Annotated in this window: 211 protein-coding genes, 1 tRNA gene, 1 other RNA gene, 3 pseudogenes and 1 riboswitch (1 of these 217 cut by a window edge); of the genes and pseudogenes, 121 read left to right on the top strand and 95 right to left on the bottom strand. The window is 65.9% G+C overall.

Annotated elements, in window-relative coordinates; genetic code table 11:
- The 9 genes from murC to recN all read left to right on the top strand — a co-directional run.
- A protein-coding gene (gene murC, locus ACQR03_RS18865; RefSeq protein ID WP_434841423.1) for a UDP-N-acetylmuramate--L-alanine ligase crosses the window boundary here: on the top strand, positions 1-372 show its 3' portion. It extends 1,032 nt beyond the left edge of the window; only the last 372 of its 1,404 coding nucleotides appear in the window; its start codon lies off the left edge, out of view; its stop codon occupies positions 370-372.
- A 202-nt stretch (positions 373-574) separates the two neighbouring features.
- Positions 575-1,498 carry a UDP-N-acetylmuramate dehydrogenase gene (gene murB, locus ACQR03_RS18860; RefSeq protein WP_315752433.1) on the top strand — a complete coding sequence of 308 codons (924 nt, stop codon included), beginning with the start codon at positions 575-577 and terminating at the stop codon, positions 1,496-1,498.
- Positions 1,499-1,568: 70 nt separating this feature from the next.
- Positions 1,569-2,570: a D-alanine--D-alanine ligase family protein gene (locus ACQR03_RS18855; RefSeq protein ID WP_315752434.1), complete on the top strand. Its 1,002-nt coding sequence runs from the start codon at positions 1,569-1,571 to the stop codon at positions 2,568-2,570.
- Between the two features lie 288 nt (positions 2,571-2,858).
- Positions 2,859-3,908: a cell division protein FtsQ/DivIB gene (locus ACQR03_RS18850; protein ID WP_315713430.1), complete on the top strand. Its 1,050-nt coding sequence runs from the start codon at positions 2,859-2,861 to the stop codon at positions 3,906-3,908.
- On the top strand, positions 3,905-5,224 hold the full coding sequence (ftsA, locus tag ACQR03_RS18845) for a cell division protein FtsA (protein ID WP_434841422.1): 1,320 nt from the start codon (positions 3,905-3,907) through the stop codon (positions 5,222-5,224). Before ACQR03_RS18850 ends, ftsA begins: the two co-directional genes overlap by 4 nt.
- A gap of 90 nt (positions 5,225-5,314) precedes the next feature.
- A complete protein-coding gene (gene ftsZ, locus ACQR03_RS18840; protein ID WP_316226152.1) occupies positions 5,315-7,153 on the top strand; it encodes a cell division protein FtsZ in 1,839 nt (612 codons plus the stop codon).
- Positions 7,154-7,500: 347 nt separating this feature from the next.
- Positions 7,501-8,460, top strand: a complete 960-nt coding sequence (gene lpxC / locus ACQR03_RS18835; protein WP_315713427.1) for a UDP-3-O-acyl-N-acetylglucosamine deacetylase — start codon at positions 7,501-7,503, stop codon at positions 8,458-8,460.
- 391 nt (positions 8,461-8,851) lie between these two features.
- Entirely contained in the window at positions 8,852-9,742 is an 891-nt protein-coding gene (locus ACQR03_RS18830; protein WP_315713426.1) for an outer membrane protein assembly factor BamD, read from the top strand.
- 125 nt (positions 9,743-9,867) lie between these two features.
- The gene (recN, locus tag ACQR03_RS18825) at positions 9,868-11,541 is read left to right on the top strand and encodes a DNA repair protein RecN (protein ID WP_434841421.1); all 1,674 of its coding nucleotides are present in this window, start codon (positions 9,868-9,870) and stop codon (positions 11,539-11,541) included.
- 205 nt (positions 11,542-11,746) lie between these two features.
- On the opposite strand, the gene ACQR03_RS18820 is transcribed toward recN, so the two are convergent.
- Positions 11,747-12,034, bottom strand: a complete 288-nt coding sequence (locus tag ACQR03_RS18820) for a GIY-YIG nuclease family protein (protein WP_316201741.1) — start codon at positions 12,032-12,034, stop codon at positions 11,747-11,749.
- Positions 12,035-12,179: 145 nt separating this feature from the next.
- On the opposite strand from ACQR03_RS18820, the gene ligA reads away from it, so the two are divergent.
- Positions 12,180-14,327 (top strand): NAD-dependent DNA ligase LigA, encoded by a 2,148-nt coding sequence (gene ligA, locus ACQR03_RS18815; RefSeq protein WP_316184005.1) that lies wholly within the window; start codon positions 12,180-12,182, stop codon positions 14,325-14,327.
- Positions 14,328-14,519: 192 nt separating this feature from the next.
- Here the strand turns inward: ligA and ACQR03_RS18810 are convergent, their stop codons facing one another.
- Together ACQR03_RS18810 and ACQR03_RS18805 are read right to left on the bottom strand one after the other, a co-directional pair.
- The gene (locus tag ACQR03_RS18810; protein WP_315713423.1) at positions 14,520-15,797 is read right to left on the bottom strand and encodes a multidrug effflux MFS transporter; all 1,278 of its coding nucleotides are present in this window, start codon (positions 15,795-15,797) and stop codon (positions 14,520-14,522) included.
- A gap of 120 nt (positions 15,798-15,917) precedes the next feature.
- Entirely contained in the window at positions 15,918-17,741 is a 1,824-nt protein-coding gene (locus ACQR03_RS18805; RefSeq protein WP_316184003.1) for an aminopeptidase P family protein, read from the bottom strand.
- 261 nt (positions 17,742-18,002) lie between these two features.
- On the opposite strand from ACQR03_RS18805, the gene ACQR03_RS18800 reads away from it, so the two are divergent.
- Positions 18,003-18,185: a hypothetical protein gene (locus tag ACQR03_RS18800; RefSeq protein WP_315713421.1), complete on the top strand. Its 183-nt coding sequence runs from the start codon at positions 18,003-18,005 to the stop codon at positions 18,183-18,185.
- A 68-nt stretch (positions 18,186-18,253) separates the two neighbouring features.
- Here ACQR03_RS18800 and ACQR03_RS18795 read toward each other — a convergent pair whose 3' ends face one another.
- Positions 18,254-19,150, bottom strand: a complete 897-nt coding sequence (locus tag ACQR03_RS18795) for a 50S ribosomal protein L11 methyltransferase (RefSeq protein WP_434841420.1) — start codon at positions 19,148-19,150, stop codon at positions 18,254-18,256.
- A gap of 267 nt (positions 19,151-19,417) precedes the next feature.
- On the opposite strand from ACQR03_RS18795, the gene ACQR03_RS18790 reads away from it, so the two are divergent.
- Positions 19,418-19,582, top strand: coding sequence for a Flp family type IVb pilin (locus tag ACQR03_RS18790; RefSeq protein ID WP_315713419.1), 165 nt, complete (start codon positions 19,418-19,420; stop codon positions 19,580-19,582).
- A gap of 175 nt (positions 19,583-19,757) precedes the next feature.
- On the opposite strand, the gene ACQR03_RS18785 is transcribed toward ACQR03_RS18790, so the two are convergent.
- A complete protein-coding gene (locus tag ACQR03_RS18785) occupies positions 19,758-21,359 on the bottom strand; it encodes a phytoene desaturase family protein (RefSeq protein ID WP_434841419.1) in 1,602 nt (533 codons plus the stop codon).
- A gap of 200 nt (positions 21,360-21,559) precedes the next feature.
- Between ACQR03_RS18785 and ACQR03_RS18780 the strand changes: the two genes are divergently transcribed.
- The 4 genes from ACQR03_RS18780 to ACQR03_RS18765 all read left to right on the top strand — a co-directional run bounded on the left by ACQR03_RS18780 (position 21,560) and on the right by ACQR03_RS18765 (position 27,853).
- Positions 21,560-23,839 (top strand): fused MFS/spermidine synthase, encoded by a 2,280-nt coding sequence (locus ACQR03_RS18780; RefSeq protein ID WP_434841418.1) that lies wholly within the window; start codon positions 21,560-21,562, stop codon positions 23,837-23,839.
- 506 nt (positions 23,840-24,345) lie between these two features.
- Positions 24,346-25,299: a sugar-binding protein gene (locus tag ACQR03_RS18775; protein ID WP_315713416.1), complete on the top strand. Its 954-nt coding sequence runs from the start codon at positions 24,346-24,348 to the stop codon at positions 25,297-25,299.
- Positions 25,300-25,312: 13 nt separating this feature from the next.
- A complete protein-coding gene (locus ACQR03_RS18770; protein ID WP_434841417.1) occupies positions 25,313-26,815 on the top strand; it encodes a sugar ABC transporter ATP-binding protein in 1,503 nt (500 codons plus the stop codon).
- 12 nt (positions 26,816-26,827) lie between these two features.
- On the top strand, positions 26,828-27,853 hold the full coding sequence (locus ACQR03_RS18765) for an ABC transporter permease (RefSeq protein ID WP_315752444.1): 1,026 nt from the start codon (positions 26,828-26,830) through the stop codon (positions 27,851-27,853).
- 53 nt (positions 27,854-27,906) lie between these two features.
- Here the strand turns inward: ACQR03_RS18765 and ACQR03_RS18760 are convergent, their stop codons facing one another.
- Positions 27,907-28,695, bottom strand: coding sequence for a L,D-transpeptidase (locus ACQR03_RS18760; protein ID WP_315713413.1), 789 nt, complete (start codon positions 28,693-28,695; stop codon positions 27,907-27,909).
- Between the two features lie 317 nt (positions 28,696-29,012).
- Here ACQR03_RS18760 and ACQR03_RS18755 point away from each other — a divergent pair, with 317 nt between their 5' ends.
- Positions 29,013-29,363 (top strand): hypothetical protein, encoded by a 351-nt coding sequence (locus ACQR03_RS18755; RefSeq protein WP_316169804.1) that lies wholly within the window; start codon positions 29,013-29,015, stop codon positions 29,361-29,363.
- A 14-nt stretch (positions 29,364-29,377) separates the two neighbouring features.
- On the opposite strand, the gene ACQR03_RS18750 is transcribed toward ACQR03_RS18755, so the two are convergent.
- Together ACQR03_RS18750 and ACQR03_RS18745 are read right to left on the bottom strand one after the other, a co-directional pair.
- Positions 29,378-30,139, bottom strand: coding sequence for an ABC transporter permease (locus tag ACQR03_RS18750; RefSeq protein ID WP_315713411.1), 762 nt, complete (start codon positions 30,137-30,139; stop codon positions 29,378-29,380).
- Entirely contained in the window at positions 30,136-31,056 is a 921-nt protein-coding gene (locus tag ACQR03_RS18745) for an ABC transporter ATP-binding protein (RefSeq protein ID WP_315752447.1), read from the bottom strand. Before ACQR03_RS18745 ends, ACQR03_RS18750 begins: the two co-directional genes overlap by 4 nt.
- Positions 31,057-31,346: 290 nt before the next feature.
- On the opposite strand from ACQR03_RS18745, the gene ACQR03_RS18740 reads away from it, so the two are divergent.
- Together ACQR03_RS18740 and ACQR03_RS18735 are read left to right on the top strand one after the other, a co-directional pair.
- Positions 31,347-32,081 (top strand): hypothetical protein, encoded by a 735-nt coding sequence (locus ACQR03_RS18740; protein WP_409998012.1) that lies wholly within the window; start codon positions 31,347-31,349, stop codon positions 32,079-32,081.
- Positions 32,082-32,200: 119 nt separating this feature from the next.
- Positions 32,201-33,247, top strand: a complete 1,047-nt coding sequence (locus ACQR03_RS18735; RefSeq protein ID WP_315752448.1) for an alpha/beta fold hydrolase — start codon at positions 32,201-32,203, stop codon at positions 33,245-33,247.
- Between the two features lie 5 nt (positions 33,248-33,252).
- Here ACQR03_RS18735 and ACQR03_RS18730 read toward each other — a convergent pair whose 3' ends face one another.
- The 6 genes from ACQR03_RS18730 to ACQR03_RS18705 form a co-directional block, all read right to left on the bottom strand.
- Positions 33,253-33,876: a methyltransferase family protein gene (locus tag ACQR03_RS18730; protein WP_315752449.1), complete on the bottom strand. Its 624-nt coding sequence runs from the start codon at positions 33,874-33,876 to the stop codon at positions 33,253-33,255.
- 41 nt (positions 33,877-33,917) lie between these two features.
- Complete coding sequence (locus ACQR03_RS18725) at positions 33,918-34,943, bottom strand: NAD-dependent epimerase/dehydratase family protein (protein ID WP_315713407.1); 1,026 nt, start codon at positions 34,941-34,943, stop codon at positions 33,918-33,920.
- Positions 34,943-35,494, bottom strand: coding sequence for an Mpo1-like protein (locus ACQR03_RS18720; protein ID WP_315713406.1), 552 nt, complete (start codon positions 35,492-35,494; stop codon positions 34,943-34,945). Before ACQR03_RS18720 ends, ACQR03_RS18725 begins: the two co-directional genes overlap by 1 nt.
- Before the next feature lie 243 nt (positions 35,495-35,737).
- Positions 35,738-36,409 (bottom strand): OmpA family protein, encoded by a 672-nt coding sequence (locus ACQR03_RS18715; protein ID WP_315713405.1) that lies wholly within the window; start codon positions 36,407-36,409, stop codon positions 35,738-35,740.
- A complete protein-coding gene (locus ACQR03_RS18710) occupies positions 36,409-36,825 on the bottom strand; it encodes a hypothetical protein (RefSeq protein WP_315713404.1) in 417 nt (138 codons plus the stop codon). Before ACQR03_RS18710 ends, ACQR03_RS18715 begins: the two co-directional genes overlap by 1 nt.
- 110 nt (positions 36,826-36,935) lie before the next feature.
- Entirely contained in the window at positions 36,936-39,536 is a 2,601-nt protein-coding gene (locus ACQR03_RS18705) for an ATP-dependent helicase (protein WP_315752452.1), read from the bottom strand.
- Between the two features lie 291 nt (positions 39,537-39,827).
- On the opposite strand from ACQR03_RS18705, the gene ACQR03_RS18700 reads away from it, so the two are divergent.
- Entirely contained in the window at positions 39,828-40,001 is a 174-nt protein-coding gene (locus ACQR03_RS18700; protein ID WP_006614063.1) for a DUF1328 domain-containing protein, read from the top strand.
- Positions 40,002-40,084: 83 nt separating this feature from the next.
- Here ACQR03_RS18700 and ACQR03_RS18695 read toward each other — a convergent pair whose 3' ends face one another.
- The 4 genes from ACQR03_RS18695 to ACQR03_RS18680 are packed head-to-tail and all read right to left on the bottom strand — an operon-like array spanning position 40,085 to position 43,153.
- The gene (locus ACQR03_RS18695) at positions 40,085-40,729 is read right to left on the bottom strand and encodes a hypothetical protein (protein ID WP_315713402.1); all 645 of its coding nucleotides are present in this window, start codon (positions 40,727-40,729) and stop codon (positions 40,085-40,087) included.
- The gene (locus ACQR03_RS18690; RefSeq protein ID WP_315799366.1) at positions 40,726-41,490 is read right to left on the bottom strand and encodes an OmpA family protein; all 765 of its coding nucleotides are present in this window, start codon (positions 41,488-41,490) and stop codon (positions 40,726-40,728) included. The genes ACQR03_RS18695 and ACQR03_RS18690 overlap by 4 nt, the downstream gene beginning before the upstream one ends.
- A gap of 1 nt (position 41,491) precedes the next feature.
- Positions 41,492-42,253, bottom strand: a complete 762-nt coding sequence (locus ACQR03_RS18685) for an MBL fold metallo-hydrolase (protein WP_315713400.1) — start codon at positions 42,251-42,253, stop codon at positions 41,492-41,494.
- Positions 42,254-42,313: 60 nt separating this feature from the next.
- Entirely contained in the window at positions 42,314-43,153 is an 840-nt protein-coding gene (locus ACQR03_RS18680; protein ID WP_315825259.1) for a roadblock/LC7 domain-containing protein, read from the bottom strand.
- Between the two features lie 260 nt (positions 43,154-43,413).
- Between ACQR03_RS18680 and ACQR03_RS18675 the strand changes: the two genes are divergently transcribed.
- Together ACQR03_RS18675 and ACQR03_RS18670 are read left to right on the top strand one after the other, a co-directional pair.
- Positions 43,414-44,913 carry an amidase gene (locus ACQR03_RS18675; RefSeq protein ID WP_316192945.1) on the top strand — a complete coding sequence of 500 codons (1,500 nt, stop codon included), beginning with the start codon at positions 43,414-43,416 and terminating at the stop codon, positions 44,911-44,913.
- 282 nt (positions 44,914-45,195) lie between these two features.
- Positions 45,196-46,413: an alpha/beta hydrolase gene (locus tag ACQR03_RS18670; protein WP_316165973.1), complete on the top strand. Its 1,218-nt coding sequence runs from the start codon at positions 45,196-45,198 to the stop codon at positions 46,411-46,413.
- 133 nt (positions 46,414-46,546) lie between these two features.
- On the opposite strand, the gene ACQR03_RS18665 is transcribed toward ACQR03_RS18670, so the two are convergent.
- Positions 46,547-47,386: a class I SAM-dependent methyltransferase gene (locus ACQR03_RS18665; protein WP_316169800.1), complete on the bottom strand. Its 840-nt coding sequence runs from the start codon at positions 47,384-47,386 to the stop codon at positions 46,547-46,549.
- A gap of 159 nt (positions 47,387-47,545) precedes the next feature.
- On the opposite strand from ACQR03_RS18665, the gene ACQR03_RS18660 reads away from it, so the two are divergent.
- Positions 47,546-49,084 (top strand): helix-turn-helix domain-containing protein, encoded by a 1,539-nt coding sequence (locus ACQR03_RS18660; RefSeq protein WP_316165976.1) that lies wholly within the window; start codon positions 47,546-47,548, stop codon positions 49,082-49,084.
- Between the two features lie 16 nt (positions 49,085-49,100).
- Here the strand turns inward: ACQR03_RS18660 and ACQR03_RS18655 are convergent, their stop codons facing one another.
- Positions 49,101-49,607 carry a thioesterase family protein gene (locus tag ACQR03_RS18655; RefSeq protein WP_315713394.1) on the bottom strand — a complete coding sequence of 169 codons (507 nt, stop codon included), beginning with the start codon at positions 49,605-49,607 and terminating at the stop codon, positions 49,101-49,103.
- 72 nt (positions 49,608-49,679) lie between these two features.
- Between ACQR03_RS18655 and ACQR03_RS18650 the strand changes: the two genes are divergently transcribed.
- Positions 49,680-51,101, top strand: a complete 1,422-nt coding sequence (locus ACQR03_RS18650; RefSeq protein WP_316226144.1) for an FAD-binding oxidoreductase — start codon at positions 49,680-49,682, stop codon at positions 51,099-51,101.
- A 176-nt stretch (positions 51,102-51,277) separates the two neighbouring features.
- On the opposite strand, the gene ACQR03_RS18645 is transcribed toward ACQR03_RS18650, so the two are convergent.
- From ACQR03_RS18645 to ACQR03_RS18630, 4 genes are all read right to left on the bottom strand, one after another.
- Complete coding sequence (locus ACQR03_RS18645) at positions 51,278-51,550, bottom strand: GCG_CRPN prefix-to-repeats domain-containing protein (RefSeq protein ID WP_315713392.1); 273 nt, start codon at positions 51,548-51,550, stop codon at positions 51,278-51,280.
- Between the two features lie 267 nt (positions 51,551-51,817).
- Complete coding sequence (locus ACQR03_RS18640) at positions 51,818-52,048, bottom strand: hypothetical protein (protein ID WP_315769129.1); 231 nt, start codon at positions 52,046-52,048, stop codon at positions 51,818-51,820.
- A gap of 199 nt (positions 52,049-52,247) precedes the next feature.
- Entirely contained in the window at positions 52,248-53,951 is a 1,704-nt protein-coding gene (locus ACQR03_RS18635) for a SulP family inorganic anion transporter (RefSeq protein WP_316226143.1), read from the bottom strand.
- A 42-nt stretch (positions 53,952-53,993) separates the two neighbouring features.
- On the bottom strand, positions 53,994-54,911 hold the full coding sequence (locus tag ACQR03_RS18630; protein ID WP_315713389.1) for a LysR family transcriptional regulator: 918 nt from the start codon (positions 54,909-54,911) through the stop codon (positions 53,994-53,996).
- 102 nt (positions 54,912-55,013) lie between these two features.
- On the opposite strand from ACQR03_RS18630, the gene ACQR03_RS18625 reads away from it, so the two are divergent.
- From ACQR03_RS18625 to ACQR03_RS18565, 13 genes are all read left to right on the top strand, one after another.
- Positions 55,014-55,448, top strand: coding sequence for a DoxX family protein (locus ACQR03_RS18625; protein WP_315713388.1), 435 nt, complete (start codon positions 55,014-55,016; stop codon positions 55,446-55,448).
- 214 nt (positions 55,449-55,662) lie between these two features.
- The gene (locus ACQR03_RS18620; protein ID WP_315713387.1) at positions 55,663-56,475 is read left to right on the top strand and encodes a DODA-type extradiol aromatic ring-opening family dioxygenase; all 813 of its coding nucleotides are present in this window, start codon (positions 55,663-55,665) and stop codon (positions 56,473-56,475) included.
- Between the two features lie 798 nt (positions 56,476-57,273).
- Complete coding sequence (locus tag ACQR03_RS18615) at positions 57,274-58,575, top strand: MFS transporter (RefSeq protein WP_316174240.1); 1,302 nt, start codon at positions 57,274-57,276, stop codon at positions 58,573-58,575.
- A 72-nt stretch (positions 58,576-58,647) separates the two neighbouring features.
- Positions 58,648-59,880 carry a cytochrome P450 gene (locus tag ACQR03_RS18610; protein ID WP_316183986.1) on the top strand — a complete coding sequence of 411 codons (1,233 nt, stop codon included), beginning with the start codon at positions 58,648-58,650 and terminating at the stop codon, positions 59,878-59,880.
- Between the two features lie 168 nt (positions 59,881-60,048).
- Entirely contained in the window at positions 60,049-63,822 is a 3,774-nt protein-coding gene (locus tag ACQR03_RS18605) for an AsmA family protein (protein WP_434841416.1), read from the top strand.
- A gap of 31 nt (positions 63,823-63,853) precedes the next feature.
- Positions 63,854-64,795 carry a LysR family transcriptional regulator gene (locus ACQR03_RS18600; protein WP_315713383.1) on the top strand — a complete coding sequence of 314 codons (942 nt, stop codon included), beginning with the start codon at positions 63,854-63,856 and terminating at the stop codon, positions 64,793-64,795.
- A 121-nt stretch (positions 64,796-64,916) separates the two neighbouring features.
- Positions 64,917-65,798 (top strand): shikimate dehydrogenase, encoded by an 882-nt coding sequence (locus tag ACQR03_RS18595; protein ID WP_316169795.1) that lies wholly within the window; start codon positions 64,917-64,919, stop codon positions 65,796-65,798.
- Positions 65,799-65,877: 79 nt separating this feature from the next.
- Positions 65,878-67,017 carry an ABC transporter substrate-binding protein gene (locus ACQR03_RS18590; protein WP_434841415.1) on the top strand — a complete coding sequence of 380 codons (1,140 nt, stop codon included), beginning with the start codon at positions 65,878-65,880 and terminating at the stop codon, positions 67,015-67,017.
- Positions 67,018-67,088: 71 nt separating this feature from the next.
- Complete coding sequence (locus tag ACQR03_RS18585; protein WP_315755128.1) at positions 67,089-67,964, top strand: branched-chain amino acid ABC transporter permease; 876 nt, start codon at positions 67,089-67,091, stop codon at positions 67,962-67,964.
- Positions 67,961-68,959: a branched-chain amino acid ABC transporter permease gene (locus ACQR03_RS18580; protein ID WP_316201751.1), complete on the top strand. Its 999-nt coding sequence runs from the start codon at positions 67,961-67,963 to the stop codon at positions 68,957-68,959. Before ACQR03_RS18585 ends, ACQR03_RS18580 begins: the two co-directional genes overlap by 4 nt.
- Positions 68,956-69,699, top strand: coding sequence for an ABC transporter ATP-binding protein (locus ACQR03_RS18575; RefSeq protein ID WP_316192843.1), 744 nt, complete (start codon positions 68,956-68,958; stop codon positions 69,697-69,699). The genes ACQR03_RS18580 and ACQR03_RS18575 overlap by 4 nt, the downstream gene beginning before the upstream one ends.
- 10 nt (positions 69,700-69,709) lie before the next feature.
- Positions 69,710-70,447: an ABC transporter ATP-binding protein gene (locus ACQR03_RS18570; RefSeq protein WP_316201752.1), complete on the top strand. Its 738-nt coding sequence runs from the start codon at positions 69,710-69,712 to the stop codon at positions 70,445-70,447.
- The gene (locus ACQR03_RS18565) at positions 70,444-72,315 is read left to right on the top strand and encodes a bifunctional sugar phosphate isomerase/epimerase/4-hydroxyphenylpyruvate dioxygenase family protein (protein ID WP_316201753.1); all 1,872 of its coding nucleotides are present in this window, start codon (positions 70,444-70,446) and stop codon (positions 72,313-72,315) included. The genes ACQR03_RS18570 and ACQR03_RS18565 overlap by 4 nt, the downstream gene beginning before the upstream one ends.
- A 1-nt stretch (position 72,316) precedes the next feature.
- Here ACQR03_RS18565 and ACQR03_RS18560 read toward each other — a convergent pair whose 3' ends face one another.
- The gene (locus tag ACQR03_RS18560; protein WP_316201754.1) at positions 72,317-73,240 is read right to left on the bottom strand and encodes a LysR family transcriptional regulator; all 924 of its coding nucleotides are present in this window, start codon (positions 73,238-73,240) and stop codon (positions 72,317-72,319) included.
- Between the two features lie 90 nt (positions 73,241-73,330).
- Between ACQR03_RS18560 and ACQR03_RS18555 the strand changes: the two genes are divergently transcribed.
- Positions 73,331-74,119, top strand: coding sequence for an NAD(P)H-dependent oxidoreductase (locus ACQR03_RS18555; protein WP_316201755.1), 789 nt, complete (start codon positions 73,331-73,333; stop codon positions 74,117-74,119).
- A 16-nt stretch (positions 74,120-74,135) separates the two neighbouring features.
- Here ACQR03_RS18555 and feoB read toward each other — a convergent pair whose 3' ends face one another.
- The 7 genes from feoB to ssrA form a co-directional block, all read right to left on the bottom strand.
- Positions 74,136-76,013, bottom strand: a complete 1,878-nt coding sequence (gene feoB, locus ACQR03_RS18550) for a ferrous iron transporter B (RefSeq protein ID WP_315713373.1) — start codon at positions 76,011-76,013, stop codon at positions 74,136-74,138.
- A gap of 20 nt (positions 76,014-76,033) precedes the next feature.
- Entirely contained in the window at positions 76,034-76,309 is a 276-nt protein-coding gene (locus ACQR03_RS18545) for a FeoA family protein (protein ID WP_315713372.1), read from the bottom strand.
- Between the two features lie 107 nt (positions 76,310-76,416).
- Positions 76,417-76,704, bottom strand: coding sequence for a ribbon-helix-helix domain-containing protein (locus tag ACQR03_RS18540; protein ID WP_315713371.1), 288 nt, complete (start codon positions 76,702-76,704; stop codon positions 76,417-76,419).
- Entirely contained in the window at positions 76,704-76,889 is a 186-nt protein-coding gene (locus ACQR03_RS18535) for a DUF4169 family protein (RefSeq protein WP_315713370.1), read from the bottom strand. The genes ACQR03_RS18540 and ACQR03_RS18535 overlap by 1 nt, the downstream gene beginning before the upstream one ends.
- Before the next feature lie 238 nt (positions 76,890-77,127).
- Entirely contained in the window at positions 77,128-78,552 is a 1,425-nt protein-coding gene (gene fumC / locus ACQR03_RS18530) for a class II fumarate hydratase (RefSeq protein WP_315713369.1), read from the bottom strand.
- Positions 78,553-78,648: 96 nt separating this feature from the next.
- Positions 78,649-79,179 (bottom strand): SspB family protein, encoded by a 531-nt coding sequence (locus tag ACQR03_RS18525; RefSeq protein WP_315752475.1) that lies wholly within the window; start codon positions 79,177-79,179, stop codon positions 78,649-78,651.
- A gap of 261 nt (positions 79,180-79,440) precedes the next feature.
- Positions 79,441-79,795, bottom strand: a transfer-messenger RNA (tmRNA) gene (gene ssrA, locus ACQR03_RS18520).
- Positions 79,796-79,889: 94 nt separating this feature from the next.
- Between ssrA and ACQR03_RS18515 the strand changes: the two genes are divergently transcribed.
- The 11 genes from ACQR03_RS18515 to ACQR03_RS18465 all read left to right on the top strand — a co-directional run bounded on the left by ACQR03_RS18515 (position 79,890) and on the right by ACQR03_RS18465 (position 89,855).
- Positions 79,890-80,486 (top strand): chromate transporter, encoded by a 597-nt coding sequence (locus tag ACQR03_RS18515; RefSeq protein ID WP_315713652.1) that lies wholly within the window; start codon positions 79,890-79,892, stop codon positions 80,484-80,486.
- The gene (locus tag ACQR03_RS18510) at positions 80,483-81,016 is read left to right on the top strand and encodes a chromate transporter (protein ID WP_315713367.1); all 534 of its coding nucleotides are present in this window, start codon (positions 80,483-80,485) and stop codon (positions 81,014-81,016) included. The genes ACQR03_RS18515 and ACQR03_RS18510 overlap by 4 nt, the downstream gene beginning before the upstream one ends.
- A gap of 99 nt (positions 81,017-81,115) precedes the next feature.
- Positions 81,116-81,895, top strand: coding sequence for a tripartite tricarboxylate transporter TctB family protein (locus ACQR03_RS18505; RefSeq protein WP_315713366.1), 780 nt, complete (start codon positions 81,116-81,118; stop codon positions 81,893-81,895).
- A gap of 7 nt (positions 81,896-81,902) precedes the next feature.
- Positions 81,903-83,417, top strand: a complete 1,515-nt coding sequence (locus tag ACQR03_RS18500; RefSeq protein ID WP_315752476.1) for a tripartite tricarboxylate transporter permease — start codon at positions 81,903-81,905, stop codon at positions 83,415-83,417.
- 270 nt (positions 83,418-83,687) lie between these two features.
- Complete coding sequence (locus tag ACQR03_RS18495) at positions 83,688-84,482, top strand: thymidylate synthase (RefSeq protein ID WP_315713364.1); 795 nt, start codon at positions 83,688-83,690, stop codon at positions 84,480-84,482.
- Positions 84,483-84,485: 3 nt separating this feature from the next.
- Positions 84,486-84,971, top strand: coding sequence for a GNAT family N-acetyltransferase (locus ACQR03_RS18490; RefSeq protein WP_315752477.1), 486 nt, complete (start codon positions 84,486-84,488; stop codon positions 84,969-84,971).
- Positions 84,968-85,480, top strand: a complete 513-nt coding sequence (locus ACQR03_RS18485) for a dihydrofolate reductase (RefSeq protein WP_315752478.1) — start codon at positions 84,968-84,970, stop codon at positions 85,478-85,480. Before ACQR03_RS18490 ends, ACQR03_RS18485 begins: the two co-directional genes overlap by 4 nt.
- Positions 85,481-85,730: 250 nt before the next feature.
- On the top strand, positions 85,731-86,858 hold the full coding sequence (gene hflK, locus ACQR03_RS18480) for an FtsH protease activity modulator HflK (protein WP_315713361.1): 1,128 nt from the start codon (positions 85,731-85,733) through the stop codon (positions 86,856-86,858).
- On the top strand, positions 86,855-87,793 hold the full coding sequence (gene hflC / locus ACQR03_RS18475) for a protease modulator HflC (RefSeq protein WP_315713360.1): 939 nt from the start codon (positions 86,855-86,857) through the stop codon (positions 87,791-87,793). The genes hflK and hflC overlap by 4 nt, the downstream gene beginning before the upstream one ends.
- Positions 87,794-87,913: 120 nt before the next feature.
- Positions 87,914-88,120 carry a DUF2065 domain-containing protein gene (locus ACQR03_RS18470; protein ID WP_315713359.1) on the top strand — a complete coding sequence of 69 codons (207 nt, stop codon included), beginning with the start codon at positions 87,914-87,916 and terminating at the stop codon, positions 88,118-88,120.
- Between the two features lie 232 nt (positions 88,121-88,352).
- Positions 88,353-89,855 (top strand): Do family serine endopeptidase, encoded by a 1,503-nt coding sequence (locus ACQR03_RS18465; RefSeq protein WP_315752480.1) that lies wholly within the window; start codon positions 88,353-88,355, stop codon positions 89,853-89,855.
- 882 nt (positions 89,856-90,737) lie between these two features.
- On the opposite strand, the gene arsH is transcribed toward ACQR03_RS18465, so the two are convergent.
- The 7 genes from arsH to serB all read right to left on the bottom strand — a co-directional run bounded on the left by arsH (position 90,738) and on the right by serB (position 95,711).
- Entirely contained in the window at positions 90,738-91,439 is a 702-nt protein-coding gene (gene arsH / locus ACQR03_RS18460) for an arsenical resistance protein ArsH (RefSeq protein WP_315752894.1), read from the bottom strand.
- A gap of 78 nt (positions 91,440-91,517) precedes the next feature.
- Positions 91,518-92,033: a GlcG/HbpS family heme-binding protein gene (locus ACQR03_RS18455; RefSeq protein WP_315752734.1), complete on the bottom strand. Its 516-nt coding sequence runs from the start codon at positions 92,031-92,033 to the stop codon at positions 91,518-91,520.
- On the bottom strand, positions 92,018-92,254 hold the full coding sequence (locus ACQR03_RS18450; RefSeq protein WP_315752735.1) for a thioredoxin family protein: 237 nt from the start codon (positions 92,252-92,254) through the stop codon (positions 92,018-92,020). The genes ACQR03_RS18455 and ACQR03_RS18450 overlap by 16 nt, the downstream gene beginning before the upstream one ends.
- 16 nt (positions 92,255-92,270) lie before the next feature.
- Entirely contained in the window at positions 92,271-93,323 is a 1,053-nt protein-coding gene (locus ACQR03_RS18445; protein WP_315752736.1) for a permease, read from the bottom strand.
- Positions 93,320-93,616 carry an ArsR/SmtB family transcription factor gene (locus tag ACQR03_RS18440; protein WP_315752737.1) on the bottom strand — a complete coding sequence of 99 codons (297 nt, stop codon included), beginning with the start codon at positions 93,614-93,616 and terminating at the stop codon, positions 93,320-93,322. The genes ACQR03_RS18445 and ACQR03_RS18440 overlap by 4 nt, the downstream gene beginning before the upstream one ends.
- Before the next feature lie 453 nt (positions 93,617-94,069).
- A complete protein-coding gene (locus ACQR03_RS18435) occupies positions 94,070-94,339 on the bottom strand; it encodes a hypothetical protein (RefSeq protein WP_315752738.1) in 270 nt (89 codons plus the stop codon).
- A gap of 481 nt (positions 94,340-94,820) precedes the next feature.
- Positions 94,821-95,711 (bottom strand): phosphoserine phosphatase SerB, encoded by an 891-nt coding sequence (gene serB / locus ACQR03_RS18430; RefSeq protein ID WP_434925366.1) that lies wholly within the window; start codon positions 95,709-95,711, stop codon positions 94,821-94,823.
- Between the two features lie 3 nt (positions 95,712-95,714).
- Between serB and miaA the strand changes: the two genes are divergently transcribed.
- The 7 genes from miaA to ilvC all read left to right on the top strand — a co-directional run bounded on the left by miaA (position 95,715) and on the right by ilvC (position 103,601).
- The gene (gene miaA / locus ACQR03_RS18425) at positions 95,715-96,632 is read left to right on the top strand and encodes a tRNA (adenosine(37)-N6)-dimethylallyltransferase MiaA (RefSeq protein WP_315752740.1); all 918 of its coding nucleotides are present in this window, start codon (positions 95,715-95,717) and stop codon (positions 96,630-96,632) included.
- Between the two features lie 549 nt (positions 96,633-97,181).
- A complete protein-coding gene (locus ACQR03_RS18420) occupies positions 97,182-98,951 on the top strand; it encodes an acetolactate synthase 3 large subunit (RefSeq protein ID WP_316201756.1) in 1,770 nt (589 codons plus the stop codon).
- Positions 98,952-99,166: 215 nt separating this feature from the next.
- Positions 99,167-100,150 (top strand): threonine dehydratase, encoded by a 984-nt coding sequence (locus tag ACQR03_RS18415; RefSeq protein ID WP_316201757.1) that lies wholly within the window; start codon positions 99,167-99,169, stop codon positions 100,148-100,150.
- 214 nt (positions 100,151-100,364) lie between these two features.
- Positions 100,365-100,907, top strand: coding sequence for an acetolactate synthase small subunit (gene ilvN, locus ACQR03_RS18410; RefSeq protein WP_315713345.1), 543 nt, complete (start codon positions 100,365-100,367; stop codon positions 100,905-100,907).
- A 3-nt stretch (positions 100,908-100,910) separates the two neighbouring features.
- Positions 100,911-101,600 (top strand): class I SAM-dependent methyltransferase, encoded by a 690-nt coding sequence (locus tag ACQR03_RS18405; protein ID WP_316192847.1) that lies wholly within the window; start codon positions 100,911-100,913, stop codon positions 101,598-101,600.
- A gap of 228 nt (positions 101,601-101,828) precedes the next feature.
- Positions 101,829-102,431 carry a LysE family translocator gene (locus tag ACQR03_RS18400; protein ID WP_315713343.1) on the top strand — a complete coding sequence of 201 codons (603 nt, stop codon included), beginning with the start codon at positions 101,829-101,831 and terminating at the stop codon, positions 102,429-102,431.
- Between the two features lie 150 nt (positions 102,432-102,581).
- Positions 102,582-103,601, top strand: a complete 1,020-nt coding sequence (ilvC, locus tag ACQR03_RS18395; RefSeq protein ID WP_315713342.1) for a ketol-acid reductoisomerase — start codon at positions 102,582-102,584, stop codon at positions 103,599-103,601.
- A gap of 85 nt (positions 103,602-103,686) precedes the next feature.
- On the opposite strand, the gene ACQR03_RS18390 is transcribed toward ilvC, so the two are convergent.
- The 3 genes from ACQR03_RS18390 to ACQR03_RS18380 all read right to left on the bottom strand — a co-directional run bounded on the left by ACQR03_RS18390 (position 103,687) and on the right by ACQR03_RS18380 (position 108,113).
- The gene (locus tag ACQR03_RS18390; protein ID WP_434841414.1) at positions 103,687-104,265 is read right to left on the bottom strand and encodes a hypothetical protein; all 579 of its coding nucleotides are present in this window, start codon (positions 104,263-104,265) and stop codon (positions 103,687-103,689) included.
- A gap of 75 nt (positions 104,266-104,340) precedes the next feature.
- Positions 104,341-106,416, bottom strand: a complete 2,076-nt coding sequence (locus ACQR03_RS18385; RefSeq protein ID WP_434841413.1) for a TonB-dependent receptor plug domain-containing protein — start codon at positions 106,414-106,416, stop codon at positions 104,341-104,343.
- 96 nt (positions 106,417-106,512) lie between these two features.
- Positions 106,513-106,730, bottom strand: a riboswitch (cobalamin riboswitch).
- Between the two features lie 270 nt (positions 106,731-107,000).
- Positions 107,001-108,113 carry a DUF2336 domain-containing protein gene (locus ACQR03_RS18380; RefSeq protein ID WP_315752746.1) on the bottom strand — a complete coding sequence of 371 codons (1,113 nt, stop codon included), beginning with the start codon at positions 108,111-108,113 and terminating at the stop codon, positions 107,001-107,003.
- Between the two features lie 543 nt (positions 108,114-108,656).
- Between ACQR03_RS18380 and ACQR03_RS18375 the strand changes: the two genes are divergently transcribed.
- Together ACQR03_RS18375 and ACQR03_RS18370 are read left to right on the top strand one after the other, a co-directional pair.
- Positions 108,657-109,514, top strand: coding sequence for an SDR family oxidoreductase (locus ACQR03_RS18375; protein ID WP_316192850.1), 858 nt, complete (start codon positions 108,657-108,659; stop codon positions 109,512-109,514).
- A complete protein-coding gene (locus ACQR03_RS18370; RefSeq protein WP_315825236.1) occupies positions 109,514-109,816 on the top strand; it encodes a hypothetical protein in 303 nt (100 codons plus the stop codon). Before ACQR03_RS18375 ends, ACQR03_RS18370 begins: the two co-directional genes overlap by 1 nt.
- 31 nt (positions 109,817-109,847) lie before the next feature.
- On the opposite strand, the gene ACQR03_RS18365 is transcribed toward ACQR03_RS18370, so the two are convergent.
- Together ACQR03_RS18365 and ACQR03_RS18360 are read right to left on the bottom strand one after the other, a co-directional pair.
- Positions 109,848-110,489 carry a response regulator transcription factor gene (locus tag ACQR03_RS18365; protein ID WP_315713335.1) on the bottom strand — a complete coding sequence of 214 codons (642 nt, stop codon included), beginning with the start codon at positions 110,487-110,489 and terminating at the stop codon, positions 109,848-109,850.
- On the bottom strand, positions 110,486-111,883 hold the full coding sequence (locus ACQR03_RS18360) for a histidine kinase (RefSeq protein ID WP_316192946.1): 1,398 nt from the start codon (positions 111,881-111,883) through the stop codon (positions 110,486-110,488). The genes ACQR03_RS18365 and ACQR03_RS18360 overlap by 4 nt, the downstream gene beginning before the upstream one ends.
- Positions 111,884-112,072: 189 nt before the next feature.
- Here ACQR03_RS18360 and ACQR03_RS18355 point away from each other — a divergent pair, with 189 nt between their 5' ends.
- From ACQR03_RS18355 to ACQR03_RS18345, 3 genes are all read left to right on the top strand, one after another.
- Positions 112,073-113,005 carry a DUF2380 domain-containing protein gene (locus ACQR03_RS18355; protein WP_315752750.1) on the top strand — a complete coding sequence of 311 codons (933 nt, stop codon included), beginning with the start codon at positions 112,073-112,075 and terminating at the stop codon, positions 113,003-113,005.
- A gap of 191 nt (positions 113,006-113,196) precedes the next feature.
- Positions 113,197-114,906: a sulfatase-like hydrolase/transferase gene (locus tag ACQR03_RS18350; protein ID WP_315713333.1), complete on the top strand. Its 1,710-nt coding sequence runs from the start codon at positions 113,197-113,199 to the stop codon at positions 114,904-114,906.
- A gap of 126 nt (positions 114,907-115,032) precedes the next feature.
- A complete protein-coding gene (locus ACQR03_RS18345; protein WP_315752751.1) occupies positions 115,033-115,428 on the top strand; it encodes a rhodanese-like domain-containing protein in 396 nt (131 codons plus the stop codon).
- Positions 115,429-115,514: 86 nt separating this feature from the next.
- On the opposite strand, the gene ACQR03_RS18340 is transcribed toward ACQR03_RS18345, so the two are convergent.
- Positions 115,515-116,393, bottom strand: coding sequence for a LysR family transcriptional regulator (locus ACQR03_RS18340; protein WP_315752752.1), 879 nt, complete (start codon positions 116,391-116,393; stop codon positions 115,515-115,517).
- 80 nt (positions 116,394-116,473) lie between these two features.
- Between ACQR03_RS18340 and ACQR03_RS18335 the strand changes: the two genes are divergently transcribed.
- Together ACQR03_RS18335 and ACQR03_RS18330 are read left to right on the top strand one after the other, a co-directional pair.
- Positions 116,474-117,184: a CTP synthase C-terminal region-related (seleno)protein gene (locus tag ACQR03_RS18335; RefSeq protein ID WP_315752753.1), complete on the top strand. Its 711-nt coding sequence runs from the start codon at positions 116,474-116,476 to the stop codon at positions 117,182-117,184.
- Positions 117,185-117,298: 114 nt separating this feature from the next.
- A pseudogene (locus tag ACQR03_RS18330) lies at positions 117,299-117,541 on the top strand (transposase); the annotation flags it as partial.
- 133 nt (positions 117,542-117,674) lie between these two features.
- Here ACQR03_RS18330 and ACQR03_RS18325 read toward each other — a convergent pair.
- Positions 117,675-119,231: a glycine betaine ABC transporter substrate-binding protein gene (locus tag ACQR03_RS18325; RefSeq protein WP_315769080.1), complete on the bottom strand. Its 1,557-nt coding sequence runs from the start codon at positions 119,229-119,231 to the stop codon at positions 117,675-117,677.
- Positions 119,228-120,022 carry an ATP-binding cassette domain-containing protein gene (locus ACQR03_RS18320; RefSeq protein WP_434841451.1) on the bottom strand — a complete coding sequence of 265 codons (795 nt, stop codon included), beginning with the start codon at positions 120,020-120,022 and terminating at the stop codon, positions 119,228-119,230. The genes ACQR03_RS18325 and ACQR03_RS18320 overlap by 4 nt, the downstream gene beginning before the upstream one ends.
- Before the next feature lie 153 nt (positions 120,023-120,175).
- On the opposite strand from ACQR03_RS18320, the gene ACQR03_RS18315 reads away from it, so the two are divergent.
- From ACQR03_RS18315 to ACQR03_RS18295, 5 genes are all read left to right on the top strand, one after another.
- Entirely contained in the window at positions 120,176-120,982 is an 807-nt protein-coding gene (locus ACQR03_RS18315; RefSeq protein WP_409997663.1) for an ABC transporter ATP-binding protein, read from the top strand.
- Positions 120,983-121,124: 142 nt separating this feature from the next.
- Complete coding sequence (locus ACQR03_RS18310; RefSeq protein WP_315769078.1) at positions 121,125-121,910, top strand: ABC transporter permease; 786 nt, start codon at positions 121,125-121,127, stop codon at positions 121,908-121,910.
- A 222-nt stretch (positions 121,911-122,132) separates the two neighbouring features.
- The gene (locus ACQR03_RS18305) at positions 122,133-123,146 is read left to right on the top strand and encodes an ABC transporter substrate-binding protein (RefSeq protein ID WP_315713327.1); all 1,014 of its coding nucleotides are present in this window, start codon (positions 122,133-122,135) and stop codon (positions 123,144-123,146) included.
- A 3-nt stretch (positions 123,147-123,149) separates the two neighbouring features.
- Complete coding sequence (locus ACQR03_RS18300) at positions 123,150-123,866, top strand: NUDIX hydrolase (protein ID WP_315713325.1); 717 nt, start codon at positions 123,150-123,152, stop codon at positions 123,864-123,866.
- Entirely contained in the window at positions 123,863-124,783 is a 921-nt protein-coding gene (locus ACQR03_RS18295) for a polyphosphate kinase 2 family protein (RefSeq protein WP_316201761.1), read from the top strand. The genes ACQR03_RS18300 and ACQR03_RS18295 overlap by 4 nt, the downstream gene beginning before the upstream one ends.
- 252 nt (positions 124,784-125,035) lie before the next feature.
- On the opposite strand, the gene ACQR03_RS18290 is transcribed toward ACQR03_RS18295, so the two are convergent.
- The gene (locus ACQR03_RS18290; protein WP_434841412.1) at positions 125,036-127,801 is read right to left on the bottom strand and encodes an EAL domain-containing protein; all 2,766 of its coding nucleotides are present in this window, start codon (positions 127,799-127,801) and stop codon (positions 125,036-125,038) included.
- Between the two features lie 149 nt (positions 127,802-127,950).
- On the bottom strand, positions 127,951-129,213 hold the full coding sequence (locus tag ACQR03_RS18285) for a FecR family protein (RefSeq protein ID WP_434841411.1): 1,263 nt from the start codon (positions 129,211-129,213) through the stop codon (positions 127,951-127,953).
- 127 nt (positions 129,214-129,340) lie between these two features.
- On the opposite strand from ACQR03_RS18285, the gene ACQR03_RS18280 reads away from it, so the two are divergent.
- Positions 129,341-131,137, top strand: a complete 1,797-nt coding sequence (locus ACQR03_RS18280; protein ID WP_434841410.1) for a ShlB/FhaC/HecB family hemolysin secretion/activation protein — start codon at positions 129,341-129,343, stop codon at positions 131,135-131,137.
- A gap of 15 nt (positions 131,138-131,152) precedes the next feature.
- Here the strand turns inward: ACQR03_RS18280 and ACQR03_RS18275 are convergent, their stop codons facing one another.
- A complete protein-coding gene (locus ACQR03_RS18275; protein WP_316174216.1) occupies positions 131,153-132,400 on the bottom strand; it encodes a multidrug effflux MFS transporter in 1,248 nt (415 codons plus the stop codon).
- 205 nt (positions 132,401-132,605) lie between these two features.
- On the opposite strand from ACQR03_RS18275, the gene ACQR03_RS18270 reads away from it, so the two are divergent.
- On the top strand, positions 132,606-132,947 hold the full coding sequence (locus ACQR03_RS18270) for a hypothetical protein (RefSeq protein WP_316191426.1): 342 nt from the start codon (positions 132,606-132,608) through the stop codon (positions 132,945-132,947).
- A 120-nt stretch (positions 132,948-133,067) separates the two neighbouring features.
- Here the strand turns inward: ACQR03_RS18270 and ACQR03_RS18265 are convergent, their stop codons facing one another.
- A complete protein-coding gene (locus ACQR03_RS18265; RefSeq protein ID WP_434841409.1) occupies positions 133,068-135,362 on the bottom strand; it encodes a tetratricopeptide repeat protein in 2,295 nt (764 codons plus the stop codon).
- Between the two features lie 329 nt (positions 135,363-135,691).
- On the opposite strand from ACQR03_RS18265, the gene ACQR03_RS18260 reads away from it, so the two are divergent.
- Positions 135,692-135,934: a hypothetical protein gene (locus ACQR03_RS18260; RefSeq protein WP_315713314.1), complete on the top strand. Its 243-nt coding sequence runs from the start codon at positions 135,692-135,694 to the stop codon at positions 135,932-135,934.
- A 134-nt stretch (positions 135,935-136,068) separates the two neighbouring features.
- On the opposite strand, the gene ACQR03_RS18255 is transcribed toward ACQR03_RS18260, so the two are convergent.
- Complete coding sequence (locus ACQR03_RS18255; protein ID WP_315752759.1) at positions 136,069-136,326, bottom strand: hypothetical protein; 258 nt, start codon at positions 136,324-136,326, stop codon at positions 136,069-136,071.
- Between ACQR03_RS18255 and ACQR03_RS18250 the strand changes: the two genes are divergently transcribed.
- From ACQR03_RS18250 to ACQR03_RS18235, 4 genes are all read left to right on the top strand, one after another.
- Positions 136,319-138,526 (top strand): arylsulfatase, encoded by a 2,208-nt coding sequence (locus ACQR03_RS18250; RefSeq protein WP_316166002.1) that lies wholly within the window; start codon positions 136,319-136,321, stop codon positions 138,524-138,526. The two genes, ACQR03_RS18255 and ACQR03_RS18250, sit on opposite strands and share 8 nt — an antisense overlap.
- 413 nt (positions 138,527-138,939) lie before the next feature.
- Positions 138,940-139,941 carry a SphA family protein gene (locus ACQR03_RS18245; protein ID WP_434841408.1) on the top strand — a complete coding sequence of 334 codons (1,002 nt, stop codon included), beginning with the start codon at positions 138,940-138,942 and terminating at the stop codon, positions 139,939-139,941.
- 150 nt (positions 139,942-140,091) lie between these two features.
- Positions 140,092-140,724 (top strand): CAP domain-containing protein, encoded by a 633-nt coding sequence (locus ACQR03_RS18240; protein WP_315825222.1) that lies wholly within the window; start codon positions 140,092-140,094, stop codon positions 140,722-140,724.
- A 171-nt stretch (positions 140,725-140,895) separates the two neighbouring features.
- Positions 140,896-141,249 (top strand): hypothetical protein, encoded by a 354-nt coding sequence (locus ACQR03_RS18235; RefSeq protein WP_316192854.1) that lies wholly within the window; start codon positions 140,896-140,898, stop codon positions 141,247-141,249.
- 69 nt (positions 141,250-141,318) lie between these two features.
- Here the strand turns inward: ACQR03_RS18235 and ACQR03_RS18230 are convergent, their stop codons facing one another.
- Positions 141,319-142,044, bottom strand: a complete 726-nt coding sequence (locus tag ACQR03_RS18230; protein ID WP_316201765.1) for a Crp/Fnr family transcriptional regulator — start codon at positions 142,042-142,044, stop codon at positions 141,319-141,321.
- 123 nt (positions 142,045-142,167) lie between these two features.
- On the opposite strand from ACQR03_RS18230, the gene ACQR03_RS18225 reads away from it, so the two are divergent.
- Complete coding sequence (locus ACQR03_RS18225) at positions 142,168-142,404, top strand: hypothetical protein (protein ID WP_316174215.1); 237 nt, start codon at positions 142,168-142,170, stop codon at positions 142,402-142,404.
- 6 nt (positions 142,405-142,410) lie between these two features.
- On the opposite strand, the gene ACQR03_RS18220 is transcribed toward ACQR03_RS18225, so the two are convergent.
- Positions 142,411-143,016, bottom strand: a complete 606-nt coding sequence (locus tag ACQR03_RS18220) for a TetR/AcrR family transcriptional regulator (protein ID WP_316187031.1) — start codon at positions 143,014-143,016, stop codon at positions 142,411-142,413.
- 181 nt (positions 143,017-143,197) lie between these two features.
- On the opposite strand from ACQR03_RS18220, the gene ACQR03_RS18215 reads away from it, so the two are divergent.
- Complete coding sequence (locus ACQR03_RS18215; RefSeq protein ID WP_315713297.1) at positions 143,198-143,488, top strand: hypothetical protein; 291 nt, start codon at positions 143,198-143,200, stop codon at positions 143,486-143,488.
- A gap of 121 nt (positions 143,489-143,609) precedes the next feature.
- Positions 143,610-144,173, top strand: coding sequence for an HXXEE domain-containing protein (locus ACQR03_RS18210; RefSeq protein ID WP_316174213.1), 564 nt, complete (start codon positions 143,610-143,612; stop codon positions 144,171-144,173).
- A gap of 10 nt (positions 144,174-144,183) precedes the next feature.
- Here ACQR03_RS18210 and ACQR03_RS18205 read toward each other — a convergent pair whose 3' ends face one another.
- The 4 genes and pseudogenes from ACQR03_RS18205 to ACQR03_RS18190 all read right to left on the bottom strand — a co-directional run bounded on the left by ACQR03_RS18205 (position 144,184) and on the right by ACQR03_RS18190 (position 151,286).
- A complete protein-coding gene (locus ACQR03_RS18205) occupies positions 144,184-145,359 on the bottom strand; it encodes a PepSY-associated TM helix domain-containing protein (protein WP_434841407.1) in 1,176 nt (391 codons plus the stop codon).
- A gap of 17 nt (positions 145,360-145,376) precedes the next feature.
- On the bottom strand, positions 145,377-147,677 hold the full coding sequence (locus ACQR03_RS18200; RefSeq protein ID WP_434841406.1) for a TonB-dependent siderophore receptor: 2,301 nt from the start codon (positions 147,675-147,677) through the stop codon (positions 145,377-145,379).
- A gap of 350 nt (positions 147,678-148,027) precedes the next feature.
- Positions 148,028-149,477 (bottom strand): annotated as a pseudogene (locus tag ACQR03_RS18195) (sensor histidine kinase).
- A gap of 249 nt (positions 149,478-149,726) precedes the next feature.
- The gene (locus ACQR03_RS18190) at positions 149,727-151,286 is read right to left on the bottom strand and encodes a serine hydrolase domain-containing protein (protein ID WP_316226121.1); all 1,560 of its coding nucleotides are present in this window, start codon (positions 151,284-151,286) and stop codon (positions 149,727-149,729) included.
- A 134-nt stretch (positions 151,287-151,420) separates the two neighbouring features.
- Between ACQR03_RS18190 and ACQR03_RS18185 the strand changes: the two genes are divergently transcribed.
- A complete protein-coding gene (locus ACQR03_RS18185; RefSeq protein ID WP_409998671.1) occupies positions 151,421-151,921 on the top strand; it encodes a hypothetical protein in 501 nt (166 codons plus the stop codon).
- A gap of 9 nt (positions 151,922-151,930) precedes the next feature.
- Here the strand turns inward: ACQR03_RS18185 and ACQR03_RS18180 are convergent, their stop codons facing one another.
- Positions 151,931-152,665 carry an alpha/beta fold hydrolase gene (locus ACQR03_RS18180; RefSeq protein WP_315752769.1) on the bottom strand — a complete coding sequence of 245 codons (735 nt, stop codon included), beginning with the start codon at positions 152,663-152,665 and terminating at the stop codon, positions 151,931-151,933.
- Between the two features lie 332 nt (positions 152,666-152,997).
- On the opposite strand from ACQR03_RS18180, the gene ACQR03_RS18175 reads away from it, so the two are divergent.
- The 8 genes from ACQR03_RS18175 to ACQR03_RS18140 all read left to right on the top strand — a co-directional run bounded on the left by ACQR03_RS18175 (position 152,998) and on the right by ACQR03_RS18140 (position 159,692).
- Positions 152,998-153,243 (top strand): hypothetical protein, encoded by a 246-nt coding sequence (locus ACQR03_RS18175; RefSeq protein WP_315752770.1) that lies wholly within the window; start codon positions 152,998-153,000, stop codon positions 153,241-153,243.
- A gap of 310 nt (positions 153,244-153,553) precedes the next feature.
- On the top strand, positions 153,554-153,679 hold the full coding sequence (locus ACQR03_RS18170; RefSeq protein ID WP_284423887.1) for a hypothetical protein: 126 nt from the start codon (positions 153,554-153,556) through the stop codon (positions 153,677-153,679).
- 112 nt (positions 153,680-153,791) lie between these two features.
- Positions 153,792-155,369 (top strand): 2-isopropylmalate synthase, encoded by a 1,578-nt coding sequence (locus ACQR03_RS18165; protein ID WP_315752771.1) that lies wholly within the window; start codon positions 153,792-153,794, stop codon positions 155,367-155,369.
- A 299-nt stretch (positions 155,370-155,668) separates the two neighbouring features.
- The gene (locus ACQR03_RS18160; protein WP_315713282.1) at positions 155,669-156,685 is read left to right on the top strand and encodes a TRAP transporter substrate-binding protein; all 1,017 of its coding nucleotides are present in this window, start codon (positions 155,669-155,671) and stop codon (positions 156,683-156,685) included.
- A 122-nt stretch (positions 156,686-156,807) separates the two neighbouring features.
- Entirely contained in the window at positions 156,808-157,374 is a 567-nt protein-coding gene (locus ACQR03_RS18155) for a TRAP transporter small permease (RefSeq protein ID WP_315752772.1), read from the top strand.
- Positions 157,371-158,696: a TRAP transporter large permease gene (locus ACQR03_RS18150; protein WP_315769041.1), complete on the top strand. Its 1,326-nt coding sequence runs from the start codon at positions 157,371-157,373 to the stop codon at positions 158,694-158,696. The genes ACQR03_RS18155 and ACQR03_RS18150 overlap by 4 nt, the downstream gene beginning before the upstream one ends.
- 149 nt (positions 158,697-158,845) lie before the next feature.
- Positions 158,846-159,451, top strand: coding sequence for a Spy/CpxP family protein refolding chaperone (locus ACQR03_RS18145; protein ID WP_316169774.1), 606 nt, complete (start codon positions 158,846-158,848; stop codon positions 159,449-159,451).
- A gap of 165 nt (positions 159,452-159,616) precedes the next feature.
- A tRNA-Lys gene (locus ACQR03_RS18140) sits at positions 159,617-159,692 on the top strand.
- A 566-nt stretch (positions 159,693-160,258) separates the two neighbouring features.
- Here the strand turns inward: ACQR03_RS18140 and ACQR03_RS18135 are convergent.
- The gene (locus ACQR03_RS18135) at positions 160,259-161,584 is read right to left on the bottom strand and encodes an ATP-binding protein (RefSeq protein ID WP_315752775.1); all 1,326 of its coding nucleotides are present in this window, start codon (positions 161,582-161,584) and stop codon (positions 160,259-160,261) included.
- Positions 161,581-162,243 carry a response regulator transcription factor gene (locus tag ACQR03_RS18130; protein ID WP_315713274.1) on the bottom strand — a complete coding sequence of 221 codons (663 nt, stop codon included), beginning with the start codon at positions 162,241-162,243 and terminating at the stop codon, positions 161,581-161,583. The genes ACQR03_RS18135 and ACQR03_RS18130 overlap by 4 nt, the downstream gene beginning before the upstream one ends.
- Before the next feature lie 140 nt (positions 162,244-162,383).
- Between ACQR03_RS18130 and ACQR03_RS18125 the strand changes: the two genes are divergently transcribed.
- The 4 genes from ACQR03_RS18125 (at position 162,384) to ACQR03_RS18110 (ending at position 166,718) form a co-directional block, all read left to right on the top strand.
- Entirely contained in the window at positions 162,384-162,821 is a 438-nt protein-coding gene (locus ACQR03_RS18125; RefSeq protein ID WP_316174202.1) for a PepSY domain-containing protein, read from the top strand.
- Between the two features lie 238 nt (positions 162,822-163,059).
- Entirely contained in the window at positions 163,060-163,530 is a 471-nt protein-coding gene (locus ACQR03_RS18120; RefSeq protein WP_315752777.1) for a DUF2271 domain-containing protein, read from the top strand.
- Positions 163,531-163,546: 16 nt separating this feature from the next.
- The gene (locus ACQR03_RS18115) at positions 163,547-165,751 is read left to right on the top strand and encodes a PepSY domain-containing protein (protein WP_316174201.1); all 2,205 of its coding nucleotides are present in this window, start codon (positions 163,547-163,549) and stop codon (positions 165,749-165,751) included.
- Positions 165,732-166,718 carry an FAD:protein FMN transferase gene (locus ACQR03_RS18110; protein ID WP_316174199.1) on the top strand — a complete coding sequence of 329 codons (987 nt, stop codon included), beginning with the start codon at positions 165,732-165,734 and terminating at the stop codon, positions 166,716-166,718. The genes ACQR03_RS18115 and ACQR03_RS18110 overlap by 20 nt, the downstream gene beginning before the upstream one ends.
- A 99-nt stretch (positions 166,719-166,817) precedes the next feature.
- Here the strand turns inward: ACQR03_RS18110 and ACQR03_RS18105 are convergent, their stop codons facing one another.
- A complete protein-coding gene (locus ACQR03_RS18105; RefSeq protein ID WP_316174198.1) occupies positions 166,818-167,771 on the bottom strand; it encodes a LysR substrate-binding domain-containing protein in 954 nt (317 codons plus the stop codon).
- Between the two features lie 219 nt (positions 167,772-167,990).
- Between ACQR03_RS18105 and ACQR03_RS18100 the strand changes: the two genes are divergently transcribed.
- The 11 genes from ACQR03_RS18100 (at position 167,991) to ACQR03_RS18050 (ending at position 178,322) form a co-directional block, all read left to right on the top strand.
- A complete protein-coding gene (locus ACQR03_RS18100) occupies positions 167,991-169,022 on the top strand; it encodes an ABC transporter substrate-binding protein (RefSeq protein WP_316174197.1) in 1,032 nt (343 codons plus the stop codon).
- Positions 169,023-169,138: 116 nt separating this feature from the next.
- On the top strand, positions 169,139-170,182 hold the full coding sequence (locus tag ACQR03_RS18095) for an ABC transporter ATP-binding protein (RefSeq protein ID WP_316166023.1): 1,044 nt from the start codon (positions 169,139-169,141) through the stop codon (positions 170,180-170,182).
- A complete protein-coding gene (locus ACQR03_RS18090) occupies positions 170,179-171,060 on the top strand; it encodes an ABC transporter permease (RefSeq protein ID WP_315713263.1) in 882 nt (293 codons plus the stop codon). The genes ACQR03_RS18095 and ACQR03_RS18090 overlap by 4 nt, the downstream gene beginning before the upstream one ends.
- Entirely contained in the window at positions 171,057-171,866 is an 810-nt protein-coding gene (locus tag ACQR03_RS18085) for an ABC transporter permease (RefSeq protein ID WP_316166024.1), read from the top strand. The genes ACQR03_RS18090 and ACQR03_RS18085 overlap by 4 nt, the downstream gene beginning before the upstream one ends.
- An 11-nt stretch (positions 171,867-171,877) precedes the next feature.
- Positions 171,878-173,014, top strand: coding sequence for an NAD(P)/FAD-dependent oxidoreductase (locus ACQR03_RS18080; protein ID WP_316174196.1), 1,137 nt, complete (start codon positions 171,878-171,880; stop codon positions 173,012-173,014).
- A 33-nt stretch (positions 173,015-173,047) separates the two neighbouring features.
- Positions 173,048-173,344 carry a (2Fe-2S)-binding protein gene (locus ACQR03_RS18075; RefSeq protein ID WP_316174195.1) on the top strand — a complete coding sequence of 99 codons (297 nt, stop codon included), beginning with the start codon at positions 173,048-173,050 and terminating at the stop codon, positions 173,342-173,344.
- Positions 173,341-174,747: an NAD(P)/FAD-dependent oxidoreductase gene (locus ACQR03_RS18070; protein WP_316174193.1), complete on the top strand. Its 1,407-nt coding sequence runs from the start codon at positions 173,341-173,343 to the stop codon at positions 174,745-174,747. The genes ACQR03_RS18075 and ACQR03_RS18070 overlap by 4 nt, the downstream gene beginning before the upstream one ends.
- Positions 174,744-175,877, top strand: a complete 1,134-nt coding sequence (locus tag ACQR03_RS18065; protein WP_434841405.1) for an NAD(P)/FAD-dependent oxidoreductase — start codon at positions 174,744-174,746, stop codon at positions 175,875-175,877. The genes ACQR03_RS18070 and ACQR03_RS18065 overlap by 4 nt, the downstream gene beginning before the upstream one ends.
- Before the next feature lie 7 nt (positions 175,878-175,884).
- Positions 175,885-176,232, top strand: coding sequence for a RidA family protein (locus tag ACQR03_RS18060; protein ID WP_315752792.1), 348 nt, complete (start codon positions 175,885-175,887; stop codon positions 176,230-176,232).
- A gap of 126 nt (positions 176,233-176,358) precedes the next feature.
- Positions 176,359-177,750, top strand: a complete 1,392-nt coding sequence (locus tag ACQR03_RS18055) for a M20/M25/M40 family metallo-hydrolase (protein WP_434841404.1) — start codon at positions 176,359-176,361, stop codon at positions 177,748-177,750.
- A 398-nt stretch (positions 177,751-178,148) separates the two neighbouring features.
- On the top strand, positions 178,149-178,322 hold the full coding sequence (locus ACQR03_RS18050) for a hypothetical protein (RefSeq protein WP_434841403.1): 174 nt from the start codon (positions 178,149-178,151) through the stop codon (positions 178,320-178,322).
- Between the two features lie 456 nt (positions 178,323-178,778).
- Here ACQR03_RS18050 and ACQR03_RS18045 read toward each other — a convergent pair whose 3' ends face one another.
- From ACQR03_RS18045 to ACQR03_RS18025, 5 genes are read right to left on the bottom strand one after another with little or no spacing between them, the layout of a single operon-like run.
- On the bottom strand, positions 178,779-179,546 hold the full coding sequence (locus ACQR03_RS18045; RefSeq protein ID WP_315752795.1) for an ABC transporter permease: 768 nt from the start codon (positions 179,544-179,546) through the stop codon (positions 178,779-178,781).
- Positions 179,543-180,310: an ABC transporter permease gene (locus ACQR03_RS18040; protein ID WP_316187019.1), complete on the bottom strand. Its 768-nt coding sequence runs from the start codon at positions 180,308-180,310 to the stop codon at positions 179,543-179,545. The genes ACQR03_RS18045 and ACQR03_RS18040 overlap by 4 nt, the downstream gene beginning before the upstream one ends.
- A complete protein-coding gene (locus ACQR03_RS18035; RefSeq protein WP_315825203.1) occupies positions 180,307-181,110 on the bottom strand; it encodes an ABC transporter ATP-binding protein in 804 nt (267 codons plus the stop codon). The genes ACQR03_RS18040 and ACQR03_RS18035 overlap by 4 nt, the downstream gene beginning before the upstream one ends.
- Position 181,111: 1 nt before the next feature.
- The gene (locus ACQR03_RS18030; protein ID WP_316187018.1) at positions 181,112-181,810 is read right to left on the bottom strand and encodes a GntR family transcriptional regulator; all 699 of its coding nucleotides are present in this window, start codon (positions 181,808-181,810) and stop codon (positions 181,112-181,114) included.
- Positions 181,810-182,745: an ABC transporter substrate-binding protein gene (locus ACQR03_RS18025; RefSeq protein WP_315825201.1), complete on the bottom strand. Its 936-nt coding sequence runs from the start codon at positions 182,743-182,745 to the stop codon at positions 181,810-181,812. Before ACQR03_RS18025 ends, ACQR03_RS18030 begins: the two co-directional genes overlap by 1 nt.
- A gap of 100 nt (positions 182,746-182,845) precedes the next feature.
- Here ACQR03_RS18025 and ACQR03_RS18020 point away from each other — a divergent pair, with 100 nt between their 5' ends.
- Both ACQR03_RS18020 and ACQR03_RS18015 read left to right on the top strand, forming a co-directional pair.
- The gene (locus ACQR03_RS18020) at positions 182,846-183,835 is read left to right on the top strand and encodes a fumarylacetoacetate hydrolase family protein (protein WP_434841402.1); all 990 of its coding nucleotides are present in this window, start codon (positions 182,846-182,848) and stop codon (positions 183,833-183,835) included.
- A 50-nt stretch (positions 183,836-183,885) separates the two neighbouring features.
- Positions 183,886-184,662, top strand: a complete 777-nt coding sequence (locus ACQR03_RS18015; RefSeq protein WP_315756273.1) for a cyclase family protein — start codon at positions 183,886-183,888, stop codon at positions 184,660-184,662.
- Positions 184,663-184,932: 270 nt separating this feature from the next.
- On the opposite strand, the gene ACQR03_RS18010 is transcribed toward ACQR03_RS18015, so the two are convergent.
- A complete protein-coding gene (locus tag ACQR03_RS18010) occupies positions 184,933-185,547 on the bottom strand; it encodes an SOUL family heme-binding protein (RefSeq protein WP_434841401.1) in 615 nt (204 codons plus the stop codon).
- Positions 185,548-186,508: 961 nt separating this feature from the next.
- Between ACQR03_RS18010 and ACQR03_RS18005 the strand changes: the two genes are divergently transcribed.
- Positions 186,509-187,303: a fumarylacetoacetate hydrolase family protein gene (locus tag ACQR03_RS18005; protein WP_315752802.1), complete on the top strand. Its 795-nt coding sequence runs from the start codon at positions 186,509-186,511 to the stop codon at positions 187,301-187,303.
- Positions 187,304-187,658: 355 nt separating this feature from the next.
- Entirely contained in the window at positions 187,659-189,140 is a 1,482-nt protein-coding gene (ccoG, locus tag ACQR03_RS18000; RefSeq protein WP_434841400.1) for a cytochrome c oxidase accessory protein CcoG, read from the top strand.
- An 8-nt stretch (positions 189,141-189,148) separates the two neighbouring features.
- Here the strand turns inward: ccoG and ACQR03_RS17995 are convergent.
- The 7 genes and pseudogenes from ACQR03_RS17995 to xoxF5 all read right to left on the bottom strand — a co-directional run.
- Positions 189,149-189,472 (bottom strand): annotated as a pseudogene (locus ACQR03_RS17995) (acetamidase/formamidase family protein); the annotation flags it as partial.
- Positions 189,473-189,577: 105 nt separating this feature from the next.
- Positions 189,578-191,911 (bottom strand): molybdopterin cofactor-binding domain-containing protein, encoded by a 2,334-nt coding sequence (locus ACQR03_RS17990; RefSeq protein ID WP_434841399.1) that lies wholly within the window; start codon positions 191,909-191,911, stop codon positions 189,578-189,580.
- Between the two features lie 2 nt (positions 191,912-191,913).
- Positions 191,914-192,366 carry a (2Fe-2S)-binding protein gene (locus ACQR03_RS17985; protein ID WP_315741262.1) on the bottom strand — a complete coding sequence of 151 codons (453 nt, stop codon included), beginning with the start codon at positions 192,364-192,366 and terminating at the stop codon, positions 191,914-191,916.
- Between the two features lie 360 nt (positions 192,367-192,726).
- The gene (gene gfa, locus ACQR03_RS17980; RefSeq protein ID WP_315713222.1) at positions 192,727-193,290 is read right to left on the bottom strand and encodes an S-(hydroxymethyl)glutathione synthase; all 564 of its coding nucleotides are present in this window, start codon (positions 193,288-193,290) and stop codon (positions 192,727-192,729) included.
- Between the two features lie 33 nt (positions 193,291-193,323).
- Positions 193,324-194,433, bottom strand: coding sequence for an S-(hydroxymethyl)glutathione dehydrogenase/class III alcohol dehydrogenase (locus tag ACQR03_RS17975; protein ID WP_315752806.1), 1,110 nt, complete (start codon positions 194,431-194,433; stop codon positions 193,324-193,326).
- A gap of 78 nt (positions 194,434-194,511) precedes the next feature.
- Positions 194,512-194,991, bottom strand: coding sequence for a c-type cytochrome, methanol metabolism-related (locus ACQR03_RS17970; RefSeq protein ID WP_315713645.1), 480 nt, complete (start codon positions 194,989-194,991; stop codon positions 194,512-194,514).
- 132 nt (positions 194,992-195,123) lie between these two features.
- A complete protein-coding gene (gene xoxF5, locus ACQR03_RS17965; protein WP_315713218.1) occupies positions 195,124-196,929 on the bottom strand; it encodes a lanthanide-dependent methanol dehydrogenase XoxF5 in 1,806 nt (601 codons plus the stop codon).
- A gap of 406 nt (positions 196,930-197,335) precedes the next feature.
- Here xoxF5 and ACQR03_RS17960 point away from each other — a divergent pair, with 406 nt between their 5' ends.
- Entirely contained in the window at positions 197,336-198,283 is a 948-nt protein-coding gene (locus tag ACQR03_RS17960) for a helix-turn-helix domain-containing protein (RefSeq protein WP_434841398.1), read from the top strand.
- 20 nt (positions 198,284-198,303) lie between these two features.
- Here ACQR03_RS17960 and ACQR03_RS17955 read toward each other — a convergent pair whose 3' ends face one another.
- Genes ACQR03_RS17955 through ACQR03_RS17945 form a run of 3 tightly spaced genes read right to left on the bottom strand, consistent with a single transcriptional unit; the run spans position 198,304 to position 201,270 of the window.
- Positions 198,304-199,239 (bottom strand): substrate-binding periplasmic protein, encoded by a 936-nt coding sequence (locus ACQR03_RS17955; RefSeq protein ID WP_315752899.1) that lies wholly within the window; start codon positions 199,237-199,239, stop codon positions 198,304-198,306.
- On the bottom strand, positions 199,239-199,580 hold the full coding sequence (locus ACQR03_RS17950) for a c-type cytochrome (protein ID WP_315713215.1): 342 nt from the start codon (positions 199,578-199,580) through the stop codon (positions 199,239-199,241). The genes ACQR03_RS17955 and ACQR03_RS17950 overlap by 1 nt, the downstream gene beginning before the upstream one ends.
- Positions 199,581-199,605: 25 nt before the next feature.
- The gene (locus ACQR03_RS17945; RefSeq protein ID WP_315752807.1) at positions 199,606-201,270 is read right to left on the bottom strand and encodes a methanol/ethanol family PQQ-dependent dehydrogenase; all 1,665 of its coding nucleotides are present in this window, start codon (positions 201,268-201,270) and stop codon (positions 199,606-199,608) included.
- A gap of 264 nt (positions 201,271-201,534) precedes the next feature.
- On the opposite strand from ACQR03_RS17945, the gene ACQR03_RS17940 reads away from it, so the two are divergent.
- A complete protein-coding gene (locus ACQR03_RS17940; RefSeq protein WP_315713211.1) occupies positions 201,535-201,927 on the top strand; it encodes a hypothetical protein in 393 nt (130 codons plus the stop codon).
- 217 nt (positions 201,928-202,144) lie between these two features.
- Entirely contained in the window at positions 202,145-202,225 is an 81-nt protein-coding gene (pqqA, locus tag ACQR03_RS17935; RefSeq protein WP_009031067.1) for a pyrroloquinoline quinone precursor peptide PqqA, read from the top strand.
- Positions 202,226-202,374: 149 nt separating this feature from the next.
- Here pqqA and ACQR03_RS17930 read toward each other — a convergent pair whose 3' ends face one another.
- On the bottom strand, positions 202,375-202,683 hold the full coding sequence (locus tag ACQR03_RS17930) for an EthD family reductase (RefSeq protein ID WP_315713209.1): 309 nt from the start codon (positions 202,681-202,683) through the stop codon (positions 202,375-202,377).
- 214 nt (positions 202,684-202,897) lie between these two features.
- On the opposite strand from ACQR03_RS17930, the gene ACQR03_RS17925 reads away from it, so the two are divergent.
- Positions 202,898-203,110 (top strand): hypothetical protein, encoded by a 213-nt coding sequence (locus ACQR03_RS17925; protein ID WP_315713207.1) that lies wholly within the window; start codon positions 202,898-202,900, stop codon positions 203,108-203,110.
- A gap of 30 nt (positions 203,111-203,140) precedes the next feature.
- On the opposite strand, the gene ACQR03_RS17920 is transcribed toward ACQR03_RS17925, so the two are convergent.
- Genes ACQR03_RS17920 through ACQR03_RS17905 form a run of 4 tightly spaced genes read right to left on the bottom strand, consistent with a single transcriptional unit; the run spans position 203,141 to position 205,945 of the window.
- Positions 203,141-203,488, bottom strand: a complete 348-nt coding sequence (locus ACQR03_RS17920) for a hypothetical protein (protein WP_315752809.1) — start codon at positions 203,486-203,488, stop codon at positions 203,141-203,143.
- A 36-nt stretch (positions 203,489-203,524) separates the two neighbouring features.
- The gene (locus ACQR03_RS17915) at positions 203,525-204,238 is read right to left on the bottom strand and encodes an ABC transporter ATP-binding protein (RefSeq protein WP_315713203.1); all 714 of its coding nucleotides are present in this window, start codon (positions 204,236-204,238) and stop codon (positions 203,525-203,527) included.
- Positions 204,228-204,965 carry an ABC transporter permease gene (locus ACQR03_RS17910; protein WP_315741273.1) on the bottom strand — a complete coding sequence of 246 codons (738 nt, stop codon included), beginning with the start codon at positions 204,963-204,965 and terminating at the stop codon, positions 204,228-204,230. Before ACQR03_RS17910 ends, ACQR03_RS17915 begins: the two co-directional genes overlap by 11 nt.
- A complete protein-coding gene (locus ACQR03_RS17905; protein ID WP_315752810.1) occupies positions 204,965-205,945 on the bottom strand; it encodes an ABC transporter substrate-binding protein in 981 nt (326 codons plus the stop codon). The genes ACQR03_RS17910 and ACQR03_RS17905 overlap by 1 nt, the downstream gene beginning before the upstream one ends.
- An 86-nt stretch (positions 205,946-206,031) precedes the next feature.
- Between ACQR03_RS17905 and ACQR03_RS17900 the strand changes: the two genes are divergently transcribed.
- Positions 206,032-206,391, top strand: coding sequence for a hypothetical protein (locus tag ACQR03_RS17900; RefSeq protein ID WP_315713197.1), 360 nt, complete (start codon positions 206,032-206,034; stop codon positions 206,389-206,391).
- Between the two features lie 20 nt (positions 206,392-206,411).
- Here ACQR03_RS17900 and ACQR03_RS17895 read toward each other — a convergent pair whose 3' ends face one another.
- Both ACQR03_RS17895 and ACQR03_RS17890 read right to left on the bottom strand, forming a co-directional pair.
- Positions 206,412-207,233, bottom strand: a complete 822-nt coding sequence (locus tag ACQR03_RS17895) for a quinoprotein dehydrogenase-associated SoxYZ-like carrier (protein ID WP_315752811.1) — start codon at positions 207,231-207,233, stop codon at positions 206,412-206,414.
- A 56-nt stretch (positions 207,234-207,289) separates the two neighbouring features.
- On the bottom strand, positions 207,290-208,216 hold the full coding sequence (locus ACQR03_RS17890; RefSeq protein ID WP_315752812.1) for a quinoprotein relay system zinc metallohydrolase 2: 927 nt from the start codon (positions 208,214-208,216) through the stop codon (positions 207,290-207,292).
- Between the two features lie 161 nt (positions 208,217-208,377).
- On the opposite strand from ACQR03_RS17890, the gene ACQR03_RS17885 reads away from it, so the two are divergent.
- Positions 208,378-209,253: a substrate-binding domain-containing protein gene (locus tag ACQR03_RS17885; protein ID WP_315752813.1), complete on the top strand. Its 876-nt coding sequence runs from the start codon at positions 208,378-208,380 to the stop codon at positions 209,251-209,253.
- Entirely contained in the window at positions 209,250-209,810 is a 561-nt protein-coding gene (locus tag ACQR03_RS17880) for a PQQ-dependent catabolism-associated CXXCW motif protein (RefSeq protein ID WP_315752814.1), read from the top strand. The genes ACQR03_RS17885 and ACQR03_RS17880 overlap by 4 nt, the downstream gene beginning before the upstream one ends.
- Positions 209,811-209,842: 32 nt before the next feature.
- Here ACQR03_RS17880 and ACQR03_RS17875 read toward each other — a convergent pair whose 3' ends face one another.
- From ACQR03_RS17875 to ACQR03_RS17855, 5 genes are all read right to left on the bottom strand, one after another.
- Positions 209,843-210,454, bottom strand: coding sequence for a hypothetical protein (locus tag ACQR03_RS17875; RefSeq protein ID WP_315752815.1), 612 nt, complete (start codon positions 210,452-210,454; stop codon positions 209,843-209,845).
- A complete protein-coding gene (locus tag ACQR03_RS17870; protein ID WP_315825186.1) occupies positions 210,451-211,305 on the bottom strand; it encodes an ABC transporter permease in 855 nt (284 codons plus the stop codon). Before ACQR03_RS17870 ends, ACQR03_RS17875 begins: the two co-directional genes overlap by 4 nt.
- The gene (locus ACQR03_RS17865; RefSeq protein WP_315752817.1) at positions 211,302-212,117 is read right to left on the bottom strand and encodes an ABC transporter ATP-binding protein; all 816 of its coding nucleotides are present in this window, start codon (positions 212,115-212,117) and stop codon (positions 211,302-211,304) included. The genes ACQR03_RS17870 and ACQR03_RS17865 overlap by 4 nt, the downstream gene beginning before the upstream one ends.
- Complete coding sequence (locus ACQR03_RS17860) at positions 212,114-213,046, bottom strand: YVTN family beta-propeller repeat protein (RefSeq protein WP_315752818.1); 933 nt, start codon at positions 213,044-213,046, stop codon at positions 212,114-212,116. The genes ACQR03_RS17865 and ACQR03_RS17860 overlap by 4 nt, the downstream gene beginning before the upstream one ends.
- 158 nt (positions 213,047-213,204) lie before the next feature.
- The gene (locus ACQR03_RS17855; RefSeq protein WP_315752819.1) at positions 213,205-214,413 is read right to left on the bottom strand and encodes an ABC transporter substrate-binding protein; all 1,209 of its coding nucleotides are present in this window, start codon (positions 214,411-214,413) and stop codon (positions 213,205-213,207) included.
- A gap of 142 nt (positions 214,414-214,555) precedes the next feature.
- Here ACQR03_RS17855 and ACQR03_RS17850 point away from each other — a divergent pair, with 142 nt between their 5' ends.
- On the top strand, positions 214,556-215,035 hold the full coding sequence (locus ACQR03_RS17850; protein ID WP_315752900.1) for a DUF3280 domain-containing protein: 480 nt from the start codon (positions 214,556-214,558) through the stop codon (positions 215,033-215,035).
- Between the two features lie 649 nt (positions 215,036-215,684).
- Here the strand turns inward: ACQR03_RS17850 and fghA are convergent.
- Positions 215,685-216,530 (bottom strand): S-formylglutathione hydrolase, encoded by an 846-nt coding sequence (gene fghA, locus ACQR03_RS17845; protein ID WP_315752820.1) that lies wholly within the window; start codon positions 216,528-216,530, stop codon positions 215,685-215,687.
- A gap of 85 nt (positions 216,531-216,615) precedes the next feature.
- Positions 216,616-217,236, bottom strand: coding sequence for a response regulator transcription factor (locus ACQR03_RS17840; RefSeq protein ID WP_315713180.1), 621 nt, complete (start codon positions 217,234-217,236; stop codon positions 216,616-216,618).
- A gap of 154 nt (positions 217,237-217,390) precedes the next feature.
- Between ACQR03_RS17840 and ACQR03_RS17835 the strand changes: the two genes are divergently transcribed.
- The 4 genes from ACQR03_RS17835 (at position 217,391) to ACQR03_RS17820 (ending at position 219,704) form a co-directional block, all read left to right on the top strand.
- A complete protein-coding gene (locus ACQR03_RS17835; RefSeq protein ID WP_315752821.1) occupies positions 217,391-218,737 on the top strand; it encodes an ATP-binding protein in 1,347 nt (448 codons plus the stop codon).
- 103 nt (positions 218,738-218,840) lie between these two features.
- Positions 218,841-219,197 carry a hypothetical protein gene (locus tag ACQR03_RS17830; RefSeq protein WP_315752822.1) on the top strand — a complete coding sequence of 119 codons (357 nt, stop codon included), beginning with the start codon at positions 218,841-218,843 and terminating at the stop codon, positions 219,195-219,197.
- 137 nt (positions 219,198-219,334) lie between these two features.
- Positions 219,335-219,523 (top strand): DUF2934 domain-containing protein, encoded by a 189-nt coding sequence (locus tag ACQR03_RS17825; protein ID WP_315713177.1) that lies wholly within the window; start codon positions 219,335-219,337, stop codon positions 219,521-219,523.
- A gap of 25 nt (positions 219,524-219,548) precedes the next feature.
- Positions 219,549-219,704, top strand: a complete 156-nt coding sequence (locus ACQR03_RS17820; RefSeq protein WP_315752823.1) for a hypothetical protein — start codon at positions 219,549-219,551, stop codon at positions 219,702-219,704.
- A gap of 230 nt (positions 219,705-219,934) precedes the next feature.
- Here ACQR03_RS17820 and ACQR03_RS17815 read toward each other — a convergent pair whose 3' ends face one another.
- The gene (locus tag ACQR03_RS17815) at positions 219,935-220,105 is read right to left on the bottom strand and encodes a hypothetical protein (protein ID WP_315713176.1); all 171 of its coding nucleotides are present in this window, start codon (positions 220,103-220,105) and stop codon (positions 219,935-219,937) included.
- Positions 220,106-220,240: 135 nt separating this feature from the next.
- Here ACQR03_RS17815 and ACQR03_RS17810 point away from each other — a divergent pair, with 135 nt between their 5' ends.
- A complete protein-coding gene (locus tag ACQR03_RS17810; RefSeq protein WP_315752824.1) occupies positions 220,241-221,101 on the top strand; it encodes an SDR family oxidoreductase in 861 nt (286 codons plus the stop codon).
- 81 nt (positions 221,102-221,182) lie between these two features.
- Here the strand turns inward: ACQR03_RS17810 and ACQR03_RS17805 are convergent, their stop codons facing one another.
- On the bottom strand, positions 221,183-221,425 hold the full coding sequence (locus ACQR03_RS17805) for a (2Fe-2S)-binding protein (protein WP_315752825.1): 243 nt from the start codon (positions 221,423-221,425) through the stop codon (positions 221,183-221,185).
- Positions 221,426-221,490: 65 nt separating this feature from the next.
- The gene (locus tag ACQR03_RS17800; protein WP_315752826.1) at positions 221,491-222,345 is read right to left on the bottom strand and encodes a xanthine dehydrogenase; all 855 of its coding nucleotides are present in this window, start codon (positions 222,343-222,345) and stop codon (positions 221,491-221,493) included.
- Positions 222,346-222,742: 397 nt separating this feature from the next.
- On the opposite strand from ACQR03_RS17800, the gene ACQR03_RS17795 reads away from it, so the two are divergent.
- Complete coding sequence (locus ACQR03_RS17795; protein ID WP_315752827.1) at positions 222,743-223,591, top strand: SDR family NAD(P)-dependent oxidoreductase; 849 nt, start codon at positions 222,743-222,745, stop codon at positions 223,589-223,591.
- A gap of 422 nt (positions 223,592-224,013) precedes the next feature.
- The gene (nifA, locus tag ACQR03_RS17790) at positions 224,014-225,753 is read left to right on the top strand and encodes a nif-specific transcriptional activator NifA (RefSeq protein WP_315752828.1); all 1,740 of its coding nucleotides are present in this window, start codon (positions 224,014-224,016) and stop codon (positions 225,751-225,753) included.
- Positions 225,754-225,895 lie beyond the last annotated feature (142 nt).

Here is a 225,895-nt window from a genome sequence, read left to right as displayed (position 1 = left end):
GCGGCGGTACTGAAGGCGGCGCGCGAATCCACCAATGGCAAGGTCTTCGCCGTGGTGCAGCCGCATCGCTACACCCGGCTGCAATCGCTGTTCGAGGAGTTCTGCACCTGCTTCAACGACGCCGATGCGGTCGTCGTTGCCGACGTCTATCCGGCCGGCGAGGCGCCGATCGAGGGCATCGATCGCGATCACTTCGTTCTGGGCCTGCGCGCCCACGGCCATCGCGACGTGGTGCCGCTGCCGAAGGCCGCCGATCTCGCCGGCATCGTCAAGGGTCTCGCCAAGCCCGGTGACCTGGTCGTGTGCCTCGGTGCCGGCAACATCACGCAATGGGCCTACGCGCTGCCCGGTGAGTTGAAGGCGCTGGGATGAGGGCTGTGTCGTTGGGCGAGCTGGCAGCTACGCGGCATACTCTGCTCTCTCCCCCCTTGTGGGGGAGAGGTGGAGAGGGGGGGACCACGAGCGCCGGCGCCTGGGGCTCACCCCCCTCCCTGACCCTCCCCCACAAGGGGGGAGGGAACGGAGAGTGCGTGCCGACCCTGACGATGTCGGCGCACGATGTGAGAGCAGCCGCGTGAGTTTCCCCGACATTACGCCCGAGCTCAAAGCCGCAATGCCGGAGCTGCGCGGGCGGCTCCTCGCCAACGAGAGTCTCGCGCCTCTCACCTGGTTTCGCGTCGGCGGACCGGCGCAGGTGCTGTTCACGCCGGCGGATGCTGACGACCTCGCCTACTTCCTCAAGAACCTGTCCAGTGATCTGCCGCTCTACGTCATCGGCGTCGGCTCCAACCTGATCGTGCGCGACGGCGGCGTGCCGGGCGTCGTGATCCGGCTGGCGCCGCGCGCGTTCGGCGAGGTCAAGGCGGAGGGCGACATCGTGACCGCCGGCACCGCCGCGCTCGACAAGCGCGTCGCCGAGATCGCGGCGTCGGCCAATCTCGCGGGCCTGGAATTCCTGTTCGGTATTCCCGGCACGATCGGCGGCGCGCTGCGGATGAATGCCGGCGCCAATGGCGGCGAGACAAAGGACATCCTGGTCGAGGCGATCGCGATTGACCGCCATGGCAAGACGCACCGCTTCGACAATGCCGAGATGAAGTTCACCTATCGCGCGAGCGGCGTCGATCCGTCGCTGATCTTCACGGTAGCGCGCTTCCGCGGCACGCCGTCGGCGCCGGAGGCGATCCGGGCGCGCATGGCCGAGGTGCAGGCGCATCGTGAGACGGCGCAGCCGATCCGCGAGAAGACCGGCGGCTCGACCTTCAAGAATCCGCCGGGACATTCCGCCTGGAAGCTGGTCGATGCCGCAGGCTGCCGCGGTCTCAAGGTCGGCGGCGCCCAGGTTTCAGAAATGCACTGCAACTTCCTGATCAACACCGGCAACGCCACCGCTGACGACATCGAGACTCTCGGCGAGACCGTGCGCGAGCGGGTCAAGGCGAAATCGGGCATCGAGTTGCAGTGGGAGATCAAGCGGATCGGAGTCAAGGCGAGCTGATCGCCCCGCCTGCTCAAGTGACGTCAGCGCAATCGCGACTGCGGTTGTGAGATCAACCGAGAAGACATTGATGCGCACCACGATTTTGTTCGGCGGCTCCAACAAGGAGCGCCTCGTCTCGGTCGCCAGCGCCAAAGCGCTGCATGCCGCGCTGCCCGAGGCTGACCTCTGGTTCTGGGAGGCCGACGACACGGTGCATCAGGCGAGCGGCCCGGCGCTCACGGCTCATGCCAAGCCGTTCGAGGAGCCGTTCACCGCCGATGGTGAGAGTATCGGGACGCTCGCCGAGGCGCTCGATCGCGCCAGGGCCGAGGATCGGGTTCTGGTGCTCGGTCTCCACGGCGGCCGGGCGGAGAATGGCGAGCTTCAACTGATGTGCGAGCTTCGCGGCGTGCCGTTCACCGGCTCGAGCTCGGCCGCCTCGCACCTCGCCTTCGACAAGGTTGCCGCCAAGCGCTTCGCCGTGCTCGGCGGGGTCACAGCGGCCGAGGGCGTCGCGTTCGATGACGCCGAAGCGGCGCTGGCGCGCTACGGCCGGCTGATCGCCAAGCCGGTGAAGGACGGATCGAGTTTTGGGCTGATCTTCGTCAACGCCAGCCAGGACCTCGTTGCCGTCAAAGCGGCGGCCGCGACCGAGGAGTATCTGATCGAGCCGTTCGTCACCGGAACGGAAGCCACCTGCGGCGTGCTCGAACAGGTAGACGGCTCGCTGATCGCGCTGCCGCCGATCGAGATCCTCCCCGCCGACGGCGCCTTCAACTATTTCGCGAAGTACCTCGCCGCGGCGACGAAGGAGATCTGTCCCGGCCGCTTCAGTCCGGAGGTGACGGCCGCGCTGCAGACGGAGGCGATCAAGGCGCATCGCGCGCTGTCCTGCGGCGGCTATTCGCGGACCGACTTCATCGTCTCGGCCAATGGTCCCGTTTATCTCGAGACCAATACGCTGCCCGGGCTGACCGCGGCCTCGCTGTATCCCAAGGCGCTCGCGGCGCAGGGGATCGCTTTTGTCGATTTCCTCAATCAGCAGATCGCCTTGGCGGAGGGGCGCAGCCGTCGATCCGGCGTTCGGTAGACGCCCCGCAGGAACCCGGCCCGGCGTCTCCCGGTGGTTCCTGTAACCCGTAAAATGCTTAAGAATTCCGGGCAAGGTCCTCATAAATCGGAGAAAAAATTCGTCTCTCCGGACCGATTTTACTTTTTGTTTACCAGGACGTCCGAAGGTTAACGCTGGCGCCTCAGTGGTGCTCGGCTGCCGGGTCGTGACGTCACGCATCGCGACGTCACCAGCGTCCGGCCGGCCGGGAGCGCAGGCGTGGGTCCGCGAGTATCTGCGGGCGCAACAGTTTGATGAGCTCGTGCAATGGATGGTGCAGGACGCCTCGCTCGATCGCAGAGGCCTCAAGCGAACCTGAAAGCCGCTGCCCTTGGCGCGGCAATCCTGCTGCGCGAGTATGTCTCGGCCCGCCTTCCGCGTATCCGCTTCGCGCACGGCGGCACGAAGCAAGGCAGGCGGTCGAGCCGAAGAGATCTGGCGTCGATGCAGGCCGCGCGCGCGCCGATGGTCGAGCGCGAGGCGCCGCCGCGCGTGGTCGAGCTCGTCGAGCGCTATCTGCCGCGCCGGCTCGGCACCGTGGCGACCGTGGTGCTCTTGTTCGGCAGCGTCTGGCTCGGCATCGTCAAGGGCGGCCACGCCCAGGACGTCAGCGCGGCCCTGTCCGACACCCGCAATGCCCTGGCCAATGCGGCCGGCTTCCGCATCACGGCCGTGGCGATCAATGGCCGCAAGCAGCTCACCCAGGACGAGATCCTCGCCGTCGGCGGCGTCACCGGCCGCTCCTCGTTGCTGTTCCTCGATGCCGCCGCCGTGCGCGACAGGCTCAAGGCCAACCCCTGGATCGCCGACGCCACGGTGCAGAAGTTCTTTCCGAACCAGCTCCAGATCGACGTCGTCGAGCGAAAGGCGTTCGCGCTCTGGCAGCAGGAGGGCCGCCTCTCGGTCATCGCCGATGACGGCGCCGTGCTCGAGCAATATGTCTCGCGCCGTTTCCTGACCCTGCCGCTCGTGGTCGGCAAGGGAGCCGAAAGCCGGGCGCGTGATTTCCTGGCGCTGCTCGCCCGCTACCCGCAGGTGCGCGCGGTTACCAAGGCCGCCGTGTTCGTCGGCGAGCGTCGCTGGAACCTGCGGACCAAGGACGGCCTCGATATTCGCCTGCCCGAGCACGATGTCGGTAATGCGCTCGCGACCCTGACCCAGCTCGACCAGGACGACAAGCTGTTCTCGCGCGACATCGTCGCCATCGACTTGCGGCTGTCGGACCGGCTGACGGTGCAACTGTCCGAGGACGCAGCGAAGGCGCACGACGAGCTGTTCAAGGACAAGAAGTCCAAGAAGAAGGCCGGTGACGCATGACCGGCTTCGATCGCCAGACTCCGAAGACGCGCCCGATGGGCCAGAAGCGCACCGCGCTTGTGGCCTCTCTCGATGTCGGCACCAGCAAGATCGCCTGCATGATCGCGCGGCTGAAGCCGGCGCCGCCCAGCGACGCGCTGCGCGGCCGCACCCACACGGTCGAGCTGATCGGCTACAGCCAGATCCAGTCGCGCGGCGTCAAGGCCGGCGCCGTCGTCGATCCCGTCGAATGCGAGCAGGCCGTGCGGCAGGCGGTCGCGCTTGCCGAGCGCATGGCCAAGGTGCGGGTCGAGTCCGTGCTGCTGCCGGTCGCCGGCGGCCGCGTCATGGGCCATCTGATCGAGGCCACTTCGGACATTCGCGGCGGCGCCGTGACCCAGGCCGATGTCAGCCGCGTGACCTCAACCGGCATGCACCACGCCACCGGCGACGGGCGCGCGGTGCTGCATGCCTTGCCCGTCGGCTACACGCTCGATGGCGTGAAGGGCATCCGCGACCCCCGCGGCATGCTGGCGCGGCAGTTCGGCGTCGACATGAACGTGGTCACGACCGACGCCACCGTGGCCAAGAACCTGATGCTCGTGGTGGAGCGTTGCCATCTCAACGTCGAGGCCATGGCGGCAAGCCCGTATGTTGCCGGGTTGTCGGTGCTGACCGACGACGAGGCCGATCTCGGCGCGGCGGTGGTCGAAATGGGGGCCGGCACCACGACGATCGCGATCTATTCCGGCGGCCGCTTCGTCCATGCCTCCGGTTTTGCGCTCGGCGGGCATCACGTGACCATGGATCTTGCGCGCGGACTATCAGCGTGCATTGCAGATGCCGAGCGAATCAAGACGTTATATGGCACGGTGCTGACTGGCGGGTCCGACGCGCGTGAGTTGATGTCTGTTCCGACGGCCGGTGACAACGAGCGGGATGTTCCGCAGATCGTGTCCCGCGCCACCATCGCGAACATCGTCAGGCACCGCGCAGAGGAGATTTTTGAAATGGTCCGCGACCGGCTGGAGGATTCGCCCTTTGCGGCAGAACCCAAGGCGCGCGTCGTCCTTAGCGGAGGCGCCTCCCAGCTGACGGGGCTGGTCGAGCTTGCGACCCGGATCCTCGACCGCCCGGTGCGCGTCGGCCGTCCGCTCGGTTTCGGCCGTCTCCCCAACGAGGCCAAGAACGCCGCCTTCGCGGTGCCCACCGGGCTTCTGGTCTATCCGCAATACGCGCACCTGGAACACGTCGAACCGCGGCATACGCGGCAGGTCGGGACAGGAACCGACGGCTACTTCGGAAAGGTCGGACGATGGCTACGCGAGGGCTTCTGATGACCGGTTTCCACCCCATGCGATTTTCAACAACACCAACCGCGGCCGGCGGCCGGGGCGAACCCACCCGCGCGTGATCGAGAGGCAATCATGGCACTCACTATTACCCCTCCTGATATCCACGAGCTGAAGCCCCGGATCACCGTGTTCGGTGTCGGTGGCGCGGGCGGCAACGCCGTCAACAACATGATCACGGCCGGCCTGCAGGGGGTGGACTTCGTGGTCGCCAATACCGACGCGCAGGCGCTGACCATGTCCAAGGCTCAGCGCATCATCCAGATGGGCACGCAGGTGACCCAAGGCCTCGGCGCCGGCTCGCAGCCGGACGTCGGCGCCGCCGCCGCGCAGGAGGTGATCGACGAGATCCGCGATCATCTCTCGGGCGCCAACATGGTGTTCGTGACCGCCGGCATGGGTGGCGGAACGGGCACCGGTGCAGCTCCGGTCATTGCCAAGACCGCGCGCGAGATGAACATTCTCACCGTGGGCGTCGTCACCAAGCCGTTCCACTTCGAGGGCGCGCGCCGCATGCGCACCGCGGAGTCGGGCATCTCCGAGCTGCACAAGGTCGTCGACACGCTGCTGATCATCCCGAACCAGAACCTGTTCCGGGTCGCCAACGAGAAGACCACCTTCGCCGACGCCTTCGCGATGGCCGACCAGGTGCTCTATTCCGGCGTCGCCTGCATCACCGACCTGATGGTCAAGGAAGGCCTGATCAACCTCGACTTCGCCGACGTCCGCGCTGTCATGCGTGAGATGGGCAAGGCGATGATGGGCACCGGCGAAGCCTCCGGCGACAAGCGCGCGCTCACTGCCGCCGAAGCCGCCATCGCCAACCCGCTGATCGACGATTCGTCGATGAAGGGCGCGCGCGGCCTCCTGATCTCGATCACCGGCGGCAAGGATCTCACGCTGTTCGAGGTCGACGAAGCTGCGACCCGTATCCGCGAGGAGGTCGACCAGGACGCCAACATCATCGTCGGCGCCACCTTCGACGAATCGCTCGACGGGCTGATTCGGGTCTCGGTGGTCGCGACCGGCATCGAGCAGGCGCAGTTCAACCGGAACGTCACGACCTCACAGCCGGCGGCGGCTGTCGCTCCGATTGCCGCCGCCCCGACCGCTGCCGCGGGTCTCCCTGAAAGCCGCCTCGCCGATCTGACTGCGCGCCTGCGCGCCGACAATCAGCGCCTGGCTGAACGCGCCGCCAAGCTCGAGCAGCAGGCGTCGCAGGCTCCGGCCGTCGCCGCCGCGGCGCCCGCGCCGATGGCGCCTGCGCCGCGTCCGGCGCCGAATCTCGAGCGCGACACGCTGGCCGCCGTTGCCGCCGCAATGGCAAGCGAGCCCGCGCCCTCGGCTGCCCCGGCGCCCGCAGCCTCTTATGGCGACGTGACGGTCCGCCCGATTGCGCAGAAGCCGTCCCTGTTCCCGGAGCCCGAGGCGCAGCGCGCGGCTCCGATCGAGCCGGCGGCCCCGCCCGAGACCTTCATTCCCCAGGCCGCTGAGCGGGTTCCGGTCCGCGCGCCGCGCATGCCCAAGTTCGAGGACCTGCCGATGCCGGCCCAGGCCGAGATCCGTCAGGCGAGGGGCGACGAGGGCGACGAGCATCCGCAGAAGACCCGAATGTCGCTGCTGCAGCGTCTCGCCAATGTCGGTCTCGGCCGCCGGGACGAGGACGCCGAGCCGCCGCTGCCGGTGCGGACCGCGGGTCCTGCCATGCCGCAGATGCCGCCCCTGCCGGAACGTAAGTCGCAGCGGAACGTTGCTCAGCAGGTTGCGAGCCACGAATCGCCTGTCTCGGAATATGCCCGCCGTCCCGCGCCGCAGGGTCTGGACGTCCATGGCCGTCCTGCGCCTGTGTCCCCGGCGCCACAGGGAGACGACCATTTGGATATCCCGGCCTTCCTCCGCCGGCAGGCAACCTGAGAATTGTTACAGCCCTGATGGTGCTGAACAGGCCCGGCTCGCGAGAGCCGGGCCTTTTCCATGGGCCGCCGGGGCTCCGTGATTGCCGTTCAACTAACTGATTTTAAATGATTAATTATTCTTTCGGTGTTTAGATCGGGAACCGGGAGGGTTAAGGCCTCGTTCCAGTTTGGTTAAGGGTTGGCGCGAATACGGCAGAGATGGGGTAACAATCCGTAAAGAAGCGTGAGTTGGCGCTCTTTGGGGCTCTCGTTAAGTTCTGCCGTGACTTGGGGATGCCTGAAAGTGAGTCGGTTCGCGAGGGGCGGGCTGACGAGGGGATCAGGCGGGGTCTTGGGCGATCGTCGATGAAATTCAGCCGGCAAACAACGCTTCGTTCGCAAGCCACCGTCACCGGTGTAGGCGTCCACTCTGGCGCGCCTGTCAGCCTGACGATCGGGCCTGCGCCGATCGATGCGGGGATCGTGTTCCTCCGCACCGGCCTCGATGGCGCCGACCGCGAGGTCCAGGCGTCCTTCGGCTCGGTGATCGCCACCGAGTTGGCGACGGTGCTCGGTGACCGCAACGGTCCGCTGGTGTCCACCGCCGAGCATGTTCTCGCCGCGCTGCGCGGCATGGGTGTCGACAATGCGCTGATCGAGGTCGATGGTCCCGAGGTTCCGATCATGGATGGCAGTGCGGCACCGTTCGTCGCTGCCATCGACCAAGCCGGGATCGTCAATCAGTCGGCTCCGCGGCGCTACATTCAGGTGCTCAAGCCGGTCCAGGTGACCATCGGCGCCTCCACGGGCGAGCTGCGTCCAAACAGCTCCGGCTTCTGGGTCGAAGCCGAAATCGATTTCACCAACCCCGTGATCGGCCGCCAAGCCTATCATTTCGAGCTCAGCCCCGAGCGCTTCCGCCGCGAGATCGCCCGCGCCCGCACCTTCGGCTGCATGAGCGACGTGTCGCGACTGTGGAGCGCCGGCTTCGCGCTCGGTTCGTCCTTCGACAACACGCTTGTGTTCGACGAGGACCGCCTGCTCAATCCCGAAGGTCTGCGCTACGCCGACGAATGCGCCCGCCACAAGGTGCTGGATGCGATCGGCGATCTGGCGCTGGCCGGCTTGCCGATGCTCGGAACCTATCGTTCGGTCCGTGGTGGTCACAAGCTCAACCATGCGGTGCTGACTGCTCTGATGGCGGATCGCACGGCTTGGCGGATCGTCGAAGGCGAGACCGTGCGGCGTCCCCGCGTGGCCGCGGAGGTCGTTGGCGGCATGGTCGGTGGCATGGTTGCGCCGGCCTACGGCCCGGACGTGTCCTGAGCGTCGTCCTGCCGCTCGGCTGATCCGTCGACGGGGTTGCGCGACGCGCGACATTGCCGGGAGCTTTGCTTTCGACTTCGTTCGGTTTTTTCCGGCTGCTTTTTTGTCAATGTTTGTTACTGGCCACGTCTTCTCCGTGGCTGGATCATCGGCATTTCGATGTTTTCCAACGGCTTCTTCAGCGGTAACCATGATGCGTGGCGGCAGCCTCGGTGTTGCCTTAATCCGGGCGGATTGGCTTCCTATGCGGTTGGTTGATGAAGTGTTTTCGGCTAGAGAGGCCGGGGCCGCGTGATGCGTGCCACTGGCGGGGCTCTTCCTTCGCGGTCATGAAGCGACCTTCATGGTGCACGGCGTAGATCAGATCACAGGCATCGGGTTCCAAAGAAGCATGTCGATACAGCGTCTCACGCGCGACCTCCGTCATCCCGCAGCAAGCATCGGCCGGCTCCGGCTCGCCGCGTCGCTGATCCTGCTGGCGCTGCCGTTGAGCGGCTGCGGCACCGGCGGACTCTGGGACAAGTTCCTCGCCAAGGACGACACCTTCGTCGATGAGCCCGCGGACAAGCTCTACAATGAGGGCTTGTACCTGATGAACGAGAAGAAGGACGTCAAAGGCGCGACCAAGAAGTTCGAGGAGGTCGACCGCCAGCATCCTTATTCCGACTGGGCCCGCAAATCGCTGCTGATGTCGGCCTACGCCTCCTATCAGGCCGGCGACTACGATGGCTGCATCGGCGCCGCCACCCGCTACGTGACCCTGCACCCGGGCAGCCCGGACGCGGCCTATGCGCAATACCTGATTGCTGCCTCGCATTACGACCAGATCCCGGACATCAGCCGCGACCAGGGCCGGACCGAGAAGGCCATCGCCTCCCTCGAAGAGGTGGTGCGTAAATATCCGACCTCCGAATACGCCACCAATGCCAAGGCCAAGATGGAGGGCGCCCGCGACCAGCTCGCCGGCAAGGAAATGGATGTCGGCCGCTATTACATGCAGAAGCGCGACTACACGGCCGCCATCAACCGCTTCAAGGCGGTGGTGACGCAGTATCAGACCACGCGGCACGTCGAGGAAGCGCTGTATCGCCTGACCGAGGCCTACATGACGATCGGCATCGTCGGCGAGGCCCAGACCGCGGCGGCCGTGCTCGGGCACAATTTCCCCGACAGCAAGTGGTACAAGGACGCCTACAATCTCGTGAAGTCGGGCGGCGTCGAGCCCGAGGAGAACAAGGGCTCCTACATCTCGCGCGCCTTCAAGAAGCTCGGCCTGGGCTGAGCAATCGGCCGGATCGCTCGTTTGATCTGGCTTTGTTCTATATTCTTGTTTTGTTCTCTATTTGCTGCTAGCATCGAGTCGTTCGCTCAGGGGCGTTCCGCCCCGTTACGAAGGACTTCGGTTCCATGCTGGCGCGACTGTCGATCCGTGACATCGTCCTGATCGAACGACTCGATCTCGAATTCTCCCATGGACTTGCGGTGCTGACCGGCGAGACCGGTGCCGGCAAGTCGATCCTGCTGGACGCCTTCGCTCTCGCGCTCGGCGGTCGCGGCGACGCCAGCCTGGTGCGCCACGGGGCCGACCAGGGGCAGGTCACGGCCGTGTTCGAGATCGGCAAGGATCATCCCGCGGCCAGGATCCTCGCCGCCAACGGCCTGGATGCCAATGGCGAGATGATCCTGCGCCGCGTCCAGTTCGGCGACGGCCGCACCCGCGCCTTCATCAACGACCAGTCGGTCAGCGTGCAGACGCTGAAAGCGATCGGCGCCACCCTGGTCGAGATCCATGGCCAGCATGATGAACGTGCGCTGGTCGATGCCGCCACCCACCGCCGGCTGCTGGATGCCTTTGCGGGCCTGGAGAAGGACGTCGCCGCGGTCGAGGCCCTCTGGGCGGCCCGCCGGACCGCGGTCACGGCGCTCGACGAGCACCGGGCGGGCATGGAGCGCGCGGCCCGCGAGGCCGACTATCTGCGGCATGCCTCGGACGAGCTGAAGAAGCTGGCGCCGAAGGAGGGCGAGGAGACGCAGCTCGCCGCCCGCCGCACGGCCATGATGCAGGGCGAGAAGATCGCAGGCGATCTGCGCGACGCGCAGGATGCGGTCAGCGGCAACCAGTCGCCGATCGCCGCGCTGGCCGCGGCCGTTCGCCGGCTGGAGCGACGCGCGGTCAGCTCGCCCGCGCTGGTCGATCCGGCGGTGAAGGCGATCGATTCGGCGATCAACGCCCTGGAGGAGGCCGATCAGCATCTGACGGTGGCGCTCGCGGCCACCGATTTCGATCCGCTGGAGCTGGAGCGCATCGAGGAGCGGCTGTTCGCGCTGCGCGCGGCTGCGCGCAAATATTCGACGCCGGTGGATGGGCTGGCGGCCTTGGCTGCCAAATATGCCGCGGATGTCGTCCTGATCGATGCCGGCGCCGAGCAGTTGAAGAAGCTGGAGGCGGCGGCGGCAACAGCCGATGCGCGCTATGCCGCGGCGGCGGCCAAGCTGTCGGCAGCGCGGACCAAGTCGGCGGAGAAGCTGAACCGGGCCGTCCATGCCGAGCTCGCCCCGCTCAAGCTGGAGCGCGCCAAGTTCATGACCCAGGTCGACAGCGACGCCGAGACGCCGGGGCCGGAGGGCATCGACCGTGTCGAGTTCTGGGTCCAGACCAATCCGGGCACGCGGCCGGGCCCGATGATGAAGGTCGCCTCGGGCGGCGAGCTGTCGCGGTTCCTGCTGGCGCTCAAGGTCGTGCTGTCCGACCGCGGCTCGGCGCCGACCTTGGTGTTCGACGAGATCGACACGGGCGTTGGCGGCGCGGTCGCGGATGCCATCGGCGCCCGGCTGGCGCGGCTCGCGCACGGGGTTCAGGTGATGGCCGTGACCCATGCGCCGCAGGTCGCGGCCAGGGCGGACCAGCATCTCCTGATTTCCAAGGATGCGCTGGATCGCGGCAAGCGTGTCGTCACCCGGGTCAACACGCTCGCCACCCTGCACCGCCGCGAGGAGATCGCCCGCATGCTGGCCGGCGCCGAGGTCACCGCCGAAGCCCGCGCCGCCGCCGACCGGCTGCTGGAGGCTGCGGCGGCGTAGCTGGAAACGGAGCGGGCCGAACGGTTTTGGCGGCGAACCCGTTGGAAAATTTGTCTTGCCGTCATTCCGGGGCGATGCTTCGTGCAAAATGGCAAAGCCATTTTGTGCGAAGCACCGAACCCGGAATCTCGAGATTCCGGGAGAGGTCCACCCAACAGAAATGGCGTCGCCGTTTGCGGCGAGGATTGCCCCGGGAATGACGGAGTCAGCCACAGATCGCCTCGTACAGATCCTTCCACTCCGGGTTATCTGCCTCGATCAGCGTCACTTTCCAAGCCCGCTTCCACTTCTTCAGCTCCTTCTCGCGCGTGATCGCGGAAGCCGGATCATCGTATGCCTCGAACCAGACAAGCCGTGTGATATTGTACTTGGAGGTAAATCCAGGTACCGCCTTCTGACGATGTTCAAAGACCCGTCGCACGAGATTGTTAGTCACGCCAACGTAGATCGCACCATCCTTCCGGCTCGCAAGGATGTAGACATAGTAGCTCATTATTCGCCCGCGTCAGTGCCGACCACGATGTCATTCCAGGGCGCATGCGAAGCATCGGGCCCCGAATCTCGAGATTCCGGGTTCGGTTCTCCGTGGCAATTGCCACGGAGAACCGCCCCGGAATGACCAGTAAATAACACGCAGCATGCCCAAGACAGCAAAACCGAAGCAGCCCGTCGACGTTGCCGATCTCACCAAGGCCCAGGCCAAGGTGGAATGGAAACGGCTGGCGCTGGAGCTCGAGACCCACGACAGGCTCTATTATCAGGATGACGCGCCGAAGATCTCGGACGCCGCCTATGACGAGCTGCGTCGCCGCTTCAATGCGATCGAGAAGCGTTTCCCCGAGCTCGTCAGCAGCGAGTCTCCGTCGCAGAAGGTCGGTGCCGCGCCCTCCGGCCGGTTCAAGAAAGTGCGGCACGCGGTGCCGATGCTGTCGCTCGACAACGCCTTCGCCGAGGAGGACGTGCGCGACTTCGTCGGCCGCATTGCGCGCTTCCTCAAGCTTGCCGACGATCGCATCGATTTTTCGGCCGAGCCGAAGATCGACGGGCTGTCGATGTCGCTGCGCTACGAGGGCGGCGAGCTGGTCACCGCCGCGACGCGTGGCGACGGTGCCGAGGGGGAGGACGTCACCGCCAACATCCGCACCCTGAAGGACGTGCCGCACAAGCTGCACGGCCGCAACCTGCCCGACATCTGCGAAGTGCGCGGCGAGGTCTACATGACCAAGCAGGCCTTCCTCGCGCTCAACGAGCGCCAGAAGGAAGCGGGCGACACCATCTTCGCCAACCCGCGCAACTCCGCCGCAGGCTCGCTGCGGCAGAAGGATCCGGCCATCACCGCCTCGCGTCCCCTCGGCTTCTTCGCCTATGCCTGGGGCGAAATGAGCGCGATGCCGGCGGAGACGCAGAGCGGCATGATCAAATGGTTCGAACGCTGCGGCTTCACGACCAATCCGCTGACCAGGCTCTGCCACTCGGTGGAGGAACTGATCGCGTTCCATCGCCACATCGAGGAACAGCGTGCCGAGCTCGACTACGACATCGACGGCGTCGTCTACAAGGTCGACCGCATCGACTGGCAGGAGCGGCTCGGCTTCGTGTCACGCACGCCGCGTTGGGGCATCGCGCACAAGTTTCCGGCCGAGCGCGCCATGACCGTGCTCAAGGACATCGAGATCCAGGTCGGCCGCACCGGCTCGTTCACGCCGGTCGGCAAGCTTGAGCCGGTCGGAGTCGGCGGCGTCATCGTGCAGAACGTGACGCTGCACAATGAGGACTACATCAAGGGGATCGGCAACAAGGGCGAGGTTCTGCGCGAGGGCCGCGACATCCGGATCGGCGACACCGTCGTGATCCAGCGCGCTGGCGACGTCATCCCACAGGTGGTCGACGTCCTCATCGACAAGCGGCCGAAGAACGCCAAGGAATTCCATTTCCCCAAGACGTGCCCGTGCCCGCTGCATACCGACGTCGTGCGGGAGGAGATTGCGACCGGCGAGGAGGGCTCGCGCGCCCGCTGCACCGGCGAGTTCGCCTGTCCGTTCCAGAAGATCGAGCACCTCAAGCTGTTCGCCTCGCGCCGCGCTTTCGACATCGACGGCCTGGGCGAGAAGCAGATCGAATTCTTCTTCGACCAGGGCTGGGTCAAGGAGCCCGCCGACATCTTCACGCTGGCCGCACGCAACAGCAAGCTGAAGCTCGAGCAGATCGAGGGCTATGGCGAGACCTCGGTGCGCAATCTCTTCAATGCCATCGACGCCCGGCGCGAGATCGCGCTGGAGCGCTTCATCTTTGCGCTCGGCATGCGCCATGTCGGCGAGACCACGGCGCTGGCGTTGGCGCGCGGCTACGGCTCCTGGGATGCGTTCCACGAAGCCTGTCTCAAGGTCGCCAACGGCGACGAGGAGGCGATCGCGGAGATGGATGCGCTCGACCAGATCGGCGACACCGTGATCAAGAGCGTCGCCGCCTATTTCGGCGAGGACCATAATCGCGGCATCGTCGAGCGGCTGACGAAAGAGGTGAAGATCCTCGACGCGGAGAAGCCGAAGCGCAATTCGCCGATCGCGACCAAGACCGTGGTATTCACCGGCACGCTGGAAAAGATGACGCGCGATGAGGCCAAGGCGACCGCCGAGCGGCTCGGCGCGAAAGTCTCGGGCTCGGTGTCGAAGAAGACGGACTACGTCGTCGCCGGTCCCGGCGCGGGATCAAAGCTGAAGGACGCGCAGAAGCACGGCGTGCAGGTGCTCACCGAGGACGAGTGGCTGCAGCTGATCGGGGAGTAGCAGCTCCGCAGTGTCGGTTGCGACAGACGCTGGATGAGACCCCAACAATTGTCATCATCCGCGAAAGCGGATGATCCAGTATTCCAGAGGCATTTGTCATAGAGCCGAGACGCTTCGGCCTGCTGGATACCCGCCTGCGCGGGTATGACGCCGAGAATGACGCGCGGTCGTGCAGTCGCTCACGCACCTCCTTCACATTACCCCGGCTTCGTCCTCTTCCGCCGTCTCGATCAGCTCCTTCGTCACCTTCATCTGCGTGCGCGGAACCAGGAAGATCATGCTGCAGGCGCAGGCGAGGGACAGGGTGAGCATCGCTGACGTCAGCGGCAGCGTGCTGCCGAAATGGCCGCCGAGCCAGGCGCCGAGCTGCGACGTCAGCGCGCCCACGCCCATCTGCAGGAAGCCCATCGCGCCGGAGGCGGTGCCGGCCGCGCCCGGCCGGACGCTGATGGCGCCGGCGGCGGAGTTCGCCATCACGGCGGCATTGGCGAACATCAGCAGCATCTGCGTGCCGAACAGCACCGAAGGCACCTGGTTGAAGCCGAACAGGCTCCACGTGAAGTTCAGCGCGGCGCTGGTGAGCTGCAGCCCCAGTCCGAACCAGATCAGCCGATCGAGCGAATGGCGCGGCGCGTAGCGCACGCAGAACAGGTTGCCGACGAAATAGGCGAAGCCGGTGGTCGCAAACCACGCGCCATACTCCGCCGAGGAGCGGCCCATCTGCACCTCGACGATATACGGCCCGCCGCCGGCGAAGGCGAAGATGATCTGCGAGGCCAGCACCTGGCACAGCATGTAGCCGAGGAAGGCGCGGCTCTTCACCAGCATGGCGACGTCGCGGCGGAAGCTCGCGTCTTCGACGCGGGCAGGGCGGGTCTCCGGCAGCGCCATGGTCACGGCGATCGCGATCACGATCGACAGCGCGGCGACGACGTAGAAGATGGCGTGCCAGCCGAACGCGATCTCGATCAGGCCACCGGTCAGCGGCGACAGCATCTGCGCGATCATCATGACCGCGACGACGAGGCTGATCATCGCGCCGATGCGCTCGCGCGGATAGAGATCGCGGATGATGGCGCGGCTGATCACCATGCCGCTGGCGCCGCCGAGCGCCTGGAAGAAGCGCGCCGCGATCAGCTGGGGCAGGGTGTCGGCGAAGATGCAGCTGACGCTCGCGACGATCGACAGCGCGAGCCCTGCGAGCATCACGGGGCGGCGGCCGAAGCGGTCCGACAGCGGCCCGAGCAGCAGCTGCGAGATCGCGATGCCGGCCATGTAGAACGACACCGTCATCTGCACCACGGAGGCGTCGCGCCCGAACGTGGTCGCGAGCATCGGCAGGGCCGGCACCAGCAGGTATAGCGAGATCGGCGCCAGCCCGGTCATCACGACCAGCAGGACCAGCAGCGTGCGCGAGGGAGCGGCGCGCGGTGGCGCCGCCCCAGGCGGTCTGCTGATCATTCCATGCATGCTGCCGCTCAAATCGGGTGAACGCCCTGACTGTAGCGGCCTTCCGCTTCGCGGAAATGCCTGTTTCGGCATGCGCCCATGCGGGCAGCGGGACAGTTCGTAGCTGGACAGTCCGGATGACTACAGTGGCGCAGTCGCCTGATCGAGCCAGCGCTGGTCGCTGTCGTCGAGCGCTGCACGGACGGTTTCCCTGACCCGGGCATGATAGGCGTCGAGCCATGCCCGTTCCTCGGCGGTCAGCATGACGACATCGATCAGGCGGCGGTCGATCGGCGCCAGGGTCAGCGCCTCGAAGCCGTTCATCGGCTTCTCCGCGCCCGCGACGTCCTTCGCCACAACGAGCTCAAGGTTCTCGATGCGGATGCCGAAGGCGTCGGTCTTGTAGTAGCCGGGCTCGTTGGACAGGATCATGCCGCGCTTCAGCGGTGTCGTGCCGAGCTTCGAGATGCGCGCGGGTCCCTCGTGCACGGACAGATAGCTGCCGACGCCGTGGCCGGTCCCGTGCTCGAAATCGATGCCCGCCTGCCACAGGAACTGCCGCGCCAAGGTGTCGAGCTGCGCACCGGTGGTGCCGTCGGGGAAGATCGCGCGTGCGATCGCGAGGTGGCCGCGCAGCACGCGGGTGAAGCGGTCGCGCATCTCCGCGGTCGGCGCGCCCACGGCGATCGTGCGGGTGACGTCAGTGGTGCCGTCCTGATATTGCGCGCCGGAATCGATCAGCAGCAGATCGCCCGGCATGATGCGGCGGTTGCTCTTGCGGGTGACGCGATAATGCACGATCGCGCCGTTCGGGCCGGTGCCCGAGATGGTCGGGAACGACACGTCCTTGAGCGCGCCGGTGTCGCGGCGAAAGCTCTCCAGCGCCTCGACCGCATCGATCTCGGTCAACGTGCCCTTCGGCGCCTCGCGATCGATGAAGGCGAGAAAGCGCGCCAGCGCCACCGCATCGCGCTGATGGGCGCGCCGCGTGCCGTCGATCTCCACCGCGTTCTTGGCGGCCTTGAGCAGGCTGACCGGATCGGCGCCGCGCACCGCCTTGCCGCCGGCGCCCTGGATCAGCCGCGTCAGGGCATCGGCGGCCGTGGCGCTGTCGAGCGCGACGGCAGCGCCGGATTGTGCGAGCTCGCTCAGGCGCAGTGTCAGCGTGTCCGGCTCCGCCACATCAGCGCTCTGCTCGAGATGATCGCGCGTCAGGTTCGAGAGCTTGCGGGAATCGATGAAGATCGTCGGACGTCCGGCCTTGGGCACCAGCGCATAGGACAGCGGCAGCGGCGTGTGCGAGACGTCGGCGCCGCGGATGTTGAAGGTCCAGGCGACGTTGTGGGAATCGGACAGCACCAGCGCCTCGACCCCGAGGCGCTCGATCTCCTGGCGGATCCGGCCGAGCTTGTCCGCCTCGCTCTCGCCGGACAATTCCGCGCCGTGGATGGAGACGGCGCCGAGCGGCGGCAGCGGCCGTTCGGTCCAGATGCTGTCGACCGGGTTGCGCTCGACCGGCACCAGCTCCGCGCCCGCCTTGGCGCAAGCGGCGGCCAGACGTTCGGCCGCGGCCGTCGTATGCAGCCACGGATCGAAGCCGACGCGGTCACCGCTCTGCAGGTGTCGCGTCAGCCAACTCTCGGGCGGCGGCTCGATCAGCGATTCCACCATCCAGGCCTTGCCGTCGACCTGCTTGCCGGCCTGCAGCGTATAGCGGCCGTCGACGAATATCGCGGCTGCCTGCGGCAGCACGATCGCGAGGCCGGCCGAGCCGGTGAAGCCGGTCAGCCATGCCAGCCTTTCCTCCGATGGCGGCACATATTCGTTCTGCTGCTGGTCGGCGCGAGGCACGATGAATCCGGTGAGCTTGCGGCTGGCCAGCTCTTCGCGGAGCGCGGCCAGCCGCGCGGTCAGCGCCACGCCGGTTTCGGGTTCTTCGAACGTCTGGAACAGAGCTTCGAACATCGGTCTCATACTTTAGAAGTGGATCCTGCCGCAGAAGTGGATCTTGCCGCGTCGGCGACGAATACTCCTTCAGCCGACAGTGCAGTGCACGAAGAATCTCCTTGCATTCGCCTGTGCAAAAAGATTTGCTGTCGCATGCCAGTCATCCGAAAGAGGTGCGGCGAGGAAACGTATGGACGTGACGACCGCGATCGTAAAGATCATCCGCGGTCGGTCGCATGATCCGGGGAGTGCCTCAACTCAACGGCGAGGGGATGCACGATGCCTGCTTTTACCTTCGAAAAACTATCGGCGCCCGCGCCAAGCGGACCGGCGTCCGCACCGGCCGAGAAGCCGCGCAGCGCGCTGGCCGATCTCGTCAATCGTCTCGTTGCGCCGCGCGGTCGACGTGCCTCGCGTAATCAGTCCGACTCCACCTCCCAGCAGAGCCAGCCGAAGACGTAGTCGCGAGCTTGCCGCACCAGCGTGATGGTTAGCGTGCAGGTTCGATCCACGCCGCGAGCTGATCCGCCTTACTGCTGCTTCTGCAGCAAGAGGCTGCTCCACCCCTCGATTCTCAAATGCCGGATCGGAACCAGGCCGCGAGCACGATAGGCGGCGCGGACGGCGCGTGCCTGCGGGGTCAACAGGCCCGACAGGATCACGAAGGCTCCAGGCGCGAGGTGGCGCAGCATCGGCGCGGCCAGCTGGCGCAGCGGGTTGGCCAGGATATTCGCCAGCACCAGGTCGAACGGGCCGCACTGGGCAAAGTCCGGGGCGGCGAAGCCGGTGGCGCGGATGACCCGGACCAGGGGGCCTGCGCCGTTGAGCTGGGCGTTCTCCCGCGCCACCATGACCGAGGGCGCATCGATGTCGCTCGCCAGCACGGACCGGTGCGTCGCCTTGGCGGCGGCGATGGCGAGCACGCCGGTTCCGGTGCCGAGGTCGAGCACCCGTCGCGGCGCGCGCGTCTTGAGCACGTGATCAAGCAGCAGCAGGCAGCCGCGGGTGGTGCCGTGGTGGCCGGTGCCGAAGGCGAGCGCCGCCTCGATCTCGATCCCGAGCTTGTTGCCGGGCACCCGCTGCCGGTCATGGCTGCCATGGACCATGAAGCGGCCGGCCGGCACCGGAACGAGGTCGTCCAGGCTGGCCTTGACCCAGTCCTTGGCCTCGACGACCTCGAACGCCAGGGTCTGGGCCACGTCGGAGCCTGCCGCCCCGCCGACCAACTCGCGCACCAGCGCCTGGTCGGGCGGGTCGGCAAAATGAACCGTGACGTCCCAGCGCCCGTCCGGACGCTCGAACGCCGCCACCGCCGCGTCGCCCTCGAAGAACACCTCGGTCAGGACGTCGACCGCCGGGCGGGCGGTCGCTTCATCGGCAACCGTGAAGCTGGCCTTGTGGGTGGCGGGCGTGGTCGTTGAGGTCATCAAGGTGGATCCTGGCGAGATTTGACGGCGTGGTTAAGGGAATTGCCTGCCAACGCAAGCGATAGGACCGCAATCTGGCCGGATCTGCGCATCCGGCGGTTGTATAATGCCTTTCCTGATCCGAATAAAAGTTGAGGTTCAATTGCAGCGAAGAATCTCTGCAACTTGAACTGGGAGCATTATCCCGACTTTAGGGTCCTGGCCCCTAATTTTCCCGTCATGGGAACCGGATGATCCTCGGTTCCTGGGTTGGGAAACGAGGTTCAGATGAAGTCCATTCTGTCGAAGTTCTTGCGTGATGAATCCGGCGCCACAGCCATCGAATACGGCCTGATTGCAGCGGGCATCTCGCTGGCGATCATTGCCGCCGTCAACGGCCTGGGCAGCTCGCTCAGCAGCAAGTTCGAATCGATCAACACGTCGCTGAAGTAATCCGCCCGCCGCGGCGTCCTCGAAGAACCGGGTCTCAGCGCCCGGTTTTTCTGCTCTTGAGAGGGCGTATCGAACGCCGGGTCCACAGCATATCCACAGGGCCGTGCACTGCTTCTTTGGCGGTTGATCCACCGCTTGTCCACACGGGTGTGCCGCGCCTTTCCACCCCTTATCCTCAGCCGAACAAAGCGCGATGGTCCGCCAGGATCGCCTGGGCCGCATTGTGGCCGGGGGCGCCGGTGACGCCGCCACCGGGGTGGCTGCCCGAGCCGCAATGGTAGAGCCCCTTCAGCGGCGAGCGATAGTCGGCGTGACCGAGCATGGGGCGGGCCGAGAACAACTGGTTCAAGGTCAGCGCACCGTGGAAGATGTCGCCACCGATCAGCCCGAACTGGCGTTCGAGGTCGAGCGGTGACAGCACCTGCCGGCCGAGCACGCTGGCCGCAAAGCCCGGCGCATAGCGGTCGACGGTCGCGATCATGAGGTCGGCGACCTCGTCGCGATGATTGTCCCAGGAGCGGCCGTCCGGCAGCTCGGGCGCGACATGCTGGCAGAACAGGCTGGCGACGTGCCGGCCCGCGGGCGCCAGCGTCGGGTCGAGCGTGGAGGGGATCAGCAGTTCGACCACGGGATCGCGGCTCCAGCCATGCGCCCGCGCGTCGAGATAGGCCTGGTCCATGTAGCCGAGGCTCGGGCCAAGGATGATTCCCGCGGACAGATGGTCGCCTTCGCCCGGCAGCGCGCTGAACGAGGGCAGCCGGTCGAGCGCCACGTTCATGCGGAACGTGCCCGAACCGCAGCGCCAGTTTCGGATGCGGCTCAGGAACGGCTCGGGCACGGCACCGGCCGGCACCAGGCGCGTATACAGCAGCTTCGGGTTCACGTTGGCGACGACATGGCGGGCGCGGATGGTGCGGCCATCCTCGAGCACGATGCCGACCGCGCGGTCGCGCTCGACGATCACCTCGCGCACGCCGGCCTCGACCTCGACCAGCGTTCCCAGCTCTTTCAGGCACCCGGCCATCGCCTGCGTGATCGCGCCCATCCCGCCGATCGCATGGCCCCAGACGCCCTTCTTGCCGTTCACCTCGCCGAAGGCGTGATGCAGCATCACATAGGCCGAGCCGGCAGCGTAGGGGCTGGCATAGTTGCCGACGATGGCATCGAAGCCGAACAGCGCCTTCACCAGGTCGGTCTCGAAGATCTCGTCGAGCATCTCGCCGGCCGAGCGCGTGAAAAGGTCGAGCAGGTCGCGCTGCTGCTCCAGCGACAGTGCGCGCAGGGTGTTGGCGGTGCCGAGCGCGTTGAACGCCTCGCGGATCGCCGACAGCCCGAACTGGGCGACCAGATTCGGTGGCGCCCGCAGCACGAGGCTGCGCAGCACATCCGCGATCGCCTCGAGCCGGGCCGAGAACGGGCCGATCGCGTCGGCGTCGCGCTGGCTCAGCCGCGCAACCGAAGCCAGCGTGCGGCCCTCGCCCGTCAGCAGATAGCGACCGTCCGGCGAGGGCAGGAAGTTCTGCGCCCGGCGCTCGACGATCTCGAGCCCGTGCTCGTGCAGCTTCAGGTCGGAGATGACGCGCGGATTGAGCAGGCTCACCGTGTAGGACGCGACGGAGTTGCGGAAGCCCGGATGAAACTCCTCGGTCACCGCAGCGCCGCCGACCACCTTGCGACGCTCGACCACATGCACGCGCAGGCCCGCCATGGCGAGATAGGCCGCACAGGTCAGGCCGTTGTGGCCCGCGCCGATGATGATGACGTCGGTTTCATTCATGTCCGCTTCAAGAAGCCCTGTTTAATGGCCCGCACCGGGAACCTCGGCTGGTGCTGTCGCGCCGGAAGGCTGCGACGTCAAGGAAAACTCCATTTTGCCTCAGCTGCTCGCCATACCGCCCTGCGATCCGCTATGTCTCGTCTGCTCATCGCGGTCCGGCCTCGGCATCTGATGCCGGCCGCGCTGCTGCCGGAGTTGTCATGACCTCAATCGCCTCGCCCGCCGCCGTCGCTCAGCCCACCGCCGCACGCAACCGGCTGGTGCTCGTCGTCTATACCGCCGCCATTTTCGTCAGCGCGCTGCTGTTGTTCTCGGTGCAGCCGCTGTTCACCAAGATGGTGCTGCCGCGACTCGGCGGCTCGCCGGCGGTGTGGTCGGTGGCGATGGTGTTCTTCCAGACCCTGCTGCTGGCGGGCTACGCCTATGCGCATTTTCTCACCCAGCTCCGCAGCCGGGTGCTGCCGATCGCGATTCATCTGCTGCTGCTCGGTTTTGCCATCCTGGGCTTGCCGCTGTCGATCGCGAGTAGCTGGGGCGATCCGCCGACCTCTGGCTACGGGCTGTGGCTGCTCGGCCTGTTCACCGTGTCGATCGGCCTGCCGTTCTTCGCGCTCGCCGCCAACAATCCGCTGCTGCAGGCGTGGTTCGTGCGCACGGGTCATCCGGCCGCGCCCGACCCGTATTTCCTCTATGCGTCGTCGAACATCGGCAGCTTTCTGGCGCTGCTGTCCTATCCTCTGCTGATCGAGCCGATCTTCAGCCTGCGCATGCAGAACCTGATCTGGACCGGTGGCTATGGCCTCCTGATCGCGCTGATCGCCGGCTGCGGCGTCCTGCTGTTGCGGTCGCCCGTGATCGTGACGAGCCTGCTGCACACCGGCGACAGCCATGCGCCGGCGCCACGCTGGCCGCTGCGCCTGCGCTGGATTTTCCTGGCCGCGGTGCCCTCCGGCCTGCTGATCGCGGTGACCGCGCACATCTCCACCGACGTCGCGGCCGCCCCCTTGCTGTGGGTGCTGCCGCTGTCGCTCTATCTGCTGACTTGGGTGCTGGTGTTCCAGTCGCGGCCGCTGCTGCCGCACAAATGGATGCTGGCGCTGCAGCCGCTGGCGATCGCCGGCGTCGTCGTGCTGCTCGCCTTCGGCGGCGAGCAGAATCTCGCGCTCACGCTCGGCGGTCACCAGCTCTGCTTCTTCATCATCGCCATGGCCTGCCATGGCGAGCTCGCGCGCACGCGCCCGCCGGCCAAATATCTCACCGGCTTCTATGTCGCGCTGTCGTTCGGTGGCATGGTCGGCGGCCTGTTCGCCGGCTTGATCGCCCCCTTCACCTTCTCATGGGTTGCCGAATATCCGATCCTGCTGGCGCTGGCGGCGCTGTGCCGGCCCGCGGCCAACGAGCGCTTGCCCGGGATCACGCGCTGGTACTGGCTCCCGCTCGCGGTCATCGCCGTCGCGCTGCTGGTGCCCGCCGGCATGACCGGTAAGGTCACGACCTATCTCGAGGACCACCGCGTCTATGTCGCGGGCGCCGTGGGTGTGCTCGCAGCGCTGCTCGCTCTGCTGCTGAACGGTGGCCGCTGGAAGGTGTTCGCGACGGCCGCGCTCGCGCTCGTCCTGATCCGCGCCTATCCGGCCGATGACGGCCGCGTCGAGACGGTGCGCAGCTTCTTCGGCGTGCACAAGATCGTGGTGACATCGGACGGGCACTACCACGTGCTGATGCACGGCACGACCATTCACGGCGCGCAGAAATATCTCAACGCCGATGGCTCCAAGGTGACGGGGCGGCCCGAGCCGATCACCTACTATCACAAGGACGGCGGCATCGGCCGCGCCATCACCGCGATCCGGGAGCGCAAGGGCGCGCCACTCAAGGTCGCCGTCATCGGCGTCGGCGCCGGCACGCTCACATGCGCAGCCGAGCCTGGCGAGAGCTGGAAATTCTTCGAGATCGATCAGACCATGGTCGACACCGCCAGCGACACGAAATATTTCAGCTACATCAGGAACTGCGCGCCGGACATCAAGCCCGTCATCGGCGATGCCCGGCTGACCTTTGCCAAGGAGCCGGACGGCGCCTACGATCTGATCATCGTCGACGCCTATTCCTCGGATGCGATTCCGATCCATCTGGCGACGGAGGAGGCGATGGCGATCTACAAGGCGAAGCTGGCGCCGCAGGGCGCCGTCGTGATGCACGTCTCCAATCGCCATCTGGAGCTGGAGAGCGTCGTCGTCGGCATCGCCGACGCCAACGACCTGAAGAGCTGGGTCTACAACGAGGACTCCGGTCGCGACGACGAGTACATCTTCTCTACCGACGTCGTCATCAGCGCGCGCGAGGACGCCGACGTCGGCAAGCTGGCCTCCTCGGACAAGTGGACCGAAACCGAGCCGACCGACGGCGAACGGGTCTGGACCGACGATTATTCGAACATTCTCGGCGCGGTGTATCGGCGGCTGCGCGACGGCGAGTAACAGGGCACTGCCGCCGTTCGACGTCGCCGGGCCTGGATCGCCGTGATGATGGTTTCTGCGCCCAAAGAGGTGCGCGCCTCGTCAGCGGCGGGCCTCGGTTGCATTGCCGCATCGATTTCTCGAGCGTCTGATCGCCGACTTTGCTGTACCGCATCGCAAAACGCAGTGGTTTCGCGCTTTCTGCGCGGGCCTCTGTTGCGTGCCCGTCATGACCATGCTACCTTGAGGTGCGCCCCTCATTTGAAGTCGGTACTTTGCGCGTCTTCGAATGGGTGGGTTGGGGCACGCACGCGCAGTCGAGCTGGATCGCAAACTGAGCGGTGAGGGACCGGTCTGGTCGTCTTGCCCTGAGCGAACGATCGCGCGGACGCTGTCCAGATCGAGGTGCTGTTCGTCCGGGCGGAGCCAGCGGTTCGGACGAGAGACGACTGTTCGCGACTAGATATCGTTCGACTACAAAATGCCGGCCGCATCAAAGCAGGCCGGCTTCACATGGGAGGGGTTCAATGAAGCGTCTTTGGATTGCCGGTGCGTCTGCCTTGTTGTCGATGGCGCTCGGTCTCGGCTCCGCGGGAGCCGCGGACAAGAAGGTCCTCGCCTTCGTCGTCAATGGTGCCTCCGACTTCTGGAAGATCGCCGAGGCCGGCGTGAAGAAGGCGCAGGGCGAGCTGCCCAATTACAACTTGCAGCTCAAATATCCCGAGCAGGCGGCAGCCGCCGTGCAGCAGCGGATGCTGGATGACCTCGTCGCGGCCGGCGCCGCCGGAATCATGGTGAGTGCCGTCGATCCGAAGAACCAGACTGAGCACCTCAACAAGATTGCCGCACAGACGGTGCTCTTCACCACCGACAGCGACGCCCCGCAATCCAAACGCATCGCCTATATCGGCTCCTCCAATACCGAGCTCGGCAAGGATGCCGGCAAGCTGATGCTGAAGGCGCTCCCGAACGGCGGCAAATGTGTCGGCTTCGTCGGCCTGCTCGGGGCTGACAACGCTCGCGAGCGCATCGAAGGCGTGAAGGAGACCATCAAGGGATCGAAGGTCGAACTGGTCGACGTGCGCGGCGACGAGATCGACCAGACCCGGGCCAAGCGCAATGTCGAGGACATCCTGGCAGCGATGCCGGACGTGAGCTGCCTGGTCGGTTTCTATTCCTACAACACCCCGCGCATCTATGAGGTGCTGAAGGAGGCCGGCAAGCTCGGCAAGATCAAGATCATCGGCTTCGACGAGGATCCGATCACGCTCGGCGGTGTCAAGGACGGCGCGATCGAGGGCACCGTCGTGCAGCAGCCGTTCGAGTGGGGCTATCAGGGCATGAAGCTGATGGCGAAGGTTGTTGAGGGCGACAAGTCGGGCGTGCCGGCGAACGGCATCATCATCGTGCCCGGCAAGGTGATCGAGAAGTCGAACGTCGACGACTTCATGGCGCAGATGAAGCAGATGCTGAAGAAGTAGCGCGACGGCCGGCGTGCGCGAGCCCTTCCTCGAGCTGATCGACATCGGCAAGACCTATCCTGGCGTGGTCGCGCTCGACCACGCCAGCCTGTCGGTCGCGCCCGGCGAGGTGGTCGCCCTGGTCGGCGAGAACGGCGCCGGCAAGTCGACCTTGATGCGCGTGCTCGGCGGCGTCGTCGAGCCGAGCAGCGGCACGATCCGGATCGATGGCACGGCGCGGACCAGCTACACGGTGGCGGACGCGATCGCGTCCGGCATCGCCTTCGTCCACCAGGAGCTGAACCTGTTCGACAATCTCGATGTCGCAGGCAACGTCTTCATCGGCCGCGAGCCGGTCTATGGCGGTCCGCTGCGGCTGATCGACCGGGCGACGCTGCGGGCCAGGGTGCGCCCGCTGATCGCGCGCCTCGGGGCCGATTTCGAGCCGGAGACGCCGCTTGCCGAGCTGTCTTTGGCGCAGCGCCAGCTGGTCGAGATCATGAAGGCTTTGTCGCTCGATGCGCGCTGCGTGATCATGGACGAGCCGACCTCCAGCCTGACGCTGTCGGAAACCGAGCGGCTGATGCAGGTCATCGCCGGCCTGAAGGCGGGCGGGGTCAGCGTCATCTTCATCACGCATCGTTTGAACGAAGTCATGCAATGCGCCGATCGCGCGATCGTGCTGCGCGACGGCCGCATGGTTGGCGCGCTCACGCGGGACGAGCTCAGTCCTGCCGCGATGATCCGGCTGATGATCGGCCGGGACCTGCGGTCACTCTACGTGCCGCCGGCCGCGCCGCCCGGCGAGGCCGTGCTCGACGTGGTGGAGGCCGTGACCGCGACCTATCCCAACCAGGCCGTCAGCCTGCAGCTCCGGCGCGGCGAGATCCTCGGGCTTGCAGGTCTCGTCGGCTCCGGCCGCACCGAGCTCGCGCGCGGCATCTTCGGCGTCGAGCCGCTGCTGGCCGGGGGCATCAGCCTGGAGGGCGAGCCGATCCGCATCTCGACGCCGCGCGCGGCGATCGATCGCGGCATCTATCTCATCCCGGAAGACCGCAAGGCCTGCGGCCTGCTGCTCGACCTGTCGATCGCCGAGAACATCTCGCTGCCGGATCTCGCCTCCTATCTCAGCTTTGGACTTGTCGACATCAGGCGTGAGACCGAGAATGCCGACCGGCAGCGCGAACGGCTCAATATCCGGGCGTCCGACGTCAAGGTCTCGGTCGGCACCTTGTCCGGCGGCAACCAGCAGAAGGTCGTGCTCGCCAAATGGCTGTCGATGCGGCCAAAGGTCTTGATCTTCGACGAGCCGACCCGGGGCATCGATGTCGGCGCCAAGCAGGAGATCTACGACATGCTGCGGCGGCTGGCGGATTCCGGAGTCGCGATCCTGATGATCTCGAGCGACATGGAGGAGGTGATCGGGGTGAGCGACCGGATCGCCGTGATGCATGAAGGCATGATTTCGGGCTTCCTGGCCCGCAACGAGTTCAGCGAGCACAACGTGCTTCAGCTCGCCGTCGGCCATACCGTCTGAGCGAGGGCGCCCGTGCAGAAAAAAGATCTCAGCCTGCTGATCCTGATCCTGGTGGTCGGCGCCGTCGTCGCCTTCATCAACCCGCGCTTCCTGCTGGTCGGCAACCTCTCCAATACCGCCAACCAGGTCGGCATGTTCGGAATCTTCTCGATCGCCGAGGCCTTCGTCATCATCGTTGGCGGCATCGAGCTCGCCGTGGGCTCGGTGATCGCGTTGCTCGGCGTGCTGTTCATCGACCTCATCGTCAACCGGGACGTCGACTGGGTCGCCGCCTTGTTCCTCATCCTCGCCGGCGGCGTCGCCATCGGCATGGTCCACGGCACGCTGGTGACCAAGATGCGCATCCAGCCCTTCGTGGTGACCCTGTGCGGACTTTTGATCTATCGCGGTGCGGCCCGTTATTACACCGAGGATGCCACGGCCGGCTTCGGCTACGGCGCGAGCTTCCCGGCGCTGGAATGGTTGGCCGCCGGCCGCACCGATGTCCTCGGCTTTCCACTGCCGCATAGCGTCGTGGCGCTCGCCATCGTGGCCGGCATCGCCTGGCTGGTGCTGCACCGCTCGGTGTACGGCCGCTATTTCTACGCGGTCGGCAAGAACGAGGAGGCGGCGCGCTACTCCGGCATCCGGTCCGATCGGGTGACGATCGCGGCCTATGTGATCTGCGGCGCCCTGACGGCGCTCGCCGCGGTCCTGCTGGCGATGTACACCCGCTCGATCTCGCCGGCGGTACACGGCTCGTTCTACGAGCTCTATGCGATCGCCGCAGCGGTGCTCGGGGGCTGTTCGCTGCGCGGCGGCGAGGGCTCGGTCATCGGCGTCGTGCTCGGCACAATCCTGCTGCAGATGCTGCAGAACCTGGTCAATCTGCTGGGCATCCCGAGCTCGCTCAATTTCGCCGTGATGGGCACGGTGATCCTGATCGGCGTGCTGGCCGATCAGTATTTCGTGCAGCGGCGCGCGCGCATGCCGACGGCTCGCGGGCAGGCCAGCGCCGATCGCGCGTCCGCCTCGCTCGAGCGGGTCAACGCCGAGTGAGGAGGCGCCGATGCGCTGCGTAACAGCGCCCGGCCGCGAGGATCAATGCGCGATCAGTCCTGATAGGTGTAGTAGCCGCGCGGCTGATAATAAGAGCGCGGCTGGTAATAGCGCGGCTGCGCGTAGCTCGGATTGCCGTTTTGGTAATCGTACTGCTGCTGCTGCGGATAGGCCTGCGCGTCGTAGACGCGCCGGGCCGTGCCGCGCGGCGCCGGATAGCGCACGCCGTTGTCGCTGCCGTCGGCGGGATAGATGTAGCCGTCATCGGGCCGCTGCTGCGGAACGACCTGGCGTCCCGGCAGCATCTGTGGCTGCGGAGTCAGCACGACCGGCTCGCCACTGTCGTCATACTGCTGCGGCACGTCGCGGCGGGCAACAGCGGTGCCGCGGCGTGGATTGCGCGCCAGCGCCACCTCGGCCGAGCCGGTCAGGGTCACCGTGGTGTTGAGCACGCCGTCCTTTTGCACCAGGTCGTAGAGCGTCGTGGCATTCGCCTTCGACAGCCGGACGCAGCCGTGGGACGCCGGGGTCCCGAGCCGGCCCTCCGAATCGGTGCCGTGAATCGCGTGACCGACCTTCGTGAAGAAGATCGAATGCGGCATCGGTGCGTCGTCGAATTCCTTGGAAAAATGATCGGCCTCCATGCGGAAGGCGCGGAACGAGCCATTCGGCGTTTCCCGTGAGGGAATGCCGGTCGAGACTGGCCATCGATAACGCTCGACGCCATCGACGGCGACCGTCATGATCTGGCTGTTCTTGTCGACCGTGATGTCGATCTTGGCCAGAGCCGGCGTGGCCGACAGAAAGGCGAAGCCGGCAACTGCAAAAAGGATGGTACGCATCTAACCTCTGGCCTCCAGGGCCCTCGACTGTGGAGAGACCTCAAAACGGGACTTTAACGCCCAGGTCATCGCCTCGGCCTGCACTATGTCGGAATTGCCGGCTTTGTTCCAGCCGAGGGCAGCCTCAACCTTAATGTCGGGCAGGACCAGGACAAAGGCTCCCCGCGTTCATCGACGCTGACATTTTCGCGACCGCGGATGGTCTTTCATTCCGGCGTTTTGGGACCTCTCTAATCGGTGCAATTCGTCACGACCGCGCAACTTTTTGGCCGCATCCGCGTTTCAAGGATTCCCCCATGCGGTTCCCAGGACTCAAAATGTTGACGATGAAGGCCAAGACGGCGGTGCTCGATGATCGCGCGCCGCAGAAGCTGACCTACCTGCTGGCTGCGCTCGCGCTGGTCGTCCTGGCGCTGGCCTGGCTGGCGCTGCCGCAATTCGCCCATGCCCAGGGCATCATCCGTGGCGCCCATGAAGGGGCCCACGAAGGCAACCGCATCGGCGGTCCGGTGGGCGGCGTCGTCGGCGGCGCGGTCGGTGCCGGCGTCGGCGGAGCCGTGGGCGCCGTCGAAGGCGTGCTCGGCATTCCGCACCGCTCCTATTACCACCGGCACTATCACTGCCGGGGATACCGCGACAGCTACGGCCGCTTCCACTGCTACCGCTGAGTTGAGGCGCCGGCTCAATGCTTGAGCCGGTAGCCCGTCTTGAAGATCCACCAGATGATCGTCATGCAGATCGCCAGGAACAGCAGCGTCACGCCGACGCTGATTTCCACCCTGACGTCGGCGATCTCGTAGAAGCTCCAGCGAAAGCCCGAGATCAGGTAGACCACCGGGTTGAGCAGCGCGATCGAATGCCAGGTCGGCGGCAGCATGTTGACCGAGTAGAAGCTGCCGCCGAGGAACGTGAGCGGCGTCACCACCAGCATCGGGACCATCTGCAGCTTCTCGAAGCCGTCGGCCCAGATGCCGATGATGAAGCCGAACAGGCTGAAGGTCACGGCCGTCAGCACCAGGAACGACAGCATCCACACCGGGTGCTGGATGTGCAGCGGCACGAACAGCCCGGCGGTCGCGAGGATGATCAGCCCGAGAATGATGGATTTCGTCGCGGCCGCGCCGACATAGCCGAGCACGATCTCGAAATGCGAGATCGGCGCCGAGAGGATCTCGTAGATCGTGCCGATGAATTTCGGGAAGTAGATCCCGAACGAGGCGTTGGAGATGCTCTGGGTCAACACCGACAGCATCACGAGGCCGGGCACGATGAAGGTGCCGTAGCTGACGCCCTCGACGTGGCTGATGCGCGAGCCGATCGCGGCGCCGAACACGACGAAGTAGAGCGACGTCGACACGACGGGCGACACGATGCTCTGCAGCAGCGTGCGCCAGGTGCGCGCCATTTCGAACTTGTAGATTGCGGCGACCGCGCGAAAATTCATTGCCGCACCAGGCTCACGAAGATGTCTTCAAGGGATGATTGCTTGGTCTCGAGATCGACGAAGCGGATGCCCGCGGTCCTGAGATCGCCGAGCAGGCTGGTGATGCCGGTGCGCTCGCCCTTGGTATCGTAGTCATAGGCGAGCCGCCAGCCGTCGTCCGACAGCGCCAGATGATAGGGCGCGAGCGTCTCGGGGATGGTCTCGATCCGGTGCTGCAGATGCAGGCTCAGCCGCTTCCGGCCGAGCTTCGCCATCAGCTTGGCCTTGTCCTCGACCAGCACGATCTCGCCCTTGTTGATGACGCCGACGCGATCGGCCATCTCCTCGGCTTCCTCGATGTAGTGCGTGGTGAGAATGATGGTGACGCCGGCGGCCTTCAGCTCGCGCACGACGTCCCACATGCCCTTGCGCAGCTCGACGTCGACGCCCGCGGTCGGCTCGTCCAGGAACAGCACCTGCGGCTCGTGCGACAGCGCCTTCGCGATCATCACGCGGCGCTTCATGCCGCCGGAGAGCGTGATGATCTTGGCGTCCTTTTTGTCCCAGAGCGACAGGTCCTTGAGGATCTTCTCGATCAGGGCGGGGTTCTTGGGCTTGCCGAACAGCCCCCGGCTGAAGCTGACCGTGGCCCATACGGTCTCGAACGAATCGGTGTGCAGCTCCTGCGGCACCAGCCCGATCAGCGCCCGTGCGGCACGGTAGTCGCGGTTGATGTCGTGGCCGCCGACCGCGACCTTGCCCGCGGACGCATTGACGATGCCGCAGATGATGCTGATCAGAGTCGTCTTGCCCGCGCCGTTGGGCCCGAGCAGCGCGAAGATCTCGCCCCGCTCGATCGCGAGATCGACATTGTTGAGCGAGGTGAAGCCCGAGGAATAGGTCTTCGACAGGCCGGTAACGGAAATGACGGGAGCCATCACGGGGATTCGATGCGAGGGATTCGAAAAGAGCGGGGGGAGCTGCGCGGAGGAGGGGGCGCAGGCGCGGGCGAAGCGCTCAGATAGGGACGGCGGTGCGTTCGCGCAATCGTGCGCGCCGCCCTCGATCATGTCGCTTGTTGGGCTTTTCCGTGGCCGACATGGCTGAGTGTTGCCGCTCAGCCACGTCTGAGGAGGAACGCCGCCTTGCGATGTCCGACGATGTTGCGTCCGCGAGCATCTTGGGTACGGTCGCGCCGTCTCGACATTTCCGCCGCGGAGAAGGACCGATGACGGCACGCGCCAGCACCGTTCGACCCACCTTCAAGCGCAGCCTCTCGGCGCGCTGCTTTGGCATGGTGGCGCTGGCCGTTGCGCTGGCTCTGCCGCTCGGCACCGGATCGGTCCGGGCGGCACCGAGCCCGGCGGCCGCAACCGCCGCCAGCACCACGCATGTCTATCTGCTGCGCGGCGTGCTCAACATCTTCTCGCTCGGGCTCGACGACATCGCCGCCAAGCTGGATTCGCAGGGCATTCCGAACACGGTCGCCAATTTCGTGTCGTGGTCGTCGCTCGCCGACGAAGCGGCGGCCGCCTATCGCGCCGGCCGGATCAAGACCATCATCCTGGTGGGCCATTCCTCGGGCGCGACCGCGCTGCCGGACATGATCAACAAGCTCGGCCAGCTCGGGGTGCCGGTGAAGCTCGCGATCGGGCTCGATTCGGTGTTCAAGACCAAGCTCGTCGGCGGCAACGCCGAGCGCTACATCAATTTCTACATCGCCAGCGGTGCCGGCGAGCCGGTCCGCCGCGACGACGGCTTCCGCGGCAAGCTTGAGAATGTCGACGTCCAGTCGGTTCCCGGTGTCGGCCACGTCACGATCGAGAAGAACCAGATCATGCAGCAGAAGGTGATCGGTGCCATCGATGGCGTGGTGTTCGGCGGCCGCGGCCGCCCGGCGGCGGCGCCGCCGACGCGCATGGCCGCGCCGCAGCGCGCGGCCAACGTGACCGGCTACCGGTAGTCCGCGGCCGCGCCACGGGGCGCGCGCCCCAAAATGCTCCCATTCGGCGGCGACAAACGGTATGGCAGGGGGGATATGACCCTGCTTGATCTCAGCCGAGAGCTTTCCCGGGAGCGCGAATGACCAGCGTGGCGCGAATCGCGAAGCGGTGGCTCGGTCCAGCCAAGGTGGCTGCCGGCAGGAGACTGCTCGCGATCCTCGTCACCGCACCTTTGCTCGCGGGACTTGCCGCCCCAAGCATCTCGCGGGCCGCCCAGCCCGGCGCTGCGTCCGCCCCCGCGCCGACCAGATCCGCCAAGGCATCCCCGGCAGCAACCCCCGCGGCGATCCGCGCCGTACCGACTGCGCCGCCCGAGATCAGCCAGCCGCTGCCGCCGCCGCGGGTGTACCTGTTCCGCGGCGCGCTCGGGCCGCTGTTCTCGACCGGGATGGATCGTCTGGCCGAAAAGATCGAGCAGGCCGGCTACCGGGCCAGTGTCTATGAATTCACGCTGTGCGACCTGATCGCGCTCCAGGTGGCCAAGAACTACCGCCAGGAGCCGGGCCCGATCGTGCTGATCGGCCATTCGATGGGCGGGCTGTGCAGCGTCCGCATCGCGATCACGCTGCAGGAGCAGAACATCCCGGTTGCCCTCGTCGTCACCGTCGATCCGGCGCATGCGACCAAGAGCGTGCCGCCCAACGTGCAGCGCTTCATCAACCTGTTCCTGTCCGACAACATTCTCGGCGGCGGCGACGTCAAGCCGGAGCCCGGCTTTCGCGGTCACTACGCCAGTTTCGACATGAAGGATCATGATGAGGTCACGCACATCAACATCGACAAGATGGAGGACGTGCACGCCCAATTGGTCACCATGATCAGCCAATTGTCGCAGACCTCGGCGACCGCCGACGCGGACCCGGTGCCGCTGCGCTACTTGGTGCCGCCGAAAGCCTCCGTGGAGCTGTGGGACAGCGGCACTGCTCTGGCGGTACGGCCGGGCGAGACCCTGGACCAGATCGCCACCAATTATCACGTTCCGCTCTGGGCGCTCCAGCAATCCAACCGCGGCCTCGCCACCCAGCCGTTGGTCCCCGGCCAGCGCATCATCCTGCCGCGCCACCTGCTGCCGCAGGCGGCAAACCAGTCGCCGCAGCCGCCTTCGGAAGCCCAGGCCAGACGCTGAGCGCTCTAGCCCGGCGGCAGGAACGGAATGATCATCGGCACGCGCTGCCGGTAGGTGACGTAATCCGGCCCGAGCTCCTGCGCGAGGAAGACCTCTTCCATCTTTGCCTTCCAGGCCATCCCGAGCGAGATCAGGACGGCGCCCAGCACGGCGGTCACCGTGCCCACCGCGATGCCGGTGGCGATCATGCCGAGGATCAGCCCGGTATAGATGGGGTGACGGACCATGCCGTAGGGGCCGGTGTCGATGACCTTGTGGCCTTCCTTGTGGGTGATCGCGTTGGACCAGAAGCGACCGAGATGGATGCGCGCCCACCAGGTGAAGGCGATGCCGGCCAGGGTGACGACGGTCAGCAGGTAGACGCCGGTCTCACCGGGAGTCCAGAACGGCTTCTCGCCGAGCAGGCGCGAGGTCCACGGCGTGAACAGGATGCCGCCGAGCACGATCAGCGCGTGATAGCGGCTGGTCTTGATCACCGTCACATGCTTGCGGGTCTGCCCCGACCAGAACGAGGCGCCGACCCAGCTTGCGAGCCAGATCAGCCAGATGATGGCCAGCAGCGAGGTGGGCCAGGTGGTGGTCCATCCGCTGAACGCAAACGACGAGATGGGGCTGGCATCGCCGGACATGTGTTGGAACCGTTATGAGACCTGGGACCGGCTGCTCTTAGCTATTCGGCCGCGGTGCGAAAAGGGTGTTGTTTACCGTCGAGCCGCTTTCCCGGCTCGGAACCGAGCAGAAAGCCGATCGTCTCGCGCAAGGTCGGCTCGATCGGGCGCGGGACGTAGCCGAGCTCGCGTTTGGCCCTGTCGATCGACAGATCCGAGGCCGCGCGGGCGATCCGCACCCCCTCGGCGGTGCCGGACGGGCAGCGCTTGGTGAGGTGATCGGAGACGAGCTCGAGCATGCCCGCCGACAGCTCGGCCAGCCGGCCGGGCACGGCGACCGCGACATGCTTGCGGCCGCTGATCGCCGCCATGAGATCGAGGATGCGGCTGAGGCGCAGGCTCTCGCCGCCGAACACGTAGCGGCCGCCGACCTTGCCGCGCTCCATCGCCAGGATCAGGCCGTCCGCGACGTCGCGGACGTCGACCAGGTTGACGACGAAGTCGAGATAGAGCTGGAGCCGGCTGTCCAGGAAGTGCCGCAGCATCTGCGAGGGCGGTGTCAGGTTGCTGTCGTGCGGCCCGATCGGCATTGTCGGCGTGCCCACCACGACGGGGAAGCCGTCCGCCGCGGCGGCCATGGCGCGGGCCTCCGCCAGCGCCTTGGAGCGCGTATAGGCGCCGGGCATCGCCTCGGCCGGCGGTGCGGTCGGTGCCGATGCGGCGCCGGTCGAGCCGGGATAGTCGAACAGGATGGATTCGGTCGAGCAGTGCAGGAACCGGCGCACCCGGCCGGCGCGCGCCGCCGCCAGCACCGTCTCCGTGCCCACGCAATTGACGCGGTAGAAGTCCTCGCGGTCCGGCATCCACATGCCGGGCAGTCCAGCCAGATGATAGACCTGATCGACGCCGGCGACCGCCTGCTTCACCAGGCCCGCATCGAGCACCGAGCCTTCGATGTACTCGACGTCAGCGATCATGTGGCTGGGGCAGCGAATATCGAGCACACGCACCTCCGCGCCCCGCGTCGCGAGCGCAGAGACGAGGTGATGGCCGATGAAACCGCTGCCGCCGGTGACGAGGACTTTCATTAGGGGCGCGAGTGCTGATCGCCTTGAAGCCGGTCCGATGCGAGCCGATCCGGCGACCAGTCCGGCGCGATGAGGTCGGCCACCGAAGGCCGCAGACCCAACGCCATGTACAATTTCGCCATCACGAACATCGGACCGAGAAAGAGATGCGCCGGATGATCCAGCAGAGATGGATTGTTGCGCTCGAACACCTTGTGGCCCACGGCCTGCGAGACAAAGCCGAAGATGATGAGCGCGGCAAACAGCGCCCAGAAGGCGACGCCATGGACGTGATCGGCGATCATCATGGCCGCAGCAAGGAACAGCACGGCGAAGGCCAGGATGCCGGCCCCGAGTGCGGCATCGAGCAGCAGCCAGTAGAGCAGGACGGGCAGCGCCAGCACGGCGCCGAGGCCGATCCGGATGCCGAACGCGTCGAAATGCCACAAGCTCAGGGGCAGCACGGCGCCCAGGAACAACAGGATGATCCCGAACACATGCATCAGGCCGTTGCGCGGATCGCGATGGTATTCGACGTAGTCGACCATCTGGCGTCGGAACATGGCGTTCATGGCTGGCTCGCTCGTCAATGAGATCGACCGTCGCTCAATCGACGGCCGCAAAGAGGGGGCTATACCATCAAGCGGCTGCATCGACAAACCCGGCAATCACGGCCCAGCAGCATTGCCGCGCGACCCGACTTGAAAACAGGTTCCATTGGCGCCTGTCGGGAATAGCGTATCGGCAACCTGCTGAGACAACAGTCGCACCTGCAGCGCGCTGGGTTCATGGCCTCAGCGCAGGTCTCAATTGCATCAACTGCGATGCTTGCGCGGGGCCTGCTTGTGGGGCGCTGCCGGGGCAGGGGCCGAAGGCGGCGGCGCGGCCTCTTCTACGGTCTTTGCGATCGGGATGATCTGGATCTGCTGATTGACGGCGGCGGTCGGCTTGGACGGGTCGAGCAACTGCTCCTCGCCAAGTCCGATCGATTGCAGCCGCTTGACCGAGATCTTGAAGGTGTTCGCCAGGATGTCGCGGATCGCGTCGGCGCGGCGCTGGCTCAGGATGACGTTGGCCTCGCGCTTGCCGTTGGCCTCGACATGGCCGACGATCAGGAAGGTGTAGGGCAGCAGATCGGAATACACCATCGCATCGGCGATCCGCCCGACGGTCTGGTACGATTCCGGGCGCACGATCGGCGTGTCCACGTCGAACTGGATGTCGACGTTGAAGGCCGGCAGATTCATCAGCTCCGGCGCGATCGGCGGACGCTTCTGGGGCGGCGGCTCGTTGCGCCCGCGCGACCTGGAACGCTCCTGCGTCTGCTGCTTCAGCGCCGGCAGATCCAGCGTGGGTGCGGTTTCGAAGCGGCCGAGCTGGCGCACGATGTCCTCGCGACCCGGCTCCTGCGACCAGGCGGGCGCGCTCGCGGCCATCAGCGAAGCCACGATCGGCCCTGACAGCAATGATCTCGCGGTCCGCCGCATCAGCGATACCCCGCTTCACCCATCGCCTGCTGACACCGCGCGCTCACGCCGTTGGCCGTCATCAGGCACGGGATCGATTTGCTCGTCTCCTTCGTGGAGCCGCCACACAGCTTGACGATCTCGCGCTGGCAGGCGTTGGCGACCGTGACCCGTGCCGCGATGCGCTTCTGGATCGCCTCGAACGCCTTGAAATAGGTCGCCTTGCACTGCGCGGAGACCACGTCCTGGTTGCGCGAGAGGCATTCCTTGAGGCGGTTGGAGTCGAGATTGACGCCGCGGCAATTGGCGGTGATGTCGGCGCCGCAGCTCGACGCGATCAGCCCCGCGGAATCGCCAAAGCTCATCGTCTGCGCCGCCGCCAGCGAGGGCACACACAGCGCGACCGCAACACTCAACAGAATGTATCCCCGGACCATGATTGCATCTCATACGATGCATGCTGCCACGGTCAAGGCCTAACCAAGGCGAAGTGTGAAGTTCGATCGCGGCGAGCGGCTACGCGGCAAGCGCAGGCGTGGCGGTCAGGTCACGCCCGCTGCACGAAGCTGTCGACGACGTGCTTCTCGCCGGCCTTGTCGAAGGCGATGGTCAGCTTGTTGCCGTCGATCTTGACGACGCGGCCATAGCCGAACTTCTGATGGAAGACGCGGTCGTCGAGGGCGAATTCGGATGTCGTGCCGGTGGATTTCGCCACCAGCTCGCCCTCGATGGTCATCGGTCCGCGCTTGCCACGGCCGAAATGACCGCCGAAGCCGCTGCCGAACGGATCACGGCCCGAGAACGGCGACGGCTCTTCCTTGAAGCCGCCCTCCGACGAACCGCGCGCTGCGCCCGGCCGACGTGCCTGCGCGCGCTGCCAGCCCGGCGTGGAATAGCTCGATCCGAACGACTCGACATTGTCGAAGCGCGACGGGCCGTAGCCCCCGGCGCCGCCCCAGCCCGAGCCGCCCTTCGACTCGGTGATCTCGACGCTCGCCGCGGGCAGCTCGTCGAGAAAGCGCGACGGGATCGTGGTGGTCCAGGTGCCGTGGATGCGGCGGTTGGTGGCGAAATAGATTTTTGCCCGACGCCGCGCGCGGGTCAGGCCGACATGGGCGAGGCGGCGCTCCTCTTCCAGCCCGGCGCGGCCCTGCTCGTCGAGCGTGCGCTGGCTCGGGAATAGCCCTTCCTCCCAGCCCGGCAGGAACACGTTGTCGAACTCCAGCCCCTTGGCCGAATGCAAGGTCATCAGCGACACCGCTTCCTCGTCGGCCGCGCCCTCGCGGTCCATCACCAGCGAGATGTGCTCGAGGAAGCCGTGCAGGTTCTCGAACTCCTCCATCGAGCGGACGAGCTCCTTGAGGTTGTCCAGTCGCCCGGCCGCATCGGCCGAGCGGTCCTTCTGCCACATCTCGGTGTAGCCGCTCTCGTCGAGCACGATCTCGGCGAGCTCGGTATGCGGCGTCACCTCGCGCTGGGCGCGCCAGCGCTCGAACTGCAGGATCAGCCCGCGCAGCGAGCCGCGCGCCTTCGGCTTCAGCTCGTCGGTCTCGACCACCGCGCGCGCCGCCTCGAACAGCGGGATGCGGCGCTTGCGGGCATGGTCGTGCAGCATCTGCACCGTGGCATCGCCGAGCCCGCGCTTGGGCACGTTGACGATGCGCTCGAAGGCGAGATCGTCGGCCGGCGAGTTGATGACGCGCAAGTAAGCCAGCGCGTCGCGGATCTCGGCGCGCTCGTAGAAGCGCGGGCCGCCGATCACGCGATAGGGCAGGCCGAGCGTGACGAAGCGGTCTTCGAACTCGCGCATCTGGTAGGACGCGCGCACCAGGATCGCGATGTCGTTGAGATGCTCGCCCTTGCGCTGCAGCTCCTCGATCTCCTCGCCGATGCCGCGCGCTTCCTCTTCGGAATCCCAGGCGCCGGTGACGGTGACCTTCTCGCCCTCGACGTCCTCAGTATGCAAGGTCTTGCCGAGCCGGCCTTCATTGTGGGTGATGAGGTGCGAGGCGGCGGCGAGGATGTGCCCGGTGGAGCGGTAGTTGCGCTCGAGGCGAATGACCTTGGCGCCGGGGAAGTCGTGCTCGAAGCGCAGGATGTTGTCGACCTCGGCGCCGCGCCAGCCATAGATCGACTGATCGTCGTCGCCGACGCAGCAGATGTTCTTGAGCGGCGGCGTGGCGCCCTGCGCGGCGTCGTCATTCCGGGGCGCACCGCCAGGTGCGAACCCGGAATCTCGCAGTTGGTTATCCTCAGCGCGGGATTCCGGGTTCGGCTCTTCGAGCCGCCCCGGAATGACGGAGGATGGGGCGACGGCACGCGACGAACTCGGCGCCTGCGACAGCAGCCGCAGCCACAGATATTGCGCGACGTTGGTGTCCTGATACTCGTCGACCAGGATGAACTTGAAGCGGCTCTGATATTGCCGCAGCACGTCAGGGTTCTCGCGGAACAGCCGGATGCTCTCCAGCAGCAGGTCGCCGAAATCGGCGGCGTTGAGGATCTTCAGCCGTTCCTGGTAGCTCGCATAGAGCTTGCCGCCCTTGCCGTTGGCGAACACGGCGGCCTCGCCCGAAGGCACCTGGGACGGCGCCAGGCCGCGGTTCTTCCAGCCGTCGATCAGGCCGGCCAGCATGCGCGCCGGCCAGCGCTTGTCGTCGATGTTCTCGGCTTGCAGCAACTGCTTGAGCAGGCGGATCTGGTCATCGACGTCGAGCACGGTGAAATTGGACTTGAGCTGCACCAGCTCGGCATGGCTGCGCAGGATGCGGCCGGAGATCGAGTGGAAGGTGCCGAGCCAGGGCATGCCCTCGACCGCCTGTCCGAGCATCTCGGCAAGCCGCGTCTTCATCTCGCGTGCGGCCTTGTTGGTGAAGGTCACCGACAGGATCTCGCTCGGCCGGGCGCGGCCTTGGCTCAGGATATGCGCGATGCGCGTGGTCAGCACACGGGTCTTGCCGGTGCCTGCGCCGGCGAGCACGAGCACCGGGCCATCGAGCGTTTCGACCGCCTCGCGCTGCTCCGGATTGAGGCCGGCCAGATAGCGCGCGCCACCGGTCGCGGCGGCGCGGGCGCGCGCGGCGATGCCGCCGGCAACGGGCTGGTGGTCAGGCGCAGGAAAGGGGCTCACGCGGTTGGGCTCGGTCATCAGCGAATCAGTCTCGTCCCTCGGATGGCATCATATGACGGCATCACGAGGTCTGCAGGAAGGAGCCCTCATAGCAGGGATTGACGGCTATATGGGGCCGGCGGGGGCATTTTACAGCCCTAATTCGGGGCAGACGGACGCCGCTCCAGCTTCGATGGGCGTTTGTTCCGGCAAATCGCGAATTTTTAGCGGCCCGCGCGCCCGGAACCTTTGTTCCGAGCCACGATTGTCCTGGCAACGGCGCAAGCTCCGCGTCGCTTTGAACCGCAATCGAGAGACAGAGGTCGTGTCATGTTAGGCTGGGTTGTCACCTTCCTGGTTATCGCATTGATCGCCGGCATCCTCGGCTTCGGCGGCATCGCCGGTGCGTCGATCGAGATCGCCAAGATCATCTTCTTCATCGCCATCGTGCTGTTTCTGGTTTCGGCCGTCGTGGGCCTCGCCCGCGGCCGCAGCCGCGTGTAGTCGGCCTCATCCCTGACAATGAGGTCGGCGAAGGGCGCAGTGCCTCGCAAGAGGTGCGGCGCCCTTTGCGTTTTGAGGAGGTGTCAGGCCGGGGCCGTCAGCGCGACCTGCACCTTGGCGAGGGCGGGATCGAGCGCCACGGAGGCGAGGCGCGTATCGTTGGAGAGCGCGGTCAGAGTGAGCGTCTGGTCCTGCACGCGGAAGATCCGGCACAGCGTCGTCGCCTCCGAGGCGTCGCGCAGCATCACCGACAACGGCGCGATGTGGGTCTCGTCGGCGATCTTCTCCGCCACGAGCGCAAGCCGCGTCGCCGCCGCCGCAAGCTGCTCGGTGCGGTGTGCGGTCGTATTGGCCGCGAGCGGCAAGCCTTCCTCGTTGGTGAGCAGCACGGTCTGGAAGCGGCCGACTTCGGCGATGCGGTCGAGCAGCGGCACCAGCTCGCGGCGCCGGCCCGGCCGGCTCGCGAGCTGCGCCAGATCCAGCGAGATGCGCTCACGCTCGACCAGCGGCGCCAGCACATCTTCGATCGCGCTGCGCAGGCTGGTCTCCCGCTCGATGGCGTCGTGGCTGCTCTGCTCCTGCAACTGGTCGAGGCTGGCCGCCTGCATCTGCACCTGCCGGCGCAACAGCTCGCGGGACAGCGCGCCCTGGCGGGCGCCGAACAGATAGCCCGAGGTCAAGAGCAGAATGGCGGCGCCGAGGCCGCTCACGATGGCATAGATCGTCATGGTCGCTTCGTCGCTGTGAGTTGACTGCAATCATCGACGCCCGCAATGCGCAGCACGGCCTTGCGGTCGCCCGCGACCGCCTGGGCATCGCCGCGCGCCTCGCCGGCGCCGGCCGCGCGCACCGACATCCGCTGCGCGGGGAGGCCCTCGCGCTTCAACTGGGCCGCGATCTCCTTGGCGCGCGAATAGCTGAGCAGCACGTTCAGATCCTCGGTGCCGCTGGCATCGGTATGCCCCTCGATGATGATGGTCGCCTCACCGTGGCGCGCGAGCGCGCGTTGCAGGATCGCCAGCGACCGCTTCATGTCGGCAGGGTTCGGTCGTGCGCTGCCGCGCTCGAAGCCGACCGCCAGCGGCGCGAAGCACTCGGCGGAGGGCTTCGCGGGTGTCTGGGGCTCCGGGGGCGCTGCCGGGGCGACCGGCGGTGTCGGTGGAGCGATCACGGCGGGAGCGATCGCGGGCGGCATCGGCGGCGTCGCGACCGGTGCCGGGTCGACGATCCGCGCCTCCCGTCGCTTGGGTGCCGCGTCGGCAACGGGGGCGTCGCGCTGCGGCACGGCCGTCACCGGCATTGCGGCCGTCGCGACCGGCGGCGTGGCGGTGCCTTGCTGCCAGAGCGCTGCCGACATGACGGCGATCAGCGTGCCGGCGACGGCGAAGGCCGCGGCGAGCCAGACCGGCGCCTCCTCGCCGGCCACGGTGCACGCATCGATGCGCATGGCGGTCGAAGGCAGAGCGGAGTTCGGGGAGGGCGCCAGCATGTCAGCCCACGGGCACCTTGAATTTCGGCGTGATCAGGTCGATGCCGCATTCGAGCCCCGCGCACCACGCGATGAACTGGCGCGACATCGTAGCATCCGGAAACAGCGCGCCGTGCTGCGGGGCGATGATCTCGATGTCGAGCGTGCTGACCATCTGCGCCCACGCCTTCATGACGCGGTTGGAGACCATGTAGCGCCGGTGAAAGCCCTCCATGAAGCGCGTATGCGCCTTGAAGTCGCGCACGACGGTGTAGTCGACGCCGATCGAGGCGCCGAGGTCGCCGCTATAGAGGATCTTCGAGATCGGATCGTAGAGCTGGAAATTGCCCTCACTGTGCAGGAAGTGCGCCGGCAGCGCGTACAGCCTGCTGCCCGCGAGATCGAACACCATGCCCTCGTCGGGGATCGGCTTCAGCCGGTGGGCAACGATGTGGTCGAAGCCGAAATGCGGCACGAAGCGGGTCCACAGCTCGGAGATGTAGGCGTCGGCGTCGGTCGTCATCAGCCAGCCGTTGATCGCCGCGACGATGTCGGGATCCTGGTGCGACAGGAACAGATATTTCAGCCGCCCGCCCGAGAGCTCGCTGAAGGTCTCGCTGAGCACCCTGGAATAGACCTTGTGGCCGCCCGGATCGAGCAGCATGCCGACGCGGTCGTGGATGATCAGATGCTGGTTCGCCTGCACCGCGTGGTCGCCGGCGCCGAAATCCTCCAGCAGAATGTTCTTGTGAACGCCGTCGTCGTAGAGGACGGTATTGGCCATGAAACTACTCCCGCCGGCGCCGCGCCATCGCAGCGCGCCGGCTCATTGGACGACGGTGCGCTACAGTACCTTCTGCAGCGATCTGACGGCTTCGCGCATGTCGAAGAAGGTCAGCCCGAGCTTGCTGTTCTCGTTGGTGAGCGCGAGCAGCAGCGCGCCGCGGCCGGCGCTGACCAGCACGGCATAGCCGGACTCGCCGCGGATGATGACCTCCTGCAGATGGCTGCGGCCGAGCTCCATGGCGGCGCGGCCGCCGAGCGACAGCAAGGTCGCGGTCATGCCGGCAACCCGCGTCTCCTCCATGTCGGCCGCGAGCACGCTCGCGATCATCAGCCCGTCCTCCGAGATCAGCGCGCAGGCCTCGACCCCGAACGAGTCGCTCTGCAGCTTGCGCAGAACCCGGTTGATTTCATCGAGTCGTGACATCGGCTTCTCCTCGACGGCGCGCGGGGCAAACTTGGAATGAAACTGGGTTTGAGCCATGGCGGGGTCCTGGTCATCATCTTGAGCTGTTGAAACGGAAGCGGTCGGAATGTCGATTTGTGCAGTAACGAAGGAGGGATACAGCGGGTCATCCGGGACCAGCGTCGTCGTCTGTTCCGGACTGCCGTCCGGCGCCGTCAGCGCGCGTGTCTCGATCGTATCAACCGCATCGTCGAGCGCGCGCTGCTCGGCCTTGATGCGTGATCGCGAGACCGGCGGATCCATCGCCTGCAACTGGGTCACCAGCGCCTGGCGGGCCGACTGGTAGACTTCGGCGCGGCGTTCGGGGGTGGAATCCGGCAGGCTCTCCATCGCGCGCGACAGCAGGATGAAGTAGTCGGCGGTGGTCACGGGCAGGGCTGCCGCATCCTCATGCGGACCGTGCGCTCGGCTCAGCAGGCTTGCGAGGCGTCCCATCGCTCTCTCGTCACTCTACGCAACTAACGATGCATAAGGTTAGGTCGGTGCAAGGGACAGGACGAATGATCTGAATCAAATTAACTAAAATCAGGACCAGACTGCGTAATCCCGCCCTCAAGTCGACCGCAGCAGATCATCGTGTGGCCACGATTGCCGCCAATGCGCCGTATTGCCGCCGCGTTCGGCGCAACTGCGCCTCGGTCGCAGCCAGAATCAGCTACGATCACGGCGACGAATGGCGGCGCGGGGAGGGCAATGTGAACGTCCGGGACTATGTGCAGCGCGATGCGACGGCGCTTGCCGCCGCGGTGAAGGGCGGCGAGACCCATGCGGCGGAGCTGCTGCAGCTCGCGCTGGCGCAGAACGAGCGGGCCCAGCCGAGGACCAACGCCGTCTGCAGGCTGATGGAGCGCGAGGCCCGCGCGCAGCTCGCCAAGCCCGCCAACGGCCCGCTCACCGGCGTACCGTTCCTGATCAAGGACTGCGCCCAGGACTATGCGGGCCTGCCGACGGCCTATGGCAGCAAGGCGCTATCCGGATTCGTCGCCGGCGAGCATGCCTCGGTCGTGAGGCGGTATCTCGAGGCCGGCCTCGTAATCTTCGGCAAGACCAACCTGCCGGAGCTCGCGCTGAAGGGCGTCAGCGACTCCCGCGCCTTCGGCCGCGTCAGCAACCCCTGGAATCCCGCACATACGCCCGGCGGCTCCAGCGGCGGCGCTGCGGCGGCGGTCGCTTCGGGCGTCGTGCCGATGGCCGCCGGCAATGACGGCGGCGGCTCGATCCGCATTCCCGCCGCCTGCTGCGGCCTGTTCGGCCTGAAGCCATCGCGCGGGCTGATCTCGTCAGGGCCCGGCTTCGGCGAGTACTGGTTCGGCGCATCCAGCGAGGGCGTGTTGTCGCGCAGCGTCCGCGACACCGCGCTCGCGCTCGACGTCATCGCGGGCGGCGAGCCCGGTGATCCCTTTCTCACCGCCGAGCCCGGCGTGGTCTACGCCAACGCGGTAGCCCGCGATCCCGGCCGCCTGCGCATCGGCTACACGGTGGCGTCGCCGATCGGGACCGAGGTGCATGCCGAGGCGAAGCTTGCGGTCGACAACGCCGTGAAGCTGCTGCAGGGCCTTGGTCACGAGGTCGAGGAGGCCTCGCCCGACATCGATGGCCCCGCGCTCGCGACAGCGTTCCTGCACATCTATTTCGGCCAGGTCGCGGCGCTGGTCGCCGACGCGCGCGGCAAGGGCGCCAGGCGCGAGGAGTTCGAGCTGCTGACGCGGGTGCTGTCGACGCTCGGCGGCGCGATCTCGGCCGGCGCGCTGACGACGCAGCTGCTGAAATGGAACGAGTTCGCGCGGGCGCTCGCGCGCTTCCATGCCCGCTACGACCTGCTGCTGACGCCGACGCTCGCGCATCCGCCAATCCGGCACGGCGAGGGCGATCCGAGCACCGCCGAGCAGACCCTGCTCGACATGCTCGACCGCATCGGCCTGCTCGGGCTGATGACGCGCTGGGGCCTGCTCGACGGCATGATCGACAAGATCGCCCGCGACAGCCTGCAATATGTCCCGTTCACGCAGCTCGCCAATCTCACGGGCACGCCGGCGATGAGCGTGCCGCTGCACTGGACCGCCGACGGCCTGCCGCTCGGCGTGCAGTTCGTGGGCCGGCTCGGCGACGAGACGAGGCTGCTGCAGCTCGCCCGCCAGCTCGAGCAGGCGCAGCCCTGGTTCGCGCGCCTGCCGGACTGGGTGATGCAGAGCTGACCACACCCGGCGGGCCGGTTCGAGCAGCGCGGTCGTGCGTCGCACGACGCCGTGCACGTCCATCGCGATTGCGTGCGCGCTGTTTGTGGTGTTCTATCTTAGGTGGAGCGCGGTCGCCTAAGCCGCGCCGGCTCGGCGACGTTCTTCGGACGGCCACGTTCTTCGGACCCGGCACATCGCACGTCGCTGCCGTCGTGCGGAAACTACTCCGCGTCGCTTCCGACGGTCCGCTGGTCCGGTGCCGTGCCATGCACGTTGGCGATACTTTCAGAGGGCGGGATCATGAACGTCACAGTCTATTTCGCGACCAACAGGCAACCGATCACGGCTGAAGGCACGAATCAGATTACCGGGTTCAGCTCCGAGCTCGGTCCCGTCAACGGCTTGAACATCAGGTATGGCCGGGCCGAGATCGCGGTCGATCTGCAGGCATCGAGCTATGCCCTGGTGCCTGGATCGCTTCATGTCGAGGACGAGCAACTGATCTTTCCGCAAGGCTCCCGTGCGGTCCTCGGCAGCAATACGATCTTCGGCGCCCTGCGTGCCGACATGCTGGCGAAGGCGCGGCCGACGCTGGCGTTCATTCACGGCTTCAGCAACAGCTTCGTCGACTCGATCGAACGCGCCGGGTGGATCTCGGCGTTCTACGGGATCGACGCCAACATGTTCGTGTTCAGTTGGCCGTCGGTCGCCTCGCTGGTCGGCGTGCCGCTGCCCTTTGTGGACTACCAGCACGATCGCAAGACGGCGGCGGCATCCGGCCCGGCCGTGGCACGCACGCTGCGGCGGCTCTATGATTTCGTCGACGGTCTGCCCGAGAGCGAACGCTGCAACCAGAGCATTCATCTCATCTGTCACAGCATGGGCGTCTATGTCCTGCGCAACGCGTTGCAGGCCTTGATGCAGATGCCCGACCCGGTCGCCGGCGCGGCCATGGCCGGCGGCGTTCCGGCGATGGTGCGGATGGGCGGGACGCAGCCGTCCCTGACCGGATTGCGCAGGACCTTCGACAAGGTCGTGCTCGCGGCGGCCGACGAGGACGCGGACGCGTTCGACGACCCGGCGAAGCTGAAATATCTGCCGCGCACCGCGAGCAGCGTCACGGTCTATCACTCGACCAAGGATTGGGTGCTCAATACGCTGAGCGCGGGCACGAAATTCAACGGTCCGCGGCTCGGCAGCGACGGTCCCGACAACATGGGCAGCATCAGCGACAAGGTCACCGCGATCGATTGTTCGGATGTGACGACGTTCGAGCAGGACCCGCAGCAGCACCAGTATTACCGGATCTTCCCGGTGGTCCGCGACGACATCGTCCAGGTGCTGCAGGGCGTGCCGCAGAACCAGGTCAGCAACCGCGATCCGGTGGGGTCGGGACGCTACCGCATTCGGCCGCAGGCCCGCTTGGCGGTCAGGGCCACCAGTCCCAAGCCGCGCGCCGCGAAGGCGCGCGTCGCCAAGTCCGGTGCTGCGAAGAAGAGGGCGGCCGGCGGGAGCTGAGCGCGGGACGCAGGCGCGCCCGCATGGGCCGGCTCGGCGACGAGACGAGGCTGCTGCGGCTCGCCCGCCAGCTCGAGCAGGCGCAGCCCTGGTTCGCGCGCCTGCCGGACTGGGTGATGCAGAGCTGACGATCTCAGCGTTTGATGATGACCACTTCGAGATACTCCGACGGCACCACCATCGTGCCGTCCTCGGCGCGATTGAGCGTCCCGATCAGGGCCAGCATGTCGCGCTTGAGATCGGCCTGGCGGTCGCCATCAAGCGCAGCGAAGGCCTTGAGCACCGGGCCATAGTAGGTCTTGAACACGTCGACGAAATGCTCAGGCGAGCGGTAGCGCATCGCGAAATGACGCCGATGGCAGCGAATGTCGGTGGCATCGGCGAACATCTCTCGGATGCGTGCCTCGGTGCCCCACAGCGCCGGCGATCTGGCGCCGGCGGGCGGTGGCAGATATTTGCCGAGCGTCTTGAACAACTGGCCGATGAAGCCGTCGGGGGTCCAATTGGCCAGGCCGATCTTGCCGCCGCTGCGGCACACCCGGGTGAGCTCGGCGGCGGCGCGCTCCTGCCGGGGCGTGAACATCACGCCGAATGTCGAGACCACCACGTCGAATGTGCCATCGCCGAACGGAAGCGCCTCGGCATCGGCCTCCTGGAACTGCACGGACAGGCCGTCGGCGGCGGCACGCTGGCGCCCGCGGTCGAGCAGGGCAGGCACGTAGTCGGTCGAGACGACGTTGCACCAGCGCCGCGCCGCAGCCAATGTGACGTTGCCGTTGCCGGCGGCCACGTCGAGCACCTTCTGGCCGGCGCGGATGTCAAGCGCCTCGCAGAGTTCCTCGCCGACGATCTGCAGCGTGTTGCCGACGATGGCGTAGTCGCCGGACGACCACGCGCTGTGCTGGCGTGCCTTGAGCGCGGTGAAATCCGGCTCTGCGGTCGCGCCGGCCTGAATTGCAGCTGATGCGGTCATGATGGTCTCCTCCGGAGAATGCAGCGCTGTTGCGCGCGCTGGTGTGTGGAGACGTACGCGGCAGGCTTCGGGCGGCGCTATCCAGATCGCGACACGGCCATCCGGATCGTGAACTTTTCGAGCGCCGCCGATGACCCATAGGCAATTGGACGTCGTCGCATGATGGACGGAGATCAGGTTCCCCTGGCGGCGCGGCAGCCTTTGCCACGCAGCGTACGCCGCGCGCTCGAAGCGATGCATGACGACCTCGGGCGGCGCTGGACGCTGGCCGATCTGGCGAAGATTGCCGGCGTTTCCGGACGGACCTTGCAGCGCCAGTTCGTCAGGTCGATCGGCCGGTCGCCGCAAATGGTCCGGCAGGAGATCGGCTACGCGCGCGCCCGTGTCGAGTTTCTGCAGGGGCGCGCCGGCGGGAAGGTGATGGACGTCGCGCTGCGCTGCGGCTTCCCGCATTACGGCCGCTTCGCCGCCGGCTATCGTCGCTGCCACGGCGAGACGCCGTCGGAAACCCTGAAGCGGCAGGCGGTCTTGATGGCGCAGCTCGCCGCGTCGCGCACCACCATTGCGCCGGTGCGCGATCGGCCGACCATTGCCTTCGCCATGATCGCCACCGATCCGAGCGTGCGCGAGCTGGCGGACGACCTCGCGGCCGAGCTCACGCTGGCGCTGACCCGCGCGGGATTTGCCGTGACGACCCAGCCGCGCGCGGCGCGCTACCGCATGAACGCGTCGCTCCAGGGTCGGGATGGCGCGTCACGGCTGCTGCTGCAGCTGATCGACCAGGACAGCGGCGGGCTGATATGGGCGCATCGCGGCGAGGTCATGCTGCGGTGGGAGGCCGACAGTCACGAACGGTTGGCCGCCCGCGTGGCGGCATCGCTGCTGCAAAGCCTGCGCCGCGCCGAGATCGATCGGGCGCTGCGCAAACCGGATGAGGATCTGACCGCGCAGGATCTCGCGCTGCGCGCCATGCCCGGCGTGCTGTCGCTCGACGCCGACGGCAACCGCAGTGCGCTCGAGCTGCTGCATCAGGCCATCGCCCGCGATCCCCGTCATGCCCTGGCCACGGCGCTCGCGGCCTGGGCCTACGGCCAGCGCGCGGTCTATCATTTCGGCACCGCGCCCGGGCAGGACCGGCAGCTTGGTCGCGCCCTGGCGCAGCGCGTGCCGACCGAGCTTGCGGATGCGACCGTGCTGTGCGTGCTCGGCAACGCGCTCACCTTGCTGGATGAGCTCGCCGAGGCCGAGCAGGTGGTGGGCCGGGCGCTCGCGCTGGATGGCGGTGCCGCCTGGGCCTGGAGCCGCAGCGGCTGGCTCGATGTCTATCGCGGCGATGCCGCGTCGGCGATCGAGCGCTTTCGGATTGCGCTGGATCTCGCGCCGCAGGACCCGCTCGCCTTCAACGCCATCATTGGAATCGGCTGCGCGCATTTCGCCGCCGGGACCTACGCGGAGGCGGCGCGCTGGCAGCAGCGCGGCCTGCGCGAGCACCCGTCGTCGCTCTGGGTGCACCGGACCATGTGCCCGTCCCACGTGCTGGCGGGCGAGCGATCCGCGGCCCTGCGCAGTCTGCAGGCGCTGCGTGCCGGCTATCCGGACCTGACCCTGGCCGAGGTCCAGCGCGGCATGCCGCCGCTACCGGACGCCTATTCGGCCCGGGTATTCGAGGGATTGTCCGACGCCGGCCTGCCGGCGTAGCGGCGGCCGGTCACCGTCACCTCTTCGGCATGCCGATGGCGCGGCCGAGCCCGTCGGGCTGCGGCAGCGCGGCATGCGCCTGCAGCACGCGGGCGATGTTGGCCTGGATGTCCGGCGGAAACGGCGCGACCTTGCGCTTGGTCATGTCGATATGCACCGACATGCCCTCCGAACTCGCCGAGATCCAGCCTTCGTCGGCGTGGCGGAGCTCCTCGAACGTGTGCAGCCGCTTCTCGTCGGCACCGATCAGCCAGACTGCGACCTGCACCGGATCACCCAGATGGATCTCGCGCAAATAGCGCACGTGGCACTCCGTGATGAAGGTCGAGCCCTGCCGTTCCTTCATGTAGGCCGGTCCGATGCCGAGCTCGGCCCATAGCTGGTCGATCGCGCGGTCGAACATCACGTTGTAATAGGCCATGTTGAGATGGCCGTTGTAGTCGATCCATTGCGGCTCGATCTGCATGATGGACGACAGGAACGGCCCCGCGCCGGCTTGTGTGGGCACTGCATTATCGCTCATCGGCTCTTCCGTTTGCTCCCTTGACCCCTGTTGCGTCCTTTGCCACGGTCCGCCCAACTTTCGGAGGAAGCAGTGGCGACGACGATCCCCCATCACGATTTGAAGCGGCCCGCGCCGGAGGCGCTCAAGAGCGCGCTCGACGCGCTGGCGGCCCGCTTCGGCAACCGGCTCATCACCTCGCAGGCCGTGCGCGAGCAACATGGCCATACCACGACCTGGCTGCCGACGCAGCCGCCGGATGGCGTGGTGCTGGCGCAGGAGACCGCCGACATCCAGGACGTCGTCCGCATCTGTGCGCCAAAGGGCGTGCCGATCATTCCGTTCGGCACCGGCACCTCGTTGGAGGGCCAGGTCAATGCGCCGGCCGGCGGCATCTGCATCGACATGCGCGACATGAACAAGGTGCTGGAGGTGCATGCCGAGGACCTCGACTGCGTGATCCAGCCCGGCATCACCCGCAAGACCTTGAACGAATATCTGCGCGACCAGGGCCTGTTCTTTCCGATCGATCCCGGCGCCGACGCGTCCCTCGGCGGCATGGCGTCGACGCGGGCCTCCGGCACCAATGCGGTGCGCTACGGCACCATCCGCGAGAACGTGCTGGCGCTGAAGGTCGTGCGCGGCGACGGCGAGATCATCAAGACCGGCACCCGCGCCAAGAAGTCCGCGGCCGGCTACGATTTGACGCACCTGTTCATCGGCGCCGAGGGCACGCTCGGCATCATCTGCGAGATGACGATCCGGCTGCGCGGCATTCCCGAGACCATCGCCGCGGCGTCGTGCTCGTTCGAGACCGTGCGCGGCGCCTGCCAGGCGACGATCCTTGCGATCCAGACCGGCATTCCGGTGGCGCGCATCGAGCTGCTCAATGCGGCGCAGGTCAGGGCCTGCAACGCCTATTCCAAGCTGACGCTGCCGGAGACGCCGCTGCTGCTCTTGGAGTTTCACGGCAGCGAGGCCGAGGTCGCCGAGCAGTCGAAGAACTTTTCCGAGATCGCCAGGGAGTGCGGCGGCGGCGACTTCGCCTGGACCACCAAGCCGGAGGACCGCACCAAGCTGTGGCAGGCGCGTCACGATGCCTATTGGTCCGTGAAGGCGATCCGGCCCGGTGTTGGCGTGGTCGCGACCGATGTCTGCGTGCCGATCTCCAGGCTCGCGGACTGCGTCACCGAGACCGAGGAGGACCTCGCGCGTCTCAGGCTGACCTCGCCGATCGTCGGCCATGTCGGCGACGGCAATTTCCACTGCTCCTTGATGTGCGACGTCGACGACGCCGACGAGATGGCGCGCGGCGACGAGTTCATGCATCGCCTCGTCGAGCGCGCGCAGGCCATGGGCGGCACCTGCACCGGCGAGCACGGCATCGGCCAGGGCAAGCAGAAATATCTCGAGTCCGAGCTCGGCCCGGAAGCGCTCGATGCGATGCGCGCGGTGAAGCAGGCGCTCGATCCGCAGAACATCTTCAATCCCGGCAAGATCATCCCGGCGCGCTGATCGGCAATCCAAGCCGAGCTGGGTTTCGGATTTGGGTTCGGCGTGCAGGCCCGCTGCTCACATAGGGCCGCTACTCACATCTCCCAGCTCGCGGGAGATGTCGGAATGCATCACGATTCACCAAATAGAAAACGCCGCCGCGTTCGACACGCGGCGGCGCTTTGTTTCCGTGCAGATCAACGGCAGACGCGGCGCGGTCCCCACGGCGTCGGCCGCACCCAGCAGGTGCGCGGGCCGTAGACGCCGTAGCCGTAGGGGCGATAGACGCGCGGGGCGGGCCGGCAGCGGCCCCAGCGGTCGGGGAACCAACCGGGACCACAGCCGCCGGCGACGCGCTCGACATTGCTGTCCGGAGCAGCCGGCTGGGCTGGCAGCGTGAAGGCCTGCGCGGCCGACGCGCCCAACATGACGGTCGCGGCGAGCAGGGCGGAGGTGAACAGATTGCGCATTGCAGTGCGGTCCTCTCGTTGGTTTCGAAGCAGTGCAGTCCTTAGACGTCGTCGGGCAAATTTTGGTTTCGCAATATTTTCGAGGTCTCGAAACCTCTTCCCAGTACCATAGAGCTCTCGACGACGCCGGTCGCCCGATGCAGCTCTGCCGATCATGTGGCGCATCGCTGCAGTGTCGACGCCATCGTGCGGTCTTCTAGCAGACATTCGCTGCAAGGAACATGAACGATCAGCGACGCGTTCCGCTGGCTTTCGTCGCAGGCGGCATCATTTTCCGCCTTGCTGCGCCTTTGCGTCCTTCAACGCCGTCCTGCAGCCGTCGGAGAGCTTGTCGAACTTCTCGATCATGCATTGCTTGATGCGGCCGCCGCCCGGGATGATTCCAGTACAGAGCGTACGCACATCGTCGCCGCAGGCCTGGCGCATGGCGCTCCTGTCCTGAGCCTGGGCGGCGGTGCTGGAGATGACTATCAACAGCAGCGGAAGCAGCTTGTGCATGATCGATGATTCCTCTCTCGCCGCGGCCGACGCGCCGGGCCTCGTGAGGCGGTTGTCTCGCCGATGAATTTAGCGGGCATATGTCGACCGTCGCCGCAACGTGTAACGGTTCGTATCACGAGGTCACTGCGCAGAGCGCAAGCGTCCGCCTGCCGCCGGGGTCGTCGTCGACCACGGCGGCGCTCGTGCCGCCATTCCCTCAAGCGTGCACATCCGAGGCACTGCTGCGCAGCTTCTGCAGCGCGTGATCGACGCTGTGGAACACGCGCTCCCGGGGCAGCACATCGTACAGGCCGAACCGTTCGAAGGCCGCCTGGGCCCGCAGCGACTCCAGCCGCGCCACCGCGAACACGATACCGGCCTCGTTGCAGATATGGATCACGTCGCGCAGGGTCTGCGCGGCGGTGAAATCGATCTCGACGATGGCGCTGGCCTCGAACACCACCAGCCGCGGCTTGCGGCTGCGCAGCAGGCGCTGCATGTCGGCGCGGAACGTCGCCGCATTGAGGAAGCTGAGCGGGGCCTGGAAGCCGACCACGGCGATGTCGGACAGTTCCTCGCCCTTGATCTGCGGATGCGCCGGCCACCAGATCGTCGTGTCCGGCACGCGCTGGAAGGCGATGAGGTGGGCGCGCGTCGTGCTCCAGATGCCGTGCAGCAGCGACAGCGCGATGCCGAGCGCGACGCCCTGCTCGATCGGCAGTGCGACGATGGCCACCGCGGTGGCCAGGATGAGCAGGAACTCGCCCTTCGACGCACGATAGACGCTCGTGATCTGCGCGACGCGGATGATGCGCAGCGCGACGAACAGCAGCACGCCGCCGAGCCCCGCCTCCGGGACGTTTGCAAGCAGCCGGGCTCCGAACAGCACGAGCAGCAGCACGATCCCAGCGGCGAGCAGGCCCGCGACCTGCGACCGGCCGCCGGTCTCGACCACGATGCCGGTGCGCGGTGGACTCGCATTGACCGGAAACGCGCCGAACAATCCGGCCAGCAGGCTGCCGGCACCGGCGCCGAGGAAGTCGCGGTCGACGTCGGCCGCGCGGTCGGGATCGGAAGGGAACGAGCGCGTCGTCGCCGACGTCTGCACCATCACCACGACCGCGATCAGGAAGGCGAGCGGAACCAGCTTCGCCCATTGTTCCGGCCCGATCAGCGGCACGGACGGCATCGGCACCGTGCCGGCGATCTCGCCGATGACGGGCACGCCGCGTCCCCGCAGCCCGGCCGAGAGCACGAACAAGGTCGAGGCCGTAAGCGCGATCAGCGCGCCGGGAATGCGGGCGCTGATCCGCTCGCAGACCGTGATGGTCGCGAGCACGCCGAAGCCGATGAGCATCGTGTACCCGTTGGCCTTGCCGAGTTCGCCAGCGAGGGTGGCGATCCGCGCCAGCGTTGGCCCGCTCGGTGACGGCAGGCCGAGCACGCCCGGCAATTGCGAGACGATGATGTGAACGGCGATGCCGGCCAGGAAGCCCACGGTGACCGGCACCGACAGCAGGTTGGCGATGCCGCCGAGCCTGAAGCCGCCGGCCAGCACCAGCATGACTCCGACCAGCAGCGCCAGCGCCGCAGCGAGGCTGCCGTATTCAAGCGTGCCGCTGGCCGCGAGCAGCGCCAGGCCGCCGGCGAAGATCGGCGTGATCGTGGAATCGGCGCCGCAGGACAGGAAGCGGTTGGCGCCGAACAGCGCGAACCCCAGCGATCCCGCCATGAAGGCGAAGAAGCCGGTCTCGGGCGTGAAGCCGCCGAGCTTGGCGGTCGCCATCTGCTCGGGGATCGCGATCGCCGCCAGCGTCAATCCGGCGGCGAGATCGGCGGGCAGGGCGCTGATCCGCCAGCCTCGCAGCGAGCGGAGCATCGGCCAATGATGGTTGCCGTCGTGGCGTGGTTGCTCGATCATGTCGATGTCTCCAAGCGCATCACGGTCGATGTGTTCGTCCGCTCACGCAAGATCGCGATCCCAGGGCGGCTCCGGCGCGAACGCCGCGGCGAGGTGGTCTATGAAGGCGCGCACCTTGGCCGATGGCGTGCGGTCCGGCAGATAGACGGCGTGCACCGCCAGCAGGTCCGACGGCGGCGCGTCGAGCGTCAGCGGCACCAGCCGGCCCGCGCGGATGTCGTCGCCGACGATGAAGGTCGGCTGGTAGATCACGCCCTGTCCGGCCAACGCCGCCGCGAGCAGCGCATCGCCATTGTTGGCGCGCAGATTGCCGCTCACGGTGACATCGACCGCGGCTTTGCCGCCCATGCGCCAGCGCGACGGGCCGGCCGCCGCCAGCGTATAGCCGAGGCAGTTGTGACCGGCGAGATCGGCCGTGGTGCGCGGTGTCCCATGCACGGCGAGATAGGACGGCGCGGCGCACACCATCATCCGGCACGGCGCCAGCCGCCGCGCCACCAGGCTGGAGTCCTTGAGCGTGCCGATGCGGATCGCGAGATCCCAGCCTTCCTCGATCAGGTCGACCAGCCGGTCGTTGAGGCCGAGCTCGACGCTGACGCCGGGATAGAGCGCGGCGAAGCCGGCGAGCAGCGGCGCGATCTGGCGCGTGCCGAAGGCGAGCGGGACATTGAGGCGCAACAGCCCGCGCGGCTCGACGCGGTCGGCCGCGATCGCGCTCTCGGCCGCCTCGAAGTCGCCGAGCACGCGCTCGGCAAGGTCGAGATAGCGGCGTCCGGCCTCGGTGATGGTCAGCCGGCGCGTGGTGCGGTGAAACAGCTTGGTGCCGAGTCGCGTCTCCAGCGCCGCGAGGTGTTTTGTCACCATGGTCGGCGACATGCCGAGCAGGCGGGCCGCGCCCGACAGGCTTCCGCAGCCGGCCACCTTCGAGAGCACCTCCAGTCCGGTCAGCCGGTCCAACACTGGATCATCTCACTCTTGGAGTGTGAACTGATTTTCCATTGTAGCGGATTATCGTCTGAGGGGAAATGATCCATATGGCGGGAAGTCCCCACGGAGGTCCCGATGATCGATTCCCGTACTGCGCCTTATGCCGCGCTCCTGCTCCGCCTCACTCTTGGCGGGCTGTTCCTGGCCCATGCCAGCCTCAAGCTATTCGTCTTCAGCCCGGCCGGCACCGCAAAGTTCTTCGGCAGCATCGGCCTGCCGCCCGAGCTGGCCTATCTCGTGATCGCCGCCGAGATCCTGGCCGGCATTGCCCTGATCCTCGGCATCGCCACCCGCTGGGTCGCGCTCGCCGCCGTGCCGATCCTGCTCGGCGCCATCTTCACCGTGCATGGCTCTGCCGGGTTCTTCTTCAACAATCCGAAGGGCGGCTGGGAGTATCCGGCGTTCTGGGCCGTCACCCTGGTGATCCAGGCCCTGCTCGGCGACGGCGCCTATGCGCTGGGCAGCCTTCGCAGCGGCCTTGCCGGCGGGCAGTTGCGCAGCGCGCATTGATCGTCATGGTTGGTTGACTGCCGCGACAATCTCAGTGTCGTCCCCGCGAACGCGGGGACCCATAACCACAAGCGGACTTGGGTCGAGCACGCTGGTCGACGCGCAGCCTGCCTCAAACGTCGATCCCGCGGTATGGGTCCCTGCTTTCGCAGGGACGACGGCTGTGGGTTGGGTTGACAGGTGGACATCCCTATATCGCCCGAGGAGAGATGACATGACCCTGCCCAGCATCTTCCTGTCGCACGGCTCGCCGATGCTGCCGCTCACGGATTCGGCCGCCCGTGACTTCCTCGTCGGCCTCGGCGGCAGCCTGCCGCGGCCGAAGGCGATCCTGGTGATCTCGGCGCATTGGGAGACCGACATCCCCGCCGTCAATGCGGTGGCCACCAACGAGACCATCTACGACTTCTACGGCTTTCCCCGCGAGCTCTATCAGTTGCGCTATCCCGCGCCGGGGGCGCCCGATCTCGCGCAGGCCGTCGCGGCGCGGTTGCAGGCGGCCGGCCTGCCGGTCGGCATCGACCGCGAGCGCGGCCTCGATCACGGCGCCTGGGTGCCGCTGCTCCTGATGTACCCGCAGGCCGACATTCCGGTGCTGCAGCTCTCGGTCCAGACCGAGCAGGGCCCTGCGCATCATCTCGCGCTCGGCCGTGCGCTGGCGCCGCTGCGCGAGGAGGGCGTGCTGATCATCGGCAGCGGCAGCTTCACCCACAATCTCGGCGAGTTCCGCAAGCGCCGGCTCGACATCGACGATCCCGCGCCCTCCTGGGTGGTCGACTTCGCCGACTGGGTGCACCAGGCCGCGATCGAGGGCCGCGTCGACGATCTCGTCGACTACCGCCGTCTCGCCCCGCATGCGCGCGACAACCATCCGACCGACGAGCACTTCCTGCCGCTGTTCGCCGCGCTCGGCGCCGCCGGCGAGGGCGCCCGCGTGGAGCGCCTGCACAACAGCGCCAATTACGGCGTGCTGCGCATGGACGTGTATGCGTTCCACGGCGCAGACGAGGCGAAGGCTGCGGCGTGAGCCGTTGACTTGTTAGTTCGATCTGCATCTGCCCGTCGGGCCCATTTTGCCCGACGGGTTACTTTGTCGCAGACGATTTCGCTTGCGTCGTCGGGCAAATCACCGCGATCCTTCCGCGCATCCCGCCTCACTTGCGGAGGGGCGTTGCGCGCGATCGTCACGACACGCGAGGCGGGGAGCGGTGGCCGCGAGAACTCGCAGCATGTCCTTTCGATGTGCGGACGAACGAAGCTCTTGCGGACGTGAAGTTGCAGGGTTCTGATACCTCGACGCTGGTATCACCGCGCAACGCGTGAAACGCGTTGTCGCGCATGGCGGCCAACAAGCCGAGCGCCAGGAAGCCTGCATATAAGCGTGAAGACCATCGCGCAGGGAGGGCCGGGCGATCTCGGCTGAACCTGTGGTACCTGCCGCCTGCATTTTTTTGAGCAGGCGGGCCACGGGCGCGGCCAGCGCCCGGCCTTCCCTGCGCCCTCCTGATTGATGAGGGTGAACGGACGTTGCACAGCCCGGGCATGTCATGCCGCGGAATTGCAGACGCGCGTCTGTTCGATCGATGGATTCAAGCTGTCGCCACAATCGTCATTGCGAGCGCAGCGAAGCAATCCAGAATCTCTCCGCGGCACGAGTCTGGATTGCTTCGCTGCGCTCGCAATGACGAAGGAGAGGAGCTGCCTCCAATCTGTGCGCCGCACACATGACCTCGGAGGTAACTGACACGGGATGGCGCGGCGTAGAAAATCCTTGACCCCTCCGCATGCAGATGATGCGAAGGATGCACCAGGGAGTGAAACAACCATGCGCCTGCCGTTCTATTATGGCTGGGTCATCGTCGCCGTGACCTTCGTGACGATGGCGATCGGGGTCAATGCGCGCACCGCGTTCTCGCTGTTCTATCCGCCTGTTCTCGCCGAATTCGGCTGGGACCGCGGCGTCACCGCCGGCGCGTTCTCGTTCGGCTTCGTTGCCTCCGGAATCGTCAGTCCGCTGATCGGACGGCTGATGGATCGCACCGGCCCGCGGGCCGTAATGGAGCTCGGCGTCGCGCTGATGGCTTGCGGACTGTTGCTGGCGCCGCTGACCTCGCAGCCCTGGCATCTCTACCTCACCATTGGCGTGATGGTCGGCGCCGGCAGCGTCTGTCTTGGCTATTCCGGCCAGTCCCTGTTCCTGCCGAACTGGTTCATTCGCCGCCGCGGGCTGGCGATCGGCATCGCCTTCGCCGGCGTCGGCGTCGGCTCGATGACGCTGTTGCCGTGGGTGCAGCACATGATCGCGCAGACCAACTGGCGCACGGCCTGCACCGCGATGGGCATCGTCGTGCTGGTCGTGCTGGCGCCGATCAATCTCTTGCTGCGCAAGAAGCCGGAGGAGATCGGCCTGCGCCCCGACGGCGACGCCGCGCCGCTCGCCCACGCGGCCAAGCCGGTGTCCAACGTCGTCGACGCCGCCTGGGCCGGCACCGACTGGACGTTGTCGCGCGCGCTGCGCACGGGCCGGTTCTGGTGGCTCGCGCTGGGCTATTTCTTCGGGCTCTATGTCTGGTACGCGGTGCAGGTGCACCAGACGAAATACCTGCTCGAGATCGGCTTCAGCTCGAGCGTCGCGGTGTGGGCGCTCGGGGCCGTCAGCCTGCTCGGGATTCCCGGCCAGATCGCGCTCGGCCATCTGTCGGACCGCCTGGGGCGCGAGGCGGTGTGGGGATTGGGCTGTCTCGGCTTCGCGATCTGCTTCGCCGCGCTGATCGCGCTCAAGGCCGCGCCGTCGCTGGTGCTGATCTACGTCATGGTGGCGACGCAGGGCGCGCTGGGCTACGGCCTGACCTCGGTGATGGGCGCGGTCGCGCTGGAAATATTCCAGGGGGCGCATTTCGGCAGCATCTTCGGAACGCTGATGTTGATCGGGCTGTGCGGCGGCGCAGCGGGGCCGTGGGTGACCGGCGTGCTGTATGACTACACCCTGAGCTACACGCCGGGCTTCGTGATCGCCTTCCTCGGCGCCTTCGTCTCGGCGGCGGCGATCTGGATCGCGGCCCCCCGCCGGGTCCGCCTCGTCGCCGGCCAGTTGCACAGGTTAAAGACGGCGGGGGCGGCGGCATGATGTGTGATCGGGGCCGACTTGCCATCGCGCCGCGGCCGTGAGCTAATCGGCCAATCCAGGGAGAGGAACCCCATGAACGAGCATGTCCAGGCCGCCAAGGCCGCGCCGCTGTTCAATCCGCTGTCGCCGGAGTTCATCCGCGACCCCTATCCCTTCTATGCGCAACTGCGCGACAACGATCCGATGCATGTGACGCCGTTCGGCGCGTTCCTCGCCAGCCGGCACGCGGAATCGAGCCTGGTGCTGCGCGACAAGCGCTTCGGCAAGGACTTCGTCGCGCGTTCGATCCGGCGCTACGGCCCCGACATCATGAAGGAGCCGGTGTTCCAGAGCATGCGGCATTGGATGCTGCAGCAGGACCCGCCGGACCACACCCGGCTGCGCGGCCTCGTCGTGAAGGCGTTCACGGCGCGGCGGGTCGAGGACATGCGGCCGCGCATCCAGGAGATCGTCGACCGCACGCTCGATCAGGTGATCCCGCAGGGCCGGATGGATCTGATCGAGGATTTCGCCTTCAAGCTGCCCGTCACCGTGATCTGCGACATGCTTGGGATTCCCGAGGAGCATCGCGAGGCGTTCTACAAGAGCTCGCGCGAGGGCGGCCGCCTGCTCGAGCCGGTGCCGCTGTCCAAGGCCGAGATCGCCGAGGGCAATGCCGGCAATGCCGTGTCCAAGGCGTATTTCCAGCACCTGTTCGAGCTGCGCCGGAAACATCCGGGCGACGACCTGACGACGCAGCTGCTGCAGGCCGAGGAGGATGGTGCCAAGCTCAGCCATGAGGAACTCACCGCCAACATCATCCTGCTGTTCGGCGCGGGACACGAGACCACGGTCAACCTGATCGGCAACGGCCTGCTGGCGCTGCACCGCAACCCGGAGCAGCTGGCGCTCTTGAAGGCGCGGCCGGAGCTGATCACGAACGCGATCGAGGAATTCCTGCGCTACGATTCCTCGGTGCAGCTCACCGGGCGGGTCGCGCTCGAGGATATCGAGGATCTCGGCGGCCGGCGGATTCCTGCGGGCGAGAGCGTGCTGTGTCTGCTCGGCTCGGCCAACCGCGATCCCGCGGTGTATCCGGACAATCCGGAGCAGCTCGATATCACCAGGCCAAACGTGAAGCCGCTGTCGTTCGGCGGCGGCATCCATCATTGCCTGGGCGCGCAGCTTGCCCGGATCGAGGCCGAGATCGCCATCGGAACCCTGCTGCGGCGGCTGCCGGAGCTGAAGCTAGACGATCCGGACAACCCGGACTGGCGGCCGACCTTCGTGCTGCGCGGCCTCAAACGGCTGCCGGCCCACTGGTAACCATCTTCGTCAACGGAGTTGTCCAACGCCCCGGAAAGACCGACAGCGCTGTGACTTCGCCATACTTAATCCTATATGATGCAGCGCTCCGGTATCGATGCCAGTGGGCCGCGGCCGCATTGGTTTTAAGGTTGGGACGCCGGAGCGTTGTCCTTTGAGGGAGACCCCGTGCAGACGACCCTGCTCGGCTTGGCGATTGCCTTCATCCTTGCGCTCCTTGCTGCGCTGATCGGCCCGTACTTCGTCGACTGGAACCAGTTCCGGCCGCAGTTCGAGGCCGAGGCGGGCAAGATCATTGGCGTGCCCGTGCGGGTCGCCGGTGCGCTGGACGCACGGCTGTTGCCGACGCCGACGCTGCGGCTGCGCCAGGTCACCTTCGGCGGCGCCAACCACCTCGGCAAGCTGCGCGCCGACAAGCTCGACGTCGAATTCAGCCTCGGCGACCTCATGCGGGGGCAGTGGCGGGCGAACGAGCTCACCATCGGCGGCATGGCGGCCGATCTCGGCCTCGATGCCAAGGGTCAGGTCGACCTGCCGGCAGCCTCCGGCCGCTTCGATCTGGCCGCGCTCGCCATCGACCGGCTCAACCTCACCGGCCGTGTCGCGCTGCACGACGCGGCCAGCCGCTCGACGCTGGAACTGACCGACATCGTCTTCTCCGGCGACGTGCGTTCGCTGGCCGGTTCGCTGCGCGGCGATGGCGCGGTGTCGATCCGCGGCGGCCGCTACCCGTTCCGGGTGTCGTCGAGCCAGGACAAGGACTCCAACGGCCTGCGCGTCCACCTCAACATCGACCCGGGCGAGCGTCCCGTGATGGCCGACATCGAAGGCCTCATCAGCTTCCCCAACCGCTCGCCGAAGTTCGAGGGCGCGCTGACGCTGTCGTCGCCCCCGAAGGAGCAGGGCGCCGACAACGACAAGCCCGCCCAGCCTGTGAAGGAGCCATCCGCAAAGCAGGCTCAACAGGCCAAGGCGGGTCCGCTGAACCAGGCCGGCGCGACGCCTTGGCGCATCGCCACCAAGATCGTCGGCGACCAGGCGTCGGCCAAGCTCGACCAGATCGAGGTCAGCTTCGGCCAGGAGGATCGCTCGCTCAAATTCGCGGGCAGCGGCGACGTCCGTTTCGGCGCCGCCCCCGTGCTGAAAGCCTCACTGTCCGCACGCCAGCTCGATGCCGACAAGCTCCTGGCCGGCGGTGACGACATCAAGGATCGACGGGCGATCGCGCCCGCGCTGGTGCTGCCGGCGCTGCGCAATTGGATCGCACAACTGCCGACCCTGCCGATGCCGGCCAACGTGCAGTTCGCGACCGAGCAGATCATGCTTTCCGGCCGCCCGGTGCAGAACTTTACTGCCGACCTCCACAACGAGCCTTCGGCATGGAGCCTCGAAAAGGTCGATCTGCGCGCGCCCGGCTCGACACGGCTGACCTTCCGGACCATCGGCATCTCGACCTCGGTCACATCGGGCTTCACCGGCGCGCTTGATCTCGAATCGTCGGAGCCCGACACGCTGGTGGCCTGGCTGCAGGGCCGCAGCGACAGCAGCTATCGCACGCAGCGTCCGCTGCGGCTGCGTGGCGACCTCAACGTGGCGCCGGAGCGGGTCGCGATCGACAGCCTCAAGGCCGACATCGACGGCGGCTCCGTTGATGGACGCGTCGCCCTCGTCAACCGGCCAGCGGGGCCGGGCTCGCGTTTCGAGGCGGTGCTGAAGGGCGATCGGCTCGATCTCGACGCGGCGATGGCCGTGACCCGTTCGCTGGTCGGCGTTACCGGCGAGTGGCCGGCGGAGGCCAGCGTGGCGCTGGACGTCGGCCGCGCCAAGCTCAGCGGCCAGGAGCTGCGTCCGCTCACCGCGCGCTTTTCCTACGATCCCAAGACCATCGCCATCGACCAGATCAAGTTCGGCCAAAGCAGCGGCGTGACGAGCGAGGGCTCCGGCCGGTTCGATCGCGCCGATGCAACCGGGCGGCTGGTGGTGACCTCGATGGCCGGCTCGCTCAAGGAGATCACTGCGCTGGTGCAGCCGCTGGCGCCGCAGATCGCCGCCCGCTTCGATGCGCTCGGCACGCCTGCCGGTGCCGCCCGGCTGAAGCTCACGCTCGATCTCGCCAAGGATCCGGCCAATGCCGATCGCAGCCAGGCCAAGGCGGTGCTCGATCTCGACGCGCCGCAACTCAAGGGCTCGGCGACGCTGACGGCAAAACCGTCGGCGGCGGCGCTGCGCAGCTTCGAGCTCGATGCGATCGATCGAACCGAGCTTGGAATCGAGAGCCGGGTGTCGTCGGAGCAGGGCAGTGCCGTGCTGGCGCTGCTCGGACTCGATCGCGTCGCGGCGGCGGGCAACGGTCCGGCCCAGTTCGACGCCAGCGTGACCGGCGGCTGGCGGACGCCGCTGCGGGTGAATGCGAAGCTGTCAGGCGCCGGTCTCGATGGCGATGCGCAAGGCTCCGTCGATCCCTGGGGCGACACCGCCAAGGCCAACGTCAATCTGCGCCTGCGCAGCGCCAACCTGTCGCCGTTGTTCGGATTGAAGCCGCAGGATCCGGCGGCGCAGAACATCCGGCTGTTCGGCCGTCTTGGTCTTTCCAACAATCGCGTGACGCTCGACGACATCGACAGCACGGTCGGCGGATCGCGGCTGCGTGGCCGGCTCGCGCTGGTGCTCGATGACGACAAGCAGATCGACGGCGAACTCGGGCTGGACGCGCTCGACGTGCCGCAAGTGTTCTCGGTGCTGATCGGCGGGGCCGGGCGTGAGTCGGCCGAGCCTTTGGGCGCCGGTCTCTTGAAGGGATGGCGCGGACGCGTCTCGTTTCAGGCCCTCAGCGGCGCCATTCTGAACGGCACTGATCTGCGTCCGCTGGGCGGCGCCATCAAGAGCGACGGCCAGTCGCTGACCATCGAGAATCTCAAGGGCAAGCTCGGCGGAGGCGACGTCAACGCGACCGTGGATGCGCGCTCCAACGCGAATGGTCTCGTCCTGAACGGCCGCGTCGAGTTGGCCGGCATTGACGGCAACGCGCTACGCTATCACAGCCTGAAGATGCCGGCCGGCAAGGTTTCGGCGCAGATGACGCTCGCCGCCGAAGGACGCAGCGTGCAGGCAATGATCAATGCGCTCTCGGGCAATGGCACGGTGACGCTTGACAATGCGGCGCTCCCCAATCTCGACCCGCGGGCGTTCGATGCGGCGTTGCGCGCGGCCGACGCAGGCCAGGTGAGCGACGACGGCAAGTTGCGGCAGGTGATCGAGCCGGTGCTGGCATCGGGGACGTTGCCGGTCACGGCTGCGCAGATCCCCTTCATCATCCGCGATGGCCGGCTGCGTGTCGGCGCCACCACGCTCGAAGCGCAGGGCGCCCGTGCCATCGTCTCCGGTGGCTTCGACATTCCGGCCGATCAGGCCGACATTCGCGTCAGCCTGAGCACGAGCACGGTCGGCAATGCAAATAGCCGTCCCGAGATCCAGCTGTTCGTGGTCGGGACGTCCGAGGCGCTGACGCGCGCGGTCGACGTCACCTCGCTGTCGTCGTGGCTGGCGGTGCGTGCCATCGATCGCGAGACGCGGCGGCTGGATGCGATCGCGCGCGGCGAGGTGCCGCCGGCCTATCCGTCGTCGACGGCGTCGCTGCCCGGTGCACCCGAGGCTGGCCCGGCGGCACCGAGCGCGGCCGACGTGCCGCTGCCCGGTCGTGATCCGCGGCGCGAGCCGCGCACCAAGCTCGGTGGTCCGCGCGCCGTCGTGCCGCCGCTGACCCCGCCGCTCTCGGCTCCCGCCCCTGCGCCTCAGCCGGCGGCACCGATGGCATCGAGCCAGCCGCAGGTCGCGCCCTTGCCGCCGCCGGTCGAGATCAAGCCCGCGCCGGGTGCGCTGCCGCCGCGCCCACGGCCGGTGCCGCGTCCGCCGGTCGTGCTGACGCCGCCGGGCAGTCCATGATGCCGGCTGACGGCGTGCGGAGACCGCGCCGATGATGACCTTGCGACAGGTCGAGGTCATTCGCGCGGTCATGGTGACGGGCACCATCAACGGCGCCGCGCGCCTGCTGAAGGTGTCGGCACCGGGCGTCAGCCGTCTGGTGAAATACACCGAGCGCTCGCTCGGCATCCGCTTCTTCCAGCGCCAGAACGGCCGCTACTTCCCGACGCCCGAGGCGCAGAACATCTTCGAGCAGATCAACAGCGTCTACGAGAAGGTCGACGATCTCAGCTACATCATCTCCAACATCGGCCGTGGCGCGCTGTCGGAACTGCGCGTCGGCTCGGTGCCCAGCATCTCCCAGGTGATGGTGCCGCGCGCGATCGAGCGCGTCCGCCGCCGCTATCCTGATTTGGGCATCGACATCAACATCCTCAAGATCGAGGAGGCGATCGACTATCTGATGCTGGGAAAGGGCGAGTGCGTGGCGATGAGCTACCGGCTCGATCATTCCGGGCTCGAATTCCTGCCGCTGGCCTCAGGCGAATTGTTCTGCATCGTGCCGCCGGGACACGAGCTCGCCGGCCGCAAACAGGTCTCGGCTGCCGAGATGACGCGCTATCCGCTGATCGGCATCGATCCCAACGACCCCTACGGCCGGATCATGGCCGAGATCTTCGCGCGCAACAAACTCAGCTACAATATCTCGATCAAGGCGCGCTTTGGCACCACAGTTTGCGCGCTGGTGAAGGCCGGGCTCGGCATCGCTGTGATCGACCAGTTCACGGTCGCGCATGGCGGCTATCCCGGCATTGAGTTGATCAAGATCGCCGAGCCGACGCGGTTCGACACCTACATCGCGGTCAAGCGCGGTACGCCGCTGTCGCTCTACGCCGAACACTTCATCGACTGCTTGCGCGCGGAGATGCGCGCGCTGGAGCCCGGCCGACGTCAGGTGGCCAAACCGGCGAAATCCGGTGGCGGCAAAAAATAACATGATGTTAGGTTCAGCCGATATTTGAGTAATTGTGTTAGCGAGCGGACGCGCTATCGTCTGCAACGAAATCCGCGCGTGCGGCGCTCGCACGTCACAGCAGCAAGAGACAAAAGCGAACGTGCCTGATCTTTCCGCGCTCAAAGCCCGAAAATTCCTGACCGGCTTGATCGGTGCCCCGATCGCGCATTCGGCCTCTCCCGCCATGCACGAGCACGCCGCGGCGGCGCTCGGCGTGCGCTGCCATTATCAGCTGATCGAGGTCGCCGGCGCGGATCGTGCCGGACTGGCGATGCTGCTGGAGGGCGTGCGCCGGCTCGGCTTTGCCGGCGTCAACGTGACCTATCCCTACAAGGAAGCCGTGGTCGAGCTGCTCGACGAGTTGGCGCCGAAGGCGGCGGCGATGGGCGCCGTGAATACCGTCGTCGTCCGCGACGGCCGGCTGATCGGCCACAACACCGATACCACCGGCTTCGAGCGCGCGGTGGCGCCGCTGGTCAGCCAGAGCCATCGCGGCGTCGTGGCGCTGATCGGGGCCGGCGGAGTCGGCAAGGCGATTGCCTTCGCACTTGCGAACCTCAAAGTCGCTGGGCTGCGGATCTATGACACCGAGCGGGCGCGCGCCGCGAAGCTCGCGAGCCTGCTGCCTGCCGGCACCACGGTGACTGTCGTCGACAGCGTCGAAGACGCGCTTCAGGGAGCGGTGGCTGTCGTCAACGGCACACCGATCGGGATGCTGCCGAACCGCGGTACGCCGGTGCCGGATCACTTGCTGCGTGCCGACCTCTGGGTCGCCGACGCGGTCTATTCTCCGCTCTGGACTCCGCTGCTGAAAGCCGCCAGGGCCAAGGGCGCTCAGGTCCTGCTCGGCCGCGAGCTCGCGATCTACCAGGCCGCGGACGCCTTCGAATTGTTCACCGGCCTTGTGCCTTCGACCGAGGCGATGGGGGCGGCCTTCGACAATCACATGGCGGAGAGATATCCGGCGGTTGACGCCGCCTGAGCCGACCGCCAATACGCGGCGGAACAAGTCGTTCAAGCAAGAAACGCAAACAAGCGTTTAGAGCAGAGGAGGAAACAACGTGAGATCGATCATCCTGGCCGGACTGTGCTCGGCCGTGCTGCTGTCCGGAGCCGCCTACGCGCAGTCCGGTGCCCCCATCAAGATCGCCAACGTCGCCGAGCTGTCCGGCGGTGGCGCGACCGTCGGCACCAACTGGAAGAACGGCATCGACCTCGCGGTCGAGGAGATCAACGCCAAGGGCGGCATTCTCGGCCGCAAGATCGAGGTGAGCCACGCCGACTCGCAGTCGAACCCCGGCGTCGCCCGTGCCCAGGTGCAGAAGGCGCTCGACGCCGAGCCCTATGTGCTGCTCGGGCCCGGCTATTCCGGATCGGTGAAGGTGACGGCGCCGCTGGCGGCCGAAGCCGGCATCACGCAGATCATGGGCGGCGAGGCGGCCGAGCTGACGCAGGCCGGCAACAAGTTCCTGTTCCGCACCTCGTTCGGCCAGCAATCGTCGATGCCGAAGGTCGCCAAGTACATCAACGACGAGATCAAGGCGAAGTCGGTGGCGGTGGTCTGGGTCAACAACGACTTCGGCCGCGGCGGACGCGACGTCATCACCAAGGAGTTCAACCGCCTCGGCATCAAGGTCGCGGCCGACCTGTCGACCGAAGCCGGCCAGGCCGACTTCGCCGCCGACGTCAGCAAGATCAAGGCGGTCGCGCCGGATGCCGTCTTCATCTATGTCAACGAGGAAGAGAGCGCGCGCATCCTCAAGGAGATCAAGCGCCAGGGCGTGACGGCGCCGCTGATCGGCGAGACCACGCTGGTCGGCCAGAAGGTCATCGAGCTCGCCGGTGATGCGGCCAACGGGGCTCGCGGCCATGTCGGCCTCACCACCGATGCGCCGGTCGAGGCCATCAAGGCGTTCCGCGACCGCTTCGTGAAGAAGTACAACTACGTGCCCGACCATAACGGCCTGAAGGGCTATCTCGCCATCTACATGGTCAAGGCCACGACCGAGAAGATGGGCAAGGTCGACTCCAAGGCGTTTGCCGATACGCTGCACGGCCTGACCATCAAGACATCGGCCGAGCCGAACATCCTGATGGACGTCACCTTCGATCAGAATGGCGACATCGATCGCCAGGGCTTCCTGGTCGAGGTGGTCGAAGGCAAGCAGGTCGTCAAGCAGGTGCTGCCGAAGCTCAACTGAGGACAACGGTCGACCGGCGGCGCCGGAGGGGATGCCAGTGCCGCCGTCACCCAAAGGCTTAGGGGGAAACGATGTCCAATCTGCTCGACCTGATCGTGGCGGGTCTCGCCACCGGCGCCATCTACGCGCTCGTTGCCGTCGGCTTCACCTTGCTGTGGCAGACCTCGCAGACCATCAACTTCGCCCAGGGCGAGTTCGTGATGCTGCCGGCCTTCCTGATGCTCGCGGTGATGCATCTCGGCGCGCCGTTCTGGCTCGCGGTTCTCGTCGGCATCCTGTTGTCGGCACTTCTGCTCGGTCTCGCCTTCAAGATGCTGCTGGTCGATCCGATGCTGCGGCATGGCGTGCTGCCGCTGGCGATCGCCACCATGGCGCTGGCGGTCGGGATCAAGGAGGCGGTGAAGCAGTTCTTCAGCGCCGAGGCCTCGCCTTTCCCTTCGATCGTGCCGGTAGGTGACGTCACCGTCCTGGGCCGGGCGATTTCGCTGCAGAGCCTCGGCGTGCTCGCCGTCGCGATCCTCGCGGTCGTCGGATTGACCACGCTGTTGAACCGCACCTCGCTCGGCCATCAGATGCAGGCGGCCGCGCAGAATCCCACGGTGGCGCGCATCATCGGCGTGCCCGTCGAGCGTATGATCCTCCTGACCTTCCTGATCAATGCCGTGCTGGTCGCGCTGGCGTCGCTGCTGATCACGCCGATCTATCTCGCGAAGTTCTCCAGCGGCGAGGTGCTCGGGCAGGCGGCGTTCATCGCCGCGATCGTTGGCGGCTTCAACCAGGTGCGCGGTGCCATCGCCGGCGGTCTCCTGATCGGCGTCGTCGACAACCTCGCCGCGGCCTACGTCTCCACCCAGTATCGCGCCGCCGTTCCGATGGTGCTGCTGATCCTTGTCATCCTGTTCCGGCCGCAGGGCCTGCTCGGACGCGCCGAGGAGCGCACGGTATGAGCAAGCACAGCAGACTGCTTCTCGCCGCGCTGGCCGTCGTGGTCATTGCGGGTCTGATCATCATCCCGATGAACTTCAACCGCTACGGCCTGTACATCCTGAGCCAGTGGGCCGTGATGACCATCGCCGCGATGGGATTGAACCTCACGCTTGGCTACGCCGGGCAGGTGTCGCTGGCGCAGGGCGCCTTCGTCGGCATTGGCGCCTATGGGGCGGCGATCCTGACCACGCATGGCTGGCCGCTGATTGCCGCGCTCGGCCTCGTCATCGTGATCTGCTTCATCGTCGGCTGGCTCCTCGGCTATCCGGCGCTGCGCGTGCAGCATCACTATCTCGCCTTCGTCACGCTCGCGTTTTCGACACTGGCGTTCCTGGTGTTCCGCAACGAGAGCTGGCTCACCAACGGCATCTACGGCATCAGCAACATTCCACGTCCCGACATCTTCGGCTTCCCGACCCGCAAGCCGCTGCCGTTCTACTATCTCTGTCTCGGCTCCCTCGGCCTCGTGACGCTCGCGATGTGGTGGCTGATCCGCTCGCCCTGGGGCCGCGCCTTCATGGCGCTGCGCGAAAATCCGATCCGGGCGCAATCGCTCGGCATCGACACCCGACGCTACACGCTGATGGCGTTCGCGATCGGCTCGGCGCTCGGCGGCATCGCCGGCGTGCTCTATGCGCCGCTGACGCAATATGTCGATCCCGTACCGTTCAACCTGCAGCTCTCGCTCGATCTCCTGATGATGGTGATCGTCGGCGGCGCCGGCTTCATGCTCGGGCCGTTCCTTGGCGCCATGATAGCGGTGCTGCTGCCGGAGTGGCTGCGCTTCGCGGAAGGCTATTATCTGATGCTCTATGCGGCCGCCGTGATCGTGCTGCTGATCTATTCGCCGAGCGGCATTCTCGGCATCCTCGACCGCTATCTCAGCTCACGGCGAACCCAGGCGGCGTCCGCGCTGCGTGCGGCGGCTCAATCCAAGCTGGAGGCCGCGCGATGACCGCAGTCCTCGATGTTCGCGACGTCAAGAAGAGCTTTGGCGGCATCACCGCCGTCAACGGCGTCAGCTTTGACGTGCAGGAGGGCGAGATCCTCGGCCTGATCGGCCCCAATGGCTGCGGCAAGTCGACCTTGTTCAACTGCATCCTCGGCCAGCTGGTGCCGAGCGCGGGCGAGGTCAGGGTCGATGGCAAGCTCGTCACGGGCCAGCGCCCGTCCGAGCTGAACCGCCTCGGCGTCAGCCGCACATTTCAGCTGCTGCAGGTGTTCCCGAAACTGTCGGTGCGCGACAATCTGATCCTCGCGGGCCAGGAGCATCGCGGCAGCATGCTGTCGCGCCTGTTCGGCCCGTCGGATGCGGGGCTCACGGAGACGGCCGATCAGATGATCGGCTTCTTCAAGCTTGAGCATCTCGCCAACGAGCCGGCCGGTGGCTTGTCCTATGGTCAGCAGAAGCTGCTCGATGCCGCCATGGCCTTCATGGGCGGCCCGCGGCTGGTGCTGCTCGACGAGCCTGCAGGCGGCGTCAACCCGACTATGCTGGGCGACCTCAAGGAGCGGCTGATCGCGATCAACCGCGAACGCCGCGCCACCTTCGTGGTGATCGAGCACAACATGGAGTTCGTGATGTCGCTGTGCTCGCGCGTCATGGTGATGGCGGAGGGCAAGGTGCTGGCGATCGGCAAGCCCGACGAGATCAGGGCCAACCCGGCCGTGATCGAAGCCTATCTCGGACATTGAGGAGACGGCGATGAGCGATCCCATTCTCGACGTCCAGAACCTCGTCGGCGGCTACGGCAAGATGACGATCCTCAACGGCACGACCTTCTCGGTGCCGGCGGGCTCGATCACCACCGTCATCGGTCCGAACGGTGCCGGCAAGTCGACCGTGTTCAAGGCGATCTTCGGCCTGCTCAAGCTGCGCGAAGGCAAGGTGGTCTTCAAGGGCCGCGACGTCACCGGCTTGAGCCAGCGCGCGCTGCTCGGCGCCGGCATCTGCTACATCCCGCAGGGCCGCAACATTTTCGGCGAGCTGTCGGTCCGTCACAATATCGAGCTCGGCGGCGTGGCCGCACCGCGCGAGTTCGATCTGGCCGCCCGTGTCGAGGCGGCGCTCGACGTCTTTCCCGTGCTGCGCAGGAAGGCGGACCGGCAGGCCTCGACCCTGTCAGGCGGCGAGCAGAAGCAGCTCGAGATCGCGCGCGGGCTTCTGCTCGAGCCGCAGCTCGTGCTGATCGACGAGCCCTCCATCGGCCTGTCGCCCTTGATGGTGCAGCAGACCTTCGACATGCTGAAACAATTGCGCGACCGCGGCGTCTCGGTGCTCCTGATCGAGCAGAACGCGCGCTCGGCGCTGGAGATTTCCGATTACGGCATCGTGCTCGAGCTCGGCCGCACCCGGATCATCGACAAGGCCGACCGCGTGCTGGCCGATCCGCGCGTCGGCCAGCTGTTCTTGGGCGGCGCGATGGAGGAGACCGCGGCATGAACCTGCGCTCGATCGCAACGGTCTCCATCTCAGGCGCGCTCGACGAGAAGCTCAAGGCGATCGCCGCCGCCGGCTTCGATACGGTCGAGATCTTCGAGAACGATCTCGTCGCGTTCGGGATGCGGCCGCGCGAGATCGGGCAGATGTGCCGCGACCTTGGGTTGTCGATCTGCGCCTATCAGCCGTTCCGCGATTTCGAGGGCATGCCGGAGCCGCAGCGCGCGCGCAACTTCATCCGCGCGGAGCGCAAGTTCGACCTGATGCAGGAGCTCGGCACCGATCTGCTGCTGATCTGCAGCAGCGTGTCGCCGGCCTCGCTTGGCGGCATCGACCGGGCCGCCGCCGATTTCCACGAGCTCGGCGAGCGCGCGGCCAAGCGCGGCCTGCGCGTCGGCTACGAGGCGCTGGCCTGGGGCCGCCACGTCCATGACTATCGTGACGCCTGGGAGATCGTGCGCCGCGCCGATCACAAGGCGATCGGCGTCATCCTCGACAGCTTTCATGCGCTGGCGCCGGCGCTGCCGACCAACGCGATCCGCGCGATTCCGGCCGACAAGATTTTCCTGGTGCAGCTTGCCGATGCGCCGAAGCTCGAACTGGATGTGCTGTCCTGGAGCCGGCATTTTCGCAGTTTTCCGGGGCAGGGCGATCTGCCGGTAGGCGCGTTCATGGAGGCGGTCGCCGCGACCGGCTATTTCGGGCCGCTGTCGCTGGAGATCTTCAACGATCAGTTCCGCGCCGGCTCGGCGCCGCGCACCGCGCTCGATGGCATGCGCTCGCTGCTGCTGTTGCAGGACGACCTCGCTGGAAAGACGCCGGCGTCATCGGCCGCGCGCTTCGAGCCTCGGGTCAAGAGCCACGGCATCGGCTTCGTCGAATTCGCGGTCAGCGAGGACAAAGCGGAGTCTCTGGCGAGACTGTTCGGACAGCTTGGCTTCCGCAAGACGGGGCGTCATCGCAGCAAGGCGGTGCAGCGCTGGTCCCAGGGCGCAATCGAGTTGGTGATCAACTGCGAGCCGGCCAGTTTTGCGCATTCACACTACGTCACGCATGGGGCTGGTGTCTGCGCGTTGGCGCTGGACGTCGACAGTGCCGCTCGTGCCATGGCGCGGGCGCAGTCCTTGAAGACGCGCACCTTCACCCAGCCGGTCGGGCCGGGCGAGCTGGAGATCCCGGCGATCCATGGTGTCGGCGGCAGCCTGCTGTACTTCCTGGATACCCACGGGCGGCACTGGGACGTCGATTTCGAAGCCGTCGCCAGCGACAAGAGCACCGACCGTCTCGTCGCGGTCGATCACATCGCCCAGTCGATGCCGCATGAGGAGATGCTGTCCTGGCTGCTGTTCTATGCCGGGCTGATCGACTTCTCCCGCCTGCCGCAGATGGAGATCGCCGATCCCAGAGGCCTCGTGCAGAGCCAGGCGATCGTCAACGGCGATCGCAGCCTGCGCTTCATCCTCAACGGCTCCACGGCGACGCGCACCTTGTCGTCGCGCTTCATCTCCGAGTTCTTCGGCTCCGGCGTCCAGCACATCGCGTTCTCCTGCGACGACATCTTCGCGGCCGTGGCCGAGATGCGCGCCCGTGGTGCCGGCTTCCTCGACATTCCCGACAACTATTACGACGATCTCGAAGCCAAGTATGATCTTGCGCCCGAGACGATCGCAGCGCTCCGTGCCAACGAGATCCTGTACGACCGCGACGGCGACGCCGAGTTCTTCCAAGTCTACACCCATATCTTCGAGGAGCGCTTCTTCTTCGAGATCGTGCAGCGGCGCAACTATCAGGGCTTCGGTGCGGCCAATGCCGCGATCCGGCTGGCCGCGCAGGCCCGCGAGGTACGGCCGGACGCGATGCCGCGGCTTTAGCTCAGGGCTCGGGCCGGATGCCGGGCAGGCCGACGATCTCCTCAACGAGATAGTCGATCAGCAGCCGCACGCGCGCGATGCCGGCGCGCTCCGGGACGATCAGCATGTTGAGGGGAGTCGATGGCAGACGGTGGTCGGGCAGGATGACCGTCAGCCTGCCAGCCGCGATGAGGTCGTCGACCAGCCACGCATGGCTCCCGCCGATTCCGCGCCCGGACAGCACGGCCTCTCGAACCGCGAGTCCGTGATTGGTGCGGAAGCAGCCTCTGAACGGCACCTCATGGCGTTCTCCGTCGGGTCCCATGACGACGAGCGACTCGCTGCCCGCGACGTTGGTCATGCGGATGCCGTCATGCCCGATCAGCTCCTGCGGCGTGCGCGGCGTGCCGCGTTTCGCCAGATAGTCCGGCGAGGCGACAAGAAGCCGGTGCGAGTAGCCGAGCGACCGCAGCTTCAGAGAACTGTCGGTGAGCGGAGCGAGACGCAGTGCGATGTCGACACCCTCCCGCACGAGGTCGATGCGCTCGTCGGTCAAATTGAGATCGATCGCGATGTCCGGATAGCGATCCTGGAACGCGAAGACCAGCCGCGTGATGTGCAGGATCCCGAAGGCCGCCGTACAGGAGATCCGGATCGTGCCGGCGGCGGCGCCACGCGCACCGCGTGCCTCGTCGCCGGCCTGGTCGATCAGGCGGAGGATCTGGACGCAGTTCGCGTAATAGCGGCTGCCTTCGTCGGTCAGGGTGACGCGCCGGGTGGTGCGGCTGAGCAGCGGCACGCCGATCGCATCCTCCAATTCCTGAAGGTGACGCGAGATGGTGGATTGGCCCAGCCCGAGCTCGCGCGCCACGGCCGACAGGCTGCCGCGCTCGGCAACCCGGACGAAGCTGCGCATGTTGATGAGGCTGATGCCTGACTTATCCATAAATCAGCATAATGTTATCGATATATGCCATATAGTGGATAGGTGGGCGCGCGTCTATGTTCCGGCTGTTCCAGCAAAGGGATCAAGGCCATGAATGTGCTGCTCGTCTCCGCCCACCCAGAACCCCGCTCGCTCAACGGCGCCCTACGCGACGTCGCGGCCGCCGAGCTCGAATCTCAAGGCCATCAGGTCAGGGTCTCGGATCTCTATGCGATCGGCTGGAAGGCGGCTGCGGATCGCGCCGACTTTCCGCAACTGCCGCCGGATGCGCGCCTCAACGTTGCCACCGCGTCGGGCGAGGCCTTCAAGACGCACACGCTCACTGACGACGTTAGGGCCGAGCAAGAGAAGCTCTTGTGGGCCGACGCGGTCATCCTGCAGTTCCCGCTGTGGTGGTTCACGATGCCCGCGATTCTCAAGGGCTGGGTCGACCGGGTGTATTCCTACGGCTTCACCTATGGCGTCGGCGAGCACAGCGACAAGCGCTGGGGCAACCGCTATGGCGAGGGTGTGTTTGCCGGCAAGCGCGCGATGCTGGTCGTGACCACCGGCGGCTGGGAGGAGCACTATTCGGCGCGCGGCATCAACGGGCCGATCGACGATCTGCTGTTTCCGATCAACCATGGCATCCTGTTCTATCCCGGCTTCGACGTGCTGCCGGCCTTCGTGGCGCACAAGGTGAGCCGGATCGACGAGGCCGGATTTGTTGAGATCGCTGACCGACTGCGCGCGCGGATGCGGACGCTGTTCACGGATCAGCCGATTCCGTACCGGCGGCAGAACCACGGCGACTATCTGATCCCGTCGATGCAGCTTCGTCCTGAGCTCGGCGCGCCGGACGCGCGCGGCTTCGCGCTGCATGTCGACGCCGCGCGCTGACGCGAAAGGCGCGGGCTCAGCCCGCGCCCATCGCGACCGCGATGTGGTAGGTCGCGAACGCCGCCGCATAGGCCAGCGCGAACATGTAGAAGAAGGTGACAGCCATCCAGCGCCAGCTGCCGGTTTCTCGGCGGATGACGGCGAGCGTCGAGGCGCATTGCGGGGCGAAGATGTACCAGGCGAGCAGCGCCAGCGCCGTGGCGAGGCTCCATTTGCTGGCCAGCACCTGTCCGATCTGCTCGGCGGCCTCCTTGCCGCCTTCGATCGCATAGACGGTGCCGAGCGCGGCGACTGCGACTTCGCGGGCGGCCATGCCGGGTACCAGCGCCACCGCGATCTGCCAGTTGAAGCCGACCGGCGAGAGCAGGGGGGCGATCGCCTGGCCGATCATCGCCGCGAGGCTGTAATTGATCGCGGGCTCGGTCGCGCCCTCCGGCGGCTGCGGGAACGACGCCAGGAACCAGATCAGCACCATCATCGCGAAGATCGTGGTGCCGGCGCGTTGCAGGAACATCTTGGCGCGGGTGTATACGCCGATCGCGATGCTGCGCAACCGCGGCATCTTGTAGTCCGGCAGCTCCAGCATGAACGGCGCCGGCTGGTAGTCGCGCATCAGGAAGAACTTGACCAGGAACGACACCAGCAGCGCGCTGATGATCCCGGCGGCGTAGAGCCCGAACATCACCAGGCCCTGCAGGTTGACCAGGCCCCAGATCTTCGTCGGCGGGATGAAGGCCGAAATGATCAGCGTATAGACCGGGATCCGCGCCGAGCAGGTCATCAGCGGCGCGATCAGAATCGTGGTGAGCCGGTCGCGCCGGTTGTCGATCACGCGTGTCGCCATGATGCCGGGAATGGCGCAGGCAAAGCTCGAGAGCAGCGGGATGAAGGCGCGGCCATGCAGCCCGGCGCCGCCCATGATGCGGTCCATCAGGAACGCCGCGCGCGCCATGTAGCCGAAATCTTCCAAGAGCAGGATGAACAGGAAGATGATGATGATCTGCGGCAGGAAGACGATGACGCTGCCGACGCCGGAGATCACCCCGTTCTGCAGGAAGCTCTGCAGCAGGCCTTCGGGAAGCTCGTCGTGAACGAGCTGGCCGAGCGCATCAAAAGCCGCCGATAGCACCTGCATCAGCGGCTGGGCCCAGGCGAACACCCCCTGAAACATCACGAACAGGATCGCCAGCAGGATCAGCAGGCCGCCGACCGGATGCAGCGCGATGGCATCGATCCGGGCGGTCCAGGTATCGGGCCGCTCGGGCAGGCTGACCGTCTCCGCGATGATACGGTCGGCCTCGCGCTGGGTGGCGCGCAGCTCCGGGACCGTGAGGGGACGCCAGGTGTTGGCGCGCTCTCCGGTGGCCGCGGCCGCCTGGGCCAGGAGTTCGTCGGTCAGCCGCAGCAGGTCGTCGGTGCCGCCCTTGCGCACGGCGATCGACGTCACGACCGGCACGCCCAGCGCCTGCGACAGCGCGGAGACGTCGACCGTTACGCCGCGCCGCTTGGCGATGTCGAACATGTTGAGCACGAGCGCCAGCGGCCGGCCGGTGCTCTTGAGCTCGAGCAGCAGCCGGATGGTCAACCTGAGGTTGGTGGAGTCGGCAACGCACAACACCAGGTCGGGCAGGACCTCGCCGGTGGCACGTCCCAGCACGAAATCCCTGGTGATTTCCTCGTCAGGGCTGCGACCGCGCAAGGAATAGGTGCCGGGCAGGTCGACCAGCGAGACCTGGCGGCCCTGCGGGGTGACGAAGGCGCCCTCTTTGCGCTCGACCGTGACCCCGGGATAGTTCGCGACCTTCTGGCGGCTTCCCGTCAGCGCGTTGAACAGCGAGGTCTTGCCGCTGTTGGGCGTACCCACCAGGGCCAGATGCAGCAGAGGGCTTTCCATGACGACGCTTTCCGCGCGGCCTATGCCACGATGACGGCCATGGCCTCGCGCCGGCGGACCGCGACGGTGATGTTGTCGACACGCACGGCGATCGGGTCGCGCCCGACGATCCCCTCATGCAGGATTTCGACCCGGGCGCCCTCGACGAAGCCCAGTTCGATCAGCCGGCTCTCCAATTCGACGTCCGGCAGGGACGAGCTTGCGCCGCCCGCAGCCAGATGCTGGATTGTTCCGGTATAGCCTCGCCGGGCGAGACCGAGCGGCTGAGGCGGCCTTGTATCGCAGATTTCGCTCATAGCCTGTATTTTCAATCGCGTGCCAAGAGGTCAAGCGCGGCATGTTAAATGCCGCGGCATCTTAGAGCGATTTTAAACAGGCCGGGCGGATCGCCGTCTGATCTGCCTCAAGGAGCCGCGGCGGCTGCCGTGTGCCGGGTGTCCACCGCCGCCTTCGGCTCGAGGCCTGAAGACGCTGCGGCGCGGCTCTTGAAGTGGTCGAGCACGAACAGCCGGATCGCCGAGGACAGGTTGCCCTGCTGGCGATTGTTGTCGATCTCTCCGACCAGCTCGGACAGGGTCATGTTACGGAGACCCGAAATCTCCTTCATGCCGTTCCAGAAGGCCTCTTCGAGGCTGACGCTGGTCTTGTGGCCTGCGACCACGATTGAACGTTTTACGACGGGCGACTTCATCACGCGTCCTCGCCATTGATACGATGTTGATCGAGTAATTCGTTCGCGCGCTTGTCGCGTTGGGCGTCAGTTGCGCGTTCGGACTTCGTCCTGCCGAAGCGAGCGCGGTTGCTTTCGGCGACCTTCGCTTCCTGATCGCGCTCCACGCGCTTTCTGAAACGCTTCAAGTTGATGACATCACCCATGCTTGCTCCAATCATCTAAGCCATCGAACGTCGCGACGAGAGCATGCGCATTGCGCGGATGAGCCCAGGCGTTCTCCAGACAATCATGTCATCGCTCCCTGATAGTTCGATGGCCATTCGCGTCGTTGCGAGCGGGATTTGTTTACTCAACAAACGCAGCAGAACTTGTAGTCGAGAGTATCCTTTAGGGGTTAACAGCGAGAATTGCATCACCCCCCGTAGTACTACGGGGCTACCGCTACGCTCGCCCCGGCCTTGTCATCCTCTCGGGTTGAACGAGGCGGTCGAATTCGTCCTCGGAGACGAGACCGAGCCGCAAGGCCTCTTGTTTCAGCGTGGTGCCGCGCTGATGCGCTGATTTCGCGACCTTGGCAGCGTTGTCGTAGCCGATCTTCGGCGCAAGCGCTGTCACCAGCATCAGCGAGCGCTCCATCAGCTCGCGAATGCGAGCAGCGTCGGCCTGAATACCGGTTACGCAATGTTCGCTGAATGAACGTGCTGAATCACCTAGTAATTGTATGGACTGCATCATGCAATGTGAAAGCAATGGTTTGTAGACGTTCAGTTCGAAATGACCCTGACTGCCGCCCATGGTGATCGCCGTGTGATTGCCGAACACCTGGCAACACACCATCGTGAGCGCTTCGCACTGCGTCGGGTTCACCTTGCCCGGCATGATCGAGGAGCCCGGCTCGTTCTCCGGCAGGATCAATTCTCCCAATCCGGAGCGCGGGCCTGAGCCGAGGAAGCGGATGTCGTTAGCGATCTTGAACAGGCCGGCGGCCGCCGCATTCAGCGCACCATGGGTGTACACATAGGCGTCGTTGGACGCGAGCGCCTCGAATTTGTTGGCCGCGCTGGTGAAGGGCAGGCCGGTGATGTCGGCAACATGCTTGGCGAACAGCTTTGCGAACTTCGGATCCGCGTTCAGGCCGGTGCCCACGGCGGTGCCGCCCTGCGCCAGCGGCAGGAGATCCCGCGCCGCAATCTCGATTCTTGCGATCGCGCTCTCGACCTGCGCGGCGTAGCCGGAGAACTCCTGCCCCAGCGTGAGCGGCGTGGCGTCCTGGGTGTGGGTGCGGCCGATCTTGACGATGTCCGCGAACGCCTCCTGCTTGGCGCGCAATGCCGCCAGCAGCTCCGACAGCGCCGGCACCAGATGGCCTGAGATCGCGCGCGCTGCGGCGATGTGCATCGCGGTCGGGAACGAGTCGTTGGACGACTGGCTCATGTTGACGTGGTCGTTCGGATGAACGGGCTTCTTGGTGCCGCGCTCGCCCCCCAGCAGCTCGCTGGCGCGATTGGCGATCACCTCGTTGAGGTTCATGTTGCTCTGGGTGCCCGAGCCGGTCTGCCAGACGACCAGCGGAAAGTGGTCGTCGAGCTTGCCGTCGATGACCTCCTGCGCCGCTTGGACGATGGCGTCCGCCATGCGCGGCTCGAGCTGGCCGAGCTCGCGGTTGGTCTGGGCCGCGGCCATCTTCACCAGCGCAAGCGCGTGCACGATGCCGATCGGCATGCGGTCGTGGCCGATGCGGAAATTCTGACGGCTGCGCTCGGTCTGCGCGCCCCAATAGCGATCGGCGGCGACCTCGATCGGGCCGAAGCTGTCGGTCTCCGTGCGCGTCGCTCCGTGCGATGATGGATTTGCTGAATGTGCCATGAAGCATGCCCATGATTGGTGGTGAACCGGCGTCGACCGGTTCAAGCATGCTTCAATCTCGTGGTCCAACCGGCGTTCCGCGCGCGGCGAATGCGCCTACTTCTTGCGGAAACGGTCCAGGCGCACGACCTCGGCGCCTTCTCCCGGCGAGGCTGGCGGGAGCGGCTTGTCGTCGCTGGTCTCGGCCGGTGTCGCAGGCTGCGGACCGGCGATGGCCGATGGCGCCGGTGCGGCCGGCAGCTTCGGAGCTGGCGGCGTCTCGGCAATCGCCTCCGACGGCTCGAACTGCAGTCCGAATTGCACCGACGGATCGAAGAAGCTCTTGATCGCGTGGAACGGCACCACGAGGCGCTCAGGGATGCCGCCGAACGAAAGGCCGACCTCGAACCGATCCTCCGAAACCACCAGATCCCAGAACTGGTGTTGCAGGATGATCGTCATCTCCTCCGGATATTGCGCGAGCAGCCGCGGCGACAGCTTCACGCCCTCGGCCTTGGACACGAAGGTGATGAAGAAATGATGCTCGCCCGGGAGACCATGGGCAGCAGCGTCGGTCAGCACCCGGCGCAGCACCCCGCGCAACGCGTCGCGCGCCAGCACATCGTATCGAATATGATCCGTCGCCATGATCGGTCCTGTATCGTGAGGGCTGCGCCCGACGTGTCGAGCGGCCGCGCCCGGCAGGCAGCAGCATTCCCGACTCGCGTCAGTCACATCGTACCCGGCATCGGTGCCGAGGTCAGCAGCCATGCCGGTCGATCGCCAGATATGGGAACGGGTAGAAGCTGGCGGAAGTCCGGTCAACGGAGGAATGAACGGATGACGCGCCAAAAAACTGGGGACAGCACGGCCCGCGACGGGGAGACCGGCCAAAGCGGGGCAAATGAAAGTGGAGGCTTCTGTTGCCAGGTGCCTCCGAACCCCGCCTAACGGAGCTTAACCCGTTAGGACTTTAAGGTGGTCTTTCAAACTGCGTTACGCAGCCTGAGCAACCGGAGCAAAGTTGTCGTTGGCAACTATTGCAGTAGCCCGATAACGGCGGAACAATACCGGGAAAAAGCTCGCCCTTTACGCCCTCGTCGATCCTATTTCGCCCCCGCCAAAACCCATCCGTCGGTGGGCTTTGGTGGAGGCGCCGGGTACCGCCCCCGGGTCCGAATGGTTTATTTCGACGGCGATTTATTTCCATAGCCGGCAAGCCGGCACCCCCTATATAGGCCGCCGGCCGGCGGATGCACAGGGCCGAAACGCCGCGGCGCGCGACAAAAATGTGGGCGGCTGCTGGGAACCTCTGGTTCGACCTTGGCAGCCTGGTTTTCGTCCTCCTACAGTGCGGCATGCCTCCCGAAGCTGCGCAGGTTGCCTCTCCCGCTGCCGACATCGCCAGACACCCGCCCAGCCTCCGCACGCTCTTCTTCGCATTCGCGAAAATGTCGCTGTCGGGCTTCGGCGGCGTGCTGGTGTTCGCGCGGCGTGCGATCGTCGATGAGCATCACTGGATGACGGCGGAGGAGTTCAACGCGACCTTCGCGCTCTGTCATTTCCTGCCCGGACCGAACATCGTGAATTTCTCCGTGGTGTTCGGCGCGCGATTGCGCGGTGTCGCGGGTGGAATCGCTGCCTTTGCAGGCCTGCTCGGACCACCGATGCTGCTGATCACCTCTCTCGGTGCCATCTACGGTCATTTTGGACAAGCCGACACGTGGCGACGGGCGCTTGCAGGCGTGTCCTGCGTGGCCGTGGGTCTGCTGGCGTCGGTGGTGTTTCGCATGATCTCGCCGCTCCTGAAGAAGAGCGACGTGGCGGGCGTTGCCGTCGTGGCTGGCGTGTTCGTGGCGATCGGGCTGGCGCGCCTGCCGCTTCAGGAGGTTCTGCTGGTGGCCGTGCCGCTCAGCCTAGCCGTCACCTATGCCAAGACGCGGTCGGCACGATGAGCGGGGACGACAATCCGTTGTTCCAGCTGTTCTGGACCTTTGCGTTGATCTCGCTGTTTGCGGTTGGCGGCGCAGTGGCGGCGATTCCCGAACTGCAACGTGTTGCAGTCGAGGCCCGGCACTGGATGACGGACAAACAGTTCGCCGATCTGTTCGCACTCTCGCAATTGTCGCCCGGGCCCAACGTTCTGATCGTCACCCTGATCGGCTATTCGGTCGCAGGCGTGGCAGGTGCGGCGGTCGCGACGATCGCGATGTGCGGTCCCACCGCCGTGCTCTCCTATTTTGTCAGCCGCTGGCTCTCGAATGCGCGGGATGCGCGCTGGCCCGCCATGCTGCAGGCGACGCTGGTGCCGTTGTCGATCGGCTTGATGGCGGCGAGCGCATGGATTCTCGGTCAGGCTTCCGACCAGACGTGGCGGGCGTTCGCGCTGACGGTCCTTGCCGCAGTCGTTGCATCTATGACGCGACTCAATCCGCTCTGGCTGCTCGCCGCGGGCGGCTGTCTTGGTTTTGCTGGCCTTCTCTAGGGAAAGTCGCTAGGCAAAATAGAAGCGCGACCGGTTTGCTCCGGGCCGCCGAACGAAAACAGTGCCGGCCATCAAGGCCGATCGGGGGGGGGGCGAGGCATGGCCGAGACCACGGGCCAATTGTCGGGCGAAACGGCGGGCATGTCGGCCGCCCGCAGCGTGACCGGCGCATCGATCATTCTGGTCCTTGCCTTCGCGCCCCAGATCATCGAACTGCTGATCGCCTTGGCCGGTCTTGTAGGTCCACTCTCCGGACGCGGTCCGCTGCAGGTCATTGGAGCCCATGCGTCGGCCTTGTCAATGGCGATCCCGAGCCTGGCGCAGCAATATGCCGCAAGCGGCAAGACCTCGCTGTCTTCCGATGTTCTGCTGGCTCTCATCTACACCTATCCGCTGATCGCGGTCGCGGTGTTCACATTCATGGTACGTCCACGCGCGCCGCAGGACTATTTCGGCGGCGTCGTGCTGATGGCGATCGCGCTGTTCGCGTTGTGGGCCTCCAGCGACCTGCAGGGCATGCGCGGCTTCTCGTTCGGTGCCGGAACTGCGCCGCGGATGTTCGGTCTGCTGCTGCTAGGGCTCGGAGCTGCCGTGGCCGTGATCGGCGTCGTGAGTGAAGGCGCGCAGCTTGCGACCTATCACTGGCGCGGACCGCTGTTCGTCTCGCTCGCGATCCTGACCTTCGCCGTCTCCATTCGCCCGCTCGGACTATTGGTCACGGGGCTTGCAAGCTTCCTGATCGCGGCGATCGGCAGCCCCGAGACGCGCTGGCGCGAGGCCCTGATCGTCGGCATCTGCCTGACCGGCGGCTGCGCGCTGCTGTTCCCCTACGTGCTGGGGTTGCCGATGCCGCTGTTGCCGCGTTTCCTTTTGCAGTGAGGGCGTGATGGATCTGTTTGCAAATCTCGCCCACGGTTTCGCCGTCGCGTTGTCGCCAATCAATCTGCTGATGTGCCTGATCGGCGCGCTGGTCGGCACGCTGGTCGGCGTTCTCCCGGGCATCGGGACCATCGCCACCGTCGCGATGTTGCTGCCGATCACCTTCGGCCTGCCGCCGGTCGGCGCGCTGATCATGCTGGCCGGCATCTACTACGGCGCCCAGTATGGCGGCTCGACGACCTCCATCCTGGTCAACATTCCCGGCGAGGCGACGTCGGTGGTGACCGCGCTCGACGGCTTCCAGATGGCGAAGCAGGGCCGTGCCGGTCCGGCGCTGGCGATTGCCGCGATCGGCTCATTCTTCGCCGGCTGCGTTGCCACCGTGCTGATTGCGATCCTCGGCGCGCCGTTGACCAAGCTCGCGCTGGCGTTCGGCCCGGCCGAGTATTTCTCGCTGATGGTGCTGGGCCTGATCTTCGCAGTGGTGCTGGCGAAGGGCTCGGTGCTGAAGGCGATCGCAATGATCGTGCTCGGCCTGCTGCTGTCGATGGTCGGCTCGGACATCGAGACCGGCGTCTCGCGCATGGCCTTCAATATTCCCGAACTCGCCGACGGCCTGGGCTTTGCCACCGTCGCGATGGGCGTGTTCGGCTTTGCCGAGATCATTCGCAATCTCGATGCCGGCGCGGAGATGGACCGCGACCTCGTGCAGAAGAAGATCACCGGCCTGATGCCAACCAGGAAGGATCTGAAGGACTCCGCGCCGGCGATCCTGCGCGGCACGGTGCTCGGTTCGATCCTAGGCATCCTGCCGGGCGGAGGTGCGGTGATCGCCTCGTTCGCGGCCTATACGCTGGAGAAGAAGATCGCGCGAGATCCGTCGCGGTTTGGTCGCGGTGCGATCGAGGGCGTCGCGGCGCCGGAGAGCGCCAATAATGCAGCGGCGCAGACCTCCTTCATTCCGCTGCTGACGCTCGGCATTCCGCCGAATGCGGTCATGGCGCTGATGGTCGGCGCGATGACCATCCACGGCATCGTGCCGGGCCCGCAGGTGATGCAGAAGCAGCCCGATCTGGTCTGGGGCATGATCGCCTCGATGTGGATCGGTAATCTCATGCTGATCATCATCAACCTGCCGCTGGTCGGCATCTGGGTGCGGCTCTTGCGCGTGCCATACCGGCTGATGTTCCCGTCGATCGTGATCTTCTGCGCGATCGGCATCTATTCGGTTAACAACGCGCCGGTCGACGTCGTCCTGGCGGGCGCGTTCGGCCTCGTCGGCTACTGGCTGATCAAGCATGATTTCGAGCCGGCGCCGCTGTTGCTCGGCATGGTGCTGGGCCCGTTGATGGAGGAGAACCTGCGCCGGGCGCTGCTGATCTCGCGCGGCGACTGGTCGGTGTTCCTGACGCGGCCGCTGTCGGCCGTGCTGCTCGCGATCGCGGCGGGGCTGTTGGTGCTGGCGGTGCTGCCGACGTTGCGCCGCAAGCGCGACGAGGTCTTCGTGGAGAGCGAAGGCTGACCTGCGTCGGCGGACCGGACGCCGGAGGCGCTCGGGACGCTGGTGAAGGGCGAGATCGTCAAATGGCCCGCGGTCCTCAAGCCGGCGAGCTGGGTACGGAACGGCCATGGATCGGGAGGGGGGCGGAACGTGCGGTTCCGCCCTTGTCGTTTGCAGCGGTGGCCGACATTTTTCGGGGTATAATTGGCGGCCGGGCCGAGTCGAGGCTAGGGCCGGGCGATCCCTGTCGTTAAATTCGCCGCCTTCTGCGAAAGGCCGCCAGCGCGCACCATGCACCAGTATCACGACCTGCTCGAACGCATCCTGTCCGACGGCGCCGAGAAGCACGACCGCACCGGCACCGGCACGCTGTCGGTGTTCGGCCACCAGATGCGCTTCAACCTTGCGGCCGGCTTTCCGCTGGTGACCACCAAGCGGCTGCCGCTCAAGGCGATCGTGCACGAGCTGCTGTGGTTCCTGAAGGGCGACACCAACATCAAATATCTGCACGACAACGGCGTCACCATCTGGGACGAGTGGGCCGACGCCAATGGCGATCTCGGCCCCGTCTACGGCTATCAGTGGCGCTCGTGGCCGACGCCGGACGGCGGTCATATCGACCAGATCACGAACGTGATCGACATGATCAGGCGCAATCCGGATTCGCGCCGGCTGATCGTGACGGCCTGGAACCCGGCCGACGTCGAGAAGATGGCGCTGCCGCCGTGCCACTGCCTGTTCCAGTTCTATGTCGTGAACGGCAGATTGTCGTGCCAGCTCTACCAGCGCTCGGCCGACGTCTTCCTCGGCGTGCCCTTCAACATCGCATCCTATGCGCTGCTGACGATGATGGCGGCGCAGGTGACGGGATTGAAGCCCGGCGAATTCGTGCACTCCTTCGGCGACGTGCATCTCTATTCCAACCATATCGAGCAGGCGCGGCTGCAGCTCACGCGCGCTCCCCGTCCGCTGCCGACCATGACGCTCAATCCGGACGTCAAGGACATCTTCGGCTTCCGCTACGAGGACTTCGCGCTCGCCGGCTACGATCCGCATCCGCATATCAAGGCCGAGGTCGCGGTCTGACGCATGCCGGTTTCGATCCGTAGCGCCCGGCCTGACGACATCGGAAGCGTATTCGCGCTGATCCGGGACCTCGCCGACTACGAGAAGCTATCGCACGAGGTCGACGCGAGCGAGGCCGACATCGCCGGCGCGCTGTTCTGTGAGCACCCGACGCTGTTCTGCGATCTCGCCGAATGGAACGGCGCGGTGGCGGGCTTCGCGGTCTGGTTCGTCAACTTCTCCACGTTTGCCGGCAAGCCAGGGATCTATATCGAAGACCTGTTCGTGCGGCCGGCGTTTCGCCGCAATGGCATCGGCCAGGCCTTGCTCGGTCACCTCGCGCGGACCTGCGTCGAAAAGGGCTGGGCGCGGCTGCAATGGTCGGTGCTCGACTGGAATGCTCCTTCCATCACTTTCTACAAATCGCTCGGCGCCGAGCTCATGGACGAGTGGACGCTATGCAAGGTGACCGGCGAAGCTCTGGCTCAACTGGCGGAGAGGGCGCCGTGATCGAGATCGTGCTGATCGTCGCGGTCGCCGACAACGGCATCATCGGCGCCGCCGGTGCGATCCCGTGGCGGCAGAAGAGCGACATGCAGCGCTTCAAGGCGATGACCATGGGCCGCCCGATCGTGATGGGCCGCAAGACCTTCGTCTCGTTTCCGCGCCGGCCGCTGCCGGGCCGCACCAACATCGTCGTCACCCGCGATGCCGAGTTTCGCGCGCCGGGCGCGATCGTGACCCATACCGTCGATGAAGCGCTCGGCATCGCGCGTGGTGATGCGCTGCGGCGTTCAGCCGCGGAGATCGCGGTCATCGGAGGCACAGAGCTCTTTGCTGCGACGATGCCGGTCGCCGACCGGCTGGAGATCACCGAGGTGCATGCGAGCCCGCCTGGCGATACCGTGTTTCCGGCGATCGACCCGGCCCAATGGGAAGAGGTGGCGCGGGAGCGCCATGCCTCGGGGCCCGACGATCAGGCCGAATTCTCCTACGTCACCTATCGCCGGCGGCGGTGAGCGTTTCGCCGGTCGGATCGACGCGACGGCCCCCTCAAGACCATCCGTTAATGATGAAGTCGCGCAGTTTGGCCGCGTGGCGGAGCTGAGGCCGCGGCAAACGGGCGCTTCCGACCCTGTTTACATTGACAAAACCCGGTTCGGGCTTAGCTGGAGCGCTACGTTGTAAGGGGCGGGGCCGTCCCTTATAACCCGGCGACCGTCGGGGCCGGCGTTGGTGTACACTCAGCCTCTCGGAGGAGATCGATCGATGGCGTGGAAGAATCAGGGCGGAGGCCCGTGGGGTCAGGGTCCGAAGGGGCCCTGGGGCTCGGGACCGCAACCGGTCGGTCCAAGGCCGCCCGACCTGGAAGATCTTCTGCGGCGCGGCCAGGACCGGCTGCAGCAGTTCGTGCCGGGCGGCGGTTTCGGTACCGCGGGCGTGCTCCTGATCGTGCTCGGCGCCATCATCATCTGGCTCGCCTCCGGCATCTACCGCGTGCAGTCCGAGGAGCTCGGCGTCGTGCTGCGCTTCGGCAAATATGTCCGTGATGAGCAGCCGGGCCTGCGCTATCACCTGCCTTACCCGATCGAGACCGTGCTGCTGCCCAAGGCGCTGCGCGTCAACTCGATCTCGATTGGCATCACCGCCAATGACGATCCCGGCCGGCGCGGCCGCGGCGGTCGCGATGTCCCCGAGGAAAGCCTGATGCTGACCGGCGACGAGAACATCGTCGACGTCGACGTCACCGTGCTCTGGCGCATCAAGCCGAAGGGCGCGGCCGACTTCCTGTTCAACATCCAGAACCCCGAGGGCACCGTGAAGGCGGTGGCCGAGAGCGCGATGCGCGAGGTGATCGGCCGCTCCAACATCCAGCCGATCCTCACCGGTGCCCGCACCGTGATCGAGCAGAACGTGCAGGAACTGATGCAGAAGACGCTCGACAATTACGGCTCCGGAATCCAGATCACCCAGGTGCAGATGCAGAAGGTCGATCCGCCGGCCCAGGTGATCGAGGCATTCCGCGACGTCCAGGCGGCGCGTGCCGACCTCGAGCGTCTCCAGAACGAAGCCCAGACCTACGCCAACAAGGTGGTGCCGGATGCGCGCGGTCGCGCCGCGCAGATCCTGCAGGTCGCCGAGGGCTACAAGGAGCAGGCGATCGCCGAGGCCAAGGGCCAGAGCGCGCGCTTCCTCAAGGTCTATGACGAGTACAAGAAGGCGCCCGACGTGACCCGCGAACGGATCTATCTCGAGACCATGGAGCGCGTGCTCGGTGGCTCGGAGAAGCTCGTGCTCGACAGCGGCGCCACCGGCGGACCCGTGCCGCTGCTGCCGCTCGGCGATCTCTTGCCGCGCCGGCCGGCGCCGGCCGCTCAGCAGGGAGGCGTCCGATGAGGTCCCCCGTTGCAGGCATCGTCGCGCTCGTCGCCGTGCTCGTGCTCGTCGTCATCGGCTACAGCTCGCTGTTCACCGTGAACCAGACCGAGCAGGCGCTGGTGGTGCGGTTCGGCAAGCCGGTCGACGTCGTCACGGAGCCCGGTCTGAACTTCAAGGCACCGTTCATCGACAACGTGATCTCGATCGACAAGCGCATCCTCGACCTCGAGAACCCCTCGCAGGAGGTGATCGCGTTCGACCAGAAGCGGCTCGTGGTCGACGCCTTCGCGCGCTACAAGATCAAGAACGCGCTGCAGTTCTACCAAAGCGTCGGTTCGATCCAGACCGCCAACGTCCAGCTCGGCACGCTGCTGAACGCCGCGCTGCGCCGCGTGCTCGGCGAGGTCACCTTCACGCAAGTCGTGCGCGACGAGCGCGAGGCGCTGATGCGCAAGATCCGCGATCAGCTCGACAAGGAGGCCGACGCCTATGGCATCCAGGTGGTGGACGTCCGCATCCGCCGCGCCGACCTGCCGGAGGCCAACAGCCAGGCGGTGTACAACCGGATGAAGACCGAGCGGCAGCGCGAGGCCGAGGAGTTCCGGGCGCTCGGCGGCCAGAAGGCCCAGGAGATCAGGTCCAAGGCCGATCGCGAGGCCACCGTGATCGTCGCCGAGGCCAACTCGCAGGCGGAGCAGACCCGCGGCGCCGGCGATGCCGAACGCAACCGGCTGTTCGCCGAGGCCTACAGCAAGGACCGCGACTTCTTCGCTTTCTACCGCTCGATGGCGGCGTATGAGAACGGTCTGAAATCCGGCGACACCCGCTTCCTGCTGCGGCCCGATTCGGAGTTCTTCCGCTACTTCGCCAACCCCTCGGGGAAGCCGGCGGGGGAGACGCCGTCCACCGCCAACTCGACGGCGGCCGTCGCGGTGCCGGCGCCCAAGCCCTGATGGCGCCTGCCTCGATGCCGGGGCCGTTGATCGGGGCGAATAAGAGTTGACATGGAGGGGGCGAAGCCGTTGCTTCGCCCCGTTACATATCAAGAAGATCGAACGGGAGGTCCGGGTCCGATGAGGTCCATTGCGTTTTCCGATTTCCTCATCGGATTAGGTATCCTGTTCGTGCTCGAAGGCCTGTTGTTCGCGGCCAGTCCGGAGTGGATGCGGCGGGCCATGAAGACCGCGATGACCACGCCCGACAACGTGCTGCGCGCAGTCGGCATCGGCTCGGCGGTGGCCGGCTTGGTCCTGATCTGGGTGATCCGGCGGCCGATCTGAGCGGTGGATTGTCGTGCGTTTGCGTGCCCCGTCGCACAGGAACGAGGCGCGACCGCTGCAATGACGGTCTGCTGCCCGGCCAACGCCATTGTGAGGCGATGGCTGCGCCATTTTGCCGTATTAGGTCGCCCTCAATGATGAATCTGCGGTCCGATCCGGCGTGCTTGCGTCCCCCGCCGGTTCCGGCGCACTGTAACAGTTGAATTTGCCGACTTTTCTGGAGATCCGCCCGATGACCGCAACCCTTGCTTTCAGCCGTCGACTGCGCCCGATCCTGACCGCGGCGGTCCTTGCCGCGGGCTGGGCGCTCGCGCCGGCCCCGGCCTCGGCGCGGGGGCCGGAGGGGATCGCCGATGTCGCCGAAAAGGTGATCGACGCCGTCGTCAACATCTCGACCTCGCAAACTGTCGAGCCCAAGGGCGGCTCGTCCGAGGGGCGGAACGCCAATCCGCAGGTGCCGCCCGGCTCGCCGTTCGAGGAGTTCTTCGACGATTTCTTCAAGAACCGCCGCGGCGGTCCGGGCGGCCGCGGCGGTGCCGACAACTCGCCGCGCCGAACCAACTCGCTGGGCTCGGGCTTCATCGTCGACGACTCGGGCGTTGTCGTCACCAACAACCACGTCATTGCCGATGCCGATGAGATCAACGTGATCCTCAACGACGGCACCAAGATCAAGGCCGAGCTGGTCGGCGTCGACAAGAAGACCGACCTTGCGGTGCTCAAGTTCAAACCGCCGCGGCCGCTGACGGTGGTCAAGTTCGGCGACTCCGACAAGCTGCGGCTGGGTGACTGGGTGGTCGCGATCGGCAACCCGTTCAGCCTCGGCGGCACCGTCACCGCCGGCATCGTCTCGGCCAAGAACCGCGACATCTCGTCGGGTCCTTATGACAGCTACATCCAGACCGACGCCGCCATCAACCGCGGTAATTCCGGCGGCCCGCTGTTCAACCTCGAGGGCGAGGTCATCGGCGTCAACACGCTGATCATCTCGCCGTCGGGCGGCTCGATCGGCATCGGCTTCGCGGTGCCCTCGAAGACCGTGGCCGGCGTCGTCGACCAGTTGCGCCAGTTCGGCGAGCTGCGCCGCGGCTGGCTCGGCGTGCGCATCCAGGGCGTCACCGACGAGATCGCGGAGAGCCTCAACATCAAGCCGGCGCGCGGCGCGCTGGTCGCCGGCGTCGACGACAAGGGACCGGCCAAGCCGGCCGGCATCGAGCCGGGCGACGTCGTCGTCAAGTTCGACGGCCATGACATCAAGGAGCCGAAGGACCTGTCGCGCATCGTCGCCGACACCGCCGTCGGCAAGGAGGTCGACGTCATCGTCATCCGCAAGGGCCAGGAGCAGACGCTCAAGGTCAAGCTCGGCCGGCTCGAGGACACCGAGAAGGTGCAGCAGGCGGCGATCAAGAAGGACGAGCCGGCCGAGAAGCCGGTGACCCAGAAGGCGCTCGGGCTCGATCTCGCCGCGTTGTCGAAGGACCTGCGCGCCCGCTACAAGATCAAGGACAGCGTCAAGGGCGTCGTCGTCACCGGTGTTGACCAAGCCTCCGACGCCGCCGAGAAGCGGCTGTCGGCCGGCGACGTCATCGTCGAGGTCGCCCAGGAGGCGGTGACCTCGGGCGCCGATATCAAGAAGCGCGTCGACCAGCTCAAGAAGGACGGCAAGAAGTCGGTGCTGCTGCTCGTCTCCAACGCCGACGGCGAGCTGCGCTTCGTGGCGTTGAGCCTGCAGTAGGGCACGATGCAGTAGGGTGGGCAAAGGCGCGCCGCGATGTGCGCCTGCTAAGGCGCTCTGTCCCGCGCCGTGCCCACCATCCGGCTCCGAGCTCGCGGCACGGCGGTGGGCACGCTGCGCCTGCGGGCGCTGCTTTGCCCACCCTGCGGCAGCTCCACACTCCGCTGTCGTCCCGGCCTCGAGCCGGGACCATAGCCCCCAGGAAGCAGTTTGGGGCGGGCTAATCATTGGCTGTTTGCTCATCACGACGGCCGCGGCGTACGGATCCCGGATCGGCGCCCCGACGCGCTGGCGCGCGCCGTGGCTTGTCCGGGACGACGACGGTTCGCAAGGCGAATTCACGGCTCAAACAGCGATCGACAGAGCTTTGCAGTCTCGCGGCGCATCGCGCCCGAGGCCTGCGATCAGTTCGTCCCTCTCGAAATGCAGAGGGCGCAGGGAATGCCGGGTGAAGGCCTCACCCATGGCCCGCCTGCGAAAAAAATGCAGGCGGCAGGTACCACAGGCAAAGCCGATTCAACCGGCATTCCCTGCGCGACGGTCTTCACGCTTATACGCAGTCTCCCTGGTGCGCCGGGCTTGTTGGCCACCATTGTCCGCGCGGCGCTTTAGCGCCGTCGCGAACGTGACACCAGCATCGGGGTGTCAGGACGCTGCGACTTCACGTCCGCAAGCGATCGTTCGTCCGCGCCCTCGTGAGAAGACGCTGCGATCTCTCGCGGCCATCGCTCCCCGCCTCGCGTGTCGTGACGATCGCGCGCAACGCCCCTCCGCAGTGAGGCGGGATGCGCGGATACAATCATGAATTCCGGAAATGCGCAAGGTGATTATTTTTATCAGAAGTTGGTGGGTCGCCATCCGCGAACTCCCGGGAGCGCCGGCTCAGAGCGACCGCTGATTGACCCGCTGCGACAGCGCCTCGGCGCTTTCCTTGCGCTCGGAGTAGCGGTCGACCAGATAGTCGGCGCGGTCGCGCGTCAGCAGTGTGAACTTGACCAGCTCTTCCATCACGTCGACGAGGCGATCGTAATAGGGGGACGGCTTCATGCGGTCCGCGTCGTCGAACTCCGCGAAGGCCTTGGGCACCGAGGACTGGTTCGGAATGGTGATCAGGCGCATCCAGCGGCCGAGCACCCGAAGCTGATTGACCGCGTTGAACGACTGCGAGCCGCCAGAAACCTGCATCACCGCCAGCGTCTTGCCCTGCGTCGGCCGGACGGCGCCGAGCGACAGCGGGATCCAGTCGATCTGGGTCTTCATCACACCGGTCATCGCGCCGTGCCGCTCCGGCGAGCACCACACCATGCCTTCGCACCATGTCACGAGATCGCGCAGCTCGCGGACCTTCGGATGGTCCGGCTCGGCGTCGTCGACCAGCGGCAAGCCGCGCGGATCGAAAGTCCGTGTCTCCGCGCCGAAGCGCACGAGAATGCGCGCCGCTTCCTCGGTCAGCAGCCGGCTGAACGAGCGTTGCCGGAGCGATCCGTAGAGCAGCAGGATTCGCGGAGGGTGGGAGGAGAGCGCAGGCTCCAGCAGCTTCGCGCGGTCGATGGCACGGAATGAGGTTTCGTCCAATTGAGGCATCGTGTCAGACAACGCGGTATCCTCCGGCAAAATGATCGGCGTTGGCCGTCCTCGTTCGCGATACGCCGGTACAAGCGCTCAGAACGCGATGTCCGCAGCGACGGCTTCGATGCCGGCCTTCGCGCAGATGTCGTCGTTGTCGCCTCCGGGCGCGCCGGATACGCCGATCGCTCCGACCTGCTGGCCAGCGGCCTCTATTGGCATGCCGCCGCCGACCATGACAACGCCGGGAACGTTGACGATGGCCCGCTCCGCGGCGTCCGGTCGTGCCAGCCGGGCTGCGAGCGTGCTCGTCGCCTCGCGCCAGCTCGCGGCCGTCCTCGCCTTGCCCGTCGCGGCCTCAAGGGTATGCCAGCCGGCGAAACGGTCGCGCAGGGTGACCAGCGCGAGCCCCGACGGATCGCTCACGGTCACGGCAGCCTGCCAGCCGCGTTTGCGGCACTCCGCGAGCGCCGCCTGTGCCGCTTTGAGCGCCGTGTCCGGCGCGATGATGCGCCGCGTCCACGTCGGTTCGTCGGCGCGCGCAACGACAGCCGGGCCGAGCAGGAGGACCGCTGCGAGCAGCGGACGCAACGCCATCACGCCGACAGCCATTTCGCCATGTCCTCGGCCTTCGGCAGCCCGCCCGCGTGAACGACCTTGCCGTCGATCACCACGCCCGGCGTCGAGGCGACGCCGAACTGGGCGATGTCGGCGAAGTCCGTGATCTTTTCCAGCTCGATCTCGATGCCGAGCTTGCTTGCTTCAGAGGAGGCCATTGCTGCGGTCTGAACACAGCGCTTGCAGCCGGAGCCAAGAATCTTGACGTTCTTCATGGGGCTTGTCCTTTCATCAGAACAGGGCGTTGAAGAGATAGCCGACGGCGACGATGCCGGCGGCGACGACGCCCGCGAAGACAGCGATCAGCCGGAGCGTCAGCACCTTGCGCAGAATGAGCATCTCGGGAAACGAAAGCGCGATGACGCTCATCATGAAGGCGAGCACCGTTCCCAGCGCCGCACCCTTGCCGAGCAGCGCCTCGACGACCGGAATGATGCCCGCAGCGTTGGCGTACATCGGCACGCCGATCAGCACCACGGCCGGAACGGACCACCATTGGTCCTTGCCCATGATCGAGGCGAGCAGGTCGTTCGGGACATAGCCGTGAATGAATGCGCCCGCCGCGATGCCAATGATGATCCATGCCCAGACGCGGCCGACGATGTCGCGTACCGCGTCGATCCCGGCCCGGATCCGATCGGCGACGGTCTGTGAATTGGGCTGCAACTCCGCCTGTCCTGCGCGCACGTTGCGAACCCATTCCTCGAGCCAGCCTTCGAGATGCAGGCGTCCGATGATCCATCCCGCCACGATCGCGACCGCCAGGCCGAAGGCCAGATAGATCGCGGCGATCCTCCAGCCGACCAGCGCGAACAGCAGGCCGAGCGCGACCTCGTTCACCATTGGCGCCGCGATCAGGAACGAGAAGGTCACGCCGAGTGGGACGCCAGCCGAGACGAAGCCGACGAAGAGCGGCACCGCCGAGCACGAGCAGAAGGGAGTGAATACGCCGAGGATCGCAGCCGCGACATTGCCGAGGCCCTCGCGCTTGCCGGCGAGCAATGCGCGAGTTCGCTCGGCTGAAAAAAAGCTGCGTACGACGCCCATGCCGAACACGACCAGCGTCATCAGCATCAGGACCTTGGGCGCGTCGAACACGAAGAACCGCGCGGCTTCTTCCAGATGGCTGTCGCGGGACACCGGCAGCGACGATACCAGCCATGCCGAGAACGCTTCCAGCTGCCAGTAGACCGCGAACCACAATGCGACCGCAGCTGCCGTCGCGATGATCCAGATCACAGCCGATGCCGACCCGTCAGGATAGGTCGAAGCTTCGGTTTTCATGCTGCACTCCTGTTCGGCTCAGGCATGGCCGCCATGACGGCGTCGAGGATGGCGCGGCGATCGGGCGTCAGGTCAGGGCTCAGCCGATACCGGACCCACTGGGCGTCACGCCGGTCGATGACGAGACCGGCGGCCTTGAGGGCGGACATGTGCCGGCTCATGCGCGATGCGCTGGCTCGGAGCTGCCGCATGAGCTCGCAGACGCAGTGCTCGCCGCCGTCCCAAAGGATGCGCAGGGCGGCGAGACGAGTCGGCTCGGCCAGAGCGGCGAGCAGCGGGACGGGATCGAACATGGCGGCAATATATTCGTACTTTCGTATTTGCGCAATAGCGCATATAATGGTTATGGATGTGCGATTTGACCGGCAATCGGCGCGGCGCGTGGCGTCAGGCTGATAATGGCTGGTGATGCGTGGCCCGCGCGGCGACGCCCTGCGAGATCCCGGTTGCGAAATCGGGCGAGCTGGCTGGCGTCAGGTCAATTCACGCGCGGATGGTCTTGCCGCCGGCGGCCGGAATGTGACTGTGCGGCTGGGCTCGACGACGCGGCTGCCGCGCCGGGTACGGAGGCGGAGAGCGTTGGCGTCGAAGACCCAGTAGGTGCAGCGGGCCGGGCGTCTGGGCTGCCCGGCGTGGATGTCCGGGATCTTTACCACGCGCGGCGCCACGCGTTATCTCGAACAGGGAGCGCGGCCTCGCCCGGCGAGACGCGCGCTGCCTATCCGACGATGGGTTGCCCGCGTTGCCTAGTTGCGGACGCTGCCCACGGTGATCGGAGCGACGAGCGCAGCGCTGCGGTGGTGCTGGGTGAGCACGGCGAGCTGGTGCGGCGAGGCGGCGCTGTCGGCATTCACCGCAATGGTCTGCTGCGCGGCGGATGCACCGACGACGGAGAGCTGGTGCGGGGTGGCCGGCAGCGCACCGACTTCGTAGCTCGGCAGCTCGCCGGCAGCGGCGGCGCCGCTCAGCAGCGCGAGGGCAAGAAGAGAGCCGGGAATGATGTGCTTGATGGTCATCGGGAGGTCCTTCTGTGACGATGATCGATTGCATCACCTGCAACCGCTTTCGCTTCCTTGGACACTCCCTAGCGTTGTCAGCTTTATATGCGCTGCAGCATGATTTGACAATTCATGGATTGGTGATGCGGTTAAAATGGCAGTTCGCGTCCCGCCTTGATACGTAAGGCGAATGATCTGATTTGCGATCTGAAATGAGATTGGAATGGAGTTGCGTGCGAGTGCGCTGGATTGAAACAAAATCCTGATGATGCGCTGATCGAGAGCCGATGAAGGCAGGGATTTGGTAACGGCTTTGCTTGCGGCGGCGATTCGCACACGGCAATGCGATTGCGATCGTCGAGCGTTCGCAAAACCGCTGCCCTCGCAATGACGGCATGGCGGCTGCCCATCAACGCGTCCTCTCTCACAGCCAGGAGAGGGCGCTGTATTGCGCAAAGGCTCGCGCGGCTACTTGGCCTGCCGCGCGGCCGCAGTCTCGTCAGTCGACGAACTGATCGCGCGTGTAGCCCTGGGCATAGAGCAGGGCGGTGAGGTCGCCGTGGTCGATGCGGGCCGAGGCTGCGGCCGAGACCGCAGGCTTGGCGTGATAGGCGACGCCGAGACCGGCCGCCTCGATCATGCCGAGGTCGTTGGCGCCGTCGCCGACCGCCAGGGTGTCGATCTCGTCGAGATCGAACGCCTCGCGCAGCTCGATCAGGGTAGCGAGCTTGGCGTCGCGGCCGATGATCGGCTCGCGCACCTCGCCCGTGAGCTTGCCGCCATCGATGATGAGCTCGTTGGCGCGGTTCTCCTGGAAGCCGATCTTGGCCGCGATGGCGCTGGTGAACAGCGTGAAGCCGCCGGAGATCAGGCAGGTATAGGCGCCGTTGGCGCGCATGGTCATCACCAGATGACGGCCGCCCGGCGTCAGCTTGATGCGCTTGGTCAGGACTTCGTCGACGACGCTCACCGGCAGGTCCTTCAGCAATGCGACGCGTTCGCGCAACGCCGGCTCGAACGCGATCTCGCCGCGCATGGCGCGCTCGGTGATGGCGGCGACGCGCGGCTTCAGCCCGGCGAAATCGGCGAGTTCGTCGATGCATTCCTGCCCGATCATGGTGCTGTCCATGTCGGCGAGGAAAAGCTTCTTGCGCCTGACGGCTTCCGCCTGCACGACGATGTCGATCGGCATGTCGCCGCGCAGGTCGCGCAGGCGCGCCTCGAGCTTGTGGACCTCGCCGTCGTGGGCGAAGGGGATGTCGATCGCGACCTCGTCGAACAGCCAGCGCGGCGTGCCCGGCGAGGGCAGAACGGCCAGGAAGGCCTCCACGATCGTGGTATCAAGCGCGGGATCGGCGGGATTGCAGGTGAAGGTGGCGACGAGAGACATCAGGTGACTTTGCCAGGGATCAACAAAGCGCTGCTTATCGCAGGGCCGACCGCCAGCGGCAAGTCGGCGCTGGCGGTGGAACTTGCGCAAAAAGCGGGCGGGGTCGTCATCAACACCGATTCCATGCAGGTCTACCGCGATCTGAGGGTGCTGACGGCAAGGCCGACCTGCGACGAAGAGGCCACCGTGCCGCACCGGCTCTACGGCCATGTCGATGCCAGCGTGAACTACTCGGCCGGCCATTATGTCCGGGATGCCGCGGAGATCCTGGGCGAGGTGCAACGGGCCGGGCGGCTGCCGATCTTTATCGGTGGCACTGGCCTGTATTTCAAGGCGCTGACATCAGGGCTGTCCGCGGTGCCGCCCGTGCCGGATGAGGTGCGCGACGCGGTGCGTCTCAGGCTCGATCGCGACGGCGTCGAGGCCTTGCATGCCGAGCTGGCGCGACGCGATCCGGCGGCGGCCGCGCGGCTGAACGTCCGCGACCGCGCCCGCGTGGCCCGGGCGCTGGAGGTGATCGAGGCGACGGGTCGGCCATTGGCCGACTGGCATGCCGAGGCCACTCCGCCGCTGCTGCCGGAGGGCAGCTATCGGGCGCTGTTCATCGCTCCGGAGCGCGAGGCGCTGTATGCGCGGATCGATGTACGGTTCGATCTGATGCTGGAGCGCGGCGCGGTGCAGGAGGTCGAGCGGCTGGCCGCGCGCGGCCTCGATCCGCTGCTGCCGGCGATGAAGGCCCACGGCGTGCCGGCGCTGATCCGCTATATCAGAGGGGAGATCACGCGGGAGGAGGCGGCCGCCATCGGCAAGGCCGACACCCGCCATTATGCCAAGCGGCAGTTCACCTGGTTTCGGCACCAACTGCCGGAGTTCGAGTGGATGAGCCCGGAGGCGGCAAAGGGATGGGTCGTCAAACTCTAGCCGCATCGTCATTCCGGGACATCGCGAAGCGATGGGCCCGGAATCCATAACCACGATCGTGAGTATGGATTCCGGGCTCGCCCTCCGGGCGCCCCGGAATGACGACCTCGTTTGGAGATGGAGCCCGTACTCTCATCCAGCCTATTGCCTCGTTTCGGAGGCCAACCGCCAAATTACCGCTCGCCGAACGGAAAATTCCGCGTTAACATCGCAAAATCGCGCTGACGGGCCGGCTTTGCCTTGACATTGGGGCATCGCCGGCTATGTTTCGCGCAACCTTTGGGAAGCTCGCTCGGCATCATGCGCAACTTTATTTCCATCCTCCTTATCGCCGTCGTACCCAGGCGCACCGCCGGGGATGGCTAGCGGCCATCCAAATTCCGAGCGGTGCGCAGGGCCTTCCAGGGCCCTTTTTTATTGCCTGGAAGCCAGCGATCCGACCGAAACGACCCTGACCCAAGTGACCAAAACCGACTGACCAAAACCGACTGACCAAGACCGACTGACCAAGACCGACCAGCCGCTGACAGAAGCGATCCGGAGCCCACCATGACCGACAAGAGCCACGATCCGAACCAGATGACCGGCGCCGCGATGATCGTGCGCGCGCTCATCGACCACGGCGTGCAGCACCTCTTCGGCTATCCGGGCGGGGCGGTGCTTCCGATCTATGACGAGATTTTCCAGCAGAGCGAGGTCGAGCACATCCTGGTCCGCCACGAGCAGGGCGCCGGCCACGCCGCCGAAGGCTATGCGCGCTCGACCGGCAGGCCGGGCGTCGTGCTGGTCACCTCGGGCCCCGGCGCCACCAACATGGTGACGCCGCTGGCGGACGCGCTGATGGATTCGATCCCGCTGGTCTGCATCACCGGCCAGGTGCCGACGCATCTGATCGGCAACGACGCGTTCCAGGAATGCGACACGGTCGGCATCACCCGGCCCTGCACCAAGCACAACTGGCTGGTCCGCAACGTCAACGATCTCGCCAAGGTGCTGCACGAGGCGTTCTATGTCGCGACCACGGGCCGTCCGGGGCCGGTCGTCGTCGACGTGCCGAAGGACGTGCAGTTCGCGACCGGCACCTATCATCCGCCACGCAAGTCCGACGTCCACATCTCCTATTCGCCGCGCGTGAAGGGCGACGCGATGCAGATCCGCAAAGCCGTGGCGCTGCTGGCGGGCGCCAAGCGGCCGGTGATCTATTCCGGCGGCGGCGTCATCAATTCGGGGCCGGAGGCCTCGCGGCTGCTGCGCGAGCTGGTCGAGGTCACGGGCTTCCCGATCACCTCGACGCTGATGGGATTGGGCGCCTATCCGGCGTCGGGCACCAATTGGCTCGGCATGCTCGGCATGCACGGCACCTACGAGGCCAACATGGCGATGCATGATTGCGACGTCATGCTGTGCGTCGGCGCGCGCTTCGACGACCGCATCACCGGCCGCACCGACGCGTTCTCGCCGAACTCGAAGAAGATCCACATCGACATCGATCCGTCGTCGATCAACAAGAACATCCGCGTCGACGTGCCGATCATCGGCGATTGCGGCGACGTGCTCGCCGACATCCTGCAGGTGTTCAGGGCCGAGGCGAAGAAGCCCGACATCAAGTCGTGGTGGCAGGAGATCGCCGTCTGGCGCGCGCGCAACTCGCTGGCCTACCGGCCGAACCGCGACGTCATCATGCCGCAATATGCGATCCAGCGGCTGTTCGAGCTGACGCGCGGCCGCGACACCTACATCACGACCGAGGTCGGCCAGCACCAGATGTGGGCGGCGCAGTTCTACGGCTTCGAGGAACCGCACCGCTGGATGACCTCGGGCGGTCTCGGCACCATGGGCTACGGCCTGCCGGCCGCGATCGGTGTCCAGGTCGCCCATCCAGACAGCCTCGTCATCGACATCGGCGGCGACGCCTCGGTGCAGATGACGATGCAGGAGATGTCGACGGCCGTGCAGTACGAGCTGCCGGTCAAGATCTTCATCCTCAACAACCAGTACATGGGCATGGTGCGGCAGTGGCAGCAGCTGCTGCACGGCAACCGCCTGTCGCACTCCTACTCGGAGGCGCTGCCGGATTTCGTCAAGCTCGCCGAGGCCTATGGCGGCGTCGGATTGCAGGTGAGCAAGCCCGGCGATCTCGACGGCGCGATCAAGGAGATGATCTCGGTCAAGAAGCCGGTGCTGTTCGACTGCCGCGTCGCGGCGCTCGAAAACTGCTTCCCGATGATCCCGTCGGGCAAGGCGCATAACGAGATGATCCTGCCGGCGGAGGCGAGCGATCCGGCCGCGGCGTTCGCGGGCGGCAAGGCGCTGGTGTGAGTCTGATAGGTTTGATGGTGCGGTGATGGCACGCGCGTCCGGCAGTCTCTCTCTTAACCTCTCCCCGCTTGCGGGGAGAGGTCGACGCGCAGCGTCGGGTGAGGGGGACTCCCCACGCAGTCGGACTCGCGGAGAATCCCCCTCTCCCCGCAAGCGGGGCGAGGGAGCTCATCTGCTTGCGCGGCCGCATTGTGCCCATGCGTCAGGGAGTTCTCATGTTCACCCTCGCTGAGCTCGAAGCCGCCCACGCCATCGTCGGCGCCGCGGTGCCGGCGACGCCGGCGCATGCGTGGCCGTTGCTGGCGCAGCGGCTGGGGACCGGGGTCGTCGTGAAGCACGAGAACCACACGCCGGCCGGCGCCTTCAAGGTGCGCGGCGGGCTGGTCTATGTCGACAACCTCAAGCGCACGCGGCCGGATGTCCGCGGCCTGATCACCGCGACGCGCGGCAATCATGGCCAGAGCGTCGCGTTTGCCGGCCGTCGCAACGGCCTGCCGGTGACGATCTACGTGCCGCGTGGCAACTCGGTCGAGAAGAACCGCGCGATGGCGGCGTTCGGCGCCGAGCTGATCGAGCACGGCAGCGACTTCCAGGAGGCGCGCGAGGAGGCCGGCCGCCATGCGGCGCGCGACGGCCTGCACATGGTGCCGTCGTTCCATCGCGATCTCGTGCGCGGCGTCGCGACCTACGCGCTGGAGCTGTTCCGCACGGCGCCCGACCTCGATGTGCTCTACGTCTCGATCGGGCAGGGCTCCGGCATCTGCGGCTGCATCCTTGCGCGCGATCTCTTGGGTTTGAAGACCGAGATCGTCGGCGTGCAGTCGACCGAGGCGCCGTCCTACGCGCTGTCGTTCGCTGCGCGGACGGTGGTGACGACCAACAGCGCCGACACCCACGCCGATGGTCTCGCGACGCGCAGCCCGGATGCGGATGCGCTCGCCATCATCCTGAAAGGCGCCTCGCGCATCGTGCAGGTCGGCGACGCCGAGATCGCCGAGGCCGTGCGCATTCTCTGGACCGACACCCACAATCTCGCCGAAGGTGCCGGCGCGGCACCGCTTGCGGCGGCCTTGCAGGAAAAGGGCAGGCTCGCCGGCAAGCGCGTCGGCCTGGTGCTCACGGGCGGCAACATCGATCTCGACCTGTTCAGGCGCTGGGTGCTGCCGGCGGCCACGCATGCCGAAGCGGGGGCCGCATGAGGAGCTCGCAACTCGCCACAAACACCGCTGTCATGCCCGGGCTTGACCCGCCTGCGCGGCCGAAGCCGCTTCGGCGCGGCGAAGGCCCGGGCATCCACGAACCGCGCGCTCGACGCTCGACGTGGAGGGCCGGGAGCGCAGACAAGTTTACGCAGTCTGCGCAAGGCAGACTGCTATGCCCGGCCATGACGGTTGAATTATCACGGGGACACCAATGAACCAGCCAGCGTCAGCCTATTTCCTCGAAGACCGTCACGATCCGAACGAGACGCACACGCTGGCGGTGCTGGTGCAGAACGAGCCGGGCGTGCTCGCGCGCGTCATCGGCCTGTTCTCGGGCCGCGGCTACAACATCGAGAGCCTCACCGTCTCCGAGACCGAGAGCCAGAAGCACCTCTCGCGCATCACCATCGTCACCACCGGCACGCCGATGGTGATCCAGCAGATCAAGCACCAGCTCGACCGCATGATCCCGGTCTACCGCGTCGTCGACATGACGCTGACCAAGCGCGCGATCGAGCGCGAACTCGCGATGGTCAAGGTGCGCGGCACCGGCGAGCCGCGCGTCGAGGCGCTGCGGCTGGCGGATGCGTTCCGCGCCCGGGTGATCGACGCCACGACGGAAAGCTTCGTGTTCGAGATCACAGGCAATACCGACAAGATCACGCAATTCATCGATCTGATGCGTCCGCTCGGCCTGGTGGAAGTCGCCAGGACCGGCATTGCGGCGATCGGGCGGGGATCGGAAGGGATGTGAGTCATGCTGGCGCGCGACTGGTACTACAACGAACGCAACCGGATCGGGCTCGATCATGCCGTCGCCTCGATCTACGGCTCGGGCGATGATGCCGACGAGCGCGCGCGCGCTGCTCTGAAGATGCTCGGCGTCAAGCCGGGCTGGCGGGTGGCGGACATCGGCTGCGGCAACGGCGTGCTGGCGACCGAGGCGGCGCTGCTGGGGGCCGTCGTCGACGCCATCGACATCTCGCCGGCGATGCTGGCGCTGACCCGGATCTACACCCGCGACCGCCGTACCGCGGTGCGGATGCATTCGGCGGGGCTGCTGTCGTTCGCCTATGAGCCGAACTCGTATGACCTGATCGCCAGCGAGTTCACGCTGCATCATCTGCCGGACTTCTGGAAGGCGGTGGCGCTGGCGCGCATCTTCGCGGCGCTGAAGCCGGGCGCGCAGTTCTTCCTGCGCGACATCGTCTATGTCAGCATGCCCGACGGTGTCGAGCGCTCGGTCGAGCAGTGGGCGGATTTCAACATCAAGAACCACGACCTCGCCCGCGACAGCGTCATCACCCACATGCGCGACGAGAACTCGACCTTCGCCTGGGTGATGGAGCGCATGCTGGCCGAGGTCGGCTTCGTCACGGTCTCCGCTGACTACCATGCGCCGATGCACGCCACCTACGTGCTGCAGAAGCCGGCGGGGCAGGGCTAGGCGCTGATGTTCTTGTACGACGGTGAGGTGGCCACGCTGCCACCCTCCCCTGGAGGGGGAGGGTCGATCGCGCATGCAATGCGCGATCGGGGTGGGGTGGGCCGCCGCAAAAGCTCGCGCGTGGAGAGATCACCCCACCCCGCCTCACATCGTTGCTTCGCACGATGTGAGGCGACCCTCCCCCTCCAGGGGAGGTTGAAAAGTCGTCGTGTGGCAGGAGCTCATTAGATGTCCCAGCAGCTCCTCATCGCCTTTGTCACCTTCGCCTTCGTGATGGCGTTCACGCCCGGGCCGAACAACATCATGCTGCTGTCGTCGGGCGTGACCCATGGCTTCCGCCGCACGGTGCCGCACATGATGGGCGTCAGCTTCGGCTTCGCCTTCATGGTCGGCGCGGTCGGCTTCGGCCTCGCGACGGTGTTCATCCGCTATCCCCTGCTGCAGGACGTGCTGAAATACCTCGGCGCGGCCTATCTGATCTACCTCGCGGTCGCCATCGCCTTGTCAGGGTCGGCCGAGCCTGACGACGCCAAGCCGCGCGGTCCGATGTCGTTCTGGGGCGCGGCGCTGTTCCAATGGGTCAACGCCAAGGGCTGGGTGATGGTGATCAGCACCATCACCGCCTATGCCGCGATCGCCAGCTTTCCGGCCAACGTGGCGCTGCAGGTCGCGATCAGCTTCGTGATGGCGGTCGCCTCGACCATCACCTGGACCTTATTCGGCACCGCGCTGCGGCCGCTGCTCAGCTCCGAGCGCGCGGTCCGCGCCTTCAACATCCTGATGGCGGTGCTGCTCCTGGCCTCGCTCTATCCCGTGTTCATGGACGCATGAGGGAGACTGCCGCCATGCGAGATCGGGGTTTCCAAGCAGGGCCAAAATGCTCTAGACACGGGCCGGATTTCGTCCGGGCGCAGCCGCCCGTGCCTCACCCAAGCGTCTGACTTTCCAGCCAATTCCGGCCATCTCAAAGAGGAAACGACAATGCGTGTCTACTACGATCGCGACGCCGATCTGAACCTGATCAAGGGCAAGAAGGTCGTCATCGTCGGCTATGGCAGCCAGGGCCACGCCCACGCGCTCAACCTGAAGGATTCCGGCGTCAAGGACGTCGCGATCGCGCTGCGCAAGGGCTCGGCCTCCGCCAAGAAGGCCGAAGGCGCCGGCTTCAAGGTGATGGAAGTCGCCGAGGCCGCGAAGTGGGCCGACCTCGTGATGATGCTGACCCCGGACGAGCTGCAGGGCGACATCTACCGCGAGCACCTGCACGACAACATGAAGCAGGGCGCCGCGCTGGTGTTCGCGCACGGCCTCAACGTCCACTTCAACCTGCTCGATCCGCGCGCCGATCTCGACGTGCTGATGATCGCGCCGAAGGGCCCCGGCCATACCGTCCGCTCGGAGTACCAGCGCGGCGGCGGCGTGCCCTGCCTGATCGCGATCGCCAAGGACTCCTCGGGCAATGCCCATGACCTCGGCCTGTCCTACGCCTCGGCGATCGGCGGCGGCCGCGCCGGCATCATCGAGACGACGTTCAAGGAAGAGTGCGAGACCGACCTGTTCGGCGAGCAGGCGGTACTGTGCGGCGGCCTGGTCGAGCTGATCAAGGCCGGCTACGAGACGCTGACCGAGGCCGGCTACGCGCCGGAGATGGCCTATTTCGAGTGCCTCCACGAGGTGAAGCTGATCGTCGACCTGATCTATGAAGGCGGCATCGCCAACATGAACTACTCGATCTCCAACACCGCCGAATACGGCGAGTACGTCACCGGCCCGCGCATCATCACGCCGGAAACCAAGGCCGAGATGAAGCGCGTGCTCGACGACATCCAGTCAGGCCGCTTCGCGCGCGACTGGATGCTGGAGAACAAGGTCAACCAGACCTCGTTCAAGGCGACCCGCGCCAAGCTTGCCCAGCACCCGATCGAGGAAGTCGGCGCCCGCCTGCGCGACATGATGCCCTGGATCAAGAAGGGCGCGCTGGTCGACAAGAGCAAGAACTGAGGTCTTGCGGCGAAACCGAGAAATGAAAACGGCGGGCAGAGGCCCGCCGTTTCTGTTTGGGGTCGTTGAAGGCCCGCCGGCGCGTTCAGGACGCCGCGCGGCGCGACGCCACCGGCGTCAGCAGGCGGACGATCTCGCTGACGGCGACGAGGCCGACGAGCCAGGCGGCGCTGGTCAGGCCGAGGCGGGCGACGATCGGGAGCGCGAAGCTCGCAGCGCCGCCGAGTGCGGGCGTGGCGGCCAGCAGCACCAGCTCATAGGCGGCGTAGGCACTGGGGAGCGCGACGGCAAGCGCGACCGTCGCTGGTGCTGTGCGCAAGGTCGCCAGGGCCATGCGGGCCACAACGGTGGCGCTGAGCGCCGCGACGCCGATCATGGCGCCCCAGGCCAGCGTGTTGGCATCGACCGGATAGTGCAGCGCGCCGAAGCCGATGCCCTGGTTGACCAGCCAGGCGCCGAGCATCACCGGCAGCGCCGCGCGCAGCGGCAGCATGGCGGCGGCGATCACGGCGAAGGCCGCAAACGGCGTCGCGCAGGCGAACACGAAGCTCGCCAGCGCGCAGGCCCCTGTCAGCAGCGCGAAGCAGAACGCAGCGGCATGCCGTTGCGGAACGGGCGCGAGGCGAGCTTCGGAACCAGACCGGGCGAGGACGTCGAGAGTCATGGAACATCTCCTTCTGTTGCGATTGTAGTCCATTTCGGCAGCTTCTGTCAGCCGCCGGGAGGTTGGTCGGCGGCGTCACTGCACGCCGAAGCTCGCCACCCGGATGCCGCCGAACACGCCGAAGCCCGGCGCGAGGAATCCGGTCGGGTTCTGGTAGTGATGGTTGAAGAGGTTGTCGATCCGGCCGAACAGCTTGACCTGGTCGGACAGCGCGTAGTCGCTGCGCAGGTTGACGACCGTATAGCCGGGCGCGACGAGGCCCGTGGTCATGCCGTCGCGGCTGACGTCGAGCCAGTCGCCGATGTGCAGCAGCGTCGCTGACAGCGTCAGCGCATCGATCGGCCCCCATGTCGCGGTGGCGCTCCATTTCTCCTTCGGCCGCCGCAATAGCTGCAGGCCGGTAGTCGCATCGACCGCGCGGGTGAACGTGTAGTCCGCACGCAGCGAGATCCGGTCGGTGAGATCAGCGGTCACGAAGCTCTCGGTGCCCTCGGTGGTCGCGAGGCCGACATTGGCGTAGGAGGTGAAGGTCGCGTTGAAATTGATCAAGTCGGTGATGCTGTTGTGGAAGTAGGTCGCGCCGAAGCGGAGACGATCGTCGAACAGCGGCTGCTCGAAGCCGGCGTCGTAGCCGGTGCTCTGCTCCGGCCGGAGGTTGGGATTGGCGAAGAAGTTGAACGCCGGAAAATCCTGGTGCAACTGGCTCAGGGTCGGCGCCTTGAAGCCGGTGCCGTAGCTCGCCTTCAGCTTGGTCTCGGTCACCGGCAGGATCACCGCCGGCGCGATCCGGTAGGTGCCATGGCCGCCGAACTGGTCGTTGACGTCGTTGCGCAGGCTCGCCACCACGAACCAGCGCTTCGCGAACTCGGTCTGCAGCTCGACGAAGCCGGCCTTGTTGCCATTCTCGGCCGAGAGGTCGGCGGTCTTCAGCCGCTCGGTCTGCTGCTCCGCGCCGACGACGAGATTGTTATGCGGCGCCAGCTTGGTCACCGCGTGCCAGTCATACTTGATGCGCTCGCCGGCCGCGACCGCTGCCACCGGATTGCCAGCCGTCAGGTCGGACGACCGGTCGTTCACATAGTTGACGCCGAAGTAGTTCCGGATGCGGCCGCCGAGCAGCGACCACACGGCTTCCTGGCGTGTCGCAAGCTGGTGGACGGCGTGGTTGCTCTGGGCCGCGTCGGGAAAGCTCGGAAAGCCGCTGTCGCCGGTGAACAGCAGCGTCGCGTCGGTGTATCGAACCACCGAGTTCAGCGTCCAGGCCTCGTTGAGGTCGACGCCCAGCTTGGCCGAGGCGGTGAGGTTGTCGTAGGCATTGCCGATGGCCTTCTGCCCCGCAGGCAGCAGCTGCCACGGGGTCACCGGAACGTCGCCGGCGTGCAGATGCGCGACATTGACCGCGTAGTTGACATTGTTTTGTGAGCCGCTGACGCCGGCTGACTGGTTGAAGGTCTTGAACGAGCCGCTCTCGACCGAGGCGGTCGCGCGCGCCGGGCCCTCGCCCTTGCGCGTGATCACCGAGATCACCCCGCCGATCGCATCCGAGCCGTAGAGCCCGCTCTGCGGCCCGCGCAGCACCTCGAACTGCTGGATGTCGGCGGCGAGCAGATGCGCGAAATCGAACGCGCCATTGCCGTTGGTGACATCGCCGACGTCGATGCCGTCGATGAAGAGCTTGGTGTGATTGGCGTTGGTGCCGCGCATGAAGACGTTGGTCTGGCCGCCCGGGCCGCCGGCCTGCACCACGTTCAATCCGGGGATCGTGCTCAGGATGTCCGGCACGGTGCGGGCCTGCTGCGCGGCGATGTCCTTGTCGGTCACCACGGTGATCGCATTCGCGACGTGGGCCACTGGCGTGACGACACCGGTCGGGCTGACGGCGACGGGGGTTCCGGCTGGCGCGGCCGGCTTTGCCGCCGGCATCTGCTGATGCGCGGCGCTGGCGGTTCTGCGGGGGATGGCTGGTTTCTGAGCGATCGGCTCGCGCGGCGGGTCGACCTCAACCGGGGGCAGAAGGTCGGGGGAGGCGGATTGCTGCGCTGCTGTGGGCGAGGGGCCGAGCAGGGCGAATGACGAGAGGACGCAGAACGACGACAGAAGGGCGCGACTGCGCCTGGCATGGGGAACGGGAGACACGAGGAACCTCGGCATGACGTCAGTGGCACGTCACCGCGAACGAGGTCTCATGCAGCCCTTGGCAGGCCTGCCTGAAAACGATGCCAATAACGCCCCGACCGGCATCCTCGCGTGTGACCACGGCTGACGGCAGGTCTCCTGGCTCGCGGGTCGTCACCTCCACGTCGCCTTCCCGGGACCGAGATTTCCCAGTGGCCTTTGACGCGAGATTCGCCGCTTACAGTTGCGGGGGCAGCTGCGGCCTTCGGTCACGTCCCTTGCGAGACGCATCCGGCACCGCATTCCCTTTTGAGCCCCGGTCGAGGGGCACCGTCGCGATCACCGTAGGAGTGCGGGCGCACCAAAGTCAATCCGGCGCCCGGCGATCTCCTGGCGATAACGCTGGCCGGTCGGCTTGGTGATGCCCGGCCGCCTGCGACAACCATAGCCGTCGTCCCTGCGAACGCAGGGACCCATAGCCACCGGCGGTCGTGTGGCGAAGGACGACGACAAGACATTTTCCGCCAATTCACATCACGCGGTATGGGTCCCTGCGTTCGCAGGGACGACAGCGGAGCGCGAGTCGTTGCTGATGAGGATTGCGTCTTGTGAGCACCCGCTCACTTCTCGACCTTGTTGTGCACCATCCAGAATCGCAGCGTGCGCTGGGCGGTGTCGAGCGACAGGCGGCCGTAGTCGCGTTCCGCGAGCTTGAGCGTGTCGCTGTCGATGGCGTGCTTGATCGGCCGATGGGTCAGGATTTTCGCCACCACCGACCAGGCCAGCCCGGCGGCACGGCAAGGGATCAGCACGATGTCGGTGCGCGGGCCTTCGAGCACCTTGGCCATCATCTCGGTCGGGACGTTGTTGAGCAGGCCGAGTGCGGCGGAAACCTCGCCGAAGCGGCGGGTTTCGGCGAAGAAGGCGATGGCGGCATCGTTGAGCTCGTTCAGCCCCTTCATGCGCTTGACGGCCTCTTCGGCCAGCGTGAAGTCGCGCCCGACCAGGCCGCCGTCGCTGCGCGCAACGTCGGCGATCGCCTTGAGGATCTTCTTGATCTCCTGTTGCAACGCCGGCGGCGCCGAGGCCATCAGCCTGGCGCGCACGGCTTCGGTCGCGCGGCGCAGGAGGTCGCGCAGGTGCTTGGTGGGCAGGTCGACGCGCAGCCCGATGATCTCGGACAATTCGTCGTCGTCCTCGGCATGCGCCATCATCCCGGAATAGCCGGACTCGGAGAAGCGCGCGGTCTGGTTGTTGGCGAGCTTGCGGATCACCCGGCGCTCGCCGCGGTCGACGATGATGTCGGTCACCGCCTCGGTCAGATGCGGACGGCTGGAGATCGCCATCAGGTGATCCTGGCCCTTGGTCGCCGCGACCTCCACCAGCGTATGCTCGGTGAGCCGGCTCGAGTGCATCAGCACGTTCTCGGCCACCGAGATCTCGTCGTCGCGGGCGAGCTGCTGGATCAATTCGACGGGCGCGTAGTCGACCGGCGCGAGATGCTTGCTGAGCTCGGCTCGCGCGCGGGTCTCGACCCGCGAGACCAGCATGCACAGCACGTTGTCGAATACCTTGATCTGGTCCTCGCTGAGGCGTTCGCCGTCATGCAGGAACAGGTTGGTGACTTGGCGCAGCGTGTTGACGCGCTTCGCCGAGGTGCCGCTGCGGACGGCCTCTTCGAGTTCGGTGATGATGGAGTCTTCTGAAGGCGGAAGCTGTTCTGGCTGTGACACGATCGCGCTCGTTTGTCCGGATTGCCGGAGCGACAGCAACGCGATTGTGATCCGCTGCAAGGCTTTCGGCCGGAGCAGTTTTCGGCACGGGCGATAACAATGCGTTAGGGGCCGAAGGCGTAGTACTCCGGAGAAACACGGATACGGAAAATTAAGACGATACATATAGGGGGGATGACGGGCTGGAGCCCGGTCTTCCGGAGATTCGCCGGACAGGCGATGGAATGAGGTGCGAACACCTCCCCGCAGACGCGGCGACGACAGGCCAGCGAAGCGGAAAGGTTAATGATCTCATAAGGTCACAAACCTTCCTTCATCCAACTTGCTCGCTGCCCTCGATCTCACGTCAGCTGTCATCCTCCCAAGCCTTGAAACTTAAATCCCATTCTTGCCGCGGCCATTTTGCCGACGCGCCGTGCGATGCGTGGCGTCACCCGATGTTCCGGGGCAGGTTCGGCGGGGCGATGACCTCGCGCGAAAAATCAGCGCCAGCATCCTGCCGCATCTCGTGCGATAATCGCCGCGCAAATCGTTGAGGTCACCATGAAATCCGTCGTCATCACCGGCGCATCCACCGGCATCGGGTTCGCCTGTTCGAAGCTCCTGCTCGCGCGCGGCTTTCGCGTGTTCGGCAGCGTTCGCAAGCAGGCCGACGCAGACCGTCTGCGCGGCGAGCTCGGCGCCAACTTCATGCCGCTGCTGTTCGACGTGACCGACGAGGCGGCGGTGAAGGCGGCCGCCGGCGAGGTGCGAGCGGCGCTCAAGGGCGAGACGCTCGCCGGTCTCGTCAACAATGCCGGCATCGCCGTCGCCGGTCCCGTGACGGAGCTGCCGATCGCGCAGTTCCGCCATCAGATGGAGGTCAACGTCATCGGCCCGGTCATCGCGACCCAGGCGTTCGCGCCGCTGCTCGGGGCCGATCCAGCCATGACGGGAGAGCGCGGCCGGATCGTGATGATCAGCTCAGTCGCGGGCCGCAACGGCAACCCGCTGATGGCGCCCTATTCGACCTCCAAGCATGCGGTCGAAGGGCTGTCCGAGAGCCTGCGCCGTGAGCTGATGCTGTTCGGGATCGACGTCATCGTCATCGCGCCGGGCGCGGTGAAGACGCCGATCTGGGCCAAGGCCGACGAAGTCGACCTGTCGCCGTATCAGGCCTCGCCGTTCTTCCCGGCGCTGCAGAAGATCCGCGCCTTCATGCTGCATCTCGGCCAGTCCGGGCTGCCGGCCGAGACCATCGCCGCGCGGGTGGCCGACGCCTTGACCTTGCCGGCGCCCAAGGTGCGCTACGAGATCGCGCCCGATGCCATGAGGCAATGGATCGTGCGGGTGCTTCCGAAACGGACCGTCGATCGCATCATCGCCAAGCGGCTCGGCCTGATGCCCGCGATCAGGCCCTGATGCCGGCGATGACGACCATCGGCAAGACCCAGGCGGAGCTGACCCGCCTGGTCGAGGAGGAACTTCGCGCGCAGCCGGGCTGCGAGACGGCACGTGTGCCGGCCGTTCATGCGCTCGACGTGCGCAGCGGCCGCAACTGGGAGATCCCGCACGTCGTTCTCGGCGACAGCCTGATCAGCGACGTCGACCGCGCCGTGATGAGCGTGCAGCGCCGGCTCGGGCGCGCGTTTCACCTGATCGACGATCCGGTCACGGCGCCGGAAGCGGCAGCGACGCCGCAGGGCAACGCTGGCGACTCCTGACAATCCTTGCGGGGATGTAAGCCCTGCGGGCTCAGGTCAGCAGGCCCTGCCGCAGCGCCAGCCGCACCAGCTCGATGTCGCTGGCCACGCCGAGCTTGTCCTTGATCAGCGAGTGCAGGTTGGCGACCGTCTTCGGGCTGAGATGCAACGCTGACGCGATCTCGTCGGTGGTGCGTTCGGCGAGCAGCATCTGCATCACCTCGAACTCGCGCGCGGACAGGACGTCGGCGGCCGCGCGCTCGCCGGCGAGGCGGCTGAGCGCGAGCTCGTGATCGATGTCGGGGCTGATCGCGATGCGGCCTGCGAGCACGTCCATGACGGCGCGCACGAGCGTCTCCGGCGGGCTGCTCTTGGTGACATAGCCGCGGGCGCCGGCGCGGATCGCCTGCACCGCGAAGCCGGCATTCTCATGCATGGTGAAGACGAGGATGCGCGCGCCGCGATCCCATTGCCGGATGCGGCGGATGCCCTCGATGCCGCCGACGCCCGGCATGGTCAGGTCCATGATGACGAGATCGGGCCTGACCTCCTTGAACAGCCGGTAGGCTTCGGCGCCATCGGCGGCTTCGGCGACCACGCGCAGCCCCGGCTGCTTCTGCAGCATCGACCTGTAGCCCTCGCGGACCACGGCATGGTCGTCGACCAGCAGGATGGTGCCGGCGGGGGTCGTCATGCCGCACATGCCGTTTCCGGCTGGGTCGGCGCAGGCGAGAGGGCCGGGACCGGAATCTCGACGTGGAGGCGCGCGCCGCCGGAGGTGGCGGCGAAGCTCATCTGGCCTCCCATGGAGGCGACGCGCTCGCCCATGCCGAGCAGGCCCATGCCCGGCTTGTCGGGAGCTTCGCCGAGAAGACCGTCGTCTTCGACGGTGAGCAGGGTCGCGCTGACCGGCCCCTCCTGAAGCGTCAACTGCAACCGCACCCGCGTCGCGTCGGCGTGTTTGACGGCATTGGTGAGCGCCTCCTGCGCGATGCGGTAGATATTGGTGGCGATGATGCCCGGCAGTCGGTCGACGTCGCCCGACAGGTTGATCTCGAAAACGGTGCGGCCGTGCTGGCGCCTGTTCCAGCCGGCGACGAGGCCCTCCAGGCTGCCGGCGAGGCCGAGCTCGTCGACGTCCGGCGGGCGCAGCCGCATCAGCGCGCCGCGCAATTGCTCCATCATGTCGCTCGCGGTGCGCGCGATGCCGTCGCATTCGCCGACCAGAGCGGGGCAATCCTGCGCCGCGCTGTGACGGATCGATGCCGCGAGCGCCCGGATCGCCGCCAGCGACTGGCCGAATTCGTCATGCAGCTCGCGCGCCAGGTGGCGGCGCTCGTCGTCCTCCAAGGCGATCAGGCGCCGGGTCAATTCGCCGCGCTGGGCCAGCGCCGTCTCCAGCCCCTCGGCGAGCTGGTTGAAGGCAGCGCGGATCGCCGAGAGCTCGGCGAGGTCGAACGGCGGCAGCCGCGCCGACAGATCGTTGGCGGCGATCCGCTCCAGCCCGGCGCGGATCAGCCGGGTGGGGCGCAGCGCGCGGGCCAGCGCGGCGTAGGCCAGCGCGCACAGCAGCACCAGCGCCGTCCCGAGCACCGGCAGCAGCCGGCTGAGCTCGCGCCAGGCGTCCGCGGTCATGACGCCGGCGTCGATCCAGACGACGGCATCGCCCGTCGTTTCGTCGCGAAACCTGACCGGCCGTGCCGCTTCGCGGCCCGGATCGAACAGCCGCCGATACAGCATCGCGAAGGCGCGGGGCGGATCGTCCGTCTGCGCCTCGGCGCCGCCGCAGATGCGCTGCACGATCACGCCGTCGACGCCGCGATAGGCGATGCACAGGCCCGGTCGCATCGCCGCCGCCGCGACCGCATCGAGGTCGGGAAAGCCGGCCGGCGGACTGGCGACCCAATGCATCTTGCTTTGCTGCAATTGCAGCGTCCGGGCCGTGATCTCGGCGATCCGCTCATTGCGCACATGCACCGAGCGGTCGATGTCGAACAGCACATAGGCGCAGATCGCCGCGAAGCACAGCGCCGAGACCACCGAGATGCGCAGGGTCAGGCGGTATTTGAGGTCGTAGCGGGTCCACATCTTCGGTGTGTCCATGACAGCCCAGCCGGCCGGCATTTAACGGCAGAACCGTCCGGGCCAAAAGCGCCGCGGCCCGGTGGACGGTGCGGTCGTGAATTTTTCCCGTGCCGCGCCGGGACCGTGGCCGCTGCGGCGATGGCACGGCGGCGTCTAGCTTCCGACCGCCAGACATCGTTGCAGGGGGATCCCATGTCGAACCGTCGCGTCGTCCGTTGTCTCGTTCTCGCGCTTGCCTTCGCGGCCGGCCCGGTCCGCGCCGCCTCCGCCGATGTCCCGGCCGTGCTGGTCGACGATTTCAGCTATCTCGACACGTCCGGCGAGCCGGTCGATCAGACCGCCGCGCATCAGCGGCGGCTGGATGCGTTCATCGCCGCGCTCCGCCGCGATGTCGCCGCCGACGCGCGGCTGCGGCCGGTCAGCCCGTCCTGCGCACCGTCCTGTCCGACCGATGCGTCCCCGGAGGCCCGGCTGCAGATGGCGGCCGCGGCCGGCGCCACCGTCGTGATCACTGGCGGAGTCCAGAAGCTCTCCACCCTGGTGCAGTGGGCGCGCGCATCGGCCATCGACGTCGCCTCCCATCGGGTCCTGTTCGACAAGATCTTCACCTTCCGCGGCGACAGTGACGAGGCTTGGCAGCGCGCCGAGATGTTCGTCTCGCGCCAGGTCCGTGACGCACTGGCGCCGCCGGAGCCGATCCGGCTGGCGCTGCTGCCGTTCGAGCTCGACGACACCAGCGCGGGCGCCGCGCTCGGCGAGACCGAATCCGACCAGAAGGGGCTGCAGGAGACGACCGACGCGGTGCGGCAGCTGCTGGCACAGTCCGGGCGCTATCGCCTGGTGGATGCGGCCGGCGAGATCAAGCCGGGGCAGCCGGTGCGTGAGTGCGACGATTGCGAGGCGCGGGCGGCCCGCGCGCTCGGCGCCCAGCAATCGCTGCTCGGCATCGTGAGACGGATCGGCCGCACCGAATACATCATCGGCTTTCGTGTCCGCCAGGCCGACAGTGGGACGCTCGTCGTCGCCGGTGACAGCGGATTGCGCCTCGGCGCCAATTATTCCTGGAGCCGCGGCGCGGTGCGTCTGGTGCGCGAGCGGCTGCTCGAGACCGGCCCCCAGAATTGAAAAAGGGCGAGGATCGGTACGCGAGGACGGCAGTGATGCCACCTCTCGTCGCGGCGCGAGACGACACGTCGCCCTCCGTGCAAATCCGGGCTGTTGTGATTTGTGACGATTTCATTACGGTCGGATGACAGGATAGCCTTCCTTGATCTGTCGGCATGCGCCGACGAAGGGCGCCTGCTTTCGATCGCCTGATGTCACTGACCCCGAACGACCAACCGATCACCACGCTCGCCGCGGCGAGCGCAACGCGCTCCGCGGCGGTCCGGCTGTCCGCCGTCGCCGCGCCGCATGTCGCGGCGCTGGCCCTGATGCTGCACACCGAGACCGATTTCGGCTCGCGGCTCGGCTTCGTGCTGGCCTGGGGCATCCTGAACTGCTTCTGGCTGGTGCTGCTGCGGCGGCCCGCGGTGTCCGGCGCGTTGGCGCTGACCATGGTCGTGGTGCTGGTGCTGCTGTCGCAGCTCAAGCACGCCGTGGTCCAGATGACGGCGAACTTCGTCGACGTGATGCTGATCGACCACGACAGCGCGGCGTTCCTGTTCACGATCTTCCCGAACCTGAAGCTGTCGGTGCTGGTGGCGGCCGCCGTCGTGCTGCCGCTGATGGGGCTGTTGTGGTGGGCGGATCCGTTCCGGATCGCGCGGCTGCCGGCGCTCGCCGGCAAGCTCGCCTGCCTCGCGGCGCTCACGCTGTATTCGCTCAACTGGCGCGACGAGGCCTGGCGCGGCTATTATGACGATGGCTATCTGTCGAAATTCGCCCGCTCCGGCGTCACGGCGGTGTCGGACTTTCTCGCCAACGGCTTCATGGAATCCGACGGCACGGCTGATCGAAGTCTGGCTGCCTTCGTCCCGGATTCCTGTCATCCGGCCGCGCGCCGGCCGAACATCGTGCTGATCCACGACGAATCCAGCTTCGACATCCGCTCGGCGCCAGGCATCAAGGTACCAGCGGGCTATGGCAGCCATTTCAAGTCGTTCGACGGCAAGGCGCGGCAGTTCATGGCCGAGAGCAATGGCGGACCGAGCTGGTTCACCGAGTACAACGTACTCGCCGGCCTGTCGTCGCGCTCGTTCGGCCGCTTCGCCTATTTCGTGACGCGGATCGCGTCCGGCCGGGTCGAGCGCGGCCTGCCGCTGGCGCTGCGCAATTGCGGCTACGACACGGTGTCGCTCTATCCCGCGCAGGGCGCCTTCATGAGCGCGCGCAGCTTCCAGACCACGGTGGGCGTCGACCGCTTCCTCGACGCGCGCGATCTCGGCGCCAAGGGCGTCGAGCCCGACGGCTTCTTCTACGATGCCGCGCTCGATCTGATGCAGCACCGGCCGCGCGGAAAGCCGCTGTTCATGTTCGTTTATCTCGCCGCCAACCATTTCCCGTGGGAGACGACGTTCCGGCCCGACCTGACGCCGTCCTGGCGAGCGCCGGGCAATCTGCCTTCGATCGATGAGTATCTGCGCCGCCAGGCGATGAGCGCGACGGACTATCAGCGCTTCCTCGCCAGCCTGAAGAAGCGCTTCGGCGACCAGCCGTTCCTGATCGTGCGCTACGGCGATCACCAGCCGGAGTTCTCGCCGCACATTCTCGATCCCAAGCTCGACGAGGCCGGCATCGGCGAGAAGCTCGAAAGCTACGATCCGCGCTATTATCAGACCTATTACGCCGTCGATGCCGTCAACTTCGAGCCGCGCCAGAGCGCGGTCGTGATGGACCGGATCGACGCCGCCTATCTGCCGCTGGTCACCTTGGAGGCGGCCGGCATTCCGCTCGATCCGTCCTTCGCCGAGCAGAAGGACATCATGCTCCGCTGCAAGGGCGTGTTCTACGCCTGCGGCGACGGCGCCGAGGCGCGCCGGTTCAACCGCATGCTGATCGACGCCGAGCTGATCCGGGGGCTCTAGACTCTCACCGCCCGCGACGGGTCGGTGGCTTCACGGGATTGCGATCGATCCGTCATTCCATGGGAGGATTGTCGGGACGGCCGCGTTGGGCTACCCCGTGCGCTCCGTGTAAGCGAGAGGTTCGACATGTCCACATCCGTCAAAGAACTGATGGCCGCCGCCAACGCGGTGGTCCCCAAGATCACGCCGGCCGAGGCGCAGGCGATGATCGCCAAAGGCAACACGCTCGTCCTCGACGTGCGCGATGCGCCGGAGGTCGAGAAGAGCGGCAAGATCGAAGGCGCGCACCACGTCTCGCGCGGCATGGTCGAATTTCGCGCCGATCCGGACTCGCCCTATCACGACAAGAATTTCAGCAAGGACAAGAGCGTCATTCTGTACTGCGCCTCCGGCGGCCGTGCCGCGCTGGCGGGCAAGGCGCTGAAAGACCTCGGCTACGACAAGGTGTTCAACGTGGGCGGCTTCAAGGATTGGGCCGACAATGGCGGCGCGGTGGAGAAGCCGATCGAGCCGGGGATGTGAGCGTAAACTGCTCACTAGGGTCAGGACCCATTTAACCGACAGAACGCTCGGGCGAGCGGCTCAATCCCACAGGGAGATGGCCGGCTTCAACCTTTCGTATTCGAAAGCATGGCGTTCAATCTCTCTGCCGCCGGCACTTTGGGAGCGCCACTTCTCGTGATCGCAAAGACTTGACGCCTACGACGCGGTTTAATGGAAATCTGTGCAATGGCCCTGCTATCGGCGGGAATGGCGAGCTGTGGCATGATGGTTATGCCGATATCTTGGCTGACCATGTTTACGAGAGCTTCGGCATCTCGCACCCGCAGCACAATCGGCGGATTGATCTTAGCTTGATCGAATATTTGACGAATGGCGGGCTCGCAGCCGGACGCGGACATCAAAAATGGCTCGTCGGCCGCATCTGTCAGGCTAATTTGCCGCCGGCTGGCAAGACGATGGTCTGATGCGACGACGAGAACAAATTCATCCTCCATGATGACGATGGGCTGCACCGCCGGCGTCGTCTCTCCCGTCAGGCCGAGATCAATGATGTCTTTCTCAACCCATTCGCAAACTTCCGCATCGGTCCCCTCGATCAGACTGACCGTGATGCGTGGGTACATCCTTTTGAACTCCGCGAGTCGGGCCGGCAGAAGCCGCGCTGCAACGCTCGATACACTGCCGATGCGTATATGCCCCGCGAGCAATCCATTGACCGCGCTGCAGGTTTGTCGAATGCGTTCGACGGCTTGAAGTGCAGCCCGGGCGTCGGCGAGCACTGCCCGACCAAGTTCGGTGATTCTGATTCCGTCACGATGCCTTATAAGCAGCTGCCCGCCCAATACCGCCTCTAAATGCTTGATGCTTTGGCTGACCCCTGACTGGGTGAGGCCGATCTCTGTGGCTGCAGCCGAGAAGGTGCCGCAATCCACGACGCTGCTGAGCACCCGAAGGTGAGCGAGAGATATATTAGTAATTGTCATATGCAGCCGCTGTCGAAGTAATTTTACTTATACATGACCGGCATGCTCTTACAAGGCGGAACTACAGCCGGAGAGCGATCATGTCCGACGCCATAGCGATTGCGCTTGTTGGCGAATTCACCCCTTCCTTCCTGCCTCACACCGCAACCAACGATGCGATTGAGCATGCTCGGCTGACGCTGGAGGGACGAATTACGGCGGAATGGATCTCAACCGTCCAGCTGGAGGCCGGGGCAGCCGAACAGCTTCGGCGTTTTGATGCGATCTGGATTGTTCCCGGGAGCCCATACAAGAGCCTTCTCGGAGCCATCAATGCAATTCGTTACGCGCGCGAGAGCGGCGTTCCGCTCTTGGGGACTTGCGGGGGCTGCCAGCACGTTGTGATCGAATACAGTCGCAATGTCATGGGCTTCGAAGACGCCGCGCACGCCGAATATGATCCCTACGCCTCCAACCTCTTCATCACACCATTATCGTGCTCGCTCGTGGGGCAGACGATGGAAGTCAAAATCGAGCCGGGCAGCCTCGCAGATGCGATCTACGGGGGGAAGAATCCACGCGAGCAGTACTACTGCAATTTCGGACTGAACCCGGAGCATCAGCAGAAGCTACATGACGCAGGATTGAGAATCATTGGCACGGACGCATCCGGCGAAGCGAGGATTCTGACTATCCCCGCGCATCGCTTCTTCATTGCTACTCTCTATGTACCTCAGCTGACTTCGAGCATCACCCAGCCTCACCCGGTGATCCTGGAGTTTATGAGGGCTGCGATGGAATCTAACCGATGAGGTGCGGTTCTCGCGATGTCGGCAATCCGTTCGACGCAATATCGTAAGGTGCGGCTCTGGTCTCTCCTCTCTTGCCAGAGGCTGAGACTCTGATCGCCGACAAGGGGCTATGACAGCGATGCCTTCCGAGCGGCTCTCGCTAAGCGAGGAATAGAGCCTTGCATTCCGTCGCGGGCTGGGCGCAGATCGCCCCTAACATATTGCAAATCCCTGTATCGGCAGCGTCACAAGGTCGAGAATATGTTCGCCGGACTTAAGGACTGGCGACGTCTCTCCATGCGTTACGACCGCTGCGCTCACACATTCTTCAGCGCCATCTGTATCGCGGCAACTGTTATCTTCTGGCTCGATCAATGAGTCCCGACCCTAATGCGTGTGGAGGTTGCGCCAACCACCACCGTCATTGCGAGCGAGCCGAAGCAATCCAGAGTCCTCGTGACGCCCTGGATTGCTTCGCTGCGCTCACAATGACGCGGCGAGACTGTGGGGCCTACTTCGACATCTTGCTCCACAGCCAGCGCGCCACCGCCGGCGGCGAGGACTCCGCGTCACTGCCGGAGGCGCGCAGATTGGCCTGCTGCATGGTCGCGATGTCGATGCGGCCGAGCAGCGGTCGTAACGCATCCTGCAACGCGCGGTCCTCGGCACGCTTCGGCGACAGCAGCAGGATCGCGTCGTAAGGCGGGATCGCCTGCTTGGGATCGTCGAGCACGACGAGATCGTATTTCGCGATCAGGCCGTCGCTGGTGTAGCCGGCGATGACGTCGACCTCGCCGGAGGCGGCCGCGGCATACATGAAGTCGGGCTGCATCTGGCGCTGGGCGCGGAAGGCGAGGCCATAGGCGTCGCGCAGGGCCGCCCATTCCGGGCGCGAGAAGAACTCGTAGTCGCCGGCGATCGACATGTCGCTGGCGTGGCGCGCGAGGTCGGCGATCGAGCGGATGCCGAGCGCCTCGGCCGTCTTGCGCGGCATCACCAGCGCGTAGGCGTTCTCGAAGCCGAGCTCGCCGAGCAGGGTGACCTTGTCCTTGGCGAGATCCTGCTTCAGCGCATCGAGCAGCGCGGCGCGCGGCAACTGCTCCTTGTGGTGAAACTGGTTGGTCCACAGCGTGCCGGAGTAATCGACGTAGGCGTCGATGTCGCCGTTCTTCAGTGCCTCATAGATCACGCTGGAGCCAAGCCCGGCGCGTGTCGTCGCCGAGAGACCGGCTGCCTGCAGCCGCTCGCTGATCAAGGCCGACAGCACATATTGCTCGGTAAACGTCTTGGCGCCGATCACGTAGCGTGCCGAGCCGCCGGCCAGCGAGGGCAGGAGACTCGCGCCGACCATGAGCGCGATGGTTGCGGTGCCAAGCCCGACACGGGCACGGCTGCGCCTGCGCAGGCCATCCTCGATCAGCGCCAGCAACTGATCGATGGCAAGCGCTAGCACGGCGGCGGCAATGCAGCCGAACACGACCAGCACCCAGTTCTGGGTCTGCAAACCTGCAAAGATGTAGTTGCCGAGCGAGGTCTGGCCGATCGGTGTCGACAAGGTCGCGGTGCCGATCACCCACACCGCAGCGGTGCGGATGCCAGCCATGATCACCGGCAGCGCCAGCGGCAGCTCCACCATCGTCAGCGCCTGGCGCTCGGTCATCCCGACGCCTTTGGCGGCCTCGATCAGGCTTGCGTCGACGCCGTTCAGCCCGGTGATGGTGTTGCGCAGCACCGGCAGCATCGAATACAGCGCCAGCGCCAGCATGGCCGGCAGGAAGCCGAAGGCTGAGAACGAGAGCCCGAACCAGCGCAAGGTGAGTGCCGTCAGCGCCAGGAGCAGCGGATAGAACAGCGCCAGCAGCGCCAGTCCCGGCACCGTCTGCACCACGCTGGCGACGCCGAGCAGCAGATTGCGCAGGGCAGGGCGATTGCGCGCGAGCAGCGCCAGCGGAAAGCTCACGGCAAGGCCGAGCGCCAGCGCGGCGAGGCTCACGCGCAGATGGCTGCCGAGATAATCCGTGAGATGCGACAGCGCCTCGGTGAAGCGTGGATCGGACAGTGCGCTCATACTGAGCCGCTTTCGGGCAGCAGCGCGGCCAGCCGCGCCGCCTGCCGGCGCGGCGTCGTCATCAGCTCCGTCACGTAGGGGTCGCGGCTGGCCGCGAGCTCGGCCGGCGTGCCGATCTCGATCAGGCATCCGCCGCGCATCACCGCGATGCGGTCGGCGAGCAGCAGCGCCTCAGTGATGTCGTGCGTGATCATGATCGTGGTCAGCGCGAACTGCTCATGCAGGGCGCGGTAGTCGCTGCCGAGCGCATCACGCGTCAGCGGATCGAGCGCGCCGAACGGCTCGTCCATCAGCACGATCTTCGGCCGCGCCGCGAGCGCGCGGGCGACGCCGACGCGCTGGCGCTGGCCGCCCGAGAGCTCGTGCGGCAGCCGGTCGCGATGCGCCTTGCGGTCGAGCCGCACGAGGTCGAGCAGCTCGTCGACACGGGCGGCGATCTCGTTCGCGGGCGTACCGAGCAGCCTGGGGGTGATGCCGATATTGGCGGCAACCGTCATGTGCGGAAACAGCGCCCCGTTCTGGAACACGGTGCCAACCCGGCGACGCAGGCTGACAGGATCGAGGCCGGCGATATCCTCGCCAGCAATCCGGATCGCGCCGCCGTCCAGCTCGATCAGGCGGTTGGTCAGCCGCAGCAGTGTGGTCTTGCCCGAGCCGGAGCCGCCCACGATCGCCAGGAACTCACCCTCGGCGATCTCCAGCGAGACGCCGTCGACCGCGGTCACGGCGCCTGCCGGGCTGGGGAAACTCTTGCGGACGTTGGTGTAGACGATGAACGGCGTGCGCGGCATGCGGCCTTGCGGAATGTTGGCCTTAGGGTTGGCCTTAAGGTTGGCCTTGGGCTCAGTCAGACGACCTAGCACGTCCGGCCGCCGCGTTGAACTTCGCCGCGCAAGCGGCTAAGCCGTCCCGGCCATTCTCGGGGGAGGAACTTGGACGTGACGATGCCCACCGCCGCCGCGGTCGCGCTGGAGCGAACGACGGTGGCATTCCGTCTCGCCGGCGGACGCACCTACACCGCCGTCGAGACGGCGGATCTCAGCGTCGCCGATGGCGAGTTCGTCGCCATCGTCGGGCCGACCGGCTGCGGCAAATCCACCCTTCTCAACGTGGCGGCTGGGCTGCTGAAGCCGGCCGCCGGCCATGTGCGCATCTTCGGCCAGCCTCTGGCCGGCCTCAATCGCGACGCCGGCTACCTGTTTCAGGCCGACGCGCTGTTCCCATGGAAGACCGCGCTGGAGAACGTCGCGATCGGGCTCGAGGTCGCGGGCACGCCGTCGAAGGACGCGGCCGCCAAGGCGCAGCAATGGCTGACCTCGGTCGGCCTCGGCGCATTCGGCAACCGCTATCCGCACATGCTGTCGGGCGGCCAGCGCAAGCGCGTGGGGCTTGCCCAGGTGCTGATCCGCAATCCGCGCATCATCCTGATGGACGAGCCGTTCGGGCCACTGGACGCGCAGACGCGGCAGATCATGGGCAATCTGCTGCTCGATCTCTGGAATGCCGACCGCAAGGCGGTGCTGTTCGTGACCCACGATCTCGAGGAGGCGATCGCGCTCGCCGACCGCGTCGTCATCATGTCGGCCGGCCCGGCCTCGCGCATCATCGGCGACTGGCGCGTGACCCTGCCGCGTCCGCGCGACATCTTCGAGGTGCGCATGAAGCACGAGTTCCACGAGCTGCATCGCGAGATCTGGCAGACGCTGAAGGCGGAGGTCGAGAAGACCTACAAGCAGGCGGAGGCGGTGTGATGGGAGCAGTGACTCGTTCGATCATGAGAGCCTCGCTGTTTCCACTTGGACAGTGCACTCCCTCCTCCACAAGGGGAGAGGGAGCGGAGCGGCGTGCGCGGCTCGCGCTTTGTCTCTGTCACCACGGGCGCGGAGTAGCGTAATGTCGCGTCTCGGTCTGCTCGCGCTGCAATTGCTGGTCGCGGTCGTCGCGATTGCGCTGTGGCAACTGCTCGCCACCGTGCCCGTGTTCGGGCGCATCTGGCTTCCGCCGTTCTTCTTCTCCAATCCGGTCGACGTGTTCGCGCAGGTGATCAAATGGTTCGCCACCGGGGCCATCTGGAAGCACCTCGCGATCACCTTGTGGGAGTCGATCCTGGCGTTCGCGATCGGCTCGCTCGGCGGCGTGCTGGTCGGCTTCTGGTTCGCGCGCAAGCCGCTGGTCGCCGCCGTGTTCGATCCCTACGTCAAGATGGCCAATGCGCTGCCGCGCGTGGTGCTGGCGCCGATCTTCACGCTGTGGCTGGGGCTCGGCATCTGGTCCAAGGTCGCGCTCGGCGTGACCTTGGTGTTCTTCATCGTGTTCTTCAACGTCTATCAGGGCGTGAAGGAGGTCTCGACCGTGGTGCGCGACAACGCCCGCATGCTCGGCATGAGCGAGCGGCAACTGATGCGCCACGTCTATTGGCCGTCGGCGCTGTCGTGGATGTTCTCGTCGCTGCACACGTCGGTCGGCTTCGCCGTCGTCGGCGCTGTCGTCGGCGAATATCTCGGCTCCGCGGCCGGCCTCGGCTATCTGATCCAGCAGGCCGAAGGCATCTTCGACGTCGCCGGCGTCTTCGCCGGCATGTTCGTGCTGTCGGCATTCGTCATCCTGATCGACATCTGCGTCACGCTTGTGGAGCGGCGGCTGCTGGTGTGGCGGCCTGACGCCGCCGAGGGCCGATGATGGCCGGGCTGCTGCGCCACCCGCCGCTGTCGTCCCCGCGAAAGCGGGGACCCATAACCACAGGGCGGCGTTTGTGGCACGCGGGACGACCAGTCTTTTCCAACCGGAACATCACGCGGTATGGGTCCCTGCTTTCGCAGGGACGACAGCGGAGTTTTGGGCGGCCTTCTCAATCTACGCCGACATGCCCAACCTGACTGACAACATGAACGGAGGAAACACATGAACAAGATGTTGAGCCGGGTCACCGGCGCGCTGCTGGCGCTGACGTTGAGCACTGGTCTCGCCAGCGCTGCCACCAAGGTCACGATCGCAATCGGGGGCGGCGCCTGCCTGTGCTATCTGCCGACCGTGCTGGCCAAGCAGCTCGGCGAATACGAGAAGGCCGGGCTCGAGGTCGAGCTGGTCGACCTCAAGGGCGGCTCGGATGCGCTGAAGGCCGTGCTCGGCGGCAGCGCCGACGTCGTCTCCGGCTATTTCGATCACTGCGTCAATCTCGCGGCCAAGAAGCAGGAGATGCAGTCCTTCGTCGTCTACGACCGCTATCCCGGTCTCGTGCTGGTGGTGGCGCCGTCGCACAACAAGGAGATCAGCTCGGTCAAGGATCTCGCCGGCAAGAAGGTCGGCGTCAGCGCGCCGGGCTCCTCGACCGACTTCTTCCTGAAGTACATGCTGAAGAAGAACGGTCTCGATCCGTCGGGCACCGCGGTGATCGGCGTCGGTCTCGGCGCCACCGCGGTGGCCGCGATGGAGCAGGGCCAGATCGATGCGGCCGTCATGCTCGATCCCTCGGTCACCGTGCTGCAGGGCAAGCATCCGGACCTCAAGATCCTCAGCGATACCCGCACCCAGCACGACACGCTGGAGGTGTTCGGCGGCGAGTATCCCGGCGGCGCGCTGTATTCGACCGCGGCCTGGATCGCCGGCCATGACAAGGAGACGCAGGCGCTGACCAACGCCATCGTGGCGACGCTGGGCTGGATCCATTCGCACACGCCGGAGGAAATCATGGCGAAGATGCCGGAGGAACTCGTCGGCAAGGACAAGGCGCTGTATCTCGCGGCGCTCAAGAACACCATCCCGATGTACTCGCAGACCGGCAAGATGGATCCGAAGGGCGCCGACGCTGTGCTCGCCGTGTTCAGCACCGGCTCGCCCGATGTCGCCAAGGCCAATGTCGACGTCAGCAAGACCTTCACCAACAAGTTCGTTGAGCAGGCGAAGGGGGCGAAATAGCGGATGACGGACGTCGTCATCCACCGCGTCACCACGCTCGACCTCAAGGTCGAGCCGTGGGACTGGCCGTTCGCGAAACAGCGCCGCGACGACATCGCGGCGCATTTCGCCGAATGCCAGCGCGCCAGGCCGGGGCTGTGGAACGGCCGCGTGCTGCTCGGGCGCAACCCGCGCTTCGCGGATAGCCGGTTCACCGCGAGCTATTTCGAGACCGATTTCGCCAGCCTGCTGGCGTGGCGCGACTGGGGCTTTCCGGATCGCACCGCCTTCAACGGCTTCGGCATGGGCGCGCTGCGTGCCGCCGACGGCGCCTTCGTGCTCGGCGAGATGGGCGCGCATACCGCCAATGCCGGCCGGCTGTATTTTCCCGCCGGCACGCCGGACCTCGCCGACGTCAGCGACGGCGTGCTCGATCTCGCCGCCAACGTCGCGCGCGAGGTCGAGGAGGAGACGGGACTCGCGCCATCGGACTATCAGGCCGCGGCGCATTGGGACTGTGTCGTGACCGGCGCGTCGATCGCGCTGATGCGCGTGCTCGACGCCTCTGACATGGGCGAGGCTCTGCAGCGCCGCATCGAGGCCAACCTCGCGGCTCAGGACGAGCCGGAACTCTGCTCGATACGGCTGGTTCGAAGCCGGAATGATCTGACTGCGGCGATGCCGCGCTTCGTGACCGCCTTCCTCGAAACGCAATTCAGCCCAGGAGAGCCGTCCTCATGAGCAAGAAACCGCGCACGCTGGCCGATGAGCTCGATGGTTTCATCTCGCCGTTCCAGATCGATGGCGGGCACAAGTTTCACCTCAAATCGCACAAGACAAAGGTCAAGGGCGGCCTCGCCAAGGAGGAGGGCGAGGCGATCATCGAGCAGAATCGGACGCGGCTCGCCGATTTTCAGGAAAGGCTCTATGCACAGGACCGCTGGTCAGTGCTGGTGCTGCTGCAGGGCATGGACGCCTCCGGCAAGGACAGCGCGATCAAGAGCATCTTCGAGGGCGTCAATCCGCAGGGCTGCGAGGTCACCTCGTTCAAGCAGCCGACCTCCAAGGAGCTGGACCACGACTTCATGTGGCGCAGCGCCATCGCGCTCCCCGAGCGTGGCCGCATCGGCATCTTCAACCGTTCCTACTACGAGGAATGCCTGGTCACGCGGGTGCATCCGGAGATCCTCAAGGCCGAGAAGCTGCCGCCGAGGCTGGTCACCAAGAACATCTGGCGCGAGCGCTTCGAGGACATCTGCGCCTTCGAGCGTTACTTGTCGCGCAACGGCACCGTGATCCTGAAGTTCTTCCTCAACATCTCCAAGGAGGAGCAGCGCGCGCGCTTCCTCGACCGGCTGGAGGAGCCGGCGAAGAACTGGAAGTTCTCGATGGGCGACATCACCGAGCGCGCGAAGTGGCATCGCTACCAGGCGGTCTATCAGGACATCGTGCGCCACACCTCGACGCCCTACGCGCCGTGGCACGTCGTTCCGGCCGACCACAAATGGTTCGCCCGTGTCGTCATCGGCTCGACCATCGTCGCCGCGCTGGAAAGCCTGGATCTGCACTTCCCGCGCGTCGATGCCGGCTCGCGCGAGGAGTTCAAGGCGGTGCGCAAGGCGCTCGAGAGCGAAGCCAAGGGCGGGAAGAAAGGGTGAGGGCGTAAGGCGCGGGCTGAGGCGAGAAGCCGAGGTGCACCTGCACTCTCTCGTCATTCCGGGGCGCGCGCAGCGCGAGCCCGGAATCCATAACCCCGATCGCCTGCGAGGGAGCAAGGTCCGTGCAACAGCGCGCCGTTGTCACCAACGACCGCCTGTGGCGATGGATTCCGGGCTCGCGCTGCGCGCGCCCCGGAATGACGGCGGAGAGAGCGGTTGACCTGCGTTAGCTTCGAGCGTGAGACCTGAGCCTCACGCCGCGCCGGCTTGGCGCATCTCGTCGTCCACCGCGAGGAATCGCTGCGTGAAATCCGCCGCCGGCATCGGCTTGCCGAAGTGATAGCCTTGGCCCTGCTCGCAGCCGAGCCGCAGCAGGAACTCGGCCGTCGCCGCGTTCTCGATGCCCTCGGCTATCACGGACAGCCCGAGCTGCTTGCTCAGGCTGACCGTCGAGCCGACGATGGCCGCGTCGTCGGCCTGGGTCAGCACGTCGCGCACGAAGGAGCGGTCGATCTTCAGGCCGTCGAGCGGGAATTTCTTCAGGTAGCTCAGGCTCGCATAGCCGGTGCCGAAATCGTCGAACACCAGGCTGACGCCGAGCGCCTGCAGCCGGTTGAACGTCTGCAGCACGCCGGGTTCGTCGTGCAGCAGGATGTCCTCGGTGACTTCGAGCTCGAGCAGGCGCGGCGACAGGCCGGTCGACGTGAGCAGCTTGCTGACGAAGGCCGCGAGGTCGCCGGACTGGAACTGGGACGGCGAGAGGTTGACGCCGACGCGGATGTCGTGGCCGGCGAGCTGCCACTCCCGCGCCTGCCGGCAGGCGGTCGCCATGACCCAGGTCGCGACCGCCTCGGACAGATGCGAGGTGTTGACGACCGGAATGAAATCACCGGGAGGCACGAGGCCGCGCGTCGGGTGGCGCCAGCGGATCAGCGCCTCGGCGCCGATCACACGGCCGCTCAACAGCTCCACTTGCGGCTGGTAGAACAGCTCGAATTCGTTCCGCTCGACGGCGAGCGCAAGCTCGGCCTCCAGCGTCAATCTCTGCTCGAGCTCGTGGCGGATGGCGCTCTCGAACAGCACGTGGCTGCCCCGCCGGTCCATCTTGGCGCGACAGAGGGCAAGGTGGGCATTGCTGAGCAGCTCGTCTGCCGAGTGCCCGCCCTCGGGATGCACCGCGATGCCGAGGGTGACCTTGACGCGCTGTTGGCGCGTGCCCGCGTCCAGCGGCGCCTCGAACAAATGCGACAGATGATCGGCGAGCTCGGCCACGGTGCCGCCGACGGCCGAGCAGGGAATGGCGACGGCGAACTCGTCGCCGCTGAGCCGGGCGACGCGGCCCATGCCGCCGATCTCGGTGCGGAGCCGGTCGGCCGCCGCGCGCAAGACACTGTCGCCGTAGGCATGGCCAAGCGTGTCGTTGATGCGCTGGAAGGCATCGAGCCCGATCACCAGCAGCGCGACCTGGTCGGCCGCGGCATCCGCGGTCTCGATCATGGCGGCGAGCTCGCTCTGCAGCGTGTTGCGGTTGACCAGGCCGGTCAGCGTGTCGTGCTCGGCGAGGTAACGAATGCGCTCCGCCTTGCGCTTGCGCACCGAGACGTCGCGCAGGATCACGCCATATTGCAGGCCGTCGGCGCCCTGCCAGGCGGAGAAGCTCGCCTCGACCGGAAACACCTCGCCGTCCTTGCGGCGGCCGTCGAACTCGATCGTGGCTCCGCCGGGCAGCAACGTCGCCGGCAGCGCCGCCTCCTGCTGCGGAAACAGGTCATGCGTATCGCTGCCGTCGGCGCGCAGGCGCGCGAAGGGCTGGCCGATGATCTCGTCGGCGCCATAGCCGAAGATCGCGACCGCGCCCGGATTCCACACCGTGATGCGCCGGTCGCGGTCGGTACAGACCAGCCCGTCGCCGATCGACATCGCGATTCGCTCGAAACGGCTCTCGGCGACGTGCCGCAGCAGGCCGCGGAAGTCGATCTCGTCGAGGGCAGTGGCCGCGAGATAGGCGACCAGCGCGATCTGCAGCAGCGAGGTGTCGAGCACCAGGGCGTAGCGGTCGTGCAGCAGCAGCGCCACGGCCTCGATCAGGACGCTGATCATGGCGATCAGCAGCGCGCGCCGCGCCGCCGAGAGGTGCCGCCAGCTCGCCAGCATGATGATGACGATCAGCAGCAGGCCGCCTACGGCGGCCGTCGTCGACGTCGACAGCAGGGTGCGGTGCTGAATGATGGACTCGGCCGCCAGCGCCTGCAGCATGACGCCGGGCAGAACGCGGCCGTTCGGCACGCTGTAATAGTCACCGAGCTCGATGGCGGTCGCGCCGACGATCACCCGCTTGTCCTTGAGCCTGGACAGCGCCGCCGCGTCGCCGCGGACGACGTCGACATACGAGACCCGGGGCAGCGACGACAGATCGATGCCGTAGTCGACCAGGAAAGAGCTGTCCTTGACCGCATCGCTGCCGGCGAGGAACGCACCCATGGATTGCAGGAAAGTTTTCGCGCCGGCGGTCTCGCTATATTCGCCGAAAGCGTAGCTTCTGACGCGGCCATCGCGCGCCACTTCGATGTTCACGAAGGCCGACCATGCGAGCTGCTCGAACTGCGGCAGCGGCCGGTTGAGGTGAATGGCGGTGTCCTTCCCCGCCGCAGCGAGCTGCCTGAAGGTGGGCAGCACGACCGAGCTCTTGGCATTCTGGAGTGCGGTCAGGAAGGCCTGATCGCCGGCCGCGTCGGACGGCGTGCTGAAATCCACGTCGAAGGCGACGTCGCGGACGCCGGCCCGCTGCAACTGCTCGAGCAGATGCGCATGCTGGGTCCGCGGCCACGGCCAGACGCCGATGGCTTCGATCGAGCGCGGGTCGATCGCGACGACCGCGATCTCGCCGCTGGCGGGGCGATTGTCGAGGCGTAAGCGCAGATCGACGAGGGCGTTGCTCAACAACTCGTGGCTGCCGGACAGGCCGACCGTCAGCAGCGCGACGACCACCAGAATATGCGGCATGAACCGCCTGAGCATGCCCTCTCCCGAATGTCTGCGTGCCACGTTGACGCCCGCGTTCGTGATCCCAACTTCATCCCGCTCCGACCGCAGAGCCATGGAACCCTGCAAGCCCGCGCTCCCCCATGACGACGCATGACGCAGGCGTTACGCTCGATCGGGACTCCCTAATTCTTGCTGTGGCCGTAAGCGTGGGCATTGCCGTTGCCATGATTGCCATTGCCATGGTCGCCGCTGTTGCCGTTACCGTTGCCGCTATTTCCGTTATCGCTATTTCCGTTACCGCTGTTACCGTTGCCGCTGTTGCCCTGGCCGTTGTTGCCGTTGCCACTTCCGCCATTGTTGCTGCCGCGGCTGCTACCGTTGGCATTGCCGTTGCCGGCGTCGCCATTTCCGGCGGCATTGGCGCTGGCGGATCCGCTTGGCGAACCGACCGCCGCGGTGACGGCGGCTGCGATCGAGGAATCTCCCGACGTGCCGCTTGCGGTGGCCGAGTTGCCCGTCGCATTGCCGCTGTTGCCGCGCGCATCATTCCAGGCGGTGCTTCGCCCTCCACCGGCGGCCGGCGTGTGGGCGGCGCCGTGGGCGAGGCCGCGTGTCGCCTTCTGGATGTTCAGGTTGACCTCGCCGATCGATGACGAGATCCGCACCACGCCGGGCTTCGCGCTGCCGAAGCCGGCCGCAGAATGCTGCCGAGCGGCGACCGTTGTGCCGGGGCGCGCGGCCGGGCCGTCGGCGTTCAGCGCGTGGATCACGCTGCCCTTGGCCTCGCGCGGCGCCTGCAGGCCGTCGCGCGGCACCGGAACACGATCGATCGTGGAGGCGCGCGGGCGGCCCTGCTCGATCGGGCTGAAGGTGCCGGCGCCGGACAGGCTCAGGCCGGCGCGGCCGGTCGCAAAGGCGGTGGCGGCCTGACCGGGCATCACCTGGGCGATCTGGCCGGTCTTGAAATCCGACACCTGCACCTGGCCGCGGCTGACCTCGACCTTGGTGCTGCGGCCTGAGATCGTGACGCTGAACTGCGTGCCCTTGACCACGGCGGCGAGATAGGGCGTCTCGACCTCGAAATGCTGGACGTTGCGTTTCTCGACGTCGAGCAGGATCGAGCCGGCGCGCTGCAGGATGGTCGTCGCCATGCCGTCCTTGGGCGCGGCGGGCAGGCCGACCTCGGAGTTCGGCGCGATCACGATCGTCTCGGCGCCGCGGGTCAGGCGGACGCGGCCGGTCGGCCCGGTGCGGATCGTATCGCCTGGCTTCAGCGGGTCCTCGCGACCAAGCGACACCTGCGCTGCGCCCTGGGTGGTGACCCAGACCTCACCGGACGATTTGCTCACCAGCCACGGCTCACCGTCGGCCGCGAATGCGGCCGGCATTACACCGAAAAGGCACGCGGCGATCAGTCCCGGTATCAGGAAGCGCTTGGATGACATGGCACGAACTCGCATCGTTGGCGGCTTTTGAAACTAATCGAAATGTTTCAAGAGACCCTTAGGAGTTGCAGCCGTGTTTTCCTCACGCATTTACGCTTCGTTGACCTTAACAAACTAAAAACGAGGCATGCGCGCTGGTTGTGTCGACGGAACTGGGAGGACTGCGGGTTGGCGCGACTTCGCGGCCGTACCGCACGGCTCGCGACGGCTGCATGGAACCGCGATCGCCGCCGGCATTTCCCTGTCGGCGTTGCTGTTTGCAGCGACAGCCCATGCGCAGCAGGTCGGCCAGCCGGGCTTCGATCCGCGGCAGACCGAGCGATATTTCGACGAGCAACAGTCGCGGTCGACGCAGCCGCCGCCGCGGCCGCGTGCGCCGCAATTCGCGCCCCAGGGCGGCGGCGATCGCAAGCCCTTGTTCACCATGCGCGGCGTCACGCTGACGGGGGCGTCCGCGCTGCCCGCCGAGCAGCTCGCCGCGAGCTATCAGCCCTATCTCGGCAAGCCGGTGTCGCAGGCCGACCTCGCGGCGATCACGACCGCGATCAGCGATCAGTACCGCGCCGCCGGCTACCATCTCAGCCGTGCGATCATACCGCCGCAGGACATCCATGATGGCCGGGTACGGATCCAGATCATCGAAGGCAGCATCACCGAGGTGACCTTGAAGGGCGCCGGCGCGGAAGAGTTCGGCATCAGGCCGATGCTCGGCCCCGTGCTGGCCGAGCAGCCGTCCCGGCTGGAGACGCTGGAGCGGCAGCTGCTGCTGATCAACGGCCGCGGCGGCGTCCGTCTGGTCGATTCCGCACTGGAGGAGATCGGCGGCACCACCGGCCGGTTTCGCCTGGTGATCGAGCTGCAGACCTGGCACGTCTACGGCTTCGCCGGCGTCGACAATCTCGGCTCGTCGACCGTCGGTCCCTGGCAGAATTACGCCACGGCCGCCTTCAACTCCTATCTGCTGCCGGGCGACACGCTCACCGCCAACCTGTCGACGACGCCGGGAGATCCGCGCCAGCTCGCGTTCGGCCGGCTGTCCTATGAGGTGCCGGTCGGCACCGACGGCGCCTATGTCGGCGCCTCCGCGCTGTACAGCGAGGTCCGGCCGGGCGACCGGAGACGGCTGTTCAACGACAACACGGTGACCGAGACGCTCGAGCTGCGCGGCGGTATCGCGCCGATCCAGTCGCAGCGCGCCTCGCTGAAACTGAATCTCGCAGCCGCCTTCAGCGACGTGACCGAGCGCGACCTGTTCGGCATCTGGTATCGCGATCGCATCCGGACGCTGACCTTCACCGCCGACTACCGCTGGAAGGATGATGTCGGCGGCGACAGCTACCTGACGCTGGCCTACCGGCAGGGCCTGAACGCGTTCGGGGCGACGCCGCTCGACGATCCCCTCGCGTCGCGCGCGGGCGCCTCGCCGAGCTTCTCGGTCTTCAACGGTTGGTTCGCGCGCTATCAGACATTGTCCGAGGCGTGGTCGCTGAAGCTCGCCGCCGCCGGCCAGCTCGCCTCGGGTCCGCTGTACAATTCGCAGCAGTTCTATCTCGGCGGCCTCGCCTATGGCCGCGGCTATGGCAGCGCCGAGATCAGCGGCGACAATGGCGTCGCCGGCACGTTCGAGGTCCGCTTCGAGCAGAAACCGAACTGGCAGTATCTCACAAGCTATCAGCTCTACAGCTTCTTCGATGCCGGGCTCGCCTGGAACGACGGCTTCCGGCCGGCCGACGGCGTCGCGCTGACCTCGGCGGGCGCCGGGGTGCGCTTTACCTTCCCGAACGACTGGCGCGCCGATCTCGGCGTCGCCGCGCCGCTCAGCTATCGCGCGCCGGGCAACACGACGCGCAGCGCGCGTCTGCTGCTGACGCTGTCGAGCGTGCTGAAGCTGTGCCCGCAGCGCGGGCAGGGGCCGTGCATTTGAGGCCCTCGGCGGCGGTCAGACCGGCTTGCCTTGGCCGTGGAACAGCCGGCCCTTCTCGGTGATCAGTACGATGACGAGCGCGCTCGACGTGCAGGCCAGGAAGCCCGCGGCGAACGGCAATGCCGTGCCGTCGAACGCCTGGCCGACGACGGCGCCGGCGGCCATGCCGAGCAGGGTCGTGATCGAGCCGTAGAGCGAAGACGCGGTGCCGGCATTGGCGCGCTGCGGCTCCATCGCCAGCGCGGTGAAGTTCGCGAACATCAGGCCGAACGAGAACATCATGCCGGCGGATAGCAGCATGAACAGCCACAGCGGCAGCGTGCCGAGGATCGCCGCGCTGAAGCAGGCCAGCGCGATGACGACGCTGCCGACCAGCGCGCCGTGCGAGATCATGCGCATGCCGAGCCGGCCGACGAGGCGGGCGTTGAGGAAGCCGGCGACCGCGATGGTCACCGCGATCGCCGCGAAGGCGAGCGGGAAGTAGTGGCCGAGATGATAGACGCCGGTGAACAGTTGCTGCGAGGACAGGACATAGCCGAGCACGGCGCCGAAGATGCCGCTCGCCGCGAGCGCATAGCCCAGCGTCTGACGATTGGTGAGGGTGTTGCGGAAGGCCCCGACGATCTCTTTGACCGAGAACGGCTTGCGCTCGCTCTCCGGCAGCGTCTCGGGCAGCCGTGCGGCGGTCCACAGCAGCGTGACGATGCCGTACAAGGTCAGCACGACGAAGATGCCGCGCCACTGCGTCAGCAGCATCACCGCCTGGCCGAACGACGGCGCGATCACGGGAATGGCGATGAATACCATCATCGCCAGCGAGACGACGCTCGCCATGCGGCGGCCGGCGTAGCAGTCGCGCACGATCGAGGTCGCGATCACCCGCGTCGCCGCGGTGCCGAGACCTTCCAGCGCGCGCGCCAGCAGCAGCATCTCGAAGGACGGCGCGGCGATCGCGAACAGGCTGGCGACCGCATACAGCACCATGCCGCCGATCAGCACCGGGCGCCGGCCGAAGCTGTCGGACAGCGGGCCGATCACGAACTGGCCGAGACCGAAGCCGATGACGAACGCCGTCAGCACCGTCTGCAGCCGGTTGGCGACGTCGATATGGAACGAGGCGCCGATGTTCGGCAGCGCCGGCAGCATCATGTCCATCGCCAGCGGATTGAGCGCCATGATCGCCGCGACCACGATGACGAATTCGGTGAAGCCCATCGGCCGGTGACGGACGATCTCGATGGTGTCGGCACTGGTATCAGCCAAGGCGCGGGCCTTCCATGGTGTTGGGAATGCGGGAGAGGTCACCGATAAGTATCGGGTTTGCTGCGTCGCACAAGACGTGTTTCGGAATGGCTGGTCACCGGCGCCGGCGCTTTCGCGATTGTGACCGGTTGTGACCCGCTGAAAATTGCGCCAGCGGCGATGCGATGGTAACGGCCGTGTGATCGACGTCCGGATCCAGGCCAGCATGAAGACCTACAAGATCGTCGTCTATGTCCCTGAAGCGGCGGGCGACGCCGTGCGCCGCGCGATGGGCGAGGCCGGCGCCGGCCGCATCGGCAATTACGACCACTGTTCGTTTACCGCGAAGGGCGTGGGCCGGTTTCGTCCGCTGGCAGGCGCCAACCCGGCCGTCGGCGCGGTCGGCCAGCTCGAGACGATCGAGGAGGAGCGCATCGAGACCGTCTGCGCCGAGGACCGGCTGAAAGCCGTGCTACAGGCGATCCGCGCGGCGCATCCCTATGAGGAGCCGGCGATCGATGTCTACCCGATCGAGGTGGTTGCGTTGCGATCCGCCGACAGTGCTTGATCTCATTGAAGAACCGTTCGACTTTGTTGCGTCCCTGGTCATTTCAGCGTCGATTTCGCGCTCGCTCCATTCGAGGTTCTCGGGCGCCCTTTGTGAGCTTAAGCAGGAGAGCCTGCTATCTTAGTTTGGCTTGTCAATCTGCCGCCTGATCTCGCCGATGAACGCCGCCAGATTCCGGTCCTCCGGCGTCATGATTGCGAGCCTTTCGGCGTAGCCCAGCGCCGCCTTTGCATCGCCTGTCGCGCGGCTGAGCGAAACCAGTGCGGACAGCACGTCCCTATCATTGGGATGGCTTTCCAGAGCTTCCTTTAGGACCGTCATTGCCTCGTCGGCTCGCCCGCCGGAATGCAGCGCCACCGCGTAGACATAGATATAGCGTGCGCGACCCGGTTCGAGTTCGGTTGCTCTGCGCAACTCGGCGAGCGCCTCGTCGTGCCGCTTCAGCCGGGTCAAGGTCAGGCCGAGTGCGTGATGCGCGGCCGCGTCGGTAGGTGATGCCGCAATTGCTCCGCGCAGAACGGTTTCTCCGTCGCCGTCGCGGCCAATTTGGCGATAGAGGTCGGCCAGATTGATGGCGGCCGCCGCATAGTGCGGGCTGAGCCTGAGGGCTGCCTTGTACTCGGTCTCTGCGTCCCCGGTCTGTCCGCGCAAGGCCAGGAAGTTTGCCAGTGCGGTGCGGGCCTCGGGCCGTTCGGCATTGGCGCGCTGCGCCATGATGAATTCGTGTGCCGCCTGATCGAAGCGTGCGCGATCGGGCAGCGGCTGGCTTGCGGTCGGAACGGAAGCGAGCAGGGAGGCGACCCTGATCCGCACGCCACGCACGGGATCGGTGAGCAGCGGCGAGACCAGCGGCCAGATCTGGCCGGCAGGCACGTTTTCCAGCATGTCCAGCGCGCCGATCCGCACCATGGGATCGGGATCGGCCAGGGCTGCCCGTGCGGTCGCAATGTTCGCCGGAGCGATGCGCGAGGCGAGTTCGCCGAGCGCGCTCGCACGCGCCACGGCCGGCGCGTTCCTGTCCGCGGCCAGAAGGCCAAGCAGCGCGGCGGCGTCGGCCTGGTCGCTGCGTGCTGCGCGGAACGCGGGCCCATAGGTCTGGAAGCCCTTTCGGTCGGGCCCGAACCATTGCTCGATCGCGGCGGCGGCCCATTGCGCCGGCTTGTCGCTGTGGCAGTCGTTGCAGGCGTTCGGGGTCCCCAGCTCGACCGAAAGATCAGGGCGCGGAACGCGGAAGGCGTGATCGTGACGCAGGTCGATCTGCATATAGGTGCGCGCCGGCATGTGGCACGACATGCAGGTCGGCGCCGGATCGGCGCCCGCGTGATGGCGATGCTTCGCATCGGCGTATTTTTCGGACGCATGGCATTGCAGGCAAACGCCTTCGCCGGAGGCTCGGAGCTTTGCGCCGTGCGGCTCGTGACAATCGCTGCAGGTTACGCCAGCGGCAAACATCTTGCTCTGCTTGAACGGCGTATAGTTGTAGGGCTCCTCCACATCGCGGATCTGGCCATCGGCATGATAAGTGGTCCGCGCGAGCGCCTCGACAATATGGGTCTGGGACAGCGATTGACCGGGTGCCCAGTCCTCGCTGAAGCCGGCACGGCGCGCGTGGCATAGCCCGCACGTCTCGATCTCCTTTCGCAACGCGGCCGGCGCGGCTGAACGCGTCGCATTTCCGCTCCGCGGATCGATCGGCCAGGTGACGCCGCGCCGTTCGTCGAAACGGACCAGCAATCCCTTGCTCGGATCCTCGTGCTTGCCGAATGCCCACCAGCGTTGCTTGTCACGCGCCCAGGCGGCGTGGGCGGAGCCCTGACCGTGACAGGTCTCGCAACCGACGCTGATTTCGGCCCATGTCGTCGCGAAGCGATCCGTCGCGGCGTCGTAATGCTTGCGCACGCCGGTCGAGTGGCATTCCGCGCACATGAAGTTCCAGTTCTGGTTCAGCTTGGTCCAGTGCAGGACGTCGTCATGCTTGATCTCTTCCTCGGGATGGAGATGGAACCAGCGCTGGCCGCCTTTGTCCTTGGGCCGGCCGTCCCATGCGATCGGCAGCGCCTGGATGCGCCCATCTGGAAACTCGACGAGATATTGTTGCAGCGGATCGACACCGAACGTGTACTTCACCTCAAACACGGCAAGCTTGCCGTCGGGCCCGTCGGTTTCGACCATGAATTTTCCGCCATCGCGGAAGAGGCGGGAATGCACACCGAAGTAGTCGAAGCTCTTGTTGAAATCGCCGAGCACCGTCTTGTCGGTCGCGTGCGCCATCGCGGCCTTGTGCTGCGAAATATCCCATAATTTGGCTTCCGCCTGATGGCAGCCGGCGCAGCTTTCGCTGCCCACATAGGTGGCGACGAATGAGGCCTGCGCCGTGGAGGCCGGTCCGTCGGCCTTGAGGAGATGAAGAACCATGCCGACCACCAGCACGAGCGCGATCGTGACCGCGACTGCTATCCAGATCGCGCGCCTGGAGAAGGCCGTTTCGCCGGAAGCAAGCCGATCCGCCGGCGCAGCCGGTGATGGGGCCGCGGCGGATCCCTTCCGCGGTCCCTTCGTGCCGGCTTTTGGCGGCCTGCGTGTCAACGCTTGTACCTCACGCCCCAAATTGGTCAGCTTGCGATCAAGCTGCTCCGTCGGTCATTTCCGCACATGCAGGAATGTCTGCCAAGGTCGCTTGACCTGCATCAAGGTGTGCCTCCCGGAGGGGCCGATGATGAGCTTTCCGATGGGAGGATGCCAAGATGAAATTATCAGTTGCCCTGACAGGGCTGTTGCTGGTGACGGGGTTCGTAGCCGCGAGCACCGAAAGGGCAAGTGCCGTGGTGTATTGTCAGTATGTCGAGTATCCCGTCGGCTGCGTCGTCAGGCCCGGCGTCGTGCTGCGGCCCCGCCCGGTGGCGCGCGCCGTGGTGGCCCCAGGCGTGCGCGTGCGGGGAACGCCGATGAATCGAGGCGGGCCGGTCAATCGCGTCGGCAGACGCTAGAATTATAGAATTATCGCTCTCCGCGAGCCGGTTGGGCCGGCCGAACGTCATTGCCCGCGCCGATGATCGCGATTTGTGGGCAGGATCGTTCCGGCAGCGAGAAGCCGTGTCAATTGTCTCATTTGTCAATTGTCTCATCCAAAGGCAGTGATCATGAAGCGAATGAAGTTGGCTGCGTCGGTGCTGTCGTTGACGACGCTACTCGTGCTTCCAGCATTGGCCCAACAGTCGGCGCCGCCGAGTGCTGTGTTGCCGACCGAGCGATCGGTTCTGCCGATTCCTGAACCGAACCCTCCACACAGCACCGTATTCGATGCGCGCGATGCGCCGCCGCCGCCGCGGTTTGAAGTCAAGGCGCCGGCCGGTGCACCCAATGTACTGATCGTGCTCATCGACGACATGGGCTTCGGCCAGTCGAGCGCATTTGGCGGCCCGATCAGGATGCCGACGGTCGACCGCCTCGCCAACGAGGGTCTCCGCTACAACGAGTTTCACACCACGGCGCTTTGTTCGCCGACCCGCGCGGCGCTGCTCAGCGGCCGCAACCATCACATGAACAATTTCGGTTCGATCGCGGAAACCGCGACGTCCTTCCCGGGACAGACCGGTCAGCGTCCCAACAATGTCGCGTCCGTCGCGGAGATGCTGCGGTTGAACGGCTACAGCACGGCGCATTTCGGCAAAAATCACGAGACCGCGGCATGGGAGGTCAGTCCCTCTGGCCCGACCGACCGCTGGCCGACGCGCCAGGGCTTCGACAAGTTCTATGGCTTCATGGGCGGCGAAACCAATCAATGGGCGCCGCTGATCTACGATGGCATGACCCAGGTTGAGCCGTCGAAGGACCCGAACTATCATTTCATGACCGACATGACCGACAAGGCGATCGACTGGATGCGGTCGGAGAAATCGCTGACGCCGGACAAGCCGTTCTTCATGTATTTTGCACCCGGCGCCACCCATGCCCCGCATCAGGTGCCCAAAGAATGGATCGCCAAGTACAAGGGCAAGTTCGATCAGGGCTGGGACAAGCTGCGCGAGGAGACGTTGGCGCGGCAGATCAAGCTCGGCGTGGTGCCACCCGATACCAAGCTCGCCCCGAAGCCGGACGCCATCCAGGACTGGGACAAGCTGAGCGCTGACGAGAAGAAGCTGTTCGTGCGCCAGATGGAAGTATTCGCCGGATTTGGCGAATACACCGACACCGAGATCGGCCGCCTGATCGACGCCATCAAGACAACGGGCCAACTCGACAATACGTTGATCTTCTACATCGTCGGCGACAACGGCGCGAGTGCCGAAGGCGGCGCGAACGGCCTGTACAACGAGATGACCTATTTCAATGGAGTGCAGGAAACCGTCCAGGACGTCTTGAAGCACTATGACGAACTCGGCGGTCCCAACACCTACGGCCATTACGCGGCCGGCTGGGCGGTCGCTGGCGACACTCCGTTTACCTGGACCAAGCAAGTGGCCTCGAGCTATGGCGGCACCCGCAACGGCATGGTCGTCCATTGGCCGAAGGGGATCGCGGCGAAAGGTGAGCTTCGTCCGCAGTGGCATCACGTCATCGACATCGTGCCGACCATTCTCGAAGCAGCGAAACTGCCTGAGCCCAAGAGCGTAAATGGAACGGTCCAGACTCCCATTGAAGGCGTAAGCATGGCCTACAGCTTTGCCGACGCCAAGGCGCCGAGCAGGCATGTGACGCAGTATTTCGAAATCTTCGGCAACCGCGCGATCTACAGCGACGGCTGGCTTGCCGGCACGGTGCACCGGGCGGCCTGGGAAACCAAGCCGCGGCGGCCGCTCCAGCAGGATATCTGGGAGCTTTACGATGCGCGATCGGACTTCAGCCTGAGCAACGATCTGGCTGCCAAAAATCCGGACAAGCTGAAGGAGATGCAGGAGCTGTTCCTGAAGGAAGCAGTGAAATACAACGTGCTGCCGCTCGACGACCGCACCCTGGAGCGAACCAACGCGGCGCTGGTCGGACGTCCCGACCTGATGGCGGGCCGCACCAGCCTGACGGTCTACGAAGGCATGATCGGGATGACGGAGAATGTCTTCATCAACCTGAAGAACCAATCGCACGCCATTACTGCCGATCTGGACATCCCGAAGGGCGGAGCCAATGGCGTCATCATCGCTCAGGCCGGACGGTTCGGTGGCTGGACCTTCTACCTGAAGGACGGCAAGCCGACCTACACGTATAATTTTCTCGGTCTGCAGCGATACACCGTAACCGCCAAGCAGGCTCTTCCGGCAGGCAAAGCCGCACTGCGCTTTGAGTTCGCTTATGACGGTGGCGGCCTGGGCAAGGGGGGCGTGGGTACGATCCTCGTGAACGGAAAGACCGTCGCGACCGGCCGGATCGAACGAACCCAATGCTGCTTCTACTCCGCGGACGAAGGCGCAGACGTCGGTGCCGATGAAGGCACGCCTGTTACCGAGGCCTACAAGGTGCCGTTCAAGTTCACAGGGAAGATCGGCAAGGTGACGATCGATCTAGTGGGTATGAAGAAGGCCGACAATGAAGAAGCCGTCCAGGCCCGCAAGGCAGCGGCTTTGAAGAAAGGACTGTCCGATTGATGCGCTCTTCGTGCTCGCCAGGTCAGTGATCGGTCCCTTGAGAAGGAGCGTGCAATGCAAATAGCCAATCTGGCGACGATCCTTCTGGCTTCAAGCTGAGGGGGGCGTCGGGCAAAATGCAAGCACCGTGGAGCCGAGGTTCTCGGGTGGAAGTTCCGGATCAAGACGCTTGAGAAAGATCTGACCGAGGTACCCAGAAGTGGCATCGCTACGATCATGTCGGACGAGTTTTTCAATGTCTACGACAAGACCGGACGGGGGATGAGCGACTACAAGCCGTAGTCGTCGACGACAACTCAGGCATGCCGCCTGAAATGGGAGCGTTGGGGGGATTACGATTGCAGCGCGATAGATCGGGACGCAGGTCCGGCTTCCTGCGATTGTGGCTGAGCGGCGTTTTCGCGTCCGCCGCGTTGGCTTCTTTTTCGCCTCTGGTCGCCCATGCCGATGAGAGCGGCATCTCGTTCTGGCTGCCGGGATTGTACGGCAGCGTCGCCGCAACGCCTGCCACACCGGGCTGGTCGGTGGCTGCCATCTACTATCATACGAGCGTGGGTGCCTCAGGCGCGGCCGCGGCGTCGCGCGAGTTCCAAGTCGGACGATTTTTTCCGACCGTCAACATCGATCTCAATCTGGCTTTGCGCGGCCAGGCCGATCTGATGTTCATCGCGCCGACCTACACGTTTGCGACGCCCGTACTCGGCGGCCAGTTGTCGGCGACGCTGGCCAGCGTCTACGGCAGAAATTCCGCGAGTATCGCCGGTACGTTGACGACGGTTGCCGGTCCGATCGTCAGCACGCGCACCGGATTCCTCGAAGACGCACTCGTCTCTTACGGAGATCTCTATCCGACCGTGAAGCTGAAGTGGAATAACGGCGTCCACAACATCATGGTCTACGGCGCCGGCGATATTCCCGTCGGCGACTACAGTCGGAACCGGCTGGCCAACATCGGCATCGGTCACGGCGCCATCGACTTTGGCGGCGGCTACACTTTTCTGAATCCGGCGACCGGCACGGAATTTTCGGCCGTCGGGGGCTTGACCTACAATTTCAAGAATCCCGATACCCGGTACCAGAGCGGCATCGATTTCCATCTGGACTGGGGCGTGTCGCAGTTCCTGTCGAAGCAGGTCTTCGCCGGCTTCGTTGGCTACGCCTATCAGCAGATTACCGACGACTTCGGTCAGCCCGCCGCTCTCGGCGGCTTCCGCTCGCGCGTCCTCGGCGTTGGCCCGCAGATCGGATATATTTTCCAGATCGGCAGCAATCAGGCGTTCCTGGGGCTGAAGGGATATGGCGAGTTCGACGCCGCCAACCGGCCGTCAGGCTGGAACACGTGGCTGACGTTCTCGATCTCGGAGGCCGCGCCCGCCAGCACGATTGCGCCGACTTGGCACAAAGTGTCGAAATAGAATAGAGGAGTATCGACCGCCCGCATTGGACTGAATTCCGGCATTGTCATATCGGGTGGTTCCGCGGCGGTCCAGCACGTCCGTCGCTTCGGATCAAAGCGGGATCGAGCGACCGTTACCTACTCCGGATTGATGAGCACGTGTCCTAGCATGCGGGAGCTTCGTTTCACGTTGCGCGGCTTTCGCGCGGTTTTGGTTGCAGCGCTGCTGGCGCTGTCGGCCCATGCGGCATTTGCCGGCGACTCCGCACCGGCCGATCAGATCTCGGCGTTTCGGCTCGCGCATGGCGAAGGCCGCGTGACGCGCGACGCGACGCTCGACCGCATCGCGATGGAGCAAGCGCGCGCGATGGCCGACAAGGACGATCTCAGCCACGAGGTGCTCGGTCCCTTCACCCGCCGTGTGGCTCCGTCGAAGGCCGGCCGCGCGGCCGAGAACATCGCCTATGGCTACGACAATTTCGACAAGACGCTGGGGCAGTGGATCAACTCGGCGGGGCACCGCAAGAACCTGCTGCTTCCCAAGGCGACCAAGGTCGGCATCGCCAGCGCAAAGAACGCCAGCGGCAAGCGCACCTATTGGGCGATGGTGATCGCGGGCGACTACGAGACCGACAGGCCGAAGGGCGCTCCGAAGAGCAAGGCCAAGGCCGTCGTCGCGCAGGCCGCGACCCGATCCGCGAAAGGCGACGCCAAGCCGGCGACGCGCTGGGGCGCCAAGCCGCCGGCGTCCGCCTCCAAGGACTGCCACCTCAGCATCAAGGTGATCGGTCTCTGCATCTGAGTGCGGGGATCGGTGGGCCTCGGCTGGACGCCACGCCTGCCGCGCGATCACGGCGTTGTGCGAACAGCGCACGTTGTCGGGGTGAGCTTTATCAGATATACAATCAATGGTTGTCTTTTTGGGCAGCCACTATTGTGAAGATTTTTCATCTCATTTTGTAAGGAGACCATCATGGCAGTCATTGAGCAGACCTCGGCCACCAGCACCAATCCGCAGACTGTCTCGGCGTCCTACCAATGGTCGCTCACGTCCTACGAGGAGCAGGGCAATCTGTGGCTCACGTGGAGCACGAACTCGCCGTTCCGCGCGCAGCAGGGGCAGATCTCCGTCTACAGCGGCAGCAGCTTCCCCTCCGATCCTCAGAAGGACCGCAAGGCCTGGTCGTGGGACAACGAGCACGGCGGCGGCTCGGGATGGGACACGGGCTTGCGCTACGGCTCCGACTGGCACTGCGCCTGGATCGCCGAGAAGAGCCCGAACGGGCCCTACGCCTACGTGGTCAAGCTCATCACCAAGGTCGCCTGAGCTGACGCGCGCAACCGTTAAAGGTGGGAGTCGCGAGCCCACGTGAGTGGCCGCGCTGAGACCTGTGCCTCAGCGCGGCTGCTTCTTCAGGTGCAGATAGCTGGGATCGAACTCGCCGATCGCGCATAGCCGCGTCCAGTCGTGCACCGTCAGCAGCCCGCTGCGGAAATCGACAGCGCGGCTGGCGCGCAGCTCGACCAGCGTGCGGTTGACCGTCGCGATCGCGATGCCCAGTGCCTCGCCGAGCTGCACCAGGCTGACCGGCAACTGCAACTGATCGTGCCGGACGTGGCCGAGCGCGCGGGCGCGATAGAACAGCTCGCAGAACATGTGCGCCATGCGCGCCGGCTTGCTCCGCGCGCTGTTGTTGGTGATGGCCTCGCGGAAGATCGACGCATCGATCAGCGTCTCGCGCCAGATCGCAAAGCCGAGCGTCGGCCGCCGGCTGATCGCGCGGGTCAGCTCCTTGTGCGCAACGCTCGCCACCACCGCCGGCCCGATCGCGCAGACGGCGTGATCCATGCAGTCGAGGAAGATCGACTGGGCGTCGGGCCAGTCACCGGGCATGTGAAAGGAGAGATACTGCCGCTGCCCGCCGGACAGCAGGTGATAGCGCGCCACCCATCCGGAGATCACGACGACGGAACGGTCCGGCTCGTCGCCCTGGCGGATGAGGTCCTCCTGATCGGCGAGCTCGCGCAAAGCGGAGCTGAAATTCCGGATCTCGGCGATGTCCTCGCCGGACAGTTTCGAATGCTCCCTGAGCTTGTTGGTGACGATCCGGTCCGCATCCATGAAAATCCTACCGTCCGGGCGGTGTTGCGTATCAAATGAGACGACGGAGCCGGCGTTACCGACTAAGGTCGCCGTCAGCAGATGCGGTCGAAGGTTGCCGGTCGCCGCATCGGGAGAACAGCCGTGCCCCACATCGCGTTCCTCAACCGGCTCCGCCGATTGTTCGGTGGCACGGGGCCGCATATCGAGACCATCGCAGCCGCCCTTGCCGACGGCCGCATCAAGCAGCCGGCTCATCCGATGTCGGATCAGGAGCTGTCGCGCGCCATCCGCGAGTTCCAGAGCCGGCCGGCGTCGGAGGAGGCCTTGAAGAAGCTCGCTGAGCGGCTGGAGGCCGCCAAGCCCGACGGCCCCCCGTGACGGCCCTCATGACGATTTGACGGGATCCGGCTCCAGCAGGAACAGCATCAGCCGCACCAGTTCGTCCTCGAGCTCGCGTGTGCCGACGAGGCGATGTTCGCGCATGACGGCAGCCCGGATCGGGCCCAGCGCAGCGCGGACCAGGATGAAGCGGCGCGCGGCCGGCATCGCTTCACTCCGCAATCCCACCGTCGCGATCAGCCGTTCGGTCATGCGGTCCACCATCTCGTGCAGCGCCTTCTGCAGCTCCGCGTCGTTGCCCAACAGGACGAGAAGATAGCGCCGCACACGGTGACGGCCGGCGAACGGGGCGAAGCCCTGGCGCACCGCCGCGCGCACGATCGCCTCGCGTCCAAGCCCGCGATGCGCCTCCAGCGCCTCCCCGAACTCCGCCTCCTGTCGAGCGAACTCGCGCAGCACCAGCGCACGCAACAGTGAGGTCTTGTCCCTGAAATAGCTATAGAGCGTGCCGATCGAGAAGCCCGCGCGCTCGGCGATGGCGTTCGTGCTCAGGCCCTTGCCGCCGCCGCTCTGCAGAAGTTGAGCGGTTGCCTCGAAGATCACGTCGAGGGTCTGCCGCGTACGCTTCTGCACCGGGGTTTTTCGAAGCATTTCAGGAGCTTGCTGCACGGTCTGGACCTCGGCTGGCGGACGGGCGAAATCGAGTAGGCGTTGCTGCCGGCTCGGGTTAGATCAGAGCCCGCATGCGGGCGGCCGGACACTGAGTGGATGTGCTCCGGACCGAGCCTGCTTGCGCCGGGCTGAACCTCATTTGAACGAAGGACTGATTGCCATGCTGCGCGTCGCATTCCCGTTTGTCACATTCGTCGCCGTCTCCCAATGTCTTCTGTCGCAGGCCGCGCTGGCCGGCAACCGCGCCGCCGCCGACAGCTGTGCCGCCAAGCTGTCGCCCGTGGCGAAGCAGATCTACGACGTCGCAGCTCCTGCCATCGGCCCGGACAGCGTCGTCAAGGACGTGATCGTCGAGCGTGTCAGGCCGCTGGTGATGGCCGGCAAGTTCGATCGCGACACCGCCCGCGCCAACGCCACGCCGGCCGGCGAATGCCTGGTGCTGCTCAAGTAGGTCGCGCCGCGCCCCGAAAGGTTTGGAGGCTGCGACAGGTCATCACGCCGCAGCCTCCCGGCGCGGCGGTGTCCGGGCAACCCGGCTTGGCAAGTTCAGCCGACTCGCGCATCACTCGCTGATGCTGCACCTTCTCTCCCGTCACTGGGTTGCCGGTGCCGTGTTCATGGCCGCAGCGCTGCTGGCGCTGGTACCGCTGCTGGCGGCCGACTGGCCGCTCGCGCTGCTGCTGATCTTCCTGCATTCGCCGGGCTACATGATCCACCAGGTCGAGGAGCACACCGGCGACCGCTTCCGCAGCTTCGTCAACACCGTGATGTTCGGCGGCCGCGAGGCGCTGACCACGATCGACGTGCTCTGGGTCAATTGCGGCGCGGTCTGGGGCATCGACCTGATTGCGCTCTACGTCGCCTGGATCGCCGGCCCGGCCTGGGCGCTGGTCGCGCCCTATCTGATGCTCGTCAACTCGCTCGGCCATATCGGCCCGGCGCTGCGCTTCCGTGGCTACAATCCCGGCCTCGTCACCGGCATCGTGCTGTTCATTCCGCTCGGCCTCGTGACGGTCCTCACCATCCCGGCGACGGCTGCCCAGCACGCCCTCGGCTTCGGCCTGTCGCTGCTGCTGCACGTCATCATCGCGGCCAACGCCATCCGGCGCGCGTCGCATGTCCGCGCCGCAGCCTGAGCGCGCGGCCTCATTCGCCGGGAACGAGCTGGACAGCGCGTGCCGACTGCGTCTGACGCCGCAAGCGCCGCCGCGACAGATAGAGCAGCGTGCCCGTGACGGCGAACAGCGGCATCAGCGCGGCGGCGAGCATGAAGGCGAGCTGGCCGGGCCAGCCGAGAATGCTGCCGCGGTGGATATCCAGGATGCGGGCGAGCACGCGCTCGCCGGTGGTCTTGTCGGCGTAACGCTCGGCCGCGAGCAGACGGCCCGTCGCGCCGTCGATACGGAATTCGTCGCGCCGGCCGTCATGCGCCTCGCTCGGCCAGGCACGCACGCGCACCGCCGCGCCGGCGCCCGCCGGCAAGGTGAGCTGCATCACCGCGAAGCGATCCCCGATCTGCTCACGCAACGTGGACCAGACCAGATCGAGCGCGACAGGCTTTGCTTCCGCAGACCCGGAGCGACCCTCGCGCGGAGCCTTGCCCGGCATCGGCGCTCCTGATGTCGCCGGCGCGAGCAGCCAGGTCAGGCCGTCCTTGTACCAGGCGTAGGAATAGGACAGCCCGGTCAGCGCGATCACCAGATACACCGGCAGCACCCATGTGCCGATCACGCTGTGCAGCGAGCGATGCAGGCCGCGGCCGCTCAGTCCGAGCTGCGGCTTCAGCCACAGTGCTGCGCTGCTCGCCCGGCGGGGCCAGCGCAGCACGAGGCCCGTGATCAGCAGCGCGACGAGTCCGAGCACCGCGGCGCCGGTGATCTGGCGGCCGGCGCCGTTGCCGTCGCCGGGCAGCAGCAGCCAGCGATGCAGGTGGCGCACGGTCGTGAAGAACGCCTCGCCGCGGGGCTCACCGAGCACGCGGCCGTCATACGGATCGACCAGCAGCGAGGAGGAGCGGCCGCCGTCATCCTTGCGCGCGAAGCGGACGAGCGCGGCGACGGAGGGATCGCGCGACAGCGTGATCGCCGAGACCTTGCCGAGCGCCGGATCAGCCTGCAGCCGCGCCACCAGCTCGGCGGGCGAAAGCGGCGCTTCCGTACGCGGCGCGACGTGGGACAGTTTGGCGTTGAGACCGGCCTGGATCTCGTCCTCGAAACCCATGATCGCGCCGGTGATGCCCAAGAGGGAGAGGATCAGCGCGGCCGCAAGACCCAGGACAGAGTGGATCTGCAGCAGCGCGGGTTTGATGCTGAAGGACGTCACGCACGCTTCTCCTTGGCTCAGAACTTCACCGTCGCCGACAGCGACACCCGCCTCGCATCGCCGACCGCGACGGTCAGCGCGCTGTTGGCCGAGGGGTAGTAGACGTTGTCGAACAGGTTCTTGACGTTGAGCTGGTAGAGCACCGGCAGGTTATGGTGCTTGGTCTCGTAGCTCGCGAACACGTCGGCGACGACGTAGGACGGCAGCACGAAGCTGTTGGCGGCGTCGCCGGCGCGGTCGCCGACATAGCGCGCGCCGCCGCCGAGCCTGAGCTGGCCCGGCAGCGCCGTGCCGAAATCGTAGACGAGGTAGAGCGAGGCGGTGTTGAGCGCGACGTTCTGCAGGCGGTTGCCGCGATAGACCGGGTCGTCCGTGACCCTGGCATCGGTGTAGCCGTAGCTTCCGATCATGGTCCAGTGCTCGGCGATCTTGCCGGTGACGTCGACCTCGGCGCCGCGCGAGCGCACCTTGCCGGCGGTGGTGTATTCGACGACGTTGCTGGCATTGGTCTGCGACACCAGCACGTTCTGCTTGTCGATGTCGTAGACCGCGACGGTGCCGGACAGCCTCTTGTCGAGATCGAACTTGAAGCCGGTCTCCCACGCCGTGCCTTGCTCGGGCGCGATGTTGGAGCCGAGCACCACGCCGCCCGTGAGCGGCGCGATGGTCGAGTTCGGTTTCAGGCTCTTGGTGTAGCTGGCGTAGAGCGACACCTGCTCGTTGAGCTTGAGGATGGCGCCGCCGAGCGGCAGCACGGTGTCGGCGGCGACGTTGGTATTGGCCTTGAACGGCCGGCCGCGGCCGGCGATCTGCTCGTAGTCCATGTAGCGCACGCCGCCGACGAAGGAGAGCTTGTCGGTGAGATGCAGCGTGTCCTGCACGAACAGCGAATACTGGCCGAGCTTGTCGGTCTGGTCGCTGTCGCTGGCCGAGACCAGCGTGCCGGGTTGGATCAGCCCGTAGACCGGGTTGTAGACATTGAACACGCTCGTGACCTTGTCGCGGATCAGGTCCTGGCGATAGATCGTGCGATATTGCGCGTCGCCGCCGAACAGCACCTCGTTGCGCAGGCCGCCGAGCCAGAAGGCGCCATGGATGTAGGACGTGCCGTAGCTGACCCGGCTGAGCGAGCCCCAGGTGCCGTCGTTGCTGCGGGTCTCCTTGCCCTTCGCATCGATCGTGGTGATGCGCAGCTGGTTGGCGCTGGAGCTCTCGGTGTTGTAGCTGTAGGCCGCGGTGAGCTTCCAATCGTCGTTGAGCTTCTGCTCGACCGAGGCCTGGACCAGGTCGGACTGCCCCCATGTGTTGTTGAAGGGCTCGTCGAGCCGCCGCGTCGCGGGGATCGCGAGCGGTGCGCCATTTATGAAGGCGGTGCCGCGATCGAACGGGGTGATGAACTCGCGATGCTCGTAGTTGAGCTGGACCGTGGTCGTGTCGCCGTACCAGGCGAGCGACGGCGCCACCAGCATCTCGCGATGGCGGCCGAAATTGCGCCAGTAATCCTCGCTGACGCCGTAGCCGATGAAGCGATAGGCGAGGCCGCCGTCGCCGATCGGGCCGGTGACGTCGATCGTGCCGTCGGCGCCGGTTCTGTTGTTGGCATAGGCCGAGCCGAGCAGCGTCACCGAGCCGTGCTGATAAAGCTCGGGGCGCTTGCTGATGGTGTTGACGATGCCGCCGGGATCCATGATGCCGTAGAGCAGCGAGGCCGGGCCCTTCAGCACCTCGACGCTCTCCACGGCCGCATTGAGGCTGCGGCTCTGCACCAGCGGCAGGCCGTTGCGCATGATCGAGCCGTCGCGGTTGTCGCCGAAGCCGCGCCGCATCACCGCGTCCTGCGTGCCGGCGAGCGTGTTGGCCTGGGTGACGCCGCTGATATTGGCGAGCGCATCGTCGATGTTGCGCGGCAACTGGTCCCTGATCACCTGCTGGGGCACGACATTGACGGATTGCGCGGTGTCGAGCGGCGAGGCGCCGCTGCGCAGCGTGGTCGCGCTCGGCATGGCGCGGTAGTTGAGCTTGGCGGCGTCGAGGACTACGGCCTCGGCCGCGGCGCGTTCCGCGCGTGTCGGCATCGGCGGCGGCGGCATCGCGCGTCGTGACGGCAGCGCGCGCGCCTGGCGCTGCGGCGCGCTGGCGGCGCTCGCAGGCTTGCGCTTCGGCGCCGGCACGTCGACCGTCACCGGCGGCAGCGTCGCCTGCGCAAACACGGGAGAGGGGGACCAGAGGAGGTCTGCGGTCAGAGCACTCACGAGCGCAATCGCGCCACGCATGCCGGTACGAGCGCGCGCATCGCGCCGGCCTTCACACTTCGTCATCGTCTACTGCACTTCCACGTCGCACCGTTCGAGGGAACGGTCAGCTTGATGCGACGTCTAGCAACGCAGTGCAGCGAAAGACACAACGCGCCGGATTGAATTGCTCTAAGCCATGCGGTGTTGAATTGTTCTAATTGGTTCGGAGATGCGCAGGTCGCGGCGTCTCTGCGGCATTGCGCATTTGATGATCACGATCGACGCGGAGTGATTCATGATCGTGCACGATATGATGCGTGATAAGCACTCCACCCAAGCTGCGGACGGAGCGCTGCTGGTCTCGTTTTCCGGGACTGCGTGCCGAGGACTCTCAACGCTTGGGACCGGTCGTTGATGCGGGCGCGCCCCCGAGCCTATTGTGCGGCGGTGAGTTCCAGCTCGGCCGGCTTGCCTGGTCCGATCAGCGGAATGTCCAGCGTGATGCGTGTGCCCTGCTGCGGCTGGCTGTCGAGCTCGATGCGACCGCCGAGTGTGGATGCCACGAGGTTGAAGGCGATGTGCAGGCCGAGGCCGGCATTGCCCTTCTCGCGGCGCGTGGTGAAGAACGGGTCGAACACCCGCCCGCGAACCTGGTCGCGCATGCCGACGCCCTGATCGGCGCAGACGATGCGCACCGAATCATCGCCGGGCTGTGCGACCTCCACGGTGAAGACGCCGCTGATGTCGCCGGGATAGGCATGCGTCGCCGCATTGAAGGCGAGGATGCTGATGACCTGTCCGAGTGCGCCGGGATAGCTGGTGAGCACGATGCCCTCCGGGCAGGAGAGCACGACCGTCAGGCCCTGGCGCACCAGCAGCGGGCGGAGCTTGGCGACGTGATCGGTCATCCAGCTCTGCAGCTCGAAGGTCTGCAGCGCCTCGTTGGCCTGGTCGACGGCGACCTGCTTGAAGCTGTGTACCATCTCGGAGGCGCGGTGCAGGCTCTGCGTCGTCAAGTGCAGGCCCTGCTGCAGCCGAGCGACGCCCCTCGCCAGATCCGAGCGCCGCACCGGGCCGCCGCCAAGCATGCGCGCGATCGCCTCGACGTCGTCTTCCATCGCCGTCGACGTGGTCAGCGCCAGCCCGAGCGGGGTTGAGACCTCGTGGCCGACGCCGGCGACGAGCTGGCCGAGCGAGGCCAGCTTCTCCGCCTGCACCAGATGGGCCTGCGTGGCATGCAGATCGCGGAGCGAGGCCTCGGAGCGCTCCTTCTCCCGCTGCAGCGCCTCCGCGGTGCGGAACTGCTTGCGCGCCTGGTACTCGCGCGCCGACGGCATAGAGCGAGAGCAGGCAGGCATTGCCGACCAGCGAATGATCGATGAAGCGCAGGCCCGGCGGCAGCGGCTCGGTCGCGAGACTCTCGGCCACCGCCAGCGCGCTCCAACTCGTCGCGCAGAAGATCGCGTAGGAGCCGGTGCGCAGCGGCAGCATAGTCGAGACGAACAGGATGACGATGATCATGCCGGCTGCAGAATAGGTGAAGCCCGACGGCAGCACCCAGTAGATGGTCGGCAGCACGCAGCCGGGGATGACGCAATAAATGAGATGGATCGGCTCGGCCCATCGGCGCGCCGGCGTCGACAGCAAAGCCGTCAGCGGCAGCAGCACCAGCGCGGCGGTCCCGCCGCGGATCGCGAACGTGGTCGGCACGATCTCGGGATAGAGCACCCAGTCCCACAGCGTGTAGCCGGCAAAGGTGAGGGCGCCGAGCAGCATCGCGATCTGCGTCCAGGCGGTGCTGCCGCGGACGTAATGGTCGACGAAACGCCGCTCCTCGACGGTATCCTCGAAACGGAGACCCAGACGCTCCAGCAATCTCAACATTATGCCACCGCAATCGAAAAACGATCCCCCGCCGCGGAGTGAGAGCCTCGGCGGGAGGGCAGACATACACGAGATGATCTGTTTGAGAAAACGACGGGAGATCGCATCCGCCGCCCGCGGCACGCAGAGCGCTATGAGAACTGTTCCAATTCTCGCCGTGCGGCATGTCTCCGCCCAGCCGAACGGAGCCGATCAGTGCTGCAGCATTTGCGCTCGACTTTCGTCAGGCCGCGCAGAGCCGCCGAGGACTCACGGCGCCGCATGACCCTCGACCACTACGTCCTTGCCGTAGCGGCCCTTCGTTCGGAACGTCACCTTGTCGCCGTCGAAGCTGAGCCGCCAATTGCGCTCCTCGCCCTGGCCAATGAACTGGGCGTCGATCACGAAGGTCGTGGCGTCGATCCAGCTGCCCTTCATGGCCCGGTAGGTGAAGGGCTGCCAGGGATGGGGCGGCGCGGTCTTGCGATAGAGGCCATCGAGGCCGATCGGGCTCTGCAGATGCACCGTGCCTCCGGCGCGGTCCCGCGAGGGGATGTCCCAGGTGACCTGCGGTTCCGGTCCCGTGAGGTCCAGCTTGATCGTGTTGATGCCGAGCGGGCCGGGCGGGAAGCTGTAGGTCTTGCCCGAGATGGAAGCCGCCATCTCCGGCACGGCTCCGACCGGGCCTCGGGTTTCCGTCGCGACCTCGCGGACATCAGCGGCGAGCGCGGCTGCCGCTTCCGGCGCCGCAGGCAGGGCGCTGTCAGATGTCACAGTCGCCGAAATGGTGTTGGCGAGCTTGCGGAATGGACAGAACTCGCGCGCGGTCATCACCGCCACGATGTCGCGGTCGGGCAGCACCATGATGACCTGGCAGTGGTAGCCGACCGCCATGAATACGTGTTTGTCCGGCAGGGTCCAGAACTGATCGGCGTAGGAGAGCCCCGGATCGAACTTCGCATTCATGCTGACGGTGGCGTGGTTGACGGCTTCGATCCAGTCCGGCGGCAGCAATTGCTGCTCGCCCCAGCGGCCGCGCCGCAGATAGAGGTAGCCGATCTTCGCCATGTCGCGCGGCTTCAGCGCCAGCCCGAAACCGCCGGCGGAAATTCCCTGGGCATCCTTGAACCAGGCGTGCTCGGTGATCCCGAGCGGCCCAAACAGCCTCTCCTTGGCGAAGTCCTCCGCGCTCTTGCCGGTGAGCTTCGTGACGATCGCGGAGAGCAGATGCGAGTTGCCGCTGTTGTAGTAGAACGTCTCGCCGGGCGCTTGCGCCATCGGCCTGTCGAGGATGTACTGCACCCAATCCGGACTCCGGCCCATCTCGTAGAGGGATGTCTCGGCGCCGCCGCTATAACCCTCGTCCCAGTCGAACCCGGAGGTCATGTTGAGCAGGTGCTGCACCGTGAGCGCCTGCTTGCGCGCGTCGACATTGTCGATCTTGCGGTCCTTGAAGAAGTCGAGCACCGGATGATCGAGACTGTCGAGCACGCCGTCCTTGAGCAGCATCGCAATCAGCGTCGAGACCACGGCTTTGGTCGCGGAATTGATGATGTGCGGCTCGTCGGCCTTGTAGGGCGCGTAGCTGGCATCGACCACGATGCGGCCATGGCGCGTGATCAGCAGGCTGTCGAACCTCATCGCCTTACCGGAAGCGACGAGTTTTGCGAGGGCCGCCGAATCCATCCCTTCGTCCTCAGGCGTGGCGGTCGCCCAGTCGGATTGAGGAAAGCGGGCGAGGCTCAAGTCCTCGGCGAAGGCTGCGCTGGAGAAGAGCCGGGCCACCAGCAGCGCCGAGAACAACCAAAGTCCGGTCTTGAGACGCGCCATGTCGAATGTCTCCGATGAGCGACTTTCAGGTTATGGTATCAGAGGACCGTAATCCATCAAAGATTGTGTGATAGCCGGCGCGCACGTCGAAGAGCCGGCCCATTGCTCGGGCGTAGATTGAGATGAGGATTGAAGTGACCATGCAGGCCGGCATACTTCGACGTTTTCATGACGTTTTTCTTGGTGTTGCATTTGCCGTCGCGGCTCTGCTCACGGTCCTGGCGCGACCTGCTTCGGCCGAAGGCGAACGCGTGATCGCGGTGCCCGAGCTGCATGCGATGACGCCTGAGGCGGGAGATGATGCCGCCCTTCTGACGAGCGCGCTACGCGCGCGATTCCACGCAATGCCGTCGCTCCGGGTCGTCGAAGAGCCTGTCCCGATGGCAAGCCCAGGTCATCCGGATATTCTGCTGCCGCAATTCGAGAAATCGCGAGATCTGCACTTTGATCTCGTGCTGGTCGGCAATGCCGCGCTCCTCAGCGATGGCCGTCACAAAGTCTCGCTTCGGATTTGGAACGTCGAGAAGCAAACTCAACTCCTCGGGCAACAATACGTGTTTCGCGCATACCCCGGCCACGAGCAGGAGATTGCCAATGTAATCGGCGATGCGCTGGTCTCAGCCCTGTCGCAATAGGACTGGTGCTCATTCCGCCCAATACGCCCGCAGCACGGCCGCGATGCTCTGCGGCCGCTCGACGATGCTCCAGTGGCCGGCGTCCGGCTCGACATGAAGCCGCGCGCCGTGCGCTTGCGCGAACCGGCTGAGCGTGTCGAGCGGCACGAACGGATCCTGTGTGCCCGAGATCACCAGTCCACGCCGCGGCAGCTGTTCGAGCCGCGCGATCCAGTCGCCCTTGAAGCACAGACCGTCGGCGGAGCGATACAGCGCGAGGATCGCCCGGCGCATCGGAGCCTGCCATGCCGTGGCTTCGCGCGCCGCCAGCTCCGATGGCAATCCGCTCTGCCGGAACATCCGTGCCATGGCAGCTTGCGACGACACCGCCATGAATATCTCGCCGAGCACGGGCGTATTCCAGATCCGCGCGATGCGATGTCCCCGATAGTCCGGATCGAGTGCGCCGCCAGCGACCGCCCAGGAGCGCACCAGCCCCGGCCGCAGCGATGCCGCGCGCAGCACCAGCAGCGCGCCCCAATCATGCCCGACCAGGTCGAGCGGCCCGACCGCCGCATGCTGCGCTTCCAGCAGCGCGACCAGCCAGTCGGCGTAGGCGTCCTTGGTGCAGGCGAAGCCCGGAGGTGCATCGCCGTCGAAGCCGGGCAGGGCAGGCACTGCCACGGTCTCGCCGAGCGCCGCGATCAGCGGGCCCCAGATTGCGGGCGTGTCCGGCACGCCGTGGACGAAGATGCGGTTTGTCATGAGGTCATGGTACCACACGCTCGATCTTCGTATTCGACGAAATTTCCTCTTTCCTTTTTTCAGAAAACGTGCTTCTCTACGTCATCCCGCCTCATCGAAGAGGGGCGTACGCGTCGTCACGATACGTGGAGTGCGGGGAGCGATGGCCGTGAGGCGCCGGTGGACGACCGGCGTTTTGCGGACGGCGAAGTCGTGTGGTCCTGGCCTCCCGATGCTGAGGTCAAGTTCGTGCCGTTGCGCGAAGCAGCGGTGCGGATGATGGGGGCAAGAAAGCCCGGTCCCCAGGGAGAGCGCGAAGTAAGCCGTAAAGCCGTTGCGCAGGGAAGGCCGGGATGTCCTGGCCGATCCTGTGGTTCCTGCCCCGTGCATTTTCTATCGCACGGGGGCCGCGGGTGTCGGCAGACGCCCGGTCTTCCCTGCACCCTCTGATGGAAGAGGGTACGATGCGGGTGAACAACTCGGGCACGGATGTGTCGCGGGAGCGTGAAATGCGTGCTGGTGCAGATGCCGACAACCACACCCTCACCGTCATCCCGGACAAGCGCGCGGTCACGCGTGCGCCGATCCGGGATCCATAACCCCAGGGAGATCTGCGAGGCAGGATGGCCGCTCCAACTCGCCCAGCCAAATCCGCCGCGGCGTACGGATCCCGGGTCGGCGTTCACCAACGCTGGCGCGTTGGCGGCCTTGCCCGGGATGACACTGTTCATAGGGAGAGATTTATAGGGAGAGCGGCGCGGGACTGCCCGAATACGTCACCTCTCCTGACCATTATTCGGCGTTGCGAGACCCTCCCATTCCCAGTAAAAGCGCTGTCGAGGGCACCTCGGCAACAAACCGTCAACGGTTTTGCCGCACAGTTTTCGTGTTCTCGCAAAGGGTTTGGCAATGCTGATTCGCAGCGCAGAGATCGAGGCCATCGCCGGGGCAGACGCCCGGACGATCGCGCTCGCCGCGCTGCAGCCCGCCGACCTGATCGGCGCGATCGAGCTTCTGCTTCTTAGCTGCCCCTGAGGGCCGGCTGGGCGGGATGCGCCTGGGCACTCAGGGGGCTGCTTCGACACCGAAACACCCTTCAGCGCCTCTGGAAGCCACGCGCACCACCCGAAAAGTTCGAGGAAAGCAGATGTCCAATCCCGTTCAGTCCGACAAGGACCGCGTCGTCATTTTCGACACCACTTTGCGCGATGGCGAGCAGTGCCCCGGCGCCACCATGACGTTCGAGGAGAAGCTCAACATCGCCGCCATGCTGGACGGCATGGGCGTCGACATCATCGAGGCCGGCTTCCCGATCGCCTCCGACGGTGACTTCGAGGCCGTCAACGAGATCGCCAAGCGCACCCAGAACGCCGTGGTCTGCGGCCTGTCGCGCGCCGGCGCCAAGGACATCGACCGTTGCGCCGAGGCGATCCGCCCGGCCAGGCGCGGCCGCATCCACACCTTCCTGTCCACCTCGCCGGTGCACATGAAGTACAAGCTGCAGATGGACCCGCAGCAGGTCTACGAACTGGTGATCTCCTCGGTGACCCGCGCGCGCAACCACACCGACGACGTCGAATGGTCGTCCGAGGACGGCACCCGTACCGAGTTCGACTTCCTGTGCCGCTGCGTCGAGGCCGCGATCAGGGCCGGCGCGACCACCATCAACATTCCGGATACCGTCGGCTATGCCGTGCCGGAGGAGTATTACGACCTGTTCAAGCGCGTGCGCGAGAGCGTGCCGAACTCCGACAAGGCGGTATTCTCGGTCCATTGCCACAACGACCTGGGCATGGCGGTCGCCAACTCGATGGCCGGCGTGCGCGCCGGCGCCCGCCAGATCGAATGCACCATCAACGGCATCGGCGAGCGCGCCGGCAATGCGGCCCTGGAAGAGGTCGTGATGGCGATGCGCGTGCGCAACGACAAGCTGCCGTACTGGAACAAGATCGACACCACGCAGCTCACCCACGCCTCCAAGGTGGTCTCGGCCGCGACCTCGTTCCCGGTGCAGTACAACAAGGCCATCGTCGGCCGCAATGCGTTCGCGCATGAGAGCGGCATCCATCAGGACGGCATGCTGAAGAACGCGCAGACCTACGAGATCATGCTGCCGGAGACGGTCGGCGTGAAGCAGACCTCGCTGGTGATGGGCAAGCATTCCGGCCGCCATGCCTTCATCCACAAGCTGGAGGAGATGGGCCACAAGCTGGCGGGCAACCAGGTCGAGGACGCCTTCGTCCGCTTCAAGGCTTTGGCCGACCGCAAGAAGCACATCTATGACGAGGACATCGAGGCGCTGATCGACGAGGGCATGGTGAGCGCCCATGACCGCATCAAGCTGCTGTCGCTGTCGGTGATTGCGGGCACCCGCGGCCCGCAGCGCGCCACCATGAAGCTCGACGTCGACGGCGTGACCAAGATCGAGGAGAGCGAGGGCAACGGGCCGGTCGATGCCGTCTTCAACTGCATCAAGTCGCTGGTGCCGCACGAGGCCAAGCTGGAATTGTACCAGGTCCATGCCGTGACCGAGGGCACCGATGCGCAGGCCGAGGTCTCGGTGCGGCTGTCGCAGGACGGCCGCTCGATGACCGCGCGCGCGGCGGATCCGGATACGCTGGTGGCCTCGGCCAAGGCCTATCTGGGGGCGCTCAACAAGCTGGTCATGAAGCGCCAGCGCGACGTGGCGCAGGGCGCGGGTACGGCGGCCGCAGCGGCGAGCTGAGTTCACGATCGTCGGTTGGGCCGAACCTTGCTTCGTCATTCCGGGGCGACGCGCAGCGTCGAACCCGGAATCCCGAGCTTGGCTTGCGCCCGCGCCAATAACCTCCGGATTCCGGGCTCAGCCGCTTGCGCGGCTGCCCCGGAATGACAGTCACCACCACTTTTTGCGCTGCGGCATGGGAATCCCCGCCTCTGCGGCTAACGGTCAATGGCATTCCGGCCGTCGACCCGCTAACAATGTCCTTGGCATACAAAGCGGGGGCGTCATTGCAATGTCCCCCGAAACGTCGGGAGGACACCTTGCACTTCAAGTTTCGCCACGTGATCGCCACCGCCGCCTCGCTCGCGGTGCTCGCTCTGGCCGGCCCGGCCCTCGCCGCCGACAATCCGATCGTGATCAAGTTCAGCCACGTGGTGGCCTCGAACACCCCGAAGGGCCTCGCCGCCGACAAGTTCAAGGAGCTGGCCGAGAAATACACCGACGGGAAGGTCAAGGTCGAAGTCTATCCGAACTCGCAGCTCTACAAGGACAAGGAAGAGCTCGAGGCGCTGCAGCTCGGCGCGGTGCAGATGCTGGCGCCTTCGAACTCCAAGTTCGGCCCGATCGGCATCAAGGAATTCGAGGTGTTCGATCTGCCCTACATCCTGCCCGACCTCGCCACCCTGCGGAAGGTGACCGACGGCCCGCTCGGCACCAGGCTGCTGAAGCTGCTCGAGCCCAAGGGAATGATCGGGCTCGCCTACTGGGACAACGGCTTCAAGCAGATGAGCGCCAACAAGAAGCTCGTCGATCCCGCCGACTACAAGGGTCTGAAGTTCCGCATCCAGTCCTCGAAGGTGCTGGACGCGCAATTCCGCACCCTCGGCGCCATCCCGCAGGTGATGGCCTTCTCCGAAGTCTACCAGGCGCTGCAGACCGGCGTCGTCGACGGCCAGGAGAACACGCCCTCGAACATCTATACCCAGAAGATGCACGAGGTGCAGAAGTACATCACGCTGACCAATCACGGCTACATCGGCTACGTCGTGGTCGTGAACAAGAAGTTCTGGGACGGCCTGCCGCCGGATATCCGCGCCGCCTGCGAGAAGGCGATGAAGGAAGCGACCGCCTACGGCAACAACCAGTCGGCGAAGGAGAACGACGACGCGCTCGAGGAGATCCGCAAGTCCGGCAAGACCGAGCTGGTCAAGCTGACGCCGGCCCAGGACGAGGCGATGCGCAAGGCGATGATGCCGGTGTACAAGGACGTCGCGGGGCGCGTCGGCCAGCCGCTGATCGACGAGTTCCTGAAGGAGACGCGCGGCTCGACCAACTGATGGCGTGAGACGAGCGGTGCGCGGACAATGGCCCGCGCACCGAGGGGGCGAAGCACTCGGCGCGCAAGAAGGCAGACGGCGCAGCCAAGCGCCGCGGACGTTTTGATTGTGGGGGAGGGGACTTGGGCTTTCTGTTGCGCATCCTCGATCGGCTCGAGGAGATCCTGATCGCATTCCTGATCGCGGCGGCGACCTCGATCATCTTCGTGGCCGTGCTGCACCGCTATCTGGTCGGCGTGCCCTTCCTCTATCCCATCCTGTTTCCGATCGACCTGTCCTGGGCACAGGAGCTCTGCATCTACATGTTCGTGTGGATGGCCAAGTTCGGCGCCGCCTACGGCGTGCGCACGGGCATCCATGTCGGCGTCGACGTCGTCGTCAACATGATGCGGCCATCGCTGCGCAAGGTGACCATCCTGTTCGGCCTGCTGTGCGGAGCGCTGTTCACCTCCATCATCGGCACGATGGGCGCCAAGTTCGTCTACGGCCTGTCGCAGACCGACCAGGTGACGCCCGACATGGAGCTGCCGAGCTGGCTGGTCTATCTCTGCATCCCGCTCGGCTCCTATCTGATGTGCTTCCGCTTCCTGCAGGTCGCCTGGCACTATCTGCGCCACGACGAGCTGCCGCATCACGACCACGCCTATGTCGAAGGCGTCGACCCGACGGCGACGGAGGCGCTGCGATGAGCAGCCTCCTCATCTTCAGCCTGCTCATCTTCCTGATGCTGACGGGCATGCCGATCTCGATCGCGCTCGGCCTCACCGTGCTGTCGTTCGTGTTCTTCATGACGAACGTGCCGACCGAATCGGTCGCGCTGAAGCTGTTCACGGGCATCGACAATTTCGAGATCATGGCGATCCCGTTCTTCATCCTCGCCGGCAATTTCCTGACCCATGGCGGCGTCGCCCGAAGGATGATCAACTTCGCGACCTCGATGGTCGGGCACTGGTATGGCGGCCTCGGCCTTGCCGGCGTCGTGGCCTGTGCGCTGTTCGCCGCCGTCTCCGGCTCCTCGCCGGCGACCGTGATCGCGATCGGCTCGATCATGCTGCCGGCGATGGTCAAGCAGGGCTTTCCCAAGCGCTTTGGCGCCGGCGTCATCACGACGTCAGGCGCGCTCGGCATCCTGATCCCGCCCTCGATCGTGATGGTGGTCTATGCGGTCGCGACCGGCGGCAGCATCGCGCTCGATCCGGCCGGTCATCGCGTCTCCTCGGCCTCTGTCGGTCAGCTGTTCATCGCCGGGGTTATCCCCGGGCTGATGCTGGCGAGCCTGCTCGGCCTCACGACCTTCTACCGGGCCTGGAAGAACGACTATCCACGGATGCCGCGGGCGAGCTGGGCCGAGCGCTTCACGGCCTTCCGCAAATGCGTCTGGGGCCTGCTGCTGATCGTGATCGTGCTCGGCGGCATCTACACCGGCAAGTTCACGCCGACCGAGGCCGCGGCCGTCAGCGCCGTCTATGCCTTCGTCATCGCGGTGTTCGTCTATCGCGACATGTCGCTGAAGGACGTGCCGAAGGTGCTGCTCGGCTCGGCCAACATGAGCGCGATGATCCTCTACATCATCACCAATGCCGTGCTGTTCTCGTTCCTGATGGCCAATGAGAACATCCCGCAGCAGATCGCCAACTGGATGGCGGCGGCTGGCGTCAACTGGATCGTGTTCCTCTTGGTCGTCAACATCCTCCTGCTGCTCGCCGGCAACGTGATGGAGGCGACCTCGATCGTCTTGATCATGGCGCCGATCCTGTTCCCGGTCGCGGTCAAGCTCGGCATCCATCCGGTGCATCTGGGCATCCTGATGGTGGTCAACATGGAGGTCGGCATGTGCCACCCGCCCGTCGGGCTCAACCTCTACGTGGCCTCCGGCATCGCCAAGATGGGCATCACCGAACTGACCATCGCCGTCATGCCCTGGCTGCTGACGATGCTCGGCTTCCTCGCGCTCGTCACCTACGTGCCGGAAATCTCGCTGTGGTTGCCGCGCATGCTGGGGATGCTTTGAGGCGCGGCAACAAACTGAAACTGATTTGCAAAAACAGAAAGGTATTTGAAGCAATTACATCTTCGTAAGGTCGTACACTCTGTCCAAACTGTAAGTTGAAGGCGCGGAACGGCAGGCTCATGCTGATCCGAGTTTCCAAGGAGGTTGGCATGAGAAGGTTCACCATTGCCGCAGTCGCCGTGCTCGCCATCGCCGGCTCGACCGCGGTCTACGCCCAGCGCGGCTGGTTTCATGATCACATGCATCATGCGCGCATGAATCCGGAAGATCGCGCCGCCATGCTCGATGCGCGCATCGCTTCCGTCCATGCCGGCCTGAAGCTGACGGCGGACCAGGAGAAATTGTGGCCGCCGGTCGAGAGCGCGGTGCGCGATCTCGTCAAACTGCGATTCGATCGTGCCAACGCGCGGATGAAGGCAGCCGACGAGGCGCAGGACAAGGATGTCGATCCGGTGGCGCGGCTGCGCGAGCGTGCCGACACCATGGCGGTCACGGCGGATGCGATGAAGAAGGTCGCCGACGCCGCCGACCCGCTCTACAAGACGCTCGACGATGGCCAGAAGCGCCGGCTGTCGATGCTGACCCGGCCGATGGGGCGCATGATGGGACCGGACGGTCCGCGCCATCACCGCTGGATGGAGCGCGGCGAGGGCGGCATGGAGGACGGTCCGCGCTTCGGCGAGCATCGCTTCGGCCCGGGACCGATGGGCCACATGGGCTGGTCCGAGGAGGAACGCGAGTCCGGGCGGCTTTGACAGCCGTTTGACGATCCTTCTGATTTCATTTGGGGAAAACCGCCGCCCGCCGGCGGTTTTTCTGCATCGAAAGTGCCGAAAAATGCTCAGGGATCGCTGGACATCCTGGAATCGCTTTGCTAAACGACCGGCTCTCGCGGAAGGCTTTCTCCGGATGCAAGATCCGGGCGCATAGCTCAGTTGGTAGAGCAGCTGACTCTTAATCAGCGGGTCCTAGGTTCGAGCCCTAGTGCGCCCACCAAGCCTTTCAAAGACTTATGCCGAAACACCGTCTGAGGTTGAAAAACTAACGGTTTTTCAGACGGTGTTTTTCGACAGTCTGCTCTCAATAGTTTGAAAGGCGAACCAGGGGACGTACGGCTAGCCAGCCGCGATCTTCGGTGGCGTCCAGCCTCAATGTCTTTGAACGTTGATTGGTGCCGTCGGGGTGCACCTCAGGCACCATGGCCGCGAGCGTTCGCTCCGGCGTCCCAACTCTTGTCCTCTGGATCGGCGCCGACCAGCCGGTATGGGCGACACGGATCAGACGCCTGGGTGTCGGCACCTCGCGTCGTTTTCCGCAACGACGCAAGCGACCCTTCGCCGTGACCTGTGGACCGTCTTGGAGCCAGAATGCGCCACTCGCGCGCGCGAGGCGGCCAATCAGATGACGCCGCCGAGCCGAAGCCTGACAGCTACCGTAGCGGTTCTCGAAGAGCTGGCCGCCACGCGCGCGTGATTCGCCGCCGGCCTGCTGATTGGCCCCAATTGCCACATCCCAATCTGCTCCCAATTCCTCGAAAAATCATGGACGAGCCGCCCACGAACTCACGGCGCGGAAAACCTCGCCTGGAAGCCGCCCTGCGCTCCAGGCAAAGGGGATGTCAGGACAAGCTCGGCCCCGACTCCGGAGGCGATGGCTTTTGCAATGGCGAGGCCCAATCCCGAGCCGTCGGCATCGGTGCTGCCACGCTCGAACGGGCGAGACAAGCGTTCCAGCAACTCCGGCGGAACGGCTGTTCCCTCATTTGTAACGGTCAGCACGCCAGTGTTGGAAAGAGCTACAACGACTGGCGCGTGGGGCGCTCCGTGCTTGAGGCCGTTCTCGATGAGGTTGCGCGCTAGAATGGCAAAGGCATCTGTATCGATATCGAAAAGGACCGGCGTAGCAGGAATGTTGACGGCGAGCCGACCGGCCGCAGCCGGATCGCGCATCATCTCCCCGACGACCAGTTTCAGAACCGATGCGATATCCGTCGTCCCCTTGCCCTGAAGCCGTCCACCTTCCGCCTTCGCGAGCTGCATCAACTTTTCAGACAGTTGCGAAAGCCGCCGCAGCGCCACCTCGATCTGCTGGGCCCGGGTTCGGGCCGCGGTGTCCCTGGTCTCGGCGATGAGCCGTTGCGTCTGCGCGAGCGCGGCAGCCACCGGTGTCCGTAGTTCGTGCGCGGAATTGGCCGTGAAACTTCGCTCAGCTTCCAGCGCGCGTCGAAGCTTCTCCAGGAGGCCGTTCACGGCGTCGGCGATCGGTCCGATCTCGGAGGGCAGTCCCGCGGCTGGAACCGACGACAGATCGCCGGTGCCGCGCGCTTCAATGTCGCTTCGTAGGCGCCTGACCGGGGTCATCGAAACGCGCACGACGCCCCATACGGCGAGAAGACTGAGGGGAATGAGCAATCCCAACGGCCAGGCAAGCCCGAGGAGCGCCTGGTTCGCGACCTCGCGGCGATGTGTCAGCAGCTCCGCCACCGCGATCGTCATCGTGCCTCGCACTGCAGTGTCGAAGTAGATTCGATGGGTCGGGGTGTCGACAAACCCCATTCTGGAGAAAGGAGGAAAGATCGCGTCGTCGGCGCCGTGCGAGCGCAGCAGTACGGTGCCGCGCTCGTCACGGACCACATAAGTGAAGTACTCGTCGTGCTGCCTCAGCGTAGCGATACGCTGAGACGTGCCGTCTGCCTCACGGCCGAGGATCTCGAGCACCGCAAGTGGAAGAATCCGCTGAGCCGTTTCCTCGAGCGCGCTATCGAATACTTCGTTCATTTCGTGACGCAGCCTTTGGCCGGTCACGACGGCTGCAACGATCCAAAGGAGTGCGACGCCGAGCCCGAGCCACAGCGAGATCTGCCACTGCAGACTACGCGGGCCTTTCATGAGGCGGTTCCCAGCCGATAGCCGAGACCTCGCACGGTCTCAATGACGGCGTGTCCGAGCTTCTTGCGAAGCCGGCTGACATGGACCTCGATGGTGTTGCTCTCGATCTCCTCGCCGAAGGAATAGAGCCGTTCCTCGAGCAGCGATTTGGACAAGACCTGCCGTGGACGCTGCAAGAAAGCCTCGAGCAGCACCCATTCCCGCGCTGTCAGGGCGATGCTCTTTCCTGCACGCGTCATCGACCGAGCGGCCAGGTCGATCTGAAGATCGCCAATTCGGATGAGCGGGTTCGGATTGCCGGCATAACGGCGAGCGACGGCATTCAGCCGCGCCGTAAGCTCCGAGAGATCGAAGGGCTTGATCATGTAATCGTCTGCGCCGGCGTTGAGCCCTTCGATCCGGTCGGACAATTGATCAAGCGCCGTTAGGATGATGACCGGCGTCACGTCTCCCTTGGCGCGTCGATCGCGCAGCAGTCCGATACCGCGGCCGTCCGGCAGCATGAGATCCAGGAGCAAGAGGTCATAGGCCGCGGTGCCAAGATATTCCCGTGCCGCATCCAAGCGGGTCACCCAGTCCACGGAATGGCCATCCGACACAATCTGGTCGCGTACTGCCGCCCCCAGAATCGTGTCGTCTTCGATCAGCAATATCCGCATCGGGTCATTCCGCGCACCCCGTCGACCTGTGAGGTTAGAGATAATCATAGAGGAGATTCTGACGTTGACCTGAAGCAAAAGTCGCGGCGTCTTCAGGTCAACGTCAGGAAACCGGCTCAAGACGAAGGCAGGCAGGAGCCTTGAAGCGGGAGCAAGAGAACGTGAAGAGGACAGTGTTGATTGCCGCCATTCTGCTGGGGGCGCTGACCCCCGGCATGGCGCTGGCCGATGATGACGATTGCAGCGCGCCCATGGCGCAATGGCAGCCGCGCGAAGCGGTCGAACAAATGGCGAAAGCGCGCGGCTGGACCGTGCGCAGAATCAAGATCGACGATGGATGCTATGAGATCAGGGGACAGGACGAAGGCGGTCGCGCCATCGAGGCAAAGGTTGATCCTGCATCTCTGGCTGTGATCCGCGTGAAGCAAAAACGCGGAGAGCACGACAAGGATCATGATGAAGGTGACCGAGACCGGCGAGGCGATCAGTCGGGACCAGGACGAGCAGCCGCGCCCACGGCGCCGCCCCCCAACGGACTTATTCAGGGCGGCACGGCCCCCAAGGTCCAAGTTCAATAGCGGTCCGGAAGCGACGAGCATCGTGGGACGCAAAAGGCTGGCCCGACCGACGGACATCGCCTGAATCGAGCGAACGCGACATCGCGTTCTAGCGCGCCCCGCGTCGTGCGGGGCGTTTGCTTTTGCAGATAGCGCCAACCTGACGGTGACCTGAAGCAGAATCGGATCGGCCTTCAGGAGCACGTCAGCCGCGCCATTCAGTTATGGCGCGATAGAAACGCCACTGTCGGAGACAGAAATGAGATCGATGATTGCCGCCCTTGCCCTGACCACCGCGCTGACCGCCCCCGGGCTGGCCATGGCGCGACCTGTCACGTTGACCACGACGCTCAACAACTACGGCGGGAACGGCGCGTATTTGGCGCTTTACGTGACCGACGCGACCGGAGCTTACAAAGGCACGCTGTGGATGGCGGGCTCCAAGTCCAAATATTACAGCCATCTCAGCGGCTGGGAGCGCAGTTCTCGTGGAAACCTTGCCGATATCAACGGCATCACCGGCGCAAGCGTCGGAGCCGGCCGTACGCTGAAAATCACGCTCGATCTTGCGGATGCGCTCTTCGATGCGGGCTACAAGCTGCATATCGACGCCGCCGCCGAGGACATGCGCGACAGCCCGTCCGAGGTGGTCGTTCCGCTGACATCCGCGGGCGCGGGCCGGCCGCTGGCAGGGCGCACCTACATCCGTTCGTTCGCTTACGACATGTAGCCTTAGGATGGGTGTGATGCTGCGCTGGATTCATAGGGTCCTGGCCTTTGCCGTCGTCCTGCCGCTGATGGTGCTTGTCCTGAGCGGAGCGGTGCTGTCGGTGATCCCGGCTTGGGAAAGAGCTGAGGCGATATCACCAGACAGCATTAGCGTCGCCGACCTCGCCGGCCGGATCGCAAACAGATATCCTGGCGTCGAGCAGATCAAGCGACTGACCTCCGGCAAGGTCATCGCCTTCTACTCCGGAGCAGCGGGCCCGGCCGCGAGCGTGGTGGACCCTTCCAGCGGCAAGCCCGTTTCGGACTACGTGCGCTCCCCGTTCGAGCGCTGGATGACAAACCTGCACCGCTCGTTCTTTCTGAGCGATGGCGGACGCATGGCCGCAGGCGCGAGCGCATTCGCGATGCTTGTCCTGACGCTGTCAGGTCTGCAGATGACGGCCCGGCGCATGGGAGGGTGGCGGCACATTCTCGGCTGCTCCCGCGGCGGCGGCATGCAACGCCTGCATACCGATCTCGGTCGGCTGGTGGCCTTCGGGCTCGTGCTGTCGGCGATGACGGCGCTGTATCTGTCGCTCACGACGTTCGGACTGATCCCGGACGGCACGGCACAGGTGTCCGCATTTCCGAGCGTGACAAGCCGCGGCCAAGCTCTTCCGGTCGAGCAAATTCAGGCTTTGCGCGGCATCGATCTTTCCCAACTGCGTGAATTGACGTTTCCCAACCCCGCGAATCCGAACGATCTCTTCCAGCTGGCCACGGCTGCAGGCGAGGGCTACGTCGACCCGGTCAGTGGAGAGCTGCTGGGTTGGCAGGACAATTCGGTCACCCGGCAGATCTACGAATTCATCTACATGCTGCACACCGGGCAAGGGCTCTGGTGGCTTGGATTGCTGCTCGGCGTCAGCGCCCTCGGCGTGCCGCTGCTCGGGTTAAGCGGAGCCGTGGTGTGGTCGAGCAGGAAGCACGCTCACGCTCCCATCACCGACAACGTTCCCGCCCAAGATGCCGACACCGTGATCCTGGTCGGCAGCGAGGGCGGCAGCACATGGGGCTTCGCCCGCACGCTGCATGCCGCGCTGACGGCCAACGGGCACAGGATTCACGTCGCTCCGATGGACAGCTTGTTACGATCCTATCCGTCGACGCAGCGCATGTTCCTGCTGACGGCAACCTACGGCGACGGCGCAGCACCGGCGACGGCCGGCGCGTTCCTCAAACGCCTCGACGCGATCTCCGCGCCACTGCCTTTTCCGGTCGCAGTCCTCGGCTTCGGTGATCGGCAATTCCCGCAATTCTGTCAATTCGCCCGCGACGTCGAAGCGGCCCTGGCGCGCAAAGGCTCGAGATCGTTGATGCCGCTGGACACGATCGACCGCCAGTCCGGGCAAGAGTTTGCACGGTGGGGCGAGGCCCTTTCGGATGTCATGGGTGAAGACCTTGTGCTGATACATGTGCCGGAGCGGCCGCGTACTCATACGCTGACGCTCATCGAACGCGTCGATTACGGCGCGGAGGTGCAGGCGCCAACCTGCGTGCTGCGCTTCGCGCTGCCAAGAAGCGGCATGTTCGCGCGCCTCACAGGGCATGCCTGGCCGCGCTTCGCCGCAGGCGACTTGATCGCGATTCTGCCGCCGGACTGCAACTTGCCGCGCTACTATTCGTTGGCAAGTTCGACCCGTGATGGCTTCGTCGAAATCTGCGTCCGCAAGCGTCCGGGCGGACTTTGCTCCGGTCTGCTTCACGGCCTTCAGCCGGGCGACAGGGTCGAGGCCTTCTTGAAGGCAAACCCAGCTTTCCGTCCTTCACATGGACGAAAACCGGTGATCCTGATCGGCGCCGGCACCGGCATCGGTCCGCTGGCAGGATTTGTTCGTGCCAACGGCGGGCGCCGGCCGATGCATCTCTATTTCGGCGGGCGCGATCCTGCCTCGGACTTTCTTTATGAGCGCGAAATCGATGGCTGGCTGGGTGAGAAACGACTGACGAGCCTCACCACTGCCTTCTCGCGCGTGAAAGGCGGTGGCTATGTGCAGGATCGCCTGCGCGATGACGCCGATCGCCTGCGCGCACTCGTCGCCAACGGAGCGCAGGTCATGGTCTGTGGCGGGCGCGACATGGCAGCGGACGTCATGCAGGCGGTGGCGGACGTATTGGCGCCCCTCGGTCTGGATCCTGTCGCACTCAAAGCCCAAGGGAGGTATGTTGAAGATGTCTACTGACCTGCTCCGTCATGTATTGAGCGGCGCCACCATGGGAACGCGCTGGTCGGCGCTGCTCTATGCACCGCCGTCGACCGATCTTGCCGCGCTGGAAGCCGCATTGGCTCACGCCGTCGATTGCGTCGACCATCAGATGTCCACATGGAAGCCGGACAGCGACCTGATGCGTCTCAATGCAGCGTCGCTGGGCACCTGGGAATCCTTGCCGATTGAACTCATGCGGGTTTTGGAGCGGGGAGTTGCAATCGGACGCGCCTCGGGCGGCGCCTTTGACGTCGGCCTCGGAAGTCTCGTCAATGCCTGGGGTTTCGGACCTCCCAGTTCGGCGCCAGACGCGCAAGCGCTTCGCGCGGCTCTTCGCGAGCGGATGCCACCAACCCACACTGTTCTTGAACTGGATGTGCCGGGACGAAGGGCGCGCAAACATAGCCACTTCGCCCTCGATCTTTCGGGCATCGCCAAGGGTTTTGCCGTGGACGAGATGATGCGCGTGGTTGAGATCTTCGGCGTCTCCAATGCGCTGGTCGGGCTTGATGGAGAGTTGAAAGCGCGGGGCGCCAAGGCAGACGGAGCCTCGTGGCGCGTAGCGGTGGAAGCGCCTGACTATGAACGGCGCGGGCCGCTCGGCGTGATCGAATTGCGTGATGCGGCGGTCGCGACGTCGGGCGACTATCGGCGCTGGGTCGATATCGGGCGAAAGCGCCTCTCTCACACGATGGATCGATCGCGCGGCGGTCCGGTAGAAAACGGAATTGCGTCAGTTTCAGTCGTTGCCGCTAGCTGCATGGACGCCGATGCCTGGGCCACTGCGCTCATGGTTCTCGGTCCGGAGCAAGGCAAGGCGCTGGCGCAGAAGCAAGGACTGGATGCACTGCTCATCCAGCGGCAAAACGAGACGTTCTTGGAGATTCCTGTCGGTCCCTTGTTCTATGAGCCTCGGGGCGCGCGGCAGGAAATGAGCCCGTAAACCGGCAGACTCTCAATCACAAGCATTCCCGCGTTCTGGTCCGTGGCGATGGCGTCGGCCTTGGTGGCTCTCAGAAGGACCGGATCACACGCCGCTCAATCAGCGGGTTCTGGGTTCGCCCACCAAACCTTCATCGGTTTCTCCAGGGATCGATGCTCGGCCGAGCTCTTCCAGGGCCTGTCGCACCGACTCGACGAGGTCCAGCGCCACCGGCGAGGGACTGCGCTGCGGCGGGAACACCGCGGCGAATTCGAAATCGATGCGCGGCGTGAATGGCCGCATCACCACGCCCCGGCCGTCGAATTCGCGCGCGGTGAACGGATCGCAAATCGAGACGCCCAATCCCGACGACACCATCCCGCACATGATTTCCGACAGCGTCGTCTCGACCCGCAGCACGCGCCTGACATCCTCGCGATGGAAGATCTGATCGATCAGATGCCGGCTGGTGGAGCCTGACGAGAGCGAGATGAAGGTCTCCCCCTCGAAGTCGCGCGGCACCAAGATCGTCTTCGCGCAATGCGGATGGCCTGCGGGGAGAACGGCGACGCGCGGCAGCGCCGGCAGCTTGATGCTCGGCAGCCCGGCATGGGCGATCGGCACCTCGGCAAAGCCGACGTCGCATTGCGCGTTCAGCACCCAGTCGATCACGATCGGCGAGATCACGCCGAAGAAGGCGAGGTTGAGGTTCGGCCGTTCCTGCAGGAAGTGGCCTGCGAGCCGCGGCAGATAGCCATTGGCGAGCGCGGGGAGCGCGGCAATGCGCAGCGTCCCGGTGCGCCGGCCACGGATCTCCTCAGCGGCCGCGGTGATGCGATCGAGCCCGACGAAGGAGCGCTCGACCTCCATGTAGAGCGCCGTCGCTGCCGCGGTCGGCACCAGGCCGGTGCCGCGGCGCTCGAACAACTCCATCTTGAGCAGCGCCTGCAGGTCGCGCAGCAGCCGGCTGACCGCCGGCTGGGTCACCGCCATCAGCTTGGCGGCTTCCGTCACACTGCCGCTCAGCATCATCGCCCGGAAGGCTTCGACCTGCCGCGAGTTGATCCGCGCCATACGTCCTCACATCCATAACATTTTCGTATGAATAGGGTGCCATTATTCATTGGACGATCAAAGTCTCTGCTGCGATCTTTTTTGGCAGGGTGAGGGAAGGCTCGTTTTTTAGGCTCTTCAGCTCCGGGTTTCTGGAGTGCCGATGCCATCGGGCAAGCCGATCTCCCTGGGACGGTTATTTAATACTGTCTCGCATCCAAGATGATGGAGATCGGTCCGATGAAGCACCCTAAACTCCTGATGGCGATCAGTGTCGCCGTCCTGGCCTCTGCCTCGCAGGTCTGGGCTCAGCAGAAGACGCTCTATGTCGCCGGCTATGGCGGCTCGTTCGAGAAGACGATCCGCGAGGAGGTGATCCCGCCGTTCGAGCAGGCCAACGGCGTCAAGGTCGAATACGTCGCTGGCAACTCCACCGACACCCTCGCCAAGCTGCAGGCGCAGAAGGGCAACCAGCAGATCGACGTCGCGATCGTCGATGACGGCCCGATGTACCAGGCGATCCAGCTCGGCTTCTGCGACAAGGTCGCCGGACTGCCCGGCGATCTGCTGGAGGTCGCGCGCTTCAAGGACGACAAGGCGGTCGCCATCGGCCTCGTCGCCACCGGCCTGATGTACAACAAGAAGGTGTTTGCGGAGAAAGGCTGGGCCGCGCCGACCTCGTGGAACGATCTCAAGGATCCGAAATACAAGCAGCTGCTCGTCATTCCGCCGATCAACAACACCTACGGCCTCAACGTGCTCCTGATGCTGGCGAAGATGAACGGCGGCAGCGAGAGCAATGTCGATGCCGGTTTCAAGATCTTCAAGAATGACATCAATCCCAACGTGCTGGCCTACGAGCCGTCGCCCGGCAAGATGACCGAGCTGTTCCAATCGGGGCAGGCGGTCATCGCGGTGTGGGGCAGCGGTCGCGTGCAGAGCTTTGCCAACACCGGCTTCCCGGTCGATTTCGTCTATCCGAAAGAAGGGGCCGTGAGCCTGCTGACGACGGCGTGTCCGATCGCCAAGCCGTCGGTCTCGCCGCTGGCCTCGAGCTTCATCAAGCTGCTGCTCGATCCGAAGATCCAGCTCACGATGCTGAAGGAATATGGCTATGGCCCGGTCGTGAAGTCCGTCGTGGTCCCCGAGGGCGTGGGCGCGATGGCGCCGATCGGCGAACGCGCCGCCAAGGTCTATGCGCCCGATTGGACCGTGGTCAACGAAAAGCGCGAGGAATGGACCAAGCGCTGGAATCGCGAGGTCGAACGCTGACTGGTCGTTTGTTGCGAGCCTCTCGTTGACGACGGTGTTCTCCCTTCCCCGCAGGGGGGAAGGGAAGTGCACCGTGCGCGGGGCGCCAGTATTCCTCGCCCATCTGGATCCAAAGCATGTCCTTCCTCGAGATCGATCGCGTCGGCAAATCTTTCGGCCCCAACGCGGCCGTCGAAGAGTTCAGCCTCGGCGTCGCCAAGGGCGAGTTCATCTCGTTCCTCGGCCCCTCGGGCTGCGGCAAGACCACCACGTTGCAGATGATCGCGGGCTTCCTCGATCCCTCACACGGCGCGATCCGCCTCGAGGGCAGGGACCTCGTCGCAGTGCCACCGGCGAAGCGCGGCCTCGGCATCGTGTTCCAGAGCTACGCGCTGTTTCCTCACATGACCGCGGCCGAGAACGTCGCGTTCGGCCTGGAGATGCGCAAAGTCGCGCGCAAGGAACGCGAGGAGCGCGTGCGATCGGCGCTCGCGCTGGTCGGCCTCGCCGGCTATGAGGACCGTCATCCCCGCCGCATGTCCGGCGGCCAGCAGCAGCGCGTTGCGCTCGCGCGCGCGCTGGTGATCCGGCCGAGCCTGCTGCTGCTCGATGAGCCCCTGTCCAACCTCGATGCGCGCCTGCGCGAGGACATGCAGATCGAGCTGCGCCAGATCCAGCGCGATCTCGGCACCACGACCATCCTCGTCACCCATGACCAGATCGAGGCGATGTCGCTGTCCGACCGCATCGTCGTGATGAGCAAAGGCAGGATCGAGCAGATCGGCACGCCGCAGCAGGTCTACGAGCAGCCGGCTTCCGCCTTCGTCGCGCAGTTTCTCGGCAAGACCAACGAGTTTGCTGCGACCGTGGACCACACCGGGGGGCAGGCCAGACTGGTCGCGGGATCGTGGAGTGCGCCGGCGCCGGCCGGCGTGGCCGGCTCCGTCGCCGTCAGCGTCCGGCCCGAGCGCATCAACTTCGGCGACGCCGGGCTTGCAGGGCGCATCACGAGCCGCATCTTCCAGGGCAATCACTGGCTGTTCCAATGCGACACCGAATGCGGGCCCGCCATCGTAATCCGGCAGAATGACGGCCAGCCGCAGCCGGAGCAGGGCGCAGCGGTGCATCTCGTCTGGCAGGTCTCGGACATGAGCCTGCGCGCTGCGAAGGCTGCAGCATGAGCGCGACCATCGCGTCCAACTCGTCGGAGACGCGCGCCGGCCTTTCGCTGGCGCTGCCGGCCTTGATGCTGTTCCTGGGCGTCGTCGTGATCCCGTTGGCGATGACCGTGATGCTGTCGTTCCACGATTGGGGCCAGTACAAGGGCATCGAGCCGGTCTTCATCCTGAAGAACTGGCGCGAGATCGTGGACGATCCCTACTACGCGGAGATGTTCTGGCGCACCTTCCGCGTCGCGGTGCTGGCGACCTTGATCACGGCGGTGTTCGGCGTACCGGAGGCCTATATCCTCAACCGCATGCAGGGGCCGTGGAAGGGTCTCTTCCTGCTGGTGATCATCGGCCCGCTGCTGATCTCGGTCGTTGCGCGCACCCTCGGCTGGGCGCTCCTGTTCGGCGGTAACAACGGGCTCGCCAACAAGCTCCTGATGACATCAGGCCTGATCGAGTCACCAATCAGGTTCATGTTCACCGAGACCGGCATGGTGATCGCGCTGGCGCACGCGATGATGCCGTTCATGGTGCTCGCGGTGTGGACCGCGCTGCAGCGGCTCGATCCGCAGGTCGAGAATGCGGCGCTGTCGCTGGGGGCAAGCTCGCTGACGGTGGTCCGCCGCATCGTGCTGCCGCAGATCATGCCGGGCGTGCTGTCGGGCGCCATCATCGTATTCTCGCTGTCCGCCAGCGCGTTCGCGACGCCGGCGATCATCGGCGGCCGCAGGCTCAAGGTCGCGGCGACGCTCGCCTATGACGAATTCCTCAATACGTTGAACTGGCCGCTCGGCGCCGCGGTCGCCGTGCTGCTGCTGATCGCGCTCGTCCTGATCGTCGTCGGATCCAACGCGCTGATCGAGCGCCGCTATCAGGAGGTGTTCCGATGAGCCGGAACGGCCCTCTGGCGCTGATCTTCCATGCCGTGTTCGTCGTCTTCATGGTGGCGCCGATCGTCGTCGTGTGCTGGGTCGCGTTCACGCCCGAAGGTTTTCTGTCGATCCCGATCACCAGCTTCTCGCTGCGCTGGTTCAGGGCGCTCGCCGACTATCCGGAATTCGTCCACGCCTTCGGCGTGAGCCTGTGGCTCGGCGCGCTGTCGTCGTGTGTGGCACTCTTGTTCGCGGTGCCGGCGGCGCTCGCGATCAGCCGCTATCGCTTCCGCGGCCGTGACGCGCTGTCGGCGCTGTTCCTGTCGCCCTTGATGATCCCGCACGTCGTGCTCGGCATCGCCTTCCTGCGCTTCTTCACGTCGGTCGGCGTCGGCGGCACCTTCGTGGCGCTGGTGATCGCCCATGTCGTCGTGGTGTTTCCGTTCGCGCTGCGGCTGACGCTTGCGGCCGCGACCGGCATGGACCGGTCGATCGAGATGGCCGCGGTCTCGCTCGGTGCCGACGGCTGGACCATGTTTCGCCGCGTCACCTTGCCCGCGATCCTGCCGGGCATCGTGAGCGGCTGGATGCTCGCCTTCATCCAGTCGTTCGACGATCTGACCATGACCGTGTTCCTGGCGACGCCCGGCACCGAGACCTTGCCGGTGCGCATGTTCCTCTACATCCAGGACAACATCGATCCGCTGGTGACGTCGGTGTCGGCCAGCGTCATCGCCATCACCATGACCGTTCTGATCGTGCTCGATCGCGTCTATGGCCTCGACCGCGTGCTCACCGCCAAAGGCGGCGACGCAGGACGATAGGAGATACTACGATGAGAGACTATGACGTCGCCGTCGTCGGCGGCGGCCTGCTCGGCTCTGCGATTGCCTGGGGGCTCGGCCGGCTCGGCCAGCGCGTCGCCGTGCTCGACGAGGGCGACATCGCCAAGCGTGCCTCGCGCGCCAACTTCGCGCTGGTGTGGGTGCAGAGCAAGGGCCTGGGCATGCCGGCCTACACCGGCTGGACGGTGCGCGGCTCCAAGGCGTGGCCGAAGCTCGCCGAGGAGCTGAAGGCGCAGACCGGTCTCGACGTGGTGCTGCAGCAGAACGGCGGCTTTCATCTCACCCTCGGCGAGGCCGAGTACGAGCAGCGCACCCAGCTCGTCGCGCGCATGCACAACCAGGTCGGCGCCGCCGACTATCAAATGGAGATGCTGCCGGCGTCCGAGGTGAAGAAGATGCTGCCGCTGATCGGCCCGGAGGTCTCGGGCGGCAGCTTCTGCCCCTATGACGGTCACGTGAATTCGCTGCGCACCTTCCGCGCCCTGCACGCCGGCATGAAGCAGTTCGGCGTCGACTATCTGCCGGAGCGTGCGGTCGGTGCGATCGCGCTGGACGGCAGTGAGTTCAGGCTGACGACGGCGCAAGGCGAGATCCGCGCGGCGAAGGTCGTGCTCGCGGCAGGAAATGCCAACCAGACCCTGGCGCCGATGGTCGGGCTGTCGGCGCCGATGGGGCCGACGCGCGGCCAGATCGTCGTGACCGAGCGCACGATGCCGTTCTTGCCGCATCCGTTGACCACGATCCGCCAGACAGACGAGGGCACGGTGATGATCGGCGACAGCAAGGAGGACGAGCTCGACGACCGCGTGCAGAACCATCCGATCAACGCGGTCATGGCCGATCGCGCCCAGCGCACCTTCCCGCATCTGGCGCGGCTCAACGTCGTCAGAAGCTGGACCGGCATCCGCGTGATGCCGAAGGACGGCTTTCCGATCTACGAGCAGTCGGAGAGCCACCCGGGCGCCTTCGTCGCCTGCTGCCATTCCGGCGTGACGCTCGCGGCGAACCACGCTTTCGACATCGCGCGCATGGTCAAGGACGGCGCGCTCGAGCCGGAGCTGGTCGGTGCATTCACAGCCAGCCGCTTCGACAGCAAAGCGGGAGCGGGCGGCAGTGGCTACTACTGAGGGATGACGGCGCAAGGCGCCATGGAGACGATGATGTTCAAACGAACTGAGGGTGATGCGAGGGGATCGGTGACGATCCATGTCGAGGGCCAGCCGATTGCCGCGCGCGAGGGTGACTCCGTGTCGGCGGCGCTGCTCGCCTCCGGCCTCGACGTCCGGCGCGCCACCGCGGTCAGCGGCGCAAGGCGCCTGCCTTATTGCATGATGGGCGTGTGCTTCGACTGCCTCGTCACCATCGATGGAGTCGGTAACCGGCAAGGCTGTCTCGTGCCTGTCGCCGAGGGCATGCAGATCGAAGTCCAGAAGGGCAAGCGGGAGATCGGCAAATGAGCGCCGCGCCGAAGCATGATGAATATGACGTCGTGGTGATCGGCGCCGGTCCTGCGGGCCTCGCTGCTGCAGAGATGACGGCTGGCGCCGCTCTGTCGACGCTGCTGATCGACGAGAACACCGGCCCCGGCGGCCAGGTCTGGCGTGCGATCGATGCGACGCCTCTGAAGAGCGAAGCGCTGCTCGGCGCGGACTATTGGTCCGGCAAGCAGCTCGTGAAAGCCGCGCGCGACAGCGGTGCGGAGATCATTCATCGCGCCACGGTGTGGAGCCTCGACCGCAATCTCGAGATCGGCGTCTCGGTGGCCGGAGGCTCGGCCTTCATCAAGGCCAAGCGGGTCATCATCGCGACCGGAGCGCAGGAGCGTCCGTTCCCGATTCCCGGCTGGACCCTGCCCGGCGTGATGACCGCGGGCGCGGCGCAGACGATGTTGAAATCCTCCGGCCTCGTGCCTGACTGCCCGACGATTTTGGCCGGGCAGGGGCCGCTGCTGTGGCTGCTCGCGGCGCAGATCCTGCGCCTCGGCGGCCGCATCGATCGCATTCTCGACACCACCCCGCGCGCCAACTACATCGCGGCGCTGCCTCATGCCCTCGCGTTCCTGACCTCGCCCTATTTCGGCAAGGGGCTCGCGATGATGCGCGAGGTGCGCGCGAAGGTGCGCGTCACCAGCGGCGTGACCGAACTCGTGGCAGAGGGCGAGGGCAAGCTCTCGGCGGTCAGCTACGCCACAGCGGGCGGCAAGCGCGAGACGCTGGCGGCCGAGTTGCTGCTGCTGCATCAGGGCGTGATCCCCAATGTGAATCTCGCGATGGCCGCCGGCGTCGAGCATCGCTGGAACGAGCTGCAGCTGTGCTGGACTCCGGTGCTGGATGCCCTAGGTAACAGCTCCATTCCCGGCATCGCCATTGCCGGCGATGGCGCCGGCATTGGCGGCGCGCAGGCGGCCGTGGTGCGCGGCCGGCGGGCGGCCGGGGATGCGATCAAGGCGCTTCGCCCGCACGCAAAGGTCATCGATAGGTCTGCGGAGCTGGCCCGCGCCGAGCGCGGCAGGACCTTCCTCGACGTTCTGTTCCAGCCGGCAAAGCAGTTCCGTATCCCGCAAGGCGACACCATCGTATGCCGCTGCGAGGAGATCACCGCCAAGGACGTGCTCGACTCCGTCGCGATCGGCGCCACCGGGCCGAACCAGCTCAAGGCCTATCGCCGCACCGGCATGGGGCCGTGCCAGGGGCGGCTGTGTGGCCTCACCGTCACCGAGCTGATGGCCGAGGCGCGCGGCAAGACCCCGCAGGAGATCGGCTACTACCGGCTGCGCGCGCCGGTGAAGCCGATCATGCTGTCGGAGCTCGCAGGCCTGCCGAAGACTGAAGAGGCCACCAAGGCCGTGGTGCGCGGATGACGGTGAAGACGGATGCCATCATCGTGGGTGGCGGCATCCACGGCTGCTCGACCGCGCTGCATCTATGCCTGGCCGGGTTGAAGCCGGTGCTGATCGAGAAGGACTATGCCGGCCGTCACGCCTCCGGTGTCAATGCCGGCGGCGTGCGCCAACTCATGCGCGACGTCGCGGAGATTCCGCTGTCGATCCGCTCGATGGGCATCTGGGAGAACATCAGCGACCTGGTCGATGATGATTGCGGCTTCGAAAGCTTCGGCCAGGTGCTGGTCGCCGAGAACGACGCGGAGCTCGACGCCTGTCGCGCCCGCGTCGCCGATCTCAACGCGCGCGGCTTCAGCCACGAGGAGCTGATCGACGGCACGGAATTGCGTCGCCTCGTGCCGGCGGTAGCGGAGAGCTGTCCGGGCGGCGTGGTGTCGCGGCGCGACGGCGCGGCGCAGCCCGCGCGCACCACGACGGCGTTCCGCCGCAAGGCGGAGCAGCTCGGCGCGCTCATTCGCGAGGGCGTGGCGGCGACGAACATCCGCAAGGACGGCAAGCTTTGGCATGTCGACGTCGGCTCCGAGAGCTTTGCCGCTCCGGTGCTGGTCAATGCCGCCGGCGCCTGGGCCGGCCGCATTGCAGAACAGTGCGGCGAGCCGGTGCCGGTCGAGACCATCGCGCCGATGCTGATGATCACGTCGCCCGTCGCGCACTTCATCGATCCCGTCGTCATCCTGCGCGGCCGCAAGCTGTCGTTCAAGCAGTTCCCCAACGGCACAGTGTTGATCGGCGGCGGACACCTCGCCATCCCCTATCAGGACCGCAACGAGACCGTGCTCGACTGGCGCAAGCTGTCGGAGAGCGCGCGCACCGTCGCGGAGCTGTTCGCGGTGATGCGCAGCGCGACCATCGTGCGCGCCTGGGCCGGCATCGAGGCGCGCATGCGCGACGACATTCCGGTGTTCGGGCCGAGCGCCGTTCACGACGGGCTGTATCACCAGTTCGGCTTCTCCGCGCACGGCTTCCAGCTCGGCCCCGGCGCCGGCGCGGTGATGGCCGAGCTCATCGCGCACGGCGGCACCCAGACGCGCATCGGCGATCTCAGCATCGCGCGCTTTCAGAACTCCATCCCTTCACCATCCACATGAGGACATGATGACCATCACCCGCAAGATCCGCTCCGCCATCCACCACCGCATCGTCGAGGCCAACGGCTTCGTCTTCATCGGCGGCACCATCGCCGACGATACCTCGGTGTCGATGGGCGAGCAGACCCGCAACATCCTCGGCAAGATCGACGGCTTCCTGAAGGAAGCTGGCACCGACAGGTCGCGCGTCGTCTCCGGCCAGATCTTCGTCACCGACCTGTCGAAGAAGAAGGAGATGGATGCGGCCTGGACTGCGTTCTTCGGCGACGACCTGCCGGTTCGCGCCACGGTCGGCGTCTCCGATCTCGGCGGCGGCGCGCTGATCGAGATCGTGGTCACGGCCGTCAAGGGTTGAGCATCGCGCCGCATCGAGCGGTCAATCGATCACGCGCGGGGCTCGCTCCGCGCGTGATTTGCTTTTCGGTCCAATTCGATCGAACATGAGCCTGTCCGTCCACCGCACGCGCCGAAAGCCGACATCATGAATGAAGAGCGTAGCCTGCCGCGTCCATCTGCTGGCCTGAAGGCAGTGTTCGCTCACATCGAGAATCAAAAGCAGGATTTCCTGGCCCGCGTGATGGACTATGTCCGGCATCCCTCGATCAGCGCTCATAACATCGGCATCACCGAGGTCGCCGCGCTGCTGGTCGCCATGCTGCAGGAGATGGGCCTCGACGCCGAGACGATCGCGACCGCCGGGCATCCGATGGTGCTCGGACGCTGGCAGAAGAAGCCGGGCGCACCTACCGTGCTGCTCTACGGGCACTACGACGTGCAGCCGCCGGATCCGTTGGAGCTGTGGCTGAGTCCGCCGTTCGAGCCGACCATCCGCGATGGCCGCATCTATGCCCGCGGCATCGGCGACAACAAGGGGCAGCATTTCGCGCAGCTCATGGCGATCGAATCCCATCTCCGAGTGCATGGCGAGCTGCCCTGCAATGTGATCTTTCTGCTCGAAGGCGAGGAGGAGATCGGCAGCCCGCGCATCGCCGATTTCGTCGCTGAGCATCGCGACGGGCTGAAGGCCGATTTCGTCGTCACCGCGGACGGGCCGATGCACCCCTCGGGGCGGCCGACCATGACCTATGGCGTGCGCGGCATGTGCTCGTTCGAGCTGCGCGCGAAGCACGCCAGCCGCGACGTGCATTCTGGCAACCTCGGCGGCCTCGTGCCGAATCCGATCTGGACGTTGGTCCACCTGCTCGGGACGATGAAGAACGCCGCGGGCGAGATCACCATCGAGGGGCTGCATGATGCGATCGTGCCGCCGAGCGAGCTGGACATTGCTGCCGTGAAGCGCCTGCCGCTGGACCTCGATGCCGCCAAGGCGAGCCTCGGTCTCAGCCATCTCGATGCGCCGCCCGATCGCGGCTACTACGAACGTCTGATGTTCCATCCGACGCTGACCATCAACGGCTTGCACGGCGGTTATGGCGGACCGGGCAGCAAGACCGTGCTGCCCTGCGAGGCCTTCGCCAAATGCGACATCCGCCTGGTCGAGGCGATGACGCCGGACGACGTGTTGGCGAAGGTGGAGGCGCATGTGAAGCGCCATGCGCCGGAGGTGGAGTTCATCCGGCGCGGCGGCATGCTGCCGTCGCGCGTGCCGCTCGATTCGCCCTTTGGCGCGATCGTGCGCGATGCCATCGCGCTCGCGCATGGCCTTACACCGCTCGAATTCCCGTGCACCGGCGGCAGTCTGCCGGACTACGTCTTCACCAAGATCCTCGGCATTCCCGCCTTCGTCGTTCCCTATGCGAATGCCGACGAGGCCAATCACGCGCCCAACGAGAACATGACGATCGACTGCTTCTACAATGGCATCCGCACCGGTGCGGCACTGCTCGACCGCGTCGGCGCGCGCGTGCGCTGATGCCGGCGGAACGGCCATCACGATTCCGCGTGCAGTGCGGGAGACGTCATCGAGCAGCCACGAACGGATGGCAAGCACACGGTCGTCCGCCGCCTTGCGGGTGAATCGGCCGCACGCGGCGAGATCGCGCATGGATTAACGCAGTTGATATCGCCTAGTCTCGGAAGGGATTAGTAATCGCCGCTTCAGGGCTCGGAGCTGCCACATGCACGACCCCGTTGACCAGCCGAGTGATTCGGCAAGTTCCGCTTTCCCTTGCGCGCGCGATCAGCGCAGCGCTCCGGAACACCCCGCCGCGGTTCCTGTGATCCAGCTCGACCACGCGCCAGCAATCGAGCCTGCGCCCAATGTCGATGAGGCTGCACAAAGCCCTGGCGCTCTCAGTCGGAAACGGTCCGATGGCGCGCATCTTGTCATACCGACCATGTGGCGCTGAGAAGGTCTCGCTCTTGGCGGCGAGCGAACATGCGATGTTCGGCGACGAGTTCCTGGAAGAACACCTTCGCCAACAACACATTCGAGTTGAGATCGCCACCTACAAGCCGCGGCTCTCATTGTGCCGTGCCGCCTAGTGTCGAGGAGGGTTGGCGCGCCGCTCGAGCAGTCGTTGCAGGAGGAGGACCGATGGCAGGGTGGGTCGACTCCAATGCCGAGAAGGTCACGGAATTTGCTGGGTACGAGGAGCGTCAGGCGGCGTAACCTGGCGGTATCTCGGTCGGGATATGGAACCCGTCAGCGCGATGACAACCTCCGGTATCATCCGGATACCCACGACTCTCCTGATCTAGTAAGTAAAAACTAGCCCTTCTTGGGGCGTTTCCTCCCTGGACTTGGGCCGCCTGCACTTCGTGTGTCGGCGGCCTCTTTCTTTCAGGGGGGGGGGGAGGGGAGTGGTGCTCTGGCCCCGCAACCGGCCCCATGGGCGTTCGGTCCAGTCGCGCTCCTCCAAGCCGGTGATATCCCCGCGACAGTGTGAGATCGAGATCGCCCCACGCCGCGTCGCCGACCGGGCGCGTGCGACCGGAGCCTCAGCGCCGCGCGTGCTGCCAGCGCAGCAGCCGGCTCTCGGCCGCGCCCATCGCGAGCGCGGTCGTGTAGCCGATGATTCCGAGCAGCATCACGCCGGCAAACAGATCCGCCGAGCGGAACGAGCGCGCCGACAGCAGCACCCATTGGCCGAGGCCGTCGAGACCGGCGAGCATCTCGCAGACGACGGCGAGGATCAGCGCGACCGTGAGGCTCAGCCGCATGCCGGCGAGGATGTCGGGTGCCGCCGATGGCAGCGCGATCTTGAAGATCACGGCGAGCCGCGACATGTGCAGCACCCGCGCGACTTCGTAGAGTCGTGGTTCGACCGCGGCGAAGCCGTGGATCGTCCCGAGCAGCAGCGGCCACAGCGAGCCGAACGCGATCACGAACAGCGCCATGCCCTGGCTCAGTCCAAGAACGGCGATGGCGACAGGAATGATCGCTGAGACCGGCAGCGGCCGCAGCAGCTCCAGGGTCGGTGCGACGTAGATGCGCATCGCCTTCGAGGAGCCGATCATGGCGCCGAGCGCGATGCCGGCGGCGGAGGCGAGCAGCCAGCCATAGGCCATATGCGTGAGGGTGCCCGTGAGTTTGGTCAGGAGATCGCCGCTCGTGAAGCCGCGCAGCAGCGCCGCCCAGGCGCGGTCGGGGCTGGGAAGAAACACCGGTGATATCAGCCGCTGATCGGCGGCGCACTGCCACAGCACGATGATGCCGGCGGCGACGGCGAAGCTGGCGAGGCGCCAGGCGGCGACCGACCACTTCATGCGGGGTCTCCCATCGCGGCCGCGCGCTCGAACAAGCTTTGTTGTGCAGCCATCAGCGCGGTATTGAGCGCAAACCCGGTCACGCCGATCCATACCAGATAGGCCAGCATCAGATCGGGCCGCAACGCCTGCTGCGCGGTCATGATGGCGGCGCCGAGGCCGAGCGGGTTGATCGCGATCTCCACCGTGACCGCGACGATCAGCGCGATGCCGGCGGCGAGCCGGAACGCCAGAAAGATGCGGGGCAGGGCGGCGGGGATGACGATCTTCCTGATGCGATCGCGCTGCGTCAGCCGCAGCACGCGCGCCACCTCGATCAGCCGCGGCTCGATGCCGCCCACCGCGGCACGCGTCACGATCAGCACCGGCCAGACGCAGGCAAAGGCGACGATCGCGATCTCCATGCGATAGCCGAAGCCGAGCGCGATCAGCGCGATCGGCAGCAGCGCCACTGAAGGAATGGGCCTGATCGCCTCGATCGTGACCTCCATCAGCCGGTTGAAGACAGGCGACAGGCCGAGCGCGATGCCCAGCACGAGGCCGATGGTGCCGCCGAGCGCGAGGCCGGCGAACACCGAGGCGAGCGTGTCGCGCGTCGCCGCCAGCAGCGAGCCGTCGGTCAGCGCGCCCAGCAAGGCGAGCGCGATCGCGCTCGGCGGCGCCAGCGAGTCGCTCTGCACGCCGGCGAGCCGCATCCAAGCTTCGAACACGAGCAGTGCCGCGAACGGCAGCAGGACGGGCTTGATGCGATCCGGCATCGTCATTCGCTCGCCTTGATGAAGTCGAACAACTCGCGCCGCAGCCGCAGGAACTCCGGATGCTCGCGCGTCGCCAACTGGTCGCGCGGCCGCGGCAGGCCGATCTTCAATTCCAAGCCGACGCGGCCGGGATGCGGCAGCAGGCCGACCACGCGGTCGCCGAGATAGATCGCCTCCTCGAGATCATGCGTGACGAACACGACGGTGGCGCCGGTCGCCGCCACCAGCGCCAGCATCTCGTCCTGCAGTCCCTGGCGCGTCATCGCGTCCAGCGCGCCGAACGGCTCATCCATCAGCAGCACCTTCGGATCCTGCGCGAGGCAGCGCGCGATCTGCAGCCGCTGCTGCATGCCGCCCGACATCTCGGTCGGATATTTGGCCGCATGGCCGGCGAGCCCGACCTTGGCGAGCAACTCGGCGATGCGCGCCTCGCGCTGTGCGGAGGGCATTCCGATCGTCTCCAAGGCCAGCGAGATGTTGCCGGCGGCGGTGCGCCACGGCAGCAGCGCCTTGCCATAGTCCTGGAACACGACGGCGATCTCGCGCCGCGGCGCGCGCATCGCCTCGCCCTCGAAGCGCACGCTGCCGCCGGTCGGCTGGTACAGCCCGGCCGCCAGCCGCAGCGCCGTGGTCTTGCCGCAGCCGGAGGCGCCGACCACGCACAGGATCTCGCCAGCTCCGACCTCCAGACTGATCGTGTCGATGATCGTCTTGCCGCCGAGCACCAGCGCGACATCGTCGAAGGCGATCTGCGCGCGCGCAGGCGAGGGAGATGATTGCACCAATGCAAGGGCAGGCTCTGCCATCTCAGGCTCCCTTCGGATGCGGATAGACGATATCGACGGTCGAGCACAGATGTGCCTCAAGCCGCGCCTGGGCCGCGGCGGCATTGCGCGCGAGCACGAGGTCGGCGAGCGTCTCGTGCTCCTTGATGAATCCGCTGCCATCCTCGAAGCTGCGCATCATCACGCGGCGGTAGCGATAGGCCTGGTCGTAGAGATCCGAATGAGCGGCGAGCAGGCGCCGTGATCCGCAGGCCGCCAGCAGCGCGGTGTGAAACGCCTTGTGCAAGCGATCGAACTCCGGCGCGCCTTCGCGGAACTCGGTCTGCATGCGCTGGATGTAGCGGCGCATCTGATGGAGCGCGGCGATGATGCCGGCCTCCCATTGGTCGTCGCCGCTCTGCATCGCCAGCCGCAGCGCCTCTTTCTCCACGACAGTGCGCATGCGCGTGATGTCGACGAGATCGTCCCGGCTGACCTCGGCGACGCGAAAACCGCGCTGGCCGATGCCGACGATCAGGCCGCGCGATACCAGCCGCGACAGCCCCTCGCGCAGCGGCGTCGGCCCGATCTCGTAGCGCCTGGCGAGCTCGACGATCCCCAGACGCGAGCCGGGGGCCAGAATGCCGGCGACGATGTCGCGCTCGATCAGCGCGGCGGCGCGCTCGCTGAGCGTGTCGCCGCTCGTCGGCTCAGTCTGCAGGATCGGGTTCGTTGCCGTCATCAGTTGAGGATCAATGTCTTGAGGTCGAGCTTGGTCTGCAGCATCTTCTGCGCCGACATCACGTCGATCCACCACGCCAGCTGCTCGGGCTTCAGCACCGGCTCGGCGTAGTTCGGCGCCGTCAGCTTGACCAGCTCCAGCGGTTGCTTGGTGAACTTGGCGATGGCGGCCGAGGCCTTCTCACGATCATTGTTCACGATTGGGGCGGCCTCCGCGATGGCGGCGCGGAATTTCTTCACCGTCTCCGGGTTCTTCTCGGCCCATTCGCGCGAGGCCGCATAGAAGATGATCGGCTCGGTGCGGGCGAGTTCGGCGGCGTAGCGCGCGCCGACCGTGCCGAGGCTGGCATTGGTCATGCGCGTCACGAACGGCTCGGCCGTCAGCACCGCATCGACGCCGCCCGACTTGATGGTGTCGGCCATGGTCGGAAACGTCACCTCGACGAAGTTGACGCTTCGTGGATCGACGCCCTTCTCGACCAGCCATTTCACGAACAGCACGTGCAGGAAGGCGCCGATGCCGGGGGCGCCGACCTTCTTGCCCTTGAAGTCCTGCGGCCCAGTGATGGTGATGCCGTTGCGCACGAAGGCGGCGACCGCATCGTTCGAGGTCTTGTTCATGATCGAGGCGCCGGAGACCGCGACGAGGTCGAGCCCACCGTCGGCGGCCTGGAGGAACACGGTCGATGTCGGCCCGCCGATCTGGATCGAGTTGGAGAGGATGGCTGCGGGGATGTTCGAGTTGATCCCGATCAGCACCATCTCTGCGTCGAGCCCGTGCTTCTTGAAGAGACCCTCATCGACCGCGACCATCGCCGAGGCGCAGTCCGAGGTGGCGGTGCAGCCGATCTGGATCTTCTCGGCGCGTGTCGCAGATGTGAGCACAAGCGTGGCCAGCACCGATCCGAGCGCAGCGCTGATGATCCGATGACGCATCCTTGACTCCTCCCCCGGGCGCCCGTCTCTCGGACGCCTCTTGTTTATCGATATTTTCTATGTTTGTATATTTTCAGACAGAACACAAGGGGAGGCCAGCGTGAAACTTGCGACATTTCGGGCGGAAGGCGGGGAGCGGATCGGCGTCGTCCATGGCGGCGATTCCAAGCTTTTCGACATCGCCGCGGCCGCCGACCGCGCTGGCAAGAGCAATCCGGCGTTCGGCTCGATGCTGTCGTTGATCGATGCCGGCGAAGCCGCGCTCGACGCAGCACGCGCGCTGGTCGAGCGCCATGGCAGCGACGAAAGCCTCTCGCACGACGTCGGCGGCACCGAGCTGCTGGCCCCGGTGCCGGAGCCGCGGCAGATGCGCGACGGCATGTCGTTTCCGCTGCACATCCTGCAGGCGCCGCGCGGCCAGCGAAAGCTCGCGGCGCGGCAGCGCGGCGACGCGCAGGAGCTCGCGCGCATCGATGCCGAGCCGCTCGGCGAATTGCCCGAGGTCTATCGCAAGGTCCCGATCTTCTACATCACCAACCGCTTCAGCGTGCGTGGCCCGAACACGACGGTGAAATGGCCGCGCTACAGCAAGGTGATGGACTATGAGCTGGAGTTCGGCATCATCACCAGGGGCAAAGGCAAGGATATTCCGGCCGCGAAGGCGCGCGATCACATCTTCGGCTTCACGATCTTCAACGACTTCTCCGCGCGCGACACGCAGCGCATCGAGATGGACGGCCGGCTCGGCCCCTCCAAAGGCAAGAGCTTTGACGGCGGCAACGTGATGGGGCCGTGGATCGTGACCCCGGACGAGATCGGCGATCCCTATCGCCTGAAGATGGAGGCGCGGGTCAACGGCGAGGTCCGCTCGCGTGGCGTCAGCGAGGGCATGCTGTTTTCGTTCGAGGAGCTGATCGCCTATATCAGCAAGGACGAGACCCTGATGCCCGGCGAGTTCATCGGCTCGGGCACCGTCGGCAATGGCTGCGGTCTCGAGCTCGGCTGGTATCTCGAACATGGCGACGTGATCGAGCTCGAGGTCGAGAAGATCGGCATCCTGAAGAACAAGGTCGAGCGGCAGGACGTCTGATCCTGCTGCCGACGACAACAACCAAGAACGACAATGAGAGAAGAGCGCCCATGGCCCGCAGACTGATCGACATCTCCGTGCCCTTGCAGAACGACGTGCCCGCCGATCCGCCCGGCAATCATCCGACCATCACCTATATCGACCATCAGCAGGGCCTGCCGCGCATGCTGCAGTTCTTCGACGGGCTGAAAGCCGAGGATCTGCCGGACGGGCAGGGCTGGGCGGTCGAGCAGGTGAATCTTTCGACCCACAACGGCACGCATCTCGATGCGCCCTGGCATTTTCATCCGACGATGAATCGCGGCGAGCGCGCCTGGACCATCGACGAGGTGCCGCTGGAGTGGTGTCTGCAGCCGGGCGTGAAGCTCGACTTCCGTCGTTTCCCGGACGGCTATGTGGTGACCGCGAGGGATGTCGAGGATGAGCTCAAGCGCATCGGCCACACGCTGTCGCCGCTCGAGATCGTCGTGGTCAATACCTCGGCCGGCGCGCGCTTCGGCCAGGCCAACTACGTCAATTCCGGCTGCGGCATGGGCTATGAGGCGACGATGTATCTGCTCGAGCGCGGCGTGCGCCTGACCGGCACCGACGGCTGGAGCTGGGACGCGCCGTTCGTGTTCACCGCGCAGAAATACGCCGAGACCCACGATGCCGCGCTGATCTGGGAAGGCCACAAGGCCGGACGCCACATCGGCTATTGCCATCTTGAGAAGCTGCACAATCTGGAGCAACTGCCGTCGACGGGGTTCATGGTGTCGTGTTTCCCGGTCAAGATCGAGCGCGCCTCGGCCGGATGGACGCGGGCGGTGGCGATCATCGAGGGGTGAGGCGCCTAATCTCCGATTGAAGTCACGACATGGGTTCTGGCGCGTTTGATCTTCGCGTCATTCCGGGGCGGCGCGCGCCAGCGCGACGAGCCCGGAATCCATCGAGCCGCGCGACGTGCTGAAGGATGGATTCCGGGTTCGCGCTGCGCGCGCCCCGGAATGACCGAGGAGAGGGCTCGGCAAAGCCAGAGAGGGAGCTCGTTGCGCGTCGTGGTGACAGTTGCGAGCCGACCTTGACTACAAAATCAGGCCGCTCTCTCTCATCTCGCTTTAGCAACTACACGCCAGCATGACCTCGTTCCGCCGCAGCATCGGCAGGATCCAGGGCGGATTGTAGAACGCGAGCAGCGGCGATCCGGTGACGGTCAGCCCCTTGCGCTGCGTGTAGTCGCGCAGTTGGCGAGTCTTGTCGGCGATGATGCCGTCGGAGGTGGAGCCCGAAAAGGTGATCGCGACCATGCGCTGCGCAGACTGGGCCGTCAGCTTGATCCGGGCATCGGCCGGCGGCGGCAGAGTGTCGAGCGACCAGTTCGAGGGCATCACGAAGCTGATGCTCCAGCGGTCGCTGGCGACGCCATCGGCGGGCGCGATGGTGGCGCTGGCCTGCTGCTGCACCGGTGCCGTCATCGCGATCTTGGCTTTCGCACGGTTGGCGCCGAAAATGTAGCCGGCGATGATGCGAAAGCCTTCCTCGATCGCCGGCTTGCGCGCGCCCTGCACCTCGGCCTGCGCGATGATCATCGGTGCATAGGCGCGGATTTCGAAGTCGCCATCGCGCGAAACGACGTCGTATCTGGGATGTTCGACCCGGCTCATGAGCGGCCCTGCGGCAATGGCGGCGCCGGCGAGGACAAGCACGGTGGCGCCTGCGAGCCAGATCAGCATGCGGCGTCTCCTCGGTGGTGTCGGCTCGGTCATGGCGGTTGCGCCGTCAGGTTTGAATAACGAGGAAACGCGAGCGAAGGTCCGGCAGATCACGTGCCGGCTGCCCGCCTGCGGTCGTCCTTCGACGCCCGACTGTAGCGTCGCCCGGATGAGCGCAGCGATATCCGGGATCGCACGAGGCGTAGGGGACCCGCGGATGTCGCTGCGCTCATCCGGGCTACGCGCGTGCCGATGGCGGTGCATGCCCGTCGGGCGACTCGGGCTCGGGCGCGACAAGATCCACCGCCCCGCAACCCCTCTCATGATCCAGATCGTGCCTGCGCCGAAAACGAAAATTCCGCAGCGCGCTCAGCGCGATCGCCTCTGTCCAGATCTCGGCGTAAAAATTTCCAACTTTCGTTTTATCGGAAGATATGCTCTCCTCCCTCCATCCCGCCTCATGCAGAGGGGCGTACGCGTCGTCACGATACGTTGAGGCGGGGAGCGGTGGCCGCGGGTCTGTCAGGCGCTTTTGCGCAAGACGACTGTCAGCTCGCGGACGTTCAAGCCGTGTGGTCCTGGCGCCCCGATGCTGGCGCCAAGCCTGATGCCGACCTGACGGGTTGCGCAGGTGACGGGGGCAAACAAGCCGGTCCCCGGGGAGAGCTCGGAGCAGACGTTCACCCATCGCGCAGGGAAGGCCGGGTCTGTCCGGCTGAACCTGTGGTTCCTGCCGCCTGCATTTTTTCCGCAGGCGGGCCACGGGCCTCAGTCGAGGTCCGGCCTTCCCTGCGCCCTCGCGTTTCCGGCGAGGGTCTCGAGCATCGCTTCGGGCGCGTGTTGCGCTGCGAGGGCGACGGCGCGTACGCGCATGGTGGCGCTGGCATATTGGATATGCTTATCAGTTGAGCGGGGCGCCGATGCTGGCGCGCCACCACCAACAAATCAGCCGGCCGCAACGGCTGATCCCAGGAGGAAACCCATGGCAGACACCTCACGCCGCGATCTCCTCGTCGCCGGCAGCGCCGCCGCAGCGGCTGCGATCATGACGGACACCTACCCTGCCGCGGCACAGGCCGGGCCGAAGCCGATCTTCGCCGTGCCGGCGACCACCATTCCGATCGCCGGCGAGCAGGGTGTGTTCCCCGTCCGCCGCATCTACTGCATCGGCCGCAACTACGCGGCGCACGCCATCGAGCGCGGCTCCGATCCGAACCGCGAGCCGCCGTTCTTCTTCCAGAAGCCGACCGACGCGATCCAGAACGTCGCGATCGGCGAGGTCGCCGATCATCCTTATCCGTCGCTGACCAAGAACTATCATCACGAGGTCGAACTGGTCGCGGCGCTGAAATCCGGCGGCACCAACATTCCCGCCGAGTCCGCGCTCGATCATGTCTATGGCTACGCGCTCGGCCTCGACATGACCCGCCGTGACCTGCAGAACGGCATGGCCGCCGAGAAGAAGCCATGGGAGATCGGCAAGAGTTTTGATCATGCCGCCGTGCTCGGCCCGATCCATCCGGTGGCGAAGGTCGGCCACTTCACCAAGGGCGCGATCTCGCTCGCGGTCAACGGCACGGTCCGGCAGAACTCCGACCTCACCAAGATGATCTGGAGCGTCGCCGAGCAGATCGCGAAACTGTCCGAGGCGTTCGAGCTGAAGGCCGGCGACATCATCTATTCCGGCACGCCGGAGAATGTCGGCCCGGTCGTCAAGGGCGACGTGCTCTTGTGCAAGCTCGAGGGCCTGCCGGACATGTCGATCAAGATCGTCTGAGAGAGGGGCTGGACCACACGTCGTGTGCAGCACGTTGACGCTGCCGATCGGAACGGAAGTCGCCGCCGCAATACCGATACGCGCCTTCTCCCCGCGCGCGGGGAGAGGCGAGCAGCGAGCGTCGCTACGCGCGCTATCCAACAAGCGCGGCAGCCCCAGCCATCCCTCCGGATGCTGCGACTGCCGCCGTGGCGCTCGCGGCGCCGCGCCTCTCATCGCCTGCCGGACGGGAACTATCGTTGTTCCCGCGCAAACAGGCGCTGCCAGCCGTTCGCAAGTTTGTGGCCCGACAAAGAGCCGCCGAGCACCGCCGCCTATCGTTGCCCTGCATCAGCCGAGCGAAACGAGGGCAGCCGTGGCCATCACCATCGAGATCGATCACGCCAAGACGCGGCGCATGGCGCAGGGCCAGAGCCCAAGCAAGGGCCAGGGTCAGGCCCGCGGCCCGGCACGGTCGTTGCGCAGCGCTGGCGGCCCGGTGGTTCCGCAAGGCGTCAAGGGGCCAATCCGGCGGCTGAAATGGCTGATTCTCGTTCTGACGCTCGCCGTCTACTACATCACGCCGTTCGTCCGCTGGAACCGCGGGCCGAATGCGCCAGGCCAAGCCGTGCTGCTCGATTTCGCCCACGGAAAGCTCTATCTTGGCCCCGCCGAGATCTGGCCGCAGGATCTCTATCTCATCACCGCGGCGATGCTGCTGGCGACGTTCATCCTCGTCCTGGTCAACGCGCTGGCCGGCCGCCTGTGGTGCGGCTTCGCCTGTCCGCAGACGGTGTGGACCGACCTGTTCCTGCTGGTCGAGCGCCTGGTCGAGGGCGACCGCCGGCAGCGGCTGAAGAACGTCGGCGCGCCGCTGACGGCGCGGCGGATCGCACAGATCGCCACCAAGCACGCGCTGTGGATGGCGATCGCGCTCGGCACCGGCGGCACCTTGATCTTCTACTTCACCGATGCGCCGGAGCTGGTGCGCGATGTCCTGCATGGCGAGATGTCGGCGACCGCGCTGACCTGGACCTTGGTGTTCGCCGGCACGACCTATGGCCTCGCCGGTTTCGCGCGCGAGCAGGTCTGCACCTTCATGTGCCCGTGGCCGCGTCTTCAAGGCGCGATCTGGGATCCGGAAGCCTTCACGGTGAACTATCGCGACTATCGCGGCGAGACCCGGATGTCGGCGAAGAAGGCCGCCGAGGCGCGGTCGCAGGGGCTGCCGGCCGGCGATTGCGTCGATTGCGGCGCCTGCGTCGCCGTCTGCCCGATCGGCATCGACATCCGCCAGGGGCCGAGCTTCGCCTGCATCAATTGCGGCCTCTGCGTCGATGCCTGCGACGGCGTGATGGCCAAGCTCGACCGTCCGCGCGGCCTGATCGACTACGAGAGCTGGCGCAACATCGAGCGTGGCCGTGTCGGCGAGCCGCGTGTCTCACGGCTGGTGCGGCCGAAGACGATCGGGCTCGCGCTCGCCTGCGTCGCTGTGGCCGGCGTGATCGCTGTTTCGTTCGTCACGAAGACCACCGCCGTGCTGTCGGTGCAGCATGATCGCGATCCGATGTCGGTGCGGCTGTCGGATGGCTCGGTGCGCAACGGCTACACGGTGAAGCTGCTCAACAAGTCGTCCGCCGTGCAGAGCTTCAGGCTCGGCATCAGCGGCATCGATGCGGCGCTCGCCATCGTCGGCCATGCGGCGGCGGATGCGATCGAGGTCGAGCCGGACGGCTCGGAGGCGCTGCGGGTGACGCTGACCATGCCCGAGTCTGTGGATGCCGATGTCACCTTCCAGGCGGTCGATGCCAACGGCCAGGTCGTGCTGACCGCGCACGACCGCTTCGTGAACCGGTAGAGGAGGGCCTACAGATAGGATTTCGGCAGCAGCATGTGGATGCCCTTGTTGCCGTCGACCAGCTGGGTGACGCGCAGATTGCCGGCCAGCGAGCACAGCATGTAGGCCTGGTTGCGCGACAGGTTGGTGCGGGCGCAGACGTGCTTGACCATCTCGCGCACCGCCTGCTTGGCGGCGTCATCGAGATCCTCGTCGAGGCCGATCGACATCAGGTGGGTGGCGTTCTCGGCGAACGGCCAGGTGATGTCCATGTCCTTGCGCACGGTGAGGCGGAAGGTGCCGGTGACGCCGGTCTCGAGCGCGGTGATGCAAACCTCGCCGTCCGCCGTGATCGGCCGCTATGCCTCGGTGCGCTACGGGCGCTGACTGATCCTGCTTCTTCTGGCGTGATCATCGGTCGGATCGCTCCGGCCGATGATCTGCTGATTGCTGCAAGCTCACGTCGCGAGCTGATTGCCGATCGGCAATGCGCGCAGGCGCTTGCCGGTGGCGGCAAAGATCGCGTTGGCGAGCGCCGGCGCGAATGGCGGCACGCCCGGCTCGCCGACGCCGCTCGGCGGCGTGTCGGGATCAACGGGCACGATGTGCACGTTGGTGACCAGCGGCGCCTCGTCGATTCGGACCACCGGATGGTCGTCGAAGTTGCGCTGCTGCACCCGGCCATTCTTGAAGCTGATCTCGCCATATTTGGCGAGGCTCAGCCCCATGATCGCGGCGCCTTCGAGCTGCGAGGCGATGCGCTCGGGGTTGACGAAGGTGCCGCAGTCGATCGCGGTGTCGACCTGATGCACCACGAGCTTGCCCTTGTCGTCGACCGACACCTCCACGATGGTGGCGATGTAGCTGACGAAGCTGCGATGCGCGGCGATGCCGAGGCCGTGGCCCTTGGGCACCGAGCGGCCCCAATTGCCCTTCTCGGCCACGAACTCGACGACGCGGCGCAGCCGGCCGGTGTCGATCGGATAGCTCTCGTAGGGCTCGCCGTAGTTCCAGAGATCCTTCACCGAGGCGAGCTTCAGGACGCGCGGAGTGCCGATCAGATCGAGCAGCGTGTCCTTCTGGTCGCGGCCGGTCGCGTGCGCGATCTCGCCGACCATCGACTGCACGGCGAAGGCGCGCGGGATGTTGGAGACCGAGCGGAACCAGCCGATGCGGGTCATCGCCTTGGCGGCGGGATTCTCACATTGGATGTTGGCGATCTCGAACGGCATGTCGACGAGGCCCATGCCGAGCTCGAACGGCGCGGCATGATCGGCGCCCGCCGCGAAGGTCGACAGGATGGTTGGCGCGGCGCTGCGGTGGCGCCAGGCCACCACCTTGCCGCTCTTGTCGAGCCCGGCTTCGATGCGCTCCACCGACACGGTGTGCAGGAAATCGTGATGGAGGTCGTCATCGCGCGTCCACTGCACCTTGACCGGTGCGCCCAGCGTCTTCGACAGCAGGGCAGCCTCGAGCGCGAAGTCGCATTTGGACTTCCGCCCGAACCCGCCGCCGAGCAGGGTGACGTTGACGGTCACGTTCTCCGGCGGGATCTGCAGCGTCTTGGCGACATCCTCGTGCGTGCCGCCGGGGCTCTGCACAGGCGCCCAGATCTCGGCCTTGTCGCCCTTGACGTCGGCGACCGCGACCGGCGGCTCCATGCTGGCATGGGCGAAATGCGGCAGATAGTACTCGCCGGTGATCACCTTGTCGGCCGACTTCAGCGCGGCCTCGACGTCGCCTTCCTCGCGTACGACGAGGCCCGGCTGGCGCGCGGCGGCCTCGAGCTCGGCCCGATAGGCGACAGAGTCGTAGCTCGCATTGGCGCCGTCGTCCCACTCGATCTTGAGCACGTCGCGGCCCTTGATCGCGGCGCCGGTGTTGCGCGCGATCACCGCGACGCCGCCAAGCGGCTGGAACTTCGACGGCCAGGGCCAGCCCTTGACCTCGATCACCTGCTCGACGCCGGGCACCTTCAGCGCCTCGGCCGGATCGAACGACTTGACCTTGCCGCCGGTCACCGGTGGCCGGGCGATGACCGCGTATTTCATGCCGGGCAGGCGGACATCGGCGCCGTAGCGCGCCTTGCCGACGGTGATGTCGTGCAGATCGACGATGCTGACCTGACCCTTGCCGAGATAGCGGAAGTCCTTCGGCGATTTCAGCTGCACAGTGTCAACCGCAGGCACCGGCAGACTGGCGGCATCGGCCGCGAGCTCGCCGAAGCCGAGGCGGCGGCCGCTGGCGCTGTGCACGACCTCATGATTGACGGCTTTCACTTCGCTCGGCGGCACGCCGAGGCGCTGGGCCGCCGCGGCTTCGAGCATCGCCCGCGCCATGGCGCCGATCTGTCGCATCGGCAGCAGATAATGCCGCGTGCTGCGCGAACCGTCGGTATCCTGGTTGCCGAACTTCACCTCGTCGCCGGGGGCCTGCACGACGCGCACGCGCGACCAGTCGGCTTCCATCTCCTCCGCCACGATCAGCGGCAGGCTGGTACGCACGCCTGTGCCCATCTCGGAGCGGTGGGCGAGGATCGACACGATGCCGTCGCGGGCGATCGAAACGAAAACCTTGGGATCGACCACGGTGCCGTGCGGCATCTTGCCGGCGCCGGTTTCATAGGCGGCAAACGCCGGGCGCGACAGCAAGGGAGCCGCGAGCACGAACCCGCCCGCGAGGCCCAGCGTCTGCAGGATGGTACGGCGCGAGACGTTCTCGACCTTGAGATGGCGCTCGAAGCCGCGGCGAGACGCGGACTTTGCGATGTCGGGATTTGCGATGATGTTCATGATCACACCCCCGTCGAGGCCAGATGGACCGCATTCTCGATGCGCTGATAGCAGCCGCAGCGGCAGATGTTGCCGGCCATCGCATCCCTGATCTGGTCATGCGACGGTTTGGGATTCTCGTTCAAGAGTGCGGCCGCTTGCATGATCTGCCCGGCCTGGCAGAAGCCGCATTGCGGCACGTTGACCTGCCGCCATGCCTTCTGCACCGGATGATCTCCGGTCGGATGCAGACCTTCGATGGTGGTGACCTCTCGTCCCGCGACATCCGACACTGCGGTGATGCAGGCGCGCGCCGCTTCCTTGTCGACTATCACGGTGCAGGCGCCGCACAGCGCTGCGCCGCACCCGTATTTCGTTCCGGTCAAACCCAGCTCGTCGCGCAGATACCACAGCAGCGGCAGGCTCGGATCGCCATCCCAGCTCTGCTCCTGTCCGTTGATTTTCACCTTGATCATGTTCGCCCTCGCTCTGTCGGACCAATGGTCGCTGGTTCTGATCGTTGGTGGACGCGCGCGGGACCACATGTCCTTACGTGCACGCGCCGGATCAATTGAGAGTTGTCGGAAGACTACTGATGATAGCAGACCGGGACAGGCATCGGTCTACACAGGCGCGTGTGGTGTCAGAGCAGACGAGCGCTGCGCGTGCAGCCCGCTGCAATGCAAATACGGAACAATGGGCGATGCGCCGACGACAATGGCGGCCGCCTGACCAAAGCGGCGACAAAAAAAGAATGCCTCGCCGGCGTGGGGCAGGCGAGGCACCAAGTCTTCAGGAAGGAACGCTTCAGTTGTACGCTTGGTCCGTGGCGGCCGTCAGGCCGCCTTTGCTTTCGCCACGTGGGTGGCAATCGCATCCATCAGGGCCGGCGACAGGCAGTCATAGGGCTCGAGCCCCAGCTCCTTCAATCGCGCCCGAATCTCGCCCATCTGTTCCGGCTTCACGCCCGACTCGATCACCGAGGAGACGAAGGCCGCAAAGCCCGGCGCGGCCGAACCCTGCTCCTGGAACAGCTCGGGGTGAATGAAGTCGAGGCCGTAGAACGGGTGGCCTGTGTTCTCGATGCGGCCATACATATGCGTGCCGCAGCCGGTGCAGGCATAGCGCTGGATGACGGCGGAGGGATCGACGATCTTGAGCTTGTCGCCGTTCTCCAGCACCGTGACGTTCTGCCGCGGCACCACGGCAACGACCGAGAAGGTCGCGCCGGAGGGCTTCCAGCATTTGGTGCAGCCGCACGCGTGGTTATGCGCGACATCGCCCTTGATGCCGACCTTGACCGGCCGGTCGTGGCATTTGCAGACCAGCGTGCCGCCGGCGAAATGGCCGCTTCCCTGTTTGACGCCGTTATCGACGGACGGATGGATGTGGACAGTCATGGCGCAATCCTCCTCAGTTTTGCGTGCTTGGGGTCAGAACACGACGACGGAACGGATCGATTTGCCCTCATGCATCAGGTCGAAGCCCTTGTTGATGTCTTCGAGCTTGAGCGTGTGGGTGATCATCGGGTCGATTTCGATCTTCCCGTTCATGTACCAGTCGACGATCTTGGGAACGTCGGTGCGCCCGCGCGCGCCGCCGAACGCCGTGCCCTTCCAGACGCGTCCGGTGACGAGCTGGAATGGGCGGGTCGCGATCTCCTTGCCGGCCTCGGCGACACCGATGATGATCGATTCGCCCCAGCCGCGATGGCAGGCTTCCAGCGCCTGGCGCATCACCGTGGTATTGCCGGTGCAGTCGAAGGTGTAGTCGGCACCGCCGTCGGTCAGCGCGACCAGGTGCTGGACGATGTCGCCGGTCACCTTCTTCGGGTTGACGAAATGGGTCATGCCGAAGCGGCGGCCCCATTCCTCCTTGCTGTCATTGAGGTCAACGCCGATGATCTTGTCGGCCCCCGCCATCCTGGCGCCCTGAATGACATTGAGCCCGATGCCGCCGAGGCCGAACACCACGACGTTCGAGCCGGGCGTGACCTTGGCCGTGTTGACGACCGCGCCGACGCCGGTGGTGACACCGCAGCCGATATAGCAGCTCTTGTCGAAGGGCGCGTCCTCGCGGATCTTGGCGACCGCGATCTCCGGCAACACGGTGAAGTTGGAGAAGGTCGAGCAGCCCATGTAGTGGTAGATGGCCTGGCCCTTGTAGCTGAAGCGCGACGTGCCGTCGGGCATCAGGCCCTTGCCCTGCGTGGCGCGGATCGCGGTGCAGAGATTGGTCTTGCGGCTGAGGCAGCTCTTGCACTGGCGGCATTCCGGTGTGTAGAGCGGAATGACGTGGTCGCCGGGCTTGACCGAGGTCACGCCCGGGCCGACCTCGCGCACGATGCCGGCGCCCTCATGGCCGAGGATCGAGGGGAAGATGCCCTCGCTGTCGAAACCGTCGAGCGTGTAGGCATCGGTGTGGCAGATGCCGGTGGCCTTGATCTCGACCAGTACCTCGCCGGCCTTCGGCCCTTCGAGGTCGACCTCGACGATCTCCAGCGGCTTCTTGGCTTCGAAAGCGACCGCGGCGCGCGTCTTCATGTCTCAAACTCCTCTTTCATTCTCTTGAGCCCGCGACGCTGCCCAGGGAAACTGTTCAGCCGCGGTCCCCGTCGTCAGTCATTTCTTGCCCATGCAGGAGTTCTCCGCTTCCGTATAGGCTGGCGGTTTGTCCTCGTGCTTGGCCGGGCGAACGCGTCCTACCGCGTCATTGCCGCGGGCACGCAGGTAGATGTAGAGGTCGTCCATGTAGCAGGCCACGTTCGGATTGTCGCCGAAAGCCGGCATGACGTTCTCCTGGGACGTGCTGACATTCTTGCGGCCGCTGGCGATGACACCGATGAAATCGCCGTAGCTCATGGTCTTGACCGAGTCCTTCAGCGCAGGCGCATAAGTCGATCCCATGCCGTCGGGCCCGTGGCAGACGTGGCATTCGGAATGATAGCGGCGGTATCCGGAGTAGGTGTACCAGTCGACCGATCCGTCGGCGCCCACCTTGTAGGTCGGATTGCCATCCTTATCGAAGTACTTCCCGTCCTCGGACTTGACGGCCGCAGGATCTCCCGGACTTTCCGCCCAGGCATTTTCGGCGACAGTCATCCCGCCGGTTGCCAGGAACAGAGCCGTGGCGACCGCAAAACAGATTCTACGCAAGGGCGTCTTCCCTTAATTTTCTGGGGCAGGCGAACCGGCGCATGGACGAGATCCATGCGCCGGAAGCAGGTGCCTAGCTCACTGCTGCGGGAGCGAGAACACGGTGAGCGCGCCGCCCAGGGCGGTGTAGTTGCTCAGCGCTGCGTAGCCGCCGACCGCACCGAGACCGGCGGTCGGATCCGTCAGGCCCGCCGCGAGACCGATGCCGGCCCAGCCACCGACACCCGAGAGCACGGCGACATACTGCTTGCCGCCTGCCTCGTAGGTCGTGACGTTGCCGATGATGCCGGACGGGGTCTTGAACTTGTAGAGCTCCTTGCCCGTCTTGGCATCGACCGCCTTGAGGTAGCCTTCGAGCGTTCCGTAGAACACCACGCCGCCGGCCGTCGCGAGCGCACCCGACCACACCGAGAACGGCTCCTTGTTCGACCAGGCGATCTTGCCGGTCTTGCCGTCCCAGGCGATGAAGTTGCCCATATGGGTCTCACCCGCCGGCGGATACATCGACAGGGTTGCGCCGACATAGGGCTGACCTGCGGTGTAGCTCACCTTGAAGGGCTCGTAGTCCATGCAGACATGGTTGGTGGGCACGTAGAACAGTTGCGTATCCGGCGAGTAGGCCGCCGGCTGCTCGTCCTTGGTGCCCAGCGCCGCCGGGCAGATGCCCTTGGTGTTGACGTCCTCACCCTGCTTGTCGGTCGAATACTGATCGACGACCTTGGGACGGCCGTAGGTTGCAGAGTTCTTGTCCATGTCGACGCCGGTGGTCCAGTTCACCTTCGGGTCGAACTTCTCGGCAACGAGCAACTCGCCCGTGGCACGGTCGAGCGTATAGCCGAGGCCGTTACGATCGAAGTGCGTGAGCAGCTTGCGCGGCTGGCCGTTGATGGACTGGTCGGACAGGATCATCTCGTTGACGCCGTCATAGTCCCACTCGTCGTGGGGCGTCATCTGATAGACCCACTTCGCGACGCCGGTGTCGGCATGGCGGGCGAAGATCGTCATCGACCACTTGTTGTCGCCGGGACGCTGCTTCGGATTCCAGGTCGAGGGATTGCCCGACCCGTAATAGACCATGTCGAGCTGCGGATCGTAGGAGATCCAGCCCCAGGTGCAGCCGCCGCCGGTCTTCCACTGATCGCCTTGCCAGGTCTTCAAGCTCGAGTCCTTGCCGACCGGCTTGCCGAGCGCCGTGGTGTTGGCGTCGAACAGGATCTGGTCATCCGGACCTTCGGAGTACGCCTTCCAGACCTGCTTGCCGCTCTTGATATCGTAAGCGGTCATGCTGCACTGGACGCCGAACTCGCCGCCGGACGTGCCGACCAACACCTTGTCCTTCACCACGAGCGGAGCCGAGGTTCCGGTCTGTCCCTTGCTCGGATCGCCATTGACGGCGGTCCAGACGTGCTGGCCGGTCTTGGCGTCGATCGCCACCAGCTTGTCGTCGGCCTGATGCAGGAAGATCTTGCCGTCCCCATAGGCGACGCCGCGGTTGACGGTGTCGCAGCACATCACCGGAATGACGTTCGGATCCTGCTTGGGCTCGTACTTCCAGACGATCTTGTTGTCCTGCGCGAGATCGAGCGCATACACCTTGTTCGGGAACGGCGTATGCACATACATCAAGTTGCCGATGATGAGCGGTCCGCCTTCGTGGCCGCGCAGCACGCCGGTGGAGAAGGTCCACGCGACCTGCAGCTTGCCGACGTTCTGAGCGTTGATCTGATTGAGCTTGGAGTAACGCGTATTGGCGTAGTCTCCCGCCGGCATCACCCAGTCCTTCGGGTTGGCCGACATCTTGACCAGCTCTTCACTGGCCCACGCGCCACCCGCGGCAAGCGCCGCGACTGACGTCAGACATGTTGCGAGTAGCACTCTTCGCATCGTCTTTCCTCCCGGGTTCAACTGAGGTTCCGCAGCACGCGGCCCAGTATTCGTTTTCGGCATCATTGAATATCCACTTCCCGACCGGGAAACTTGCCCAAAAGAGAAAAGAGCTTGCTCAAGAGTGAAGCGAATAGAAGTTTTTGAAGGAGATTTTGCTTTGCTGGTCCGCAACATGAGCGCCATTCTTGCTGCGGAGCATCAATTTACAGCACCGCGGTTCCACCGAAGGTTGACGTTTCCCTTGACCTTACAGAGACGAAGGCGGAGGATCATGCGAGGGAAGTTATGGAACGAAGTGCGCCGCGAAAGTCGCGGCCTTAAAATGGGAGCAATCTTGCTACAGTCTCGTTCGCCGTCCGGCGGCGGACCCGTTGCGTTTCGATCATGAATCGGTGGATGAAACATGTCCGACACGATCCGCTCGCTTAATACTTCGGGATTCTCACCGAAGAGCCAGATCCAGCGTTGGTCAGATGCACTGACCGACCTGTGCGGACGTTTCGATGTCGATCCGCTGGAGGGCGCCTCATTCGAAGGGCGCATCAATTTCACGACGGTGTCGCGCCTGAAGCTCTGCCAGATCGAGGCCAGCCAGCACCGTATTGCGCATACCTATGCGCGTGCGCAAAAGGCTGGACATCCCTACATCAAGATCTTGTTCCAGACCTATGGAACGTCCTATTTCGAGCAGGATGGCCGCCAGATCGAGATCGGCCCGGGCGATTGCCTCGCCTATGACGTCTCGTTACCGCACACCATCATCAGCCCCGCCCTGACCCGCCATGACGTCGTGATCGTGCCGAAGGAGCTATTGCAGGAACGCGGCTTCCGGTCGGAAAAGATGCCTGCATACAAGCTGTCTGCGCGGAGCGGGACCGGTCGGATTGCGCATGACGTCACCCATGCCGCGTTCGATGAGGCGACCCGGCTTTCGCCCAACTCGGCTGTCAGCGTCGCCGAATCGCTCATCGATCTGTTGCTGTTGCCGCTGCGTGAAGCCGATCGAATGCTGGATCGGGCGGGACCCGAGGCGGTCTATATCCGCGCTCAAGCCTTCATCCGCGAGCATCTGCGCGATCCCGATCTGTGCATCGATCAGATTTCGGCGGCTCTGGGGTGCACCAAGCGCTACCTTCACATGGTGTTCAGCGATCGTGGCATGACGGTCAGCGACTACATCTGGCGGGCCCGGCTTCAGCATTGCCGGCAGGAGCTGGAGACGCAGAGCGGCAAGACCATCACTGATGTCGCGTTCTCGTGGGGTTTCTCGAGTTCGTCGCACTTCAGCCGTGTCTTCCGCAAATATTTCGGCGTCGTGCCGTCGTCGGTTCATAAGACTGCGGCCCGCTGAGCGGTCGTGAGGTAGCCGCGCTAGCGTGCGCCGCTCCGGATGATCCTCTGGAATGCATCACCGAGAATCACCGGCTCGCGCGGTGGAAGATAGGTCAGTCCGGCGGACCGACCAAGATTAGGCAGGGCCCCGGAAGCGTCGAGTTCCGTCAAGGCCTTGTCGACCGATGCGATGAGTTCGGCCGAACTGGTCAGCCCGACATAACCGCGGTTCACGCCGATCGGATAGCTGTAGCCCGACCCGCCGAGCCTGGTGTCGGGATGAGCCGCCCGATACGCATCGAAACGTCTGCCATCGAGCAGGGTCGCATCGAACTTGCCCTGTTCGAGCGCCCCGAGCAGATCATCCCGCGCGGGAATCAAATGCGTGATGTCGTCGATCAGCCGTCCCTTGTCGAACGTCATCAGGATTGCATCCGCCAACGTGCCGCTCTCGATTGCCAGCCGCAGCCCTGCCAGGTCGCCGATGTCGGTAATCGGGCGCTGTTTCGCGGAAGGTCCGAGAACGACGGTCAGTGTTGAGAACATGTATGGCTTGCTCGGCATCAGCGTGCCGAGCGGAACGCGGCGGCGGCGGTCGTCGCGGGTGGCGCCATCGAAGTCCGGCAGCTTGGCTGTCTTGACGCCGGGCGCGACCAATCCGTCCTGGGTGAACGCATAGCTGCCGAGCAGCGAGCAGCGTCCGTCCGAGAGCAGTGCGTTCGCCTCCAGCGCTGGACTGGAATCTTCGTCCAATTTGCTTTCGTACCACTGGATCTCGAGCTTTCTGCCAAGGCGGTCGGCGATTGCCTGACCGAGCAGGACGTCGAAACCGTTGCCGGGCTTGCCACGATGATGGACCGAGAGCGGCGGAAGATTTTCGTCAAGGCAGATGCGCAGCACGTCGTCAGCGGCTAAGGCGGCTGACGACACTGTCGAGATCATCAAGGCAGTCAGCCAACGGCAGAGATGGCGCATCACTGCGCTCTCCGGCTCGAGACATAGGCCCACAGCGCGGTGATCTCGTCATCGCTGAGAATGTCGCCCCAGGGCGGCATGCGACCGTTCTTGCCCTGCTTCACCGTGGTGACGAAACGAGGCTGGTCATCGGGAAACCGACGCAGGTCGGGCGTCACCGTGCCGGAGTTCACCATGTTGGGGCCGTGGCAGTGCGAGCACTTCTGAGCGAACGTCGTCTTGCCGATGTCCACCTGGCTATGTGCGGCGCTGCCATCTTGTTGTTGGGCGAGGGCAGCCGTCGACAGGACGGCCGACATCGCCACGACGGCGGCGAAGGCCGCCGCCGCTTTCATGAACATGTTCTGTCTCACGGGCAATCCGCACTCAGTTCTTGACCGCGAAGACCCACAGCGAGCCGCCTGCCGGAACGTTGGCGAGGCGCTCGTCACCGGAGAACAGTGAGTAGACGCCGCCGTAGCCTGAGGTGACGGCGACATACTGCACGCCATCCTGCTGCCAGGTGACGGGCTGGCCTTCGATGCCGGAGCCGGTCTGGAACTGCCACAGCTTCTTGCCGCTGTCGGCGTCGAAAGCCTCGAACTCGCCGGTCAGCTTGCCCGAGAATACCACGCCGCCTGCCGTGGACAGCACGCCGGAGAAGCGCGGGATGTCGCTCGGCTGCTCCCACTTGGTCTTGCCGGTCATCGGATCGATGGCCTTGAGCTGACCGCGTGGCCCTTCCGGCCAATCCCACAGATCCGTCAGGTCCATGCCCAGGTACCACTCGCCGGCCTTGTAGGTCGCAGGCTCGGTCTTGTAGTGGCCGCCGAACACGAGCGTGTTGGCGTAGGCCAACCCGGTTTGCGGATTGAACGACATCGGCTCCCAGTTCTTGCCGCCGAGAATCGACGGATAGACCGTGACCTTCTTGCCCTCGCGGGCATCGCGCGTCACATCGGTCTCGACGGGCTTGCCCGTCTTCAGGTCGATGCTGGAGGCCCAGTTCACCTTCACATAGGGGTTGGCCGCGAGCAGCTTCCCATTGGTGCGATCGAGCACATAGAAGAAGCCATTGCGGTTGGCGTTCATCAGCACCTTGGTCTGCTTACCCTCGACGTTCATGTCGGCGAGCACCATCTCCGCGACCGCGTCGTAGTCGAATGGATTGTTCGGCGAGAACTGGAAGTGCCACTTCATCTTGCCGGTCTTCGGATCGAGCGCGAGCACCGAGCAGGTGTAGAGGTTGTCGCCCGGGCGCACCGCCGCGTTGAACGGTCCGGGATTACCGACGCCCCAGAACACGGTGTTCTGCTCGGGATCGTAGGAGCCGGTGATCCAGGTCGAGCCGCCGCCCAGCTTCCAGGTGTCGCCCTTCCAGGTGTCGCCGCCGGGTTCATCCGGGCTTGGGACCGTGTGTGTGCGCCACAAATGCTTGCCCGTCGCCGGATCCCAACCATCGATGAAGCCGCGGGTGCCGAACTCGGCGCCGGAGATGCCAGTCAACACGACGCCGTCGGCGACCAGCGGCGCGACGGTCATCGAGTAGCCTTCCTTGATGTCAGCGGCCTTCTGACGCCACAGTTCCTTGCCGGTCTTGGCATCGAGCGCAATCACGTTGGCATCGAGCGTGGTCCGGAACACCTTGCCGTCGTACAGCGCGGCGCCGCGATTGATGATGCCGCAACAGACCACGCGCGGCGTCTCGGCGGGATAGTCGATCTTGCTTTTCCAGATCTGCTTGCCGGTCTTGGCGTCGACGGCCATCGTCGCATTGTGGGTCGTGACGTAGAGCACGCCCTGGTACACCAGCGGCTGCGACTCCTCACTGCGGTCATCGGCGAAACTGTAGTTCCAGACCGGCACCAGGTTCTTGGCGTTGTCCTTGTTGATCTGGGTGAGCGGGCTGAACCGCTGCAGATTGTAGCCCATGCCGTAGTTGAGAACGTTCGCCGTATCAGTTGCACCCTTGACCAACTGATCGGCGCTCTGCGCGCTTGCACCATGTGATGCAAAAATAGCGAGGCCTGCGGCCAGCGCGATCCGCTTCATTCATTTCCTCCGAGATTTTTATGCGCGCCTATCCTGACGCTGCGGGCACAACACTCCGCTCGAAATCGGGAACCGTCAATACGAAAAGGTGGCAACCGCCCTCTGCGCATCGGGAAGCCGTCCTCGTTCGATCGGGACAGAGCAGCCGATCCCCGTTGTCTCTGCTCGCGGATCTGGGTCGGCATGATCGCACCGCTCCGATGTTGCGTTGCGGCACAAACATTGCTTCGCCGCATCATGCCGGGATAACAGAGGAGTGGGCGGATGAGACGAACCATCCTTTGGCTCGGCATGCTTTGTTGCCTTTGGGTGAGTGCGAGTGCGCGTGATCTCGGTCAGTGGGGAGCGGTCGATCCTGCATTGCGTCAATGGTACGAGGCGCTGATGCAGCCCGACGTGCCGACGGCATCGTGCTGCGGTGAGGCCGACGCCTACTTTGCCGATGAGATCCATGTCCGCGACGGCAAGACCTATGTCATCATTACCGATGACCGTCCCGATGAGCCGCGTGGCCGCCCGCATATCGATGTCGGTACCGAGATCGAGGTCCCCGATCACAAGCTGAAGTGGGACAGGGGAAATCCGACGGGGCACGGCATCATCTTCCTGAGCCGCAATCGGTATGTGTTCTGCTACGTGCAGCCGGGCGGTGCGTGAGGGAAGATGCCGTCCCGCTCAGGGGCAACGTCCTACGAGGATTGAGGCGGAACGGCGTCCAGCCAGGCGGCTGGATTTTGTTTCATTCAATCGATCGACAACCGCTGGGGAAATGCTCCACGGTTGTGGAGCCTTGCGTTCCCCCCGATGCGGTCCTAGCTTCGATGTTGGCGCGAGCAATGCGTCAGTCAATGATAGTCGAACTTGGGAGCTTGAAATGGCCTGGAAGACACCGAAGATCGTCGAAGTGCCGGTTGGCATGGAAATCAACATGTACGCCTGTGCTGCGCGCAAGTAACGCGTAGCGATCTGCCAAGCCACGAGGAGCGCAATTCGCTTCTGACTGGCTTGGCGGATCCATTCGATGGACGGTCCGCGAGATCGTCCCGGCGACCGGCCTCTCGGCCGATCGGGTATGACGGGCACACCGCCGAACGTTGGTGACGATCAAACGTCCTGCGTGTCGAAGATATACAGGTCGACGCCGCCATCGGCGAAGTTGGGCAGATCGCCCGCCGCCGCCTTGCCTTCGGCAGAGCCCATTCCCGCCTGCAGCGCCTGCATCGAATCGAATATCAGGGTGGCAACGAGGTGGATGTTGGTGGCTCCCGCCGGCCCATTCACCGGGCCCCGGCTGATATCGTAGCTCTTCAGACCGGGAATCTTCTTCGCCAGCGGCACATGGACGTTCATATAGTGTTTGTCGAACGCCTCGGCGCTCTTGGGGGTCTTGTAGAGTACGAGAACCTTGGGCATCTGCTTCCTCCGCATTCGCTCTTTTGAGGTCGATCGACCGCTTCCATTGCAGCCGATCTGCCGGTTCGGATCAAGCGTCAGGGGCGGATTCGCCCAGGGATAGTCGTTCCAGCCTTGGTTCCGCTGCATAATTTGTTGCGCGAGGAGAAACTGATGCAGCCGGATGTCGTAGTTTCAGTTAAGCTGTTTCAGGCTTATCGAAGGACAACGAGCCATGAGCTCCATCGATCTCGTCATCACCGTCTGCGCAGTCCTGTCTCCGGCCACCTGCGAGGAGCAGCATCTCGTTTTCGCGGATGGCGGTGCCTCGCTGCAGCAATGCGCGATGAAGGCGCCGCCCTACATCGCCCAGTGGATCGGCGAGCACCCGAAATGGACTGCAGTGCGATGGCGCTGCGAATATCCCCACAGCAACGACAAGGCCTGAGGCCGGCTTGGCCGTCGGCACGCTGGCTGCTTACTTCGTGCACTCCTTGAGGTCCTTGTCGGCGACCGAAACCACGGCGTCGGCCTTGATCTCGAGGCCGCGAACAATGCACTGCCGCTCGCCGGCATAGCTCACCTTGGCGTCGTAGCGCCCAGGCTCGACTCCGGTGAGCTTCAGCCGTTCGTCGTGATCGAGCTCCTTGTCCTTGTCGTTCAGCGTCTGATTCGGTCCCCAATTGTTCTGGCCGGCCGGCGAGAGCTGAAAGCCGGTCATCGTTGCGGTCGTCAGATTCCAGAGCCGGATGCCCTTGCTTTGTGCGGCGGCCGCGAGCGGGATGCCGAACAGAATGATCGCCGTCACGGCGGATGCGCGTCTCATGGCGTTTTCCCTGGGGTCCGATGTCCTTTGCCATGACTATGACACGGAAAAATCCAGTCGCGCCACATCGGCCTTGATTACCGCGACCACGTCGTTGTTGCGCTGCGCGCGCGGCAGGTCGATCGGGACTGAATGAAGCAGACGGGCAGGGCGTGAGGACAGCAGGAAGATCCGGTCGCCGAGCCGTGCCGCGTCGTCCATGCTGTGCGTGACCAGCAGCGTGATCATGGGGCGCGAGGCCACGAGCGTCGCGATCTCCTCGCGCAGCCGCGCGGCGAGCGCGTCGTCGAGCGAAGCCAGCGGCTCGTCGAGAATCAGGAAATCCGGCTCGACCGCAAAGGCGCGCGCCAGCGCGACACGGCGGGCGAGGCCGAGCGACAACTCGCCTGGAAAATGGCTGCGATGTCCCTCGAGCTCGAGCACGCCGAAGATGGCGGCCAGCCTGTCCTCCGCGACACCGGGCGCTGCCAGCCGGACGTTGGCCTCGACGGATCGCCACGGCAGCAGCCGCGGCTCCTGGAACACCATTGCCAGCCGGGCTCCCTCGGGCCGCGATACATGGCCCTGATAGTCGTTGTCCAGACCGGCGAGGATCCGCAGCATCGTGCTCTTGCCGCAGCCGGAGGGGCCGACGACGACGCCGACCTCGCCCCGCTCCAGCGAAAAGGCAATGCCAGCAATCACCTCCTGGCGCTTGCCATTGGCGGCGCTGGTGTAGCTCTTGGACCTGATATCGACCTCAAGCCGCACGGAGCCGCCACCTCGATGCACGCTGCTCGAACGGCTGGACGATAACGGCCTCGATCACCAGCACCACGGCAGCAAAGCTGAGCGAGTAGGCGAGCAGCAACGGAATGTCGAACAGCTGGAAGGCGACGCCGATCTCGAAGCCGATGCCGTTGGGCCTCCCGAGCAACTCGGCGACCAGCACGATCTTCCACACCAATGACAGGCCGGAGCGCGCGGCCGCCGCAATATAGGGCGCAAGCTGCGGCAGCAGGACGTGGCGGAGGATGCGTCCGCGCGAAAAGGCAAACACCTTGGCCATCTCGTCGAGCGATGGATCGAGCGCGCGGGCGCCTTCGCGCAAGGTGACGACGGCGGTCGGCAGCTTGTTGATCGCGATCGCCGCGATCGCAGCGACCTCGGTGAGACCAGCCCAGATATAGGCGAGCACGATCACCACCAGCGCGGGCAGATTGAGCAGCAGGATCAGCCAGGGATCGCCGAGGCGGTTGGCGAGCTGGCTGCGCCCCATCAGAAAGCCGATCGCCGAGCCGAGTGCCATTGACAGAGTGAAAGCGAGGGCGACGCGGGCGAGCGTTGCGCCGAGATGCAGAAACAGCGCGCCGGACCGCGCTTCCGCCACCGCAACCGCGAGCACGGCCGATGGCAATGGCAGCTTGGCGCTGCCGGCGACAGCCGCGGCAATCCACCAGGTGGCGAGCAGAAGCGCAAAGGACAACAGCCGCAGCACTAATCCCTCGCATCCGCCCTGTAGTAGGTGCCGGGACTGAGCTCAGCCGCGGGGCCGACCAGATCGCGGCCGCCGATCGAGGCGAGCACGCCGTAGAGAACGCGGGCGTCGGCCTCTTCCTCGGCCACCGGCCGGCGCGGAATACCTTCGCGATAGCGGTCGCGATAGACGCGCAAGGTGGCGTCGTCCTGTGCGCCGGTCAGCGGGGCGATCGTTTGCCAGTCGGCGTCGGAAGTCGCCAGGATCTCCTTGGCCTTGGCCGTGACGGTTAGGAAGCGTGCGACGAGATCGCGATGCTTGGCGGCCCAGTCCTCGTCGAAGACATAGCCGATCATCGCGGTGCGGCCCTTGGCGCCGAACGGCGGCAGCAGGTCCTCGACGCCGGCAAGCCGGCGGAAGCCCTTGGCTTCCAGCGCCGCGCAGAAATTCCAGTAGTTCAAGCCCGCATCCATCTCGCCGTCGGCCAGCTTGGCGGCCAGCAGCGGCGGCGCGCCGTAGGTGATCGTCGCCTGCGATTTCAGATCGACGCCGTCGCGCTTGAGCGTGGCCTGCAGCAGCAGCCAGCTCTTGTCGAGCGGGCCGCCGGCCACCGCGAGCTTGCGTCCCTTCAGATCGGCAAGCGTCTTGATCGGTGAGGTCGCCGGCACCATCACGGCGCCGAGCGCGCTCGAATAGGGATAGAAGGTGAGCTTGGCGCCGAGCGCACGCTCGCGCGACACCCATAGCCAGTCCGACACCATGATGTCGGCGTTGCCGGCCCGCAGCGCGATCTTGCCGGCCTCCGGGCTCGCGAGCTCGACCGCATCGATCGCGATATCCGCCTGCTTGTCGAGCTGGCGGGCGCGGATCACGGCCAGCTCCCAGGCGAAGGTGCCGGTCTTTTGCACCGCAACCTTGACGGTCTCGGCGGCGCAGCATGCCGTGACCGGCAGCAGGGCGCAGGCGACAATCGCCATCAACAAACGACCGATCTGCGTCATGAGCCCGTCTGCATTTCCTCGAGAGGTGTTCTTTTCAGCCTCATTCCCTTAGCATAGCTTCGGCTGCGATGCCGCGGAGGACTGTGATGCGTAGTGCTGTTCCGGTAGGACCGATTGTCGCCACTCTCATTGCCACGATTGCGCTGTGCGGGCCGGCTCGTGCCGAGGAGCTCAACGACTATCCGACCTCGGCGCGGGCCGAATATGTGTTCGGCTGCATGAAGGCGAATGGCGAGACCAGGGAGGCGATCGCGCAGTGCTCCTGCTCGATCGACGTGATCGCTTCGATCATTCCCTATGAGCGCTACGTCACGGCCGAGACCGTCCTCAGCATGTCCCAGGTGCACAGCAATCTCGGCACCCAGTTCCGCACGTCCGAGCAGGCCGCCAACGCGCTGAACGATCTCCGCCGGGCGCAGGCCGAAGCCGAAGTGAGATGCTTCTGAAGCGCTGCCGCTCTGCCGCATCAAGTTCCTGAACCGTCGGCCGGCCAATCGTGCTCGAACACGTGGCCCTGCGTATCCTTCGCCTCCGCATGGAATTGCTTGGCACCGTTCGACACGTAGGTGAAGCGGATGTTGGGATCCTCAGAGATCGAGATGCCGCCTTCGACCGACAGCACCAGACTGCCGTTCTGCGACAGTGTCAGCCGGTCGATGAAGAAGGCCGGAATGTAGAGCTGCGTCACCTGATCCATCTGGAGCCCGGAATTGTTGGGATGCCCGACCATGACCTGCGCTTCGCGGATGCCGCTCGTGGCGCCGTCGCTGCTTTGCGTGAACTGCCGGTAGCGCATCTGGCCGATGCGCGCCTTGGCCTCGTCCGGATTCTTCGCCGCCGGCGCCGAGCAGCCTCCGGACGCCTTGACGAAGGTCTTGACCACATAGAGCTGACCATCCGTCAGCTCGGCCACGGCATGCACATCCGTGTAGTTGTTGACGCGGACCCGCGTCGAGATCGCGGTCACATTGGCGTCCGCGCCAAGCGTGAACTTGGCCGCCATCGGCGCGGGATTCTGGTCGATCACCAGCGTGATGGTCTTGATACGGCGCTCGTCGGCGGGCGACAGCTTGCTGCGCAGGGTGACCGGAACGACCGAGGCATCCTCGGCGCGCGTCGGCATCTCGATCGACAGCACATTGGTGCCGTCCTGCATCGCCTTGTTGTTGAAGATGTCCTGGACCAGTCCCGGCCAGGGATCGTAACCATCAGCGGCCTTCGCAGGTGCGAACGCAAACGCGAGGCAGGCCCCGAGAAGCAGGGTGGACGGCAGGTGGAGCCGGATCATGGCGCAATCCTCCTCGGGCAGTCGGGTGAATTAACAATCATAGCGCGTTGCCGCCCTCATTCCCATTCCATTTCCGAGAATGCCGCCGTTGCGTTGCGGGCATTGTAGTCGTCGAACAGCTCCCATTTGCCGCGCTCCGATCCCGCGGCCCCAGCGGCGTCCGCGATCGGCCTGCCTGCCTTGATCAGCCCGCGAACGTCGTGGGCCAATGTATCGAGGTAGCGACGCTCGTCACTGAGCGCCAGTGGCCACGGGCTGACAGGGCCATGGCCGGGAACGACGCGCTCGGCCGGGATGGTCGCGAGCGCGGCCATGTCGGCGATCCAGCCGCGCAGGCTGCCATCCATCACCGGGATGTGACGCAGGAATACGAGATCGCCGGCGAACAAGGTCCGGCTGCGGTCATCATAGGCGGACAGGTCGCAGTCGCTATGAGCGGTACTCCAGGCCTTGAGCGTGAGGGTACGGCCGCCGAGGTCGAGCATCATCTCGTCGTCCACGAGGATCGACGGGGGGACGAGACGGACCTCGTCGATCAGCTCGGCGCCCATCAGGCGCCGGAACGCCTCGATGTAGTGCGGTCCGCGCATTGCAAGCGCGCGCGGCAGGTTCTTGGCGCCGACGAAGCGCGTGCCGTCGCCCTCGAATGCCGCGTTGCCGAATGCGTGATCCGGATGGGCGTGAGTGTTGATGACGTAGCGCACGGGCTTGGCGGTACGGGCGCGGATCGCTGCCAGCAGCGCGCGGCCTTCGCGGACGCTGCCGCCGGTGTCGATCACGGCGACCGCGTCGTTGCCAACGATGAAACCGACATTGGCGATGGCGCCCTCGTTCGCCGCGTTCATCAGCGCGGTCTGGCCGATGTGAACGAACACGCCGGGCGCGATCTCGCTGACCTCGAGTTCCGGCGGCATGGCAAGAGCGGCGCTGCCGAGCGCCAGCGCCCCCCAGGCGGTGATCGCGATGATCAGTTGTCTCACCATCGGCTTGCCTTGCTCGCGTGAGAGGTGTGCGTCAGGCGATGGACGTTGCGGTGCAGCAATGGGTCAACTCTTCGCGATGACGGCGGCTGTTGCACCGGAGCGGCCGGCGGCCTAGCATTTTCAAAAATACCACGATGCGTTCGATAGGGATGAAAATACGGATGACGAAGCGTCACAACCTTGCCTGCTCGCTGGCCGTTGCCGCGGGGCTCACTCTGCTCGGACCGGCCGCCGCTTTCGCGCAGAGCAATGATGGCCTGGACCTGTCGATCGAGCTGGTCGATCCCAAGGTGCTCAGGGTCTGCGCCGATCCGCGCAACCTGCCGTTCTCGAACGAGAAGGGCGACGGCTTCGAGAACAAGCTGGCCGAGCTCTTTGCCGCCAAGCTGCAGAAGAAGGTGGACTACACGTTCTTCCCGCAGGCCACCGGATTCGTGCGCATGACGCTCGGCTCGCACCGTTGCGACGTGATCATGGGCTTTCCCCAAGGGGACGACCTGGTGCAGAGCACCAGTCCCTATTACCGGACGGCCTATGCGATCGTGACCAAGCCGGGCTCCGATCTTGCCGATGTGACGACGCTGGAGGATGCCAAGCTCAAGGGCAGGCACATCGGCATCGTGGCGGGCACGCCGCCGGCAACCAATATGGCGCTGGCCGGGCTGATGCCGACCGCAAAGCCCTATCCGCTGATGATCGACACCCGCGTCGATTCCTCGGCAGAGGCGATGATCAACGATCTGAAGTCCGGCGAGATCGATGCCGGCGTGCTGTGGGGGCCGATGGCCGGCTACTATGCCAAGCAGGCGAGCCCGCAACTGCATGTCACGCCGCTGGTGAAGGAGACCAGCGGGCCGAAGCTGATCTATCGCATCGCCATGGGTGTCCGTGGCGCGGACCAGAACTGGCGCCGTCAGCTCAACAAGCTGATCCAGGAGAACCAGGGGGAGATCAACAAGATCCTGCTCGATTTCGGGGTGCCGCTGCTGGACGAGAGCAATCATCTGATCACCGCCGAGGCTGCGGCGAAGCCATGATCGGTCGGCTCAGCGCTGCGGCATTGGCAGGCGTGCTGCTGATCGCCGCGGCGGTGCGGGCCGATGATCTCGTGCCGGAGCCGGACAGCTATCGCACCGAGAACTATCGCGCGCCGGTGCCGACGACCCTGAGCGGAGCGCGCGTGCTGTCGACGCGGGAGACCGAGGCGATCTGGCGCGCGAAGTCCGCCGTCTTCGTCGATGTGTTGCCGCGGCCGCCCAAGCCGAAGAACCTGCCGGCCGGGACGGTGTGGCGCGAGCAGCCGCGCCTGGACATTCCCGGCAGCATCTGGCTGCCCGACACCGGCTACGGGGTGCTGGCGCCCCAGACCGAGGACTATCTGAAGCGCGGCCTTGCCCGCGCTTCCGAGGGCGATTTGAGTCGTCTGCTCGTGTTCTACTGCCTCGAGGATTGCTGGATGTCGTGGAATGCCGCCAAGCGCGCGCTGACCTATGGCTACCGCAACGTCGCGTGGTATCCGGACGGGACCGACGCCTGGAGCCGCGCCGACCTGCCGCTGCAGCAGACGCAGCCCGAGCCGCGGCCTGAGGAGTGAGCGGAGAGGGCGGCGGTAGCGCATCAAATCAGCTACTCCATGTCCTGCTGGATCTCGCGCGCTAGGGCGAACAGGCGCTGGTCGATCGCGGTCGGGACCTCGCAGACGAACTTCATCACGCGACGCCGGTCCTCGAAGATGCGCGTCTCCCAGTTCAACTGGTTGGTCATCTCCTCGACCTTGGCCTGATCCGGGTTGGGGCCGCTGTGCATCTCCTGCAGCGCGATGGTGTCGCCGCGCACCTTGTCGACGGCCTCGCGCTGCTTGCGCATGACGCGCTCGAGGCCGTTCATCACCGATGTCCGCTGCGCGTTCAGCGTGTCGAACAGCCCGGCGAACAGCAGCTTGCCCTTGCGTATCTTCTCCTCGGCCGTACCGGTGAGGAAATCGGCGACGTCCTTCTGGGCCTGCTCCAGCGGGATACGGCGCGCGGCAAGCTTGGCGACGAGCTCGGCCACCTTCGCATCGTCCTTCCAGCTCGCGCCGACATCGTCGATCGGCGGGCCGGACCACACGGCGGCGATCGAGATCTCCGGCACCTTGGCCTGCGGGCAGGGCCAATCCGGATAGCGCGGATCGGCGGCCTGCGCAGCACCTGCCGACGCAGCGATGGCGACGGCCGCCAGTGTCGTTCTGAACCTCATGCCTCGCCTCCGGGACCGCGCCTGACAAACCCCCGCGACGGATCGTAGGCCAGGATCGCGCCGATCATGAAGACGGCGGTGCAGCCGCCGACCACCGCGAGCGAAACCCAGTTCAGCTTGCCATATAGCGCGAAGCGGATGAGCTCGACCGCGTGGGTGAAGGGATTGGCTTCGCAGAGATAAGCCAGCCAGGGACTGCCTTCCTCGACCCGCCAGAGCGGGTAGAGCGCCGATGAGGCGAAGAACATCGGGAAGATCACGAAGTTCATGACGCCGGCGAAATTCTCGAGCTGCTTGATGCCGGAGGAGATCAGCATGCCCAGCGCGCCGAGCATCAGGCCGGACAGGATCAGCGCCGGCAGCACCGTCAGATAGCCCATCGGCGGCGGGGTGATGTCCCAGAACCAGGCGATGGCGAGAAACGCATAGACCTGCAGCACCGAGACGGCGGTGCCGGCGAGCAGCTTGCAGAACAGCAGATAGCCGCGCGGCAGCGGGCTCACCAGCAAGGTGCGCATGTTGCCCATCTCGCGGTCGTAGACCATCGACAGCGACGACTGCATGCCGTTGAACAACTGGATCATCGCCATCAGGCCGGGCGCGATATAGACCTCGTAGGGGATATAGGTCTCGTAGGGCGGGATGATCGAGATGCCCAGCACCTGGCGGAAGCCGGCGGCGAAGATGAACAGCCAGACCAGCGGCCGTACCAGCGCCGAGACGAAGCGCTCGCGCTGATGCAGGAAGCGCAGGCCCTCGCGCCAGACGATGCCGGTGAGGCAGGTGATGTATTCGCCGGCCGAAAAGCCGCTGCGTGTGGGTGTGGGCGCGTGCACGGTGGTGACGGTCATGGCTCGGAGCTCCGCGCCGGACTGGCCTGGGTCGTCAGCCGCGCGAACGCCGCGTTGACGTCGGTCGCACCGGCCTCGGCGATGACCTGCGGGACGGGCCCGCGCGCCAGCACGCGGCCCTGATGCAGCACGACGAGATCATCGGTCGCGGCGATCTCGTCGAACAGATGCGTCGCCCAGAGCACGCCGATGCCCTGCTCGGCGACGAGCTGACGGACATGGCCGACGATGTCGGCGCGGGCCTTGACGTCGAGGCCGACGGTGGCCTCGTCGAGCAGCAGGAGGCGCGGCCGGTGCAGCAGGGCGCGAGCAATCTCCAGCCGGCGCATCTGGCCGCCGGAGAGGTCGCGCACCTTGCTGCCGGCGCGGTCGGCGAGGCCGATGCGCGCCAGCAGCTCCTCGCTGCGCGCGCGGGCCTCGCGGCGCGAGATGCCGTGCAGCGCGGCGTGGTAGAGCAGGTTCTGCGTCAGCGACAGATCGAGGTCGAGCGTGCGCGGCTGGAACACGACGCCGAGCAGCCGCAGCGCCTCGCCCGGCGTGCGGCCGATGTCATGGCCGAAAATGCCGATCTGGCCGGTCTGCACTGCGAACAGCCGGGTGATGAGCGAGAACAGCGTGCTCTTGCCGGCGCCGTTGAGACCGAGCAGGGCGGTGAAGCTCGCAGGCTGGACGGCGAAGCTGACGTCGTTGAGCGCCTTGCGTGCACCGTAGGAATGGCTGACGCCGGCGACCGACAGCGCCGGCACCTGGTCGGAGGCCGGCTGCGGGGTGGCGCCTGTGGCGTCGAGAGCGGGTGCGTTCTGCGTCGTCATGGCTGTGCAATCGTGATGCCCCAGGGCAGCTCGCCGACCTGGATGGTCTTGATCACCTTCTGCGCGGCGACATCGATCACCGAGACATCGTTGGAGACGCCGTTGGTGACCAGAAGATATTTCTCATCCGGCGTGAACTCCATGTGCCAGACGCGCTGGCCGACCAGGAGATATTTCTTCACCTCGTGGGTGGTGCCGTCGACGATGGCGACGCGATTGGCGGGGCCGAGCGCGACGAAGCCGGTCTTGCCGTCCTTGGTCAGGGCGATTCCGACCGGCTGGATCGCCTCGCTGCGCAGGCCGGGCACGGCGAACTTGATCTTGCCGGTGACCTCGCGCTTGGCGGGGTCGATGATCGAGACGGTGCCGCCAATCTCGGCCGAGACCCACAGCTCCGAGCCGTCGCTCTTGAACTCGGCAAAGCGCGGCCGCGCATCGACCAGCACGTTGGCGACGATCTTGCGGGTCGCCGTGTCGATGAAATGCGCCATGTTGGTGGTTTCGGAGGTGCAGATCAGGATCTTGCCGTCCGGACTGAGCATCATGCCCTCCGGCTCGACGCCGACCTGGACGTCGCCGATGCGGACGCGCTTCTCGAGGTCGAGCACCGTGACCGTGTTGTCGTTCTCGTTGGCGACATAGAGCGTCTTGCCGGCGGCGTCCTGCGCGAACAATTCGGGATCGGGGCCGGAGGGCAGGGTATCCACCACCTCCATCTTCTTGGCATCGATCACCTGGATGGTGTCGTCGTCGCCGACTGCCACCATCACGAACTTGCCGTCGCGCGTGAACGCGATCCCGCGCGGCCGCTGGCCGACCTTGATGGTCTTGGTGACCGTCCAGGTGTCGGTGTCGATGACGGAGACGGTGTTGCCCTTCTCGTTGGAGACGAAGGCGACGTAGGCGGAGGCGGAGGCTGCATGGGCCATGACGAGTGCGGCGATGAGCAGGCTGACTGCTGTGCCGAAGCGCTTGCAAAGCTGCGATCGCCCTTCGGGACGCGCGTGTGCGGAAGGCTCCACACCAGCACGCATGTCGGCCCGGCATATCGGACTAGGCATTCTCATCAGCATGGTTCGATCCGACATCATTGCAGCTTGCACTTGGTTTCGGGGCGGTCGACGCCGAGCGTGTCGAGTTCGGAGACCTGGTGCAGAAAGCCCTCCTGCGGCGAGACCGAGACGATCATGCGGCCGTCGGCCAGAAGGATCGGCTGGCGCAATTGCAGGTTCCAGTCGCGCAGGGAGAGGCGGGTGCCCTTGAAGGCGGCGATGGTGAAGTTCGGGCCCTTGAGGTAGTCGGCCATCGTCTTGGCGTCGCCGGAGTTGGTGCGCGAGGCGGCCTCGCCGACCATGCGCACGGCCATCCAGGCCTGCATGTCCAAGGCGTCCATGCGGCGCGAGGCGAGCTTCATGAAGCGGTTCTGCAACTGCGTCGCCCCCCACTGGTCCTGCGCCGGATCCCAGCTCGTCGGCCGCAGGCCGGCGGAGCCCGCGACGGGGCGCGGATCCCAGGTGCGGTAGGGCAGATAGTTGGCGAACACCTCGCTCTCGTCGGCGGTGACCAGCACGTCATAGGCCGGCGCCTTCTGCGTGAACACCGGCATCTGGCGCTGGATCAAGGTCACGCCGCTGTCGGTGCGGCGCGCGCCGCCGGTGTCCTCGAAGGTCCGCTCCTCGACGATCTTGGCGCCGAAGCGGGTGGCGGCGCGGCGCAGCGCGTCGGCGAACAGTCTGTCGCTGTCGTGCGAGCCGGTGACGAGCAGCCAGCGCTTCCACTGCTTCCAGACCAGATATTGCGCCAGGCCGTCGGCCAGCATCGAGCGCGTCGGTGCGACATGGATGACGTTGGCGCGGCAGTCCTGCTCACGCAGGCGGTCGTCGGTGGCGCCGACATTGAGCAAGGTGACGCCGCGGCCCCGCAACGCATCTGCGGCCTTCAGCACCGCATCCGCCGGCAGGTCCACGAGGACGAATCCCGTCTTGCCGGCGAGCTCATTGGCGGCCTGCGCGGCGTCCTCGTCATCCTTGACGCGGCGGTCGATCAAAGTGAAGCGCTGGTTGAGGAACTTGCCGGTGGTGTTGTTGTCCTCGATCGCGAGCTTCGCGCCGGCCACGCCATCATCGGCCGCAGGCTGGTCGAGCGGCGACAAGGTCTGCGGCAAGCTCGCGCGGCCGAGATAGCCGATCGCGATGTCGACCGGATCCGCCGCGCTGGCGGCGGTTGCGGCGGCGATGAGGCCGATCGCGCCCATCAGAGATCGGGCCAGAACTCCCAGGACCACACGTCCTCCCATTGTTCCCTCGTCCTTGTCCGGCGAGGTTTCGCCTTGCAAGATGAACGAATTGGCCTAGCTTTCAACCCCACTTTTCGCCGCTGTCGCGTCATTTCGGATCACGACCTTGAAACCTGCCGTTCTCCCCGCGTTCCTGATCCTGATGTCTGCGACATCAGTGCATGCCGAGCCGACCAAGGTGGCGGTGTTCGACTTCGAGCTGATCGACACCAGCCTGCAGGGCGAGGTGCAGGGCCCGCGCCAGGACGAGCAGAACAGGCTGGCGCATGCGGCCGAGCAACTGCGCGCGGCGCTGCAGGACTCCGGACGTTTTCGCGTGCTCGACATCGCTCCCGTCAACGATGCGGCGCACCACAGCAATCTGCAGGCTTGCGGCGGCTGCGACGTCAAGCTCGCGGGCGACATCGGCGCCGATCTCGCCATCACCGGGACGGTGCAGAAGGTCTCCAATCTCATCCTCAACATGAACATCTATCTGCGCGACGTTCATACCGGCAAGCCGGTCGCGGCGATGACTGCGGATATGCGCGGCAACACCGACGAATCCTGGACGCGCACCATGGCTTGGCTCGTCCGCAACCGCCTGCTGGCGCCGAACTACGGCGCGCCGCAGGCGCAGTAGCTGACGAGATATGACGGTGCATTCTCGCGGCGAATGACGCCCGAGCTTTGCGTGCCGGTCGCCCCTTGGAAAACAAGAGGCGCAGGGAAGGCCGGGAGCCTGCCGCCCCCATGGCCCGCCTGCGACAAGAAATGCAGGCGGCAGGTACCACAGGTTCGGCTGGGACATCCCGGCCCTCCCTGCGCGGATGGTCTTAACGGTTGCTTCGCGTTCTCCCCGGTGCGCCGGGCGTTCTGGTCACCGTGCGCGACGACGCGCTGTGAGCGCGCCGCCGCGGAGGCATCGGCATCGGGATGCCAGGACCACGCGACTTGGCCGTACGCCGTGACGCGTTCGTCCGCACGCTCTCACGGGGCATGTGATGCCCTGAGCATGCTGCGCGCCGCCGGCGTCCACCGCATCCCACCTCCACGTTCGTGACGACCGCGATACGCCCTCTCGACGAGGCGGGATGGCGCTAGACAATCACGATTTCCGGAAAAACGAAAGTGAAATTTTTGTTGCCGCCGGGCTGGACACTGGGATCGCCTTGTGGCGCCGAGCGAAATCCCCGTCGTCGCGCACGTGGAATCCGGGCGCCGGGCACGACAAGAACGCCTCGACGGGCGCGTCATCGCACCCGTCGGGCAAATCACGTCCGCGGCTGATATCAGCGTGCGAGCCGCGCCGCGTGCCAGCGCAGATGATCGGCCATATAGGTCGAGATGAAGTAGTAGCTGTGGTCGTAGCCCTCCTGCTTGCGCAGCAGCAGCGGGATGTGGGCCTTGTCGCAGGCCGCCTTGAGCAGCTCCGGGCGCAACTGCTGGGTCAGGAACTGATCGGCGGTGCCGACATCGACCAGCAGGTCGGAGACGCGCGCGCCGTCCTCGATCAGCGCCACCGCGTCGTGCTTGCGCCACGCCGCCTTGTCGGCGCCGAGATAGCCGCCCAAGGCCTTCTCGCCCCACGGCACCTGCGAGGGCGCGACGATCGGCGAGAACGCGCTGGCCGCGCGGTAGCGGTCCGGGTTGCGCAGCGCCACCGTGAGCGCGCCATGGCCGCCCATCGAGTGGCCCATCACCGACTGGCGGCGCGGATCGACCGGGAAGTTCGCCGCGACCACGCTCGGCAGCTCCTCGGTGACGTAGCTCCACATCCGGTAGTTCTTCGCGAACGGCGCCTCGGTCGCGTCGACATAGAAGCCGGCACCGAGGCCGAAATCATAGGCATTGTTGGGATCGCCCGGCACGCCGTCGCCGCGCGGCGAGGTGTCGGGCGCCACGAAGACCAGGCCGAGCTCGGCGCAGGCGGCACGAAACTCGCCCTTCTCGGTGACGTTGGCGTGGGTGCAGGTCAGGCCGGAGAGATACCAGACGACCGGCAGCTTCGCGCCGTCGGCATGCGGCGGCACGAACACCGAGAACGTCATCTCGGTCTTGGTCTCCTGGCTGGCGTGGCGGTAGACGCCCTGGACGCCGCCATGGGACTTGTTCTGGGAGACGGTCGTGAGGGTCATGGGATCACCTGTTCGGCAATGATGTCGGGCCGCTGGCGCGCGTGCCGCCAACGCGTGTCAGGCTGCGTCGTTCAATCGGGACGAGTCAAGCGACGCCGTTCTCGATCGCCAAACGCACCAACTCGCCGGATGTTCGCACGCCGAGCTTCTGGCGGATGATCGAGGAGGTGTTGGCGACGGTCTTGTAGGACGAGTGGATCAGCCAGGCAATCTCCGACAGGCTCTTGCCGGCGCTGAGCAGGCGAAGGATCTCGAGCTCCCGCGAGGTCAGTTTCGCCAGCGGGCTCTGCGCAACCGCGGCGCCCGCGAAGGCGATGCTGCGCGCGATCGCAGGCGGCAGATAGCTGCCGCCGCGGGCGACCTCGCGGATCGCCTCGGCGAGATCGTTCGGATCGCCGCTCTTCGAGACGTAGCCCTTGGCGCCGATGTCGATGGCGCGCGCGGCGAACACCGGATCGTCGTTCATGCTGAACATGATCAACCGGGCATTGGCATCGTGGGCGAGGATGCGCCGCGCGAGCTCGAAGCCGGAGACGGTCGGCAGGTTGATGTCGACGACGCAGACGTCCGGCCGGCGCGCGATGAAGCTGGCTTCGCCGCTCTCGGCATCGGCGGCTTCGAGCAGCTCGAGGTCCGGATCGGTCGAGAGCAGGGCCCGGCAGCCTGATGCCACAATGGGATGGTCATCGACGATCAGTACGCGCATGGCCTTGGGGTCCCGGACTTCCAACTCGCGTCATTGTTGCGATGCATCATGGATGCATGCTGCGCGATATTGCATGATGTTGCAATTAGATCGCCGGCGGATTTGTCTGTCAATGTGAGTGCGTATGAAACACGGTGGCCGTGAGGCGGAGAGAATGTGGCAGAATTGGTCGTTGCGGACCCGCATCAACGTGCTGCTGGCGCTGCTGCTGACGCTGGGCCTCGCCATCAACATCGGCCGTCTCGTGCTGGAGGCGGCGCCGCGCGTGCTGGCGGAGGACCAGAGCGTCATCCGCCTGACGCGGGCCTTTGTCGAGACCATCATGGACGAGGTCAACGACGCGCCGGATCCGAGCGCGCGCCTCGATCGGATCGTCGGCGATCTCCGACAGCTTCGTCACGTCAGCGTGAGACGGCAGGGCATGCCGGTGCAGACCCCGCCCTCTCCGGGCGTCGGCCGCGCGGCGCCGGCATGGTTCATCGCACTGGTGCATCCCGACAAGACCTCGGTGAGCATGCCGGTCATCGTCGCGGGGCGGAGCGAAACGCTGGTGATCACGTCGCACCCCGACGACGAGATCGCGGAAATCTGGGACGGCATCGTCACCCAGCTCGTCGTCGGCTCGCTGGTCGGGCTGGCGCTGTTTGCGATCACCATGCTCGTGGTCGGTCGCGCGCTGGCGCCGCTTTCGGATCTGTCGGACGCGATGAGCCAGATCGAGGCCGGCGCCTACGATACCCGCGTCAAGCCGGGCGGCGCGCCCGAGCTCGCGGCGCTCTGCGCCAAGCTCAACCATCTCGCCGGCGCGCTCGGTGAGGCGGTGGAGGAGAAGCGCCGCCTGGCCGAGCGCACGGTGTCGCTGCAGGACCACGAGCGCAAGGAGATCGCGCGCGAGCTGCACGACGAGTTCGGGCCGCATCTGTTCGCGCTGCGCGCCCATGCCAGCGCGCTGATGCGATTGCCGGACGCTGCGACGCTCGACGTCGCGGCGATGCGCCGGCACGGCCAGGCGATCCTCGACCAGGTCAACGCCGTGCAGCAGTTCAACCGCCGCATCCTCGAGCGGCTGCGGCCCGTGGGTCTCGCCGAGCTGGGCCTGCGCGAAGCGCTCGGCGCGTTGGTGCGGCTGTGGCGGGAGTCGCGGCCCGAGGTCGCGATCGAGACCAGGTTCACCGACACGGTCGTGCGCAGCAATGAGACGGCGGAGCTGACGATCTATCGGGTGGTGCAGGAAGCGCTGACCAACGTGTTCCGCCACGCCGAGGCCACCACGGTCGACGTCACCATCGAGCCGCTGCAGCAGACGACGGCCGGTCATCGCCGCAGCTACACGCGGGTGCGCGTCCGCGACGACGGCCGCGGGTTCAGCCCGGAGCACAAGCTCGGATTCGGCCTCACCGGCATGCGCGAGCGGCTGCTGGCGCTCGGCGGCACGCTGACGGTGGCTTCTACCGGCACGGGCGTCACGATCGAGGCCATGGTGCCGGCGGATGCAGCGTGAGCCGTGGGCTAGGAACCAACGATCGGACGGCGCATTCAACGAGCTACTTGCAAGGGGCGTGAGCCGCAATCCGGAGCACGCGCCGGCAGCTCGCGGTGATCAGATGTCCAGAACCTTGCCTGTGCTGAGCGGCGCAGCCCTGCTGGCCGCGCTGTCGTTCCACAATGCCGTCGCGCGTGACGACGGCCGCTACGCCGACTCGCCGCTCAAGGGCTGGTTCGACAGCCTCAAGAGTGGTCGCGGCCCGTGCTGCTCGGACGCCGACGGCTTCGCGGTGTCCGATCCGGATTGGGACCTCGAAGGCACGCATTACCGGGTGCGGCTCGACGGTCAATGGATCGTCGTGCCGGACGATGCGGTCATCACGGAGCCCAACCGTGCCGGGCGCACCATGGTGTGGCCGATCAAGGGATCACTCGGCACTTCCATCCGCTGCTTCATGCCGGGCAATCTGAGCTGAAGAGGCGGTGCGCCGCGTTCTCTCGCCGCGCCGCTGCGGCGGATCGCCCGTGCGCGCCGTGCCTTGGAACTTCGTCTCGTTCGGATGATTGCCACGCAAGGTCATGCCACCGAGGCAGCCGCATGCGAGGGAGAACCATGGACCGGACCAGCGACACTGAACTTCAGGAGAGGATTCGCAGGCGCGCTCACCAGCTCTGGGAGCAGGCCGGCCGGCCCGACGGCCGCGAGGATGAGTTCTGGTATCAGGCCGAGCGTGAGATCGGCGAGATGAGCGAGCTTCACGACGAGGCGACGGCGCCGCCGCCGACGATCCTGCCGGGGTGAGTGCGAGCAGAAAAAGGACGAACTGATGAGCAAGGAAACGCCGAAGGACGATCCGCGCCAGGACAGCGACTGGGGCTCGATGAAGCAGACCGACAAGCCCTGGGCCGAGAAACCCGAGAAGGAGCAGCGCTCGGAAGCGGCGAAGGACCTCGAGAAGTGGGGCGAGAGCAAAACGCATTGAGGTGGGCGGAGATGCGCCGCTCTCGCGCGATCGATGAACTCCAGGAGTGTTGAGGAAGGCCTCGTTCAACCCGGCCGTCGTTGCGGGCCGCAGCGCTGCCTCTCTCTGCCCTTCAAGGGAAGGAGGGAGGGGGCGGCCGCAGCCGGGACCATGGCCCGTATCGCCTCAGCAAGGATGAGATGAACAACGCCGAGATGAAGGCGTCTCTCCGTTGACGGGGACCCGTGCCGTCACGCGGTGTGACCCGGATCGACATCATCCGGCGTCTTCTTGTCGCGCTGCGGCGTCATCTTCGCCGGATCCTTCGCGCCCGGCACGCCGCGCGGGCCGAGCTGATCGCGCTGGATGTCGTCCTCCGAGCGGTCGGGCTCGCGTCCGTTGATGGGGAGGTCTTTTGCCATCGCCTGATCCTCTCGCTGTTCGCATCAGGGCAATGCGCGCGGTGTGCTCACGTTCCGCGCGATCCGCGCGCCGCGGCGGCAGGAACGCCGCCCCGGCGCTGCGATTGAAGCTGCAGCAACCTGCAGGAGATCAAGATGTCCGATCATCATCCCAAACCGCCGTTTCCGCCGCAGTCACAGGCCATGCCGGGAACGACCGCGGCGATGCAGCCGCGGCCCGACCATGGCGAGGCCAGCTACAAGGGCTCGGGAAAACTGACCGGCAAGAAGGCCGTCATCACCGGCGGCGACAGCGGCATCGGCCGTGCGGTCGCGATCGCCTATGCGCGCGAGGGCGCCGACATCCTGATCGCCTACCTGCAGGAGCACGATGATGCCAGGGAGGTGAAAGCGCTGGTCGAGAAGGAGGGCCGCAAGGCGGTGCTGATGCCCGGCGACATCCAGGACCCCGCGCATTGCAGGGCCATCATCCGGCGCGCCGTCGATGAGCTCGGTGGCATCGACATTCTCGTCAACAACGCCGCCCATCAGGCGACGTTCAGCGACATCGGCGACATCTCGGACGAAGAATGGGAGATGACGTTCCGCACCAACATCCATGCGACGTTCTATCTCGCCAAGGCGGCCGTGCCGCACATGAAGCCGGGGAGCGCGATCGTCAACACGGCCTCGGTCAATTCCGACATGCCCAATCCGACGCTGCTCGCCTACGCCACCACCAAGGGCGCGATCCAGAACTTCACCGCGGGTCTCGCCCAGATGCTGGCCGATAAGGGCATCCGCGCCAACGCGGTGGCGCCTGGTCCGATCTGGACGCCATTGATCCCCTCGACCATGCCGGAGGAAAAGGTGAAGACGTTCGGCCAGCAGGTGCCGATGAAGCGCCCCGGCCAGCCGGCCGAGCTGGCCACCGCCTATGTGATGCTCGCCGATCCCCTGTCGAGCTACACGTCGGGGACGACGGTCGCCGTCACCGGCGGCAAGCCGGTCATCTGAGGACCAGTGCACATCGTCTGCTGTCGCATTTGTCCGACATCCGACAAGTCCGTGCGTCGGCACGTCATACGCATGCCGGTGCTACGCGGCGGACATCATCGCGCACGGCGCGGGCTCGGCCTGCACCGGCCACACCGCCGCAGCGGCCGTATCACCCTGTCGCTCGTCGAGAATCCGCTTCACCGAGCGCGAGCAGAGGCCGCATTGGACCGTGCAGCCGAGACAATCATACACTTGCGCCGGCGAGCCGAAGACGATGTCGGCCGCCGTGACGATGTCGCGAATGGCCGTGTCGCTGATGACGTTGCAGGAACAGATGATCATGGCTGTTGCTCGCTCCTGCAAACGATAAGCAACCGGGATGCCAAGGTCGGCGCGCACGGCGCGGGCTAGTCAGAATCGTTCGAAGCGACCTGATGCGCGGGCACGCTTGCGGTCGTCCCGATGCGGTTCGCGGCATGCAGCCGTATTGCGGCCAACGTCGCCTGGGCGAGCGCCTGTCCCTGCGCATCGATCCCGGTCCACTGCGCATGACGGCCGCGGGAATCGATCTCGGCGAGCGCGACGCCGGCCGGCACGTCGCTGCCGTCGCGGACGATGCCGCGCAGGATGCCGTCATAGGGGGCCGTGACCGGTGCGCCGGAGAGATGGCCGATCACGAAGCCCTTGTAGATGCGCGTGCCGATCTCGATCGGGGTATGCCATCGGCCCTCATGCGGCGAATGCACCAGGCGCTCGACACCGACGAGCGCGCCGACGTCATCCGTTGCCAGCGTCCAGCCCTCGCGCACGATCTGGCCGAGCCGGCCCGGCCGAGTCTCGATTGCGATATCGCAATTGGCTGATGGCGAGAAGCCCGGACCGATGCCGATCGAGAGCCGCGTCATGCCGCGCAAATTCGGGGTCACCGCGCGCCGCTGCATCCGCGCGTCGATCAGGACGTCGATGGTACGGACCGGCAGGAGATCGAGCAACCCGAGTGGAGTGACAAGGACGTGCCGGGGATTGCCGAGCGCCTTGAACACCTCCATCGTGCTCTCGATGCGCTCGCCCGTCACGTTCTCGATGCGGACCGTGTCGCCGAACAGGGCGTCGTGAAACGCCATCTTACGGCGCATGACCGGCGGATTGGGATCATGCGACAGCACCACGCAGAAGCCCGCACGATGCAGATGCACGCCGATCGCCGACGCGACATCGTTGGTCCCGAGGACCACGGCGAAGCGCACTGCATTCGTCCCCATGTCCTGGTCCATACGGTGTTGGCGTCTCGTGGCTGTCGGTCGTGCGACTGACAAGCGGTCTTCCAGTTCGAATGATCAGATCCGTCGAGCAAGAGTTGGACCATCAGGCATCGTTCTGAAAACGATCGCTCTGTGAAGGTCCTGCAAAGGACGCGGCACAAAAGCCGACGCTGGATGTGTCCAGAACCCGCCAATCTGTCGCGAACCCGACAGGAAAAGCTGCTTTGCCCGCCGTTTTCGCTGGCCCGGAATCTGCACAACCAGCGCATGGCGATACCCCTGGTATTTCCGATCGTTACGGAGCCTGCGCCCAGATCACGTCTGCGGCAAAGGCAGCAGCCGAAGCTTGGCAGCCGGCGTCTTGGTGGCGTTGCGGCGCAGGATCAGGACGGATGAGGTGAGCCTCGATCTCGACCAGGACGTCCGCGATCCCGCCATGGAGGCGGCTCAGACCATCACGGCGTGCCCGTTCCATCGAGACGTGGCGGCCGCCGAGCGGCCCGCGCGCGCCGAGCAGAAAACGCTCGTGCTGACCGGCGGCTCGCGCGGCATCGGTCATGCGACCGCAAAGCTGTTCTCCGACGCCGGCTGGCGCATCATCACCTGCTCGCGCCAGCCGTTCGACGGCGGCCGCTGTCCGTGGGACGCCGGTCCCGACAACCACGTCCAGGTCGATCTGAGCGATCGCAAGGCGATCCCGCGTGCGATTGCCGACATCAAGCAGCGGCTCGACGGCGCGCCGCTGCATGCCCTGATCAACAATGCGGCGATCTCGCCGAAGGCCGAGGACGGTGGCCGGCTGGATTCGCTCGCGACCTCGGTCGAGACTTGGATGACCGTCTTTCACGTCAACTTTCTCGGACCGATCCTGCTCGCGCGCGGGCTGTTCGAGGAGCTGAAGCGCGGGCAGGGCGCGGTCGTCAACGTGACGTCGATCGTCGGCACCCGCGTCCATCCGTTTGCGGGCACTGCCTATGCGACCTCGAAGGCGGCGCTCGCCTGCCTGACCCGCGAGATGGCGCACGATTTCGCGCCGCATGGCATCCGCGTCAACGCCATCGCCCCAGGCGAGATCAAGACCGAGATGGTGTCGCCGGAGACCGAGGCGCGGTTCTCGCCGCTGATTCCGATGCGCCGGATCGGCGCGCCGGAAGAGGTCGCCAAGGTGCTGTTCTTCCTGTGCTCGGATGCGGCGAGCTACGTGACCGGCGAGGAGATTCAGATCAATGGGGGGCAGCACCTCTAGGTTGATCACCGCCGCGCGCGGCCGACACGCGGATGTGAACGCGTCATGCCGTGGCTGGCCGCAAGAAGACGAGCGGCGGGCCGCAAGTGGAAAGTTGGTGTTCAGGTGTCGTCCGTTGCGATCCGGTCGCAAACAGGCCGGCGGATGCGCAGCTATCAGGTGTCGAGTAGACAACGCGAAATCGTCAGGCGCACCGTTTTGCCGCCCGTGCGGACGTGCAATGCACGCATCGCGACGGGTGTAAACTAATTTGTTAACATCATGAAAGCCTGCAGCTTTTCTGGCCTGTCCGTTGCACACTACTTCTGCGGCAATGCAGCAAAGTTAGGCACGACAATCATCTGCAGTTAAGGGAGGATGTTAGAACACCTACAATCACGGGCGGCTTCACCAAGGCGTTCGTGACGATCAGAGAAGCGACCATGGTCCAAACGGAAACACGTCAGGTCGAAGCTCAGGACGTCAGGTCCAACGCCGTGCCGATCCCGCTCAGCGAGATCGCGCTGACCGGAATTTTCGAAATCTCGAAAATCCTCGCCGCGCCGACGCGGCTGGAGATCACCCTCGCCAACGTCGTCAACCTGCTGCAGTCCTTCATGCAGATGCGCCACGGCGTGGTGTCGCTGCTCGCCGATGACGGCATTCCCGATCTCGCAGTCGGGGCCGGGTGGAGCGAAGGCAGCGATCAGCGCTATCGCGAACGTCTGCCGCAGAAGGCGATCGACCAGATCGTCGCCACCGCCGTGCCGCTGATCGCGGAGAACGTCGCCGATCATCCCGCCTTCAGCGCCGCCGACGCGGTCACGCTCGGCGCCTGCGCCGACACCCGCGTCTCCTTCCTCGGCGTTCCCATCCGCATCGACCAGCGCGTCGTCGGCACGCTGACGATCGACCGTGTCTGGGACGGCCGCGCCGTGTTCCGGCTCGATTCCGACGTCCGCTTTCTGACCATGGTCGCCAACCTGATCGGCCAGACCATCAAGCTTCATCGGGTCGTCGCGCGGGACCGCGAGCGGCTGATGGCGGAAAGCCACCGGCTGCAGAAGGAGCTGTCGGAGCTGAAGCCGGCGCCGAAGGATCGCAAGAAGGTGCTGGTCGACGGCATCGTCGGCGACAGCCCGGCGCTGCGCGCACTGTTGGAAAAGATCAACGTCGTCGCCAAGTCGAATGCGCCGGTGCTGTTGCGGGGCGAATCCGGCACCGGCAAGGAGCTGGTGGCGAAGGCGATCCATGAACTGTCCAATCGCGCGAAGCGGCCGTTCATCAAGATCAACTGCGCCGCATTGCCGGAGACGGTGCTGGAGTCGGAGCTGTTCGGCCACGAGAAGGGCGCCTTCACCGGTGCGATCAACGCGCGCAAAGGCCGCTTCGAGCTGGCCGACAAGGGCACCTTGTTCCTCGACGAGATCGGCGAGATCTCGCCGGCGTTCCAGGCCAAGCTCTTGCGGGTGTTGCAGGAGCAGGAGTTCGAGCGCGTCGGCGGCAACCAGACCATCAAGGTCGATGTCCGCATCGTCACCGCCACCAACCGCAACCTCGAGGAGGCGGTGTCGCGCAACGAGTTCCGCGCCGACCTCTACTACCGGATCAGCGTGGTGCCCATCAAACTGCCGCCGCTGCGCGAGCGTCGCAGCGACATTCCGCAGCTGGCGCGCGAGTTCCTGCGCCGCTTCAATTGCGAGAACGAGCGCGATCTGACGTTCGACGTCAGCGCGATCGAGGTGCTGATGCATTGCGGCTTCCCCGGCAACGTGCGCGAGCTGGAGAACTGCGTGCAACGGACCGCGACCATGGCGACGGGCTCGGCGATCGGTATGGACGACTTCGCCTGCAGCCGCAACGAGTGCATGTCGGCGATCCTGTGGAAGGGCAACACGGTGACCCCGCCGCCGCCGCGCGGCCAGCCGATCGTGCCGCTGCCGATCCTGCCGCGGACCTCGGCGCCGGTCGAGGCTCCCGTCGAGTTGCCGGCGATCGATGCCGATGACGGCGAGTATTCCGATAGTTCGGAGGGCGGCGCCGTGCCGGAGCGCGACCGAATCGTGCAGGCGATGGAGCGGTCCGGCTGGGTCCAGGCCAAGGCCGCCCGCCTGCTCGGCCTCACGCCGCGTCAGATCGGCTACGCGCTGAAGAAGCACAACATCGAGGTCAAGCGGTTCTGAGCGGCGCGGCTTGATGGGATCGAAGGGCGCGCAGTAGCGCGCCCTTCTTCGTTTGGACTTTGACGCTCCGGCGTTGCCCCAATCTCCTCCGTCATTCCGGGGCGACGCACGCGCGAAGCGCGACGAGCCGGAATCCATTTCG

Origin of the sequence: Bradyrhizobium sp. HKCCYLS3070, from assembly GCF_051167575.1 — a bacterium.
Taxonomy (GTDB): Bacteria; Pseudomonadota; Alphaproteobacteria; order Rhizobiales; family Xanthobacteraceae; genus Bradyrhizobium.
This window is presented reverse-complemented; position numbering and strand designations above follow the sequence as displayed.

Bases quoted from the DNA above. Each gene is read 5' to 3' on its own strand.
- ACQR03_RS18315 (WP_409997663.1), top strand. From the start codon at position 120,176: ATGCCCACCGCCGCCGCGGTCGCGCTGGAGCGAACGACGGTGGCATTC.
- ACQR03_RS18035 (WP_315825203.1), bottom strand. From the start codon at position 181,110: ATGGCAGAGCCTGCCCTTGCATTGGTGCAATCATCTCCCTCGCCTGCG.
- ACQR03_RS17840 (WP_315713180.1), bottom strand. From the start codon at position 217,236: ATGCGCGTACTGATCGTCGATGACCATCCCATTGTGGCATCAGGCTGC.
- hflC (WP_315713360.1), top strand. From the start codon at position 86,855: ATGAGGTCCCCCGTTGCAGGCATCGTCGCGCTCGTCGCCGTGCTCGTG.
- ACQR03_RS18170 (WP_284423887.1), top strand. From the start codon at position 153,554: ATGCTGATTCGCAGCGCAGAGATCGAGGCCATCGCCGGGGCAGACGCC.
- ACQR03_RS18625 (WP_315713388.1), top strand. From the start codon at position 55,014: ATGATCGATTCCCGTACTGCGCCTTATGCCGCGCTCCTGCTCCGCCTC.
- ACQR03_RS18525 (WP_315752475.1), bottom strand. From the start codon at position 79,179: ATGGCGACGGATCATATTCGATACGATGTGCTGGCGCGCGACGCGTTG.
- ACQR03_RS18560 (WP_316201754.1), bottom strand. From the start codon at position 73,240: ATGGATAAGTCAGGCATCAGCCTCATCAACATGCGCAGCTTCGTCCGG.
- ACQR03_RS18215 (WP_315713297.1), top strand. From the start codon at position 143,198: ATGCTGCGCGTCGCATTCCCGTTTGTCACATTCGTCGCCGTCTCCCAA.
- ACQR03_RS18435 (WP_315752738.1), bottom strand. From the start codon at position 94,339: ATGACCATCAAGCACATCATTCCCGGCTCTCTTCTTGCCCTCGCGCTG.
- xoxF5 (WP_315713218.1), bottom strand. From the start codon at position 196,929: ATGCGAAGAGTGCTACTCGCAACATGTCTGACGTCAGTCGCGGCGCTT.
- ACQR03_RS18265 (WP_434841409.1), bottom strand. From the start codon at position 135,362: ATGGTTCTTCATCTCCTCAAGGCCGACGGACCGGCCTCCACGGCGCAG.
- ACQR03_RS18575 (WP_316192843.1), top strand. From the start codon at position 68,956: ATGACCGCAGTCCTCGATGTTCGCGACGTCAAGAAGAGCTTTGGCGGC.
- ACQR03_RS18025 (WP_315825201.1), bottom strand. From the start codon at position 182,745: ATGCGTCATCGGATCATCAGCGCTGCGCTCGGATCGGTGCTGGCCACG.
- ACQR03_RS18355 (WP_315752750.1), top strand. From the start codon at position 112,073: ATGTCGAACCGTCGCGTCGTCCGTTGTCTCGTTCTCGCGCTTGCCTTC.
- lpxC (WP_315713427.1), top strand. From the start codon at position 7,501: ATGAAATTCAGCCGGCAAACAACGCTTCGTTCGCAAGCCACCGTCACC.
- ACQR03_RS18285 (WP_434841411.1), bottom strand. From the start codon at position 129,213: ATGTCATCCAAGCGCTTCCTGATACCGGGACTGATCGCCGCGTGCCTT.
- ACQR03_RS18695 (WP_315713402.1), bottom strand. From the start codon at position 40,729: ATGACGATCTATGCCATCGTGAGCGGCCTCGGCGCCGCCATTCTGCTC.
- ACQR03_RS18130 (WP_315713274.1), bottom strand. From the start codon at position 162,243: ATGCGGATATTGCTGATCGAAGACGACACGATTCTGGGGGCGGCAGTA.
- ACQR03_RS18115 (WP_316174201.1), top strand. From the start codon at position 163,547: ATGCTGCGCTGGATTCATAGGGTCCTGGCCTTTGCCGTCGTCCTGCCG.
- ACQR03_RS18660 (WP_316165976.1), top strand. From the start codon at position 47,546: ATGATGGACGGAGATCAGGTTCCCCTGGCGGCGCGGCAGCCTTTGCCA.
- ACQR03_RS18310 (WP_315769078.1), top strand. From the start codon at position 121,125: ATGTCGCGTCTCGGTCTGCTCGCGCTGCAATTGCTGGTCGCGGTCGTC.
- ACQR03_RS18680 (WP_315825259.1), bottom strand. From the start codon at position 43,153: ATGGGACGCCTCGCAAGCCTGCTGAGCCGAGCGCACGGTCCGCATGAG.
- ACQR03_RS18775 (WP_315713416.1), top strand. From the start codon at position 24,346: ATGAAGCGTCTTTGGATTGCCGGTGCGTCTGCCTTGTTGTCGATGGCG.
- ACQR03_RS18060 (WP_315752792.1), top strand. From the start codon at position 175,885: ATGACCATCACCCGCAAGATCCGCTCCGCCATCCACCACCGCATCGTC.
- ACQR03_RS18705 (WP_315752452.1), bottom strand. From the start codon at position 39,536: ATGACCGAGCCCAACCGCGTGAGCCCCTTTCCTGCGCCTGACCACCAG.
- ACQR03_RS18120 (WP_315752777.1), top strand. From the start codon at position 163,060: ATGAGATCGATGATTGCCGCCCTTGCCCTGACCACCGCGCTGACCGCC.
- ACQR03_RS18620 (WP_315713387.1), top strand. From the start codon at position 55,663: ATGACCCTGCCCAGCATCTTCCTGTCGCACGGCTCGCCGATGCTGCCG.
- ACQR03_RS18785 (WP_434841419.1), bottom strand. From the start codon at position 21,359: ATGAATGAAACCGACGTCATCATCATCGGCGCGGGCCACAACGGCCTG.
- ACQR03_RS18290 (WP_434841412.1), bottom strand. From the start codon at position 127,801: ATGCTCAGGCGGTTCATGCCGCATATTCTGGTGGTCGTCGCGCTGCTG.
- ACQR03_RS17860 (WP_315752818.1), bottom strand. From the start codon at position 213,046: ATGGCCCATGCAGCCTCCGCCTCCGCCTACGTCGCCTTCGTCTCCAAC.
- ACQR03_RS18510 (WP_315713367.1), top strand. From the start codon at position 80,483: ATGAGCGGGGACGACAATCCGTTGTTCCAGCTGTTCTGGACCTTTGCG.
- ACQR03_RS18005 (WP_315752802.1), top strand. From the start codon at position 186,509: ATGGCAGACACCTCACGCCGCGATCTCCTCGTCGCCGGCAGCGCCGCC.
- ACQR03_RS18180 (WP_315752769.1), bottom strand. From the start codon at position 152,665: ATGACAAACCGCATCTTCGTCCACGGCGTGCCGGACACGCCCGCAATC.
- ACQR03_RS18055 (WP_434841404.1), top strand. From the start codon at position 176,359: ATGAATGAAGAGCGTAGCCTGCCGCGTCCATCTGCTGGCCTGAAGGCA.
- ACQR03_RS18360 (WP_316192946.1), bottom strand. From the start codon at position 111,883: ATGTGGACCCGCTACGACCTCAAATACCGCCTGACCCTGCGCATCTCG.
- feoB (WP_315713373.1), bottom strand. From the start codon at position 76,013: ATGGAAAGCCCTCTGCTGCATCTGGCCCTGGTGGGTACGCCCAACAGC.
- hflK (WP_315713361.1), top strand. From the start codon at position 85,731: ATGGCGTGGAAGAATCAGGGCGGAGGCCCGTGGGGTCAGGGTCCGAAG.
- ACQR03_RS17955 (WP_315752899.1), bottom strand. From the start codon at position 199,239: ATGCGCCATCTCTGCCGTTGGCTGACTGCCTTGATGATCTCGACAGTG.
- ACQR03_RS18305 (WP_315713327.1), top strand. From the start codon at position 122,133: ATGAACAAGATGTTGAGCCGGGTCACCGGCGCGCTGCTGGCGCTGACG.
- ACQR03_RS18540 (WP_315713371.1), bottom strand. From the start codon at position 76,704: ATGAAGTCGCCCGTCGTAAAACGTTCAATCGTGGTCGCAGGCCACAAG.
- ACQR03_RS18370 (WP_315825236.1), top strand. From the start codon at position 109,514: ATGCCGGCGATGACGACCATCGGCAAGACCCAGGCGGAGCTGACCCGC.
- ACQR03_RS17885 (WP_315752813.1), top strand. From the start codon at position 208,378: ATGACGAAGCGTCACAACCTTGCCTGCTCGCTGGCCGTTGCCGCGGGG.
- ACQR03_RS18715 (WP_315713405.1), bottom strand. From the start codon at position 36,409: ATGCGGCGGACCGCGAGATCATTGCTGTCAGGGCCGATCGTGGCTTCG.
- arsH (WP_315752894.1), bottom strand. From the start codon at position 91,439: ATGCCTCAATTGGACGAAACCTCATTCCGTGCCATCGACCGCGCGAAG.
- ACQR03_RS18490 (WP_315752477.1), top strand. From the start codon at position 84,486: ATGCCGGTTTCGATCCGTAGCGCCCGGCCTGACGACATCGGAAGCGTA.
- ACQR03_RS18740 (WP_409998012.1), top strand. From the start codon at position 31,347: ATGACGGCACGCGCCAGCACCGTTCGACCCACCTTCAAGCGCAGCCTC.
- ACQR03_RS18730 (WP_315752449.1), bottom strand. From the start codon at position 33,876: ATGTCCGGCGATGCCAGCCCCATCTCGTCGTTTGCGTTCAGCGGATGG.
- ACQR03_RS18720 (WP_315713406.1), bottom strand. From the start codon at position 35,494: ATGAACGCCATGTTCCGACGCCAGATGGTCGACTACGTCGAATACCAT.
- ACQR03_RS17875 (WP_315752815.1), bottom strand. From the start codon at position 210,454: ATGAGGTTCAGAACGACACTGGCGGCCGTCGCCATCGCTGCGTCGGCA.
- pqqA (WP_009031067.1), top strand. From the start codon at position 202,145: ATGGCCTGGAAGACACCGAAGATCGTCGAAGTGCCGGTTGGCATGGAA.
- ftsZ (WP_316226152.1), top strand. From the start codon at position 5,315: ATGGCACTCACTATTACCCCTCCTGATATCCACGAGCTGAAGCCCCGG.
- ACQR03_RS17920 (WP_315752809.1), bottom strand. From the start codon at position 203,488: ATGAGACGCGCATCCGCCGTGACGGCGATCATTCTGTTCGGCATCCCG.
- ACQR03_RS18255 (WP_315752759.1), bottom strand. From the start codon at position 136,326: ATGAGCACGATCAGTACATTGGGTGCACCGGCCGGCGCCTTGACTTCA.
- ilvN (WP_315713345.1), top strand. From the start codon at position 100,365: ATGAACCAGCCAGCGTCAGCCTATTTCCTCGAAGACCGTCACGATCCG.
- ACQR03_RS18500 (WP_315752476.1), top strand. From the start codon at position 81,903: ATGGATCTGTTTGCAAATCTCGCCCACGGTTTCGCCGTCGCGTTGTCG.
- ACQR03_RS18145 (WP_316169774.1), top strand. From the start codon at position 158,846: ATGAGAAGGTTCACCATTGCCGCAGTCGCCGTGCTCGCCATCGCCGGC.
- ACQR03_RS18365 (WP_315713335.1), bottom strand. From the start codon at position 110,489: ATGACGACCCCCGCCGGCACCATCCTGCTGGTCGACGACCATGCCGTG.
- serB (WP_434925366.1), bottom strand. From the start codon at position 95,711: ATGTCTCTCGTCGCCACCTTCACCTGCAATCCCGCCGATCCCGCGCTT.
- ACQR03_RS18665 (WP_316169800.1), bottom strand. From the start codon at position 47,386: ATGACCGCATCAGCTGCAATTCAGGCCGGCGCGACCGCAGAGCCGGAT.
- ACQR03_RS18745 (WP_315752447.1), bottom strand. From the start codon at position 31,056: ATGGCTCCCGTCATTTCCGTTACCGGCCTGTCGAAGACCTATTCCTCG.
- ACQR03_RS17880 (WP_315752814.1), top strand. From the start codon at position 209,250: ATGATCGGTCGGCTCAGCGCTGCGGCATTGGCAGGCGTGCTGCTGATC.
- ACQR03_RS18040 (WP_316187019.1), bottom strand. From the start codon at position 180,310: ATGACGATGCCGGATCGCATCAAGCCCGTCCTGCTGCCGTTCGCGGCA.
- ACQR03_RS18110 (WP_316174199.1), top strand. From the start codon at position 165,732: ATGTTGAAGATGTCTACTGACCTGCTCCGTCATGTATTGAGCGGCGCC.
- ACQR03_RS18235 (WP_316192854.1), top strand. From the start codon at position 140,896: ATGGCAGTCATTGAGCAGACCTCGGCCACCAGCACCAATCCGCAGACT.
- fumC (WP_315713369.1), bottom strand. From the start codon at position 78,552: ATGGCACATTCAGCAAATCCATCATCGCACGGAGCGACGCGCACGGAG.
- ACQR03_RS18175 (WP_315752770.1), top strand. From the start codon at position 152,998: ATGTCCTGGCCGATCCTGTGGTTCCTGCCCCGTGCATTTTCTATCGCA.
- ACQR03_RS18505 (WP_315713366.1), top strand. From the start codon at position 81,116: ATGGCCGAGACCACGGGCCAATTGTCGGGCGAAACGGCGGGCATGTCG.
- ACQR03_RS17940 (WP_315713211.1), top strand. From the start codon at position 201,535: ATGAGACGAACCATCCTTTGGCTCGGCATGCTTTGTTGCCTTTGGGTG.
- ACQR03_RS18420 (WP_316201756.1), top strand. From the start codon at position 97,182: ATGACCGACAAGAGCCACGATCCGAACCAGATGACCGGCGCCGCGATG.
- ACQR03_RS17970 (WP_315713645.1), bottom strand. From the start codon at position 194,991: ATGACTGTCGCCGAAAATGCCTGGGCGGAAAGTCCGGGAGATCCTGCG.
- ACQR03_RS18095 (WP_316166023.1), top strand. From the start codon at position 169,139: ATGTCCTTCCTCGAGATCGATCGCGTCGGCAAATCTTTCGGCCCCAAC.
- ACQR03_RS18455 (WP_315752734.1), bottom strand. From the start codon at position 92,033: ATGGCTGTCGGCGTGATGGCGTTGCGTCCGCTGCTCGCAGCGGTCCTC.
- ACQR03_RS17805 (WP_315752825.1), bottom strand. From the start codon at position 221,425: ATGATCATCTGTTCCTGCAACGTCATCAGCGACACGGCCATTCGCGAC.
- ACQR03_RS18335 (WP_315752753.1), top strand. From the start codon at position 116,474: ATGTCCGACGCCATAGCGATTGCGCTTGTTGGCGAATTCACCCCTTCC.
- ACQR03_RS18150 (WP_315769041.1), top strand. From the start codon at position 157,371: ATGAGCAGCCTCCTCATCTTCAGCCTGCTCATCTTCCTGATGCTGACG.
- ACQR03_RS18515 (WP_315713652.1), top strand. From the start codon at position 79,890: ATGCCTCCCGAAGCTGCGCAGGTTGCCTCTCCCGCTGCCGACATCGCC.
- ACQR03_RS18340 (WP_315752752.1), bottom strand. From the start codon at position 116,393: ATGACAATTACTAATATATCTCTCGCTCACCTTCGGGTGCTCAGCAGC.
- ACQR03_RS18075 (WP_316174195.1), top strand. From the start codon at position 173,048: ATGTTCAAACGAACTGAGGGTGATGCGAGGGGATCGGTGACGATCCAT.
- ACQR03_RS18345 (WP_315752751.1), top strand. From the start codon at position 115,033: ATGTCCACATCCGTCAAAGAACTGATGGCCGCCGCCAACGCGGTGGTC.
- ACQR03_RS18070 (WP_316174193.1), top strand. From the start codon at position 173,341: ATGAGCGCCGCGCCGAAGCATGATGAATATGACGTCGTGGTGATCGGC.
- ACQR03_RS17825 (WP_315713177.1), top strand. From the start codon at position 219,335: ATGGACCGGACCAGCGACACTGAACTTCAGGAGAGGATTCGCAGGCGC.
- ACQR03_RS18760 (WP_315713413.1), bottom strand. From the start codon at position 28,695: ATGCGTACCATCCTTTTTGCAGTTGCCGGCTTCGCCTTTCTGTCGGCC.
- ACQR03_RS18100 (WP_316174197.1), top strand. From the start codon at position 167,991: ATGAAGCACCCTAAACTCCTGATGGCGATCAGTGTCGCCGTCCTGGCC.
- ACQR03_RS18200 (WP_434841406.1), bottom strand. From the start codon at position 147,677: ATGACGAAGTGTGAAGGCCGGCGCGATGCGCGCGCTCGTACCGGCATG.
- ilvC (WP_315713342.1), top strand. From the start codon at position 102,582: ATGCGTGTCTACTACGATCGCGACGCCGATCTGAACCTGATCAAGGGC.
- ACQR03_RS18385 (WP_434841413.1), bottom strand. From the start codon at position 106,416: ATGCCGAGGTTCCTCGTGTCTCCCGTTCCCCATGCCAGGCGCAGTCGC.
- ACQR03_RS18240 (WP_315825222.1), top strand. From the start codon at position 140,092: ATGCGGGAGCTTCGTTTCACGTTGCGCGGCTTTCGCGCGGTTTTGGTT.
- ACQR03_RS18645 (WP_315713392.1), bottom strand. From the start codon at position 51,550: ATGCGCAATCTGTTCACCTCCGCCCTGCTCGCCGCGACCGTCATGTTG.
- ACQR03_RS18210 (WP_316174213.1), top strand. From the start codon at position 143,610: ATGCTGCACCTTCTCTCCCGTCACTGGGTTGCCGGTGCCGTGTTCATG.
- ACQR03_RS18080 (WP_316174196.1), top strand. From the start codon at position 171,878: ATGAGAGACTATGACGTCGCCGTCGTCGGCGGCGGCCTGCTCGGCTCT.
- ACQR03_RS18090 (WP_315713263.1), top strand. From the start codon at position 170,179: ATGAGCGCGACCATCGCGTCCAACTCGTCGGAGACGCGCGCCGGCCTT.
- ACQR03_RS18350 (WP_315713333.1), top strand. From the start codon at position 113,197: ATGTCACTGACCCCGAACGACCAACCGATCACCACGCTCGCCGCGGCG.
- ACQR03_RS17975 (WP_315752806.1), bottom strand. From the start codon at position 194,433: ATGAAGACGCGCGCCGCGGTCGCTTTCGAAGCCAAGAAGCCGCTGGAG.
- ACQR03_RS17930 (WP_315713209.1), bottom strand. From the start codon at position 202,683: ATGCCCAAGGTTCTCGTACTCTACAAGACCCCCAAGAGCGCCGAGGCG.
- ACQR03_RS18470 (WP_315713359.1), top strand. From the start codon at position 87,914: ATGAGGTCCATTGCGTTTTCCGATTTCCTCATCGGATTAGGTATCCTG.
- ACQR03_RS18690 (WP_315799366.1), bottom strand. From the start codon at position 41,490: ATGCTGGCGCCCTCCCCGAACTCCGCTCTGCCTTCGACCGCCATGCGC.
- ACQR03_RS18685 (WP_315713400.1), bottom strand. From the start codon at position 42,253: ATGGCCAATACCGTCCTCTACGACGACGGCGTTCACAAGAACATTCTG.
- ACQR03_RS18085 (WP_316166024.1), top strand. From the start codon at position 171,057: ATGAGCCGGAACGGCCCTCTGGCGCTGATCTTCCATGCCGTGTTCGTC.
- ACQR03_RS18030 (WP_316187018.1), bottom strand. From the start codon at position 181,810: ATGACGGCAACGAACCCGATCCTGCAGACTGAGCCGACGAGCGGCGAC.
- ACQR03_RS18400 (WP_315713343.1), top strand. From the start codon at position 101,829: ATGTCCCAGCAGCTCCTCATCGCCTTTGTCACCTTCGCCTTCGTGATG.
- ACQR03_RS17900 (WP_315713197.1), top strand. From the start codon at position 206,032: ATGCGTAGTGCTGTTCCGGTAGGACCGATTGTCGCCACTCTCATTGCC.
- ACQR03_RS17890 (WP_315752812.1), bottom strand. From the start codon at position 208,216: ATGGTGAGACAACTGATCATCGCGATCACCGCCTGGGGGGCGCTGGCG.
- ACQR03_RS18780 (WP_434841418.1), top strand. From the start codon at position 21,560: ATGACCTCAATCGCCTCGCCCGCCGCCGTCGCTCAGCCCACCGCCGCA.
- ACQR03_RS18610 (WP_316183986.1), top strand. From the start codon at position 58,648: ATGAACGAGCATGTCCAGGCCGCCAAGGCCGCGCCGCTGTTCAATCCG.
- ACQR03_RS18635 (WP_316226143.1), bottom strand. From the start codon at position 53,951: ATGATCGAGCAACCACGCCACGACGGCAACCATCATTGGCCGATGCTC.
- ACQR03_RS17950 (WP_315713215.1), bottom strand. From the start codon at position 199,580: ATGTTCATGAAAGCGGCGGCGGCCTTCGCCGCCGTCGTGGCGATGTCG.
- ACQR03_RS18700 (WP_006614063.1), top strand. From the start codon at position 39,828: ATGTTAGGCTGGGTTGTCACCTTCCTGGTTATCGCATTGATCGCCGGC.
- ACQR03_RS18790 (WP_315713419.1), top strand. From the start codon at position 19,418: ATGAAGTCCATTCTGTCGAAGTTCTTGCGTGATGAATCCGGCGCCACA.
- ACQR03_RS18320 (WP_434841451.1), bottom strand. From the start codon at position 120,022: ATGCCGCGCACGCCGTTCATCGTCTACACCAACGTCCGCAAGAGTTTC.
- ACQR03_RS18230 (WP_316201765.1), bottom strand. From the start codon at position 142,044: ATGGATGCGGACCGGATCGTCACCAACAAGCTCAGGGAGCATTCGAAA.
- ACQR03_RS18495 (WP_315713364.1), top strand. From the start codon at position 83,688: ATGCACCAGTATCACGACCTGCTCGAACGCATCCTGTCCGACGGCGCC.
- ACQR03_RS18325 (WP_315769080.1), bottom strand. From the start codon at position 119,231: ATGAGCGCACTGTCCGATCCACGCTTCACCGAGGCGCTGTCGCATCTC.
- ACQR03_RS18600 (WP_315713383.1), top strand. From the start codon at position 63,854: ATGATGACCTTGCGACAGGTCGAGGTCATTCGCGCGGTCATGGTGACG.
- ACQR03_RS17850 (WP_315752900.1), top strand. From the start codon at position 214,556: ATGTCTGCGACATCAGTGCATGCCGAGCCGACCAAGGTGGCGGTGTTC.
- ACQR03_RS18165 (WP_315752771.1), top strand. From the start codon at position 153,792: ATGTCCAATCCCGTTCAGTCCGACAAGGACCGCGTCGTCATTTTCGAC.
- ACQR03_RS17865 (WP_315752817.1), bottom strand. From the start codon at position 212,117: ATGACGACGCAGAACGCACCCGCTCTCGACGCCACAGGCGCCACCCCG.
- ACQR03_RS18220 (WP_316187031.1), bottom strand. From the start codon at position 143,016: ATGCTTCGAAAAACCCCGGTGCAGAAGCGTACGCGGCAGACCCTCGAC.
- ACQR03_RS17990 (WP_434841399.1), bottom strand. From the start codon at position 191,911: ATGAACATCATCGCAAATCCCGACATCGCAAAGTCCGCGTCTCGCCGC.
- ACQR03_RS18855 (WP_315752434.1), top strand. From the start codon at position 1,569: ATGCGCACCACGATTTTGTTCGGCGGCTCCAACAAGGAGCGCCTCGTC.
- fghA (WP_315752820.1), bottom strand. From the start codon at position 216,530: ATGACCCTCACGACCGTCTCCCAGAACAAGTCCCATGGCGGCGTCCAG.
- ACQR03_RS17925 (WP_315713207.1), top strand. From the start codon at position 202,898: ATGAGCTCCATCGATCTCGTCATCACCGTCTGCGCAGTCCTGTCTCCG.
- ACQR03_RS17810 (WP_315752824.1), top strand. From the start codon at position 220,241: ATGTCCGATCATCATCCCAAACCGCCGTTTCCGCCGCAGTCACAGGCC.
- ACQR03_RS18450 (WP_315752735.1), bottom strand. From the start codon at position 92,254: ATGAAGAACGTCAAGATTCTTGGCTCCGGCTGCAAGCGCTGTGTTCAG.
- ACQR03_RS18810 (WP_315713423.1), bottom strand. From the start codon at position 15,797: ATGCATGGAATGATCAGCAGACCGCCTGGGGCGGCGCCACCGCGCGCC.
- ACQR03_RS18805 (WP_316184003.1), bottom strand. From the start codon at position 17,741: ATGTTCGAAGCTCTGTTCCAGACGTTCGAAGAACCCGAAACCGGCGTG.
- ACQR03_RS17830 (WP_315752822.1), top strand. From the start codon at position 218,841: ATGTCCAGAACCTTGCCTGTGCTGAGCGGCGCAGCCCTGCTGGCCGCG.
- ACQR03_RS17870 (WP_315825186.1), bottom strand. From the start codon at position 211,305: ATGACCGTCACCACCGTGCACGCGCCCACACCCACACGCAGCGGCTTT.
- ACQR03_RS17800 (WP_315752826.1), bottom strand. From the start codon at position 222,345: ATGGGGACGAATGCAGTGCGCTTCGCCGTGGTCCTCGGGACCAACGAT.
- ACQR03_RS17835 (WP_315752821.1), top strand. From the start codon at position 217,391: ATGTGGCAGAATTGGTCGTTGCGGACCCGCATCAACGTGCTGCTGGCG.
- ACQR03_RS18050 (WP_434841403.1), top strand. From the start codon at position 178,149: ATGGCGCGCATCTTGTCATACCGACCATGTGGCGCTGAGAAGGTCTCG.
- ligA (WP_316184005.1), top strand. From the start codon at position 12,180: ATGCCCAAGACAGCAAAACCGAAGCAGCCCGTCGACGTTGCCGATCTC.
- ACQR03_RS18545 (WP_315713372.1), bottom strand. From the start codon at position 76,309: ATGAGCGAAATCTGCGATACAAGGCCGCCTCAGCCGCTCGGTCTCGCC.
- ACQR03_RS18065 (WP_434841405.1), top strand. From the start codon at position 174,744: ATGACGGTGAAGACGGATGCCATCATCGTGGGTGGCGGCATCCACGGC.
- ACQR03_RS18670 (WP_316165973.1), top strand. From the start codon at position 45,196: ATGAACGTCACAGTCTATTTCGCGACCAACAGGCAACCGATCACGGCT.
- ACQR03_RS18820 (WP_316201741.1), bottom strand. From the start codon at position 12,034: ATGAGCTACTATGTCTACATCCTTGCGAGCCGGAAGGATGGTGCGATC.
- recN (WP_434841421.1), top strand. From the start codon at position 9,868: ATGCTGGCGCGACTGTCGATCCGTGACATCGTCCTGATCGAACGACTC.
- ACQR03_RS18190 (WP_316226121.1), bottom strand. From the start codon at position 151,286: ATGGCGCGTCTCAAGACCGGACTTTGGTTGTTCTCGGCGCTGCTGGTG.
- ACQR03_RS17945 (WP_315752807.1), bottom strand. From the start codon at position 201,270: ATGAAGCGGATCGCGCTGGCCGCAGGCCTCGCTATTTTTGCATCACAT.
- ACQR03_RS18270 (WP_316191426.1), top strand. From the start codon at position 132,606: ATGAAGACCTACAAGATCGTCGTCTATGTCCCTGAAGCGGCGGGCGAC.
- ACQR03_RS18710 (WP_315713404.1), bottom strand. From the start codon at position 36,825: ATGGTCCGGGGATACATTCTGTTGAGTGTTGCGGTCGCGCTGTGTGTG.
- ACQR03_RS18725 (WP_315713407.1), bottom strand. From the start codon at position 34,943: ATGAAAGTCCTCGTCACCGGCGGCAGCGGTTTCATCGGCCATCACCTC.
- ACQR03_RS18280 (WP_434841410.1), top strand. From the start codon at position 129,341: ATGCGCGCTGGTTGTGTCGACGGAACTGGGAGGACTGCGGGTTGGCGC.
- ACQR03_RS18640 (WP_315769129.1), bottom strand. From the start codon at position 52,048: ATGCACAAGCTGCTTCCGCTGCTGTTGATAGTCATCTCCAGCACCGCC.
- nifA (WP_315752828.1), top strand. From the start codon at position 224,014: ATGGTCCAAACGGAAACACGTCAGGTCGAAGCTCAGGACGTCAGGTCC.
- ACQR03_RS18105 (WP_316174198.1), bottom strand. From the start codon at position 167,771: ATGGCGCGGATCAACTCGCGGCAGGTCGAAGCCTTCCGGGCGATGATG.
- ACQR03_RS17815 (WP_315713176.1), bottom strand. From the start codon at position 220,105: ATGGCAAAAGACCTCCCCATCAACGGACGCGAGCCCGACCGCTCGGAG.
- ACQR03_RS18585 (WP_315755128.1), top strand. From the start codon at position 67,089: ATGTCCAATCTGCTCGACCTGATCGTGGCGGGTCTCGCCACCGGCGCC.
- ACQR03_RS17960 (WP_434841398.1), top strand. From the start codon at position 197,336: ATGTCCGACACGATCCGCTCGCTTAATACTTCGGGATTCTCACCGAAG.
- gfa (WP_315713222.1), bottom strand. From the start codon at position 193,290: ATGACTGTCCACATCCATCCGTCCGTCGATAACGGCGTCAAACAGGGA.
- ACQR03_RS18615 (WP_316174240.1), top strand. From the start codon at position 57,274: ATGCGCCTGCCGTTCTATTATGGCTGGGTCATCGTCGCCGTGACCTTC.
- ACQR03_RS18465 (WP_315752480.1), top strand. From the start codon at position 88,353: ATGACCGCAACCCTTGCTTTCAGCCGTCGACTGCGCCCGATCCTGACC.
- ACQR03_RS18555 (WP_316201755.1), top strand. From the start codon at position 73,331: ATGAATGTGCTGCTCGTCTCCGCCCACCCAGAACCCCGCTCGCTCAAC.
- ACQR03_RS18390 (WP_434841414.1), bottom strand. From the start codon at position 104,265: ATGACTCTCGACGTCCTCGCCCGGTCTGGTTCCGAAGCTCGCCTCGCG.
- ACQR03_RS18135 (WP_315752775.1), bottom strand. From the start codon at position 161,584: ATGAAAGGCCCGCGTAGTCTGCAGTGGCAGATCTCGCTGTGGCTCGGG.
- ACQR03_RS18440 (WP_315752737.1), bottom strand. From the start codon at position 93,616: ATGTTCGATCCCGTCCCGCTGCTCGCCGCTCTGGCCGAGCCGACTCGT.
- ACQR03_RS17855 (WP_315752819.1), bottom strand. From the start codon at position 214,413: ATGGGAGGACGTGTGGTCCTGGGAGTTCTGGCCCGATCTCTGATGGGC.
- ACQR03_RS18010 (WP_434841401.1), bottom strand. From the start codon at position 185,547: ATGCTGATCTGGCTCGCAGGCGCCACCGTGCTTGTCCTCGCCGGCGCC.
- ACQR03_RS17985 (WP_315741262.1), bottom strand. From the start codon at position 192,366: ATGATCAAGGTGAAAATCAACGGACAGGAGCAGAGCTGGGATGGCGAT.
- ACQR03_RS18750 (WP_315713411.1), bottom strand. From the start codon at position 30,139: ATGAATTTTCGCGCGGTCGCCGCAATCTACAAGTTCGAAATGGCGCGC.
- ACQR03_RS18755 (WP_316169804.1), top strand. From the start codon at position 29,013: ATGTTGACGATGAAGGCCAAGACGGCGGTGCTCGATGATCGCGCGCCG.
- ACQR03_RS18445 (WP_315752736.1), bottom strand. From the start codon at position 93,323: ATGAAAACCGAAGCTTCGACCTATCCTGACGGGTCGGCATCGGCTGTG.
- ACQR03_RS17905 (WP_315752810.1), bottom strand. From the start codon at position 205,945: ATGACGCAGATCGGTCGTTTGTTGATGGCGATTGTCGCCTGCGCCCTG.
- ACQR03_RS18735 (WP_315752448.1), top strand. From the start codon at position 32,201: ATGACCAGCGTGGCGCGAATCGCGAAGCGGTGGCTCGGTCCAGCCAAG.
- ACQR03_RS18015 (WP_315756273.1), top strand. From the start codon at position 183,886: ATGGCCCGCAGACTGATCGACATCTCCGTGCCCTTGCAGAACGACGTG.
- ACQR03_RS18570 (WP_316201752.1), top strand. From the start codon at position 69,710: ATGAGCGATCCCATTCTCGACGTCCAGAACCTCGTCGGCGGCTACGGC.
- ACQR03_RS18565 (WP_316201753.1), top strand. From the start codon at position 70,444: ATGAACCTGCGCTCGATCGCAACGGTCTCCATCTCAGGCGCGCTCGAC.
- ACQR03_RS18830 (WP_315713426.1), top strand. From the start codon at position 8,852: ATGTCGATACAGCGTCTCACGCGCGACCTCCGTCATCCCGCAGCAAGC.
- ACQR03_RS18295 (WP_316201761.1), top strand. From the start codon at position 123,863: ATGAGCAAGAAACCGCGCACGCTGGCCGATGAGCTCGATGGTTTCATC.
- ACQR03_RS18850 (WP_315713430.1), top strand. From the start codon at position 2,859: ATGGATGGTGCAGGACGCCTCGCTCGATCGCAGAGGCCTCAAGCGAAC.
- ACQR03_RS18405 (WP_316192847.1), top strand. From the start codon at position 100,911: ATGCTGGCGCGCGACTGGTACTACAACGAACGCAACCGGATCGGGCTC.
- ACQR03_RS17895 (WP_315752811.1), bottom strand. From the start codon at position 207,233: ATGATCCGGCTCCACCTGCCGTCCACCCTGCTTCTCGGGGCCTGCCTC.
- ACQR03_RS18800 (WP_315713421.1), top strand. From the start codon at position 18,003: ATGCCTGCTTTTACCTTCGAAAAACTATCGGCGCCCGCGCCAAGCGGA.
- ftsA (WP_434841422.1), top strand. From the start codon at position 3,905: ATGACCGGCTTCGATCGCCAGACTCCGAAGACGCGCCCGATGGGCCAG.
- ACQR03_RS18795 (WP_434841420.1), bottom strand. From the start codon at position 19,150: ATGACCTCAACGACCACGCCCGCCACCCACAAGGCCAGCTTCACGGTT.
- ACQR03_RS17820 (WP_315752823.1), top strand. From the start codon at position 219,549: ATGAGCAAGGAAACGCCGAAGGACGATCCGCGCCAGGACAGCGACTGG.
- ACQR03_RS18580 (WP_316201751.1), top strand. From the start codon at position 67,961: ATGAGCAAGCACAGCAGACTGCTTCTCGCCGCGCTGGCCGTCGTGGTC.
- ACQR03_RS18300 (WP_315713325.1), top strand. From the start codon at position 123,150: ATGACGGACGTCGTCATCCACCGCGTCACCACGCTCGACCTCAAGGTC.
- ACQR03_RS18655 (WP_315713394.1), bottom strand. From the start codon at position 49,607: ATGAGCGATAATGCAGTGCCCACACAAGCCGGCGCGGGGCCGTTCCTG.
- ACQR03_RS18415 (WP_316201757.1), top strand. From the start codon at position 99,167: ATGTTCACCCTCGCTGAGCTCGAAGCCGCCCACGCCATCGTCGGCGCC.
- ACQR03_RS18045 (WP_315752795.1), bottom strand. From the start codon at position 179,546: ATGAAGTGGTCGGTCGCCGCCTGGCGCCTCGCCAGCTTCGCCGTCGCC.
- ACQR03_RS18535 (WP_315713370.1), bottom strand. From the start codon at position 76,889: ATGGGTGATGTCATCAACTTGAAGCGTTTCAGAAAGCGCGTGGAGCGC.
- ACQR03_RS18375 (WP_316192850.1), top strand. From the start codon at position 108,657: ATGAAATCCGTCGTCATCACCGGCGCATCCACCGGCATCGGGTTCGCC.
- ACQR03_RS18260 (WP_315713314.1), top strand. From the start codon at position 135,692: ATGAAATTATCAGTTGCCCTGACAGGGCTGTTGCTGGTGACGGGGTTC.